The sequence below is a fragment of the Geomonas sp. RF6 genome, from assembly GCF_021044625.1.
GTDB lineage: Bacteria > Desulfobacterota > Desulfuromonadia > Geobacterales > Geobacteraceae > RF6.
Genome location: NZ_CP087999.1, coordinates 57,672 through 255,000, shown reverse-complemented (window position 1 = coordinate 255,000; position 197,329 = coordinate 57,672). Strand labels below are relative to the sequence as shown.

At 61.7% G+C, this 197,329-nt stretch carries 169 protein-coding genes, 2 tRNA genes and 1 pseudogene (2 of these 172 only partly in view); 109 read left to right on the top strand and 63 right to left on the bottom strand.

Annotated elements, in window-relative coordinates; translation table 11 throughout:
• The 3 genes from LPW11_RS01115 to LPW11_RS01105 form a co-directional block, all read left to right on the top strand.
• Positions 1–858, top strand: partial view of a PqiB family protein gene (locus LPW11_RS01115; protein ID WP_230996285.1) — the 3' portion only. The gene continues 789 nt to the left of window position 1, outside the view; the window shows 858 of its 1,647 coding nt (coding positions 790–1,647); the start codon falls outside the window, past its left edge; the stop codon is at positions 856–858.
• A complete protein-coding gene (locus tag LPW11_RS01110; RefSeq protein ID WP_230996284.1) occupies positions 858–1,460 on the top strand; it encodes a PqiC family protein in 603 nt (200 codons plus the stop codon). The genes LPW11_RS01115 and LPW11_RS01110 overlap by 1 nt, the downstream gene beginning before the upstream one ends.
• A 240-nt stretch (positions 1,461–1,700) precedes the next feature.
• The gene (locus LPW11_RS01105; RefSeq protein WP_230996283.1) at positions 1,701–3,095 is read left to right on the top strand and encodes a DUF3943 domain-containing protein; all 1,395 of its coding nucleotides are present in this window, start codon (positions 1,701–1,703) and stop codon (positions 3,093–3,095) included.
• Between the two features lie 353 nt (positions 3,096–3,448).
• Here the strand turns inward: LPW11_RS01105 and LPW11_RS01100 are convergent, their stop codons facing one another.
• The gene (locus tag LPW11_RS01100; RefSeq protein WP_230996282.1) at positions 3,449–3,937 is read right to left on the bottom strand and encodes a hypothetical protein; all 489 of its coding nucleotides are present in this window, start codon (positions 3,935–3,937) and stop codon (positions 3,449–3,451) included.
• A 177-nt stretch (positions 3,938–4,114) separates the two neighbouring features.
• Between LPW11_RS01100 and LPW11_RS01095 the strand changes: the two genes are divergently transcribed.
• A complete protein-coding gene (locus LPW11_RS01095) occupies positions 4,115–5,035 on the top strand; it encodes an NAD(P)H-binding protein (protein WP_230996281.1) in 921 nt (306 codons plus the stop codon).
• Here the strand turns inward: LPW11_RS01095 and LPW11_RS01090 are convergent.
• Together LPW11_RS01090 and LPW11_RS01085 are read right to left on the bottom strand one after the other, a co-directional pair.
• Positions 5,004–5,450: an Ohr family peroxiredoxin gene (locus tag LPW11_RS01090; RefSeq protein ID WP_230996280.1), complete on the bottom strand. Its 447-nt coding sequence runs from the start codon at positions 5,448–5,450 to the stop codon at positions 5,004–5,006. The genes LPW11_RS01095 and LPW11_RS01090 overlap by 32 nt on opposite strands.
• A gap of 36 nt (positions 5,451–5,486) precedes the next feature.
• On the bottom strand, positions 5,487–7,355 hold the full coding sequence (locus LPW11_RS01085) for a carbohydrate-binding module family 20 domain-containing protein (RefSeq protein WP_230996279.1): 1,869 nt from the start codon (positions 7,353–7,355) through the stop codon (positions 5,487–5,489).
• A gap of 103 nt (positions 7,356–7,458) precedes the next feature.
• Here LPW11_RS01085 and LPW11_RS01080 point away from each other — a divergent pair, with 103 nt between their 5' ends.
• Both LPW11_RS01080 and LPW11_RS01075 read left to right on the top strand, forming a co-directional pair.
• Positions 7,459–8,394 carry a CopD family protein gene (locus tag LPW11_RS01080; protein ID WP_230996278.1) on the top strand — a complete coding sequence of 312 codons (936 nt, stop codon included), beginning with the start codon at positions 7,459–7,461 and terminating at the stop codon, positions 8,392–8,394.
• A gap of 19 nt (positions 8,395–8,413) precedes the next feature.
• Positions 8,414–8,992, top strand: a complete 579-nt coding sequence (locus LPW11_RS01075) for a DUF488 domain-containing protein (RefSeq protein WP_230996277.1) — start codon at positions 8,414–8,416, stop codon at positions 8,990–8,992.
• A gap of 371 nt (positions 8,993–9,363) precedes the next feature.
• Here LPW11_RS01075 and LPW11_RS01070 read toward each other — a convergent pair whose 3' ends face one another.
• Entirely contained in the window at positions 9,364–10,677 is a 1,314-nt protein-coding gene (locus LPW11_RS01070) for a dicarboxylate/amino acid:cation symporter (RefSeq protein WP_230996276.1), read from the bottom strand.
• Between the two features lie 609 nt (positions 10,678–11,286).
• Here LPW11_RS01070 and tal point away from each other — a divergent pair.
• The 4 genes from tal to LPW11_RS01050 all read left to right on the top strand — a co-directional run bounded on the left by tal (position 11,287) and on the right by LPW11_RS01050 (position 14,112).
• Positions 11,287–12,417, top strand: coding sequence for a transaldolase (gene tal / locus LPW11_RS01065; RefSeq protein WP_230996275.1), 1,131 nt, complete (start codon positions 11,287–11,289; stop codon positions 12,415–12,417).
• A gap of 26 nt (positions 12,418–12,443) precedes the next feature.
• Entirely contained in the window at positions 12,444–13,142 is a 699-nt protein-coding gene (locus LPW11_RS01060) for a DUF72 domain-containing protein (RefSeq protein WP_230996274.1), read from the top strand.
• A gap of 100 nt (positions 13,143–13,242) precedes the next feature.
• Positions 13,243–13,776, top strand: coding sequence for a hypothetical protein (locus tag LPW11_RS01055; protein ID WP_230996273.1), 534 nt, complete (start codon positions 13,243–13,245; stop codon positions 13,774–13,776).
• A 99-nt stretch (positions 13,777–13,875) separates the two neighbouring features.
• Positions 13,876–14,112, top strand: a complete 237-nt coding sequence (locus LPW11_RS01050; protein ID WP_230996272.1) for a hypothetical protein — start codon at positions 13,876–13,878, stop codon at positions 14,110–14,112.
• Between the two features lie 78 nt (positions 14,113–14,190).
• Here LPW11_RS01050 and LPW11_RS01045 read toward each other — a convergent pair whose 3' ends face one another.
• Positions 14,191–14,397 (bottom strand): hypothetical protein, encoded by a 207-nt coding sequence (locus LPW11_RS01045; protein ID WP_230996271.1) that lies wholly within the window; start codon positions 14,395–14,397, stop codon positions 14,191–14,193.
• A gap of 197 nt (positions 14,398–14,594) precedes the next feature.
• Here LPW11_RS01045 and LPW11_RS01040 point away from each other — a divergent pair, with 197 nt between their 5' ends.
• The gene (locus LPW11_RS01040) at positions 14,595–15,356 is read left to right on the top strand and encodes a PP2C family protein-serine/threonine phosphatase (protein ID WP_230996270.1); all 762 of its coding nucleotides are present in this window, start codon (positions 14,595–14,597) and stop codon (positions 15,354–15,356) included.
• 27 nt (positions 15,357–15,383) lie between these two features.
• On the opposite strand, the gene LPW11_RS01035 is transcribed toward LPW11_RS01040, so the two are convergent.
• The 16 genes from LPW11_RS01035 to LPW11_RS00960 form a co-directional block, all read right to left on the bottom strand.
• Positions 15,384–15,830: a CBS domain-containing protein gene (locus tag LPW11_RS01035; RefSeq protein WP_230996269.1), complete on the bottom strand. Its 447-nt coding sequence runs from the start codon at positions 15,828–15,830 to the stop codon at positions 15,384–15,386.
• Positions 15,831–16,116: 286 nt separating this feature from the next.
• The gene (locus tag LPW11_RS01030) at positions 16,117–16,821 is read right to left on the bottom strand and encodes an ABC transporter ATP-binding protein (RefSeq protein ID WP_230996268.1); all 705 of its coding nucleotides are present in this window, start codon (positions 16,819–16,821) and stop codon (positions 16,117–16,119) included.
• Between the two features lie 35 nt (positions 16,822–16,856).
• Positions 16,857–17,219, bottom strand: a complete 363-nt coding sequence (locus tag LPW11_RS01025) for an endonuclease domain-containing protein (protein ID WP_230996267.1) — start codon at positions 17,217–17,219, stop codon at positions 16,857–16,859.
• A gap of 222 nt (positions 17,220–17,441) precedes the next feature.
• Positions 17,442–18,161, bottom strand: coding sequence for an ABC transporter ATP-binding protein (locus LPW11_RS01020; protein WP_230998351.1), 720 nt, complete (start codon positions 18,159–18,161; stop codon positions 17,442–17,444).
• The gene (locus LPW11_RS01015; protein ID WP_230996266.1) at positions 18,161–19,288 is read right to left on the bottom strand and encodes a branched-chain amino acid ABC transporter permease; all 1,128 of its coding nucleotides are present in this window, start codon (positions 19,286–19,288) and stop codon (positions 18,161–18,163) included. The genes LPW11_RS01020 and LPW11_RS01015 overlap by 1 nt, the downstream gene beginning before the upstream one ends.
• 11 nt (positions 19,289–19,299) lie before the next feature.
• Positions 19,300–20,166, bottom strand: a complete 867-nt coding sequence (locus LPW11_RS01010; protein WP_230996265.1) for a branched-chain amino acid ABC transporter permease — start codon at positions 20,164–20,166, stop codon at positions 19,300–19,302.
• Positions 20,167–20,239: 73 nt separating this feature from the next.
• Entirely contained in the window at positions 20,240–21,397 is a 1,158-nt protein-coding gene (locus tag LPW11_RS01005) for an ABC transporter substrate-binding protein (RefSeq protein ID WP_230996264.1), read from the bottom strand.
• 323 nt (positions 21,398–21,720) lie between these two features.
• A complete protein-coding gene (locus LPW11_RS01000; RefSeq protein ID WP_230996263.1) occupies positions 21,721–21,894 on the bottom strand; it encodes an anaerobic ribonucleoside-triphosphate reductase in 174 nt (57 codons plus the stop codon).
• Between the two features lie 107 nt (positions 21,895–22,001).
• Complete coding sequence (locus LPW11_RS00995; protein ID WP_230996262.1) at positions 22,002–22,901, bottom strand: transporter; 900 nt, start codon at positions 22,899–22,901, stop codon at positions 22,002–22,004.
• Between the two features lie 487 nt (positions 22,902–23,388).
• Positions 23,389–24,552: an iron-containing alcohol dehydrogenase gene (locus LPW11_RS00990; protein ID WP_230996261.1), complete on the bottom strand. Its 1,164-nt coding sequence runs from the start codon at positions 24,550–24,552 to the stop codon at positions 23,389–23,391.
• A gap of 174 nt (positions 24,553–24,726) precedes the next feature.
• Positions 24,727–25,890 carry an iron-containing alcohol dehydrogenase gene (locus LPW11_RS00985; RefSeq protein ID WP_230996260.1) on the bottom strand — a complete coding sequence of 388 codons (1,164 nt, stop codon included), beginning with the start codon at positions 25,888–25,890 and terminating at the stop codon, positions 24,727–24,729.
• Positions 25,891–26,127: 237 nt separating this feature from the next.
• The gene (locus tag LPW11_RS00980) at positions 26,128–27,543 is read right to left on the bottom strand and encodes a sigma-54-dependent transcriptional regulator (protein ID WP_230996259.1); all 1,416 of its coding nucleotides are present in this window, start codon (positions 27,541–27,543) and stop codon (positions 26,128–26,130) included.
• A gap of 156 nt (positions 27,544–27,699) precedes the next feature.
• Positions 27,700–30,396: a PAS domain S-box protein gene (locus LPW11_RS00975; RefSeq protein WP_230996258.1), complete on the bottom strand. Its 2,697-nt coding sequence runs from the start codon at positions 30,394–30,396 to the stop codon at positions 27,700–27,702.
• 422 nt (positions 30,397–30,818) lie between these two features.
• The gene (locus LPW11_RS00970; RefSeq protein WP_230996257.1) at positions 30,819–31,685 is read right to left on the bottom strand and encodes a chemotaxis protein CheX; all 867 of its coding nucleotides are present in this window, start codon (positions 31,683–31,685) and stop codon (positions 30,819–30,821) included.
• 40 nt (positions 31,686–31,725) lie between these two features.
• Positions 31,726–32,085, bottom strand: coding sequence for a response regulator (locus LPW11_RS00965; RefSeq protein ID WP_230996256.1), 360 nt, complete (start codon positions 32,083–32,085; stop codon positions 31,726–31,728).
• Positions 32,086–32,378: 293 nt separating this feature from the next.
• Positions 32,379–32,735: a hypothetical protein gene (locus LPW11_RS00960; RefSeq protein WP_230996255.1), complete on the bottom strand. Its 357-nt coding sequence runs from the start codon at positions 32,733–32,735 to the stop codon at positions 32,379–32,381.
• 372 nt (positions 32,736–33,107) lie between these two features.
• Between LPW11_RS00960 and LPW11_RS00955 the strand changes: the two genes are divergently transcribed.
• The 8 genes from LPW11_RS00955 (at position 33,108) to LPW11_RS00920 (ending at position 41,902) form a co-directional block, all read left to right on the top strand.
• Complete coding sequence (locus LPW11_RS00955) at positions 33,108–34,532, top strand: hypothetical protein (RefSeq protein ID WP_230996254.1); 1,425 nt, start codon at positions 33,108–33,110, stop codon at positions 34,530–34,532.
• Complete coding sequence (locus LPW11_RS00950; RefSeq protein ID WP_230996253.1) at positions 34,529–36,319, top strand: YaiO family outer membrane beta-barrel protein; 1,791 nt, start codon at positions 34,529–34,531, stop codon at positions 36,317–36,319. The genes LPW11_RS00955 and LPW11_RS00950 overlap by 4 nt, the downstream gene beginning before the upstream one ends.
• Positions 36,316–37,437: a HEAT repeat domain-containing protein gene (locus LPW11_RS00945; protein WP_230998350.1), complete on the top strand. Its 1,122-nt coding sequence runs from the start codon at positions 36,316–36,318 to the stop codon at positions 37,435–37,437. The genes LPW11_RS00950 and LPW11_RS00945 overlap by 4 nt, the downstream gene beginning before the upstream one ends.
• The gene (locus LPW11_RS00940) at positions 37,431–38,834 is read left to right on the top strand and encodes a glycosyltransferase family 2 protein (protein WP_230996252.1); all 1,404 of its coding nucleotides are present in this window, start codon (positions 37,431–37,433) and stop codon (positions 38,832–38,834) included. Before LPW11_RS00945 ends, LPW11_RS00940 begins: the two co-directional genes overlap by 7 nt.
• Positions 38,812–39,354 carry a hypothetical protein gene (locus tag LPW11_RS00935; RefSeq protein WP_230996251.1) on the top strand — a complete coding sequence of 181 codons (543 nt, stop codon included), beginning with the start codon at positions 38,812–38,814 and terminating at the stop codon, positions 39,352–39,354. Before LPW11_RS00940 ends, LPW11_RS00935 begins: the two co-directional genes overlap by 23 nt.
• A 2-nt stretch (positions 39,355–39,356) precedes the next feature.
• Positions 39,357–39,809, top strand: a complete 453-nt coding sequence (locus tag LPW11_RS00930) for a hypothetical protein (protein WP_230996250.1) — start codon at positions 39,357–39,359, stop codon at positions 39,807–39,809.
• A 208-nt stretch (positions 39,810–40,017) separates the two neighbouring features.
• Positions 40,018–41,454, top strand: a complete 1,437-nt coding sequence (locus LPW11_RS00925; RefSeq protein WP_230996249.1) for a DUF342 domain-containing protein — start codon at positions 40,018–40,020, stop codon at positions 41,452–41,454.
• A 28-nt stretch (positions 41,455–41,482) separates the two neighbouring features.
• Entirely contained in the window at positions 41,483–41,902 is a 420-nt protein-coding gene (locus LPW11_RS00920; protein WP_230996248.1) for a response regulator, read from the top strand.
• Positions 41,903–42,085: 183 nt separating this feature from the next.
• Here LPW11_RS00920 and LPW11_RS00915 read toward each other — a convergent pair whose 3' ends face one another.
• Both LPW11_RS00915 and LPW11_RS00910 read right to left on the bottom strand, forming a co-directional pair.
• Positions 42,086–42,895, bottom strand: coding sequence for a M48 family metallopeptidase (locus tag LPW11_RS00915; protein ID WP_230996247.1), 810 nt, complete (start codon positions 42,893–42,895; stop codon positions 42,086–42,088).
• 71 nt (positions 42,896–42,966) lie between these two features.
• Positions 42,967–44,967 carry an AsmA family protein gene (locus LPW11_RS00910; RefSeq protein ID WP_230996246.1) on the bottom strand — a complete coding sequence of 667 codons (2,001 nt, stop codon included), beginning with the start codon at positions 44,965–44,967 and terminating at the stop codon, positions 42,967–42,969.
• A gap of 358 nt (positions 44,968–45,325) precedes the next feature.
• Between LPW11_RS00910 and mgtE the strand changes: the two genes are divergently transcribed.
• Positions 45,326–46,690, top strand: coding sequence for a magnesium transporter (mgtE, locus tag LPW11_RS00905; protein ID WP_230996245.1), 1,365 nt, complete (start codon positions 45,326–45,328; stop codon positions 46,688–46,690).
• A 167-nt stretch (positions 46,691–46,857) separates the two neighbouring features.
• Here mgtE and LPW11_RS00900 read toward each other — a convergent pair whose 3' ends face one another.
• From LPW11_RS00900 to LPW11_RS00885, 4 genes are all read right to left on the bottom strand, one after another.
• Complete coding sequence (locus LPW11_RS00900) at positions 46,858–48,594, bottom strand: glycosyltransferase family 39 protein (RefSeq protein WP_230996244.1); 1,737 nt, start codon at positions 48,592–48,594, stop codon at positions 46,858–46,860.
• A 145-nt stretch (positions 48,595–48,739) separates the two neighbouring features.
• A complete protein-coding gene (rbr, locus tag LPW11_RS00895; RefSeq protein WP_230996243.1) occupies positions 48,740–49,315 on the bottom strand; it encodes a rubrerythrin in 576 nt (191 codons plus the stop codon).
• A gap of 660 nt (positions 49,316–49,975) precedes the next feature.
• Positions 49,976–51,748 carry an ATP-dependent zinc metalloprotease FtsH gene (gene ftsH / locus LPW11_RS00890; protein ID WP_230996242.1) on the bottom strand — a complete coding sequence of 591 codons (1,773 nt, stop codon included), beginning with the start codon at positions 51,746–51,748 and terminating at the stop codon, positions 49,976–49,978.
• A gap of 266 nt (positions 51,749–52,014) precedes the next feature.
• Positions 52,015–53,415, bottom strand: a complete 1,401-nt coding sequence (locus LPW11_RS00885; RefSeq protein ID WP_230996241.1) for a serine hydrolase domain-containing protein — start codon at positions 53,413–53,415, stop codon at positions 52,015–52,017.
• Between the two features lie 749 nt (positions 53,416–54,164).
• Here LPW11_RS00885 and LPW11_RS00880 point away from each other — a divergent pair.
• Both LPW11_RS00880 and LPW11_RS00875 read left to right on the top strand, forming a co-directional pair.
• Positions 54,165–54,791 (top strand): OmpW/AlkL family protein, encoded by a 627-nt coding sequence (locus tag LPW11_RS00880; protein ID WP_230996240.1) that lies wholly within the window; start codon positions 54,165–54,167, stop codon positions 54,789–54,791.
• Positions 54,792–55,071: 280 nt separating this feature from the next.
• A complete protein-coding gene (locus tag LPW11_RS00875; RefSeq protein WP_230996239.1) occupies positions 55,072–55,713 on the top strand; it encodes a UdgX family uracil-DNA binding protein in 642 nt (213 codons plus the stop codon).
• A 3-nt stretch (positions 55,714–55,716) separates the two neighbouring features.
• Here LPW11_RS00875 and dnaE read toward each other — a convergent pair whose 3' ends face one another.
• Positions 55,717–58,866 carry a DNA polymerase III subunit alpha gene (dnaE, locus tag LPW11_RS00870; protein ID WP_230996238.1) on the bottom strand — a complete coding sequence of 1,050 codons (3,150 nt, stop codon included), beginning with the start codon at positions 58,864–58,866 and terminating at the stop codon, positions 55,717–55,719.
• 148 nt (positions 58,867–59,014) lie between these two features.
• Between dnaE and LPW11_RS00865 the strand changes: the two genes are divergently transcribed.
• From LPW11_RS00865 to LPW11_RS00835, 7 genes are all read left to right on the top strand, one after another.
• Positions 59,015–59,545 carry a DUF4870 family protein gene (locus LPW11_RS00865; RefSeq protein ID WP_230996237.1) on the top strand — a complete coding sequence of 177 codons (531 nt, stop codon included), beginning with the start codon at positions 59,015–59,017 and terminating at the stop codon, positions 59,543–59,545.
• Positions 59,546–59,571: 26 nt separating this feature from the next.
• Positions 59,572–60,684 carry an AI-2E family transporter gene (locus LPW11_RS00860; RefSeq protein WP_230996236.1) on the top strand — a complete coding sequence of 371 codons (1,113 nt, stop codon included), beginning with the start codon at positions 59,572–59,574 and terminating at the stop codon, positions 60,682–60,684.
• 99 nt (positions 60,685–60,783) lie between these two features.
• Entirely contained in the window at positions 60,784–61,755 is a 972-nt protein-coding gene (locus tag LPW11_RS00855; protein WP_230996235.1) for a hypothetical protein, read from the top strand.
• 11 nt (positions 61,756–61,766) lie between these two features.
• On the top strand, positions 61,767–62,099 hold the full coding sequence (locus LPW11_RS00850) for a hypothetical protein (RefSeq protein ID WP_230996234.1): 333 nt from the start codon (positions 61,767–61,769) through the stop codon (positions 62,097–62,099).
• A 126-nt stretch (positions 62,100–62,225) separates the two neighbouring features.
• Positions 62,226–62,789 carry a rubrerythrin family protein gene (locus tag LPW11_RS00845; RefSeq protein ID WP_230996233.1) on the top strand — a complete coding sequence of 188 codons (564 nt, stop codon included), beginning with the start codon at positions 62,226–62,228 and terminating at the stop codon, positions 62,787–62,789.
• Positions 62,790–62,827: 38 nt separating this feature from the next.
• The gene (locus LPW11_RS00840) at positions 62,828–63,382 is read left to right on the top strand and encodes a rubrerythrin family protein (RefSeq protein WP_230996232.1); all 555 of its coding nucleotides are present in this window, start codon (positions 62,828–62,830) and stop codon (positions 63,380–63,382) included.
• Between the two features lie 88 nt (positions 63,383–63,470).
• Positions 63,471–63,953: a ferritin family protein gene (locus LPW11_RS00835; protein WP_230996231.1), complete on the top strand. Its 483-nt coding sequence runs from the start codon at positions 63,471–63,473 to the stop codon at positions 63,951–63,953.
• A gap of 265 nt (positions 63,954–64,218) precedes the next feature.
• Here LPW11_RS00835 and LPW11_RS00830 read toward each other — a convergent pair whose 3' ends face one another.
• The 5 genes from LPW11_RS00830 to LPW11_RS00810 all read right to left on the bottom strand — a co-directional run bounded on the left by LPW11_RS00830 (position 64,219) and on the right by LPW11_RS00810 (position 69,998).
• Positions 64,219–64,374: a hypothetical protein gene (locus tag LPW11_RS00830; RefSeq protein WP_230996230.1), complete on the bottom strand. Its 156-nt coding sequence runs from the start codon at positions 64,372–64,374 to the stop codon at positions 64,219–64,221.
• A gap of 26 nt (positions 64,375–64,400) precedes the next feature.
• Positions 64,401–65,711, bottom strand: coding sequence for a permease (locus LPW11_RS00825; protein WP_230996229.1), 1,311 nt, complete (start codon positions 65,709–65,711; stop codon positions 64,401–64,403).
• Positions 65,708–67,309 carry an N-acyl-D-amino-acid deacylase family protein gene (locus LPW11_RS00820; protein WP_230996228.1) on the bottom strand — a complete coding sequence of 534 codons (1,602 nt, stop codon included), beginning with the start codon at positions 67,307–67,309 and terminating at the stop codon, positions 65,708–65,710. Before LPW11_RS00820 ends, LPW11_RS00825 begins: the two co-directional genes overlap by 4 nt.
• 327 nt (positions 67,310–67,636) lie before the next feature.
• A complete protein-coding gene (locus LPW11_RS00815; RefSeq protein ID WP_230996227.1) occupies positions 67,637–69,481 on the bottom strand; it encodes a cache domain-containing protein in 1,845 nt (614 codons plus the stop codon).
• A 442-nt stretch (positions 69,482–69,923) separates the two neighbouring features.
• A tRNA-Gly gene (locus tag LPW11_RS00810) sits at positions 69,924–69,998 on the bottom strand.
• A gap of 419 nt (positions 69,999–70,417) precedes the next feature.
• On the opposite strand from LPW11_RS00810, the gene LPW11_RS00805 reads away from it, so the two are divergent.
• Positions 70,418–70,774, top strand: a complete 357-nt coding sequence (locus LPW11_RS00805) for a hypothetical protein (protein WP_230996226.1) — start codon at positions 70,418–70,420, stop codon at positions 70,772–70,774.
• A gap of 20 nt (positions 70,775–70,794) precedes the next feature.
• Positions 70,795–71,283 carry a glycine zipper family protein gene (locus tag LPW11_RS00800; protein ID WP_230996225.1) on the top strand — a complete coding sequence of 163 codons (489 nt, stop codon included), beginning with the start codon at positions 70,795–70,797 and terminating at the stop codon, positions 71,281–71,283.
• A gap of 145 nt (positions 71,284–71,428) precedes the next feature.
• Here the strand turns inward: LPW11_RS00800 and LPW11_RS00795 are convergent, their stop codons facing one another.
• The 6 genes from LPW11_RS00795 to LPW11_RS00770 form a co-directional block, all read right to left on the bottom strand.
• Entirely contained in the window at positions 71,429–72,130 is a 702-nt protein-coding gene (locus LPW11_RS00795; RefSeq protein ID WP_230996224.1) for a phosphatase PAP2 family protein, read from the bottom strand.
• Between the two features lie 139 nt (positions 72,131–72,269).
• Positions 72,270–73,412 (bottom strand): acyl-CoA dehydrogenase, encoded by a 1,143-nt coding sequence (locus LPW11_RS00790; RefSeq protein ID WP_230996223.1) that lies wholly within the window; start codon positions 73,410–73,412, stop codon positions 72,270–72,272.
• Positions 73,413–73,492: 80 nt separating this feature from the next.
• Positions 73,493–74,275, bottom strand: coding sequence for an enoyl-CoA hydratase-related protein (locus LPW11_RS00785; protein ID WP_230996222.1), 783 nt, complete (start codon positions 74,273–74,275; stop codon positions 73,493–73,495).
• A 75-nt stretch (positions 74,276–74,350) separates the two neighbouring features.
• The gene (locus LPW11_RS00780) at positions 74,351–75,196 is read right to left on the bottom strand and encodes a 3-hydroxybutyryl-CoA dehydrogenase (protein WP_230996221.1); all 846 of its coding nucleotides are present in this window, start codon (positions 75,194–75,196) and stop codon (positions 74,351–74,353) included.
• Positions 75,197–75,295: 99 nt separating this feature from the next.
• Positions 75,296–76,471: a thiolase family protein gene (locus LPW11_RS00775; RefSeq protein WP_230996220.1), complete on the bottom strand. Its 1,176-nt coding sequence runs from the start codon at positions 76,469–76,471 to the stop codon at positions 75,296–75,298.
• Positions 76,472–76,828: 357 nt separating this feature from the next.
• Positions 76,829–77,023 (bottom strand): hypothetical protein, encoded by a 195-nt coding sequence (locus LPW11_RS00770; protein WP_230996219.1) that lies wholly within the window; start codon positions 77,021–77,023, stop codon positions 76,829–76,831.
• 873 nt (positions 77,024–77,896) lie between these two features.
• Between LPW11_RS00770 and LPW11_RS00765 the strand changes: the two genes are divergently transcribed.
• The 27 genes from LPW11_RS00765 (at position 77,897) to LPW11_RS00630 (ending at position 109,909) form a co-directional block, all read left to right on the top strand.
• Complete coding sequence (locus LPW11_RS00765; protein WP_230996218.1) at positions 77,897–79,090, top strand: flagellar assembly protein T N-terminal domain-containing protein; 1,194 nt, start codon at positions 77,897–77,899, stop codon at positions 79,088–79,090.
• The gene (locus tag LPW11_RS00760; RefSeq protein WP_230996217.1) at positions 79,087–81,072 is read left to right on the top strand and encodes a CsgG/HfaB family protein; all 1,986 of its coding nucleotides are present in this window, start codon (positions 79,087–79,089) and stop codon (positions 81,070–81,072) included. Before LPW11_RS00765 ends, LPW11_RS00760 begins: the two co-directional genes overlap by 4 nt.
• A gap of 10 nt (positions 81,073–81,082) precedes the next feature.
• Positions 81,083–83,287, top strand: coding sequence for a fibronectin type III domain-containing protein (locus tag LPW11_RS00755; protein WP_230996216.1), 2,205 nt, complete (start codon positions 81,083–81,085; stop codon positions 83,285–83,287).
• Between the two features lie 55 nt (positions 83,288–83,342).
• Complete coding sequence (locus LPW11_RS00750; RefSeq protein WP_230996215.1) at positions 83,343–83,618, top strand: hypothetical protein; 276 nt, start codon at positions 83,343–83,345, stop codon at positions 83,616–83,618.
• Positions 83,615–84,313 carry a peroxiredoxin family protein gene (locus tag LPW11_RS00745; protein ID WP_230996214.1) on the top strand — a complete coding sequence of 233 codons (699 nt, stop codon included), beginning with the start codon at positions 83,615–83,617 and terminating at the stop codon, positions 84,311–84,313. The genes LPW11_RS00750 and LPW11_RS00745 overlap by 4 nt, the downstream gene beginning before the upstream one ends.
• Positions 84,276–84,692 carry a hypothetical protein gene (locus LPW11_RS00740; protein ID WP_230996213.1) on the top strand — a complete coding sequence of 139 codons (417 nt, stop codon included), beginning with the start codon at positions 84,276–84,278 and terminating at the stop codon, positions 84,690–84,692. Before LPW11_RS00745 ends, LPW11_RS00740 begins: the two co-directional genes overlap by 38 nt.
• The gene (locus LPW11_RS00735) at positions 84,689–85,468 is read left to right on the top strand and encodes a hypothetical protein (RefSeq protein WP_230996212.1); all 780 of its coding nucleotides are present in this window, start codon (positions 84,689–84,691) and stop codon (positions 85,466–85,468) included. Before LPW11_RS00740 ends, LPW11_RS00735 begins: the two co-directional genes overlap by 4 nt.
• 13 nt (positions 85,469–85,481) lie before the next feature.
• Entirely contained in the window at positions 85,482–86,687 is a 1,206-nt protein-coding gene (locus LPW11_RS00730; RefSeq protein WP_230996211.1) for a serine/threonine-protein kinase, read from the top strand.
• 82 nt (positions 86,688–86,769) lie between these two features.
• Positions 86,770–87,684, top strand: coding sequence for an FHA domain-containing protein (locus LPW11_RS00725; RefSeq protein WP_230996210.1), 915 nt, complete (start codon positions 86,770–86,772; stop codon positions 87,682–87,684).
• Between the two features lie 10 nt (positions 87,685–87,694).
• Positions 87,695–89,767, top strand: coding sequence for a hypothetical protein (locus LPW11_RS00720; protein ID WP_230996209.1), 2,073 nt, complete (start codon positions 87,695–87,697; stop codon positions 89,765–89,767).
• Between the two features lie 10 nt (positions 89,768–89,777).
• Positions 89,778–90,512 carry a hypothetical protein gene (locus LPW11_RS00715; RefSeq protein WP_230996208.1) on the top strand — a complete coding sequence of 245 codons (735 nt, stop codon included), beginning with the start codon at positions 89,778–89,780 and terminating at the stop codon, positions 90,510–90,512.
• Positions 90,509–91,168, top strand: coding sequence for a type VI secretion lipoprotein TssJ (locus LPW11_RS00710; protein ID WP_230996207.1), 660 nt, complete (start codon positions 90,509–90,511; stop codon positions 91,166–91,168). The genes LPW11_RS00715 and LPW11_RS00710 overlap by 4 nt, the downstream gene beginning before the upstream one ends.
• Positions 91,168–92,562, top strand: coding sequence for a type VI secretion system baseplate subunit TssK (gene tssK / locus LPW11_RS00705; protein WP_230996206.1), 1,395 nt, complete (start codon positions 91,168–91,170; stop codon positions 92,560–92,562). Before LPW11_RS00710 ends, tssK begins: the two co-directional genes overlap by 1 nt.
• A gap of 46 nt (positions 92,563–92,608) precedes the next feature.
• Positions 92,609–93,262 carry a DotU family type IV/VI secretion system protein gene (locus tag LPW11_RS00700; protein WP_230996205.1) on the top strand — a complete coding sequence of 218 codons (654 nt, stop codon included), beginning with the start codon at positions 92,609–92,611 and terminating at the stop codon, positions 93,260–93,262.
• 12 nt (positions 93,263–93,274) lie between these two features.
• A complete protein-coding gene (locus LPW11_RS00695; RefSeq protein WP_230996204.1) occupies positions 93,275–96,769 on the top strand; it encodes a type VI secretion protein IcmF/TssM N-terminal domain-containing protein in 3,495 nt (1,164 codons plus the stop codon).
• Positions 96,757–97,500 carry a hypothetical protein gene (locus LPW11_RS22345; protein ID WP_269145375.1) on the top strand — a complete coding sequence of 248 codons (744 nt, stop codon included), beginning with the start codon at positions 96,757–96,759 and terminating at the stop codon, positions 97,498–97,500. Before LPW11_RS00695 ends, LPW11_RS22345 begins: the two co-directional genes overlap by 13 nt.
• The gene (locus LPW11_RS00680; protein WP_230996202.1) at positions 97,497–98,297 is read left to right on the top strand and encodes a type VI secretion system accessory protein TagJ; all 801 of its coding nucleotides are present in this window, start codon (positions 97,497–97,499) and stop codon (positions 98,295–98,297) included. Before LPW11_RS22345 ends, LPW11_RS00680 begins: the two co-directional genes overlap by 4 nt.
• A gap of 1 nt (position 98,298) precedes the next feature.
• Positions 98,299–99,576, top strand: coding sequence for a type VI secretion system protein TssA (gene tssA, locus LPW11_RS00675; protein WP_230996201.1), 1,278 nt, complete (start codon positions 98,299–98,301; stop codon positions 99,574–99,576).
• A gap of 39 nt (positions 99,577–99,615) precedes the next feature.
• Positions 99,616–100,146, top strand: a complete 531-nt coding sequence (gene tssB, locus LPW11_RS00670) for a type VI secretion system contractile sheath small subunit (protein ID WP_230996200.1) — start codon at positions 99,616–99,618, stop codon at positions 100,144–100,146.
• 186 nt (positions 100,147–100,332) lie between these two features.
• A complete protein-coding gene (gene tssC / locus LPW11_RS00665; protein WP_230996199.1) occupies positions 100,333–101,820 on the top strand; it encodes a type VI secretion system contractile sheath large subunit in 1,488 nt (495 codons plus the stop codon).
• A gap of 96 nt (positions 101,821–101,916) precedes the next feature.
• Positions 101,917–102,399 (top strand): Hcp family type VI secretion system effector, encoded by a 483-nt coding sequence (locus tag LPW11_RS00660; protein WP_230996198.1) that lies wholly within the window; start codon positions 101,917–101,919, stop codon positions 102,397–102,399.
• 11 nt (positions 102,400–102,410) lie between these two features.
• Positions 102,411–102,866, top strand: coding sequence for a type VI secretion system baseplate subunit TssE (gene tssE, locus LPW11_RS00655; protein WP_230996197.1), 456 nt, complete (start codon positions 102,411–102,413; stop codon positions 102,864–102,866).
• A 55-nt stretch (positions 102,867–102,921) separates the two neighbouring features.
• Positions 102,922–104,715 carry a type VI secretion system baseplate subunit TssF gene (tssF, locus tag LPW11_RS00650; RefSeq protein WP_230996196.1) on the top strand — a complete coding sequence of 598 codons (1,794 nt, stop codon included), beginning with the start codon at positions 102,922–102,924 and terminating at the stop codon, positions 104,713–104,715.
• Positions 104,679–105,713: a type VI secretion system baseplate subunit TssG gene (tssG, locus tag LPW11_RS00645; protein WP_230996195.1), complete on the top strand. Its 1,035-nt coding sequence runs from the start codon at positions 104,679–104,681 to the stop codon at positions 105,711–105,713. Before tssF ends, tssG begins: the two co-directional genes overlap by 37 nt.
• Before the next feature lie 389 nt (positions 105,714–106,102).
• Positions 106,103–108,748 carry a type VI secretion system ATPase TssH gene (gene tssH, locus LPW11_RS00640; RefSeq protein WP_230996194.1) on the top strand — a complete coding sequence of 882 codons (2,646 nt, stop codon included), beginning with the start codon at positions 106,103–106,105 and terminating at the stop codon, positions 108,746–108,748.
• A 20-nt stretch (positions 108,749–108,768) separates the two neighbouring features.
• The gene (locus tag LPW11_RS00635; RefSeq protein ID WP_230996193.1) at positions 108,769–109,146 is read left to right on the top strand and encodes a hypothetical protein; all 378 of its coding nucleotides are present in this window, start codon (positions 108,769–108,771) and stop codon (positions 109,144–109,146) included.
• Between the two features lie 361 nt (positions 109,147–109,507).
• Positions 109,508–109,909 carry a CHAP domain-containing protein gene (locus tag LPW11_RS00630; RefSeq protein WP_230996192.1) on the top strand — a complete coding sequence of 134 codons (402 nt, stop codon included), beginning with the start codon at positions 109,508–109,510 and terminating at the stop codon, positions 109,907–109,909.
• A 112-nt stretch (positions 109,910–110,021) separates the two neighbouring features.
• Here LPW11_RS00630 and LPW11_RS00625 read toward each other — a convergent pair whose 3' ends face one another.
• Entirely contained in the window at positions 110,022–111,017 is a 996-nt protein-coding gene (locus LPW11_RS00625) for an IS30 family transposase (RefSeq protein ID WP_230994357.1), read from the bottom strand.
• Between the two features lie 308 nt (positions 111,018–111,325).
• Here LPW11_RS00625 and LPW11_RS00620 point away from each other — a divergent pair, with 308 nt between their 5' ends.
• From LPW11_RS00620 to LPW11_RS00575, 11 genes and pseudogenes are all read left to right on the top strand, one after another.
• Positions 111,326–113,404: a type VI secretion system Vgr family protein gene (locus tag LPW11_RS00620; protein ID WP_230996191.1), complete on the top strand. Its 2,079-nt coding sequence runs from the start codon at positions 111,326–111,328 to the stop codon at positions 113,402–113,404.
• 29 nt (positions 113,405–113,433) lie between these two features.
• Positions 113,434–113,964 (top strand): DUF4123 domain-containing protein, encoded by a 531-nt coding sequence (locus LPW11_RS00615; RefSeq protein ID WP_230996190.1) that lies wholly within the window; start codon positions 113,434–113,436, stop codon positions 113,962–113,964.
• Positions 113,965–114,088: 124 nt separating this feature from the next.
• Positions 114,089–114,448, top strand: coding sequence for a hypothetical protein (locus LPW11_RS00610; RefSeq protein ID WP_230996189.1), 360 nt, complete (start codon positions 114,089–114,091; stop codon positions 114,446–114,448).
• Between the two features lie 23 nt (positions 114,449–114,471).
• A complete protein-coding gene (locus LPW11_RS00605) occupies positions 114,472–115,902 on the top strand; it encodes a hypothetical protein (RefSeq protein WP_230996188.1) in 1,431 nt (476 codons plus the stop codon).
• Positions 115,903–115,973: 71 nt separating this feature from the next.
• Positions 115,974–116,657, top strand: coding sequence for an ankyrin repeat domain-containing protein (locus LPW11_RS00600; RefSeq protein ID WP_230996187.1), 684 nt, complete (start codon positions 115,974–115,976; stop codon positions 116,655–116,657).
• 127 nt (positions 116,658–116,784) lie between these two features.
• Positions 116,785–117,174, top strand: coding sequence for a DUF4280 domain-containing protein (locus LPW11_RS00595; RefSeq protein ID WP_230996186.1), 390 nt, complete (start codon positions 116,785–116,787; stop codon positions 117,172–117,174).
• 35 nt (positions 117,175–117,209) lie between these two features.
• Positions 117,210–118,040: an N-acetylmuramidase family protein gene (locus LPW11_RS00590; protein WP_230996185.1), complete on the top strand. Its 831-nt coding sequence runs from the start codon at positions 117,210–117,212 to the stop codon at positions 118,038–118,040.
• A 109-nt stretch (positions 118,041–118,149) separates the two neighbouring features.
• Complete coding sequence (locus tag LPW11_RS00585) at positions 118,150–118,635, top strand: hypothetical protein (RefSeq protein WP_230996184.1); 486 nt, start codon at positions 118,150–118,152, stop codon at positions 118,633–118,635.
• 140 nt (positions 118,636–118,775) lie between these two features.
• A pseudogene (locus tag LPW11_RS22455) lies at positions 118,776–119,024 on the top strand (FHA domain-containing protein); the annotation flags it as partial.
• Between the two features lie 109 nt (positions 119,025–119,133).
• Positions 119,134–120,345 carry a lytic transglycosylase domain-containing protein gene (locus tag LPW11_RS00580; protein ID WP_230996183.1) on the top strand — a complete coding sequence of 404 codons (1,212 nt, stop codon included), beginning with the start codon at positions 119,134–119,136 and terminating at the stop codon, positions 120,343–120,345.
• A 93-nt stretch (positions 120,346–120,438) separates the two neighbouring features.
• Complete coding sequence (locus LPW11_RS00575; RefSeq protein ID WP_230996182.1) at positions 120,439–121,176, top strand: Stp1/IreP family PP2C-type Ser/Thr phosphatase; 738 nt, start codon at positions 120,439–120,441, stop codon at positions 121,174–121,176.
• A 31-nt stretch (positions 121,177–121,207) separates the two neighbouring features.
• Here LPW11_RS00575 and LPW11_RS00570 read toward each other — a convergent pair whose 3' ends face one another.
• The 3 genes from LPW11_RS00570 to LPW11_RS00560 form a co-directional block, all read right to left on the bottom strand.
• The gene (locus tag LPW11_RS00570) at positions 121,208–122,296 is read right to left on the bottom strand and encodes a DUF354 domain-containing protein (RefSeq protein WP_230996181.1); all 1,089 of its coding nucleotides are present in this window, start codon (positions 122,294–122,296) and stop codon (positions 121,208–121,210) included.
• A 207-nt stretch (positions 122,297–122,503) separates the two neighbouring features.
• Positions 122,504–122,579 (bottom strand) — tRNA-Gly (locus LPW11_RS00565).
• A gap of 222 nt (positions 122,580–122,801) precedes the next feature.
• On the bottom strand, positions 122,802–123,050 hold the full coding sequence (locus LPW11_RS00560; RefSeq protein ID WP_230996180.1) for a DUF2795 domain-containing protein: 249 nt from the start codon (positions 123,048–123,050) through the stop codon (positions 122,802–122,804).
• 288 nt (positions 123,051–123,338) lie between these two features.
• Here LPW11_RS00560 and LPW11_RS00555 point away from each other — a divergent pair, with 288 nt between their 5' ends.
• The 5 genes from LPW11_RS00555 to LPW11_RS00535 all read left to right on the top strand — a co-directional run bounded on the left by LPW11_RS00555 (position 123,339) and on the right by LPW11_RS00535 (position 129,030).
• A complete protein-coding gene (locus LPW11_RS00555; RefSeq protein ID WP_230996179.1) occupies positions 123,339–125,159 on the top strand; it encodes a glycoside hydrolase family 15 protein in 1,821 nt (606 codons plus the stop codon).
• Positions 125,156–126,532 (top strand): glucose-6-phosphate dehydrogenase, encoded by a 1,377-nt coding sequence (locus LPW11_RS00550; RefSeq protein ID WP_230996178.1) that lies wholly within the window; start codon positions 125,156–125,158, stop codon positions 126,530–126,532. The genes LPW11_RS00555 and LPW11_RS00550 overlap by 4 nt, the downstream gene beginning before the upstream one ends.
• 115 nt (positions 126,533–126,647) lie before the next feature.
• Positions 126,648–127,004 carry a hypothetical protein gene (locus tag LPW11_RS00545; RefSeq protein WP_230996177.1) on the top strand — a complete coding sequence of 119 codons (357 nt, stop codon included), beginning with the start codon at positions 126,648–126,650 and terminating at the stop codon, positions 127,002–127,004.
• Between the two features lie 126 nt (positions 127,005–127,130).
• Complete coding sequence (gene pal, locus LPW11_RS00540; protein ID WP_230996176.1) at positions 127,131–127,736, top strand: peptidoglycan-associated lipoprotein Pal; 606 nt, start codon at positions 127,131–127,133, stop codon at positions 127,734–127,736.
• Between the two features lie 133 nt (positions 127,737–127,869).
• On the top strand, positions 127,870–129,030 hold the full coding sequence (locus LPW11_RS00535; protein WP_230996175.1) for a Na+/H+ antiporter NhaA: 1,161 nt from the start codon (positions 127,870–127,872) through the stop codon (positions 129,028–129,030).
• 263 nt (positions 129,031–129,293) lie between these two features.
• Here the strand turns inward: LPW11_RS00535 and LPW11_RS00530 are convergent, their stop codons facing one another.
• Positions 129,294–129,983: a hypothetical protein gene (locus LPW11_RS00530; protein ID WP_230996174.1), complete on the bottom strand. Its 690-nt coding sequence runs from the start codon at positions 129,981–129,983 to the stop codon at positions 129,294–129,296.
• A 144-nt stretch (positions 129,984–130,127) separates the two neighbouring features.
• Here LPW11_RS00530 and LPW11_RS00525 point away from each other — a divergent pair, with 144 nt between their 5' ends.
• The 11 genes from LPW11_RS00525 (at position 130,128) to LPW11_RS00475 (ending at position 144,779) form a co-directional block, all read left to right on the top strand.
• Positions 130,128–130,796, top strand: coding sequence for a peptidoglycan-binding protein (locus tag LPW11_RS00525; RefSeq protein WP_230996173.1), 669 nt, complete (start codon positions 130,128–130,130; stop codon positions 130,794–130,796).
• Positions 130,793–131,566, top strand: a complete 774-nt coding sequence (locus LPW11_RS00520) for a hypothetical protein (protein ID WP_230996172.1) — start codon at positions 130,793–130,795, stop codon at positions 131,564–131,566. The genes LPW11_RS00525 and LPW11_RS00520 overlap by 4 nt, the downstream gene beginning before the upstream one ends.
• 98 nt (positions 131,567–131,664) lie before the next feature.
• The gene (locus tag LPW11_RS00515; protein ID WP_230996171.1) at positions 131,665–134,325 is read left to right on the top strand and encodes a patatin-like phospholipase family protein; all 2,661 of its coding nucleotides are present in this window, start codon (positions 131,665–131,667) and stop codon (positions 134,323–134,325) included.
• A 1,034-nt stretch (positions 134,326–135,359) separates the two neighbouring features.
• Positions 135,360–136,163 carry a glucose 1-dehydrogenase gene (locus tag LPW11_RS00510; RefSeq protein WP_230996170.1) on the top strand — a complete coding sequence of 268 codons (804 nt, stop codon included), beginning with the start codon at positions 135,360–135,362 and terminating at the stop codon, positions 136,161–136,163.
• A 570-nt stretch (positions 136,164–136,733) separates the two neighbouring features.
• Positions 136,734–137,552 (top strand): transporter, encoded by an 819-nt coding sequence (locus LPW11_RS00505; RefSeq protein ID WP_230996169.1) that lies wholly within the window; start codon positions 136,734–136,736, stop codon positions 137,550–137,552.
• A gap of 61 nt (positions 137,553–137,613) precedes the next feature.
• Positions 137,614–137,997 (top strand): hypothetical protein, encoded by a 384-nt coding sequence (locus LPW11_RS00500; protein ID WP_230996168.1) that lies wholly within the window; start codon positions 137,614–137,616, stop codon positions 137,995–137,997.
• 1,133 nt (positions 137,998–139,130) lie between these two features.
• Positions 139,131–140,213, top strand: coding sequence for a 2,3-butanediol dehydrogenase (locus LPW11_RS00495; protein WP_230996167.1), 1,083 nt, complete (start codon positions 139,131–139,133; stop codon positions 140,211–140,213).
• 174 nt (positions 140,214–140,387) lie between these two features.
• Positions 140,388–141,530 (top strand): hypothetical protein, encoded by a 1,143-nt coding sequence (locus LPW11_RS00490; RefSeq protein WP_230996166.1) that lies wholly within the window; start codon positions 140,388–140,390, stop codon positions 141,528–141,530.
• Positions 141,531–141,552: 22 nt separating this feature from the next.
• Complete coding sequence (locus LPW11_RS00485) at positions 141,553–142,047, top strand: VOC family protein (protein ID WP_230996165.1); 495 nt, start codon at positions 141,553–141,555, stop codon at positions 142,045–142,047.
• A gap of 171 nt (positions 142,048–142,218) precedes the next feature.
• Entirely contained in the window at positions 142,219–142,533 is a 315-nt protein-coding gene (locus LPW11_RS00480; RefSeq protein ID WP_230996164.1) for a DUF6506 family protein, read from the top strand.
• Positions 142,534–143,027: 494 nt separating this feature from the next.
• Positions 143,028–144,779, top strand: a complete 1,752-nt coding sequence (locus LPW11_RS00475; RefSeq protein ID WP_230996163.1) for a sigma-54-dependent Fis family transcriptional regulator — start codon at positions 143,028–143,030, stop codon at positions 144,777–144,779.
• A gap of 306 nt (positions 144,780–145,085) precedes the next feature.
• On the opposite strand, the gene LPW11_RS00470 is transcribed toward LPW11_RS00475, so the two are convergent.
• Positions 145,086–145,283: a hypothetical protein gene (locus LPW11_RS00470; protein WP_230996162.1), complete on the bottom strand. Its 198-nt coding sequence runs from the start codon at positions 145,281–145,283 to the stop codon at positions 145,086–145,088.
• A gap of 367 nt (positions 145,284–145,650) precedes the next feature.
• Between LPW11_RS00470 and thiC the strand changes: the two genes are divergently transcribed.
• The 18 genes from thiC to LPW11_RS00380 all read left to right on the top strand — a co-directional run bounded on the left by thiC (position 145,651) and on the right by LPW11_RS00380 (position 167,745).
• Positions 145,651–147,429, top strand: coding sequence for a phosphomethylpyrimidine synthase ThiC (gene thiC, locus LPW11_RS00465; RefSeq protein ID WP_230996161.1), 1,779 nt, complete (start codon positions 145,651–145,653; stop codon positions 147,427–147,429).
• 22 nt (positions 147,430–147,451) lie between these two features.
• Positions 147,452–147,676 (top strand): sulfur carrier protein ThiS, encoded by a 225-nt coding sequence (gene thiS / locus LPW11_RS00460; RefSeq protein ID WP_230996160.1) that lies wholly within the window; start codon positions 147,452–147,454, stop codon positions 147,674–147,676.
• Entirely contained in the window at positions 147,666–148,445 is a 780-nt protein-coding gene (locus LPW11_RS00455) for a thiazole synthase (protein ID WP_269145373.1), read from the top strand. The genes thiS and LPW11_RS00455 overlap by 11 nt, the downstream gene beginning before the upstream one ends.
• A 35-nt stretch (positions 148,446–148,480) precedes the next feature.
• A complete protein-coding gene (locus LPW11_RS00450) occupies positions 148,481–149,440 on the top strand; it encodes a TIGR01212 family radical SAM protein (protein WP_230996159.1) in 960 nt (319 codons plus the stop codon).
• Between the two features lie 26 nt (positions 149,441–149,466).
• Positions 149,467–149,829 carry a Lin0512 family protein gene (locus LPW11_RS00445; RefSeq protein WP_230996158.1) on the top strand — a complete coding sequence of 121 codons (363 nt, stop codon included), beginning with the start codon at positions 149,467–149,469 and terminating at the stop codon, positions 149,827–149,829.
• Between the two features lie 26 nt (positions 149,830–149,855).
• Positions 149,856–150,620: an alpha/beta fold hydrolase gene (locus LPW11_RS00440; RefSeq protein ID WP_230996157.1), complete on the top strand. Its 765-nt coding sequence runs from the start codon at positions 149,856–149,858 to the stop codon at positions 150,618–150,620.
• An 800-nt stretch (positions 150,621–151,420) separates the two neighbouring features.
• Positions 151,421–152,458 (top strand): ATP-NAD kinase family protein, encoded by a 1,038-nt coding sequence (locus LPW11_RS00435; RefSeq protein ID WP_230996156.1) that lies wholly within the window; start codon positions 151,421–151,423, stop codon positions 152,456–152,458.
• A 119-nt stretch (positions 152,459–152,577) separates the two neighbouring features.
• Positions 152,578–153,552 carry a thiamine pyrophosphate-dependent dehydrogenase E1 component subunit alpha gene (locus tag LPW11_RS00430; protein WP_230996155.1) on the top strand — a complete coding sequence of 325 codons (975 nt, stop codon included), beginning with the start codon at positions 152,578–152,580 and terminating at the stop codon, positions 153,550–153,552.
• A gap of 19 nt (positions 153,553–153,571) precedes the next feature.
• Entirely contained in the window at positions 153,572–154,591 is a 1,020-nt protein-coding gene (locus LPW11_RS00425) for an alpha-ketoacid dehydrogenase subunit beta (RefSeq protein ID WP_230996154.1), read from the top strand.
• 313 nt (positions 154,592–154,904) lie between these two features.
• The gene (locus LPW11_RS00420) at positions 154,905–156,296 is read left to right on the top strand and encodes a dihydrolipoamide acetyltransferase family protein (protein ID WP_230996153.1); all 1,392 of its coding nucleotides are present in this window, start codon (positions 154,905–154,907) and stop codon (positions 156,294–156,296) included.
• A 320-nt stretch (positions 156,297–156,616) separates the two neighbouring features.
• Positions 156,617–157,534 (top strand): lipoyl synthase, encoded by a 918-nt coding sequence (gene lipA, locus LPW11_RS00415; RefSeq protein WP_269145372.1) that lies wholly within the window; start codon positions 156,617–156,619, stop codon positions 157,532–157,534.
• A gap of 184 nt (positions 157,535–157,718) precedes the next feature.
• Positions 157,719–159,131 (top strand): dihydrolipoyl dehydrogenase, encoded by a 1,413-nt coding sequence (lpdA, locus tag LPW11_RS00410; RefSeq protein ID WP_230996152.1) that lies wholly within the window; start codon positions 157,719–157,721, stop codon positions 159,129–159,131.
• A gap of 290 nt (positions 159,132–159,421) precedes the next feature.
• On the top strand, positions 159,422–160,084 hold the full coding sequence (gene lipB / locus LPW11_RS00405) for a lipoyl(octanoyl) transferase LipB (protein ID WP_230996151.1): 663 nt from the start codon (positions 159,422–159,424) through the stop codon (positions 160,082–160,084).
• 268 nt (positions 160,085–160,352) lie between these two features.
• On the top strand, positions 160,353–161,618 hold the full coding sequence (locus LPW11_RS00400) for an acetate kinase (protein ID WP_230996150.1): 1,266 nt from the start codon (positions 160,353–160,355) through the stop codon (positions 161,616–161,618).
• A 103-nt stretch (positions 161,619–161,721) separates the two neighbouring features.
• Positions 161,722–162,243 carry a hypothetical protein gene (locus LPW11_RS00395; protein WP_230996149.1) on the top strand — a complete coding sequence of 174 codons (522 nt, stop codon included), beginning with the start codon at positions 161,722–161,724 and terminating at the stop codon, positions 162,241–162,243.
• 413 nt (positions 162,244–162,656) lie between these two features.
• Positions 162,657–163,670: a low-specificity L-threonine aldolase gene (gene ltaE / locus LPW11_RS00390; protein ID WP_230996148.1), complete on the top strand. Its 1,014-nt coding sequence runs from the start codon at positions 162,657–162,659 to the stop codon at positions 163,668–163,670.
• A gap of 196 nt (positions 163,671–163,866) precedes the next feature.
• Positions 163,867–164,559 carry an aspartate/glutamate racemase family protein gene (locus LPW11_RS00385; RefSeq protein ID WP_230996147.1) on the top strand — a complete coding sequence of 231 codons (693 nt, stop codon included), beginning with the start codon at positions 163,867–163,869 and terminating at the stop codon, positions 164,557–164,559.
• Positions 164,560–164,922: 363 nt separating this feature from the next.
• On the top strand, positions 164,923–167,745 hold the full coding sequence (locus LPW11_RS00380; protein WP_230996146.1) for an MGH1-like glycoside hydrolase domain-containing protein: 2,823 nt from the start codon (positions 164,923–164,925) through the stop codon (positions 167,743–167,745).
• A 143-nt stretch (positions 167,746–167,888) separates the two neighbouring features.
• Here the strand turns inward: LPW11_RS00380 and LPW11_RS00375 are convergent, their stop codons facing one another.
• The 16 genes from LPW11_RS00375 to LPW11_RS00300 all read right to left on the bottom strand — a co-directional run bounded on the left by LPW11_RS00375 (position 167,889) and on the right by LPW11_RS00300 (position 186,807).
• Positions 167,889–168,281 (bottom strand): hypothetical protein, encoded by a 393-nt coding sequence (locus LPW11_RS00375; protein ID WP_230996145.1) that lies wholly within the window; start codon positions 168,279–168,281, stop codon positions 167,889–167,891.
• Positions 168,282–168,311: 30 nt separating this feature from the next.
• On the bottom strand, positions 168,312–168,818 hold the full coding sequence (locus LPW11_RS00370; RefSeq protein WP_230996144.1) for a glycine zipper family protein: 507 nt from the start codon (positions 168,816–168,818) through the stop codon (positions 168,312–168,314).
• A gap of 102 nt (positions 168,819–168,920) precedes the next feature.
• On the bottom strand, positions 168,921–170,135 hold the full coding sequence (locus tag LPW11_RS00365; protein WP_230996143.1) for a cation:proton antiporter: 1,215 nt from the start codon (positions 170,133–170,135) through the stop codon (positions 168,921–168,923).
• A gap of 38 nt (positions 170,136–170,173) precedes the next feature.
• Entirely contained in the window at positions 170,174–172,669 is a 2,496-nt protein-coding gene (locus LPW11_RS00360; protein WP_230996142.1) for a glycogen/starch/alpha-glucan phosphorylase, read from the bottom strand.
• Between the two features lie 4 nt (positions 172,670–172,673).
• On the bottom strand, positions 172,674–173,372 hold the full coding sequence (locus LPW11_RS00355) for a cytidylate kinase-like family protein (protein ID WP_230996141.1): 699 nt from the start codon (positions 173,370–173,372) through the stop codon (positions 172,674–172,676).
• Between the two features lie 76 nt (positions 173,373–173,448).
• Complete coding sequence (locus tag LPW11_RS00350; RefSeq protein WP_230996140.1) at positions 173,449–174,411, bottom strand: hypothetical protein; 963 nt, start codon at positions 174,409–174,411, stop codon at positions 173,449–173,451.
• A complete protein-coding gene (locus tag LPW11_RS00345) occupies positions 174,405–175,142 on the bottom strand; it encodes a potassium channel family protein (protein WP_230996139.1) in 738 nt (245 codons plus the stop codon). The genes LPW11_RS00350 and LPW11_RS00345 overlap by 7 nt, the downstream gene beginning before the upstream one ends.
• Positions 175,139–176,698 (bottom strand): efflux transporter outer membrane subunit, encoded by a 1,560-nt coding sequence (locus tag LPW11_RS00340; RefSeq protein ID WP_230996138.1) that lies wholly within the window; start codon positions 176,696–176,698, stop codon positions 175,139–175,141. The genes LPW11_RS00345 and LPW11_RS00340 overlap by 4 nt, the downstream gene beginning before the upstream one ends.
• 1 nt (position 176,699) lies before the next feature.
• Entirely contained in the window at positions 176,700–179,879 is a 3,180-nt protein-coding gene (locus LPW11_RS00335) for an efflux RND transporter permease subunit (RefSeq protein ID WP_230996137.1), read from the bottom strand.
• Positions 179,880–179,891: 12 nt separating this feature from the next.
• Complete coding sequence (locus tag LPW11_RS00330; RefSeq protein ID WP_230996136.1) at positions 179,892–181,112, bottom strand: efflux RND transporter periplasmic adaptor subunit; 1,221 nt, start codon at positions 181,110–181,112, stop codon at positions 179,892–179,894.
• A gap of 193 nt (positions 181,113–181,305) precedes the next feature.
• A complete protein-coding gene (gene ydiK, locus LPW11_RS00325; RefSeq protein WP_230996135.1) occupies positions 181,306–182,448 on the bottom strand; it encodes an AI-2E family transporter YdiK in 1,143 nt (380 codons plus the stop codon).
• The gene (locus LPW11_RS00320; protein ID WP_230996134.1) at positions 182,445–183,080 is read right to left on the bottom strand and encodes a PqiC family protein; all 636 of its coding nucleotides are present in this window, start codon (positions 183,078–183,080) and stop codon (positions 182,445–182,447) included. Before LPW11_RS00320 ends, ydiK begins: the two co-directional genes overlap by 4 nt.
• Positions 183,070–184,074, bottom strand: coding sequence for an MlaD family protein (locus tag LPW11_RS00315; RefSeq protein WP_230996133.1), 1,005 nt, complete (start codon positions 184,072–184,074; stop codon positions 183,070–183,072). The genes LPW11_RS00320 and LPW11_RS00315 overlap by 11 nt, the downstream gene beginning before the upstream one ends.
• Before the next feature lie 25 nt (positions 184,075–184,099).
• A complete protein-coding gene (locus LPW11_RS00310) occupies positions 184,100–184,888 on the bottom strand; it encodes an ABC transporter ATP-binding protein (protein ID WP_230996132.1) in 789 nt (262 codons plus the stop codon).
• Positions 184,885–186,015, bottom strand: coding sequence for an MlaE family ABC transporter permease (locus tag LPW11_RS00305; protein WP_230998348.1), 1,131 nt, complete (start codon positions 186,013–186,015; stop codon positions 184,885–184,887). Before LPW11_RS00305 ends, LPW11_RS00310 begins: the two co-directional genes overlap by 4 nt.
• A 90-nt stretch (positions 186,016–186,105) precedes the next feature.
• The gene (locus LPW11_RS00300) at positions 186,106–186,807 is read right to left on the bottom strand and encodes a DUF3313 domain-containing protein (protein ID WP_230996131.1); all 702 of its coding nucleotides are present in this window, start codon (positions 186,805–186,807) and stop codon (positions 186,106–186,108) included.
• Positions 186,808–187,028: 221 nt separating this feature from the next.
• Here LPW11_RS00300 and glgX point away from each other — a divergent pair, with 221 nt between their 5' ends.
• The 6 genes from glgX to LPW11_RS00270 all read left to right on the top strand — a co-directional run bounded on the left by glgX (position 187,029) and on the right by LPW11_RS00270 (position 196,037).
• A complete protein-coding gene (gene glgX / locus LPW11_RS00295; RefSeq protein WP_230996130.1) occupies positions 187,029–189,125 on the top strand; it encodes a glycogen debranching protein GlgX in 2,097 nt (698 codons plus the stop codon).
• A gap of 50 nt (positions 189,126–189,175) precedes the next feature.
• On the top strand, positions 189,176–190,462 hold the full coding sequence (locus tag LPW11_RS00290) for an ATP-dependent 6-phosphofructokinase (RefSeq protein WP_230996129.1): 1,287 nt from the start codon (positions 189,176–189,178) through the stop codon (positions 190,460–190,462).
• 63 nt (positions 190,463–190,525) lie between these two features.
• Positions 190,526–191,965 (top strand): pyruvate kinase, encoded by a 1,440-nt coding sequence (pyk, locus tag LPW11_RS00285; RefSeq protein ID WP_230996128.1) that lies wholly within the window; start codon positions 190,526–190,528, stop codon positions 191,963–191,965.
• A 37-nt stretch (positions 191,966–192,002) separates the two neighbouring features.
• A complete protein-coding gene (locus tag LPW11_RS00280; protein ID WP_230996127.1) occupies positions 192,003–193,880 on the top strand; it encodes an aldehyde ferredoxin oxidoreductase C-terminal domain-containing protein in 1,878 nt (625 codons plus the stop codon).
• A 257-nt stretch (positions 193,881–194,137) separates the two neighbouring features.
• Positions 194,138–194,959, top strand: coding sequence for a polyphosphate kinase 2 (ppk2, locus tag LPW11_RS00275; protein WP_230996126.1), 822 nt, complete (start codon positions 194,138–194,140; stop codon positions 194,957–194,959).
• A 253-nt stretch (positions 194,960–195,212) separates the two neighbouring features.
• Positions 195,213–196,037 (top strand): hypothetical protein, encoded by an 825-nt coding sequence (locus LPW11_RS00270; protein WP_230996125.1) that lies wholly within the window; start codon positions 195,213–195,215, stop codon positions 196,035–196,037.
• A gap of 3 nt (positions 196,038–196,040) precedes the next feature.
• Here the strand turns inward: LPW11_RS00270 and LPW11_RS00265 are convergent, their stop codons facing one another.
• Both LPW11_RS00265 and LPW11_RS00260 read right to left on the bottom strand, forming a co-directional pair.
• A complete protein-coding gene (locus tag LPW11_RS00265; protein ID WP_230998347.1) occupies positions 196,041–196,718 on the bottom strand; it encodes an SAM-dependent methyltransferase in 678 nt (225 codons plus the stop codon).
• Between the two features lie 183 nt (positions 196,719–196,901).
• Positions 196,902–197,329: the 3' portion of an adenosine-specific kinase gene (locus tag LPW11_RS00260; protein ID WP_230996124.1), read on the bottom strand. It continues 61 nt past the right edge of the window; 428 of the gene's 489 nt are visible here — the last part of the coding sequence; the start codon falls outside the window, past its right edge; it ends in the stop codon at positions 196,902–196,904.

Sequence of the window (197,329 nt, the reverse complement as noted above, 5' to 3'; positions counted from 1 at the left end):
GATGCGCCCGCTCAACCGGCACCCCCAAATTCCACTTTCACACTTGCCGTCAACCGTGCCGAAGCCCTGAAGAGACCGGAACGGGTCGTGGAGAAATACCTGCTGGTCTTTGGCGAGTCGGTGCGCGGGCTCGCACTGGGAGCTCCGGTGGACCTACTGGGGGTGACGGTCGGAGAGGTAACGAAGATCAACCTGGAGCTCGACCCGCAGCGCAAGCGCTTCTCCATGCCGGTTGAGGTGCAGTTTTATCCGGAGCGTCTGCGAGCTCACTACCGCCACAAAGCGCAAGGCCTCCCCGCCGATCACCGGGTCCTTCTCGACGAGCTCGTCGCCCACGGCTTCCGCGCCCAGCTGAGAAACGCCAACCTCCTCACCGGACAGATGTATGTGGCGCTCTCCTTCTTCCCGGACGCCCCCAAGGCGAAGATCGATTGGACGGAGTCGCCGCCGCAGTTCCCCACCGTCCCGGGGAGCCTGGAACGGTTGCAGGGTAAGATCATGCGGATCGTCGACAAGATCGAGAAGATCCCGTTCGAAGCGGTAGCCGGGGACGCCCGGAAGACGCTGAAGAGCCTCGATGCTACCTTGAAGAGCGCCGACCGCCTGGTGAAGCAGATCGACAGCTCGGTCGTGCCCGAGGCCCGCGGCGTCCTTTCCGATGCGCGCAGGACCCTCGGCGAAGCCCGCCAGACCCTCGCAGGAGCGAGCAACGTCATGTCCAGCGACGCCCCGGTCCAGCAGGACCTTAGAGAGACGCTGAGGGAGGTGGCACGCGCCGCCCAGTCGCTGCGGGCCCTCGCCGATTACCTCGAGCGCCACCCCGAGTCTCTGATTCGTGGCAAGAAGGAGAAGGAGTGATGATCCGATTGCCGATCCTGGCCCTGGCCTGCCTTGCCCTCCTCGTTGCCGGTTGCAGCAGGTCGCCGCAGGTGACCTTCTACACACTGCTGCCAGCCGCCTCCGGTGAGGCGGTGCCAGCGACAGAGGCCCCAGTCAGCGTCTCTGTAGGGCCGATAACGGTGCCGGAGGTCGTGGACCGCCCTCAACTGGTGGTGCGCGAATCGGAGAGCCGGGTAAAGATTGCCGAAACGCACCGTTGGGCTGAGCCGCTGAAGCGTGAAATCCCTCGGGTTCTGGCCCAGAACCTCGGATCGCTCCTCGGAACGGAGCAGGTCTCCTCGTACCCTCAAAATGCCGGTGCCGACGCCCAGTACCGGGTACAGGTCGATGTGCAGCGCTTTGAGGCGCTACCGGGGAAGTCGGTGACAGTGGAAGCGCTGTGGCAGATCAAACGAAGCGCCGACAACGCCCAGGGCCGCGGGCACTCCCTGGTGCGGGAGCCGGTGCAGGGGGACGGCTACGAACCGCTCGTTGCGGCTTACAGCCGGGCACTGTCGAGGGTAAGCGCGGAACTGGCCCAGGCGATCCGCGCGTGTGGACAGGTCCCTTCCCGAAAGTGAAAATTTAGTCGCGGGACGGGTGTAACTGTGGTACCGTCCTGCTGCATTAAAATCTATTGCCTCACCCATTCTTCCCGTGCTACCAGGGGGGCCCTAATGCCGCTATGCCGTGTGAACCGCGTAAGCCGCATCTTCCTGCTTACCGCATCTCTGCTCGTCTCCATTCCATTCATCGTTCCCCCTTCACTCCAAGCCGCAGAGTCACAGGGCGCACCAGCTTCCGGAGCAGATAGTGCTGTTGTGCCACCCTCTGAAGTGCCGGACGACACTCAACGGGAAAACTCCAGGAAGGTCCTCGACTGGGAAACCCGGGAGGGGAGAAGCTACCTTATTCCGGCCCTGGAGGTCCCGGGATTCGTCATCCTCCTGAACGGCTTCGACCGGCTCGCCTTTCACGGGAAGATGAAGGAGGGGAAGCGGGCCTACGAAACTTCGCCATCGACGATCTGGGACCACGTGCACAATCAGCACTGGGGATGGGACCACGACACCTTCGAGGTGAACCAGTTCGGTCACCCCTACGAGGGTGCCACATTCTTCGGGCTTGCCCGCTCCTCCGGCCTCAATTTCTGGGAATCGCTCGGCTACAGCCATGCGGGGAGCTACATCTGGGAAATGGCGGGTGAGACGACGCGACCTTCCATCAACGACATGATCACCACCGGCAATGCCGGGAGCCTTCTGGGGGAGGCGCTCTTCAGGATGGCCGGATTGGTCCTGGAAGACGGTGGTGACTACCCCGATGCATTCCATGAGATAGCTGCAGCGATAGTTTCTCCCCCCACAGGATTCAACCGTTCCGTCTTCGGTGAGCGCTTCAAGAGCGTCTATCCATCGCACAGGCCGGCCAAGTTCTGGCGGGTGCGTCTCGGGGCGAGCTATGGGACGGAGGGGTATGACCTCGGGTACGGTCAGCCCCCTCACAACTTCTACGGCATTGTCGACTTCGCCCTCTCCTACGGTCTCCCCGGCAAGAGCGGTTACAGCTACAGGCGCCCGCTCGACTACTTCGATTTCCGACTGACGGTCCGCTCCCGTGCGGAAAACTTCCTGGAGAACATACTGCTGCGCGGGCTCCTGATCGGCTCGGCGTACGATGCCGGCGATACCTACCGCGGCATATGGGGGCTCTACGGGAGCTACGACTATATTTCCCCCTTCCTCATGCAGATCTCCAGCACAGCGCTCTCCTTGGGCACCACGGCTGAAATGGACGTCGCTCCGGACGTGACGCTGCAGGGCTCCCTTCTTGGAGGGGTGGGGTTCGCGGCGGCGGGGTCGAGACTGGCGACGCAGGAGGAGCGCGAGCACCACTACGCGTTCTCCCCGCAGTGGCTCTTGTCGCTGAACGTACTTTTCGGGGAGCGGGCTTACATCGACCTCGCTGGACGCGGCTATTACCCGCAGGCAGTGGAAGGGGATATCGACGGGTCGGAGGTGCTCTACAACTGTGAAGCCGGGGTGACCGTACGTGTCTCCGGGCGGCACGGGGTGGGGGTGCGCTGGGTGGAATCGATCAGAAACACGCACTACCAGCAGGTGCCCAACAGGCATCAGCGCGAGGGGACGGTAACCCTCTTCTACACCTACCTCAGCAACAACAGCCGATTCGGTGCCGTCGGGGCGGGACGGTGAGGCGATATCGCGGGGGTTGCCAGCAAAGGGCAAATCACCACGGTCCGCCGTGCGCAAAGGCTCATCCGAGAATACCGGAAGCCGTTGTATGTCTAAACGAAGCGACGCGCCCCCTTTACGAAGGCTCATCCGAATTCCGGGGGAGCGTGGGTACATTGCCACGAAGCACTGCAGAAGGCCTAACGTTCCCCCCTTCGCAAAGGGGGGGACGCGAGGCCTCTTCCAGCGCGTGGTGGAAAATGCTCCTCGTTTCCAGGAATTCCCAGATGATCCTTCGTTATAGTTCCCGGAGCCTCGGCGGAAAGGGGCTCCTCATCGCACGGCACCCCCCTTAGTCGCACGCCGCGCCGCTGCTACCTCGCCGTCGCTACCGCGCCTGCTTGCTGGCGATGACGCTCCAGCTCTTCAGCCTGCCGCTCGGCCCGCTCCCGAAGGAAGGTGAAATCGACGAAGGCGAAACGCGGGTCGTTCTGGTGAAACCGCTCCAGCAAACGCCACATGGCGTGCCGCCCCAGCGTGCCGATGAGGATTCCTTCCAGCTCCACTACCGGCCTCAAAAGAGAGGCGTCGGCGAGCCCCGTCAGGGGGCTAAAGGCAAGCTTCTCGATAGTCCATGCCCCCATCTCCTTGATCATGTTCCCCCGCCTCCCCATCTCCTTCAGGCAGCGGCGCACCACCTCCTGGTCTTCTTCCAGCTCCTTCAGTAGCACCTGCAGAAAGGGAGCGAGCTCCTTCCCGCGATTCTCCGATATCATCATCTTGACCAACTCGACCCCTGCCACGGAGCCGGCGAGGTGATTGCTAAGGTAATGCGCGAGGTTGTCGTCTCTGTCGTCTTTCATCTCTTCCCCCGATGAGGTCTTCTGTTCCGCTGAAGCTCCATCTTAAATTTTGAGACCTTGCGCGCTTTGCGCAACTGCCGCAGTTGATCCTCCAGTGCCAGCGCGGCAATTGCCGCCTCTGAAACCTGTTAAAATTACGGGGTAAAGGACACTTCAGCTTCTCGACGGGGCGTTCATATGGGAAAAATACTGGTGACGGGTGCTACCGGATTCATCGGCAGGAGGCTTGCCGCGGCGCTTCTGAAAGAGGGGTATGCGGTGCGTTGCATGGTGCGTCGCCCGGACGCCGTCATTCCTGAGGGGGCGGAGCGCGCGAGCGGTGATGTCCTCGAGCTGCGCTCGCTCGCGGAGCCGCTGCGCGATATCGACACCGCCTATTACCTCGTGCACTCCATGGCGGGGGGACGCGCCGGCTTCGAGCGCCGCGACCGCGAGGCGGTTGAGAACTTCACCTCCATGGCGAACCGGGCGGGGGTGCGGCGGGTGATATATCTGGGGGGGCTCGGGGAGACCGGCTCCAGCCTCTCCGACCACCTGGCCAGCAGGCTGGAGGTGGCAAATGTCCTCAGGAGCGGCCGCTTCAAGACCACTTTTTTGAGGGCCGCCGTCATCATCGGCGCGGGGAGCGCCTCTTTCGAGATGATAAAGTCGCTGGTGGAGAGACTCCCCTTCATGATCACGCCGCGCTGGGTGGCGACCCGCTGCCAGCCGATCGCGGTGCGCGATGTGATCGGCTATCTGGTGGGGTGTCTGCGGGACGAAAGGACCGTGGGAGAGACCTTCGACATCGGCGGCCCGGATATCCTGACCTATCGCGACATGATGGAGCGCTTTGCCAGCATCACCGGAAAGAGCCTCCTCATTGCGCCGACACCGTTTCTCACCCCGCGGCTTTCCTCCTACTGGGTGGGGCTGGTGACGAGTGTCAGCCCCTCCATAGCGATCCCGCTGATAGAGGGGCTGAAAAACGAGGTCGTGTGCCGGGAAAACAGGATCAGGAGCCTTATTCCCTTTCCGCTCACCGGTTACGACGAGGCGGTGCGTGTCGCGCTGCAGGAGTCGGAGGCTACCTCCCGACCACCTCGAACTGCACATTGATGTTGTCCCGCGTAGCGTGGGAGTAAGGGCAGATCTTCTCGTGCGCTTCCTTTACCAGCTCTGCCAGTTCCGCCTGCCGAATCTCCTTGTCCTCCACATGCATCTTCACCGACAGCCCAAACCCGCCCCCTTCGCGCGGGCCGATCGAAACCTGGCAAGTGACCTTTACAGTTGAGGCATCCTTTTGCTGCTGCTTTGCCACGAAATCGATGGCGCCGCCAAAGCAGGCGGCATAACCGGCGGCAAAAAGGTGCTCTGGCGTCGTCGTGTCAGGGTTCCCGGCCCCTCCCATCTCCTTCGGCACGGAGAGGTTTGCCCGCACCGACCCGTCGCTTGCCTCGGTGCGCCCGTTGCGCCCTCCTGTGGCGGTTGCTGTTGCCGTGAAAAGAGCCTTGATGGTGTTTGTTCTGTCCATCCTCGTTCTCCTTTTTCGTTGGGACCTCCTACTATTTTACTGTATCCCCCACGTCGCTGACGCCGTGACTGCACCCTTCTTAGGCGTCTTCATGGTGCGATTCGCATTCGATTCCCACAGCACCTCACCGTTGCCGTTGATCTTCACGAACTTGAACTGGATCTTCCTGGACGGCGGTAGCTTCACCGTCACTTGCCATGCCGGGTAGTCGACCGGGGTCATTTGCACCCCGAGCTTCGGATCCCACTTTCCGAGGGCCACGTCCTCCCCCACGAGATAGACATTCTCCCCCCATACGGTGCTAGCTTCCTTTACCGTGAAAGTTGCAGTCACCATCGGCTTCGCGGCGGTCATTGCATTGACGTGGATGGCTGCCGCGTAATCGGCGGGAACGGAAATAGTCGCCTGTCTCTTCTCGTCCACGATAATGGTGCGCCCGGAGCAGGTAGCTCCTTTCCCGCTTTTTGCGAAATTCCCGGCGATGACGTCGCAGTACGTCCCGGGGGGTAGGTGGGTCTGGAAGGTCTTCTGCAGCGGCTGGTCCTCCCGGTTTATGACCAGGAACCCCTTGTCGCCGCGGCCGAAGGCGATCTGGTTGTTGCCGTTGTCCCACCAGTCCGTCACCGGCGACGATGCCGCGGCATTTCTGAAGGGCACCATGTTCCCTATCTCGCGCCAGCGGTGCTCGCACTTCCACTGGGTGAAGCACCCCGGCTGCGAGGCGCTGGCACCGTTGTAGACATTCTTCGTGCTGCCGTCCGCATTGCTCGGTGGGCCGTCGTCGAAGCCGGAGAAGTCGTAGCTCGACATGAGTTGCGGGTACCCGTACGGCCAGGCCAGCATGAAGATGTTTCCGAGGGTGTACACGAAGCTGTTGCCGTTGTCCTTGAAGGTCAGGTAGCTCGTCGCCTCCCCTCTCTGCATGTCGTGGTTGTCGGTGAAAACGACCGCCCTGTCTGGGCGCGCAAGCCCCCAGCTCTCGCCAAAGCTTTTTAGATTTGCGATCTTTTGGCCGTTCTGGTTCTTGAACTGTTCGCTCAGCTTGCGGCCGTACATGAAATCGTTCACGTCGCCGAAGGGGTAGTACCATTCCTTCTTCACCGCCTCGCCGCCCAGGTCGATCACCTCCTGCACGACGTAGAAGTTGTCCCCCACCCGCGCTCTCACCTTGGCGAGGATCGCCTCCACGTCGGCGGGGGCGATGTGCTTTACTGCATCGATCCTGAAGCCGCGCACCCCGAGGCCGTAGAGATCGATGAGATAGTCGGCGATGCGGGCGCGCACCTTTTCCCTCTCCGTGGCGAGGTCCGGGAGGCCGACCAGTTCGCAGTCCTGCACCGAGTGCTTGTTGTTGTAGTTGATCTGGCCGTCCGCGTTCATGCAGCTGTGCTCCCCCGGGACGTTCCAGTGGAAGTCCTCCGGGCCGTAGATCCCGGGATAGGTGTAGCGGTGGGCACCTTCGTCGGTAAAGGTGCTCCCTGCCGACCCGGTGCCGCTTCCGGCGGCCATGTGGTTTATGACAGCGTCGGCGTATATCTGCACGCCAGCCGCCGCGCAGCGCTCCGCCATCTTCTTGAAGTCGGCGCGGCTACCCATGCGGCTTTCGATCTGATAGCTCACCGGCTGATAGTTGATCCACCACGGCCGGCTCTTCCCTCCGAGAGCCGGATGCTCCTCAGGAGGGGAGATCTGCACCGCCTTGAATCCCTGGGGACCGAGGTACGTCTCGCACTCGCGCGCAATATCGCTCCATTTCCACTCAAATAGCTGCACGAAGACTGTGCGGGCGGGATCAGGCGTCGTGGCAAACGCCGGTGTTGCCTGATATAGGATTACAGAGAGGAGTATGAAAGTATGAACTGTGGTGGATATTGTCGTGAGTGTGTGCGGAAAGAGCCGGGACATGGTACCCTCCTTGTACTGCGGATGGAGCTGTCACAGACGTTGGAGAGGCTATCATCTATTGAATTGAAGTCAATTAATGTGTGGTGAGAGGAGGCGTCGATCTATGAGAGTGGTAATTCTGGTGTTCATTTTCTGTGTCAGTCTTTCTTGCGCAATCAGCTCTTATGCGACGGAGGAGTACGCGCAGAAGACAGGGAAAGATTGTGCAGCATGCCATGTGGACCCCGCAGGGGGAGGGGAGCTGACAGCGGCAGGGAAGGCATATGGCGATTCCCTCGCGAAAGAGGGGGGACCCGCCGCGGGGACGGCTGTACCGCAGAAGAAGGAGGGGGAGGTCGCGAAGAAGGTGGTGCATCTCGCGGCGGGATACCTGCATCTTCTTATAGCAATCCTCTGGTTTGGCACCATCCTCTATGTTCATCTCGTCCTCAAGCCGCAGTATGCAGCGGGGGGACTGCCAAAGGGGGAGGTGCGTGTCGGCGTCCTTTCCATGGTAGTCATCGGGTTGACCGGCGTTGTCCTCATGTACTTCAGGATCACCTCGCTCGACATCCTCCTGCATACCCGTTTCGGCATCCTGCTCATGGTGAAGGTTGCACTCTACCTCGTCATGGTCCTTGCGGCGATCTTCGTGGTCCTCTTCATCGGACCTCGGCTGAAGGCACAGAGGAAAAACGGTGCCGGCCCCGTGGGGTACGGGGACCTTTCAGCAGAGGAGCTCTCCCTATGCGACGGGAAGGAAGGGCGCCCGGCATACTTCGCCTTCAAGGGTAAAATCTACGACGCGTCGGGGAGCAAGCTGTGGAAGGCGGGTCTGCATATGGGACGCCACAGTGCAGGGGTGGATCTGACCGAGGCGCTTCAACTCGCGCCTCACGGCTCGGAGCAGGTGGTGGCGTTGCCGCTTGTCGGTGAACTTCTGGATGCGGGGACGCAGAAGGCGCCGTTGCATGTGCGCGTCTTCTACTTTCTCGCCTACTTCAACCTCACGATTGTCTTTGTGATCGTCTTCATAGTCGCCCTGTGGCGCTGGTGGTAGGGGAGGAGGGGGGGTGCCGATGTCGGAGGATAATCGGCCTCAAGGCAGGGGGGCGCTTGCGGTCTACACGGTGGGGCACGGCACCCTCACCGAGGAGGAATTCCTGAAAGTCCTCCGGGAGCACGGTATCGAGCGCGTCCTCGACGTACGGGAGGTGCCGCGGTCGAGGCACGCGCCGCACTTCGACATCGGCCGGCTGAGCCCTTTTCTGCGCATACGCCGCATCAAGTACCAGCACATGAAGGAACTCGGAGGACTGCGACGGCACTCTCGCCCCGATTCGCCGAACGGCGGCTGGCGCAATGCGGCGCTGCGCGGCTTCGCCGACTATATGCTCTCCTCCGCTTTTGCATCAGCGCTGGCGAATCTTGTTCACCTCGCGCAGGGGAAGAGGACGGCGATCATGTGCAGCGAGGCTACCCCCTGGCGCTGCCACCGTGTGCTCATCAGCGATGCCTTGGTTGTGCGGGGGATCGAGGTGCTGCATATCCTTCCAGACGGCAGTATTGTACCTCACTCTCTTTCGGAGATGGCGGTGGTCGACGGGACGCGGATAACGTATCCTCCCGGGGCGGGGGATCCCTGTAGGCCGGAATAAGCGCAGCGTTTCCGGCATTCGCTGGTGCGGGCTGAGGGTGTGGAGTGCCGGGAACGCCTGGCGGCTTATCCCGGCCTACATTACTTGCCTTGACGCCTGAGGCAAAGGCAAATCCGACGCTAGTGGCGCCGCGCTGGAGCACAGGCTTCCCAGCCTGTAGCCGCGGCGCCAGCCGCGCGGTCTGTGGCGGCTGCGCCGCCATCGTAGGCAAGATGCCTGCGCTCCAGCGCGGGGGCACCCGGGTTACTTGTAGCGACCTTACCCGAGTTCTCGCCAGCGGCTCGTCGAAATTTACTTACTGGTTTCCCTGAACGCAAAAAAGTCCCCCGGATCTCCGGGGGACTTTTTTGCTGCTGCTATGAAAGCTTTTCCTAGTCTTCTTCACCGGCGAGGACCGGCATGGAGAGACCGAGATCGAGACTGTGGTGCTGCGGGTTGGCGAGGACTGCGTTCAGCTGCTCCTGGCTCAGCTCATTCTCCCACTTGGAGATGACGACGGTCGCGACGCCGTTGCCGATCAGGTTGGTGAGCGCACGTGCCTCGGACATGAAGCGGTCGATACCGAGGATCAGTGCCAGACCTGCAACCGGAATCGTCGGGATGGCTGCAAAGGTTGCCGCCAAAGTGACGAACCCGCCGCCGGTTACTGCTGCTGCACCCTTGGAGGTGAGAAGAAGCACGCCGAGAATGGTCGCGGTCTGGGTCCAGCTGAGGTGCGTGTTGGTCGCCTGCGCGACGAAGACCGCCGCCATCGTCAGGTAGATGGAGGTGCCGTCCAGGTTGAAGGAGTAGCCGGTCGGAATTACGAGACCGACGACGGACTTCGTGCAGCCGAGCTTCTCCATCTTGAGCATCATCCTCGGGAGTGCGGACTCGGAGGAGGAGGTCCCCAGCACGATCAGGAGCTCTTCCTTGATGTAGGCTATGAACCTGAAGATGCTGAAGCCGCACAGCTTGCAGATCGTACCGAGCACGACGAAGATGAAGAGGAGGCAGGTGAGGTAGAAGCTCCCCATGAGCATCCCGAGGCTGGCGAGGGACTTGAAGCCGAATTTGCCGACGGTGAAGGCCATGGCGCCGAAGGCGCCGACCGGTGCAACTTTCATGATGATCCCGACGACCCCGAAGAGGGCGTGGGAGATCTGGTCAATGATCTTGTACAGCCCTCTCCCTTTCTGGCCGAGGGCGGAAAGGGCGAAACCGAACATCACGGCAAAGAGAAGGACCTGGAGGATGTCACCCTTGGCGAAGGCGTCCACGACGCTGCTCGGGATGATGTTCATCACGAAGTCCACCAGCGACTGGTTCTTGGCGGCGGTGGTGTAGGCGCTGAGGGCCTTCGTGTCGAGCTTGGTCACGTCGGCGTTCATCCCGACCCCCGGCTGGATCACATTTACGACCACGAGGCCGATGGCAAGTGCAAGGGTCGATACCACTTCGAAGTAGAAGAGCGCCTTCGCACCGACGCGCCCCACCTTCTTCATGTCCTCCATCCCGGCGATGCCGGTGACGACGGTGCAGAAGATGACGGGAGCAATGATCATCTTGATGAGCTTGATGAATCCGTCGCCCAGCGGCTTCATCGCCACTGCGGTTTCCGGTGCGTAGTATCCCAGCGCCACGCCTATGGCGATGGCGACGAGTACCCAAAAGTACAGATGTTGGGTGATCTTCTTCTTGTTCATGACGCGCTCCTATTGCATTGAAAGATATTAGACCAGTTGAACTGGAAAAAATGCGGCGGGGGATACGGCGGCGGAGATTCCCTGCGAAGGATTTGAGGCGGGGAGTACTAATCGCAGCTGAATATAAAACCGTTCTTCGACCCACAAAAGCCGGCACTTGTATACACCATTACAGCGCAAATTACAAAACAAAAATTCTATCGGAATATCTTTGAGTTGGGTTGCGATGGTATACAGTGCAATGGTGGTGGAGGACGCCGTTTTATCTGAGTCTGATACAGCTTGAAAGAGGACGGCGGGTGGAGCTGTGCACCCACATCCAGCGCACCGGTACCGGAAGCCGGAAGCGGTGGGAATGGTAATACCGCGCGCCGCACCCTCGCTCCGCCAAGTGGTCATACCGCACGCTTCGGCTGGAGCTCGCATCAGCCATATGCGCCCCTGCTGCCGCTCTCTTCATCGGATGCAAGACCCTTAACTCGTTTGCGATTGCCGCTCCGGACAAGGAGGAGTAACTTAGAAAGAACGGGTGTTTTCTATGCGGAGGACGTCTTTTCCACCTGCTCGGTTGACGCGAAGGGGGACGCCTCCGATCCAGAGAGGTGAACGATGAAGGATAATCCTCTTTCCAGGCTTCGCACTTTCGGTCAGAGCGTGTGGCTCGACTACCTGCACCGCGACCTGCTGGACTCCGGGGAGCTCGCAAGGCTCATCGAGGAGGACGGGCTCGGGGGTGTGACCTCCAATCCGGCCATTTTCGAGAAGGCGATCGGGGAAAGCAGCACCTATGACGCGGCAATCGTTGAACTCGCCCAGGAAGGGAGAGATGCGGGGGATATCTATGAGGCACTGGCGGTGCAGGACATCCGCCGCACCGCGGACCTCTTCCGGCCGCTCTACGACTCCCTGAAGGGGGCGGACGGCTTTGTAAGTCTCGAGGTCTCGCCGCATCTGGCGTACGACAGCGTCGGCACCGTGGCCGAGGCGCGACGCCTCTGGGAGAGTGTGGCCCGCCCCAACGTGCTCATCAAGGTTCCTGGCACGAGGCAGGGGCTCGATGCGATACGGCAGCTCGTGAGCGAGGGGATAAATATCAATGTGACCCTCCTCTTCGGACTTCCCCGCTACCGCGAGGTGACAGAGGCCTTTATCGCCGGGTTGGAGACGCGGCGCAGCCGTGGCCAGCACCTCGAAGTGAGCTCGGTGGCGAGTTTCTTTTTGAGCCGCATAGACGTGTTGGTGGACCAGGCTCTGGAACGGAAGATCGCCGAAGGAGGAGACCGCGCCGAGACGGCGGCGATGCTGCAGGGGCAGACGGCAATCGCCTGCGCGAAGATGGCGTACCAGATCTTCCGGGAGGCGTTTCACTCTGACCGCTTTCGCGAGCTCGCTTCCGCAGGGGCGCGCCCACAGCGGGTGCTCTGGGCAAGTACCGGCACGAAGAACCCGGCCTACAGCGACGTGAAGTACGTGGAGCCGCTGGTGGGAGCGGATACGGTGAATACGATGCCGATGGAGACGCTCGTGGCGTACCGCGATCACGGAAATCCCGCCCCCCTTCTTGAGGAGGGTATGGACGATGCCCGCGCGGTGCTTGATCGACTGCCGCAAGTGGGGATAAATCTCGACTCCGTGACAGCCCAGCTGGAAGAGGAGGGTGTGGTGAAGTTTGTGCAGCCTTTCGACAAGCTCATGCGCACTATTGACAAGAAAGGAGTGCCCGCATCGGCACAGGGTTGAGACGCGCCGGAGCACCGGGACTATCTATGGATCTTTACGTCGGGACCAGCGGCTACTCATACAGCGCCTGGAAAGGGATCTTCTATCCTTCGGACCTTCCTGCCCGGCGCATGCTCAATTACTACGGCGAGCACTTCCGCACGGTGGAGATCAACAACACCTTCCACCGCATGCCCAAGACCGCGCTCCTTGAGGGGTGGGCGGCGGAGGTCCCCGACCGTTTCACCTTTGCGCTGAAGGCCCCCCAGAGAATCACCCACTTCCAGCGCCTGCGGGACGTCGGCGAAACCCTTTCCTGGTTTCTCGATGTGGCGGCGGTTCTGGACCAGCGCCTCGGTCCGATTCTCTTTCAGCTCCCTCCAAACCTGAAGAAGGACCTGCCACTGCTATGCGACTTCCTGTGCAATTTGCCGAAGCGGTACAGGGTCGCCTTCGAGTTGCGTGACCTCTCGTGGTTCACCGACGATGTCGTTTCCGCTTTGCGCGGACACGGGGCAGCGGTATGCCATGCCGACACGGACGATGGGGCGCGGCTGCCCCTCGTTGCGACGGCAGACTTCGGTTACCTGCGCCTGCGCCGCAAGGAGTACAGCGACGCCGAACTGGAAGGGTGGCTGAAGCGGCTTCGCAACTACCAGTGGCAGAGCGCCTTCATCTACTTCAAGCACGAGGACGAAGCGACCGGGGTGCGGTTCGCGAAGCGCTTCCTCGAACTGGCGGCCTAGCATGTGCCCGCCACGCTTTCACGAGCGCTTCCCTGCGCTGCTGGACTGCTTTTCCCTCGAGACGCTGGAGAGCTATCCATCCACCGTCTATGGGTTGTGCATGGACCTCACCATCAACTACTTCAACCCCGGCTGGTTTATCTTCTCCAAAGAAAACAACGGAGAGCCTGCCATCTCCGAGCGTTTTCGCATCGGCACTCATATAGGAGATGCCATAACCGGAGTTGCGCGGGAGTTCTACCTCGAGTCATTCCAGCGGGTCCTGAAAAGTGGCGAGATATGGCACCATGACTATGAATGCTCAAGCCCTGAGACATTCAGACTGTTCCACCAGACAGCTTATCCATTGCATAGCCGCGAAGGTATTGTTATTGTGAACTCGCTGGTGACAGAGCATCCCCACGATCCGGGCGTAGATCTGGGCGAAAAAGAGATCGAGAGGATTTATCTTCAGAAAACCGGCTTTATAACCCAGTGCAGCAACTGCCGCCGGGTACAGCGGGCTTCATCAGAGAGTGAATGGGACTGGGTGCCGGCCCTGGTTTCAAAGATGCCCGATAACGTCAGCCACACCTTCTGCCAAATCTGTTACGATTACTACTTTAAGAGAAGGCGCCGCACAGACGAACGGTAGAGGAAAAGCTCCTCTTTCCGCCGGGGGCAAAAGCGTAGCTTCGCAAGATAACTGCAGCGTCATGCCGCAGTGCAGAATACTTTGAACTGGAGGGTTCCAATGGACGAGAAGCTTCAACGGGCAGTTTACGCAGCGGGGAACGACCCGGAGATAGCCGGGAAACTGGACCAGGTCCTTAGCGGGGAGAACGACCGCGCTTTTATCGTATGCTCCTTTGAAGAGTGCGAGAACAACACCCGTGGGCGCTGCACGATCTTCGCCATAAAGGATGTGCCGAAGATGAAACGGACGACGCCGTGCGAGCATTACGTGGCGCGCACGCCGGCCATTCCGTGATTTGAGAAGCTCCCTTTCAGGCCCCAGACTTCCGGGGGCCTGGGAGGTGCCTCCCTTCTTCACCCCTTCACATCGCCCTCACCGGACTTCGTTCTTCCTGACTTCGTTTTTCCTGGCGGGATCCCAGAAAGCGAGTTTGAAAAAGACGGCGGCTGCGACGATCATCGTCGGTCGGAAAGGCTCAGCGCCCATGACGGTCGCAACCAGAAAGGCGACGCCGCCAGCTACGGTTGCGGCGGCAATGTGCTGAAGGATGGTAACAAAGGCGGGGGTCACGTCTTTCATGGCACTCTCCTCTCATCACGAGTGGCACCACGGCACGTTTCTCACTTCCTACCTGCAAGCCTTGAAATTATAACCAAAGTGCGATCTGCGTCATCTATCCCTCAAACTCCTGCCCTTCGAACTTCAGCTATACTGTAGACGAGAGATGGAGGATAGATCTCCACAACAGTGGCGGGATGTCTCCGCGGGGGGGATGGATGCAGTACGCGGCGAGGACGGACAGGGGGACTGTGCGGGAGAAGAACGAGGACTATGTCCTGGCCGACCGCGAGCGCTCGATCTTTTTTCTGGCCGACGGCATGGGCGGGGTGCCCGGAGGGGAGATTGCCAGTAGCGTGGCGGTCGAGTCTGCCCACCGGGTCCTGGCCGAGAAGCTCTCGGCGACACCCGATTCGGAGGTGCCGAGGCTCCTCGCCGAGGCTTTCGCCGCCGCTCACTCCGCCGTCTTCAAGCGGGGACTGGAAGAGCCGCGCCTCGAGGGGCTGGGCACCACCCTCGATATTCTCCTCTTCCGCGACAGCGTTGCCTGGTGCTGCCATGTCGGCGACGGCAGGATATACCTCCTCGGTGAGAATGGGGAAGAGAGGCTCTCCATCGATGACAATTACGCGTCCGCCCTGATCCGCAAAGGGGCGACGGACGAAATGGTGCCGGGGTGGGCGCGCCATGTCCTCACCCAGGCTGTCGGTGTCGCCGAGGAGCTGTACCCCGAGATCCGGGAACGGGAAGTAGGGGAGGGTGATATCCTCCTCATGTGCAGCGACGGGCTTACCGGCACCGTGCCCGATTCCCTCATAGGCGCGATAGTGCGCGATTTTCGGGATGATCTTGAAACCGCCGCCGACAGGCTCGTTGCCGCCGCCCTGGAGCGCGGAGGAAGCGATAATATTTCCGTCCTCCTGGTCTCCACCCGCCCCGACATCACACTCGAGAAGCCCGCTCTTCCTCTCCTGCAGTAGATATCACGTTGACGATCAGATCCGCCGTCAGGGGGCGACGATGCTGCAGAAGTGGCCGGGGTCCTTGCAGATGGCGATGAGCGCCTCCAGCGCGTTGGTTATGGTCAGGATCCCCACCAGGTTGTCCTTCTCGTCGACCACCAGGACGCCGTTTAGCTTCAGGTCATGGAGCAGTTCCGCCGCCTCCGTGAGGGGGGTGCCGAGCGCCACCCGGCATGGCTTCGGATTCATCGCCTTCGATACCGGCGTCTTCGAGAGGATATAGTGCAGTTCGTAGGCGTCGAGGGAGGTCGCCGGGCTCGGGGAGAACGCCTTCACCATTTCCTCTGTCAATATCCCCGCAATCTTCCCCTTTTGCATGACCGGGAGGCGCCTGATGTTGTGCTCGGTCATGAGGTGCATCGCCTCCATGACGCTTGTGTCGGTGTCGATGGTGATCGGATTCCTGGTCATCCAGTTGTCAACGGTCGTCATTACTTCCCTCCACTGTATCCGCCTGCTGTGACAAAGCAGCCGGGTTGAATCAGGTCGCCTGTGTTCCTGTACGAAGCAGTAGCTTAGGCGTCCCCTCCCTTTCAAGGGGAGGGACAGGGTGGGGATGGGGTCAAGGTTGGTGGCCGCGTCGACCCATCCCCCTCCTGTCCTCCCCCTTGAAAGGGGAGGGACGCACTGCCAACCGCCTGCCCAATGAAGAATCTGGTAAATAGCCTCGTCTGCTTCTTTGAGGGCACACGGCCCGCCCGTTTCGTGCTGCGTCCCCCTACATCCCCAGAAAGGCCTTTTTGACGTGCGGATCGTCGAGAAGTTCCTCGCCTTTTCCGGTCAGCACCACCCGCCCTGTTTCGAGGACGTAACCGCGGTGGGCGATGCGCAGCGACTGGTGCACATTCTGCTCGACGAGAAGTACGGTCACCCCTTGCCGATTGATCTCCTTGATGATTTCGAAGATGTTCCCGACCAGCAGGGGGGAGAGGCCGAGTGACGGCTCGTCCAGCAGCAGGAGCTCCGGATTGGCCATGAGGCCGCGCCCGATGGCGAGCATCTGCTGCTCCCCTCCCGACATCGTGCCGCCGAGCTGCTTTTCCCGCTCTTTCAGGCGCGGGAAGAGGGAGAAGACGCGCTCCATGTTTTTCTCGCGGTCGCCGCGTGCTCCCTTGATGAAGGACCCCATGCGGAGGTTCTCGCGAACGGTCATCTCCGGGAAGATACGTCTCCCTTCCGGCACCTGGACTATTCCCGCCTCCACGACCTGGTGCGACTCGAGCTTCCCTATCTCTGCACCCTTGAATCTGACGGAGCCGGAATTGGGGCGGACGATGCCGGAGATGTTCTTGAGGGTGGTCGATTTGCCGGCGCCGTTGGAGCCGACGACGGTGACGATTTCCCCCTCCTTGACCTCAAGGTTCACGTCCCACAGCACCTTGAGATCGTCGTAGCTGAAGTTCAGGTTCTCGATTGTTAGCATTGGTGCCTCATTTGATCTCTCGCCTGCGGGAGTGGTTAGGTGGTGGGGGAGGCGGATCGAAGGCAGTAGAGCCTTATTACCTCAACAACACCCTCAATATTTTTCATAACGTCACAATCCCAGAAACGCAGCACCGTGAAGCCATTCGCCTGCAGGTATTCATCCCTGCGCTGGTCGTATAAGGCATTGTCTGCATGTTGTCCGCCATCAACCTCGATGACGAGCTTGTGAGCGAAGGCTACGAAGTCGACGATGTATTTCTCAATCACCTGTTGTCGGCGGAACTGCACGCCCTCGATCTGACTGTCGCGCAAATATTTCCACAGAAGGCGCTCCGCATCCGTGCTGTTGGTGCGGAGTCTGGTGGCAAGAGGCTGTAGATCGCTCGGTGGTTTCATACGATCACCTTTTCAGCTTCCTGAGCTGCCATCTGCTGAGCTGATGGCGCCGTCACCAACCCCCCGACCCCCTCCCGTCGAGGGAGGGGGAGAGTAGCTGCACTGCACCTCGAAAATTCTTCAACATCAGCAGGCACCGCCAGTCCTTACGTTCCCCCACCCCTTGCGGGCGGGGGACAGGGGGCGGGGGAAGCTGCCACGTGCTGAGATGCCGCTCGCCAGCTAGCAGTGACTCTGCCCCAGATACGCGTCGATGACCGCCTGGTTCTGCACCACTTCCTGGGGCGTTCCCTCGGTGAGCTTCTCCCCCGAGTTCAGCACCACCACCCGGTCGGAAATGCGCATGATCGCCTTCATGTCGTGCTCGATCACCATCTGGGTGATGCCGCGTGCCTTGATGTCGAGGATCAGCTTGATGATCTCCTCACTCTCGGACTGGTTCAGCCCCCCCATTACTTCGTCCAGCAGCAGCAGCTCCGGCGCGGTCGCCAGCACGCGCGCCATCTCCAGCTTCTTTCGCTCGCCGATCGGGAGCCCCCCTGCCAGCATCGCCGCCTTGGACCCCATCCCGACGACCTCGATCTGCTCTGCGGCTATCTCCCGCGCCACCCTCAACGACCGCGTGCGGCACAGCGCTCCCACCATCACGTTGTCGAGCACACTCATCTTCGCCAGGGGGCGCACCTTCTGCCAGGTGCGCGCCATGCCGAGCTTGCAGACCCGGTCGGGCTGCAGCCCGTTCATCCTCACCCCCTTGAAGAGGACTTCGCCGCGGGATGGCGGATAATAGCCGGTGATGCAGTTGAAAAGGGTGGTCTTTCCCGCGCCGTTCGGGCCGATGAGCCCCATGATGGAGCCTTCCGCCACCTCGAAGGAGACATCGGCGTTTGCCGCCAGCCCGCCGAAAAACTTGCTTACATGCTTTATCTCCAGTATCGCCATCACGCCGCCCCCCCGCTCGTCTCTTTCGCCTGGCACACGCTCGGGGCGCCGACTCTTCCGCCGTTCCCCCGCTTCGCCATCAGCTTCCTCAGGAAACCGAGCACCCCGTCCGGCATGAAGAGTATGACTATCACCACGAGAACGCCGTAGATCAGGGCGTGTGCGTGTGCCAGGTTTTCCTTCAGGAAGGTGCCGACCGCCGACGATTCGGTGACGATCCCCGTGCTGAAGATCGCCTCGGAGATGAGGTTGCTGCGCAGCGCCTCGGAGAGGGGGACGAGCACCAGGGAGCCAACCACAGGGCCGTACAGGGTGCCGATCCCTCCGATGATGCAGATAAGGACGATCTGCACGGAGATGTCCAGGCCGAGCACGGTGGGAGGGTCGATGAAGCCGATGTACACGGCGTACAGGCTCCCTGCCAGCGAGGTGAGGAGCGCGGAGATGGTGAGGGCGACGTTTTTGTACAGGGTCAGGTTGATGCCGAGTGAGTGCGCCGCGTCCTGGTCCTCCCGTATCGCCTGCAGGCAGTAGCCGAGCTTTGAGTGCTGCACGCCGTAGGTCACGACGACGGTAAGGATCACCAGCAAAAGCCCCATGTAGTAGAAGGGGACCTTGCTCAGAAAGTCGGTAACCACCTGCCCGCCGACCGTCAGGGGAGGGATGTCGGTGGCGAGAATCCCTTCCGCGCCGTTGGTGAAATCCTTCAGGTTCATGGCGCTCAGACGCAGGATCTCCGCCACAGCAATGGAGGCGAGAACGAAGTACGGCCCGCGCAGCCTGAAGCAGATGGAGCCGATGACAAGCGCCACCACGAGGGCGACCGCCATCCCGCCGAGGACGCCGTACCAGGGGGGGATATGCCACTGCTGCATGAGGACCATGGTGGTGTAGGCTCCCGCCCCGAAATAGGCGGCGTGGCCGACGGAGTACTGCCCGGCGTACCCCCCGACGATGTTCCAGCTCTGCCCCATGATCGTGCTCATGAAGAGAAGGATCATGAGGTGCAGGGCGTAGGGGTTGTCCACGAACCTGGGAAAGAGGAAAAGCCCGGCCAGGATGACGCAGGTGAGGGCCGGGGTAACAAACTTCATGTAGTCATTCTTGGCGATCGCATCAGTTGTCACGGCAGACTCCGCTAGGTGCGTGATTTGCCCATCAGGCCGGAGGGCTTGAAGAGAAGTATCAGCAGGAAGAGGATGAAGACCACCACGTCCTTCCAGCCGCTGGAGATGTACACCGCCCCCATCGACTCGGCGATTCCGATGACGACTCCGCCGAGGGTGGCGCCAAGGACGCTCCCCATCCCCCCGAGTACGGTGATGACGAAGGCCTTGAGGGTGAAGGCGCTGCCGATCTGCGGGAATATGTAGTAGGTGGGCGATATGAGCGCACCGGCGGTCCCGGCGAGCGCCGCCCCCACGCCGCAGGCGATGATCGACATCCGTTTCACGTTGATCCCCATGAGCTGCGCCGCCTCACGGTCCTGCGCCGTGGCGCGGATCGCCTGCCCCGTGTCTGTCTTCAGGAAGAACCAGTAGAGCGCCGCGGTGATCGCTGCGGTGATGGCAAAGGAGATCGCCAGCGGCTCGGAGATGGAGATCCCGAAGAGGTTCACGCTGCTGGAGGAGTAGGTGGTGGAGAGGATCTTGTAGTCGGAGGTGAAGATGAGCATCATGGTGTTGCTCATGATGAGCCCGAGCCCGATGGTGAGGAGTATCTGGTTTTGCGGCAGGGCGTTCAGGATCCTGTTGATGAAGAGCTTTTGCAGCAGCGCGCCGAAGAGGAACATGACCGGCACGATGATGACGATGGAGAGGAACGGGTCCACCCCCGCCAGGGTGAAAAGGTTGTAGGCGAGGTACATGCCGATCATCATGATGTCGCCGTGGGCGAAGTTGATGATGCGCATGACCCCGAAAATAATGGTGAGCCCGATGCCGATCAGGGCATAGACCCCGCCGATAAGGACTCCGCTCAGCAGTGACTGGAAAAAGACGATCATGGGGGGCTCCGGGTGCCTTCAATGTAACGTCAGGCCGGCCCGGGTGGGGCAGACCGGCCTGACGAAAGTGACGCTACTTCCACGCGGGGAAGGGGTATACCGTCTTCTTCGTGGCGAACTGCTTCGGGTAAACCGTCTCGTACTTCCCTTCCTGGATCTGCTGCACCAGCATCTGGTGGTTGTTCTGGTTGGTGAACCCCGCATAGTCGGCAAAGCGGACCTCACCCATGATGCCGTTCCACTTTCCAGCTTTCAGCGCGGCCCGGGTCTTTTCCCGGTCCCCTGCGCTCTGCGCCGCTGTCTGCGCCATGATCATCATCGATTCGTAGGCGCACGCCGCGTGGTAGGTCGGCTCCTTCCCGAACTTCGCCTTGTAGCGGGCGCCGAAGTCGCGCGCCCCGGGCCAGCTCACGTCGTCTGTCCACTGGGTGCAGGAGAGGACACAGTTGGAGATCTCCTTCTCCTTGGCGAACTGCACGGTGGTGAACCCGGCGCCGCCGCCGAGGAAAGCCTGCGGCTGCAGCCCGATCTCGCGCGCCTGGCGCATGAGGAGAATGGCGTCGGCCACGTAGGAGACCATGAAAACGAGGTCCGGCTTCTTCGCCTTGATCTTCGTGAGGGTGGAGCGGTAGTCGGGGGAGCCTTTGGAGTACGGCTCGTCCGCCACCACCTGCAGCCCCTTCTTCATCACGTACTCCTTCGCAGTTTTCGTGGTGGAGGTGCCGAAGTCGGTATTTTCGTAGATGAAGGCAATCGTCTTCGGTTTTCCGAGGCTCATGGTGGCATCGATGAGGACAGAGGCGTACACGTCAGCGGGAGCGTTCATGCGGTAGACCCACTTGTACCCCTGGCGGGTGATCTCCTCCTTCGCCGCAGCGGGAACCAGAAGCGGGACCTTGTACTTTTCCGAGAGCTTCGCGACCGCGTTGGCACAGGCGGAGGTGTACGGCCCCACGACCCCTGCCACGTTCTCCCTGGTGGCGAGCTTTTCCATGGCGCTCATTGCTATCTGCGGTTTCCCCGTATCGTCCTCCCACACGAGATCGACGTTGATCCCTTTCTTCTTCAGGTCCTCCTGGGCGAGCTTGATCCCGTTGGTGAGGTTCTCACCGATCGGGGCCTCCGGACCGGTCATGGAGTTGATGACCCCGATCTTCACGGCGGCGGCGAAAACAGTCATGGGCACAAGAAGCGCAATTACCAGAAAGACAGCAATAAACCCCTTTTTCATAATCCCTCCCTCTGTGTCGTTGTCGGAAAATCAAAAGCCACGTGGAACCGCTTTACGGGTGCAATAAACAGGCGTGTATGCAGTATACCGGGCAATGTAACATAGTTTGAAAAATGTGCTAGAGGTTTTATGCGAAAATTTACCGGAGGCTAATTTTTTTTGCAGTGGAGGGGAGGATGCAGGCATGGCTTGTCAGAGCTGTCATCTCGGGGTGGACGGAGGCCCGTGGAAGGGGCCTCGTCGAGGGCGGCTTGAGTTGGTACGCAGGGGGGGCAGATGAAAAAAGGTGCGGCGGCCCATCCTCCGGCGGCCGCCGCGAGCTTTTACTCCTTGTGCTTGCCGTTGCAGTCGTGCTTCGTTCCGGCAGGATACTCGAGTCCGCAGGACGGGCAGCGCTCCGTCTCCCCCTTCTGCAGATGCCGGCAGCCGGCGCAGACGGAGAAGAGCAGGCACAGTATCACTAGCAACTGGGCGGTAATGGCGGTGAGGCGCTTCATGGGCAATCTCCTTTCACGTTCAAGTGGTCCCCGGTTAATACTCTCCAGGATTTGCGGGTTGACGTTTGCGAGACACGGTCCTTTCCAGCGACCGGCAGCGCGGGCTTTTAGAAGAAGTACGCCCAGCGTGCGGTGAAGGTATTGGTTCCCGGACCGCTCTTCACGGAGAAGTCGTCCCTGTACTCGATCATCAGCTGGTTGTGATCCCCCACCCCCCAGAAGAATGATAGCCCGAGCCCGTGATTTTCCTGCTCGTCATTTTGTTTCACGCCATTCACCTTCGTTTCCCCGCCCCTGTTGTAGTAGTAGTCCAGCGACACGAACCACTGCTTCGTGATATCGTAGCTTGCGTGGGTTTCGAAGCCGAACAGCGGATCCTGCTCCAGTTTCCCGCGGTCCGCCCCGGTCCCGTAGTCGTCGTTGTCCGTGAAGAAGTCGCCGTTGAAGACGAGGTCCACATACGCGCGATCGCCGATCCCCTTCACGATGCCGATCTCGGGCCTGATGACCCAGCGGTTCGCGCCGAGGTTGAGCCCGCGGGTCCGGTCATATGAGCCGAGCGGCATGGTGACGTACGGGGTGAATCCTACCCATAATTTGTCTTCGGGAGCATTGACGAACCAGAAGGTGGTGAGGAGAACAGGATCGGCAAAGCCGGAGTCGGAGAGATTTGTCTGCCCCGTTGCAGAGCCGTCCAGTTCCGCGTCGCCAAAGACAACGAGCGACTGCGGGTCGATGGTGAAGGGGCCGTTGCCGTAGAGTGCCTTCGGGGCGATGGAGGTGTAGTAGACCGGCCTGAAGATGCCGATGTTCTCGGACAGGTTGAAGTCGCTGCTCACCCTGTTTCCGTCGCTGTACAGCTTGTGCGCTGTGATGTGCTTGAAGTAGGAGCAGAATAGAAAGGTTCCCGGGGGCGCCGGAATGTAGTCCCTTGCGTTTGCCGCAAAGGAGAGGTCGGGCAGTGCGAGACCTGTGCAGAGCATTAGGGCAACCAGTATCTTCTTCATCCGTTCACCTCCGTGAGTAAAAGTGTTGTGCATTGCATGACTCCCCCCGCGGGCAGGGGCCCTGAAATTGCGGGTAACTAGCAGTTGTGCCCCTTCGAAGGAGTCCGTCATCACGTCCCCCCCTTTGCGAAGGGGGGACAGGGGGGATTTAGGTCCTGGGTTGGCATCTTCAGAATGGTCTCGACAACGCGCGGCAGTGGTTCCGAAAATGCCTGTTGGTGTAGCTGAATCGATGGACCCTCGACCCTGTTCCTGCAGAAGGAAAGCACGGCCAGCATCACTGTCATCTGCTAGCGCAGTTTGCGGGATGGCTCCCACAAGTGGTTGTAGAAATCCGCCAACAAGGCAAATCCCCCCTGTCCCCCCTTCGCAAAGGGGGGGACGCGGGGTCTCGTGCGGCGCTTCGTTGCGACATAGTGCGGCTTCCGGAATTTTCCGATGAGCCTTCGCAAAGGGGGGACGCGAGTCCCCCCTGGCCACTGCGCCGCTACATCGCCTGCTTGTACAGCTCGACGATGTCGTCAGGCCTTATCTTGCGCGGGTTGAAGAGGCAGCAGATGTCCTTGAAGGCGCTCTCGGCGAGGACCGGTATATCGCTCTCCTTCACTCCGATAGCGGAAAGACCTGCAGGGATCCCCACCGACGCGGAGAGCTTCCTGATCGCCTCCACCCCTTTTTCTGCTGCTTCCATCGGCATGAGCCCGGTGATATCCACTCCCATCGCCTCTGCAATGTCGGCAAAACGCTGCGGGCAGGCGATAAGGTTGAAGCTGCAGCCGTGCGGCAGGAGGATCGCGTTGCACACGCCGTGCGGCTTGTTGAGGAGCGCGCCCGGCTGGTGCGCCATGGCGTGCACGATACCGATGCCGGCGTTGTTGAATGCCATCCCCGCGAGGTACTCGGCATAGGCCATCTTGTCGCGCGCCATCAGGTTGTCGCCGTTTGCCACCGCCGGGGAGAGCCACTCGGCCACGAGACGGATCGCTGCAAGGGCGCAGGCGTCGGTTACCGGATTGGCGAGTGCCGCAACGTACGCCTCGATGGCGTGCGTGAGGGCGTCCATGCCGGTGGCGGCGGTAAGTGCCGGAGGCATTCCCACCATGAGGACAGGATCGTTTATGGCGATGGCCGGGGTGATCCGCGCGGTGGCAAAGATCATCTTTACGTGGGTGTCGGTGTTGGTGATTACCGCAAAGCGGGTCATCTCGCTCGCGGTCCCGGCGGTCGTGTTGATCGCTATGAACGGCGGGAGCGCTTTCGGCACCGTGTCGATACCGGCATACTCGCGGATATCGCCGCCATTGGAGACGACGATCCCGATCCCCTTGGCGCAGTCATGGGAGCTGCCGCCGCCGAGGCTGACGAGCGCGTCGCACTTGCTCTCCTTGTAGATCTTCACCCCCTCGCGGACGTTTTTGTCGGTCGGGTTCGGTTCGGCGCCGCCGTAGATGACTGCGGCGATCCCGGAATCCTCCAGAAGCTTCTTCATCTGGTCCGCCACCCCGAGCTTCACCAGCCCCTGGTCGGTGACGATGAGCGCCTTTTGCGCGCCGAGATATTTGGCTGCCGAGCCGAGCTGCTTTACTGCGCCCACGCCCATTTTGGTAATTGAAGGGATAAAGAAATCGAAGACCTCGTCTGCTAGTGCCATTGTCATTTCCTCCGTAGTTTAGTAGTGCATCCCTGGAACCGATCAGCCCACAGCGTGTGCTGCCCCTCCTCTCCTTCAAGGGCGGGACCAGGAGGGGGATGGTTCCTGATCCGGCCATGCCATCCACCCCGACCGTGAAAGAGGTTGCTGATCGGCTCCCGGGATGATCAGGGGCTACAGCGCCCGCTTATAGAGCTCGATCATGTCCTGGACCCGGGTGACGCGCGGGTTGGTCGGAGTGCAGACTTCCTTCATGGCCCACTCGGCCATTTCCGGAATGTCCTTCTCTTTCATCCCGAGCTCGGAGAGGCCGGCGGGGATGCCGATGTCGGCGGAAAGGGTCTTGATCGCCTCGATAGCTGCAACGGCGGCCGCTCTCTCGGTCATGCCGGTGGTGTCGATACCCATCGCCTCGGCGACGTCGGCGTACTTTTCCACGCAGGCGATCATGTTGAATTCGCATACCAGCGGGAGGAAGATGGCGTTGCAGACGCCGTGCGGCAGGCCGATGAAGCTGCCGGGCTGATGGGCGAGAGAGTGCGCGATGCCAAGACCTGCGGAGCTGAATGCCTCGCCTGCCAGGTATTCGGCATATGCCATGCCGGTGCGTGCCTCGATGTCCTGGCCGTTGGCGACTGCCTTTTGCAGGTACTTCGCGATCAGCTTGATCGCCTGCAGGGCCAGCGCGTCGCTCTTCGGGTTGGCGAAGGCTGCCACATACGCTTCTATGGCGTGGGTCAGCGCGTCCATACCGGTCGCGGCGGTCAGTGCCGGAGGCATGCCGGTCATGAGCTCGGGGTCGTTGATGGAGACGTTCGGGGAGACGTTGATGCTCCATACCACCATCTTTACGTGGTTGGAGGTGTTGGTGATGACAGCGGCCGGCGTCATTTCACTGCCGGTGCCGGCGGTGGTGTTGAGGGCGACGAAGGGGGGCATCGGCTTCGTCACGGTGTCGATCCCCTTGTAGTCCTGGATGGTGCCGCCGTTGGTGGCGACGATCCCGACCCCTTTGCCGCAGTCATGCGAGCTGCCGCCGCCGAGAGATACGATGGAGTCGCAGCCGTTCTGCTGGTAGGCCTTGAGGCCGTCGGCGACATTCTGGTCGGTGGGGTTCGGCTCGGCGCCGTCATAGATCACCGCCTGCAGCCCTGCCTGCTCGATGTACTGCTTGATGGTGTCCGCCACGCCGATCTTCGCGAGCCCCTTGTCGGTGACGATGAGGGCCTTTTTGGCACCCAAGGTCTTCAAGTTGTCGCCGACGCCTTTCGCTGCGCCGCAGCCTATGAGGGTGATGGGGGGCATGAGGAACCTGGTTACCGTTAAGGGCATCGTCATTGTTCTTTTCCTCCTGAGAGTTTTTTAACTGCTCCTTTCCCTTGAGCAGGGAGCGTGCCGGAGGATTGGGTGTTGTAACATCTCGGTATGTAAAGGTAATTCTGCGCTGTCGGTAACGCGTGGGGTGTGAGAAAAGGCACAGGGGGGAGAGGGGGGAGGCGAGAAAAAGCCGATCGCCGCCTCAGGTGCGGGAGGCTGTGACGATCGGCTCAGGTGTGACAAAAGGCACAGGGGGGGCTAAAGGAGAAGCGCCGGCTCCTTTTTGAGCCGCTTGTTGAGAGCGGTGCGGGTTATGCCGAGAAGGGAGGCCGCGATCCCCTGGTTTCCCTGGGCCCGCCGCAGCGCTTCCCGCACCAGGATCTCCTCGGCCTCCTTGAGGGTCGGCAGGGGACCGGCTGGAGCGGCCGTCGCTCCCGCGGCGGGAAGCTCTGCCGCAGCGCCGGGGTTGAGCTCTTTGCCGGCCTTCATGCTCCGCTTGAAGCTCTCGAGAGAAAGGGTCCCGGACTTGTGCCGCGCCACCGCGTCGTGCACCATCGCTTCCAGCTCCCGGACATTCCCCGGGAAGGCGTAGTTGGCGAGGAGCGGGATCGCCTGGGAGGGGAGGAGCGGCACCTCCTTCCCGAGTGCGTTTGCGGCCTTCTTGAGGAAGTGGTCCAGAAGGTGGGGGATGTCCTCGATCCGCTCCCGCAGCGGGGGGATGGTCACATAGTGGGTGCAGAGCCGGTAGTAAAGATCCTTGCGGAATTTTCCCTGCTGCACCAGATCTCTCAGGCACCTGTTATTCGCCGCTACTATCCGTGCGTTGCTCTTTCTGGGGACATCGGAGCCGATCGCGTAATACTCCCGTTCCTGGAGGAGCCTCAGGAGCTTCACCTGGGAAACCTCGGGGAGGTCACCGATCTCATCGAGAAAGAGGGTCCCCCCGGCGGCCTGCGCAATCATCCCCTCGCGCGCCTTCTCCGCCCCGGTGAAGGCACCCTTGTGGTGGCCAAAGAGGGTGTCGGAAAAAAGGGTGTCATCGAGCCCGGCGACGTTCACCGGGACGAAGTTTCCCTTGAGCCCGCTCGCCTTGTGTACCGCCCTGGCTACCAGCTCCTTCCCGACCCCCGTTTCCCCGGTTACGAGCACCGCTTCGTTGGACCGTGCCACCACCTCTATGTACTGGAAGATGGAAGTCATCTTTTCGCTCACAGTGATGATGGAGGAAAAGGTTTCCGGGGCTTCCACTTTCTTCTGGAAGAACTGTTTCTTGAGGTCGCTCATCTGGTTTTTCAGCCTGCAGATCTCGATCGCCTTCTTTACGCTCGATATAAGGCGTGTGCGTTCCACTGGTTTTACCAGGTAGTCGAAGGCGCCCGCCTTCATGCAATCGACGGCTGTTTCGAGCTCGTCCGCCGCTGTGATGACCACAATCGGGATGTGGGGGTGCTCGCGGGAGATCTCGGCCAGAAGTTCCCGCCCGCCGAGGTACGGCATGAAGAGGTCGAGAACCACGACATCGACCTCTTCCCTTTCGATGAGCGGCATGACCTTCCTGCTGTCATCGAGGGTGAGGACTTCCATGATACCCGCGCTGCGCAAAAGGGTGCGCGAGCCGAGCAGGATGCTCTGTTCGTCGTCGACAAGGAGAACTTTTTCGTAGCAGGCGGACATAGCTGTTCCTCGGATATCAGTGTTTTGAGATCGGACCAGTCGGACCAGTCGGACCAGTCGGACCAGTCGGACCAGTCGGACCAGTCGGACCAGCCGGACCAGTCGGACCAGTCGGACCAGCCGGACCAGTCGGACCAGTCGGACCAGCCATGGTGGTCACAGCTTCGCGCCGTAAACCGGCAGCCTCACCGTGAAGGTCGTGCCGAGGCGGAGGTCGGACTCATACTCGATGGTACCCTGGTGCTTCTTGATGATGGAGTAACAGATGGAGAGCCCAAGCCCGGTCCCTCCCTGGTCGCTCCTGGTGGTGAAAAACGGCTCCATGATGCGCGACTGCAACTCACGCGGTATCCCCGTTCCCTGATCCCGAACCCGTATCCAGACCTGGTGCGCCTTCCTGTCGTAAAAGGTGCTGAGGTACACGCCCGAGTTCTTGTTCGGCAACGACTGCAGCGCATTGATGGTGAGATTGAGAATGACCTGCTCGATCTGCTGGAAGCTCCCCTCCACCTTCGGGACATTTTCATCGAGGGTGCAGAAGAAGTTGTCCGTGTACTTGCGGATCTGGTTGCCGAGGAGATTCACCGATGCCCGCACCGCCATGTTGACGTCGATCACCGTGCGGTACGGCTGCTTTTCCTGCCGGGCAAAATTCTTCAGCCCCTCGACGATGTTCTTGATGCGGACCGACCCCTCCTCGAGGCTCACCAGGAGCTTCGGGATCACCTCTCCTGCTTCCTTGTCCGGCAATCCCCCGATGGTGAATTCGCCATTTTCCCGCCCGTACTCCATCAAGATCTGCTCGATGTCCTTCCACGCCTCGTGGAGAAATTGGGAGGTGGAGAGAATGTAGTTGTTGGGGTTGTTTATCTCGTGGGCGATGCCGGAGGCGAGGGTGCCGAGGGCGGTCATCTTGTTCGTCTGCAGCAGCTTCTCCTCGATCCGCTTGCGTTCTTCCTTGAGCCGCAGCTTTTCGGTGATGTCTCTGAAGGTGCAGTAGATGTAGTTGTTCCCCTGCGACCTCATGATCTTGCCGCGCACCGATGTCACCAGCTCCTTTCCGTTGCGGCTGACGATGGCTACCCGGTCGATGCGGTACGTCCGGCTCCTCGTTTCTGTCACGCTCTCCGCAGGGAGAAAGGTCTCCGAGACCTTGTGAAACTCCTCTTCCGACATGAAAAAGGAGAGGGGGCTTTTCCGTATCTCCTTCTTGGTATGCCCGAACATACGCACTGCAGCGGCGTTTGCGTCGACTATGGCAAAGGTGGCGGGGGCGAGAATGAGGGCGGCATCCTCGTCTTCCTCGAAGATCTGCCTGAACCTCTCCTCGCTCTCCCTGAGCGCCTCCATCGCTTCCTTGCGCTCCGTTATGTCGCGCACGACGGCGAGGGCCCGCTGCTTTCCCCTCAGCACCGCCCCCCTCATGTTGACCTCGACCCAGAAGCGCCGTCCGGACCTGTCCTTCGCGATCCACTCAAAGAGATGGGAAACGTTGTCCCGGGCCTTCCTGATCTGCTTGAGTGCGTTTTCCTGGTTGTACGGCCCCTCGCCGGCGCTCAAGTCTTCGATGGTGAGAAGGAGGGTCTCCTCCCGGCTGTAGCCGTACATCTCGCACAGCTTGCGGTTCACATCGAGGATGTTGCCGGTCTCCACGTCGAGGACAAAGATGGCATCGTTTGCCGCGTCGAAGATGGCGCGGTAATTGGCCTCCGACTCCCGCAGCTCGCGCTGTGCCCGCTTGTTCTCGGTGATGTCGGAGAGGATCGCCATGTACCCGATCGTCCCCCCGTCCGGCCCGGGCATGACGGCGGTGGAGAGGCTCACGTCGATGAGGGTGCCGTCCTTTTTCTTGCGCTGCGTCTCGTGAGCGCGGCACACCTTCCCCTTGTTCAGCTGGCGCACGTTTTTCAGCACCTCGCCGTCCCGGTCCTCCGGAACGATGGGGTACGGCTTGTAAAGGACCTCTTCCCTTTTCCAGCCGAACATCTCCTCCGCGGCATCGTTCCAGAGCGTGAGGTTGATGTCGCTGTCGAGGGCGATGATGGCGAGGGGGGAGGCGTTGATTATCGCCTCCAGGATGTGGTTCGCCTGCCGCAGCGCATCAGCGGCCTTCTTCCGGCTGTTGATGTTGCGCAGGTACTCGGTGGCCATGATGACGGTGCCGTCATCATCGAGGACAGGAAAGGCGTAGATCTCCAGGTACCCGACGCGCGGGTTGTACTTTTCCGTCACCACCGGTCGCCCGGTGCTGAAGACTTTTTCCAGGTGGCACTCGTCGCACGGCTTTCCCTGCTCCGGGTAGTAGGCCTCATAGCAGTGGCAGTCGCTGGCGCGGACCTCCTCCGGGACGTAGTCGAACCCTCCGTTCCAGTTGCTGTAGATGATGCGCAGGTCACGGTCCACCACGGAGACGAGGTCCGGTATGGCGTCGAAAATGCGGTTGAAGGAGGTCTTCACCCCGAGCAGTTTCTTTTCCGTTTCCTTCAGCTGTGTGCTGTCGAGGACGACTCCGACGATCCCCGCGATCTCTCCATCGGGGCGGCAAAAGGTGGCTTTGTGGAAGATGACCTCGCGGTTTTCGGCGTCGGCGTTGAGGACGCGCCCTTCATACATCTGGACGCCGGGGGTGTTGTAAAGCTGGAGGTCCATCTCCCGGAACTTGTCAGCATAGGAGGGGGCGAAGAGCTCGTGGACCGTCTTTCCGGCCATCTCCTGTCGGGAGATCCCGAAGAACGACTCGTAGGAGGTATTGCAGCTCAGGTAGCGTCCGTGTTCGTCCTTGAAGAATATGGGGATCGGGATGGAATCGAGAATGGTGGCCATGAGTGGGCTTGCCGCTACCGTGCTATCCATGCTTGCTCCGCTTCAGGGTCGGATTTGCGTATGGCCGGGCGTGACGTGGCAGGTGTATACAGTACGCGCCGGATTGTACTGAGTTTATGAAGCGTTTGCAAGACTTACTGTGGGGGGAGGGTGCATGTAGAATGTAGGCCGGAATAAGCGGAGCGTTTCCGGCAACTGCTGGTAGTGGCTATCGGCTGCCGCCGACGCCGGGAACGCCTGCGGCTTATCCCGGCCTACGATCGCTGCGACCCGTCGCTGGCGGATCTGGCAGAGCAGGAGCCCACGCGTCCCCTCCCTTTCAAGGGGAGGGACAGGGTGGGGATGGGGTGGAAAGGGGACGTGCTACAGGCGGCTCAGCCTGGAACAAAAAAAGCCCCTCCCTTGACGGGTGGGGCTTTTGAAGGTTCGATTTCGACCGATCGTCGTATCAGCTACGACTGCTCGATCACACCAATGGATGCTCTCTCCGCAGTCGACAGATGCAGCGTGAAGAAGAGCCCGCGGCTGCCGCTCGGGACAGAGATCCCTGCAGAGGCGGGATGAACGAGGTGCGGGGGGAGGATCTCGATGGTCTTCCCCTTCTGCGCGGCCTTTGCCGCCACGTTTCCACAGACGATGTTCAGGAATTCCTTCACCGAATCGTTCAGCACATCCTCCGGTTCCTCATCGACCGATTCCTCTCCGAGAATGGCGCAGGCGATCCTTTGGCGGATTTCGGCGGAACCGGCAAAGATGCAGGTAGCCTCCGCGTCCCCCCGGATCTCCATCGTCGCGACCACAAACTCCTCCGGCATGTGCTCCTCCACGCGACAGGCTCCGAGACGGCATGCGGTGCCGACAATCCTCGTGAACATCTTTGCCGTCAGGTCCGCATACATCTCCCACAGGTCGGGATGGCGCACCCCCGTAGGGATCTCTATCCGCGGAGTGAGGTACGGCTCCTGGTCCGCCTTGTAGTCGTCGAGAAGGCGGGGCAGGTCCTGTTCCTGGACCGCGCCGATCTGCACCAGTGCCTCGCCGAGGTAAAGGTGAGAATTCTTTTGCACAGTGAGAACCTGGTTTACCTGCTCATTGGTAAGGATCCCCAGTTTGACTGCCATGTCCCCAAATTTAAGATCTTCGGTGCGCTGCGCCGCGTGAACCCGCTCCATATCTGCCTGACAGATTAGGTTGATGGAGAGGGCCGTGTCGCCGAAGCGTAGATTTACCGAGTCCTGAAGCTTTATGGCCTCCAGGATCGCCTCACGGGAGACAATATTTTTTTCCACCAGGAATTGCCCAAAGAATTTAACAGCCATTATCTAGACCTCTCAAAAATATGCCTGGAAGAAAGGGGGATTACAGGCTCTGCAGCGTGGTGATGACGGTTGCGCTTTCGAAAGGCTTGGAAAGGACTGCCTTGGCCCCGATCTTCATCGCTTCGGAGAACTTGTCGCCAACCCCGCCGAGGGAAGTGATCATGACGACCTTGACGGCGGCGTCGCGAGCGACGAGGGCGCGAAGTGCAGTGATCCCGTCCATGCCGGGCATGTTCATGTCCATGCAGATGATGTCGGGGCGCAGCTCCTGGTGGAGTTTTATGGCCTCCAGCCCATTGTTGCCGCGGCCAACGACCTCGAAGTGGCCGCTTCCGGAGATGATCTTTTCCAGCTGGCGAATGACTACCACACTGTCATCGACGATTATTACCTTTTGCATGGTGTATCTTCCTCCACAGCGCAGCTGTTGCGAGCGAGCGCTCTGCGTTATCCAATCGGTGGGGAATCTAATCGGCGGGTGAGGAAAACTCTTTAGTACAGAAGGAGGGAAAAATGAGAGTGTGTGTAGTTGTTAATGCGCTATCCGAAAGTGACAGCGTAGAGGGAAGGGTGAGAGGAAGGATTCGCCAGCAGTGCGGTGACTAACAAACCTTATAATTCAAGACCTGACCCCGGGGTCAGGTCTTGAGTTATAAGGTTCTTATGGCGATTTTCGGGTCTGAGGCCCGCCACTCAGCGCGGCATGTCGAGTTGGACGAGCTCCCACTTGTAGCCGTTCTTCTTGAGCTCACAGACAAAGTTGCTGCGCTTTTTGCTCCCGTTCTCCGCAGGGGTCTCGACGAAGGCTGAGATCTCGTACACCCCGCTCCCCAGCGTCTTTACCTGGAAATCCTTTAGCGGCGCGAACTCCGCCGTCGCGGGAAGCTTCGCCTTTTCCCTCACGAACTCCTTCGCCATCCGCTTCGCGTCATCGCTTTCCTGCCGCTTTTTGGACTCGGCCTGCTGCTGCGCGGTCTGAGGGGGAGAAAACATCTTTATCGCGCAGGTGCTGCACAGTATCAGGACAAGAAATCCCATTACGATAGGCATAAAACGAGCTCCTGTAGCTACTTGTTCTCTTTCGGGTGAAACCGGTCCCGGCAAGAAGGGGGATGCCTGCAGATTAGTAGACATCAACTCCAATGTCAAAACCTTTTCTCGCTGTACACTCCGGCGACGATGAAAGGAACAAATCCTCTGCTGCGTGGATCCCATGAAGTAAAATATTTCACAGAGATAATAGAATTGGTTAATCTTGTAGCTTATAGTATGAAGAAGGCGCTGGATCCACAAATTTTCACACTTTCCTGGAAATATCTGTGGTATTGTTACTATCACTTTCAGTACCCATACCGGCACTTGGTACTGAAAGAGAATCCTCATGTTTCACTGTTCTTGTTTTGTGCTGTCAGGAAGGTTCCCGTGCCGAATTTTATTCCGACTCTTGCACTGCAATTACTCTTGCTCCTCCCGTCTCTTTCGATGGCCGGCCTCACCGCGTCTCTCGATCCCGCACAGGTTGACCGCTCCGCGCGCGTCGATATCGCTACCGTCTCCGGCAAATTCTCCTACGCCGAATATCTCTCCGCTTCTGCCATAAACGCCGATAAACCGGCCTTTCCCGTGCACACCGTTTCCCCGGCTGCCATACCCTTCGGCAGGTACCTCCTGAAAAAGGGGACGATGTACCGGAGAGGTGACGGTCCCTGCGGCTACATTTTGCCCCTGACCTCCACCGGGAGCATCAATCTCCTCGCCTACAGCACCGTGACCATCTCAGGGCGCTTCAGGGGGAGCTGGAGACTCGCGTTTGCGGATCTTCCCCTCACCGCGAAGGAAGACAACGTGCCGGTCGCACTCCTCACGCAGGGGGCGTCGCAGTCTTTCCCCCTGAAGAGCCTCGTGCAAAAGGCCGATCTCAGCCGCGCGCGGCAACTGGTGCTCCTTCTTGATTCCACCAGCGGGTCTGCAGGTGTGCAGGGGGTGCGCTTCACTCATGAAGAGGGAGCACCGCCTGCGCCGGCGCAGGCGATCTGGATCTGGCAGAGGGGAAAGGTGGTGGGGCATGAGGAAGAGGTGCTTCAGCGACTGGCGACCCGCGGGATCGGCAAGGTTTACCTGCAGGTGGGGGATGACCTGGAGGTCTTCGCTCCCTTCCTGGAAAAGGCCGCTCGCGCGGGAGTCGATGTCTTCGCCCTCGATGGCAGTCCCGACTATCTGACGGCTCCTCAGGTGCTCTTGTCACGGATCGAGCGGGTGGAAAGGTACAATGAGAGTCACCCGTCTGCTCATTTCGCCGGCTTCCAGACTGACATAGAGCCGTATCTCAACAGTGACTTCAACGCCCGCAGGGATTTTTATGCCACGGCGTACGCGAACCTGGTGGCCGAGATAAAGGAGCGGTCCAGACTGACTCTCTCTGTGGTAGTCCCTTTCTGGTTCGATACACTCTACGCTGGCGACAGGTCGCTTATTCAGCAGATCGCGCAAAATGCCGATGAGATAGTGGTGATGAGCTATCGCACCGGCAGGGAGCCTCTCCTGCAGATTTCGGCGAGCACGCTGTCGCTGGGAGAACATCTCGGCAAGCCTGTCTGGCTCGGGGTGGAACTGGGGGCGATCCCGGACGAGGAGCATGTCGTTCTCGACAGATGCACGGCCGGTGCCCCCGCTGCGCAAAAGATCGGCTCATCGTGGTGGTGCGAAGGGAGGCGCTACAGCGTACCGGGGGAGAGGATCTCCTTCCGGTCGCGGGTCGAGACACTCCCCACCTTCCTGCGGACCGCTATCCCTTTCAACTCTTTCAAAGGATGGGTAGTGCACAGCTATGAGGAGCTTCCTCTATGAAAAAGCTCGCATTGACTCTCGCCTTTCTGGCCCCCCTGCTTTTGCCGGGGCACGACGCAACCGCAGCCGCACCCGCGCAGGACGAATACAGCGACGGCATCAGGCGCGTGCAAAAGGCCGCTGCGGACGGTGAATTCCAGCGCGCGGAGTTGGTCCTCTCGCGGCTGATGGCGAGATACGGGGAGAACGCGGAGCTCCTCACCATACGCGGCAGGCTCCTCTTCTGGCAGAAGCGTTACGCCGATTCCCTGCAGGCCCTGCAGCGCGCCCGGCAGCTGAAGGGGGATCGCGAAATCGACGCGGAGATCGCCAGGGTCGAAAGGGCGCAGCGGCTTGCCGAGGCGGACCAACTGGTGGCGCACGGGGAGTTGATGCGGGCCGGCGCGCACCTCGCTCCCCTCTACGAGAGCGGGCGCGACCGCTACGAGCCGGGGATGCGTCTTGCTGCTGTGCGAAACAGGCAGGGGCGCCACCGCGAGGCCGCGCAGGTATACCAGACCCTCATGCGCGACTACCCGAAGGACACCGAGCTTCCTCTTCTCTACGCGGGTGCGCTGGCAAACTCCGGTGACAAGGAGGGGGCGCTGCAGGTGATCGATGCGCTGGCAAAGGATGGGAAGGATCCCCGCCCCTTTGCCCTGCGCGGCCGCATCTTCTCTCGCCAGGGTCGCTACTTCGAAGCTCGCGAGGAGTTCGAGAAGGCGAAGGCGCTCGGGGGAACGCCGGAGCTCCCGGAGGAGCGAAAGGCGCTGGAGGAGGCTATCAAGTTCCAGCACGTGAAGTCGCTGGTGGCCGCGGGTGGGTACGATCTCGCGGAACCGCTCCTCAAGTCCATGTCCGCTCCCGGGCCGTATGCCCGCGAGGCGCGCCTCCTCTCCGGCAGGGTGATGCTGGCGCAGGGGCGCTACCCGGAAGCGCTGTCGCAAACTGCAGCGCTGAACGAGGAGTACCCCGCCGACCCGGAGGTCGCCGCACTCTACGCCGAGGCGCTCATCAACAACGGTCGCCGCGCCGACGCCGATCGCGTGCTCTCAAGCGTCAGCGGGAGCGCCGAGGAGCGGCTTAGAAACGAGCGGGAGGATCTCTTCTACCGCGCGAAGGGGGACTGGCTGAGGCTCGCGGGGGATGTCTATCACTACTCCAACGGCTCCGACAACGAGAGCGGCGTCGCGCTGAGCGTTTCGCACCGCTTCCCCGACTCGGTTGCCGTCGCTTCCGTCTCCGGGATCACCCGCTTTGGCCGTACCGATCCCCAACTCGCCCTCGACATCTATTTCCCCCGCTTCGCGAAAAAGCTCTCCGGTGCCGTCTACCTGACCGCCGCCCCCGGCTCCTCCTTCCTGCCGCGCTACTCAGCCGGAGGGGAAGTGAGCTGGGCCTTCCCTTCCGTCGAGGTCTCTGCCGGATACAACCATCTCGGATTCCACGGCAACGCGGCGGATGTCCTCAGTGCCGCGGCGACCTGGTACGTTCCGAGCTCCCCGGTCAGCATCACGGAGAAGGTCTATTTCACCCCGAAGGAGGAAACCTCCCTCTGGCTCACCACCGTCAGGTGGGACCCCGACCACCGCTTCGGCGCCTTCCTCTCCGCCGGCGTCGGCAACTCCAGCGAGCGGAGGGTCTCCAGCGAGGATGTTCAGCGCTACGACACGTGGCTGGTGCGGGCCGGGGGGGAGTACCGCTTTTCACCGCGCTACAGCATCGGCGGGGAGGGGAGCTTCGAATCGCGGCGCAACCTGTACGACAGGGCGGGGGGCGTCCTTTACCTGAGGTACTGGTGGTCATGATTTCCTTTCTCTCTTCCGCATATCTCTATTCCCACCTCGTCCGCGAGGGTGTCCTCTGGGGGATCAGGGTCTTTTGCGCCATCTGCGTCGTGCAGCTCGTGGTTCTTGTTCTGCACAAGCTCGCCGTGGAGCGCCGGGAGAGGCGGGAAGCGCTCTTAAAGAGCCGGTATCTCGCCAGGATGTATCGCTCCTTGGTGGAGCGGCGTGTCATGCAGTCAAAGCCGGCGACCCGGGAGGAATACGACGCGCTCTCAGATGTCTGCATCTACCTCATGTCGTCCGCTTCCGCCGCCGAGCTCCGTCTCATCGCCGACACCGCGCGGGAGTGCGGCATCGCCGACTTTTACGGCCACGAGCTCGCCCGCTCCCATTTCTGGATCACCAAGTACCAGCTCGTTGAAAAGCTCGGCTTCCTGAAGCTGTTGGAGCTCGCCCCGGTATTTCGCAGGGTGCTGGATGAGGACGAGGACCAGCCTCAGGTCGTGGCGAAGGCCGCCTGGGCCCTCAGCCTCATCTGCCGGGAGGAGGACCTGCCGCACCTCTTCGCCCGCATGTCCGCGCCGAACTTCATGTCTGCCAAATTCAACGAGCACCTCTTCGGCAACATCATCGCCGCCTTCCGCGGGCGCGGCGAGAGCAGGCGGCTCCTCTCCCTCCTTTCAGAGCTCCTGGAGGGGGAGAGCATCCCACTTCTCGTGAAACGCGACTTCATAGAGGCGTGCGGCGCCGCCGGCTTTGGCGAGGCGGAAGCGCTCATCACCTGGAGCGCACAGCATCTAGAGGAAAGTCCGGAGATGCGCATCGCCTGCCTGCGCTCCATGCAGAAGCTCGGCGGCGGAAAGGTGGACAGCTTCATCCTCGCCGGCATGCGCGACTCCGACTGGCGCGTGCGCGCCGTGGCGGCGAAGTCGGTGCAGAGATGTTCCAATGACGTGGTGCCGGCGCTTGAAGAGGCGCTTTCGGACCAGAGCTACCACGTGAGGGTCAACGCGGCGCTCTCCCTTGCCCACAAGGGGGAGGAGGGGCGTGCCGCGCTCTCCCGGCAGACCGGAAGCCGGGATCGTTTTGTGCGGGAGGTTTCCCGCTACGTGCTGAGGGATACGGAAGTTTCATGCTAGAGTTTCTCGCGTTTTGCCAACTCCTCGTTTTTGTGTACTTTCTGCTGGTCAACTGCTACTACAGCATCTCCAGCCTCATTGCGCTCCTCGACATCCGGGGGCAGCTCGCCATCGCCTCGCGCCAGCACATCCGAAACCTCGTCACCGGCGTCTACTACCGCCCCATCTCCATCCTCGTCCCCGCCTACAACGAGGAGGCGACGATCGCCACCAGCCTCCGCTTCAGCCTCTCCCTGCGCTACCCCGAGTTCGAGCTCGTGGTGGTGAACGACGGTTCCACCGACAACACCATGGAGGTGCTGCGCCGTGAGTTCCGGCTCGTGCAGATCGAGAAGCCGATCAAGATCGTCCTGCAGCACAACCGGATCCGCGGCGTGTACGTCTCCCTCGACCACCCGCATCTTGTGGTGGTGGACAAGGAAAACGGCGGTAAGGCCGACGCCCTGAACGCCGGGATCAACGCCTCGCAGTATCCGCTCGTCTGCTCCGTCGATGCCGATTCCCTTCTCGAGGAGGACGCGTTGATGCGCGCCGCGAAGCTCTTTGTGGAGGACCGCGAGGTCGTCGCCTCCGGAGGGATCGTGCGGGTGCTGAACGGCTGCACCGTGGTGAACGGAAAGGTGACCGAGGTGCGCGCGCCGTCGCGCTTCATCGAGCGGCTGCAGTCGGTGGAGTATCTCAGGGGGTTCCTCGTCGGGAGGACCTCCTGGAACTGCACCAACAGCATGCTGATCATCTCCGGCGCCTTCGGGATCTTCCGAAAGGACATCGTCCTTGCCATCGGCGGGTATCGCAGGACGGTCGGCGAAGATATGGACATCGTGATCCGCATGCACCGCCACTGCCTGGAGAGGAAAATACCGTGCAAGGTCGTCTTCGTCCCCGACCCGGTGTGCTGGACCCAGGTGCCGAGCGACTGGCGCTCCCTCTTGCAGCAGCGCAACCGCTGGCACCGCGGCCTGATCGACAGCCTCTGGCACAGCAGGCGGATGACTTTGAACCCGCGCTACGGGGCGGTGGGGCTCTTGGCCTTCCCATACTTCATCCTCGCCGAGGCACTGGGGCCGCTCATCGAGTTCTTAGGCTATGTGAGCTTCGTCATCTTCTACTTCATGGGTATGCTGAGCCGCGACTTTGCCCTTATTTTCCTGACGCTTGCGGTGGTGTGGGGGATGTCGCTGAACCTCGCGGCGGTGTTGCTGGACAACCTGATCTACCGCCGGTACAAGGGGGTGGCGGACCTCCTGAAGATATCCGCCTGCGCATTTCTGGAGGGGCTGGGATACCGGCAGCTCCTGGTGGTGGAGCGGCTCTTCGCCACCTTCACCCTTTTCAGGAGGGATTGGGACAAGCCGGTACGGAGGGAGATAAAGCATGAGCAGCTGGAAACGTTGTAAAGATTTCGCCTATTTTGCTCCGAGGGCGGTTCTCGCGGGCCTTTTCATGGCGCTCCTGCTAGTCATGGCGCTCGGCAACTTCGACTTTTTCGAGCCGTACCTCTACCCGCTGCATCTGGCCCAGGGGAACGTGGTCTGCTACGGGAGCGGCGTTACCATCGGGCACTATCCGCAGATGCACGAGCTCGAGCGGCTGAAGAGGGAGCGGGGCGTCGATCTCGATATCAGCCTTTTGAATGACGACCTGCCACAGGAAAAGGCGCTGAACAACCAGCTCTCGCAGGGAGCTAAGCGGCTGGGCATCGAGGTCCGGAGCTTCCCCTTGAGCTATCTCGGACTGGAGAGCCAGGAGAACAAGAAAAGGATCGCCGAGTTGGCGGAGTTCGTGCGCAGCCAGGGGGCGCGCAAGATGTACATTCACTGCTACCTCGGGAGGCACCGCGTAGCGGTGGTGCGCGACGAGTTGGTGCGCCGGGGGCTCATCCCGGCGACCGGCACGCCGCAAAGGGAAGGGTTGTAATCATGGAGCTGTCGACGGTGGAAGAGATATTCGATCTGATGATGCAGAGGGAAGAGAAGGGGGCGACACTGTACCGTCTCGCCGCCGAGACAGTGTCGGACCGGGAGGCGAGGGGGCTTTTGGAGAAGCTGGCGCAGCGGTGCGATGCCTACCGGGAGAGGCTGAGCCAGAGCAAGGCGCGTGGAGCGTTCGAGAGCAGAAGAAGCACCTTGCCTGACCGGAATTTCGCAGGGACGATCGAGGCCGTGCCGGTAGGGCCGGAGGCGCGCCTGGTGGAGGTGATGATGTTTGCCATCAGCAAGGAGCGGGCGGACTACCTTTTGTGCGAAGAGGGCGCCCGCCGCGCCCCGAATGCCGCTGCCAAGAAGCTGTGGCTCTCGCTAGCCGAAGAAGAGCGCACCCAGCGCCTCGAGCTCGAGGCGTATTACGAAAAAGAGGTGATCAGCAAGATCTAAGGGCGCTGGTGTGGCCAGTCCACCGTGTCACACCAGTCCGACCAGTCCGACCAGTCCGACCAGTCCGACCAGTCCCACGCCCTTTCATAACACTCTCTTCCGCAATTTCCCCGCCTCACACCGCCCTTTCTCCTCTCAAGTCATTTGTGCCGACTGCCGATAATCATCATGAAACACCATCTCCTGGCAGAAGGCCGAGGCGACTTTTATGGCTGACATCGTACCTCCCACTGTTCAACAGGCTAAACGCCTGGAGTTGAAGCGCCTCGGTTACGCCTTCGAGCTTCTTCTCGCCCCTGATGCAACATCCTGCATCGTCACCTACACCCCCACCGGAAACGGTCCCCCCCTTGCTGAGGCGGAACTGCGGCAGTACCTGGAGCAGGCGCGCGTAAAGGCCGGAGTCTTTCCGGACTCGGTCGAGGAACTCCTCAACCACGCAGCGCAAGGGAAGGCGCTGGCAGGGCTCCTTCTGGCGGAGGGGACACCTATGGTCCCGGGGGAGGATGCCCGGCTGGAGCTCAACTGGACCCCGCCCCCCCCTGCGGAGAGCGATGATGACGATGCCGTCTCGGTCGACCTGCACCGGGTGCAGGAGTTTTTCAATGTGAAGGAGGGGGATCTGGTGGCGACTCTGCTTCCTTCCACTCCCGGCACCCCCGGCCTCTCCATCCACGGCGCAGAGATCCCGGCAAGGGCGGGGAGCTCGTTGCAGGTAAAGCCGGGGAAGAACGTGGCTCTCACCCCCGACGGTACCCAGATCTTCGCCACCGCCGCGGGACGCGTCTTCTGCCAGGGTGAGGACATCTCGGTGGAGGACATCTACCAGGTAAAGGGGGATGTGGGGTTCAAGGTCGGCAACGTGGACTTCAACGGCTTTCTGGAAGTGACCGGCGATATCCTGGACGGCTTCCAGGTGCGAGCCAGCAAGGGGATCAAGGTCGGCGGCAATGTCGGCGCCTGCACACTGACCTCCGACGGCGACATCACCTTCTGCGGCATGAATGGTCAGGGGAAAGGGGTTATCAGCTGCGGCGGGACGTTGAAGGCGAACTTCATCTACGAGACGAAGCTCGAGGTGGCGGGCGACCTGGTCGTGGAGTCGGAGATGCGCCTGTGCGGCATCAAGTGCCTCGGATCGGTGCACGTTAACCGGGGAGGAGTTGTCGGAGGGGAATGCGTTGCCCTTGCCGGCGTCGAAGCGGGAGCGCTTGGAAGCGTCTCCTCTCTCCATACCCGTGTCGTCGTCGGCGTGAGCTACCGCGACCTGGAGGAACTCACCCAGCGCTTCGACGAGCTGAAGGAGCTCACCGCCCGGGAGAAGCTCGCGCACGGGTCGAAAGGGGAGACGAACAAACTGCACCAGCAGCGTGTGGCCATCACCTCTCTCATCCAGGAGATACGCTCCCGCGTCTATACACGGGCAAACGCGAAGGTGAACGTCCGCAAGATGATGTACGGCGGCGTGACCGTCAGCCTCGGCACGATGACGGAGGAGTTCCGCGAGGAGCGCCCCGGACCGTTCTCCATGATCGAAAATACCGTCGAGGGGGGGGTGCGCTTCCTTGGCATGACCGACCTCGCCTTCGCCGCAAGCTCCCTGGAACGGGAGTTCGTGCGCCAGGCGCAACTTTTGCGGCATTGACCTGATCTGGCTTTTTTTGAGGTATGGCATGAGAATACTGATTGTCGACGATATAGCGGTAAACCGGATGGTGCTCGACACCATGTTGAGCGTCTATGGTGAGACGGTGCTGGTGGAAAACGGCGCCGAGGGGGTGTGGGCCGTGGAGGAGGCGCTTGCCGCGGAGGACCCCTTCGACCTCATCTGCCTGGACATCAACATGCCTGAGATGGACGGGCTGGAGGCGCTGCACGCCATCAGGGCGGCGGAGCAGCGCCACGATGTGAAGCGGGCCGTCATCGTCATGGTGACCGCGAGCAGCCGCCCGGAGGATATGCTGAGGTCGCTGGAGCAGGAAGGGTGCGACGCCTTTGTGGTGAAGCCGGTGCTCTGGCAGACGCTAAGAAGCGTCATCGGCAGGCACGGTCTTCTGGAGGAAGCAGACGACGCAGTCGCCGCCGTTGGCTAATGCCTAGCGGGAGCTTACGCGTCCCCTCCCTTTCAAGGGGAGGGACAGGGTGGGGATGGGGTAGAAGTTCGTGAGTGCGTCGAACCCCATCCCCCTCCTGTCCTCCCCCTTGAAAGGGGAGGGACGTGCTGCCCGGACCGTCAAAAAAAGGCCCGCCTCTGTGGCCGGCGGGCCTCACTTACCCTACATCCCCTTTACCTTCGCCTTCACCTTCTGGAATTCAGCCTCCGACACGGCTGGGAACTGCTTCGGCGGGAGCTTCGCTATCTCCTCGTTGACGTTCTGGATCCGCTCCCCCGTCTGGGGGTGGGAGGAGAGGAACTGGGCGATCTTTCCGGGATTGGCGCTATGCTGCGCCTGGAGCTTCTGGAAAAAGGTCGACATCCCCTTCGGATCGTACCCCGCCTTGTACATCGTCTGCACTCCCAGGTAGTCCGCCTGGTTTTCCATGTCGCGGCTATAGTACAAAAGCCCCGCCTTACCGAAGAGGTCCGCCGCGAGCTTCGCGAGCTGGTTCTGGTTCTGCCCGAGCAGGAGACCCGCGACGAGCTCGTAGCCGTATTGCTTCGTCATCTGCTGCGTAGAATGCCGCGCCACCACGTGATTTATCTCGTGCGCCATGACTGCCGCCAGCTCGTTCTCGTTATCGGCCGCCTTGATGAGCCCGGTGTTCACATAGGTGTGCCCGCCGGGAATGGCGAAGGCGTTGACGCTCTCGTCCTTTACGACCTTGAAGGTGTAGGGAAACTGCACCTTGTCCACGCCGGTCAGAAGTTTCTTACCGACCCGGTCGATGTACGCCTGCACTTCCGGATCGTTCACCACCTGGTGCTGCTTCTCGATTTCCACCGCGAATTTGTCCCCCAGTTGCTTCTCTTCGTCTACCGACACCAGGTTGAACCCGCCGACTTTGCTCGGCGAGGTCGTGGCGCAGCCAAAGACGACAGAAACGGTGAGTACGGTGGAGAAAAATAGTTGTTTCGTTATGCTCATGGCTCGTTCCTTCCTTCTGATGTCTGATGCTTGAGTCCAGTATCCGGGAAGATCCCGAAACCGCCGGGGCGTCATTTTCCGAAGATGCCGCGCAGCCCCTTCTGCAGGATCTCCTGCTCGGGACGCGGCTCTTCTCCGGGCTTTTGCTTCATAAGCTTGTCCTTCAGGGTCTGCTCCAGCTTTTCTTTTGCCTTCTCTTTTGCCTTTCCTGCCAGCTCGGCCCCGATTCCGGAGGTGTCGAGCCTGACTTTCGGGGCGGTGGTCGTTCCGGTAACCTTGAGGGGGAGGGTACCCCAACCCTTTTCGTCTGCGACGTATTTACCTGTCCCTCCTCTGGCGATCTTCGAGGTAAGGTTCGGTGCGATCTTCGTCGGGAGGGCGAGATTCAGGCTCTTGTCTATCAGCCCGACCGTGCCCTTCGGTGCCGTCTGCAGATCCTTGGAGGCGATGGAGCTGTCCAGCAGGAGCTTCCCATCCTGGAAGCGGAAGTTGCCGCCAAAGGTGGTGAAGTGGATCTCCCGCAGCTCAGGCGCGTTCAGATAGCGGGATAGCTCCTGCAAGAGGTGCGTCCCGGTCATCCGGCCGCCCGTTATGCTGAAATTTCCCCCGCCTCCGAGATTTCTCTCCAGCGTTCCCGTCTTTGTCCCCGCTCCGGTGATGTCGGCATCAAGGGAGAGGGCGCCGAAGACCTTCCCGGTCTGCTGCGGTGCGAAGGCCTTCACCACCTGCTCGATCTGCACGCCGCGCAAGGCGAGGCGCGTGGCATAACCGTACCCTTTTTTACCGAGATCGACACGGCCGGTGTCGCTGAATGAGCCCCCGGCGGTCTTCCCGCGCAGCTCCTCTATGTGGAAGACGTTGGAGACCAGGCGGTACTTCAGAAAGAGCCCGCTGACCGGGAGCCCCTTGTAGGAGGTGTTGCCGATCTGCACGGTGCCGCTCGCCTGCACCGGGAGGTTCATGGGGCCCGGCTCCGGTTTTTCCGCGGCACCGGCGGGGGGACCTCCTGCTGGTCCTTTCTTGAGGAAGGGATCGAGGCTGAAGGTATCGGCCTTTACGGTGCTTCCGATCACCAGCGGCTTGGCGAGGAGATGGGCGATGTTCAAGGCGATGTTCAGCTTGTTTTGCCCGAGGGTGACGTTCAGGTCCTGCGAGGAGACCGTGTCGCCGGCAAGCTTCAGGTGCCCGGCAATGGTCGGGCGCTGTCCCGACGCGGTGACCTGCACGTTGCTGAGGGCGATCTCCCCCTTTTTCAGGAGCTGCTGAACAGGGGCCGATACCGGTCCCGCGACGTCGAGATCGACTTTCACAGTACCGGAAGGGTCAAAGGGGCGCGCCTTTGGAGCCAAGGTCGCCGGAAGAGCGGCTACGAGCTTTCTCAGGTCCCCCTGTGGGATCTTCACCGTCCCCTCCAGAGAGGGTTTGTTGGAGGCGTTGGCGATCTTCGCCTTGATCTCCAATGGAGTCGCGAAGACCTTTCCCTTTATCTCCACCGGGAAGGGGTCCTGCAGCGAGATGTCCTTTGCTGAGAGGTCGAGGTCGCTGACGGTGTACACTGCGGGGGGGCCGGAGGGGACCTTGCGGTCCTCAAAGCGGACCTCGCTGTCTTTCACCTCCACCTTTGAGACTACGAGGTTGATCTCCTCTTTGGCCGGCGGCTTCGCCTGTTCGGGCGCCTCCTTCTTGGCGGTGATGTCGGAGTAGTTGAAGGTGCCGTCAGGCATGCGGACCACGTTGAGCTTCAAGGTATCGAGGGCGATCTCGTCCACTATGACCTGCTTGTGAAGGAGGGGCCAGAACTGGTAGGCGAGCTTCGCCTCGTGCGCCTGCAGAAAGACGCCCTTGCCGTCCTTCTCCATGACGGCGACGTCGCGCAGGAGGATGCCGGAGAAGAGGCTTACCTTGATCTCTCCCAGCTTGAGCTGGCGGTGCAGTTTCTTTTCCGCCAGCGGGACGACGGTCGCCTTCACCCGCTCCGGCGTGATGAGAATTTTCGCCGCTGCCGCGAGGAGCACGAGGAGCGCCACGACCACTCCGGCAACTATTCCCGTTATCTTCAGACCCTTCCTCATACCGCCTCCTTCCCTCCGGAGATAGAGCCGACTGCCATCACCAATTTTATCATCTATTTAAGGTCCTCTGCGCTGCACTTCAAAAGGGGGGGGAGCGGTGTCATTGGTGCCTTTATGAGGTATGCTCCTATTGCTTTGAGCCAATAATGGGACAAGATCCTCCCCAACAGAATGGATTTAGACGCCGGCGTGCAGCAGACAGATCTCTTAAAGAGGAGAGAATTTCGAAGGAGCACCCTTTGTGAGGGGAGGAGAGGCGTCAAAAACTTTTGTAGTGGATAAAACTGGTGGGGCTTTTGCGATCTGTGTGATAGTATCTCGTGGGTTATACCCCTGAAGACCTGCTCCAGGAGTTCTTGTGCATTCAGAATTGGAAAATCTCATTCATGCGCGCGATTTCGCTTCTCTGCGCAACCTGTTGAGTGACTATCCACCACCCGACTTGGCGCGTCTGCTGGAAGACCTGATCATTGAGGACAAGGTGATCGTCTTTCGCGTCCTGCCACGCAGGCTGGCGTCCGCGGTATTCGAGTACCTGGACATCGAATCGCAGGAAGAGCTCATCAAGGCTATGGCCAAGGAAGACGTAGCGGCCATCCTCAATGACATGTCACCGGACGACCGTACCACACTCCTCGAGGAACTTCCGGCCACGGTGACAAAGCAGATGCTTGCGCTCCTCTCGCCGAAGGAGCGCGCGGTGGCGGTCAACCTGCTCGGCTACCCGGAAGACAGTATCGGCCGCCGCATGACCCCCGATTATGTTCGCGTGCGGAAGGATTGGGCGGTGGAGCAGGTGCTGGACCACATCCGCCGGCACGGGCATGACTCTGAGACGCTCAGCAACGTCTATGTCGTGGACGACAAGGGGGTCCTCATCGACGACATCGGGATACGCCAGTTCCTCCTGGCGTCCCCGACACGCCTCGTCTCCGATCTGATGGACAACCGCTTCGTGGCCCTGAAGGCGACGGACGACCAGGAGACGGCGATCCCTATATTTAAACGTGAGGACCGGGTAGCCCTTCCGGTTACCGACAGTACCGGCGTCCTCATCGGTATCGTCACCATCGACGACGTGCTCGATGTCGTCGAGGCCGCGGCAACCGAAGACATCCAGAAACTCGGTGGTATGGAGGCCCTCGACGAGCCGTACATGCAGATAGCCATGTCGCGCATGGTGAAAAAGCGCGCAGGGTGGCTCGTTATCCTCTTTATCAGTGAGATGCTCACCGCCACCGCCATGGGCTTTTTCGAGGCGGAGATACAGCGGGCAGTGGTGCTCGCCCTCTTCGTCCCCCTGATCATCTCCAGCGGCGGCAACTCCGGTTCGCAGGCGTCCACGCTGGTCATCCGCGCCCTGGCGCTGGAGGAGATCCACCTGCGCGACTGGTGGCGGGTCATGCGACGCGAGGTCATCTCCGGGCTCCTTCTCGGCTCCATCCTCGGGATCCTCGGTTTCTCCCGCATCATGATCTGGTCTGCCTTCTCCGACCTCTACGGCCCGCACGCGTTCCTGGTGGCGGTGACCGTCGGTGTGGCCCTCATCGGAATCGTACTGTGGGGGACCTTTGCGGGGTCGATGCTCCCCTTCGTGCTGCGGCGGCTCGGTTTCGACCCTGCGGCATCGTCCGCGCCGTTCGTGGCGACGCTGGTGGACGTGACGGGGCTCGTCATCTACTTCAGCGTAGCGGTGGTGGTTTTGAGGGGAACGTTGCTCTAGGGATGAGCTGAGACAGGAAGTACGAAAAAGGAAAGGGGAGCCGGTCGCGGCTCCCCTTTCGTTATTTGCGATAGAGGCATTTTCTGGTTACACCGGCAGTTGGGAGATCAACAAGTTATTTCGTCCGGCAGAACGTTCCTCCCCTTGAAAGGGAGGGGACGGCCCGCCTATCTCGACGCCGAAGCCATGCTCCCGTTGGCCGCTCCCGCCGTGCTCATCTTCACGACCGGGCCTTTCTCCGGCTGTTCCCGATTGGTGATGAGTGCTCGCTTTGCCCTCATCCCGAGGATGACCGGGGGCGGGGTGAGTGCCGCCATGTTCTGCAGATCCTCCGGCGAGATCAGGGCATACACGGGGCGAGGCCCTGCCCACAGGGAGCGGAACTGCTCAGATTCGATGAACCAGAAGGAGTTGTCCCCCTGCTTCGCGCCGAACTCCAGTTCTCCCTTCGACCCCACGACGATGACCCTGCGACCGGTGTACAGGGGGAGTTCCTGCTCGTAGCCGAAAGAGGCGACCAGTGCGTCGCTGCCGGCGCGCTCCTTCACCATGAGGGCCAGGTCCTTGGTCACCTTCCGGTCCGCGATTCCCTGGTACACAACCGGAGGTGCACAGATGCTGCAGAGAAAGCCGACAGCGGCAAGTCCGGCGAAGAGTGCCGGAGTCGTCGCACGGTAGCTGTTTCTGAGGGCGACGATCCCCTGTACCAGGAAGATCGTCCCGATGAGGATACCGCCCGCCGCCGCTATCTTCGGTGTCTTTGCCAGGTACGGGTAGGCGATCACTCCCGCTCCGATGATGATATGAACGGCGGCGAGGGCGACTGCCGGTTTGCGGAGAGCCTCGGCAGGCTTATCGATGAAGTCCGCGATAAGGCACCCAATCAGGATCGAGAACGCCGGATACACCGGGAGGATGTAGGGAATCAGTTTGGAATCGGAAAGTGAGAAGAACCCGAGTATCAGCAACGCCCACAACGAGAGGAAAAGGACGCCATCATCCTTCTCCTGGCGCCACTTTTTCCACGCGCGCACGAGGGCGTTCGGGAGGAAAAAGGCCCATGGGAGCATGCAGCCAAAGAGCACCGGGAGGAAGAACCAGGGGGGCTGATACCTGCCGTGCACCTTGGTGAGGTAGCGCTCGAAGTGCTCATGGATGAAGAAGAAGTACGGAAACTCCGGATTCCTCAGGGAGACGAGCACGAACCACGGGGCGCAGACGGCGAAGAAAAGGGGAATGCCGGTGAGAAGGCGCATCTCCTTCAGGATGCTCCAGCGCCAGTTCAGCATGATGTAGGCGCAGATGATGAACCCCGGCAGGACGAGACCGATGAGCCCCTTTGCCAGTACCGCCAGCGCAGCGAAGACGTAGAAGAGGTGATAGTAGACCCCCTTGTGCTTCTCGTCGGGCCGGCTCGCCAGGAGAAATGAGCCGAGTGCCGCGCAGAGGCAGAAGGTGAGGGGGGTGTCGGTGATGTTGACCCTGCTCTGGATCACCACGCCCAGCGAGGTTCCGAGGATGACGGCGGAAAGGAATCCCGCCCGGCGCCCGAAGAGCTTGCGCCCGATATGGTAGGTGAGAAGGACGCCGAGGACCCCGAAGAGCGCGCCGGAGAATCGTGCCGCGAAGGGGGTTTCTCCGAAGAGGAGCGTGGAGAAGGCGTTCAACCAGTAATGGAGCGGCGGCTTCTCGAAGTACTTCACGTAGTTGAGCGTCGGCGTAACGAAATCGCCGCGCTCGATCATCTCCCGGGGGATCTCGAGATAGCGCGCCTCATCGGTACCGGTGAGGGGCAGCCTGCCAAGGAATTGAAAGAAGGCGATTCCGAAGATGACTGCAAGGGTTGTGAGATCGGTGATGACGCCGGTGGTCTTTTCCTGTAGGTACGCAATGGCTCTTTTCATGGACATAGACTGTATAGACGTTGCACTTCAAAGTCAATGATAACGAGGGCAGTTAGCTCCACATTAGGAGGGGCTCCGATCGTGCTTTTGGCGCGGGAGGAAGGAGTGGGAAGACGTCCTCCCGCGCCTGGGTGTTGCTCCGGGTCTACCAGTTCTCGGCGAGAATTTCGAAATGAGCTTTGGGGTGGGCACAGGCCGGGCAGAGGTCGACTGCTGCTTTGCCGGTGTGGAGGTAGCCGCAGTTGCGGCAGCGCCACGTTACTTCCTCTTCCCGGGAAAAGACGCGGGACGCCTCGATATTGCCCCACAGGTCGCGGTAGCGCTTTTCGTGCTGCTTTTCAGCGACGCTGACGGCATTCCATACTGCTGCGATGGCGGGGAACCCTTCTTCCCTCGCCACTGCAGCAAAGGCGGGATACAGTATCGTGTGCTCCTCGAGCTCGCCAGCCGCCGCGGCAAGAAGGTTTTCCCTGGTAGTTCCCACCATGCCGGCCGGGAAGGTCGCGGTTATGTGAGTGTCCCCACCTTCGAGGAAGTTAAAGAAGCGCTTGGCGTGTTCCTTCTCCTGGTTTGCGGTTTCCTCGAAGATGTCCGCGATCTGGACATATCCTTCCTTGCGAGCGGTCGATGCGAAATAGGTGTAGCGGTTTCTCGCCTGGCTCTCTCCCGCGAACGATTTCAACAGATTCTCTTCCGTTTTCGTTCCTTTCACTGTCGGCATTGCCTTGCTCCTTTCTCGATGAGTGCTTTCGTGGCCTTGATGCTTACGTGGAACTGGTATTCAAGAGTGCGATCGGATGAATGAGAGTATTTTTCGAGTCTGTAACAGTAGCAAGCAATCGATGGTTGTCAAACGGTGCTGCGGCTTGATCCTCCGCAGTCTCTTGCGCCAACGAGCAATAAAGACAGATTCGTTCGTGGAAACAAAAAGGAGTGTGCCCTCCAGGGAGTGGGCGAGGGCCTTACGTTCCCCCCTTTGCGAAGGGGGGACAGGGGGGATTTGCTTCTGGTTGCCACATCCAAAGGATCCACTACTGCGCAGTATCAACGACATAGGGGACTCCGGTTTCTGCCGGTTGAACTGGAAGGCACGAAGTTGCTTGCCCCGTAGAAGACACACCAGGACTTGCGCCGCATCCGTCACGTGGTTGGGCGGTCTGCGACATCGTCCTTTCAACTGGTGGTTTTACAAGGCTAAATCCCCCCTGTCCCCCCTTCGCAAAGGGGGGGACGCGAGGTCTTCTCCAGCGCTTCGTGGATACTCCGCCTTTGCCTCTGAGGACACACCACGCCCTGGTTCCCCACCGTTTCCGGACGAAAAAAAAAGGCCCGGAGCTTCCCGGGCCTTTTCCATACTCATGAGGGTGAAACTGCAGCCTCTTTACGCTGCCTCGACGGTGATATGCTCCTCTATCGCCTCATCGATCTCATCACCTTCCAGAGTCTCTTTGGCGACGAGTTCCATGGTGAGGTTCTCCAGCGCTGCCCTGTTCTTCTTAAGCAGATGCATGACCTCGTTGTAGCAGCCTGTGACGATGGAACGGATCTCCCGGTCGATCTCCAGAGCGGTGGTCTCGCTGAAGTTCCTCCCGTGGTTCACCTCGTGCCCTTTCGTGGCGGTGCCCTCATGGTTGCCGAAGGCGACGGGGCCGAAGGCCTCGGACATGCCGTACTCGCACACCATGTTGCGTGCCAGGTCGGTGGCGCGGGCAAGGTCGTTCCCTGCGCCGGTGGTGGTCGTCTTGTAGATCAGCTCCTCTGCTGCACGCCCGCCCATCAGCACCTTGATGTGCCCGATCAGCATGTCCCGGGTGTAGCAGTGCTTGTCTTCTTCGGGAATCTGCAGCGTGACGCCGAGAGCGCGACCCCTCGGGATGATGGAGACCTTGTGCACCGGGTCGCACGCGGGGACGAGCTTCGCCACCAGCACGTGCCCGGCCTCGTGGTAGGCGGTGCTCAGCTTGCTCTTCTCGGAGAGTACCATCGACTTCTTCTCGGCACCCATCATGACCTTGTCCTTGGCAGCCTCAAAGTCCGACATCTCCACACTGTCCTTGTTGGCGCGGGCGGCGAGGATGGCGGCTTCGTTGACGACGTTCGCCAGATCCGCTCCGGACATACCGGAGGTGCCGCGGGCGAGCACCCGCAGGTCGACCTCGCTGCTGAGGGGCACGTCCTTCACATGGACCTTCAGGATCTCTTCGCGCCCCTTGATGTCGGGGGATCCTACCACAACCTGGCGGTCGAAACGGCCGGAGCGCAGCAGCGCCGGGTCGAGCACTTCGGGGCGGTTGGTGGCGGCGATGACCACGATCCCGGAGTTGACGGTAAAACCGTCCATCTCCACCAGAAGCTGGTTGAGGGTCTGGTCACGCTCGTCGGAGGCTCCACCACCTCCCGCGTCACGCTTGCGCCCGACCGCATCGATCTCGTCGATGAACACTATGCACGGAGCGGATTTTCTCCCCTGTGCGAAAAGGTCCCTTACCCTCGAAGCGCCAACCCCGACGAACATTTCCACGAATTCCGAGCCTGACATGGAAAAGAAGGGAACGCCTGCCTCGCCTGCAACTGCGCGCGCCAGAAGGGTCTTCCCGGTGCCCGGGGGGCCGACGAGGAGTATGCCGGTCGGCATCTTCCCGCCGAGTCGGTTAAATTTCTCCGGATCCTTCAAAAACTCGACCGTCTCGCTCAGGTCCGCCTTCGCCTCTTCCGCTCCGGCGACGTCGGAGAAGGCGGTGTTCGTCTTTGCCGACTCCACGAGGGTGGCCTTGCTGCGGCCGAAGACGGAAAACTTCTTCAGAGCCCAGGCGGCGCACCCGATCACCAGCAGGAGGAAGCCGATCTCGAACCACCTCTGCTGTGCCGGCGGCTTCGCCGAGTAGTCGATGTGCTTGGAGATGAGGAGCTTCGAGATGTCTGCGTCCAGCGGACGGTACACGCGGTAGGTAGCCCCGCCTTTACCTTCAGCGGTAATGGCATCACCTTCTGCCTTTACGGAAAGGATCGCACCGACATTCACCAGGTCGACGAAGGCGGTATAGCTGATGCGGCTGCGCTCCTCGGCGCGCTGCTCCTTGTAGAGGTAGCCCGAGGCTATCAGCCCGATGATGGCGACAGCGAAACAGAGTTGTATCAGTCGAGTTCTAGTCATTCATTCTCTCTTTTAGTTGGTCTTCATAGCATTGCAGGTGTGCCGGACCGCCATGGGCGGCATCTGCCGCGTCACGATCCGGAATGATGTCGTAAGTGCCAGTATTGCGGTTACTGTGACTTAAGGCGCTGCTTGAAAACTGCTGGAACGTCTTCCGTGATCGCCAAAATTGAGATCGCGGTACCGTGTGGGGGGGCGGAGGTTGGGCAGCCGAAGCTGCCGTGGCCGGGACGCGACGCGCTCTCGGCGTCGCACAGGGAAACGCGCTAGGCGCGGGTGCGGGTACGGGAATGTTTCTTCCTGGAAGCCATCTTTACACCGGCGGATTTTCCGCCCCGGGATCCGCGGTGTATGCTGGCCTTTGCAAGCCTTTTGTCTCTCTTGGAGTTGCTGTGGGCGACCTGGCGGCACTTTTTGGCGCTGTGCGCGGGACCCTTCACCATCATGGAGGCAAGCCGCAGGATCGGCCTGCTCCCCGGTTGCAGGAGGTCGGCGGCGACTGCCGCCGCGTCGACCGGCGCCTGCTCATGGTAGTTTCGCGCGTTGGCGACCGCCATGGTCGAGACGTCGCGACGCAACTGGTTGAAGGCCCGCACGTTGCGGTATTCCAACCGGTTGGTCAAAAAGATCACAAATAGGTCCTGCTGCGGGTCGATCCACATCGACGAGCCGCTGTAGCCGGTATGCCCGAAGGACATCCGGGAGAAGTAGTTCCCCCTCGGCGCCGAGAACGGGGAATCGATGTCCCAGCCGAGCCCGCGCAGGACGCTGCCGTTGCTGCAGGCGTAAGGGGTGGTCATCTGGGCCACCACCTGCTCGGAAAGAATGCGCTGCTGGTTGATGGCGCCGCCGCCGAGGATCATCCGCGCGTAGAGGGAGAGGTCGTAGGCAGAGCTGAAAAGCCCGGCATGCCCGGCGACGCCGCCCAGACGGCGCGCGTTCGTGTCCTGCACCACGCCCGGCGTGAAGCCGAGGGTCGGTGCAATGTTCCCTGCGAGGCCGGCCGGCGGCAGGAAAAGGGTGTCGCGCGCGGCCATCGGTCCGTAGATCTCCTTCGCGCAGAAGGCATCGAGCGTCTCTCCCGAAACGCGACGCACCATCTCGCCAAGGAGGATGAAGTTTATGTCGGCATAGTGGAAGTGAGCGGTGCCGTTCGGGCGCTGGACCGTGATCTTCGCCAGGGCGTCGCGTATTCCCTGCCCGCTGTGCAGGTGGATGTCGGAGAGCCCGGAGGTGTGGGTCAGCAGGTTAAGTATGGTGATGTTGCCGACGCTGGTGCCGCCCAGTTCGGGGAACCAGCGGGAAAGCGGGTCCGAGAGGGCGACGCGCCCTTCATCCAGAAGCTTCATCACTGCCGGCGCTGTCGCCACGACCTTCGTGAGGGATGCGAGGTCGAAGATGGTGTGCTCGCTCAAAGCGGGGGCGCTGCCGTTGAAGTTCATGCCGCCGCGCGCCGCCGTCGCGATTATTCCCTCACGGTTTCCGACCACCACCACTCCGCCGGAAATGAGGTTCCGGGAGATGGCGTTGTCCAGCACCATTTCCAGCGTCGTCGAGTTATGTGCAGCGGGCGTCTCTTCGGCGGCGAAAACGATCGACGCGCAAAGGAGCCAGCTGGCTGCGACGATGGTGAGGATTAGACGCACAATGTTTCTTTGTGTAGTCATCGGACCCTTGTAAGAAAGGAGCGGCGGCAATTTGCGAAGCGTATTTTCTAATTGTGGCGTGGTCTACTTTGAAAAGTGCGGGAGATCAATCGTAGCGGGAGGTGCAGGAATAATTGGTGCGACTTTTCAATCGTGTGGAGCAGCCAATATTTGATCTTGCTTAGAAGGACAGGTTCCTTTTGTTTTCCGAGTAGTTTTGTACCTGTTTTTAGGATCCGTTGCAATAACTAATTCTCCTGCCAATGCTGGTCAAAGAGTGGCCTCGGCGATTTATCAATGCGAACTGTGACAAAGATCACAGGGAGAGAACATTTAATCCAGTTAATGGCTTCCTGTGCGGATGGAAGCTCGGCTGCCGCTTCGTTCAAGGGGGGCAGCTGACGTACCCATGGCGGGTCGGCTCGGGGCAGGAACAGGGGATCACGATCTGCCGGAGGGGGGTGGCCGTTCATGCGTCTACTGTACTTCATGCAGCAGCTCTGTATACACAAGATCCTCGTTGTACGGAATGCACTAATACTGTGGAATACGCAGGGGAAATAATGTTTACACTTTTATATATGTGACGAATAAACTGGCCGATGAAGTAGTATACATAATATTGTGTTTACAGTAACACCTGCAGCTTTTTATGATATTACTTGACACACATGACCATCTTTTGCTATCTGACACGTGCTTGTTCTATACCTGTTTCTCGCTATGAGAACATATCGTTCTCATATATCATGTAACGGAGGGAGTAGATCATGTTGAAAAAGATGGTAGCTGTATTGGGTGCCGCACTATGTCTTACCATGGGCCTGACGGCTCTCGCCAGTGCGCAGGACTACAAGAAGTTCCAGTTCGGGCTGAAGGGCGTCTACGTGTTGCCGGATGACAACCTGAACAACACCCTCGGGGGCGCCAGAATCGATGCCGACGTCACCCCCGGTATCGACCTCGCATACTTCTTCACAAAGAATGTCTCGGCGGAACTCTTCGCTGCTGCAACGCACCACGACATCAGGCTCGGCGGTGAGACCATCGGCTCCACATGGCTCCTTCCTCCGACCCTGACTGTGAAGTTCCACCCCCTTGCCGGGCAGAAAATCAGCCCGTACATCGGCGGCGGCATGAACTTCACCATGCCGTTCAACTCCAGGGTCGACAGCAGCATCTCCTCCAAGCTGAACATCCACAACAGCGTCAACTGGGTCGCCCAGGGCGGCGTCGACTTCAACGTCGCTGAAAACATCTTCTTCAACATCGACTACAAGTACGTCAACATCGATACCCAGTTCGCCCTCGGCGACGGCCCCGCCCATCTCGGCGGGATGTACGACCTCGAGATCAACCCGCACCTCTTCGCCGCCGGCGTAGGTGTGCGCTTCTAATACCTCAGTCGATATACACTCCGAAAAGCCCGCAGCTGCCACGCTGCGGGCTTTTTATTTTTTTTGGTGATATGTATGCCGGAATAAGCGAAGCGTTTCCGGCATGTGCCGCCGCGTTGCAACCACCCCTCCAGGTTCCGCCGGCGCCATGCCGGGAACGTCTGCGACTTATCCCGGCCTACATTGACTACATCGGCGCCTCCGGCATCACCTTGAATGAGCTCCCTTCCCCGTTACAATTCCTTCCGTACTGCACTCACCTTTTCTGCCGGAGGTCGCCATGCCACGCTTGCACCCGGAAGAAACCGCCGCTCCTCTCGTTCCGCGCGGCGGGACGTATGACGATGTGCGGACTGCCGCTGCCGGGTGTCGGGCCTGTCCCCTCTGGACGACGGGAACGCAGACGGTATTCGGGGAAGGGGAGGTCACCTCTCGCCTCATCCTCGTGGGCGAGCAGCCGGGTGACTCGGAGGACCGCAAGGGACACCCCTTTGTTGGGCCGGCGGGGCGGGTGCTGGATCAGGCGCTGGAGCGCGCGGGGATCGACCGCGGCGACGCGTACGTCACCAATGTGGTGAAGCACTTCAAGTGGGTCGCGGTAGGAAAACGCCGCCTGCATCAGAAGCCGAACGCGCGGGAGATCGGCGCCTGCCTCCCCTGGCTCGATGCGGAGATCGAATTGATCCGCCCCCGCGTCCTCGTCGCCATGGGCGCCACCGCCGCCCAGGCCCTCCTCGGAAAGGAGGTGCTGGTTACCCGCGACCACGGCCGCTTCCTCCCCAGTAACCTTGCCCCCTTCGCCATGGCTACCACGCACCCCTCGGCGATCCTGCGCACGGAGACGGACGAGGCGCGGCAGGCGGCGCTCGATGCCTTCGTGGAAGACCTGCGCCTGGTGGCCGCGGTGCTGAAGGAAAAGTGATCCCTAGTCGAGCGCTCCGAACGGCCCGGGGCGCTTGTGAAAGGGGGTGAGGTAGCTCACCTCCAGGTGTACCGCCTCCTGCTGCCGCCTGATTCGTCCCTCCACAAGGAAAGGGCCCGCCGTCTTTATCCGGTCCCCCAGCTCCTGGAAAACCACCGGCAAGAGAGCCGCTTCCAGAAGTCCCGTCTCGTCCTCCACCGTCAGAAACTGCATCGCCCCCTGCCTCGTCTGCACCCTGCGCATCGCCGCCACCACCACCGCAAGCCGCACCGTCTTTCCCGCCGACGCATGGCTCGCCTCCTCTACCGTCACGCACGACATCCGCTGCGCCTCCTCCCGCAGGAGCGCCATCGGGTGCGCCGCGAGGTGCATCTGCAGGTAGCTCAGCTCGTTTCTCACCCGTACCAGCGCCTGGTAGAGCCGTATCCGCTCCCCCTCCGCGCTTTCCGTATCGGGGAGCGCAACCCTCAGCCGGTCGAGGTCGGGGAGGGGGGAGCCCTCCTGCAGCTGTTCCAGCGCCGCCTCGTGTGCGAAGGGGTAGTGCTGGGAGTGCAATGGGGAGAGCTCGTCGCAGGCGCCGGAAAGGACCAGCGCGGCGACCTCCCTCAGCGAGAGCGGTACCCGCTCCAGGAGGTTTCGGAGGCTCGCGTACGGGCCGCGCCGCCTGCGGTCTTCCAGTATCTCCATGGCGCGGCGCACGGAGAGCCCCTTCACCTTGTCGAGTCCGACCCGCACGCTCCCCTTCTGCCCGGCTGCGGTCACGGAAAAGGAGTGGTACTGCGACTCGTTCACATGGGGCGCCTGCACGACAATCCCGATACGGGAGAGCTCCGCGACCTCCACTCGCAGCGGGTAGAGCCCCTGATGGTGGTTGATGAGGGCGCAGGCGAACTCGAGGGGACAGTGCACCTTCGCATAGGCGGAGTAGTAGGCAAGGAGCGCATAGCTTGCGGCGTGCGCCTTGTTGAAGGAGTAGGCGGCAAGCCGTGTGGCGGTCGCCCACGCCCGCCGCGCCTGAGCCCCCTTTCTCCCCGCGACGGCGGACGCCCTGTCCAGGAAGGCCGACTGCAGCAGGGCCAGAGTCGCCGGGTCCCCGCCGCTTTTCACTATGGCGCGGCGCAACTCGTCAGCCTCGTCGAGGGTTATCCCCCCGGTTCGCGAAAGGAGGAGCATGACATCCTCCTCGTACAGAAAGAGGCCGTACGTCTCCCGCAGCCGGTCCTCCATGAGGCGGAAGGGGAAGTTCACCCCCTCCTCGTCGCGGGCGCGCCGCACAAAGGCGCCCTTCACCTCGCCGGAGGCGGCGCCGGGGCGGATCAGTGCCAGCGCTGCGGTGACGTCGTTCTGGGAGCGGATCGGCAGGCGCTTCAGGAGGGAGCGCATCGCAGGGCTCTCGAGCTGAAAGCAGCCGACGGTGCGGGCGTCGTCAATCAGTGCCAGGGTCTCCGGGTCCTCCGGAGGGATGTCGGACAGGGTGCGCGGGGCGAGTGCCTCCTCGAGCTCGGAGAGGCAGCGGTTTCCCAGGAGGTCGATCTTGGCAAGGCCGAGGCGGGAGACGGCGACGAGGTCGTACTGCGTGATGATGACCCCTTTCGGCGCCCGCTCCAGGGGAAGGAGGTCCTCCAGCGGGTAGCGGTCCACCACGATCCCCCCCGGGTGAGCGGCGATGTGGTGGGGGCGCCCCACGAGGCGGCGTATCAGTGGGAATATCTCTCCCATGCGGGGAAAGGGGGCACCCCCTCCGCCGTCAATCTCCTCGGGGATTTCCTCCTGTGCCGCTTCTGCCATGCCGAGAAAATCGAGCTCCTCGGAGGCGAGATCCTCCGGGGGGAGAAGCGCGCTTGCCCGCTCTATCTCGGTAGGTGAGGCCCCCCACGCCTTCAGCCCCTCCCGCAGGGCGGAGCGGTAGCGGAAGGTGTGGTGAGCCGCCACCATCGCCACCTTGTCTTGTCCGTAGCGCCGGTAGACCCAGTCGATGACCTCGTCGCGGCGGTGCCACGGAAGATCGATGTCGACGTCTGGCCACGCCGACTTCCCCTTGTGCAGGAAGCGCTCGAAGAGGAGCCCGTGCCGCAGCGGGTCGACCGGTGAGCCGCCGAGGAGGTGAAGGGTGAGGGAACTGACTGCGGAGCCCCGCACCGCCACCGGGATGCCGAGCCGGCGGCAGTGGGAGAGGATGTCGGCGACCACCGCCATGAAACCGGAAAACCCGAGCGCCTCGAAGACCTGGAGCTCGTGTTCCAGTCGGACGAGGTAGTCGCGTCTGCGGTGACGCTCCACCATGAGATCTTCCAGCGCATCCAGGCAGATCCGTTTGAGCGTCGCGGCTGCGCTTCCGGTGCCTATGAAGGGGCTTATCGGGGAGGTCCCCTGCACCCCCTGCAGGTCGAAAGAGGCGAGATTTGCAATTTCTGCCGATTCGTGCAGCGCCTGCGGCTGGTCGGCAAAGAGAAGGGCCACCTCCGCGGGGGAGCGAAGCCACCTCTCCCGCCCCTCGACGTCGGCACCGAGCGCCGTGTCCCGCATCGGGCGCCCCTGCCGTATGGCCAGCTGCAGCACGTGGAGCGGGTGGTCCCCCTGCCTCAGGAAAGTGCAGTCCAGATCCGCCACCAGCCGCACCCCGAGGCGCTCCGCCGCCTCGATCCGCCTGCGGTCACGCTGCTGCTCGTCCGGGCGCACCAGCAGTACTCCCAGCTGCTCGGGAAGAAAGCTCCCGCTGTAGAAAAGCTCCTCCACGACGGCGGGGTCGTCGCTCAGCGCCATGAGACCGTCGGAGCACTTCATCGCCACCGGGAGGGGGTCGCGGTGCGGCGCCTCCATCGGTCGCTGCAGCGTCGCGCTTCGCCTGCGGCTCACGATGCGGCAGAGGCTGCGGTACCCGCTCTCGTCGAGCGCCAGAAGGACGACGCGCCCCTGCTTGCGCCCCACGTTGTGCCTCCCGTCAAATCCGGGGCGGAGCTCCAACCCGGTGAGCGGGCGGATCCCCGCCTCGCGGCACCCCTGGTGAAAGCGCACCTGGGCGTAGAGGTTCTCCAGATCGGTGAGGGCGAGCGCCCGGTAGCCGAGCGCCACGGCCCGCTCGATCAGTTCCTCCACCGAGGCGGTACCAAAGCCGAGACTGTAGTCGCTTTTAACGTGCAGCGGGATGAACATGGCTTCCTCTTCCTAAAAGAGTATCATGCCGTCGCGAGCCCCCGCCACGCTAGACTTTACCCCCTTTTTCTGTATCCTTTTCGCGGATTACACACGCCGGTCCTGCCGGAAAACAGGCTTCCGCCGCCAGCGGGGGGAGGAGGAGAGTATGGAAGGGATGGTGCTCGGTTTCGATGCGGAGGTAGGGGTCATACGGTGCGCCGACGGGACGCGTTACCGTTTCAGCCGCTCCGACTGGAAGAGCCCCGGCGAGCCGCGCGGGGGTGCCCGGGTCGATTTCGTTGCCGAAGGGGACGCAGCGCGGGAGATTTACGTCCTCCCCCTCATCCCCGGCAACATAACGGACGCGCTGGAAAAGATGGAGAAGTCGGAAAAGACGATGCCGACGATCGTGTACGCCTGCTATCTCGGCGGCTTCCTGTGGGGGGTAACCATGCTCATCGGCGTGGTCATCGCCTACCTCTACCGCGACAGCGCCACCGGTACGTACCGCAGCCACTACGACTACCAGATCTCCATTTTCTGGAAGTCGCTCCTCGGCTTCCTGGTCTCCTTCCTCCTGATGCTCTTCTTTGGCCTCGGCGTCCTGGTCATGGTGGCAACATACGTCTGGGTTATAGTTAAAATTGTGAAGGGATGGCGCTGCCTCGCGGACGGGCAACCGGTTGCTCCGGCCTGAGTCGGCAAGCAAGGAGTACCTGGCCGATGGATCGAACCCTCTTTTTTACGCTGCTCGCGTACACGTTCGCGCTGCTTCTCCTGTACCTGCTCTTTCTCATCCTCGCTCCCTTCCTCAGCACCCTCGTGTGGGCGTCGGCGATAGGAATCATCACCTTTCCGCTCTTCGAAAAGGTGCTGGAGCGGTGCAGGGGACGCAGAAACGCCGCTTCCGGCCTCATGACCCTTCTCGTCTGCCTCGTCCTTGTCCTGCCGCTGGTGGGGCTGATCTTCACCCTGTCGCAGGAGGTGGCGCAGGCCTACCAGTACCTCGAGCGCGCCACCGCCGGTGCCGGCGGCATGCCGACCTTTGATACAATACTTCGCCAGCCGTGGCTTTCCGCGCTGGTGGCGAAGGTGAAGCCGCTGGTGGGAAGCCTGAACCTCGACCTGGACAAGGTGCTCCTCCCCACCGCGAAGCAGGGCGCGTCCCACCTCCTGAACTACCTCACCGGGATAGCCAAAAACTTCATCGGTTTCCTGATGAAGCTCTTCATGATGCTGATCATCCTTTTCTTCGTGTACCGGGACGGCCCCGGCTACGTGCGCGCCTTCTGGGAAGTCATAGTGCTCAGGGAGGGATTGAAGCAGAACATATTCCAGACGCTGGAGCGTGTCCTCGGAGCGATCATGTACGGCGTCGTGCTGACCTGCCTCGTGCAGGGGGCGCTCGGCGGGCTCGGCTTCTGGGTCGCGGGGCTTCCTTCTCCGCTCCTCTTCGGGACGCTGATGGCGATCTGCGCCATCATACCGGTCGTCGGCACGGCACTCATCTGGGTCCCCGGCGCGCTCTTTTTGCTCGTCCAGGGGGAGATCCTCAAGGGGGTGCTCCTGATCGCCTGGTGCGTGATAGCGGTCAGCAGCATCGACAACGTGATCCGCCCTCTCTTCATCAGCGGCAAGGCGAAGCTTCCCATACTCCTCGTCGCCCTCGGCGGTCTCGGCGGTCTCGTGACGATGGGAATCACCGGTATAGTGGCGGGACCTGTGATCCTTGCGCTCTTCCAGGTTTTCTTCGAATCGCTGCGCCGGGATAATGGGGTCGTGCCGGTGGGGACAGCGCCGGACGGGACGCGGCCCCCGCGGGCGCCGGTGCCGTAACGGCGCTAAAGGCTTTCTCGTCCGCAGATTACGCAGATTGGCGCAGATTAAAACCCCGATTCTTCTTATCCTTGCAATGAAGTCCACAGGAGGCATCTCATGTTCCCCCGGAATGTTTGCACGGTTCCACTCGCCCTTTTTCTCTTTCTAAGCATCACCGGGTGTACGGTCCTCACCAGGAGCCAGTTCACCGAGGTGGGGAAATTCGCCGCAGCCGCGAAGGGGTACGGAGACCTTCCCGGAGCGGTAATCTCGCGGCACGCGGAGATCCGCCGGGATCGCCAGGTGCTGCGCGTCGTCACCTTCAGAAACGGCACGACCGCCCTCGCCGGGATCGAGGGAGCCCTCAAGACGGAGGCGAAGCTGAAAGAAAAAGGGCGCCAGGCGGATCAGGCGCTGGAGGTGCTCAGCGACTATGCCGAGCTCCTCTCGCTTCTGACTGCGGAGCGCTACAGCACGGAGCTGCAAACGAGTGCAGAGGCCCTCGGGCAGAAGATCGATTCGGGGATCAGGCAGTACAACAAGACCTGGAACCGCTCCGTCGGCGCTGCGGGCTCCACAGTTGCAGCGCTCGTTCGGGGGGGAGGAGGTTTCTACCTGCGGGCACGCCAGGCCCGTTCCCTGAGGAAGGTGGTCGTGGCGGCGGACCCCATGGTCGCCTCCCTTACCGGGACGGTGCAGGAGATCATGGCCTTTTACCTTGACGAGACCCAGCTGGCGCAGCTCCGGGGGTGCCCCGCCGCGGGGGGGAAGCTCGTCCCGGGGGGTGTCCTTGCGCAGGAGAAAAGGGATGTGGCGCTCTTTTACCGGGGTGTGGCGGGGCAGTACCAGGGGAGGCAGCCGCCGGAGCTACCGCTGAAGGTCGCGGAGGTGATGGACGCCTCGGACACCGCAGGCGAGCTCGCGGCGAGGGCATTGCAGGCCGCCTGCACCTTCCGGCAGGCACACGCGGAGCTTGTCGGGTCCGTGACTGCCAAAAAGGACCTCGCAGGCGCCCTCGAGGAGGTGAATTCACTGGCCGCGGAAGTGACGAGCGCCCAGGCGCTGAAGAAGAAGCTCGATAGGAAATAAAGGAGGGGGCCGTGGCCAATACTGAGATCATCAAGGTCCTGCAGGTTGTGCGCGAGGCGAAGGAGGCGGTAAACGGCGCTCTCAGCTCCTCTCCAGGGGACGAACAGCTGGAGAAGTTGAGCACGACGCTGGAAGAGGTGGAAAGCGCCCTCATCTTTTCAGAGATAGAGGAAAAGGTGGCCCAGCTGCAGCAATACCGGAAGGCTCTGGAAGAGATCAACTGCGGGATGAAGACGGAGATCGAGAAGCTGAAGGCGGTTTCGGAGAAGGTAAACCGTGCCGCCAAGGCGCTCGGTATCCTCGCCGACATCGTCGGCCGCGCTGCCACCCTCGGGGTAGTGTAGGACGGGTTGCACCCACCGTGTGGAGCGGTAAGAGGCCGGATTCTCGCCGTTTTCTCCCGTTGACGGGGGGTGCGGGGCTGGTAGGCTTTAATATTGAAAGCAGTTTTCAGAACAGGGGGTGGCGTTATGGGACCGGCCGAAAGCAAGACAGAGCTCAATATTCAGAAGGCCTTCAAGGCAGAGATGCGCGCGAGGGCAAGCTATCAGGCGTACGCCCAAAAGGCGGAATCCGAGGGGAACCCGGAGCTGGCGAAACTCTTCCGTGCCGTTGCCGCTTCGGAGGAGATTCACTCGCAGGCGCTCTTGCGGTGCCTGAAGGAGACCTCCAGAACGACTGTAGACCTGTGGGCGGCAGGGCTGTACGATCCGGAGTCGCTGAAGGAAACTACCGCCACGAACCTGCAGCGCGCCATCGAGGCGGAGACGGAGGAATTCACCAACCAGTATCCCCAGATGATCCAGGATGCCGACACCGAGGGGTGGACAACGGCGAGGGAAACCTTTCACCACGTGAACATGGTGGAGAGGGTCCACGCGGCGATGTTCCGGGAAGCCCTTGACCAGCTCGGGAGGAACCAGCCGGCGGAGTATCATCTATGTGAAGTGTGCGGAAACACAATCGAGCGAAAGCCGATCGGGCCCTGCGAGGTATGTGATGCTCCCGAGGCGACGTTCCAGGCGTTGCGCTGACAGGGAGCCTGTGCCTCCGGGGACGTGCGGAGGTTTCAATGTTCATAAGGACCGAGAGGAACATTCTGAAGGCGTACAAGGGGGAGGCACGTTCCAAAGGAGCGTATCTGCTCTTTGCCAGGCAAGCGGAGTCGGAGGGGCACTACCAGGTGGCGCGGCTTTTTCGTGCCGCCGCATTTTCCGAGGGGGTACATGCCCAGTGGCTGCTTCGGTCGCTGCGGGAGACGTCGCAGATGACCAATGCCGCATGGGAAGGGCAACGGTGCGTGCTTGCAGTGAGGAATGGCGACACGGTCGAAAATCTGAAAAACGCGATAGGTGGGGAGACAATCGAGTTCGTATCAATGTTCCCGGAGATGATCCGGGATGCGGCGCAGGAAGGGTGGGAATTCGCCCACGAGTGCTTCACCTGCTTGAACCTGGTGGAACTGGTGCACGTGGGGCTATTCTCCAGCGCCCTGGAGCGGATCGGGAGAAACCCTCCGGCCCCCTACTATGTGTGTGAATCGTGCGGCAATGTGCTTGAGGGGAAGCCGGGAGACTTGTGCACAATATGTGAGGCACCACCAGTCCTTTTTCAGCTGGTGGATTGAAGATGTGGTTCTTCCTTTCCAGGGGGCAATTCTGGTACACTGGATGAAGTGAAGAGAAATCTTCACTTGTGAAGCGAGGGAGGACAAGATGAACATCTTCGAGTGCGCCATCACAAAGGAAGAAAAAGCAAAAGCATATTACGAGCACCTTGAGAAGGAGAGTATCCTTCCCGAGCAGAAGCAATTATTCTCCCTTCTGGCTGCCGCCGAGCAGCAGCACATCGATGCACTGAGAGGGATGAAGGAGACGATGGCAGCGAACGGTTCAGAGCTCGAGATGCTGAATGAGCCGCACGAGCCGACGAGGCTGCCTGACGGTGAAAATATGGTAAAGGAAATGAAACGGAACCCTGACCTTTTCCTGCACGCCGTACAAGAAGAAGAGCGTGATATCAGCTACTATGAAGATCTTGCAGCAAAGGTTGAAGACGCCGGCGTGCGCGTCAACCTCCTTCTGATAGCCGAGGAGGAGCGGAAGCACCTGGAAGTAGTGGAGAATGTCTACAGCTATGCCGAAGCGCCCAGAAACTACCTCGTGGCGCCGGAGTTCGGCAATATGGAAGAGCTGTAAAGTAGATATAAGACAGCAAACAGCAGACAAAGAAAAAGCCCTCCCATTCGGAAGGGCTTTTTCAGTATCAGCGGCTTTCTGAGGGAGTTGGTGGTGGCATAGAGACAGCCGCCAGCGACGATGCGGCTTGCGCCGCAGGACAGGCTGGGAAGCCTATCCTCCAGCGCGGCGCCACGATTCGTCTCTCGGATCCCCGGCGACGTCAGTTGCCCCCGCGCTGGAGCGCAGGCATCCTGCCTGCGGTGGCGGCGGAGCCGCCATAGAATCAGCGGCTGTCGACGATGCGGCTTGCGCCGCAGGACAGGCTGGGAAGCCTATCCTCCAGCGCGGCGCCATGAGTCGTCCCTTCGATCCCGGCGACGTCAGTTGCCCCCGCGCTGGAGCGTAGGCATCCTGCCTGCGGTGGCGGCGCAGCCGCCATAGAAGGCTCCCGCCGCCCCCTTTACCTCACGCCGTGGCGATGCTAAAGAGCACCAGGAAGGTGAGCTGGCACAGCGCCACCATCCAGCCGTTTCGCAGCATCGATTTCATGTCGGAAGACTCCGCAAATCCAAGGGAGCTCACCATATTGGCCCCGGGGAAGACGAAGTTGTTCACCCTCGTCGCCACCACCAGCGCCAGCGACCACGCCAGGAGCGACACGCCGTAACGGGAAAGGAGCGGGTTGAACATCTCGTTCAGGAGCTTCATGGTGGCGACAGTCGCCCCGCTGATCCCGAAAGCGCCCAGGAAGCCGCCGCTGATGACGATGAACGGCTTTCCTCCAAACTCCATCATCGGCTTGATGAGCTGCGCGAGCGCGTTGAATCCCCCCGCCTGCTGCACGAAGACGATGAACGGATCGAGCAGGAGAAAGAGGAGGAAAAGCCCCACGTTTCCCGCCATCCCCTTTACCACGAGCTCCAGGATCTCCCCCAGCTTCAGGCCGCCGGCAAAGCCGGTCGCCAGCGCGAGCCCGAGCATGATCACCACCACAAACGATGTCGGAGCTTTCACCGCTATCCCGTACAGGACGGCGGCAAGGAAGACGGCACAAAAGACGATAGTGGCGCGGTGGCTTTCCCTGGTCGGTTCGAACCTCTCCGTGTTCTCCGGCTCCTCGTAGGCGGCCGAATCCTTCGTCCTCGCCTGGATCCTCTGGATCATGAACCAGGTGACGACCAGGGTGATGAGGGCGACGGGACCGGAGACAAAGAGGAGCATGGAGCCGTAGCTTATCTTCGTGAGCCCCAGCAGCGTGATTACGGGAGGGGTGAACGGTCCGAGTATCAGCGCCTCTTCGCCGACTGCCTGGAAGATGACGGCGACGGTGCTGCGGGAAAGACCTACTGCGGCGGCGATCGGAAGGACGATCGGCGCGATGATGGCATTTCCCCCCGCCATCGTGCCGAGGAGTCCCACCATGACGAGACACGCGGCCATGATGCCGAACATCGCCTTTTTCTCGCTGTCGACGCCGACACTGTAGATGATGCGGTGCACGATGGTGTGCGACACCTTCGTGGCGCAGAGCACCTCCCCGAGACCTCGCCCGAGCATGATGATGAGACCGACGAGGGCGAGAAAGGACCCCATGGCGTTGGCAAAGGCCGCAGCAAAGGAGGTGAGCGACTGGTGGCTGAGGATGCCGCCAAGGATCACGCAGATGGCTGTGGCGGGGAGGATCTCCATGTCCCGGAAGACAAGGACGATGTACACCAGGAGTGGAGCGAGCCCCACAAGCCCCTTCAGGAGCTCGGGGTCGAACGGAGTTGTCATTTCTTTACCTGCCCTCTGCGCAGCACGCGTCCCGGCAGGTTGCCGGTCCCCTTGCCGTTCTCGATGACCGGCTCGCCATCGACGAAAAGATGCACCACACCCTGCGCATAGCGGTGCGGCTGACTGTAATCGGCGCGATCCGCGATGGTGGCCGGATCGAAAAGCACGAGGTCTGCCGCAAAGCCGGGCCGGATCACCCCGCGGTCGCTGAGACCGATTCTCTGCGCGGGGAGCCCTGTCATCTTGTGGACCGCGCTTTCCAGCGACAGAAGCTGCCTCTCCCGCACATAATGCCCGAGGACGCGCGGGAAGGTCCCGTAGGAGCGGGGGTGCGTCGCTTCGCCCGCGGCGCCTCCCGCCTCGAGCGCATTGCCGTCGGAGCCGACCGCCACCCCCCGCTCTTTCAGGATCTCTTCCACGTCCTCCTCAGCCATGGAAAAGAAGATAGCTCCCACCGCACCTTCTTCCTCCACAATGAGGCGTGCTGCGGCTTCCTCCGGGGTGCACCCCCAGTGACGACCTACCTGTTCGAGCGTCCGGCCGGAGAGGGGGCGGTTTGCGCGGGTGGCGCAGTTTGAGACGACGATCCCGGAGGCACCTTCGCGCTGCGCGATCTCGCGCGCCATCTCCGCCATGATCCTCTCGCTGAGCTCCTGGTCCTGGAGCCGCTCCAACAGGGAAGCGACGCCCCCTTCGTGCGCCCATTGCGGCACAATGGCGGAGAGGGTGGTGGCGGATGCGTGGTAGGGGTATTGGTCCGCTGCGATGTCCACCCCGGTCCCCCGCGCCTTCGCGAGTCGCTCCAGCACCTTCCTCGCGCCGCCGCGATTGCTCTGCCCCATCGCCTTTAGATGGGAAATCTGGACCCGCACCTCCGCCTCGCGCCCGATACGCACCGCCTCGTCCAGCGCGTCGTACAAACTTTCCCCCTCGCCGCGGATATGGCTGGTGTAGATCGCACTGCTGCGGGCGAGGATCCGGGCAAGGGCAATGATTTCCTCTGTCGTTGCGTAGCTCCCGGGAGGATAGATGAGGCCGGTGGACATCCCCCACGCCCCCTGGGAGAGCGCCTCCTCCAGAAGGTGCCGCATCCGTTCCAGCTCCGCCTCCGTCGGCGGGCGATTCTCGAGGCCAAGCCCCGCGATACGCAGGGAAGCGTGCCCCACCAGCGGCGCCTGGTGCAGGGCTATTCCCGCACGCTCCACCGCGTCGGCATAGGAGGAGAAATCGCTCCAGGCGAAGTCGCCGCCGGGGAGGGTGAAGTCGTGCATGCGCAGGAAGTCGGAGAATTCCTTCCGGTGGCTTTGCCGCACGGGAAAAACGCCGAGGCCGCAATTGCCGGTCACTTCCAGCGTTACCCCCTGAAAGGCCTTACTTTCCATGTGGGGGTAGTTGAAGAGGGTGGAGTCTGTATGGCTGTGGATGTCGATAAAGCCGGGGGCAAGGACGAGGCCTTCGGCATCGATAATCGTGGCGCCTGCTGCGCCCCCCGTCCCGACTGTGGTTATCCTGCCGTCTCGCACCGCTACGTCACTTCGAAAGGCGGGACTTCCGGAACCATCCACGACTGTAGCGCACTTGAAGAGATATGAGGCCATAGATCGAGTTATTCCTGTTCGCTTTTTGCCAGCTGTGACCGAAACGCCCTATTTAATATCACCACTTCGATGGTTTCCTCAAGAAGGTAATAAGGGAATTGCACAGCCTGCGTCGCTTGTGGGGAAATGGCGAGGCATTTTCTGCCGCCTGCGGGGTTAGCTCTTCGCGATGCAGAGCGGTGGCGGGCTGAGGCTTCACTGCACTGGAAAGAGGAAGAAGGGGGCCGTACGCGCTGATGATCGACAGGTGCCCCCCTTGCGAACTGCATCGATCGCCCACCACAGCGTCACGGCGCTCCCCTCCTGCGCCTTTTGTGGTACTCCGCGTCAGGCCCCGATCGGGAGGGTAAGGGTAAAGGTGGCACCACTTCCAGGCCCATCGCTGTGGACGGTCAGAGAGCCGCCCATACCTTTGGCAGCGAGTGCACAGGAATGCAGGCCGAAGCCGTTACCGTTCCTGCGCGTGGTGAAGCCGTGATTGAAGATTCGTGTGAGGTTCTCCGCCGGGATGCCTATGCCGTCGTCTGCGATGGAAATGCGCAAGCTTTCCTCGTCCACTACCCCGGCGGAAATGGTAATTCGTCCGCCACTCCCCTCGCGAGCACAGACCGCCTGCTTGGCGTTCCGGATCAGATTGACCAGAATCTGGAGCACCCGCGCCCTGTCCAGTGAAAATTCCTGCATCTCGTCAATATCTTCCACTATGGTCACACCGCTTCCGGCCGCGGAGTCGGCGTCCATACGCAACGCGTCGCTGACCAGGTCACGGACCTGCAAGTGCTCGACGATGCTCGTCGTGCCGGCAAAGCGCTGCTGAGTCACAACAATCTGCTTTATGTGCTCCACGCTGCGGATCAGCGCATCGATCTCCTTCTCGATATCCTGATGTTCCATCTCCATAACCTCCACTACCTTCGCCAGATACTCCGGAAGGAGTTTCCCCCTGTCGTCGGTGGAGAGGTAAGCAGCAAGGTCGTCTCTGTGCTCCTGCATCATCCCCACGGCCTTCCGGAGTGCAGGAGCCTTCGAGCTACGAATGCACTGGTTGATGATGCCGGCAGATACGTTCACGCTATTCAGCACGTTGCCAACGTTGTGCAGGACTATTGTTGCCGTCTCGGCCATTCCCGCCAGGCGTGACGCATACATGAGATCGCTCTGTGCCTCGCGCAGGGCACGTTCCTGCTTCCGGCGCTCGGTAATGTCGAGGATCACTCCCACGAGTCCCGCAGGAAGGCCCGCGGCGTCGCGGTAGACAGCCTTGAGGAAGATGACGTCGAGGTGGGTCCCGGCGGCGCTTTTGACCGAGCATTCGTATGTTTGCACCCCCCCGCCTGCAAAGAGCTCAAGGTCCATCCGGTGGTATTGGTCCGCAAGATGGACGGGCCAGAGGTCGTGCACTGTCCTCCCCACAAGATCCTCGCGCTTCACCTGGACAAACTCTTCATACGCGACATTACATTCGCAGTAGCGCCCAGCGCGGTCCTTTACGAAGATGGGACTGGGAATGGTGTCGAGCAATACCTGCAGGAAGCGAAACTGCTTGTGGATGGCGTCCGCGGAGCGTCTGCGGATATGAAGCACAAAAAGGCCGAACGACAGGAAGATAGCGGCCTCGGCGGTGTTGATCGCCACTACTTTCAGACCCAATGCTCTGCGGTCGCTTTCCACCCCAACGAAGAGTGCGCCGATAGTCTTCCCGCTAGCGTCCTTTATCGGGTCATAGGCGGTGACATAAGGCTTGCCGAGGACTCGGGCATCCCCCCGGTACGGGAGTCCCTTCCTGATGACCATGTCATAGACGGGACTTGTGAGCTTTGTTCCGATAGCCCGGCGGCCATGGCGGTCTTCCACATTTGTTGCCACCCTGGTATCGCCCATAAACACCGTGGCTCTGTTGCCAGTGATGGCGAGTACCTCGTCCGGCACATCCGAGTTCCCGTTTATCACATAACTGCCCACCAGAAGGCGGCCGCGGTCCTCGTGGAAGTAGCTCCCCTTTCCCTTGCTGTGCAGGAGATGCCAGAAAAGCCTCAGCGAAGTTTCAACGTGAACTTGTGCCTGTCGCTTCCCCTCCGCGCGTACCTGCTCAAATATGACAGCGTTCGCAATAGTCATGACCATCGCCACTGCGACAACCGAGAGAAGGATGAAAGGAAATTTTTGCTTCATGTGACGTCTCAACGACCCCCTGCCACTCCGCTAAAGCCTTATAACAGCAACGAGTAGAGACTCTCACCGGAGGCTCTCAGCCGCAAAAAGCAGTGGCTCCCCAATGTATCGGCCGGGGTTGGAAAGGCATGAGAGAAAAAAGTGGCGCTACAAGGGGCTGTAACGAATCCGCAACGGTAGAGACGAGTCATTGGCGCAAATGAAGGGCCTCTTTCTCTGTACCCACAATTCCTGCCGATCGAGGCCGGAGGCGGCGAACTGTGGAGGGCGTGGGAGGAGGAGAAGGCAATAACCGTAGCTGGCATTCAAGGACCTGCACAGAGGACTTGCACCTCCTAGTCACCTGCGAGCTACCCACTCTGAGAGGATGGTGCACCACGCGCCCTGCCTGGCGCACAAACAAAAAAAGCCAGACCCGAAGGCCTGGCTGTGTTTGTTTGTTTGGAGCGGGAAACGGGATTCGAACCCGCGACTTCAACCTTGGCAAGGTTGCACTCTACCACTGAGTTATTCCCGCTCAGTGAGGTGACTCTTATAGCAAATGGCGCTGTCGCAGTCAAGAGAAAGAGTTCGCACATCCTTCAACTATTGCATTTGTTTTCTCTAACCCCTAATCCGCCTCTTATTTGCACATCAACCTCAGGCTCTGCTTCAGAAGTTCTCTCACGGCAAATTTCCACCATTGCATTTTTCCCTTTCCTGCACGCGCCTGTTGCAGTCTGCCAGGTTGATCCTTCATCCTTTTTGTGATACTTCTACGCCGAAGCGTGCTGTTATCAGATTAAGCGCCGCACAGATGCCTTCATCTACTCTTACCTTCTTTTCCGCATTATTTGCACATTGCTTTCACATTGTTGTAGTACTGTATAATTGCGCTGAAGAGACGTCCCGACATTACATGAACATTTTCTACTTCAGCAAGAGGGGGCGAGTTGCATGAAAGGAACTAGTCGCATTGCTTTGGTTGTCTTTGCCGTCATCCTTGCAGGCGCGGTACCGGCGTCCGCCCGCGGTTACGGCCATGGGCACGGCCACGGCCACGGGGGCGCCAGCGTCTACATCGGGCCGGTGTGGGGCCCGCTGTGGTGGGGCCCGACATACTACTACCCGCCGCCGCGGACCGTGGTGATCGAACGTTCACCGGAGGTGTATGTCCAGCAGGCTCCGGCACCGGAAGCCTCGCAGTACTGGTACTATTGCCAGGATGCCAAGGCTTACTATCCGTATGTGAAACAGTGCCCGGGGGGCTGGCAAACGGTGACGCCTGCCCCGCCACCGGAGGAGGGTGAGTAGCAATGAATGCACGGATGCGAATGATATCAGCACTGATGCTTTTTGCCGTGGGCGGCTGCGCCACGCTGCCGAGCGGCCCAAGCGTGCTGGTGCTCCCGTCGGAGGGGAAGCCGTTTGAACAGTTCCAGGGCGAGGATGCCATGTGCCGCGATTGGGCGGGGGGGCAGGTCGGCATTTCGCCGCAGCAGGCTTCGAAGGAGAGCACCATCAACGGCGCGGCTATCGGCACGGTGCTCGGCGCAGGAATCGGTGCGGCCCTCGGAGCTGCAGGGGGCGATCCGGGCGCGGGCGCCGCTTTCGGGGCAGGAACCGGGCTCCTTTTCGGAACGGCTGCAGGCGCAGATTCGGCGCAGACGTACGGGTGGCAGGCGCAGCGCAGGTATGATAACGCCTACCTGCAGTGCATGTATTCCTACGGCAACCAGATCCCCTCGGTTGCTGCGAAGCGCCGTACGGTGCGTGCCGTTCCTCCCCCTCCGCCCCCTCCTTCATACGAGGACCGCTACTGAGATAACCTCCGGCCGTAATGAAAAAAGGTCGTGCCCGCGTGAGGCATGACCTTTTTTTCGTCCGGGGACAGAGGTTGGAGGGGGACAGAGGTTGGAGGGGGACAGGCACCTTTTGACAAAGGAGCCAGTCCCCACACGGGCGCATTCAGGTGAGATGCTTTACGCACGACACGAGGCCGCGCGCGAGGTGGCGAATCGGGTCGAAGAGCAGGACGACCTGGTAGCTCACGAAAAAGAAGCAGACGTAGAAAAATCCGGGGCAGTCCTCCTCCACTCTCAACGCGCGATGCGTCATTATCCACCTCACCCGGTCGAAGCGAATGAGCATCCCCAGCAGGATGCCGAGGGCGGCGCCTGCGACAATGTCCGTCGGCTGGTGCAGCCCGAGATAGATCCTTGGCAGGCAGATGAAGATGAAGGAATGGACGTAGGCGCAGATGCCGAGCCACCTGGAGAGGAGTAAGATGCCGGTGGCCAAGACGAAGAAGAGCGCGGCATGGTCGCTGGGGAAGGCGCTCCAGCCGCTCAAAACGGTGGGATCGGCGCTATAGGGGAGGACGAAATGAATCGCCGGGTTGTGCACCGGACGAGGTCTGAAAGGCAGGACCATGGAAAGAGTGCGGGCAACGAATATGGCTATGAAGCAGGCAATGAGCGTCGCGAGTACATATTCCTTGTCGCGATACTCACCTCTGTTGCGAAACCAGAGCCACCAAAGGATAGGAATGACAAAGCCTCCTTTCACAAGTGGATTGGAGGCAAAGGTGCAAACCATCTCATCGAAGGCTTTTGACTGGTTGGCAAAGCTGTTAAAGAACAGCATTATCTCTAGATCGAACCGGTTCATGACGCCCTCCTCGGTTCCAGTGGGCTATCAGGGTAAGCACAATAACCTTACCACAACATGAACCGTTCTGTAGGTCGCCTGCTGCCGCTACTGCGAGGAATCATGCGTCAAACAAAGACTTTTGAGTATGGGGCTTTCGCTATGCCTGGAGGAGGTGCTTTGCTATGATTACCCGCTGCACTTCGCTCGTCCCTTCATAGATCTCGGTGATTTTCGCATCGCGGTACATCCGCTCTACTTCGTACTCCTCGACATACCCATACCCGCCATGGATCTGGATCGCCTCTTTGGTCACATAGGTGGCGGTCTCGGAGGCGAGGAGCTTTGCCACGGCCGACTCGAAGGCGTAGCTGCCCCCGGCGTCCTTGACGCAGGCGGCCTTGTAGGTGGCCAGCCTGCTCGACTCGATGCGCAGGTACATGTCGGCCAGCTTGAACTGGATCCCCTGCAGGTCGCTGATGGGGGCGCCGAACTGCCGACGCTCTTTGGAGTATGAGAGGGCGAGGGCGAAGGCGCCCTCGGCAATCCCGAGAGCCTGCGCCGCTATCCCTATCCGGCCGCCGTTCAAGGTCTCCATCGCCACCCGGAATCCCTGCCCCTCGCTCCCCAGCAGGTTCTCCGCCGGGACCCGCACCCCGTCGAGCGCAAACGCGGTGGTGAAACTGCCGCGGATGCCGAGCTTTTTCTCGTTTCGCAGGATCTCCACACCCGGGGAGGCGAGATCGACGATGAAGGCGGAGATCCCCTTGTGCTTGAGCGAGCGGTCAGACGTGGCGAAGACGATTCCGGTGCCGCGATACCCGCCGTTGGTGATGAAGATCTTGCTGCCGCTGATGACGAAGTAGTCGCCGTCCCTGCGATATGTGGTGGAGATGCTCGCCGCGTCACTGCCGGACCCCGGTTCGGAGAGGAGAAAGCAGCCGATGACTTCTCCGGAGGCGAGCGGGGTGAGCCAGCGCCGCTTCTGCTCTTCCGTCCCGAAGCGGTAGATCGGGTCGCAGGCCAGGGAGGTATGGGCGGAAATGACGACCCCGCTCGAGGCGCACGCCTTCGACACTTCCTCTACGACTATGGCGTAGGAGAGGGTATCAAGCCCCGCACCGCCGTACTCCTGCGGCAGGTAGCTCCCCAAAAGCCCGAGCTCCGCCATCTTGCGCACCAGCGCGTCGGGGACGGCATGCTCCTCGTCTATTTGCCTCGCCAGCGGCTTTACTTCCTTCACGACAAAGTCCCGGACGCTATCGCGCAGCACCTTGTGGTCTTGGCTCAGTTCAAAGTCCATGAGGCCCTCTTTCTATAGGTTCATCGGAAAAGGGGAAGAGCTCTGCTTGCCGCCCCCCCTCTTTCCTCTGCGCAGGAAGACTACCTCCCGGTAAAGCTCGGCTTTCTCTTCTCCACAAACGCCTCCAGCCCTTCCTTCCGGTCATCCGTCGCGAAGAGGACGCCAAAGAGGGTGGCCTCGTAATTGAGCGCATCCTCTTTCGCCATGTTGAGCCCGCGGGCGATGGCGTCCTTTGCGTACTGCACCCCCAGCGCCCCCTGCCGGGCTATCTCTTTCGCCGTTTCCAGAGCCTTCGGCATCAGGTCGGCCGCGTGGAAAACTTCGTTCACCACACCCCAGGCGAGCGCCTTCTCCGCGCTTATCATCCTCCCGCTGAAGATCATCTCATGCGCACGGTTCGGACCGATGAGGCGCGCGAGGTTCTGAGTGCCGCCAAAGCCGGGCATGATGCCGAGACCGACTTCGGGGAAGCCGAACTTCGCGTTTTCCGATGCATAGATGAAATCGCAGGCGAGGGCCAGCTCGAGTCCGCCGCCGAGGGCAAAGCCGTTCACCGCTGCGATGACCGGCTTTTTCAGGCGCTCCATGGCGATGACCACATCCTGCCCCTTCGTGGCAAACTGGTGCGCCTGGAACGAGTTCAGGTTGGACATCTCCTTTATGTCGGCTCCCGCCACGAACGCTTTTTCCCCGGCGCCGGTAATGACCACCACCTTCACCGAGGCGTCCTCGTTGATCTCCCGAAGGGCGAAGGCGAGTTCAGCGAGGGTGGCGCTGTTCAAGGCGTTGAGGCTCGCCGGGCGGTTGACGGTGAGTATCAGGACTCCTTCCTGGCGGTCCATCAGCAGGTTTCGTAGCTCCATATTTTCCCTCCTTTATCTGAAAAGGCGCAGCGTTGACCTCTTCGCCGCAGTCTCTCGGCTCGACCGGCCGCGAAATCAATAGATGTAGAAGCCACGCCCCGACTTTTTCCCCAGTTGCCCCGCCTGCACCATCTTCACCAGGAGTGGGCATGGCCGGTACTTCGGATCCTTGAAGCCGTCGTAGAGGACAGTGGCGATGGCGAGGACGGTGTCGAGCCCGATGAAGTCCGCCAAGGCGAGGGGCCCCATCGGCTGGTTCGTGCCGAGCTTCATCCCCTTGTCTATGTCCTCGGCGGTGGCGATCCCCTCGTGGAGCGCAAAAATGGCCTCGTTTAGCATCGGAATGAGGACCCGGTTCACGATGAATCCGGGGTAGTCCTGCGATACCGCCATCTCTTTCCCGATGCTTGCCACCAGTGACGCGGTGGTGGTGAAGGTCTCGTCGCTGGTGGCGACGCCGCGGATCACCTCCACGAGTTGCATGATCGGCACCGGGTTCATGAAGTGCATCCCGATGACCTTCTCGGGGCGCCTCGTGGCGGAGGCGATCTTGGTGATGGGAATGGAAGAGGTATTGGAGGCGAGAATGGCGTCGGGTCTGGCGGTCTCGTCGAGGGTTTTGAATATTTCCAGCTTCACCGCTTCGTTTTCGGTGACTGCCTCTATAAAGAAATCGCATCCCGAGAGGCCGGAAATGTCAAGGGTGGCGCTGATCCGCTGCAGCGTGTCGCCGATAGCGCTCTCCTCGATGGTCCCCTTTTTGGCCTGGCGCTCCAGGTTTTGCCCGATGGAGGAGCGGGCCCGGTCGAGCTGGGACTGCGAGAGGTCGAAAAGGGTGACGCCGTACCCTTTCTGCGCGAAGACGTGGGCGATGCCGCTCCCCATCTGCCCTGCGCCGAGGACTCCGACAGAGTTGATCATGGCTTTTCCCTCCAAAGATAGACCCATTCCCCCAGTCTCCCTTCAAAGGCGGGAGCATGGGAGGCAGTCGCGTAATAAAAATGGTTGGAACAGGACGAGCTACACGCGTTCTATGATCGCCGCGACCGCTTCACCTCCGCCATTGCAGAGGGTGGCGAGGCCGTAGCGGGCTTTTCTGCGCCGCAGTTCACGCACAAGGGTGGTCACGAGCCTGGCGCCGCTGGCACCGATCGGATGCCCGAGGGCGCAGGCGCCGCCATTTACGTTCACCTTCTCCAGGGGGAGATCGTGTTTCCTCATGGCGAGGAGCGTGACGGAAGCAAACGCCTCGTTGATCTCGAAAAGGTCGATCTCGCCGACCTTGAGGCCTGCCGCGGCGCAGACGCGCTCTATGGCTGAGACCGGCGCCTCGGGGAAGAGGTCGGGGTGGAGGCTCGCGGTGCTGTAGGCGACGAGCCGCGCCTTGGGGCTCAGGTCGTAGCGCCGCAGCGCTTCTGAGCCGGCAACGAGGCAGGCCGCAGCGCCGTCGCTGATGCTGGAGGCGTTTCCTGCGGTGATGGTGCCATCCTTCGCGAAGGCGGGCCGCAGCTGGGTGAGCCTGGAAAGGTCTACCTTGAACGGCTCCTCGTCGCGGCTTACGGTTTCCGTCCCCTTCTTGCCGCTCTTCACCACGGGAACGATCTCGCCGTCGAAGAGGCCGCTTTGCGATGCCTCCTGTGCGAGTTGGTAGGAGCGCAATGCAAATTGATCCTGCGCCTCGCGGCTGATGCCGTGCCGGGACGCACTCTCCTCGCCGATCTCCCCCATGTGGCGGCCGCTGTACGGGTCCTGCAGGCCGTCGTAGACCATCAGGTCGAGGAGTTCCCCATGCCCCATCCGGTACCCCGAGCGTGCCTTCTTGAGGAAAAATGGCGCCTGCGACATGCTCTCCATGCCGCCGGCGACGACAACCTCCGAGGCACCGAGGCGGATGCTGTCGGCGGCGAGCATGATGGACTTGATGCCGCTGCTGCAGACCTTGTTGATGGTGAGGGCGTGGGCGGTATCGGGGATCCCGGCGGCGCGCATCGCCTGACGGGCGGGAGCCTGCCCGCATCCGCCGGAAAGCACCTGTCCGAGTATGACCTCGTTCACCGCCTCCGGAGGGAGGGTGCAGTTGCGCAAAAGCCCCTGAATGACGGCAGCCGCCAGTTGCGGTGCGGAAAGCTCGGCGAGGGATCCTCCGAGGGAACCGCAGGGAGTTCTCAGTGCCTCAGCTATAAAGACATCCTGCATGTGCCACCTCCCAGATATCTGATCAGATATCTGACTTTAGGATACACGGCACATTACAGCGGTGTCAAATGAGCGGCACTGATTAGTCTGTTCACAGCTTAAACTGAGAGAGAAGAGGATCTATCTTTTCCTCAGAGAAAGGATCAGCAGGAGGGGGCTATGACTGAGATGCTTCAAGCAGGCGGGCGATGCTATGAGGATCTTTCATACCGCCGTGAGTAAAAAAACATTGCCGAGAAGAGATGAAAGAATCTGTGCTTCGACTCTCTCTCTTCTCGGTCCGTTATTCCAGTACGGTGGGCAATTTTGAAGCGGATATTTCACTCGGTGAAGCATCCAGAAGGGGAAATGGAGATGTCACATGAGAACGGTACTGCCCTGGAGTGGGGAGGTGCTCCCTCTTTTGTCGCCATCGATGCCGTTTTCCATCTTCGAGAGGAGTGCGGTGAGTTGCCTGAAAAGCTCGTTCTTGCCCCGGATGCTTTCGGCCTCGTCTATCTTGGCGAAAAGTCGCTTGTACTCCGCATAAGTCTTCTCAAAGTTGTCTAGCATCAGGGTGCCTCCTTCTGTGTCAGGTTAAAAACTCATAATTGTATACCCGCTAAGACCGACCTTTTCAAGGAAAATTATCCAGCTCTAACAGAGGCACAGAGAGAGGTGTGGCACGAATAAAATCATACACTTACAAATACGCCTCCTCGACTTGGGGCAGGAAGTTGTGGATTTATCGAGCCTTTGTGTGACGCTCGTCACACTCCTTTTCAAAGCTGGCAAAAAAAAAATTTCTGAAAGTGTGATGTATTGTGGAGCCTGACACCGATCGCATATTCAGCTGGAAAAGCGTAACGCACGGTGAGACGTCGTGAACTGCAGATCTACAAGCTTGCCCCCGCTTAGCATCGCCCATGCGGCAGTGTCGGTTTTTTTTCCACTATCGGAACGGCCAGATGAACTGGTGAAAAAAGAGATCAGGATGCCGTTCGTGCAACCACTGCGGAGCTTGCATCTGCGTCCTACCTGGAGCCCCTCGAAGACCCCAGAGCTGAAGGAGCAACTTCCTGAAACTGCAGACACATTTATTGATGCCGAACCTCTCGTTTCGTGCAGCTGCGGAAAGTCGCGTTGGTCCGCTGCCTGGATGCGCGGCTGGTGGAAAAACATGTCCCCGCCGCCGCATCCCGCGCTGTCGGATTTCCTGAAAAGATTAGAAAATTTTGTTGGAATGCTTTACACTTTTTGCCCTCATCACTGGTGCTCCCGAACGTCGACATCAGTCATTTCCTGCTGTTACAGCACAGGCATGTAACGTGCACAATCCGCTACGTTTTGGGGACGGCGTGCTGGCGTTGAAGATCAGCCGCATCTCCCGGCTGTACCACTCCCGTTCCTGTGCCCCGTCTTGAAACCACCGCACCTGGAGTCCCTATGGCTCACGGATACACCGGCGTTTTCCTCTGCATAGTCATGGTGATCTTCGCCCTTGCTGCAGATCCGGCGCGGCCATCTTCCGCGCTTGCGGCACGTGAGGAGACGGTGGAAGCCCGCGGCACTGCTCTGATTGCCGGCAGGAAGGACCAGGCGCGGGACCAGGCGCTTTCCGCCGCCCTGCGCCAGGCGGTGAGGCAGGCGGTCGGCGTCATGGTGGAGTCGGAGTCGCTGGTGCGTAACGAGATACTCGTCTCCGATCAGGTACTCTCCCGAAGCAACGGCTTCATCAAGAAATACTCCATCCTCCACGAGGGTGTGGAGGATGATACGTACGCAGTCGACATACGCGCCGTTGTCTCCGAGGTGAAGCTGCGAAAGGCGCTTGGCGGCATCGGCGTGTCGCTGCGACAGATGGGGAAGCCGAGAATCATGCTCCAGCTCACTGACGGTGCCGGCGAGGCTCACGGGCTGCTCCCTGCCGGCGGAGCAAAGGGTGTGGTCGAGGCACGTATCTGCGATCTCCTCCTTGCAAAAGGGTTCGAGTTGTCCGAAGGCGCTAACGGACTCGCCACAGGTCCCCACGGCCGCCCTTCTGCCAGGACAGCCGATGCAATTGCCAAGGCTTCGAAGAGCGGCGCTGCCGAGATCCTCTTCACGGGGAGTGTCAGCTCCAGGTCGGCTTCAGCCCCCATATCGGGCACCTCCCTGCACCCCTGCCAGGCGTCCGTTTCGGTGAAGGCGGTGAATGCCGACAGCGGCGAGGTGCTGGCGTCCCATAGCGCACATGCCGCGGTGCCCCACATAAACCCGGCTGCCGGTGAGGCCGAGGCGCTCGGCAAGGCTGCCGAGGAGGTGGCCGAGTCCCTTTCCCGACAGATCCTCGCGAACTGGAAACGAAAGGTCGAAGGGACCAGAACGGTGCGCCTGGTGGTATCGGGGCTCGGGGGGTACGACGACCTGAAGTCGTTGAAGACGACCCTGAAGGAGAAGGTGGAGGATCTGGAGGATATCTGGGAGCGAGGCTTCGAAGGGCACACCGCGAACATCGACCTCGAGGTCACCTCTTCCTCCAGCTCTCTCGCGGAGCAGCTTTCGGCGCTGTCGGTGCGGGGGCAGCCGATCGAGGTGGTTTCCTTCACCCCCAATGTCCTCCAGTTGACCCTCAGATCAAAAAATGGTGCTGCGAAATGAAAACATTTTTTTACGGTGCCCTCGTAATCCTCCTGCTTTCGCTGGCAGGGTGTGCCTCCCCGGGGCAGGAGAGCTTTCTGCGCGGGATGGCGCTGGAAAAGAGCAACCGCCTCGACGATGCAGCCACCCTGTATGAAACGGCGGTCGCCGAAAATCCGGGGAACAGGGAGTACGGCGAGGCGCTGGCGCGGGTGAGGAGCGGGCTGGTCTCCCGCTATCTGGAGGCAGCCGGCAAGTCCCTCGAGGCAAAGCCCTTCACCTTCGAGCAGGGGCGCAGCGCACGGGGGATGGTGGACAAGGCTCTGAAGCTCGACGCCACAGACCCGAAGGCCGCGGCACTCTCCGCAGAGGTGGCGGCGAGGATCGAGCTCCTCACCAAGGAGGCTGATAGCCTCTTCGCCGCTTCGTCCCGGGCTGCCGCGAGTAACGACTGGCCGGTCGCGCTGGCAAAGCTTCAGGAGATCAAGGGATTCTACCCGAACCACGCCGATCTCCCGGAGAAGCTCCTCTCCACCGAGACGGCGGCGGTCTCATGGTACCTGCAGGAGGCCCAGAGGGCGAAGGGGCGTGACGATCTCGACACGGCCGCCGAGTCTCTGCGCCGGGCGGCGGTCGTGCAGCCGGAAAACCGGCAGATAGGCGTCATGCTTGCCGACCTCTCCAGGCTCAACTCCCCGGCAGGGTATCTGACGAGGGCGGAGGATGCCGTGAAAAAGGGGGAGCACGGCTCGGCGGTGGCGCTAGCCCGAAGAGGCGTTCTCCTCGCGAAGGACCCGGAAGCGGCAGTGGCGCTCCAGAAGGTCATCGATGGTGCGACCGCTGTCTCTTTCGAGACTGCCGCCGCGGCACTGAAGGAGAAGAAACTCTACGATTCCTATACGCACCTCGCGGATGCCAAGTCTTTTAACCCCGCCGCGCTTGAGGTGCAGAAATCGTCCGAGGTGACCGAGGCGCTGGCTGCAGCAATGGTGGAGAAGGCCACTGCGTACGAGAGTGCGGGGAACCTCGGCAATGCGCTCGTCTGGTTCGAGAAGGGGCAGACGCTGAAGCCCGAGAGTCCCGAGATTGGCGCGCATATCGCCGCATTGCGCGACAAGATCAAGCAGCGCGTGGTGAAAAAGATAGCTGTCATGGATTTCCTCCCGCCTCGCAACAATTCCGACGCCGGCCGGATCGTCACCGACGCCCTTCTTTCCATCATGACCAGGAGCGTCTCCGGCGACATCAAGATCCTGGCGCGCGACGTTCTCGGCGCCCTGCTGAAGGAGATCGAGCTCGGCCAGGCCGGTCTCTACGACATCGAGGGTGCGAAGAAGGCCGGGAAGCTCAAGGGGACGGACGTCTTCATCTTCGGCAACGTCCTCATTTACGACATAGAGAAGGAGCAGGAGGAAGGGGTGAAGCGGGTAAACGCGGTGGTGGGGAAAAAAGCGATCCCGAATCCGGCCTTCGAGATCTGGGCCAAGAGCAACGCCTACCCGAACGAGCAGAAGCTGAGGGAGGCGCCACCGCAGCTCGTGGACGACGAGATCCGGCAGATAATCTCCTACAAGGTCGCCACCCACAAAAAGACCGCCAACGTCAGTATCTCCTTCCGCGTCATCGACGTGGAAAACGGCGAGGTGGTGATCACCAAGACGCTGAAACGGAACAAGGAAGCGGTGGACACCTACCAGGAGGGGGTGGAGTTCGCAAACATCCCTTACAAGGCGCTGCAGCTCCCCTCCGACACGGAGCTCCTGGGGCGCGTCGTGGACAACATCATCGAGGACCTCTCCCACGAAGTGCTGAGCCGATTTCACAATCTCCAGCTCACCTACTACAACCAGGCGGAGAAGTTGAGGAATGCAAAAGCTTATGAGAAGGCGGTGGAATACTACGTCGACGCCATCCTGGTGGAGGAGGTGAAGAACATCTCCACTCAGGTCACGGCAGACTCGCGGCGAGAAATCGAGCAGGTGCTCAGGACGGCAGCGCTGTAAAGGGGATCCCATGCTACGGCTTCTCTTCGTCATCTGCTTCCTTCTCATCGGCCCGTGCGGGAACGCCTGGTCCCTCGACGCGATCCGCCCGAAGCTAGCCTGCTTCCCCTTGGCGCCGGCGAGCATCGACGCCATGGCCTACAACGAGAAGATTTCCTCCCTGCTGGTCAATGCGCTTGACCGTACCGGTGCCGTGGAAGTCGTTGAGCGCAAGAAGATCGAGGGGGTGATCGAGCAGCACGGGCTGAGGCTCGACACCCTCGACCTGACGAGGGTCCGTGAGGTGGGGGAAACAGCCGGGTTTGACTTCATCCTTGCCGGGACCGTGGGAAGGAAAGAGGGGAGGCTCTCCCTGGAGCTTACCCTGATGGGGACCCACACCCAGACGCTGAAGCAAAAGATGGTCTATGAAATGGCGGACGGGGAGATCCTTTCGAAGCTGGAGGAGATCGCAGCTGCCACGGTCCCGAAGATGAGGGACGCGCAGAAGCTCACGGCCACCGTCCTTCCCGCCGCCCCGTCGGCGGAACTCGTACCCCCGGGCGACCTGCAGGCCACCGGGTCCTCCCGCAGCATCAGGGTGCGCTGGAATCATCCCGCCGCGTCCGCCGTCTCCGGTTACAAGGTCTTCCGTTCCACCTCCGAGAACGGCACCTATTCACTCCTTTCCCGCTCCTCGCGCCTCTCGTACAACGACGAGGGGCTCGAGCTGAACGACCGCTTCTACTACAAGGTGAGCGCCCTTGGGAGGGAAGGGGGGGAAAGCCCTCTCTCGTCAGCTGTGCAAGGGGCAACGCTCGTCGTGCCTGCCGCTCCCATATTCATGCAGATTTCTCCCGGCATCCTGAGCGCTGACCTTTCCTGGTACCCGCGGCCCGCCAGCGGAAAGGACCCCATGGTGGCGCCGGTGGCGTATCGAGTCTATCGCGCCGAGGGGGAGACGGCGGATTTCCAGCGGGTGGCGGAGCTGCAGAGTGGCACGACCGCCTACAAGGACCCTTCGCTGCGGGAAGGGACGCGGTACCGCTACTACCTCACTGCGGTGAATGGTTCCGGCGGGGAGAGTGACGAGTCCACCGTCCTCGAGGTTACCACCGTCGGGGGGATGGGAGAGCTTACCGCCTCCTCGAACCTCATCAGGAAGGTCTCCCTGTCGTGGAAGGAGCACCCGCACGCCGGCATCGAAGGGTACGCGGTGTACCGCTCTGCCCAGAAAGAGGGGCCCTTCGACAGGGTCGGGCGCACCGCCACGAGAGGGGGGACCAGCTACCTCGACACGCTCGACTGTGACAACTGCGTCAGGTGGTACCGCATCGCTGCCGTCGGCAAGGACGGCAGCGAGACGCCCCAGGGTCCTGCAGTCTCGGCGACCACCCGGCCGCCTCCCCCTGCACCGCTTGCACCGGTGGCGCGGTCGGGGGAACCGCGGCGCGTAACCGTGGCCTGGCAACCGGCCGCGAGCGCGGAGGACGAAAGCGGAGGGTACTCGGTGTACCGCAGCGAGCGCGGCGAAGGGGACTTCACCCGGATCGCGAGGGTTCCCGAGCGCGTCTACCTCTACGAGGACGCTTCCCCACCCCTGAAGGACAACACCCCCTACTGGTATCGCGTCGCAGCGCTCAACGGGGCGGGGGTGGAGGGGGCTCCCTCGCCGCCGGTACAGGGGGTTACCAAGCAAAAGCCTGCCACTCCGCGCGGCGTAAGCGCGAGGACAGGGGAGGTGCGGAAGGTCTCCATCTATTGGCAGCCGAACCCGGAGCCGGATCTGAAGGAATACCTCGTCTGGCGCAAGGAGAAGGGTGAGAGCTATACGCTCCTTGGCTCCACCAGGATCCCCGGCTTCGTGGACGCGGAGCTCGGTGACGGGGTGCAGCATACCTACTCGGTGAGCGCGGTGGACAGCGACGGGGTAGAGAGCTTCGCTTCCCCCGCGATCGAGGCGAAAACGGCACCAGCGCCGTCGCGGGCCTCGGGAGCGCGAGTCGTCCGGCGCGGCGAGATGGCAGGGATCGTGTGGGAGAAAAATCCCGAGAGCAATATCAGAGCCTACAACGTGTACCGGAAAGTCTTCCTCGGCCGGCAGAAAGTGACGGAGACGACAGCGACGGAGTACCTCTTCAGCGGGAAGGAGAAGGTGGAGCTCTTTGTCACAGCTGTGAACGCAGACGGACTGGAAGGAGAGCCTTCGGAGCCGGTGGTGCTGGAGTATCAGTGATGCCGGACGCCGCGTCGGTCCAGGGCATCCGCGAACGTCCGGGGAGGAGGGAGGTATGGCAAAGGCGATAATCGCGCTGATCATGCTCTTCGCCTCTGCGGCTTACGGCGCGGAGCGAAGGGACGGGGACAGTGACCTCGGGCGCTTCCAGCTCTTTCAGGGAACCTACTCGACCTTCGACCTCAGGAGGTCCGAGACCTATTCCAGCACCTCGGTCTTTCTGCTCGATACCCGGACCGGGCAGGTGAAGCGCTACGTGAACAAGATAGACAGCGACGGCCGCTACATCGAGGAGTGGGTCCTCACCGACCGGGTTGTGGAGAGGAAATGAGGAAGGTTCTTCAGCTTCTGGCAGCGCTCGTTTTGCTGCAACCTCTTCTTCCGGCCGGGGGGGAGGGGCTGTTGCAGACTTCAGCCCCTGCGCCACCTTTCACCCTGACCGACCTGAAGGGGCGGACGGTGCAAGTGGGTGGTCCTCAGGAGAGGGAGATCCTCCTCTACTTCTTCGACATCGGTTCCCCCTCAAGCCGGGCGGGACTAAAAGCCGTGGACCTCATCGCCCGCCGGCACCGCCGCGATGTTGCCGTGTATGCCATCTCCGCTTCTGCGCCGGAGGTGATCGCCACTTTCCTCGCCAAAGAGGGAATAACCCTCTCAGTCCTGCGGGACACGAAGGGGGTGTGCGACCTGTACCAGGGCAGGCGCGTCCTCCCGGTCGGCTGCCTCATCGGCCGCGATTCCAAGGTCATCGAGTACTACCGCGGCGGCGGAGAGGGGTTGGAGGCCGCGATGCGGAAGGCGATCGACCGCACGGTGCGGGGGAAGGACGCGGTTTCCGTGCGCCCTCTGAAGGCGGCCACGAAGGTGGCACCTCCCGCGAGGGGGGAGCGGGTGATGAGTCGCAGCCGCAGCGAACAGAAGAGCGTCGTCCCCCCCCACTCACGACCGGAAAAAGCCGCGGAGAGCACGGCGGCAGAGGAGCCACAAAATGAAGTGGGGAAACTTCTCAAGCCCGGTGACTGGTAGGTCGGCCCTCCTGGTCGCTTTCGTAACGCTCGCTTCCCTGCTGCTTCCCCTGCACGGTCGGTGCGGAAACCTGGAGATGGTGGAGAAGAACGTGGAGGAGCTGGAATCGCTGAACAAGGAGGCGGTCGGCATGGTGGAGGGAGGGCCGCGCGACGGCACCATCGACCTGAAGGCGTACGTAACGGTGGAAGGGGAGAAAAGAAAGATCAGGATCGACGAGGTGAAGATCTCCGACCTCGGTACGGCCCCGCCCGGCGGAAAGGGAAAGACTGCGCCACCGCGCGCGCTCGCGGTTTCTGTCCCTCCCGTGGAATCGACGATCGAGTACCTGGAAAAGAATACGCTACCGACCACATCGGGCCCCGGAGTCAGCAAATGAAAAAGAGAGCCGTCCTCTGCATAACCATCCTCGCAGTCATCTTTCTGGCGTCGCCGTCCTTTGCGGGAAACAAGCGGCAGATGACTATAAATGCGGCGAAGGTCCTTGCCGAGCGGTCCCTGCTGGAAACCGTGTACGGCCTAAAGGTGCGAGCCAGCGAGTCGGTGGAAAACCTCATCGCCTCCAGCTTCGTGGGCACTACGGAGACGAAGACGGTCGGACTGCTGAAGGGGGTGATGTATGACGACGTGGTGTACGACGCGCAAAAGGACGTCGCGAAGGTAACGGCGTCCGTAAAGCTTAAGAAGATCACCAACATCAACGGAGAAACGATAGACCTCAAGGGGAAAACCTACTCCCGCGTTGCCTTCGCCACCTCGACACCCTCCGAGGCTGGGCCGCTCAAGGCGCTGCGTGCGGCGCAGATCGACGCCTACAAGCAGCTGGCGAAGCAACTCGTTGGGTTCACTTTGGAAACGCAGACGAAGGTCGAGAACTACATGCTCACCTCCGACTCGATCAAGTCGAAGATCCTCGCCACCCTCATCCTCGCCGACGTAACCGGATTCGGGTGGCACCCGAACGGCGATGCGTATGTGACGATGTCGCTCAACCTGAAGGATTTCAAGGAGGTGGTGGGGCAGGGGGTCACAGGCGGTGCCACGACCGTCACGGTGGAGGGGATAGGTGCCCAGGTGGACGACTTTTCCCAGGCGAAGAAGAGCCAGCCAGCGGCGCCCGGAGGGATGGGCGAGCGGCTCCCCAAGGCTCCGTAGCCGCGCTACCGAAATGGCGAACATAGGGAGATACCGGATACTCGAGGAGATCGGCAGGGGGGGGATGGGGGTGGTGTACAAGGCCCACGACCCCAACCTCGGCATCGATCTGGCTCTGAAGGTGCTTCGAAAGGACCGCAGCGGCAACGAGTCCTTCGTGCGCAGGTTCATGGCGGAGGCACGCGCACTGGGCCGGCTGGACCACCCGGAGATCGTGCGAGTTTACAACGTCGACCGCGACGGCGAAGACGTGTACATCGCCACGGAATTCATCGCCGGCACACCGCTCTCTGTTCGAATGAAGGAGGCGGCTTTCTCCCCGCCGGCCATCGCGGAGTTTGGTAGCCGTATCGCTCGGGCCCTCGACTACGCGCACCAGAAGGGGATCGTGCACCGTGACGTCAAGCCGAGCAACATCCTGTGCACGGCGGACGGCGGCTTCAAGATCACCGATTTCGGCATCGCCCATATCGACGACCCTTCCGGCGCGGACGAGACGGTGGCGGGTGAGATCCTGGGTACCCCGGCCTACATGTCGCCGGAGCAGGTGCTCGGCAGGCCGGTGGACGGCCGCTCCGACCTCTTTTCACTCGGGATCATCCTGTACGAGATGGCGACCGGCGCACGTCCTTTCCTGGGGGAGGGGATGACGGCAATCTTTCATGCCATCGTCAGCACGAGCCCGCTGCCGGTATGTTCGGTCAACCCCGCGGTGCCGGGACAGCTCTCCGATGCGGTGATGAAGTGTCTCGAGAAGTCCCCCGACGCACGCCACTGCGACGGTGCCGCGCTCGCCGCCGCCGTGGAAGAGGCGGCTCCCTCCCCCCCCGTTCCTGACCCGAAGAGTCCTGCGAGAATGGTGATTCACCGGGGCGTGACCGCGGCGGCTGCGGCGCTGGCAGTGCTCTGTGCTGCCCTCTTCTTCCTGCTGCGGTCCCCGCCGTCCTCCCGGAAGGGCCCGGGGCCGGAGCGGCCTCAATCGCAGCAGGCTGCTTTGCCGCAGGGGCGGCTGACCGTGGAGACCACGCCTCCTGGAGCGGCAATCCTTCTCGACGGGGTCCCGAGGGGGGGCACACCGGCCGCCCTGGCCGTTCCTCCCGGAAAGCACGAGATGGTGCTGAGACTTCCCGGCCACTATCGGTGGGAAGCGCAGGTCGAGCTGGAAAAGGGGGCGGAGACGCCGGTCTCGGTGGCGCTCACCCCTGCGGATACGGAGTAGGGCCGCTCAACCCGGAGCGGCAATAAGACAGGGAGCGAGGCATCGCCACCGTGCGGGCCTCTCCCGACGATCGGTGGCGACCATGATGACTCCTCCTCACATTGCGGTTCAACTCATCCACATCCAGGGCGGACTGAAGGGTGAGATCCAGGAGTTTCACGACCCCCTCATTACGGTCGGCCGGCTTTCGACTTGCTCGGTGCACTTCCCGGGGGACGAGCCGGGCGTCTCACGGCAGCATGCCCGCATCGAGCGGGAGGGAAACCAGTTCAGGCTCACCGATCTTTCCACCTACGGGACGTTCGTGAACGGGAAGCCGGTGCGGGAAGCTATCCTCAAAAACGGCGATGTCCTGGAGTTCGGGCCCGGGGGGCCGAAGGCGAGCTTTACCATGGAGATTGGCGCGGAACCACCCGTTCGCCTCCCACGGCAGGCCGAGCCGCCGGCGCCGGCGCCTCCCCCGCCGCTACCTCCGGTGGAGCCGGTGCGTCAGCAGGCAGGGACCCCTGCGCCCACACACGCGCCGCAGGAGGCACAGGGGGAGGGTGCAGCGTACATCCCGGTGCAACGAACAAAGGCACCGGTGGTGATCCAGCTTGGGCCGACCATCCGCACCTACTGCGAGCTTCCCATTATGGTGGGGGCAGGGAATGCCGCTGATTTCATCCTGCGCCAGCCGGGGATCTGCGACCAGCATGCCCAGGTCTTCCACCATGAGGGGAGCTACTGGATCAAGGATCTTACCGGGCAGGGGGTGGTGCGTGTGAACCAGGGTCGCGCCGACGGGGGAGTTCCCCTGCGTACAGGCGACGAGCTCCTCCTTTCTCCGCAGGGACCGGTCCTGCGCTTTGTGGGGGACGGGAGGTTCGCGGAGGTCGACGACTTCATTAAGGCCCCCCCGGCTGCGCCGGTTGTCGAGGAGCAGGTGACGGACGCGGCGCTGAAGCGGGAGGAGAGAGGCCGCTTCTCCAGGTTATTCAAGGGGTGGAAGGGGTAGAGGGGGCTCCATGACTACGACAACAAAATCAACCGATCTCCCCTCCCTGCTGCCGTACCTCCATCCCCCCTCGGGGGCACAGGGGGTAAAGCTCGTCATCTGCGAAAGCGCCGGCGATGAGGCGTTCCCCTTCGCCGTTGTCGAGGAGTCATCCCCCTTCACACGCCTGCTGGAAGGCGCCTTCGTCACCGATGCCGCCAGTGAGTTGAAGAGGGTCTTTCTCCAGGTCCAGAAGGACCGCTACACGCTGCGCGGCGACGCCCTACGCCCGGTTACCAACCGCGATGTAGACGCGGCCTGGCAGGTGGCGGGTGCAGCGGAGGAGGAGACCGGGGTAAAGCTTGGCTCCCTTATTGACGGTGCCGGCCGGCCCGCTCCGCAGGCCTCCCTTTTATACTGCCGGCAGAGGAAGCTGTTTTTTCACCCCGTCTGCACCACCTGCGGCCTTCCCCTCACGCTGTGCACGGACGAGGCCGTGCTCGCCTCCGCCCGCCTCGCCCCCTATGGCACCACGGCGAAAAGATACCTCTACTGCGAGCCGTGCTGCGCCCACGGCGTTCCTGAGTTCTACCTTTACGAGCGGGACCACGACGACCCGGTGTCGGTGAAGGACCGCTGGGATCTCATCGAGCGCTTCGCCCTTGTGGAGGAGATCATGGACCCGGAGGGGGATTTTCCCTGCGTGCGCTGCCCCGAGCGGGACTCCTGCTACGGCGCGCCGCGGCAGGCCCGCTCCCGCATCACCCCCGTTTCCTTTTACCCTTTCTACCTGCGCATCCACGAGGCACCGATGATGCGCGGCCGGGACTTCCTGGCGCTGGCGGCCGGTGCCCCGGTGCAGGAAGTCGCCTCCGAGGCGGTGCCCGATCCCCGCGTTCTCCAGCGCGCGCTGTGGGGGGAGCGGCGCCGCACCCTCCTGCCGCAAAATGACCCGCGTCTCTTCCTGGAGGTGCTTTTTCTCAAGCTCTCTTTCCTCACTGAGGTGCTGAGGCGCACTTTCCTACCGGACGGGCGGCTGGCGGCGACGGTGGACGGTGACCGGGCCTGGGTGCGGCTTGTCACAGGTGGGGTCCTCCCGCTGTGCTGGAACTTCTCGGTGCAGTTGATCGAGGACGTCTCCCCTCGCGCCACCCTTTCTTCAGGTCTCCCCTCGTCCGACCATGTTGCCCGCCTCGGGCTCTTCTGGTTCCAGAGCCTGCTCTGCAACAAGACGGTGCGCCGCCACGAGGTACTGCACGCTGTGGCAGACCGGCTCGCGCTCCTGCGCGGGGAACTCTCCCCGGAGGAGGGGGGTGCCCTGGAGCGCCTCGCTGTGCCGGAAAACCTCTTCTGGTATCCGGCGGAGTCGACCGTGCCCCGGGAGTGGCTTCCACCTTGGGAGAAGGCGTGTGCTGTCGGTCACCATTTCCTGCGAGGGGCCGCCCTCGGGGGCAGAGTCCAGCCGGAGGCGATGCCCGAACAGCTGGACCGGCTTCTGGACGAGATCAAGATGGAGCTCTTTGCCGCTGCGCAGCCGCGGGATGAGGTCCGGGGGGAGTATTCCTCTGTGCTCTCCTCGGTCGTTGCCCGGCAGATTGAAAAGGTCCGCGCAGAGATGGCGGCAGCGAACGGACCAGCTCCCGCAGCCCCCACTGCCGCAGAACCCGATGAGGACGAGGCTGAAACGGTGATACTAAGCCCGGAGCGGCTTCACCCCTCTCCCGCGGCATACGACACTGACGCTGCGGTTACCGAGACGGTTCTCCTTACCCCTGGGGACGCCTGGCCGTACTGCCCTGCCGCCTCCGAGTCGCTGGACGAGGTGCTGTCCCCTCACCTCTCCGGGACCTCACCGGTGCCGGAGGCGGACGAAGCGCTCTGCGAGACGGTGCTCCTGACCCCGCATCTGAGTACCTGCTTCCAACCCCAGAGCGCTCAAGACCCGGACGATGCGATCCTGGAGACGGTGCTTCTTCGCCCCGGTATGGCACAGCCGGTACTCCCCGTCGAGCCCGAGGCTGCGTTTCGTGTCGATGAGGACGCGGCCTTGGGTGAGACGGTCGTGCTGAATGTTCCGAGACGCCCGAGCGGCTTCAACAGGTAGGGAGGGGGAGATGTCGCTGCCGGCGCGGAAGATGGCCCAGAGGATGCGTGGAGTTGCCGCCCTCGGCGGGGCCGACCCAGAGAGGGAAGTGGAGCGCTGGCTCGAGGGGGAGCTCTTACCCCTTGCGCCGAAGCAGCGTCTGGAGCGCCTCGAGGAACTCGCAGCCGAACTGGGGCTGACTCCGGCGCCGGCGCTCCCCTCCGCACACCCTGCCGCGATGCAGGAGATCGGGCACCTGGTCTCCCGCTTTCTCGGCGGGGCCGACGCGGCGGAGGGGCTGCCACCGGAGATTCTGGCGGAGAAGTTCGCCGCCTCCCTGGACGCCCTCTTCGACTCGCTGAACCAGATAGTTTCAGTGATCAACGTAACGCTCCTGGGGCAGTCCCCTGAGCTGGAGACGATACGCAAGGTAATCGGCTCCAATCTGAAAGACGGGGGGGACCTGCCGATCCGGGAGTACCTGGAGCGTATCCGGAGCGCCTTCCTCGCAGCGCACGAATCCTTCCAGTCAGCCGCTGCAACGGTTCTTTCCGAGCTCCTGGGCGAGCTCGACCCCGAGCGGGAGGCGAACGGGACCCCACTGAAATTTCGCCCGTTGCGCAAGGCAGAGCTTTTCGAGCAGGCGGCGGAGCGGCACCGGCGCTGCCGGCGCTGGTTCGACTCCGGAGAGTGGAGGGAGCGGCTTCTCAGGGAATTCGAGAAAGAGTGCCGGCGCGACCTGCAGGGGAGGGAGGGAAGGCAATGAAGAAGCTCCCCCTGATCCTTTGCTGCCTCCCTCTCCTGCAGTGCGCGGCCTGCTCCACCGTCCCCTTCTGGAAGAAGCCGGAGGTGAGGCCGCTGGAGTTCGGCGCGGGGCAGGAACGGGTGCAGGTTTCGTCTCAGCCCCTCTTCCCGCCTGTGCAGCAGGTAGCGCGGCCGGCCGCTGAAGCCCCACCGTCCCGCCCGGCAACGGTCACCGACATCGCCAAGGTGGAGAGCGGCAGGGTGACCTACAAGAAGGACGACATCACCTTCCGCATCAAGGGGGACCCGCAGCTGAACCGCTACGGCAACAACGCCCACGCCCTGTACCTGTGCGTCTACCAGCTGAAGGACCCCAATACCTTCAACCAGCTGGCAGAGGAGAAGGGAGGGGTGGCGAAACTCCTGCAATGCTCGCGCTTTGACTCGTCGGTGGCGAACGCGAAGAGGTTGGTGGTGCAGCCGGGGCAGGAGATCCAGGAGACCCGCGACCGCGCGGAAGGGGCGCGCTTCATCGGCGTCACCGGCGGCTACTACGGCACCGGGACGGAGAAGATGTCGCATCTCGCCCCGCTGGCGGTCGCAAAGGGCGACTTTTCCGGCAACACGATCAGCATAGAGCTCGGACCATACGAAATCGACAACGTGACGGTGGAATAATGGAAATCCAGCACCCCTTGTTCTGGCACCAGGGACTCTTCCTGCAGCCGCAGCACTTCCAGCTCTCGGACCGGTACGTGGAGTCACTCTTCATCCCGTACCGGAAGTACCATTCCCCGCACTTCTGGGGAGTGTACGAGATCACAGTGCAGAAGGCTGCGCTGGGGACCAGCTCCTTCCAGCTCTCCCGCGGCACCTTCCTCTTTCCCGACGGCGCGCACGTCTCCTACCCCGGCAATGCGGTGCTGGAGTCGCGCACCTTCGAGGAGAGCTGGGTCGCGGGGGGGAAGCCGTTCACCGTGTACCTTGGTATTGCCAAATGGAACGATGCGGGCTCAAACGTGACGGCGCTGGAGGAAACCGGGAACCTGTCGCGGATCTCCACCCGCTTCGTTTCCACAGCCGGAGAGGAGGAGACGGTCGATCTGCACGCAGGAGGGCCGGAGGGGGAGGTGAAGAGGCTCAAGTACCTCCTGAAGGTATTCTGGGAGAGCGAGACCGACATGGCGGGAGAGTACCAGCTCATACCGGTGGCCCAGCTGGAGCGGACCCCGGACGGTGTCGAGCTCTCCGCGGCGTTCATCCCCCCAGCGCTCACCCTCGGGAGCTCACAGCTCCTCTATGCCCTGGTGAAGGAGATCCGGGACCAGATCGCCTCGCGCAGCCGTCAGCTCGAGGGGTACAAGCGGCAGCGCGGTGTGCAGACCGCCGAGTTCGGGTCCCGCGATGTGGTGTACCTCCTGGCGCTGCGCTCCCTGAACCGCTTCGTCCCCCTTTTATACCACTACACGGAGGCGCGGCAGGTGCACCCGTGGTTTGTGTACGGGGCGCTCAGGCAGCTCATAGGGGAGCTCTCCTCCTTCTCCGAGACGGTAACGGCCCTCGGGGAATCTGCCGCGGACAACACGCCGCTCCTTCCCGACTACGACCACACCCGGCTCGGGGAGTCTTTCGCCGCGGCGCATCTCTTGATCCTGAAGCTCCTGGACGAGATTACGGCCGGTCCGGAATACGTGATCCCGCTTTTGTACGACGGCACCTACTTCGCCGCCGAGCTCAAGCCTGCCCACTTCGAGCACCGCAACCGCTACTACCTCGTCTTCAGGACAGAGGGTGATCCGAAAGCGGTGGTGCCGACGCTGGAGGCGCTGGCAAAGCTGAGCTCCCGGGAGCGCCTGCCGCTCCTCATCGCCCGGGCCCTCCCGGGGATCGGGCTGCAGCACCTCCCCACCCCGCCGCAGGAGCTGCCGCGTCGCGCCTTCTCCCTCTACTTCCAGGTGGACGGCCACTCCGAGCAGTGGGCCCTGGTGGAGAAGGGGCACAACCTTGCCCTCTACTGGGACAACGCGCCGGAGGACCTGGAAGTCGAGCTCATGATCGTGGGGAGGTCGTAGAAGAAGGAAAGCGTGTCATTACCGGCAGCACCGAACGGAGTCTGTCATGCGTCTGGTCGACAGTTTCATACCGCTCATCGGCTACGTGGTCCTCTTCCGCAACGGCGTCGAGAAGAACCAGCCCCCGTACCAGCAGGTGCGGGGCGACATCCAGCGGCTCCTCTCCCAGAGCGAGAGGTGGCTCAAGGAGGATTTCTGCTCCGACCTTGATTACGACCTGGCGCGCTTCATCGTCTGCGCCTGGGTCGACGAGGTGCTTCTGGCTTCGGCCTGGAAGGAGCGCAACCTTTGGCAGCGCGAGCAGCTGCAGCGCCAGTACTACAACACGACGGACGCTGGTGTGGAGGCATTTGAAAAGCTGAACCTGCTCGGCCTCGACCAGCGCGAGGTGCGCGAGGTCTACTATGTCTGCCTCTCCCTCGGCTTTCGCGGGCGCTTCATCAACCCGGGCGACGACTTTCTTCTGGACCAGCTGCGCTCCTCCAATCTGAAGATACTCGCCGGCACCTCTCCGTCTGTGCTGGAGCACGGGACCCTCTTCCCGGAGGCCTTCCCCGAGAAGGGGCCGGAAATGCCTCAGGCGTGCCGCAGGTTCACCTGGGTCACCGCCGCGGCACTCGGGGCGCCGCTACTCCTTTTCGTGCTCTTGCTGCTCATCTACCGCTTCACCCTCTCCAGCGTCGCTGGCAGGCTCTTCTGATCGAGGTCTTCCGTGAAAGACACCTTGCTGAAGATTGCGAAATACCTTCTCTTTCTAACCCTGGCGGCCCTCGTGGTGCTCCTTCTGTTCGGGGTCACGTTCTTCATGAGCTGGCCGTGGTGGGTGGGTCTCTTCCTTGTCCTTGCCGCCGTGGGGCTCCTGGCCGGGCTCTTTTTCCTGAAGCGGCTCCTGACCCGCCGCCGGGAGCAGCAGTTTGTCCAGCAGGTCATCGAGCAGGACAACGAGCGGATGGCGTCGCTCGCCGCCGCGGAACAGGCTCAGGGGAAGGAGCTGCAGCAGCGCTGGAAGGAGGCGGTGGACACGGTGCGCCGCTCGCACCTCAAGAAGCAGGGGAACCCCCTCTACGTCCTCCCCTGGTACCTCATGATGGGGGAGAGCGGCTCCGGGAAAACTACGGCGCTCAACTCGGCGAAGCTGATATCCCCCTTTGGCGAAGTCCATCGCACCTCCGGCATCTCCGGCACCCGCAACTGCGACTGGTGGTTCTTCGACCAGTCGATCATCATCGACACCGCCGGGCGTTACGCGCTGCCGGTGGACTCCGGACGCGACGGCGATGAGTGGCAGAAGTTCCTTTCGCTGCTGGTGAAGTATCGCAGGCGGGAGCCGATCCACGGCCTGATCATGACGGTTGCGGCGGACAAGCTCCTCACCGCTTCCCCGGAGACGCTGGAGCAGGACGGGCAGCAGCTGCGGCGCCGCCTGGACGAGCTGATGCGGGTTCTGGGGATAAGGTTCCCGGTGTACCTCCTGGTCACAAAGTGCGACCTGATCCAGGGGATGACGCAATTCACCGGGAGGCTTCCGGAAAAGGCTCTGGCCCAGCCGATGGGTGCAGTGAACCGGGAGCTCACGCGAGACGTCGCCGCTTTCCTGCAAGGGGTGCTCTCCGGTGTGGCGGATCGCCTCAAAGGGCTGCGCATCCTCATGCTGCACCAGCACGACAGGGGGCCGCTGCCGGCCGGAGCGCTCCTTTTCCCGGACGAGTTCCAGGGGGTGAAACCGGGGCTTGAGGCCTTCGTGCGCGGCGCCTTCCAGGAGAACCGCTACCAGGAGACGCCGGTACTGCGCGGGGTTTACTTCTCCAGCGGGAAGCAGGAGGGGACACCGTTCTCCCACTTCCTCGGGAACCTCGGGCTCATCCCCGAGAAGGATGTCCTCCCGGGGACCAGCAATGGGCTCTTCCTGCACGACTTCTTCGACAAGGTGCTCCCGGCGGACCGTGCACTCCTTGCTCCCACGAGCCACGCCATACAGTGGCAGGCGCTGACGAGGAACCTCGGTCTGACTTCCTGGATCGTCGTGTGGATCGCCCTGTGCGGCCTGATGAGCTACTCCTTCGTGCGCAACATGTCCACCATCCGGATCGCCTCCGGCGTCATCGCGAGGACCCCTGAGCTGAAAGGGGAGCTGGTCGCCGATATGGGGATCATGGAGCAGTACCGGCGCATGATCATCAGCGTGGAGGAGAAGAACCGCGACTGGTGGGTGCCCCGGTTCTGGCTTGTGGAGAGCCTGAAGGTGGAAGGGGAGCTGAAGGCGAAGTATTGCCGGCAGTTCCGGGAGCGCTTCCTCGCCTCCTTCGACAGGACGATGGGGGACTCCATCGCCCTCTTCACCCCCGGTACCCCGGACGAGGTCGCGGGGCAGTACATGGTGCACCTTACCAGGCGCATCAACCTGCTGAAGCTGCGCCTGCAAAACGCCGCTTTCGAGAAGCTGGCGTCCCGGCCGCTTCCCTCCTACGTTTTCGCCTCCCTCCCGCAAGGGGAAGGGAGCGACATCGGCCGCCGCTTCGGGAGCCAGTATCTCAACTACCTCCTGTGGCGCGGGGACAGCGCGGAGATCAGCGGCGAGATCACCGTCCTGCAGTCCCTCCTGAAGCACATCGTGGCGGTGAAGGGGGCGTCCCTGCGCTGGCTCCCGGAGTGGGTGAACCGGCAGGGAATTGCGCCCCCCCTCACGCTGCAGTCCTTCTGGGGCGGGTCGCGCCCGGCCGGAGACGATGTGGTGCTCCCACCGGCCTTCACGAAGAAAGGGCGTGATGCCGCGCTCGGGTTCGTTGAGGAGCTGAAGGGGGCCTACCCTGAGCCGGGGATCTTCGAGCGGGAAGAGGGCTCCTTCCAGAGCTGGTATCGCGACAGCTGCTACGCCTCATGGGTGCGTTTCGCCTCCGCCTTCCCGAAGGGGGAGGAGCGGCTGAACGGTGCCCGGGAATGGAAGGCGGTGGCCGAGGTCATGGCGACGGAGCAGGGCCCGTACTTCGCCTTCCTGAACCGCGCGGCGGCCGAGCTGGAAGCGTTTGGCCCTCCCGACTCGATGCCCCCCCTTTTGCAGCAGATCTTTCAGTACCGGCTGCTGAAAGCCGCTTCGGCCGCCGCTTCCGGAGGGGCGAAGGGTGTGGAGGCGGGAAAGAACCTCACCGCGAAGGTCGGCGATCTGATCGGCAAGCCGGTGGTCGGGAGCGCGACCGCGCAGTCAGGGCTGGCGGCTGCAAAAGCCGTCCAGGAGTACCAGGGGGCGCTCTCGGCGATCGCGCCAGCGGCACGTTCCCGCACCCAGGCTTTCCAGATGGCTTCCCAGGTCTTCTCCGAGGACGCCACCGTGAGCAAGTCACCCTTTTACCTCGCCTACGACGCGTCCCAGCGGCTGAAGGGGGAGATCGGGGGGGGGCATCCTGACGAGGGATTCACGAGGCTCCAGTCGGGACCGCTGCACTTTCTGTGGCACTACGTACAGAAGGAGGCAGCGTGCGCGGTGCAGACCCAGTGGGAGGAGCAGGTCCTGAAGGAGGCGCAGGGGGCGACGGACCCGCAGATGCTCCAGTATCTCGTGGCGCAGGAGGGTCCGGTGTGGAAGTTCGTGGGTTCGCTGGGGGCGTTCCAGGGGTGGTCCCCGGCGCGCGGCTACTACTCTAAGACCGCGCTCGGCGGCACACTCGGTTTCGAGCCCTCCTTCTTCTCCTTCCTCTCGAAAGGGGCGAAGGCGAAGGTGGCACTGGCTCAGGCGCCTGCCGCGAAGCCGGCGACCGCTCCGGTGACCATAAAGGGGTTTCCCACCGATGCGAACCCGGAGGCCCGGGTCAAGCCGCAGGGGACCCATCTGGAGCTGCAGTGCGCTTCCGGGGCGCAGAGCATGGAGAACCTGAACTACCCGGTTTCCAAAACCTTTATCTGGAGCGGCGACTCGTGCGGGGACGTCACCTTCCAGATCGACATCGGCGACGTTGTGCTCACCAGGCAGTACCACGGCCCCGGAGCGTTCCCGGCCTTTCTGAAGGAGTTCCAGGGGGGGCGGCACACCTTCTACTCGCACGATTTTCCTCGTGAGCGGGTGGCGCTGGAGCGGATGGGTGTGCGCTACATACGCGCCAACTACCAGTTCAGCGGCATCGTGGAGATCCTGAAACAAAGCGGCGCGGGCGGTGGGAGTGCAGCGCCGGTCCCGGCGCAGATACCTAGGACGATTGCCAGGTGCTGGGACTAGGACAGGGTGAGCGCCCCTGGAAGTGGATGGCGGCGGGGAAGCATCGCTGCGCCAGGGACTTCTTGCGCATCGGTGGGGACTTTCCGCTGGCGCAAGGCTTCAGCCGGTGGGTGGAGAAGGGCTACCGGGACGGCCCGGGCGACACTGTGGAAACCGGCATCTCCTGGCGCTTCTGGGCCAGGGGCGGGGGGAGCGGCCGGCTCTCCTACGGGCTCATCACTGACAGCGCGGACAGCCTCGGCCGCCCGCATCCGCTCCTCGTGATGGCTGAGGGTGCTCTTCCCGGCTGGGAGGAGCGGTGGGAGACCCTGCCGCTCCTTCTCGATCCGCGCTGGGCGGGGGTGCAGGCGGCGCTGGAGGCGGGCTCGCTGGTGGAACTGGAGGCGCTTCTCGTGGGCGCACAGTGGTGTCCCTCAGAGGTGGCGGATCCTTCCCTGCACGAAGAGGAGGGGGGGCCGCACTCCGCAGGGGGCGCAGCGCTGGTGGAGGCGGCATGTGCCACGAATGACGCCGTCATCTCCATGGCCTGCGATCCTTATGAGGTGCCACTGGGACGGGCGCTTCGCCAAAGCCACGCGGTACTGAAGGAGAAAAGGGGTGCGCCTCCGGCGGTGGTCCTGGCAGGGGGGGTGCCGGACCGCCCGGAAATAGTCTTCTTTTACAGGCCTCTCGCCGCCGCCGATTTTGGAATGCTCTGGTGGGGGAAAGGCGGGGGAAAGGATCGGAAATGAATGCGGTGGAACTGATCAGGGAAGGGCGGCTTGCCGAGGCACGCACCCGGCTTGCGGAGGATCTGAGGGGAGCTCCGGCGGACCCGGAGTTGCGGGCGCTCCTTTTCAAGGTGCTCGCTTTCGCAGGGGAGTGGGACAAGGCGCTGAAGCACCTGGACATGCTGGAGCTGCAGTGTCGGGGAACGCTCCCGCAGGTGGAGCCGTACCGCAGTCTCGTGGCGGCGGAACGGGCGCGCGCCGAGGTGCAGGCCGGCCGGAGGGTTCCGGATTTTCTCAGCGATCCGCCGGTATATCTCCAGGACTTCCTCGCCGCGCGCCAGGCGCTGGCAGCCGGGGATCCGGCGCCTCTGGCAGCGCTCCTGCCGGTGCTCGAGGAGAGCCTCGGCTCTCTTTCCGGCACCTTCAACGGCGAGCCGTTTGGAGGGGTGCTCGACCCGGACGCCACGCTGATCCCCTTCCTGGAAGTCTTCATACACGACCAGTACCTCTGGTTCCCTTTCTCGGCGATTCGCGAGCTGACGCTGGAGCCCCCCGCCACGCTCCTCGACCTCCTCTGGACTCCGGCGCGGCTGGTGACGTGGGATGGCCTCACCACCGAGTGCATCCTCCCGGTCCTCTACCCCGGCTCCGCCGGCCACGCCGACGACGCTGTCCGGCTCGGGAGGCGCACCGAGTGGCAGGAACTGTGCGGCAGTTTCTGCCGGGGCTTCGGGCAGCACCTGTTTCTCTTCGGCGACGAGGAGAAGGGAATACTGGAGATCCGCGAGGTGGTGTTCGCCCCGCCGAAGGAGTCGTGACATGAGCGTCGTCATCGACATCGAGAGCCTGTTGCAGCCGATTCCCGGAGAGAACCCCTGCGGTCTCTTCTTCTCGGCCTCGCCGGTAGCGGAAAGCCTGAAGCGTGCCCGGATCTCCAGCGATCCTGCGCTGGGGGGAGAAGGGGGTGAGGCCGTCTGGCGCGCGGTGGTAAAGGAGTGTGTCGAGACCCTTTCCAGCGAAACAAAGGACCTGAGGGTGGCTGCCTCTCTCGTGGAGGCGCTCTGCGTCACCGGCGGCTTCCCCGGGCTCGCCTCCGGCTTCACGATGCTCACGCGCCTCCTGGAGGAGTACTGGGACACGCTGCACCCCCAGATAGAGGACGGCGACCTGGACGGGCGGGCGCTCCCCTTCGAGAACCTGGACCAGCGCGTCTCCGTGGCGGCGAAGCAGATTCCCCTCACCGATCCCCGAACGAGCGCCGGCTACGGATATCTCCAATACGAGGAGTCGCGCCGCACCGGCTACGACAACAGCGCCGACTCCGAGAAGAGGCGGCGCCGGGAGGCCGAGTTGGAGGACGGCAAGATCCCGGCGGAGGAGTTTGATCTCGCCGTGCAGAAGTCACCGGCTTCCTTCTACCGGGAGGCTGCCCGCGAGATTACCAATGCCATTGAGGAGTTCGGGGCGCTCAATGCCGCGATCGACCGTACCTTCGGGGACGATGCCCCGGGACTCGGGAAGCTCGGCGAGGCGCTGGAGGGGTGCCTGCACCTCGTGCTGCGCATCTGCCGCGAACAGAAGGGACTGGGAGACGTGCTGGCGAGCGCAGAAGCCCCGAAGCCGCACGCTGCGACCTCCGAGGCGCCCCCTGCCTCCACAGCTCCTGTCGCCAGCCAGGGAGCTGCCCTCCCCCAGCCCACCCTTCCCTCTGAAACAGGCAGCGGAGAGGACCAGGTCTGGGGAGAGGCGCTGAAGCTCTTGCAGGGGGGAAGCCTGAAAAACGGGCTCGACCTCCTGCTGGCGGCGGCAAACAGCCAGCCGTCAGAGCGGGGGCGCTGCCGCTACCGCTTTCTGGTGGCGAAGCTCTGTCTGAAGGCCGGTCACCCGGAGCTCGCCCGTCCCATTGTGGAGCAGCTTGCAGCCCTCATGGAGGAGCTGAACCTGGAACGGTGGGAATCCCCCTTCTGGGTCTCGGAGATCCTGGAGGCGCTCCACCAGTGCCTTACCTTTGGAGAGGACGCCGAGGAGGAGGGGGCACGGGCGCGGGAAATCTTCAAGAAGATCTGCACCCTGGACGTCACCAGGGCCTTGAAATAGGGAATCCGTCAATACGCAGTCCATAAAGGAGGCCGGAAAATGGCAGGAAAACCGAGTCTGCAGCACAAGCTGGACAGGGTGAGGGCACCGCGGGTGCAGATCACCTACGATGTGGAGATCGGCGGGGCGATGGAGATGAAGGAGATCCCCTTCGTGGTGGGGGTCCTCTCCGACCTCTCCGGGAAGCCGGACGAGCCCCTTCCGAAGGTGAAGGACCGCAAGTTCGTGGAGATCGACCGCGACAACTTCAACAGCGTACTTGCCGGGATGAAGCCGCGCGTTGCCTTCAAGGTAGACAACAAGCTTACCGGGGATGACACGAAGATGGCGGTGGAGCTGCGCTTCAGGTCGATGGAGGACTTTCACCCGGAACAGATCGTCCAGCAGGTCGAACCGCTCAGAAAGCTCGTGGAGACGAGGCGTCGCCTCTCCGACCTCCTGAACAAGCTCGACGGCAACGACCGCCTCGACGAGCTCCTGCAGGAGGCCATTTCCAGCACCGACGCGCTCCAGAAGCTGGGGAGCGAGGCGGGGGTCTCCGTCGATGCACCGGCCGACAGTACCGAATAACGGCTCAATCTGGTTCTTCCGGGAATCTGCGGAAGCCGTTGTTTGTCTTAATAGAACGCCGCAGAAGGCCTCGCGTCCCCCCCTTCGCAAAGGGGGGAACGAAATAGCCTGCCCTCCTCGCTGGAGGGGCGACAGATGCCGGTTCCCCGGAATTCCCGGAAGAACCTCAAATTTGCGGAGGATACTATGCCAGAAGTGGAAAACGCACCACTAAGCGAGGTTCAGGAGGAGAGCGCGCTGCAGGTCTCCCTGCTGGACCAGATCATCCAGGAAGGGCGCCTGGCCCGCGACGACAACCAGAAGGGGTGGGCCCGCGACATACTCGGCGAATTCGTGAAGCAGGTCATGGAAGGGGCGGTGACCGTCTCGAAGGACACCGAGCTCATGATCAACGCCCGCATCGCGCAGATCGATGCCCTCATCTCCCAGCAGCTGAACGAGATCATGCACCACGACGAATTCCAGCGCCTGGAAGCCTCATGGCGGGGGCTCAGGTACCTGGTGGACCAGAGCGAGACCGGGGAGATGCTGAAGATCCGCGTCATGAATATCGCGAAAAAGGACCTCCTGAAGGACATGGAGAAGGCGAGCGAGTTTGACCAGTCCACCCTCTTCAAGAAGATCTACGAGGACGAGTTCGGCACCTTCGGGGGCTCCTCCTACGGCGCGCTCATCGGCGACTACGAGTTCGGGGCCGGGCCCCAGGACGTGGCGCTCCTGGAGAAGGTCTCGGAGGTTGCTGCAGCGGCGCACGCCCCCTTTGTCTCCGCCGCGTCCCCCTCCATGTTCAACTGGGACTCCTTCTCGGAGCTCTCCGGCCCGCGCGACCTCTCGAAGATCTTTCAGAGCGTCGATTACGCGAAGTGGAAGTCGTTCCGCGACTCCGAGGACTCCCGCTACGTGGCGCTCGCCCTGCCGCACATCCTCATGCGCCTCCCCTACGGCCGGGCCAACGTACCGGTGGAGTCCTTCGACTTCGAGGAGAACGTCGACGGCACCGATCACGGCAAGTACCTGTGGGGGAATGCCGCCTGGGCTCTCGGCTCGAAGCTCACCGACGCCTTCTCCAAGTATCGCTGGTGCGCCGCCATCCGCGGGGTCGAGGGAGGGGGGCTCGTGCAGGGTCTGCCGGTGCACACCTTCAAGACGGACGAAGGGGACGTGGCGCTGAAGTGCCCGACGGAGATCGCCATCACGGACCGGCGCGAAAAGGAGCTCGCGGATCTTGGCTTCATTCCGCTGGTGCACTGCAAAAACACCGACTACGCCGCCTTCTTCAGCACCCAGACCGTGAACAAGGCGCAGGTCTACGCCACCGACGACGCCTCCTCCAACGCCAAGCTCTCCTCGCAGCTGCAGTACATCATGGCAGTGTCGCGCTTTGCCCACTACCTGAAGGCGATGATGCGCGCGAAGGTGGGCTCCTTCCTGACCCGCAAGGGGGCGGAGGACTACCTCAATCGCTGGATCTCCAAGTTCGTGCTGCTGGACCAGAACGCCGGCCAGGAGATGAAGGCGCAGTATCCGCTCAGCGAGGCGCGCGTCGACGTGACGGAGATTCCGGGGCAGCCCGGATCGTACCGCGCCATCGCTTTCCTGAAGCCGCATTACCAGCTCGACGAGCTGGCCGTGTCGTTGAGACTCGTCGCCAACCTCCCTGCGCAGGGGAGCTGAATCCGGGTGTGAAGTCGATAAGACCGCTGCAGCAAGTCGTCATAGACGCGTTGTACACAAATCGGGGCGCGCGGCGCCCCCAAAGGAGGAAACGCCATGGCAGTAGATATGTTTCTGAAGGTCGACGGCATAAAAGGGGAGTCGTTCGTAGAGGGGCACAAGGACGAGATCGACATCCTTGCCTGGAGCTGGGGAGCGACCCAGTCGGGCAACACCCACACCGGCGGGGGGGGCGGCGCCGGCAAGGTGAACGTGCAGGATATCAGCATCACCAAGTACATCGACCTCGCCAGTCCGCCGCTTTTGAAGGCGTGCTGCAACGGGCAGCACATCAAGGAGATGAATCTCGTGGTGCGCAAGGCGGGGGAGAAGCCGCTGGAGTACCTGAAGCTGAAGCTCAGCGACTGCCTCGTCTCCTCGATCTCCACCGGCGGCTCCGGCGGCCAGGATCGCCTGACGGAGAACATCTCCATCAACTTCGCCAAGTTTGAAGTCGTGTACACCGCGCAGGACGCCAAGGGCGCCGAAGGTGGCAAGATGCCCTTTGCCTTCGACGTAAAGGCGAACAAGGTCTGCTAGGGAGGTAGTGGGTGCAGCCATCATTACTGGACAGGCTCATAGACTTCGAACCGGGAAATCCGCGCGAGCCTGTCCAGTACCGGCAGATGGGGTACAGCGAGATGAGAAAGGTGGTGGCGAGGGACCTGGAGTACCTCCTCAACACAAAATGTTTCCACACGGAGCTTCCGGAGGGGTGCCGGGAGCTCAGCAACTCCCTCCTGGTGTACGGGCTCCCTGATTTCACCTCGAAGAACCCCGCGAGCCCCGCGGTCCGGGCGGAACTGCGCCAGGAGATGGAGAAGGCGATCGCCCTTTTCGAGCCGAGGCTGCGCCACGTGACGGTGCAACTGGATGAGACGGGAGAGAGCAGCCGCGAGCTGCGCTTCAAGATCAGCGCCCTCCTGGTGATCGACGAGGACGCGGAGCCGGTGAGCTTTGACACCCTGTTCGACATCAACAGAGGCGAATATCTGGTGCCGAAGTAGGGCTTTTGCTGGGGACACGGGGGCAACACGGCCCCCGGAGAGGGCGAAGGAACAGATGGGCGACGAACTGCTGCACTACTACGAGCGGGAACTTGCTTTCATGCGGGCCATGGGGGCGGAGTTTGCCGCCAGGTACCCGATGGTGGCTGCCCGCCTGCAGCTCGAGGGGGACAGGTGCGGCGATCCGCATACGGAGCGGCTCATCGAGGCGTTTTCGTTTTTGAGCGGCCGCATACACAAAAAGATCGACGACCACTTCCCGGAGATCACCGAGTCGCTCTTTCAGGTCCTCTACCCGCATTACGTTGCGCCGGTCCCCTCCATGTCGGTGGTGTGTTTCGATCCGGTGCGGCAGGCGATTCCCGCCACCGGATACACGATAGAGAAGGGGACGGTGCTCTACTCGAAGCCGGTAAACGGCTTCCCCTGCCAGTTTTCCACCGGCTATCCGGTGATGCTTTGGCCGGTGGAGGTATTGAGCGCGACGGTCGGTGACCCGGGGAAGCTCGTGGCGAAGGCCCAGCAGGCGATCGTCATCGGGTTGGGGACCACCAACGGCGCAGGCTTCAGCGAACTCGACTGCCGCCGCCTCAGATTTTTCCTGAACGGCTCGCCGCAGCACGTCTACCACCTCTACGAGGCGCTCCTGAACAATGTCTGCCACATCGAGCTCTCCTGGAGGACGCCACAGGGGAGGCAGGAGACGGTGGCCCTGACGCCGGGGGAGATCCGGCCGGTGGGGTTCAACGCGGAGGAGGCGCTGGTCCCCTTGGACGGGCGCAGCTACTCGGCATACCACCTCCTTTTCGAATACTTCTCCTTTCCGGAAAAGTTCCTCTTCCTGGACCTCTCCGGGCTGGAGAAGCTCTCCGGCCGAAGCGTCGGCGACCGCATGGAGATCTCCTTCATCCTCGAGCGGGCGAGGCCAAATCTCGTGGTGACGAAGGAGACGTTCACCCTCGGCGCCACTCCCGTCATCAACGTCTTCAAAAGGACCGCGGAGCCGATCCAGATCGACCACCAGCGGACCGAGTACCAGGTCATCCCCGACCTGCGCCGGGCGGCGGCAACGGAGGTCTTCATGGTGGAGCGGGTGGTCTCCAGCGTGGTCGGGTCGGACCGGGAGACCGTGTACCGCCCGCTGTACTCCCTGGACCACCACGCGGAGGAGGGGCGCGCCGCCTCCCGGGCGTACTGGCACCTGAAGCGCCAGCCCTCCGGCCGCGACGGCGACGACGGCACTGACGTCTATCTCTCTTTCGTCGATCTCGATTTCGACCCCACGAGCCCCGGCGCGGAGGTGGTGCACGTCCAGGTGAGCTGCACCAACCGCGACCTCCCGGCGCGCATACCGATAGGAGGCACGGACGACTTCGAAACCGAGCTCGCCGCGCCGGTGCGGGGGGTACGGTGCCTGGTGAAGCCGACACCGCCGCGAAGGCCGGCGCTCGGGGGGGAGTTGCAGTGGCGGCTTATTTCCCATCTGTCGCTCAACTACCTCTCCCTTTTGAACGGGAACGGCGAGGCGCTGAAGGAAATCCTCCGGCTGTACGATTTCGACAACTCCCCCGCGACGCGCCAGCAGATCAGCGGGATCGTCGGGATACGCTCCGAGTATGTGACGAAGAGGATCTCCTCCTCGTTTTGCCGCGGCGTGAGCGTGACGGTGACCTTTGACGAGGAGAAGTACGTCGGCACCGGGCTTTTCCTCTTTGCAAGCGTCATCGAGCGTTTCCTCGGGGAATACGTCAGCATCAACTCTTTTGTGCGGATGACGGCGGAAACGCTGCAAAGAAAGGAAAAACTGAAGGAATGGCCTCCCAGGAACGGGCACCGCATGCTTCTGTAAGGGACCGCCTTTTCGGCGAGTTCTACCGCTTCTCCTTCTACAGTGCGGTGCGGCTTCTGGAGAGTCTCGCCCCGGAGAAGGGCGGGGTGGGGGAGTGTGGCGATCTCGCCCGGGAGCCGGTGCGACTGGGGGTGAAGCCGGGTTTTTCCTTTCCCCCGAGCGACATTTGCGCCCTCACGACAGAGAAGGGGGTGACCCGGCTGGAGGTGGCCTTTTTGGGGCTGGTCGGTCCGTCGGGGGTGCTGCCGCACTGGTACAACGAGCTCGCCACGGAGCGCAGCACGCAGAAGGACAAGGAGAAGGCGCCGCTGCCGGCGTTTTTCGATCTCTTTCACCACCGGCTCCTGTCCCTCTTCTTTCTGGCGTGGAAGAAGTACCGGTGCGAAATCTCCTACCGGCCGGACGCCACCGACCGTTTCTCCTTTTACCTGCGCAGCCTGATGGGGCTAGGGACAAGCGGGGTGTCGGGAAAGCTCGGCCTCCCTGATGAGTCCCCGATGTATTACAGCGGGATCCTGTCCCGCCGGGTGCCGACCGCGGCGGCGGTCTCTGCGGCGGTGCGCTACTACTTCGGGGTGCCGGTAGAGCTCGACCAGTTCGTGGGGCGTCTCATCACGCTCGGGCCGGAGGACCGCACCGCCGTCGGCAGGGCGAACAGTCGGCTCGGCGTCGACACCGTGTGCGGATCGCAGGTGTGGGAGTCGCACACGAAATTCAGGCTGAAGCTCGGGCCGATGCCCTTCCGCAGCTACGCGCGCTTCCTGCCGGGGGGCGACCGGCTGGGGCCGCTCTTTTCCCTGGTTAAGTATCAGGTGGGGATCGAATACGAGTTCGAGGTGCGCATCATCCTGAAGCGGGAAGACGTTCCTCCCTGCCGCCTGGGAGACACGGGAGCGCAGGCGCCGCGGCTCGGCTGGTCGACCTGGCTGAAAGCCCCGGCAGTGCCGCTGGGGGCGGACCCCCACGCGACCTTTCAGGAGATGGACGCGCAGCGGTAGTAATGTAGGCCGGGATAAGCGCTAGGCGTTCCCGGCGGTCCACAGGTTCTGCGGGGGGGGCTGCGGGGTCAGGCTTTGCATTTGGGGATTTAGGGGCGGGGTCAGGCTTTGGATTTGGGGATTTAACAAGCCAAATACCAATATGCAAAGCCTGACCCCAGACCTTTGCCTTGGCCGCTAACGGTGGGCGTGAGGTATTCGACGAATGCTTTAAATTGTCAGCACTGAGACGGAGGACGTCGAAGGCAAGCCAACCTGAAGTCGTGTTTGCGGGGTCAGGCTTCGCATGTGAGGATTTAACAAACCAAATACCAATATGCAAAGCCTGACCCCACACCTTGGGTTTATTCGACGAACGTGATTGCCGTGCATTTAAATGGAGGGTACCGATGGCAAAAGCCAACCTGAAGTCGCTGATCGACAAGCTGAACGAGCCGTCTCGCGTGGCGCTGGAGCAGGCGGCGGGGCTTTGCTTGTCCCAGACGCACTACGAGATCGACATCGAGCACTTCCTCCTGAAGCTCCTGGACATCCCCAACACCGACCTGCACAAGATCCTGCGGCACTTCGAGATCAACGAGAGCCGCTTCAGAACTGACCTGACCCGCACCATAGACGGTTTCAAGACCGGTAACGCACGCACGCCGGCCCTGTCGCCGCGCATCCCTCGCATGATTCGGGAGGGGTGGCTGATCGCCTCCATCGAGCACGCCTCTGCCGCGGTCCGCTCGGGGCACATCCTGGTCGGGCTCCTCTCAGACGAGGAACTGGCCCGGGTGATGGCCGTCTCCTCCGACACCTTCAAGAAGATCTCCCTGGAGACGCTGTCGGCCAGCCTCCGGGACCTCACCGCCGGCTCGGTAGAGGACCGGGCGCAGGGCGGTCGCCAGGGCGAGCCTGAGGCGCAGGGCGCGGACCCGGCACCTGCCGCTGCGGGGACACGCGCGCTGGATCAGTACACCATCAACCTCACGGAGAAGGCGAAAAAGGGCGAGATCGACCCGGTGCTGGGGCGCGATTTCGAGGTGCGGCAGATGGCCGACATCCTGATCAGGCGCCGCCAGAACAACCCCATCCTCACGGGCGAGGCGGGGGTCGGAAAGACCGCGGTGGTGGAAGGTTTCGCCCTGAAGATTGTGGAGGGGGACGTGCCGCCGCCGCTGCGCAATGTGGAGATCAGGACCCTCGATCTCGGGTTGCTGCAGGCGGGGGCGGGGATCAAGGGGGAGTTCGAGAACCGCATGAAGAGCGTCATCAACGAGATCAAGTCCTCGCCGATCCCCATCATCCTCTTCATCGACGAGGCGCACACCCTTATCGGTGCCGGGGGCGCGGCGGGGACGAGCGATGCCGCAAACCTCCTGAAGCCGGCGCTGGCGCGGGGCGAGATGCGCACCATCGCCGCCACCACCTGGGCGGAATACAAGAAGTACTTCGAGAAGGACCCCGCGCTCACCCGGCGCTTCCAGGTGGTGAAGGTTGAGGAGCCGGACGAGGAGAAGGCGGTCATGATGATGCGGGCGGTGGCCCCTTTCCTGGAGAAGCACCACAAGGTCCTCATCACCGATGACGCGCTCGTCGACTCCGTTCGTCTGTCGCACCGGTACATCCCGGCACGCCAGCTCCCTGACAAGTCCGTGAGCGTGCTCGATACAGCCTGCGCCCGCGTCGCCATCGGCATGAGCACGGTACCCCCGGCACTTGATGACCTGAACCGGCGCCTTGCGCAGATCGAGCGCGAGACCCGGATACTGGCGCGGGAGACGACCATCGGGCGTGTGCATGACGAGCGTCTGGCGGCTCTGGAGCGGGAGAAGGAGGACGCGGTCGCGAGGCTGGAGGCGCTGCAGGCCCGGTGGCAAAAGGAGAAGGAGATTGCGGAAAAGATCATCGCGCTGCAGCAGGAGATTCACGAAGCTGCGGCCGCAGATGCCGCGGACCCGGCGGTTTCCACAAAACGCGACGAGCTGAAGGCGCTGGAGTCGGAGCTAAAAGCGCTGCAGGGTAAGGACCCTCTGGTGCAGACCGAAGTGAATGGCCAGATCATCTCGGAGGTGATCTCCGGGTGGACCGGGATCCCCACCGGCCGGATGCTGCTGGACGAGATCCAGACAGTGCTCAACATGGAGAAGCTCCTCGCCGAGCGCATTATCGGCCAGGACCACGCCCTTGCCGCCATAGCGCAGATGGTGCAGACCGCCCACGCAGGTATCGATGACCCTTCGAAGCCGACAGCCGTCCTCATGTTCGCCGGCCCGTCGGGGGTGGGGAAGACGGAGACCGCGCTCGCACTCTCCGAGCTTCTCTACGGCGGCGAGGAAAACCTTATCACCATCAACATGTCGGAATACCAGGAAGCGCACACCGTCTCCTCGCTGAAGGGGTCCCCCCCCGGGTATGTCGGCTACGGAGAGGGCGGGGTGCTCACCGAGGCGGTGCGCAAACGCCCCTACAGCGTGGTGCTTCTCGACGAGGTGGAAAAGGCGCACCCGGACGTCATGGAGCTCTTCTTCCAGGTCTTCGACAAGGGAACGCTGGAAGATGGCGAGGGGAGAAAGATTGACTTCAAGAACACGCTGATCATCCTCACCACCAATCTCGGCACCGACCTCATCATGAAGGCGTGCGCCGACGAAGAGACGCGGCCCACCTGGCAGGGGCTCGCCGAGATGCTGCGCCCCGAGCTCACCAAGCACTTCAAGCCCGCGTTTCTGGGGCGCATGAAAGTGGTGCCGTACTACCCGATCTCAGACGTGATCATGAAACAGATCGTGAAGCTCAAGGTGAACAAGATCGCGAAGCGCCTCAAGGAGAACAGAAACGTGACCTTGGGTTACGACGAATCCCTGATCGACAGCATCGCGGCCCGCTGCACCGAAGTGGACAGCGGCGCGAGAAATGTGGACCACATCCTCACCAACACGCTCCTGCCGGAGATGTCGAAGGAGATTCTGTCACGGATGGCGATCGGGGAGCAGTTCAAGGAGGTGAATGTGGCGCTGGAGGGGGAAGGCTTCGGATTTAACTTGATCTAAATCGACTGAAGGAGGTCCCAGTGGAATTTTATGAAGAGTCCAGTTGCCGATATGATGTGTCATTTGAAGAAGCCGTCCGAATAGCTCTGAGCCATGTCGACACTCCTGCTACAAGAGCTGCGGTAAGTAGTGCAGACGTTTTGAAGTTTATGGCAGTTCAACTTCAGGAGATACTTGCTTTAGCGAAAGGAGGATTGCCTACAGGTCAACAACTTGCATTCTCCCTTTCTAACAAAGCTTTAGCGATGTCAGGACTCGTGAGTAAAGACATTGGTTCAGCTTCTCTTAAAGTAGGAAACTTTTTCGTTGGCGAGATGCTGCAAACCCTGCAGCTGATGAAAGTTTGGGCTCTCACTCCTACAACAGCAATCGCTACCATAACAGCTAACTGGTATTAAAAAGTTTGCACTGGCTGTGAATTTGGCTGCTGATGACCAAAAGAGTAAGTGCATGGGGGCTTGGGCCGATCTTGCAGCGTCAGGTGTATCCACCGGTATTGCCGCACATACCATGGTCGCCGCTGGAACAGCCGCCACCGGCGTCGGTATACCATTGGCTGTGACACTATTAGTCCTATCTGTGGCTCAACTCGCTGTCACTATGTATGTCGCTCATGAAGAATGCAGCATCTAACGTGTCACCTGCGCGGTAGAAGGAGGAGAGGTGCGTGCAGAGGTAAGGCTTTTGCGGCCTCTCGTCCCGAAACGCATGGGTGCTTGAGAACAAATGGGGGGAATCTCTTTTTCCGAGGAGGAGGAAATGTCTAAGAAAAAAGAAACGCATAAAGGCGTCACTGTCCATTCCGAGCTTTTGAACGCGGGGGGACCTCATGCAGGAAATTGTGTTGGATACCTACGAAATATCAAGCGGGTTCATCTCCCATCCTCAAACCTCACATCCTGGGCTGAGAAGCTGAGATTGGCGGAGACGAAAAAGGCGAAGAAAGGGAGAGTAGCAGTCATAGAGGTCACATCTGGCCCCTTCAAGGAGAATGGACACGTTGCCTTGGTTACCCATGTAGATGATGATGGCAATACCCAAAGCATAACGCTAGAAGAAGCTAACTACCCTAAGATTGGGTACTGGAGAAGAAAGGCCGAGGGCCACAATATTGATCAGATCGAGAAAGCACTCAATATTCGCGGGTATATTAAAACTTGATTTGAAGACGTCGCTGCAGAGCTTATTGCCCCTGAGATGATAGGAATTGCCAAAAGTTCATAAAACGAAAAAACGCAGCGTACGTGGCCGACTGTGGGGGGGCGGGGTGAATTCAAGTTGTAAATGCACCACCGAATGATGCACGCAGAACTTCCGCAGGAGTCCGGTAGCCGAGGCACTTTCGTGGTCGATCGTTGACCTGTTTCACGACCTGCTGAATTTCTTCCTCTGATAGGGTCCTGAAGTCGAACCCCTTCGGAAAGTAGTGCCGCAAGATGCCGTTTGTGTTCTCATTGGTGCCACGCTGCCAAGACGCATAAGGATCCGCGAAATACACGGTAAGCCCTGTCTTAGTTTCCAGATCTTTGAATTCCGCAAACTCACTACCGTTATCAACGGTTACTGTCTGGCAGAGGATCTCGGGCAGAGGGCTGAAGCACCTCGCGCTATGATCCGTCATGGTTGCGGCCCTTCTGTCTGCGAGTCTTGCGGCAAGTAAAAAGCGGCTCTTGCGCTCAACGTACGTGGCAAGGTTTCCTGCGCCTTTCGCACCGTGCAGCGTGTCGCCTTCCCAGTCCCCAAATCGTTCTCTGGTACCAACTACTGCCGGCCTCTCCTTAATTGAGACTCGACCCGGAATGAACCGCCGTCCTGCGCAGTAGCGCGTTTGCCTACGGCGATTCCGCCTCCGACGGCGAAGATGCTTGTGAAGCTCGCCACCTTCTCTGGCGTCTAGGTAAATCCAGCGGTAGATGGTTTCATGACTGATGCGCATCGCCCGGTCCATTGGGAAATCCATTTTGAGCCTGGCGGCAATGGCTTCAGGTGGCCAATCCAGCATCAATTTCTCTTCAACGTAAGCGACCAGATCGGCGTTGTCCTGCCGCCGGAAAGACCTGGGCTGGTGACGACGTTTAAGCGCAGTGCCATGCGTGAAGGTGTACCAGTAAACTCCATCGGGGTATGTCGGGCCGTTGCGCGCAATCTCGCGCATGATGCTTGTGTGATGGCGTCCAAGCCTACGGCCGATTTCGCGAAGGCTAAATTTCGCCACCTTCAAATGGCTGATGACATATCGCTCATTTTCTGTAAGATGCGTGTGGGACATGGCGGGCTCCTCCTGGGGTATGTGTTGGTCGCGCTTCACACACTACCAGATTTGCCTGTCATGTCCTGCTTTTACATCAACTGGTGCAATTAAGAATAGAATCCACCCGGGGTCAGTGGGGGGGCGGGGTCAGGCCTTGCATTTGGGGATTTCCGCGGCAGATGTAAGGCAAGTTCTTTCGCAAGGGTACTGACGAAAACCGAATACCAAAATGCAAAGCCTGACCCCAGGGCCTGCGTCTAACTACCGTAGCCCGCAGTCAACTAGAAAGGTGCACGATGGCTGATTTCACACAGGAAAGACGACATATGCGTCTGGCAACGTCCTTGGGAAAGGACGTGCTGCTGGTGGAGTCGCTCCACGGCACTGAGGGGATCTCCCGGCTCTTCTCCTACGATCTCGCGCTCGTCTCCGAAAACCAGTCCATCTCTTTCGACGACATCATCGGTACCGCGGTGACCGTTGTCATCAACCTGCGCTGGGGGGGGAAGCGGTACATAAACGGCGTGGTTTCCCGCTTTGCCCAGAGCTCCGGCGGCGGAACCACCCTCGGCGACACCCGGGTCTCCTCCTACCGTGCCACCGTCGTGCCGTGGCTCTGGCTTCTGTCGCGCAGCGCCGAGTCAAAGATCTACCAGAACATGTCGGTGCCGGACATCGCGGAGAAGATCTTCAAGGAGTTCGGCTTCTCCGACTTTGAGTTGAGGCTGCAGGGAAGCTACCAGAAGCGGGAGTTTTGCGTGCAGTACCGGGAGACCCACTTCAACTTCGTCTCCCGCCTTCTGGAGGACGAAGGGATCCACTACTTCTTTGAGCACGCGGACGGAAAGCACAAGCTGGTGCTGGCGGATGCCCCCCAGGCGAATCTCCCCTGTCCCGGGCAGAAGGGGGCGAGCTATCAGGTGCAGCAGGCGGGAAAGGACGAGGATTTCATCACCTCCCTGGAGAAGACCCAGGAGATCCGCTCGGGGAAATACAGCCTGAACGACTTCAATTTCCGGGTCCCCAATACCGCCCTGTCGGTGGAGCTACCGAGCAAGTACAAGCTCGGCCCGGGCGAGCGGGAGATCTACGACTACCCCGGCGAGTACGGTAAAAAAGTCGAGGGGGACCGGCTGGCGCGCTTTCGCATGGAAGAGGAGGAGGCGCAGATCACCTCCATCACCGGGACGAGCAGCTGCCGTGCCTTCGGCACCGGCTACCGCTTCACCTTGAACAGCTTCCACCGCAGGGAGATGTCGGGAAAGGACTTCGTGCTGACCGCTATCGAGCACCACGCGAGCCAGTCGGTGCAGTCGGGTGCGGAATTCCACTACCGCAACAGCTTCACCTGCATCCCCGCAGAGGTCCCGTTCCGTCCCCCGCGGCTTACCCCCAGGCCAACGGTGCACGGCTCGCAGACTGCGGTGGTGGTCGGCCCCGCCGGGGAAGAGATCTACACGGACGAAGACGGCCGCGTGAAGGTGCAGTTTCACTGGGACCGCGAAGGGAAAAAGGACGAGAAGAGCTCCTGCTGGATCCGGGTGAGCCAGCTGTGGGCCGGCACCAACTGGGGGGCGATCTTCATCCCGCGCATCGGCCAGGAGGTGGTCGTCGACTTCCTCGAAGGGGACCCCGACCGCCCCATCATCACCGGGCGGGTGTACAACGGGATCAACAAGCCCCCGTATCCGCTCCCGGCGGAAAAGACGAAGAGCACCATAAAGACGAACTCCTCCACCGGCGGGGGGGGCTTCAACGAGATCCGGTTCGAGGACAAGAAGGGGAGCGAGCAGCTCTTCATCCAGGCGGAGAAGCAACTGGACGTCCGGGTAAAGAAGGATTCACTCGAGTGGGTAGGAAACGACCGTCACCTTATCGTCGCAAAGGACCAGCTGGAGCAGGTGGACGGCGACAAGCACCTCACGGTGAAGGGGGACCAGAACGAAAAGGTGGAGGGGACGGTATCGCTGAAGGTTGGGCAGGACCTGCAGCAGAAGGTGGGGGCGAAGCAGGCGCTCGAAGCGGGGCAGGAGATCCACCTGAAGGCGGGGATGAAGGTCGTGCTGGAGGCCGGGGTGCAGCTGACACTGAAGGTCGGCGGCAACTATGTGAACATCGGCCCGGATGGCGTCTCCATCAAGGGGGCGATGGTGAACGTCATGGGGGATGCCCTGGTGAACGTGAAGGGGGCCATGGTCAATATCAACAGCGGCGGCTCCGCAGCCTCTGCCGGTTCCGGTTCCGGCGTCTCACCCGACGTTGCGAAGCCCCCGAAGGAAGCGGACAGGGCGGAGGCGGGAAAGAGCGACAAGCCCTCGCCGCCCCCCAAACCAAAGACACTGGGCCCGCAGGCGGCGGCCCTCAAATCGGCAGCAGAAAGCGGTGCGCCCTTCTGCGACACCTGACCATAGGCTGCCGGCCCGGGAGGCTGGAGATGATAGAGCAACGAGCAGTAAATATCCTGAAGACGCATCTCTTTTCTGGGGAGCCAAGGACGGTGTTCGCCATCCTTGACGGCGCCTCAGTGCCGGACCTCCCGGGGCACCTGGCCGCCTTCGAGCCGGAGTACGTCTGCCTCTACCGCGGAGAGCTGGAGCCGGATCTTGCCGAGATGGCACCTTACCTCGCGGTGCTGGAGCGGCACTCACCCTTTACGGAATGGGTCCTGACCAACGGATGGGGGAAGCACTGGGGGGTTTTCGGGACAGCCGAGGCCGATTTGGGGACGCTCAGGAAGCACTTTCGGCAGTTCCTTATTGTCCACGACGAGAGCGGAAAGTCGCTCTACTTCAGATACTATGATCCACGCGTGTGCCGGATTTATCTTCCTACCTGCAATTCAGATGAGCTGAAGACTGTTTATGGGCCGGTGACTTCCTATCTCACGGAAGATGATGATGCGGAAACGGCAGAAAAACTCTTTTTGACCGGATCCACGTTACGCGAGGAAAAGATCAGCCTTTGATGACTGTTCCCGGGAGCGTCGCAAAGATGATTGATCCCGCGTTGTCCGCCGTTGCTACACGAGAGAGGCTCCTGCGCCCCTCGCCATCAACTCCGCCCTGCGTGGGACGGCAGGAGGCAATGAGATGCTGGTAATAAGACACGAGCAGGTTGCTTCTTTGGGAGATGGGATCTATGCCGAGCGCATGCGCCTTTTTCTCAATGAGCACTTTCCCGAATCGAGGGAAATTCCGAAGGATGAGCTGGAACGGGAAATACTGGAGCTGACCGAACGGGCAGCATCGCATCAGCTCATCCTCGAGACCCATGTCGCTCCGTTCATCGTCGCAGCTTGGATTATGGGGCTCGACTTCGATGACCGGTTCCATTCTGTAAAGGATGTGCTGAACGATCTGGAGCTTGGCAGTGACGCAAAGGCAGAGTGGCTGTGGCGTTTCCTCGATGAGGTAACCGGGATATTGGAAGACGGTGCTGTCGGTGCATAAGAAGAATCTTCCGGGAGAGACTGATGTCATGGTTCGGTAGCACATTGACGAGCGTGTACCAGGATGCAAGCGATTCTGCCAGATCCGCCTTCAACAGCGTGGCAAAGACAACGAAAGCGGCAGCAGCTGGGCTTGAAAAGGCGGCTGTTTCCGCCGGGCGGTCTGCCGCGGAAAAGCTGCAGCACGGCGTTGTGTCCGCAAAGGAGAAAGCCCGCGAGGCTGCTCGCTATGTAAAGCTGAAGGCCCGGGATGGCGCACAATTTGTGCACAAGGAGGCCCGACGTGCAAAGGAGTATATCGGGCAAAAGGCAGACGCAGCCAAACGCTCTGTCCGGCAAAAAGTTGCTGCGGCCAAAAAGGCAGTACAGAAAAGGCTTAAGCCGCAGCCGGCAGGAGCGAGGATCCAGCACTGCCCGAAGGGCAAAAAGGCTGACCGGGTCGCAGAGCGCAAATCTAAGATCGCCAGGAGCAACGAAAAACTGCAACACATGCCTCCCGGGAAGAGCCGGGATGTGCTTGCCCATGCGGCGCAGCGGTTGGAACGCAACAATGTGGCTGTGGAGCGGGCGCGTCTCGCAGAGGATGTCTACCATGTGCGGCGGGGAGACCCGCCAGAAGGATGGGACAGGGTGAGTGACCAGGATTTGAGGAAGCTCGGGGGCACCTCCGATATGTTCCCCCAGCTAAGACCCGACTTCAACCCCGAGGAGTACAAGGACGGGTATTATCCGGAGTTGTACAAGGCAAAAAAAGATGTGTTCGGAGAGGAACGGTATGTACTCGCTTTTAGAGGCACACAAGGAAAGGACGACATTTTGGCCGACGGGGTGCAGGCTATTGGTGGGGAGACGGGGCATTACACAACGGCGATAAAAACAGCGCAGAAACTGAAAAAGAAACTCGGCGACCGCCTCGATATAACCGGTCACTCTATGGGTGGAGGCATGGCGACTGCTGCCGGTATCATTACTGGCTCCCCCACTTACGCCATCGACCCCGCAGGCGTGCACCCTGAAACCATCGAACGATTTGGAAAGGAATACACGCGAAATCTCGCCGACAGCAACGTTCAAAACTTCGTCACCGATGGCGAAGTGTTGGATACCATGCAGCAGCCCGGAGTGCAGCGTGCGGTTCTGCTGGGAATGGGAGCCGTTGCACCGCCGGCGGCAGCCGCCCTCGCACTGGCAGGTCATAGAGCCATGGCGCAAAACGGTACCCTCACCTATGCCGCAGCCGGACCGGTTTACAAGCTCCCCGTGCTGGAAAACGCGGAAGACATAGTCGCCGGAAGAAGCGAGCAAGGGATGTCGCCGGGGCTAGGTGGGAGGTTGAGGAACAGGCTTAGCTTACTGAAGAAGGCTGACCTGCATAAGACTGCTTATGTCATTGCCGGTATGGAGCAGCAAAAAGCAGATGACATCAACGTCATTGACAAGAGCCTGCGGCGATGAAACGAAAAATTTGTAGATTTACTTTCTGGTGCTCTCTATTTACTTTCGTTTCCTGCAATTGGAGTAACTCAATGGGTGGATTGGATTACAGCAAGTATTTTTCAAGTCCGAAAGAGACGGCTCTCGTCAGGGCGATTATGGACGGAGATGAAAACTCCGTGAGGGGACTGGTAGCCGAAGGAGTGAACGTCAATGCAGTCGGGGAATACGAAAATACGCCTTTAAGAGTGGCGATCAAGTCGAGGCAGAAGAAAATAGTGCAGCTATTGCTGCAGTTGGGGGGGGATCCCAATTTCAAGACGCCAAAGGGCGCTGCTGCGGCTGACGTGGCGGTCATCGAGAAGGATCCCGACTACCTCAGGCTCTTTCTGAATTTCGGACTCGACCCAAATCTGAGGAGCGGCGACGTCCCTCTCATCTTTTATGCCATTTCAGAAAACAATTGGCCCCACTACGAGATGCTATTGGCAAAGGGCGCCGATATTAATTCAAAAAACGCCGACGGTTCGACAATCCTAATGGATCTGGTCATGCAGTTGGAGTATGACCGGGCCAAGGAACTCCTCCTGAGTGGCGCGGATTTTCGCGCGGTCAATCAAACCGGACTCAGTGTGCCGGAAAATCTGGTGGAGTGCCAGCGCCGGTTCTGCTCCGACCCTAACCTTCCCGACTGCCGCAAACGGGCGGAATTACTGAAGCTCATGCAGAACCGCGGGCTGGCAGTACCGACGGACCTGCAGGGCATGGGAACTTAAGAAATACAGACAGGGAATCTGCAGAGTATGGAGCGCGAGCGGAGTGTCGCAGTCGTCGACTTCGGCGGCTTTATCCTTCTTAAGAGATGAGCGAGCTCAAGCGGGCAGTTCTTTTGGAGTGATGGGTATGCCCCAGCAAGTAGTAAACGGCGCGCAGCTTATGTGCAGCATGGGAATGGCGCCGAGCGCCCTTGTGGTGCTCCCGGTGAACCGGGTCATGTGCGGCAACCAGCCCGCCGGCAACATCATGGACCACAAGCCGATGGTGAACATCCTCCCCTTTGGCCTGTGCACCTCCCCTGCGAACCCCGCCGTTGCCGCAGCGACTGCGGCCGCAATGGGGGTGCTGACCCCCATGCCGTGCATCCCGAACACTCCGGCTCCCTGGGTGCCGGGGGCCCCCACCGTCATTGCCGCCAACATGCCCGCCCTCGACAACACCTGCAAGTGCATGTGCGCCTGGGCCGGGGTGATCCAGGTGGTCATGCCGGGGCAGGTGACCACGAATATCCCTTAGTGCTGAGGAGTTGAAGACTCTTTCTGGGGGAAGTGATGGCAAACTCGCGCTCAAGGTTTTCGCTAGGATTTGACCCCAATGCCTCCGCTTCGCGAACTCCCGGTGTCTTGGGTTTAAACGACGCCGCATCTCCTAATGCCTGTTGCCGGGGTGACAGTCCTGGGCCGCTTGGTATCAATGACCACGCTTCGCCTGAAGCGTCGAGAACCCCTGGCTCTGAGTCTCTTCCTGAGAAGGCGAAGCGCATCTCCATCCTTACCCCCAGCATGGGAGCTGACGTAAAGCTCACCGCCGAAGATTACCAGCGTGCAGCAGCCGCTCTTGGAGGTGACGTATCTGTGGCCATAATCAAAGCTTTCGCAGAGGTCGAATCTGGAGGCAAAAGCGGGTTTGGGGACAACCGCCTACCTGTTATCGCTTTTGAGGGGCACATTTTCAGAAGATACACGCACAAGAAGTACGATTACTCTCACCCTCTGCTGTCGTACAGGTACATCAGAAAAGCGGGGCCGGAATGGCAACAAAACAACAGAAGCCATGCCGCTGCATGGAAAACCTTGGACGACGCAATGAAACTGGACTTAGCCGCTGCCTTGCAAGCGTCTTCCTGGGGGATGTTTCAGGTTATGGGGTTTAACTTCGCTGCATGTGGCTACAAGACGGTAGAAAGCTTTGTTGAGGCAATGAAATTGGGTGAGAGTGGACAACTGGATGCATTCGTTGGGTACTGCAAAAGGAAGACCGGACTGATTCAGGCAATGAGAGAGAAAAGCTTCCAGACTATGGCCCGACTATATAACGGTGAAGACTATGGCAACTACGACGTGCTCATTGCAAAAAAATACAACAAGTACATCGGCACCTAAAAATTTGCGTCTACTCCGTGTAGCGACTTCTGTGATAGCCGTGACTTTCACCTCTATTACTGTCTCCGTAGCTGGCGGAGGATTCATCCCCGGGATTTACGAGGGCCTCATGCTGGCCGCAGATGAGCATGGGAACCTCACGGGCTATTATCGCGAGGAGCAGGGGGAGGAGGTCAGCAAGCGATGTTCTTTCTACCTGTCTGGGAAAGCAAAAGATGATACGGCTACAGTGGTGACTTGGAGCTATGACCGGACACTCCCTGGCCAGTTGATTGCGGTGAAAGATGGAGTTGAATTAAAGGTTCCGCTGGGCCGTGAGCATACCGGCTGCGGTCTTGTCCTCGTTCCGGAGATAGCCCGCGGCGTGGTCCTGGATCGCATCGTTAAGAAGAAGTGGGTGGAGCTAGGAGTCGTTAAAGCTGCGTCCTCCTTAAGTAACTCTTCCACGTCATCCGGAGTGTCGGCTTTTCTACCTAAAGGTGCAGTGGTCGGAGTTGTATGTAAAGGAAAAAGGAGATCACTCGTTCAGTCAGAGCGTGCCATAGGATGGATGGACTCCCGCCGTCTTGGCCAGGTTGAGCAGCCTGCCAGATAGGTGTTGAGTACAGTATGCTGCGGACGGGGTAGCCGTTTAGGTACGTGAAGGAGAGATAGGAGCAGGAGCGTAGCCGAAATAGCCTTGAAGCAGGATACTTGTGGCTGGCCTCTCACCGATAGCAGAAACGGGGCACTGCGATGTCTGATTCAATAGCAGTACGCGTTATCAAAGGGCCTCAGACGCAGGCGGCATCTTTTTCCGCCTCCTTCACCATCGGCCGCAGCAAAAGAGCCGACTATGGGGTGAAGGACCCGGCGGTGAGCCGGTTGCACGCGAGGGTTGACTTCGACGGTGCGCAGTGGTGGGTGGAGGATCTGCAAAGCGGCAACGGCACCTACCTCAATGGCACCCGCATTGAGCGCACCCGGCTTACTGACTCCGCCATCATTAACCTCGGCGACAACGGGCCGCAGATCTCGCTGGCTATCCTGCGCCACGACGAGGCTGCCAGCTCACCCCGCTGCCGCGCCGGAGCCGTCTCCCGACGATCCGATCATGGAGACCGTGCACCTCGGCCCGCTCCCCAGGCGCCCCGAGCGCGACTTCTCCTCCGAAACCCAGATCATCAGGCACTACCTCGACAAGCCCGAGGAGAGCGCGGGCGAGCAGACCATTATGTTTCGCCGCGCCTTCGACCGCGCCCACAAGTCCAGGACCCGCAAGTACCGCTACCTTATTGCCTTCACCGCCGTGCTCCTGTTGGTCGCCGGCAGCGTCATCCTGTACCAGAAAAACAAGCTGGAGAAGATGCGGAGCACTGCGCAGAACATCTTCTACACCATGAAAAATCAGGAGCTGCAAATCGCGCAGCTCGAGGATCTGGTGCTCCTCCAGGCGAACCCGCAGCAGGTCGCGGAACTGCAGGCAAAGAGGGCAAAGTTCAAAGGGCTCGAGCAGGACTACGACGCCTTCGTGAGAGAGCTCGGCATTTACCGGAAGCTGTCCGACGAGGACAAGGTGATCATGCGCATGGCGCGCGTCTTTGGCGAGTGCGAGGTGGCGATGCCGCCGGGGTTCGCCGACGAGGTGAAGCGCTACATCGGGATCTGGAAGTCGTCGGACCGCCTGAAAGTTGCGCTCGCGAAGGCGCAGGAGAAGGGGTACACCCCCATCATCACCAGGATTCTCAGCGACAACAACCTGCCGCCCCAATACTTCTTCCTGGCGCTGCAGGAGAGCAATTTTGACGAGAAGGCCGTCGGGCCCCCCACCCGGTACGGCTGTGCGAAGGGGATGTGGCAATTCATTTCCCAGACCGCCGACCGTTACGGGCTGCGCATCGGGCCCCTTTTCGACCAGGGGGTGTACGACCCGCAGGACGAGCGCCACGATTTCATCAAAGCCACCGTGGCCGCCATAAAATACATAAAGGAGCTGAACAGCACGAACGCGCAGGCGTCCGGACTTCTGGTGCTCGCATCCTACAACTGGGGGGAGGGGCACGTGCGGGAGATCATCAGCAGGATGCCGGAAAACCCGCGGGAGCGCAACTTCTGGCGGCTCCTCTCCATGAAAGAGATCCCGAAGGAGACGTACGACTACGTCTTCCTCATATTCTCCGCCGCCGTAATCTGCGAAAACCCCAAGCTTTTCGGATTTGACTGCGCCTGCCCGGCCTCCACAACGATTCCGGTTCCGGCGAGCGCCTCTGCTTCCGCTCACCTGCCCACTCCTGAAAGCGCGCAGCCGCCGCACACGAGGCCCTAGATCATGTTCTTGCCTGCATGGAGTGGTGGCGCTGCCGCCAGAGTATCAGCCGAGAAAAGCTCTGTCGAAAGCCCGGGCAAAGGTATTTACTGCATGAAAATCTCTGCAACAGGAAAGACGGACAAGGGAGCGCGGCGCGGCAACAACGAGGACGCCTTCATAATCATGCCCGGGGGGAAATGCGCCGCGGTCGCCGACGGGATGGGCGGGGCGGCGGCAGGGGAGGTTGCGAGCAGGATATTCGTGGACGCTGTCCGGGAAATCTTCTCTCCGGCGTATCCAAAAAACCGAGAGGATGTGAGTGCCCTGGTTCGAGAGGCTTTCAAGACCGGTAACGAGCGGATCTTGTCGAGCGCGCGGCAGAATCCCGCCTACAACAGCATGGGGTGCACCGCCGATCTGATCGCCTTCGGCGACGACCGCTACATTCTCGGACACGTCGGTGACAGCCGGACGTACCTTTTTCGGGAAGGGGAACTCAGGCAACTGACGAAGGATCACTCCCTGGTGCAGCGGCAGGTGGAAGCAGGGCTCATCACACCCCGCCAGGCGCGCTCCCATTCGATGAAAAACGTGATCCTGCGCGCGCTGGGGATCGACCTCTCCCTTTCGCTGGACATCATCCGCGGTCCGGTGCTCCCCGCGGACATCTTCCTCCTCTGTTCGGACGGATTGAGCGACATGGTCGAGGATCAGGAGATCTCGGCCATTCTCGCCTCGAGCGGCACCATCGAGGAAAAGGCGGCATTGCTGGTAGCTTCGGCACTACAGGCAGGTGGCAGGGATAACATTACCGTCGTCCTTTGCCAATCTCACTCCAGAGGGCTGTAGCACCTGCTTCGAGCGGATCGACAGCGGCATCTCACGATATCTGCCCCGCACCGCAGACGCCGGAGATATTGCCCGAGGTAACGGAAATTACAGCCTGCTCGATGCAGTCCGCCACGTCCAAAAGAGTGTCGCTATGACGAGGCAGGACCTGTGGTCGCTTTCGCTTTACCACCTGCATTTGGGTGTCCACGTCACTGGTGGACGTGAGCAGCGTCATCCGCCCTGCCTCTGCGAGGTAACGATCGACAGCTCCTATCCTGCCTCTGAATATGCTGTAGACCGGCACACCGAGCGCAGCCGCTTCACGGTTCATCGTCCCCCCTCCGCTTACCACTACGTCCGATTCCCAGATCAGGTCGAGCCCGGATACGGACTTTGCCGGGATTACTACCTTCCCCTTTTCGATCAGCCGCCTGCATTGTTGGAGGAGTCGAGTCCTCTGCGACTCGTTTCGCGGCACGACCACCATGACGGCGTTATCCTCCAGCGCCACGCGGTCCAGCACCCTTCTGAACAGTACCTCAGAGGCGTCGTTATGGTAATGTGCGTCGGTAGCCGGCGGGCGTACTGTGACTACTATTTTCCCTTCTTCGATTCCGAGCCCGGCCATTACTCCGCCAGAAGGTTCAAAACTCGCCGTATAAACGTACTCTTTCAGTCCACGGTATTTCAGGTGTCTATTGCATCTGTAGGAATCTGAGTCTGGCACAATTTCTGGTGTGATCAGGTAGTCGACGCTGGCGAAGGAAATGCTTACGTACTCATAATCGATGATGGTAGCCACGGGAATACCCACGACTTTTGCCGCCATCATCTGCGCCCTTGAACCGTGGGATAGTGCTAGAACAGGTGATATCTGACGGAGGTGAGGTAGCATCATTAATGCCCTGTGGCCCACGCCGATAATCTTCAACAGCTTATTCTTTCCATAGTAGCCGCCGTTGACGAGGAAGGGGGAAAGCCCGTGGGCACTCGCCAGATCGGCAACCTGATAGCGGGAGCTCGCGGTTAACCAGATTCTGAAGCCACGAGAGCGAAGTTCCTTCAGTAGGGGGGCAAAGAAGGGGACGTGGGGTGAGTTATCAAGGTCTATCCAGATGGTAAAGCGGGACTCTTGCATGATGGCCCTCCAGGTAAGGTCGCCATTTAGGGAGCCGTAGGATGAAGTGAATGGCACCGATATGTGCACAGAGTGAGACTTGATCGGCGGCAGGACAATAGTCGTTGCACGTGGGCTTTCTGGGTGCGAGGTCAGTAACGCGTTGCCAGGCGCGTGGCACAAAGAAAGGGGAATGGGCGCCAAGCGCACATCCCCCTTTCGAGTTCTTGGAGCGGGGTAGTGGGAGTCGAACCCACTGCCTCAGCCCTGGTGGGGCTGCACTCTTCCACTGAGCTATCCCCGCTGAAAAGGGCCCAAGGACGACGAGGTACCCCTGGGCATACGTCAGGCTGGTAAAAATGTTACCATCTGTCAGAACTTTGACAATGCCTGTGCGACTCCTTCCGCCCATAAAAATTTCCTGTCTCCGCGCTCGCCGAAGGCAGAACCCAAGGCTTTGGCGGGCGCAGCGCCGCTGTCTGGCGGATTGCAGGAGGCGCCGGAGCGCTTCCCGGAATCGGAGCTATCAGTGGTGTTTGCCGTAGTCCTTCATGACATCGGCCATGCTGCCGTACTCCTTCTCTTCCATCTGCTCAATCTCTTGCATCGCCTCTTTTGTGGCGTGATTTTGCTTTGCCTGCTTGATCAGATCCTGCTTCTGGGCGGGAAAGTCGGTCCCGCGCAAGGCGTGGGTCACGTTGCTGACTGAGTGGCCGCCGACTCCCCCTATGTTGGGATTTTTTTCCGACTCTTTCGATTTGCCTATGGGTGCCATAGCATCCTCCCTTTGATGTCTCCTGTGCCGCGGCAGATGCCCGCGGTCGTTCTGTGGCTAAAACCTGAAACTTAGAAGCACCACATCTTCAAGTGTACCGAATGGCCTCTTGCGCAGGCAAGCCTCTCCCTCCTCTCCCCTCGGTGGCCAGGGTGAGTGGTGATGATGTGAAGCAACTACGGATCCGGTCCACTTCCGGCTAACAAAGCCCGCTACAATTAAGGAGAGGGACGAGCTACAAGGTCCTACCCTCACATGCCGGCGGTGGCCAGTGCCGCGGGGAAAACTATGGATGAAAGTTGGAAGGCTATAAAGCGCCATGACGGCTACCTGCCCATCGAGGACCACGGCCTCGTCGGTGATGGCGACACAGCGGCGCTCGTCGGGGCCGACGGTGCTATCTCATGGCTTTGCGTCCCGCGCTTTGACTCTGACCCGCTATTTGCCGCCATCCTCGACGCGACCCACGGTGGCAGCTTCATTCTCACACTGGAGGACGCGGTGGAGTCGCGGCAGTACTACCTGGAGGAGAGCGGGGTGCTGATCACCGAGCTGCGGGGCGCTTCCGGAACCATCCGGATTACCGATGCTCTCACGCTCCGGTCCGGGGCGGACCTTTCCGAGGATGTCGCGGCAGGGAGGTGCGAACTGATTAGGAGAGTGGAGGTGCTCCAGGGGAATCCGCAGATCCGGGTGTCGGTAGCGCCACGCGGAGGAGGTGCCGTCGAGGGGGGGGGCGGGGCGTGCCGCATCAGGTGGGCCCTGCAGCCGCACCTCAATCTTCACCTGTTCTCCCCGGAGATGCACGGCCTGTCATCGTCCTATAGCGCACGGGAGGGGGAGCGGTTTCATCTCATCCTTCGCTGGGGAGAGGGAAGCTCGAGGCACGGCTCCGGAGCGCCCGAGACGCTCATCGAGGAGACGCTCCGGGCCTGGCGCCGGTGGATTGCGGGTTTTAACTATCAGGGGCCGCAGGAGATGCTGGTGCGCCGCTCCGCGATCACTATCAAGCTCCTCGATTATCTTCCTACCGGAGCTCTGGTGGCGGCCGCGACCTCCTCCCTCCCCGAGAGGGTGGGGGGCGCGCGAAACTGGGATTACCGCTATGCCTGGGTCCGGGACACGGCGCTCTGCGTCTATGCCCTCAGACGGATTGGGATGACGAAGACGGCGGCGGGGTTTTTGACCTGGGTGCTGGATGCCATCGAAAAGGACGGACGCCCCCGCGTCCTGTACAACCTGCACGGGGAGCAGCCTCCGCTGGAAAGGATCGACCCTTCGCTGGAGGGGTACCGCCGCTCGGCGCCGGTGCGCTGGGGGAACGCAGCCGCCGACCAGCGGCAGCACGACGTCTACGGCGAGATCATCGACTGCGCCTACCAGTGGGCCCGCGGAGGGGGGAGGATCGACTCCCACCTGTGGTCCCGCCTGCACGCCCTCGTGGAAGGCGCCCGGGAGGCGTGGCGCATCCCCGACCAGGGGATCTGGGAGGTACGCACCTCCGGCCGCCCTTTCACCTATTCGGCGGCACTGTGCCATGTGGCTCTCGAGCGGGGCGCGCGCATGGCCACAGAGCTTGGTTTCCCGGGTGATGCCGCAGGGTGGCTCTCGGAGGCGGAAACGATCCGCAGCACGATTCTGGAGGATGCCTGGGACCCGGAGAAGCAGGCCCTCACCGAGCACCTCGGCGGCGGGGCGCTCGACGCCAGCCTGCTGGTCCTGCCTATGAGGCGGGTCCTCCGGGCGGACCATCCGCGCATGGTCGCGACCACCGCGGCCGTGGCGCGTCACCTCGATGCAGGGAATGGCCTTCTCTATCGCTACCTCCCTCGAGTCTCTCCGGACGGCCTGCCGGGAGAGGAGGGCGCCTTCCTTCTGTGCTCCTTCTGGCTCGCGGACAACCTCGCACAGCAGGGGCGTCTGGATGAGGCACACGCGCTGTACGATTCGCTGTGCGGCAGGGCGAACAGGCTGGGGCTGCTGCCGGAGGAGATCGATCCGGCCAGTGGTGCGTTCCTTGGAAACTTCCCCCAAGCCTTCAGCCACGTGGGACTCATCTCCAGCGGCGTCCTTTTGTCCCGCCGCGATCGAGAGGGACGGAAAAGATGAAAAAGCTCCTGATCATTTTCGGAGCCACCGGCGATCTCACCTCGCGTTTCCTCATGCCTGCGCTGTGCGAGCTTCATGCTGGCGGGAGACTTCCCGAAGGCTTCTCCGTCCTCGGCATCGCTCGCGAGGAGTGGGATAGCACCTCATTTCGCAGCCACATCGTGCAGAGAAGTCGCCCCTTCGTGCCGCAGCATCTTCTCTCGGGAGACTTTCTGGAGAGGCTCCACTACGCCACTGCGGACGTCTCCAACGAGGAGGCGGTCCTGGCAGCTCTGGGGACTGTGCGGGAGCCGGCGGTCTTTTATCTCGCCCTTCCACCTGCCCTCTTCACGCCGCTGGTGCGGGCACTGGCGCGCCTCGCCCCCCCAGCCGGGAGTGCCTTTGTCTTTGAGAAGCCGTTCGGAGATACTCTCTCCGCCGCCCGCTCCCTCAACCTCCTGCTGCGGCAGCACTTCGCCGAGGAGAGCGTTTACCGCATGGACAGCTTCCTGGGGGAGCAGACGGTGCACAACCTGCTCGGGCTGCGCTTCATGAACCGCATATTTTCCCCTCTCTGGAGCCGGGAGCACATCGAGCGGGTGGAGATTTGCTGGGACGAGACCCTCACCCTCGAAGGTCGTGCCGTGTACTACGATCGGGCGGGGGCGCTGAAGGACATGATCCAGAACCACCTGCTGCAGCTGATGTGCATCGTCGCGATGGAGGCGCCGGAAAGCCTTGCGGAGGGGGATTTCCGCGGGCGCAAGGTGGAGGTGCTGCAGCAGGTACGGCGCCTGTCAGCGGTGGAGGTGCGGCAGGGGACGGTTCGGGGGCGTTACGGCGCGGGACAGATCGGTGCCCGCCAGGTGCCGGCGTACCGGGATGAGAATGGCGTGGACCCGGCACGTGATACGGAGACCTTTGCGAGCGTTGAGCTTTTCATCGACAGCGAAAGGTGGCGAGGTGTTCCCTTCCTCCTGCGCACAGGAAAGGCTCTGGGTAAGGACCGCATGGAGATCGTCATCCGCTTCAGGGGGGAGCCCCAGCGCCTCTTCTCCATAGGGGGGGAAGCGCTGGCGCACAACGTCCTGCGGCTGGGACTAAACCCGGACCGTATCTCGCTGGGGGTGAACATCGCGGGCCGGTGCGACGCGTGTCCCCCCCGCTATGTGGAGCTCGACACAGACCTGGTGGAGCAGGAGCTTTCTCCGTATTCCCGCCTGCTTTTTGACGTCTTTCGCGGAAGGCAGACGAACTTCGTCCGCTGGGACGAGGCTGAGGCATGCTGGGAGATCGTCGAGCCGATTCTGAGGGGGTGGCTTGAGGGGGCCGTTCCACTTCAGGAGTACCCGGCAGGGTCGGACGGGCCGGCGCAAACGCCGGAAAGGAGCTGATTCCGGGCACAGAGAATCCGGGTTCGGAAGCTCTTTCCGATTGCCCTTGACTTTGAACAGGGCGCTAAATTATATTCCCGCTTCAATTTCACCAACCTCCATTATGAGTCTCACGATGTACGTCTGCCTCCAGCACATGCGGTATAACGCCAGCCATCTCGCGCTGGTGATGGTCGTGGTGATCCTCACTATGACCATCGGGACGATCTATACCAAGGGTTTCGTGGAGGATTTTCGTGAGAACGTGTCGGTACAGAAATCATTCACCTCCGATGACAGCACGGAGGATGAGGCCGGCACCTCTGACTACAAGCCTCCCAAGCAGTCTTTCGTAGACTACAACTGTTTTTTCGGGTGTGGGATCGAACTGCCCGCATACCTGCCGCTCATTTCCGTCCTCGTATTCCCTGAAGTGCACCAAGCTGTTCCGGAAGTCTATCCAGAGGTCCTTGCCCCACCTCATCCTTCCTAGCCATCTCCGACACTCGTTCCAATTCCTGCAGACTCCGCAGCAGAAGAAGGGATAGATGCGTCCATTCGGGCGATCCCTCGCGTCTCTCTGCCTGCATTGCATGTACACACGAAGGAGCAAATGAACATGATGAACCTTAAAACCGCGCGCAGCCTTGCCTGCGTCGTTGCCATTACTCTTGCCGCCATCACCGGCTGCGCCCACAAGCCCGCCCCGGTAACCGATAGTCCTGCACACTCTTCGGTGACCACGACGACACAATCCTCTTCTGCAGCGAACGGCGCTGCCGGCAGAAAAGAAGTACAGGAGGAAACTGTCTCCGCCGCTATCGCCTCTCCCGGAGCAGCAGAAGGAGAGGTCGACGAGACCCGCAAGGCAGGTGCAGGTGCCAGTCAGGGGCTGGTTCTGGAGGCCCTCTACTTCAACTACGACTCCGCAAGCCTCAGCAGGGAGGCGCGCGAAGTGGCGTACCGCAATTTCCAGCTGCTGAGCTCCGGCAGTAAAATGAAGATCCGCCTCGAGGGGCACTGCGACGAGCGTGGCTCCGACGAATACAACCTCGCCCTTGGCGAAAAACGTGCTGTCGCGGCAAAGAAATACCTCGAGACCCTCGGCCTGAGTGCAGACCGCGTCTCCACCGTCAGCTACGGGAAAGAGCGCCCTGCCGTGGAAGGAAGCAGTGAAGATGCATGGGCGAAAAACAGAAGGGTGGAATTCGTGGTAGACAGATAAGGAGACCACTACAGTAGAGCGGGTCATGATCAGGAAGCAGGAGCCGATCCCGGGAGCGGGACGGCTCCTGTTTTTTCTGCCGGACCTCATACCGGCATCCGCAGAAACCGCCACAATTAATAGCGGAGGACACATGAAACGAAAGACCGCCGACAGGGTGAACATGCTGCGCGAGTTCTCCATCCCGCTCCTCACAGGGATCGTCGCGGCACTCCTGTGGTCAAACCTCTCCCCGGAGAGCTACCATCACTTCAATCACGCCCCTTTGCTCGGGCCGTTCAACTTTCACTTTCTGACAAACGACATCTTCATGGTGCTTTTTTTCGGGATTGCAGCGGCGGAAATCGCGCAAAGCTGTTTTCCCGGCGGCGACCTGAATCCCATCCAGAAGGCGATCAACCCCCTCTTTGCAACCCTCGGAGGTGTTTTGGGGCCGGTGGTCGCCTATTTCGCCCTCAATGCAGTCATCGGCTCCCCCGCGCTCCTCAGAGGGTGGGGGATTCCAACCGCGACCGACATCGCCCTGGCCTGGCTGGTGGCAAAGATCGTTTTTGGCGAGCGCCATCCAGCCATCTCCTACCTCCTGCTCCTCGCCATTGTGGACGATGCGATAGGACTCGCGATCATCGCAGCCTTTTACCCGGACCCGGCGCAGCCTGTGCAACTGCAATGGCTCACCCTCACGGGTTGCGGGATGCTGGTCGCGTACCTTTTGCGGCGCCTGCGCGTCCGTAACTACTGGCCATACCTGCTGGTGAGCGGCTCACTGAGCTGGTTCGGGCTTTTCCATTCGCACCTGCATCCTGCACTCTCCCTGGTCTTCATCGTGCCGTTTATGCCTCACCCGCGACGAGAGAAGATGCACATATTTGAAGGGGATATGAAGGATCACTCGACGATGGCGCTTTTTGAGCACGAGTGGAAGGTGATCGTGGAATTCGGCCTTTTCATGTTCGGCGTCACCAACGCCGGCGTCGAGTTCACACACATAGGGCCGGCAACGTGGCTGGTACTGGGGGCGTTGGCGATCGGGAAGACGTTGGGTATCTACGGCATGGGGATCGCCGGCGCGTCTCTCGGTTATCCGTTGCCGGAAGGTGTCGGAAAGAAGGAACTGCTGCTTCTCGGTATGATAGCGGGAGTAGGGCTGACCGTTGCACTTTTTGTAGCAGGGGAGGCTTTCACCGATCCAATGACACAGGGCGCAGCGAAGATGGGCGCTTTGTTGAGTGGCGCATGTGCAGTGATTGCCATAGCAGGCGGGCGGTTGCTGAAAGTTCCGCGCATGCGGTGAGTTAAATCTGCCAACTGCCGGGGCCACCCGTGTGATGCCGGTGGCCCCGCTCGTAGTTTCATGGAAACTTCCCTTCGGGAATTTCGCCCTACCTTATATTTCAAGACCTGACCCCGTCTCCGTCCCACCGTCGGGCATCTCGGGAGTGTTCCTCCAAAGGAGTAGGCGAGGCAGTGCGTCCCCCCCTTTGCGAAGGGGGGACAGGGGGGATTTCCCTTCGTCTGGCCATGCGACGACCAGTTGAAGGGCATCCCGCAGAGGCGTTACCGCTTCGTGAAGGCTGCCTTTATGTTTCCGAAGGCGGATTTGGAAATGTGGTCGACGGTGAAGCCGTGCGGCTCCACGAGGCGTTGCAGGTCCTTTTCGCAGTAGAGGCAGACCGGCGCGTGTATGCCGTGTTTGTCGGCGATGGCTGCGTCGAGGAGAGCGAAACGCGATTCGACCGGCACCCCTTTTCCTGCATAGTGCGTCCCGAGCTCCGAGTCGATTCCTGAGCCAGAAAGGAAGAGGCGCGCCCCCGGCTTCATTCTCCCTGAGATGAGACTGATAAGGGTCGTGGCTTCCGGGAAGGTGAGATAGTGGATAAACCTCTGAGAGTAGACGAGCTGCAGGTTTTCCGGCAAGTCAACCGCTGTCAGTTGCCGCACATCCTTGCACAGGAATCGGAGCTGCTGCAGTCCGAGCAGCTTTTTCACTTGCTCCATTCTCTCACTTTGATCCATCAGGTCGATGACCGTGGTGTCCATACCTGTCAGTGCAAAGCGGATACCCTGTATTCCAAATCCCCCGCCAATATCAACTGCCGCCGCATCTGAATCATAGATCGTCAGAGCATAGGCGAGAGCCTCCTGGTCCAGACTGTCAAAGCGCTGATGGGCTATCTCGACACCGTGGCTTCCGGTGGTGTGCTGAAAAAAATCACCATATACGTTGAGAGCTTCAGGTTTTTCCACAACATCTCTCCTTTTTTTTGCGCACGTTAGCATGAATAAAAACGATCGGCAAGCCGCCACACCGCACGGCACCTGTTGCAGGACGGCTGATTCTATATATAAAGGTAGGGTCGGCTTCCAAAATGGTGTCCAGAAGGAGGAACTATGAGTGCGATAGTGGCTTCGGTCGGGCAGGGGGGGAAGAACCAGAACGACGATGTGGTGCTCGTGCAGAAACTGCTGAGGGGGAAAGGGTTGTATGCCGGGGAGGTTGACGGCATCTGCGGCACCAAGACGATCGCCGCGATCCTCCTGTTCCAGAAGGGTTTCCTCTCCGAGCCGGACGGCCTCATCGAGCCGGAGAAGACGACGTGGAAACGCCTCTGCAGCGCGGGGGGGTGGGACGGAGACTCCTCACAGTGGCCACAGGAGAAGAAGATCGAGAGCCTCCACCCCAATTTGCGACCAAAGGTGCAAAACCTCCTCGACGCCCTGAACGCTCAGGGGTTCCAGCCGAAGGTGTTCTACGGCTGGAGATCGGTGGCGATCCAGCTGGAGCTCTACAAGAAGGGGAACTCCAGACTCAAGTTCAGCTTCCACAATGCGCAAAAGCCGGACGGGACCCCCAATTCGTACGCTGCAGACATCGTCGACAGCCGCTTTGGCTGGTCCGATCAGGCGGAGCAGGTCGGGTTCTGGAAGGCGCTGGGGAAGGAGGCGAAGAGGCAGGGACTCATCTGGGGAGGGGACTGGGAGAAGTTCCGCGACGTCGCGCATGTGCAACTGGTGCCAAACGGTCAGCTCGCTGCGGTAAAACACGAGAGCGGCCTGTGAAGGGAGTGCTGCTGGTCCTGCTCCTCCTCGGGTACGCCGTTTCCGCCCACGCGGAGCGCGTATGGCTGGTGGTGCAAGGGAGCGACTCCACCCCGGTCGGAATCGCCCGCAAAGCCAGGGCCCTTGGCGGAAAGGGAGTTGTGGTGCAGACCTCGGACTGCGGCGACCCGAGAGGGATCTACGCCATTGCGGCCTCGGTGGAGACGACCCCGCAGGCGGCCCAGACGGCTCTCCGGAAGACCCGCGAGATCGTGCCGGACGCCTATCTGAAGATCTGCGAGGTAAAGCGCGCATCTCTTCTCGCCTTTCGTGTTCCGGCCGTCGATCCCTCGATAGCGGATGTGCCCCCCGGCGCTGTGAACTGGGAGGACAGGGACAGGGTATCGACGGCAAAGGCGCTGCCGGGCGGAAGGGCCCTTATCATCAGGCGCAGCTACGAGGACGCGGCCGATGATCCGCTGGAGGGGAGGAGGGAGCGGGTGCTGCTGGGAGAGTCGCAGAAGCTCACACCTCTTGAGAATAACTGCATCGACGCCGCCAACGCCACCACCCTCGGAAGCTACATCGCCTTCCAGTGCGCGAGGGAAGAGGCGGGGAGGCACCTGTTGCACGACGTCGTGGTCTTCAGTGGAGCCGGGGTAAAGGTGAAGGAGATCAGGCACTGCCGCAATCCCCGTCTGCTCAATGGTGGGCGGCTCTCCTGCGAGAGGGAGTCCGTCTCATCGAGCGGAGATTTGCAACTGTCCAGGAAAGAGTATGCATTTCGCTAGGCGCGCTCGGCGCCGCGAGTCCGGGAGCAGCCATATAATGCTGCTCCCGGTTTTTTGTTGGACGGCCCTGTGCGGGCATCACGTGAATGGGGGTGCGCATGAGCCAGGAGAAAGATAATCTGTATAGCCATGCGGTAAAAGAGGCCCACTCTTTTTTGGGCGGCGGCGATACTCCTCCCGAGAAGGCACTGGCCCTGGCTCTGAAGCTGAAGAAGGAGTGCGCCTTCGGGTACGGCCGCAGGGTTTTGCGGCGTGCACTCTCTCCCGCTCCGGGGATCACCGAAGGGGTCGTCCAACCGATACCGGCGGCGATCTCGGTGAAGTTCCACCAGACACTCGCCTTGTGCACCTACAAGGATCAGGATCTCCCCACCGACACCCGCAACGATGATGCACTGGAGATACTGGAGCAGGGCGATCCCCTCGAGACCACGACGAACCGGGAAACGCTCGGGCTGGCGGGAGCGATATACAAGCGCAAGTGGGAATACGACAACCACAAGCAGCACCTGGAGCGCTCCCTTGCCTACTACTTTCGCGGGTACCAAATCTCTCTCGAAAGGGGGTGGGGGCGAACGCCGAAGGAGGCCGGTAGACGGCTGGCGGAAAATGACGGGGACTACGGATATACCGCCATCAATGCGGCATTCATAGAAGATCTTCTGGCATCGCAGGAGATTGCCGAGGCCGAGGCGGTGAACGGACCGAAGTCGGCTGCCGCCGGGCGAATAGAGTTGGCTCAGCAGATCCGAAAGGCAATCATCGCGGGGCTGGAGCCCCTGCCGGCGGTGGAGCCTGGGTTGCTTTCGGATTGGTGGTTTCTGGTTACGGTGGGAGAGGCGTACTTCGGGCTGGGGGAGTATGACAAGGCGCTGCAATGGCTGAAAAAGGCGAAGGCCCTGCCGGGGACGCCGTCTTGGGAGGTTGAATCGACAACGCGGCAGCTCGCCGCACTCCTGACGGTGCAGAGGAAGAAACCGGACGCGTACGAGAAGGCGCGGGAGGTGATAGTAGAGTTTGCAGGCGCGGAGGCGGCTGCCGCGTCGGCCTTTACCGGGAAGGTCGGGCTTGCCCTCTCCGGCGGGGGATTCCGGGCCTCCCTTTTCCATATAGGGGTCCTGGCGAGGCTCGCCGAGCTCGATGTCCTCAGACGGGTCGAGGTAATGTCGTGCGTGTCCGGTGGCTCCATCATCGGAGCGAGCTACTATCTCGAGTTGCAGCACCTTTTGGAAAGGAAGGAAGACAGCGCCATCACCCGGGAAGACTATATCGAGATCGTGAAGCGCCTGGAGAAGGAGTTTCTCGCGGGAGTCCAGACAAACATCCGCACCCGCGTCGCAGCAAATCTCTGGATCAACTTCAGAATGCTCGCCAGCCCTCACTACTCGCGCACGCTGCGGGTGGGGGAACTGTACGAGAAAAAGATTTATTCCCGCGTGCCGGACGGCAAGGGTGACAAGGAGAGGTATCTGGGAGACATGATGGTGGCGCCGAAGGGGGAACGGCGAGGCTTCTCCCCAAAGGAGCAGAACTGGCGCAGGGTGAACAAGGTGCCGATACTGATCCTCAACGCCACCACGCTCAACACCGGCCACAACTGGCAATTCACAGCCACCTGGATGGGGAAGCCGCCGGCGGGGATCGACAGCGAGATCGACTCAAACTACCGCCTGCGCAGGATGTATTACAGGGATGCGCCTCCAGAGATGAAGAAGATCCGTCTGGGGGAGGCGGTGGCCGCTTCGTCGTGCGTTCCCGGACTCTTTGAGCCTATCTCCCTGCCGCATCTTTACCCTGAAAAAGTGGTCCGGCTGGTCGATGGCGGAGTGCACGACAACCAGGGGGCGGCGGGGTTGCTGGAACAGGGGTGCTCGGTGCTTTTGGTCAGCGACGCGAGCGGGCAGATGGGGGCGGACGACCATCCCGGCACCGGTTTTCTCGCCGTTCCGCTGCGTGCGAACAGCATCCTGCAGTCCAGGGTGAGGAGCGCGCAGTATGATGACCTCGATGCGCGGAAGCGTTCATCCCTTTTAAAGGGACTCCTCTTTATCCACCTGAAAAAGGAGCTCGATGTCGTTCCGGTGGAATGGATCGGCTGCGAAGACCACCTGGAAACGGAGAAACCAGCGGCAGTTACCTCCTACGGCGTGAACAAGAAGTGCCAGCAGGCCCTTGCCAACATCCGCACCGACCTCGATTCCTTTTCCGACACGGAAGCCTACTGTCTCATGCTGAGCGGGTACCGGATGACGGAGCGGTATCTGCAGGGGTGCACCACCGATCTCTGCTCCGGTACCGACATGAGGGGCGAGTGGGACTTCCTGGCAGTCGACGGGGCGCTGTCGGGGACGACACCTGACAAGCTGGTCCTGCGGCAACTTCAGGTCGGGGCGAAGATGGCGTTGAAGGTGTGGAGCCTCGTGCCGAACCTGAAACTGGCCGCGCTCGTACTCCTCCTGTTGGCGATTGTGGCCGTTTCGTTCCTCTCCTCGCAATTCTGGACCTTCGTCATCTTGAAGGTGACCGTTTCTGCTCTGGTCATTTCCGGGGTGACCCTGGTTCTGAACCGTCTTTTCGGGGCGTGGTTCATGAGACTTGTGAGGTACCGCAAATCGCTGCAGGAAATCGGCGTGGCGGTCGCGATGCTGAGCGTCGGGTGGCTACTCGCCTCTTTGCATCTCCTCATTTTCGACAAGTGGTTCCTGCGGCAAGGCAAGGTCCCACCCCTTCCGTCGCGGGGTACGCTCTGGAGAAACTGAAGGACAAAAGTGTCACCTATGTCCCCGAACGCTTGATGCCGAAAAAGAGGACACGGTATCCCCTTGCCTGTCCACTTTTTCGTCTGCATTGGCACTGGAGTTGCTGAAGGATTTCTCACACGCATATTGTCGGCCGAAGCTTCTGCTTTGGTGACGATACAGCTCGGCTTTTCCCCATGTACTCGGGCCACTGTCTTCTTCTCCCGCCTTCAGTGGCCCAATTTTTTTCTTCTTTAAGCGGTAGCGTTTCCGGCATTCACTGGCGCTCGGCTGCGTCTGTGGCGGACCGCCGGGAACGCCTCGCGGCTTATCCCGGCCTACATGGACTGCAAAAAAACATCCCGAACCCTGTCCCCTCGAACGGGACGCCAATGAGGCGTCTTGTGAGCGCTGGCACTTGTAGGCCGGAATAAGCGGTAGCGTTTCCGGCATTCACTGGCGCTCGGCTGCGTCTGTGGTGGACCGCCGGGAACGCCTGACGGCTTATCCCGGCCTACATTGACTGCAAAAACCCCATCCGCATCCAAGTCCCCTTGAACGGGACGCCAAGGAGGCGTCGTGTGAGGCGCGCTCGCACTTGTAGGCCGGAATAAGCGGTAGCGTTTCCGGCATTCACTGGCGCTCGCTGCGTCTGTGGTGGACCGCCGGGAACGCCTGACGGCTTATCCCGGCCTACATTGACTGCAACAACCATCCGTACCCTGTCCCCTTGAAAGGGAGGGGACGCATGGGCTACTGCTCTACTGGAGGAATCTCTTACAGCAGTCACGGCAGCCTCTTCCATTCCCTCCCAGCCGCGTGTAGCGCAGCCGGGGCGGCTGACACAGTTGTAGCGATACGAATGGAGTGAGTGCCGCACTTATAGCGTTCTCTTCCTTCTCCTGATGGACTCCACCCTCTTCTTCTCTCCCATCAATTTCAGCATCTTGCGTGGCAGCCTGGATTCATCGTTAGCTGGCACTAAAGTTGCTGAAACCGGCTTGAGCACACTATTGACCATCGCTGATGATGGCAAAACTAAAGGAGGAGGGGCCATGAGCAAGAAACTCCAGGACAAGGTGGCGATCGTTACAGGATCCGGGCGCGGCATCGGCAGAGGCATTGCCCTCAGATTGGCGCAGGACGGAGCGACCGTGGTGGTGGCCGACATCAATGCGGATAACGTGAAGAAGGTCGCTGAAGAGATCAAAGCTCTCGGCGCCAGGACGCTGGCGATGGTAACGGATGTCACCAAGGAAGCGGACGTCCAGAAACTGGTGGATACCACCGTGGCGGAGTTCGGCAAGCTGGATATCATGGTTGCCAACGCAGGGATCGCCAACATCAAGATGAGTATCGAGATGACGGCGGACGAGTGGGACAAGATCTTTGCGGTGAACTGCAGGGGCGTCTTCATCTGCGACACGGTCGCCGCCCGGCAGATGATCAAACAGGGGCACAAGGGGACCATGGGCTCCGGCGGCAGGATCATCAACTGCGCCAGCATCGCGGCTCACTCCGGTTTCAGCATCCTTGCCGCCTACAGCGCCTCCAAGTTTGCCGTGAGGGGCTTCACCCAGGCGCTCGCCAAGGAACTCGGCCCGCACAAGATCACCGTCAACGCCTACTGCCCCGGGATCGTGGGGACCGACATGTGGGGGCTCATCGACGAGAAGATGGGGCCGTACCTCGGCATGGGGAAAGGCGAAGTCCTCAAGGAGTACACGAAGCTCATCACTGCCGGGACCGTCGGTGTTCCGGAAGAGGTGGCCTGCTTCGTCTCCTACCTGGCCTCCAGCGACGCGGACTACATGACCGGACAGTCGGTAATGATCGACGGCGGGATCGTAATGAACTAGCGCGAAAAGGGGCTCCCGCGGCATAAACCGCAGGCTCTGCCTTTCCTAAAACTCAGTTGTTGGTGAATGAATGCCGGCATTCGTGCCGGCATTCTTCGTTTTAGCGGGGGGATTCTCAATAGCCTGAGGCATTATGATCAACGGGCGGACGCAACATCTGTCTCGCGACATCCGACACATTTGTTTCAAGCTTTGCAACAGATAAAACATCCCGTTCCCTTGCTGGAAGTCTCCGCTACACGTTATAGACCCTAGAACGGTATGTTATCACCATATCCCTTCCTTTTTTTTCTCAATCCTGAAACATTCCTTTCTCTTCTTAAGTTGGTATACCGATTGCTCTTAGTGGTGAGTATACGACTCTAATGGTGCAGTATCCGGAAAAGTAACACCGATTTATCAGATTTCTCCTGTGCGAATAAAACCACTCTCGAGCCGTTGCTTGGAAAGGAGGGAGAAGACCAGCTTTAAAAGGAAAGATCGGAAATAGAAACCATCACATGCCAGCAAAAGGAGGGTACCATGAGGTTTACGATTCGAAATTTACTTTGTGCTCTGATTGTCACAGCCATGGCAGGAATTTGCACGACCGGCACCTTCAGCAAGGCTGAGGCGTCGGTCATTCCGTACAGTGTCATCGGCGTCCACGAGTTTGACCTGCCGGTGAAGTACGACCCCTTCAACGTCATCCTTTCCTACAACATCTATAATGATGACAGAAACGCATGGGGCGGCCCCTCCGGCGGCCAGGACTCGCTCCTGACCATCAACAAGTTCGCCCACTTCTTCAAGGTCGATGCGCTGCCGAACGTCGGTTTCCTGTGGGAACTGGTGCTGGGGGGAGCCTCGGTGAGATTGAAAAACGACGACAGCGTGAGCGGCATGATCGACCCGCAGGTCGGCATCGTCTCCTGGATCAGACCGCTCCCCAACTGGACGACCGCGCTGGAGTACTGGCTCTACGTGCCGTTTGGCGACAATGAAATCTCCAACCACGCCATCGACAACAGCGTGGCATTTCTCACCAACTACACCCTCGGGGGCCTCACCTTCGACGGCGATTTCGGGATCAAGCTTCGTGGCGACAGCCACTACAATGGGGTGAAGCAGGAGAGGGGGGACCTTCTTTTCGGCAATCTCTCCCTCGCCTACAAATTCATCCCCAATGTCGAGCCGTTTGTGAAGTTGGACTGGGTCTCCGCCGGAAAAGGAAAGGATCTCGGCAGCGGTGCCACCGTCGCCAGCTCGGATGAAACCGCCATTGGTATCGGAAATCATTTCAGCCTGACGCAGAAACTGGCGGCCGACGTCTGGTACCTGAGAGGTGTCGATGGCAGAAACAACACAAAGACCGATGCGGTGTACCTGAAGTTCGCCTACATCTTCTAGGCGGCGGCACCGTACGTTGCAGCGTATGACTATTCCCGAGATATTGACAAAGGAGCCACCAATGAAAAAGATATTGTGGATGACCGTTTTGCTCTCTATCGCCGCCATGAGCGCCGTTTTCACCGGATGTTCTGTGTACGAGAAGCCGATCAAGAGCGAAGTGGAAGTGAAGAAGAGCAAGGTTCTCAACATCGGCGACCAGGTGCTGCTTTTCCATAGCGGCACCGAAGACGTGAAAAAGAGCATCTGTGTGGGAGAGACGATCCCCGTGTACACCGAGGCCTTCACCTCGGGTGTCACAAAGCGTCACGAGGTCGGGAAAATAAAGGTCCTGGAGTTCGCAGGGGACCACTACTTCAAAGGGCAGGTTGTCGAGGGGCAGATAAAGGAAGGTGCTGTCGCCATAAAGGATAATGCCGCCTGTCTGGTCTACAGCCCGGAGTAAGGGCGTTATTGCAGCAAGGTAAGTGTGACAACGGCAGCTCGGGGCAACTCGGCTGCCGTTGTCATTTGTGAATAAAAGAGCCGCCGAAGCAGTGGAACGACTGTCGCACTACAGACGTAGCCGCAAAGACAGTGATCTTCCGTACGCTCCGGAGGTCCAGGCGACCGCGGCGAGGAGCAAATCCCCTGCCCCTTTGGGCAAAGGTTCATCCGGAACTCGGAGAACGGCACTGTTTCCACGAAGCGCTGCAGGACACCAAGGCGTTCCCACCTTCGCAAAAACGTTCTTTGGGAATTCCGGGGGAGCGTGGGTACATTGCCACGAAGCATTGCAGAAGGCTCAACGTACCCCCCTTTGCGAAGGTTCATCCGGGAATTCCGGAGAAGCGTGGGTCCATTGCCACGAAGCACTGCAGAAGGCCTAATGTTCCCCCCTTTGCGAAGGGGGGGCAGGGGGGATTTGATTTTCAAGTCTCCTCCAGAACCGCAGCCCCTTTAACAGTACCTCTCGGACATCGAACTGCAGTGCTGCGGATCAACGACATACGCCCCACCAGTTTTTACCAAAATCGCTTGAGATCACAGCAGTTGCGCACTTGCAGGAGGGTCCTGGCCAAGTCAAATCCCCCCTGTCCCCCCTTCGCAAAGGGGGGGACGTAATAGCCTCGTCTACTTTGATAGCACACACTTTCCTTGCTTCTTAAGGATCCTCGATGAGCCTACGCAAAAACGGAGCACTTCATTCGCCGCCCCACCTGTCGCGATAGAGCATCTCGCTGCCGGGCTGCTCGATCACTGTGTCATCTTCCCCCTTTGATGCGACATGTGTCGCGATACACATGGTCTAATGCCTGAGATGTGAGACATTAAGCCAGCTTACTCTGGTGAAGTGTTGCGTATACGTCTTTCCTTGTAACTCTCCGTTTTTACGTGTTGCAGTCTTATCATTTTCCCGCTCTGTCACAGTTGGTACAACAGTTGCTCATTACATGACAAAAGATGTTTTAGAAAAACGGAGTCTTACCCGCATCAATTGCTGAGAGTGCAGAGATTGAATCTTGTGAAGGTGAGAAAGAGAAAATAGCAGTGCAATGAACCATTCATGCTGTCATTCCACCAAAAAAGGAGAACGAAATGAAAGCTGCCAAGTGGTACGGAAAGAAGGACATCAGGGTTGAAACGGTTCCCGAGCCCCCCGCCCCGAAAGCCGGCGAAGTAAAGGTAAAGGTCGCCTGGTGCGGCATCTGCGGCTCCGACCTGCACGAGTACGTGGCAGGCCCGATATTCATCCCCACCCAGCCCCACCCGCTGACTGGCTCGACCGCTCCCCTCATCCTGGGGCACGAGTTCACCGGAACCGTCGTCGAAGTCGGCCCCGGTGTCACGAGCGTGAAGGTCGGCGACCTCGTCGCCCCGGATGCCTGCCAGCACTGCGGGGAGTGCGGACCGTGCCGCAGCGGCAACTACAACGTCTGTGAAAAGCTGGCCTTTACCGGCCTGATGGCCGACGGCGCATTTGCCGAGTACGTGAATGTTCCCGCCAAGCTCTGCTACGTCCTTCCGAAAGGGTTCAACCCCGAGGCTGGCGCCCTCATCGAGCCTTTGGCGACCGGCTTCAAGGCTGTGCGCAAGGCCGGCACCATCCTCGGCGAAACCGCAGTCGTTCTCGGCGCCGGGACGATCGGCCTCGGCACCCTCATGGCGGCAAAAGCTGCCGGCGCAGGGAAGGTCATCGTGGTGGAGATGTCCGCCGCGAGAAAGAAGCTCGCCCATGAATGCGGCGCCGACGTCGTCCTCGACCCGAAGGAATGCAACGTGGTGGAAGAAATCAAGAAGATGACCGGCGGCTCCGGCGCCGACGTCTCCTTCGAGTGCATCGGGAACAAGGCGACCGCCCCGCTCGCGGTGGAGGTGATCCGCAACTGTGGCCGCGCCGTCATCGTGGGGATCTTCGAGGAGCCGAGCTCCTTCAACTTCTTCAGCCTGAGCGCCACCGACAAGGTTGTGCTCGGCACCCTCGCATACACCATCGAAGACTTCGCGGGGGTGGCGAAGCTTCTGGCCAGCGGCGCCCTGAAGGCCGAGCCGCTCATCACCGGCAGGATCAACATGGACGACATCGTCGCCAAGGGCTTCGACGAACTGGTGAACAACAAGGACGCCAATATCAAGATCATCGTTTCCCCGACCGCCCAGGCTTCCGCAGCTCGGGTGTAGCTTTCTCCACTGATTCTCCCCCTTCCCGTGCCGGGAGGGGGGAGGTGCGATAGGTACACTTCCATCATGTCTTGCACGGCTCCTGCGCAACAGGGGAGGGGGCACTGCCGATGCGGCAAGGTCCCCCGGGGAGACCAGTGGCGCCGACGATGTCGAGACAGAACAGGAGCGCTTATGTCAAATTCAGCTGAGGCAACAAACGTAGTCAGCGCCGCCAAGCCTTTCGGTCTCCAGCTCGGTGCGGTCGGCTACGCCATCGCCAACCTGGCCGTGATCCAGTTTGGCAGCTTCGTGGTGTGGCGCATTTTCGTCGATCCCCAGGTCGGGATGTTCAAGTTCTACCCGCAGCCGTTCGGGGCATACCTCTTCTGGGCCATCCTGGCGATCGTCTTCATCGGGTTCAACTGCGGCATGTACGGGTTCAGCAGCCTGAGCCAGCCGATCGGGGGGATTGTCGCGACTGTTGCGACGCTGGTGATAGGCTTCGCCGTCCCCATGCTGCTCATCTTTGGGTACGGTGCTCTCGATCCCGCCTTTTCCGCGAAAGGGTATGCCGGCCACGGCGCCGCCGGCCTCATCGTACTGATCGGCTTCTACGGCTTCGGGGTGGTCGCCAACAGCATGGACGGCTGGCCCTGGACCGATGCCGGACTGAAGCAGCCGATGTCGGGAATCGCCCAGCTCTTCACCGGATTCTTCCTGACCTTCATCGGCTACATCGTCCTCATCTACCCCAACATGGCAAGCTGGACCGCCCCGGACCGCGTGATGATGTCGCTGCCCACAGCCATCGGCTGGTTCTATTCCGTCATCACCGTCTGGCTCACCACGGTGCTGATCCTCGACCTGTGGCCGTACAGCATGTTTCGCACCCGCGCAGGGAGGGCGATGGCCGCCTTCTTCGGCAACATCATTCTCGGCACCGGCCTCTATTTCATCCTGCTCGCGCTCCTGAAAAACGTGCTCATCCCGGCGGACGCGGTGGCAAAGATAGGTCCTGCCATCAACCTGTGGCCCGCGCAGCTCGGCGTGTGGATCGTCAACGTCCTCCTTTTCTGGGCGCTTTGCTGCGGCAACACACCGACTACGCTCGGACCCGCGGCGAACCGGGCGGCGCGCTTCGTCATCACATGGGGGGTGGGGATCGCAGCCTTCGTGGTGTACATGAAGTGGTTCGCGGTATCGGTCCTTCACGAGGCGGAGATCGTCCCCGGCTTCGGCGGCGACCCCCTCACCTGGGTCGACCTCCTGAACCTGGTCCTCTTGATCTTTGTCGTGTACTTCGGCTCGTACGGGCTGGTTAAGAAAAGTAGCTGACCCCACACTCCAGGAGGAAGTCATGGCTGACAAACCGATGTTCAGCAAAGTCTTGCAGATAGGCGTGGTGGTAAAGGACTGTGATGCTTCCGTGAAGAAGTACGCCGACGAGTACGGCATCGGGCCGTGGTCGATCTACGAGTTCAATCCGGACACCGTGAGCGACATGATCGTCGAGGGGAAAAAGCAGGATTACGCCATGCGCCTGGCGCTCTGCGACATAGGGGGCGTGCAGTGGGAGCTGATCGAGCCGAAGGACGAGCGCAGCATTTACGCCTCCTTCCTGAAGGAGAAGGGAGAAGGGGTCCATCACGTCGCATTCGGCACCGACGACTACCAGAAGGCGGTGCAATTTTTCAGCGACAAAGGGCGCCCCATCCTGCAGGGTGGGACGTGGGAAGGGCTCACCTACACCTACCTCGACTCCTGCAAGGATCTCGGGACAATCGCCGAGATCTACAACCTCGTTCCTGACTTCCAGTGGCCGAAGCCGCAGGCGGTCTACCCGGAGAAGTAAAGTTCCACCGAGGTAATAACGTCCCCTCCCCCTTGGCGGGGGAGGGGCAGGGTGGGGGGGAAGGTGCCACCGTTCCAGCAGCTGGCAGCTTCACCCACCCCCTGACCCCCTCCCCTCAAGGGAGGGGGAACGTTGGGCAGAGACAGCAAAATCTATTTCAGGAGGCTCGAGATGGGACTGAAAGCAGCGTTTCTATTTGTGGCACCGGAGGCGGACCCGACGAAGCACTCAACCGTGATCAAGACACCGGTGGTCGAACTCTCCGTGGTCGGGGTAGCCGACTACGAGACAGCTGCCGAGGCAGCGCGGAAGCTGGTAGAGCAAGGGGTGGTGGCGATAGAGCTTTGCGGAGGCTTTGGCACCGAGGGAACCGCGGCGGTAAAGCGGGCCGTCGGGAACAAGGCGGCGGTCGGCGCTGTGCGCTTCGACTGCCACCCGGGGCTGGAGTTCAAAAGCGGCGACGACGTCTTCGCACAGGCGGGGTGATGTCAGCGGCTCCCTTCTGTTGAGCGGGGTTGCCTGGAGCCCCATCGGCATCGTCAGTCACAGCTGAGGGAATATTTCCTCACAGCAGATACGTGCAGTGGCAGAAGCGAGGGAAGGTGAACGATGTTTTGCTTCCAACGGAATGCCGGGGCTTCTGTAATATTATGTGCTTATATTAATTAGGTATACACCATAGCTTCTTTTATGTATAATTCTCCCGGCTCTATACCAAAAACGTGTGGCGGGGAGGATTTGCGATGTGGGACAAAGGCATGAGCAAACACGCTGACAGGGTATTCAGCTCCGTACACTCCGGCAGTACCGCACTCTCCACTAGCGCCACCGACTGTGAGATAGCAGGCTCTTGGGAGCGTTGCGTCAACAGATACAATATTGATCCCTCCGCCAGAAACAAACCCCGTATCCTCTCAGGAAGAGCACTGCGCGAATACCAGGAACCGCTGGAAGAATTCCTTCTGATAGCGAAGACCGGCATGAAGAGCCTTTTTGAAAAGGTCGCTCCTGCCGGTTACGTCATTCTGCTCGGGGACCAAAACGGGGTGACGATCGACTTTCTCGGCGACCCGAAGGATGAAAAGGAAAATCGCGAGGCGGGGCTCTACCTCGGGTCGGTGTGGTCCGAGTCGATAGAGGGGACGTGCGGGATGGGTACCTGCATCGAGGAGCGGCGCGCCATCACCATTCACCGCGACGAGCATTTCCGGTCCCGGCACATCGGCCTCAGCTGCTCCACGACCCCCCTTTTTATGCCGGACGGCGCGCTTCTCGGTACCCTCGACGTCTCGCTGCTTCGCCCTCCCGATGACAAGAATTCCCAGCGCCTCGCCCTGCAACTGGTCAACTACTACGCGCGGATGATCGAGAACGCGTACTTCCTGCGCATGTACAAGGACAACTGGATCATCCGCTTCAACCACATGCAGGCGTTCGTGGAGGTCATCACCGAAAACATCGTCGCGGTCGACGGCGAGGGCTTCGTGGTCGCAGCCAACGACCGCGCGCTGCGGGAACTGACAGGGCCGCACGGGGCTTCTCCGATCAATCGGCATGTCGGCGAGGTGTTCGATCTGAAGTTCGACCAGTTGATGAACCACGCCCTGCACAAGACCACCACCATCCTCCCTGTCCGGGCTCTCAGCGCCGGGCTTCAGTATTACGCCACCTTCCGGGCGCCGGAAATGAGCACCTCGGCGCGAGGAGAAAAGACCCTCGTTATCGGCAAGTCCGCCCCGAAGAAGGGAAACACCTCCCTTACCCTCGACTACCTGGCCGGCACCGATCCGCAGATGATGCGCAACGCCGGCCTCGCCAAGCGGGTGGTGAACAAGGACATATCGCTCCTTCTCATCGGGGAGACCGGGACGGGGAAAGAGGTCTTTGCCCGCGCCGTGCATGAGGCGAGTGACAGGGCTGGTCGCCCCTTCGTGGCGCTGAACTGCGCCTCCATCCCCGAGTCCCTCATCGAGAGCGAGCTCTTCGGGTACAAGCAGGGAGCGTTCACCGGCGCCAACAGCAAGGGGATGCGCGGGAAGATCCTGCAGTCGGACGGCGGGACCCTATTCCTCGACGAGATCGGCGACATGCCGCTCAATCTGCAGACGAGGCTGCTGCGCGTCCTTGCGGAGAAGGAGATCCTCGCCCTCGGCAGCGAGACGCCACAACGGGTGGATCTGCACGTTATCTGTGCCACACTCAGGAACCTGGAGGAGATGGTGCGTGCCGGACAGTTCCGCGAGGATCTTTACTACCGGCTGAACGGCTTCACCATCACCCTCCCGCCGCTCCGGGAGCGGCAGGACAGGGCGCTGGTGATCGAGAATGTTCTTGCTGCAGAAGCCGGAAGCGACAGTATGAGGATCGATCCGGAAGCGTTCGGGTGCCTGCTCGACTACACGTGGCCGGGTAACATACGGCAGCTGCGCAACGTCATGCGCTACAGCATCGCCGTGAGCGAAGGGGGAACCATCGGAGTGGCGGACCTGCCGCCGGAAGTGGTGCGTACCGCTGCTCCTCCGGTGGCGAAGCCGGTGATCATCAGCCCCCCTGAGCTCGTAGTGCTAACGGAGAGCGATACGAAGCATCCCGAGTACCAAGCCGTTCACAGCGCCTTGAGGCGGCACAAGTGGAACATCACCGACGCCTCGAAAGAGCTGCAGATGAGCCGATCGACGCTGTACCGGAAGATGCGCAAGCACTCGATCATCCCGCCGAACGAGTTTTTGTAGGGGGAGCGGGCCTCGCAAGAAGCAGGAGGCCGGCCCCAAGGACAGGAGAGGCCATATGTTCCCCCCTTTGGGTACATTGCCACGAAGCACTGCAGGAGACCTAACGTTCCCCCCTTTGCGAAGGGGGCAGGGGGGATTTGCCTTGGCCTCGTTACCTATGACCACTAGAAGACGGCCACAAAGCAAACTGCAAACTGCGCGAGCAGACTAAGGATGCTGAGCAACTGCTGTGGTCTCATCTTCGCGCTGGGCAACGTCTTGACCTCCACTTCAACGGCCAAATCAGTTGGCCCCATCTGCTGATTTCTATGCTGCCGCAGCACAGCGAGATTTAGATCGCAGCACCTTCAGCTTTACAATGACGCTCTGGAAGAGATATCTCGGTGTCAATGAAGAGCAAAATCCCCCCTGTCCCCCCTTCGCAAAGGGGGGGACGCGAGGGCTCGTGCAGAGCTTCGTGGAGAAATCGTATTCGCTCGCGTAGTTGAAGACAGCTTCACCCACCTGTTCTCCTCCTCCTGCTACGGCAACTCTCATAATGATCTTTTTCACGCCTGACATGCTGCGACTGTCACAGCTGAATCCGCGCTATGTCACTGCTGAAGGCGCCCGCCTGACCGACAGCCTGTTACACTGCAACAGGTGACTCAGCTAGTATGAAACAGATGTCGCACATTGATTGTGTTCATCCTGAAACTGCAATGTGCAGGCAAAACAGGAGTGTTCTGTGTAGCTGCAATGACTTTATTTTACAGCTAATTCGACGATAGCTCCCTATGCCAATGTCTCAGTTGGTGCCCTTCTTGCTATATTGACATCACGTTCAGTAACTTGAAGGGTTAAGACATCCCAGTCCAGAGGAGTAACCGGCATGAAGAGAGAATCAGGCTGTCCGCATGGCAACGCCCGCGTAAAAGACGGATTTTCCGTCGAGCCCTTTCCCCAGTCCCAGAAGACCTATATCGCCGGGTCCCGCCCCGATCTGCTGGTCCCCATGCGGGAGGTGCGGATTTCTCCCTGTGGCGCGGCGCAAAGTTCCTCCATATACCTGTACGACACCTCCGGCCCCTATACCGATCAGGGGGTGAAGCTCGACATACGCTCCGGGCTCCCGGCGCTGCGGGACAGCTGGATATCGGAGCGTGGCGACACCGCGAGGCTGACGTCAGCCCAGCCGCGGCCCGCGAGGACTCCAGCGGACTTCCCCGAGGTGCGCACGCCGCGCCGCGCGCGCAGCGGCATGAACGTGACGCAGATGCACTACGCCCGCAAGGGTATCATCACCCCGGAGATGGAGTTCGTGGCGATCCGGGAAAACCTGCGGCGCCAGGAGGCGGACGAGCAGCTGGCCCGCCAGCACCCGGTACGCACCTCCGGCGCTGCCGTGCCCCTCGCCATCACACCGGAGTACGTGCGCGCAGAGGTGGCACGCGGACGCGCCATCATCCCCCTCAACGTCAATCACCCCGAAGCGGAGCCGATGATCATCGGTCGCAACTTCCTGGTGAAGATCAACGCCAACATCGGCAATTCCGCGCTCGCTTCCTCCAGTATGGACGAGGTGGAGAAGATGATCTGGTCCATTCGCTGGGGGGCGGATACGGTCATGGACCTCTCCACCGGCTCGCGCATCCACGAGACGCGGGAATGGATCCTGCGCAACAGCCCGGTGCCGGTAGGGACCGTCCCGATCTACCAGGCGCTGGAGAAGGTCGAGGGGAGGGCGGAGGAGCTTACCTGGGAGATCTTCCGCGACACCCTCATTGAGCAGGCGCAGCAGGGGGTCGATTACTTCACCATCCACGCCGGCGTGCGCCTCGCCCACGTCCCCTTCAGTCACCGCCGGCTCACCGGGATCGTGTCGCGCGGCGGCTCGATCATGGCGAAGTGGTGCCTTGCGCACCGGCAGGAGAGCTTTCTGTACACGCGCTTCGAGGAGATCTGCGAGATCATGAAGGCCTACGATGTGAGCTTCTCTCTCGGAGACGGTATGCGGCCCGGGTCGCTGCACGACGCAAACGACGAGGCGCAGTTCGCCGAGCTGAAGACGCTCGGTGAGCTCACGCAGGTCGCGTGGAAGCACGACGTGCAGACGATGATAGAAGGGCCGGGGCATGTGCCGATGCACCTCATCAAGGAAAACATGGACCTGCAGCTCGCCCTCTGCCACGAGGCCCCCTTTTACACCCTCGGCCCGCTGGTGACAGACGTCGCGCCCGGTTACGACCACATCACCTCCGCCATCGGCGGCGCTATGATCGGGTGGCTCGGAACCTCCATGCTCTGCTACGTGACGCAGAAGGAGCACCTCGGGCTGCCGAATAGGGACGACGTGAAGGACGGCATCGTCACTTTCAAGATCGCCGCCCACGCCGCCGACCTGGCAAAGGGGCACCCGGGGGCGCAGATACGGGACAACGCCATGTCGAGGGCGCGCTACAACTTCCGCTGGGAGGACCAGTTTGCGCTCGCCCTCGATCCCGAGCGTCCGCAGCGGTTCCACGACGAGACCCTGCCGGACCGGAAGGACAAGGAGTCGCACCACTGCTCCATGTGCGGACCGAACTTCTGCGCCATGAAGATCTCCCGGAGCCTGCGCGAGGAGGCGGAGTACCAGGAGGAACCGGAAAAGGTGCAGGCGGCGTGCTGATAGAAGCGGGAGCGGAGGATGTATGAAATTGACTGTGAACGGTGAAGAAATAGAGATTACCGCCATGTCCGTGGAGGAATACCTGCGGACGCTGGCCTTCGACGAGAAGGCTCTCGCTGTGGAGCTAAACAGGGACATTGTGCCGAAGAAAGCGTACGCCAGCACGATCCTCAAGGAGGGGGACCAGATGGAGATTGTCTGGTTCGTGGGCGGAGGGCAAAGGGGAGGAGGGAGCGATGATATCTGAAGACAAACTCGTCATTGGTGGCAGGGAGTTCTCCTCCCGCCTGATGGTCGGCACCGGCAAGTACGACAGTTATGCCCAGATGGCAACGTCGATCGAGAAGTCGGGGGCCGAGGTGGTGACCGTGGCGGTGCGGCGCGTGAACGTCTCCGATCGCTCAAAGGAGTCGCTTCTCGACCACCTCGATCTGAAGAAATACACCCTGCTTCCGAACACCGCAGGGTGCTACACGGCTGACGATGCCGTGCGCACCTGCCGTCTCGCGCGCGAGGCGGGCCTCTCCGATTTCGTGAAGCTGGAGGTCCTGGGGGACGAAAAGACGCTCTTCCCGAACAACGACGAGCTGCTCAAAGCGGCGGCGGTCCTCGTGAAGGAAGGATTCACCGTCCTTCCCTACACCTCCGACGACCCCATCGTGTGCAAGCGGCTGGAGGAGATCGGATGTGCCGCCGTCATGCCCCTCGGCGCCCCGATCGGCAGCGGTCTTGGCATAAGGAACCCGTACAACATCAGGATCATCCTCGAGACGGTGAAGGTGCCGGTGATTGTCGATGCTGGCGTCGGGACCGCCTCCGATGCGGCGATTGCCATGGAGCTCGGCTGCGACGGCGTCTTGATGAATACCGCAATCGCCGGGGCGAAGGATCCGGTCGCCATGGCTGAGGCCATGAAACTCGCGGTGCAGGGGGGGCGGCTGGCGTACCGCGCAGGGCGCATTCCGAAGAAGCTCTATGCCGCAGCCTCCAGTCCTGTCGACGGAGTGATAGAATAACTTCCGCGTGAAATCATTCAGCTTCCGGAGCAACAATGACGCACGAACTGGTTCACCACGATCTGCGCATCAATTCCTACGGTTCCTACCTGCGCCGCCGCTTCGGGTGCCGTGTCAGCAAGGTCAATGTGGATGCGGGCTTTACCTGTCCAAACCGCGACGGCAGCAAGGGGAGCGGTGGATGCATCTATTGCGACAATGCTTCCTTTTCTCCCGCAGCAACGCAGTCAGTGGTTTCCCTGGAGCGCCAGATCGAGGAGGGGATCTCCTACCACCGGCGGCGACTCGGCAGCGAAAAGTTCATCGTCTACTTCCAGAAATTCACCAACACCTACGCCTCCATCGACAAGCTCCGCGACGTCTACTACCGCGCGCTGGCACGACCGGACGTTCTCGGTATCTCGGTGGGGACGAGGCCGGATGCTCTCTCGGACGACGCACTTCTCCTGCTGAAGGAGATTGCCCGCACCCATTATGTCTGCGTCGAAATCGGCCTGCAGTCGATAGAGGAGGCGACGCTCAAGTGGATGAACCGCGGCCACTCCTTCTCCGATTACCTGAAGACGGTGGAGAGGCTCGCGGCGGCGGATCTCGATGTCTGCACCCACCTCATCTACGGCTCCCCCGGCGACACCCCGGCAACATTGCGAAAGACTGCGGAACTGCTCGGGACGCTCCCGGTGAACTCGGTGAAGGTGCACCAACTGCACGTTGTGCGGGGGACGAGGCTCGAGCAGCTCTATCGTGCCGGGCAGGTGCCGCTCCTCACCGTCGCTGAGTACATCGGCGGGATCTGCGACTTCCTGGAACTTATACCCGAGCATCTATCCATTCAGAGGCTGTACGGATCGGCCCCCCTCGACCTCCTCGTCGCGCCGGCATGGGGGCTCAAGAACAACAGCATGTGGTACGCGATCGTGAACGAGCTGAAGAGGCGCGGCACCTGGCAGGGGTGCAGATTCGACAGTGCGACCCTGCGGGTAAGCAATCTGTGAGAGGCTTCTGTAGGAAGGAGTGAGCCATGGCAAAGAAACGTTTCATAGTGGAGCTGGGGTACGGCGCCGATCTCCATGGCGGCGACGTGACAAAAGCGGCGCAGCGGGCGGTGAGAGATGCCGTGTCGCGCAACTGCCTGTGCGGGCTCATCGACATCATCGGGATCGACGACCCCCACAAGATGCACGTGGCGGTAAAGATCGGCTGTCCGAAGCCGGACCAGGTCGATGCGGCGAAGGTCCTGGAGGTGCTGCCGTTCGGTTCGCGGGAGATAGAAATCGTTGCCGGCGGTCTCTCCGTGCGCGGCCTTGAGCTCCCTCAACTCGGGGCAGGAGACCAGATCTGCGTCGCGGTGGCCGCACTTACCGTCTCTGTCGACGTGGAGTAAACGCGAAGAGGAAAGAAGCGGTAGAGATGCGGCTACATTTCGAGACATACGGCGAGGGGGAGCCTCTGGTCATCCTGCACGGGCTCTTTGGCTCTCTGGAAAACTGGCGCGGCGTCGCCAGAGCACTCGCCCGCGATTTTCAGGTTTTTTCCTTGGACCTGCGCAACCACGGCAGGTCGCCGCACAGCGACGATCACGACTGCGCTCTCATGGCGAGCGATGTGAGGAGGTTCATTGCGGAGCGCTCCCTGCGGAGAGTCTTCCTGCTCGGGCATTCCATGGGGGGAAAGGTGGCGATGCATCTGGCCGTCACCTCCCCCGAGACGGTTGGCAAGCTCGTGGTCGTGGACATTTCTCCGAAGCAGTACGCGCCCCGGCACCGGGAGATCCTTCACGCTCTCACCGCGCTGCGACCGGAGCTCTACCGGGAGCGGAAGGAAATCGATCACGCCCTTTCCACCTGCATCCCGGATTGTGCGACGCGGCTTTTTCTCCTGAAGAATCTCGTGCTCCGGGAGGCGGGGGGCTTCTCCTGGCGCATCAACCTCGGCGCCATAGCGCGCGGTTACCGTAAGATCATTCACGCCGTACCTCCGGAGGGTGTCCTTACCTCTCCCGCTTTGTTTCTAAAAGGGGCGAGCTCCGACTACATTGACGAAGCCGATCTCCCCATCATTTCCCGTCCTTTCCCCGCCGCCCGCCTGGTGACCGTTCCCGATTCCGGGCATTGGGTCCATGCCGATAATCCCGAGTTTTTCCTTAACACAGTTATTTCCTTTCTGCAGTCGTAGGACGGGATAAGCCTGCGGCGTTCCTGGCGTCGGCGCCAGCCGATCGATGCTGCCAAGAGTTGCCGGAAACGCTTTGCTTATTCCGGCCTACAGTGCACCCTTCATGGGGGAAAGGGACGTTGTAGTTGTAGGCCGGGATAAGCCGCAGGCGTTCCCGGCGTCGGCGTCAGCCGATCGATGCTGCCGAGAGCTGCCGGAAACGCTTTGCTTATTTTGGCCTACAGTGCACCCTTCATGGGTGAAAGGGACGTTGTAGTTGTAGGCCGGGATAAGCCGCAGGCGTTCCCGGCGTCGGCGTCAGCCGATCGATGCTGCCAGGATCTGCCGGAAACGCTTCGCTTATTCCGGCCTACAGTACACCGCAGGGCTGAATGGGCCGTGTAGGCCGGGATAAGCCTGCGGCGTTCCCGGCGTCGGCGCCAGCCGATCGATGCTGCCAGGAGCTGCCGGAAACACTCCCCTTAGCGCAGCCAGCGGTACGTTCTCCAGCACCACATCGGCACCCGCAACAGGTGTCTCATTTCCCCTTGTTACACTTGTCGCATCCTTCTGGCACAGTCGCCCTCCAGAGGCTTCAGAAGTAGTTACAGCGCCCTCCCTATATCACTTCCAGCCCCACTACCACATTCCTTCTTCAGAAACTTGCGATGATAAATAACTTTAAAACTAGACCTTTACATCTCTCCCTTCCGATTAGTTCAGTCACCCTTTCCCGCCATCCAAGAAAGTCAAGCAACTACTGGCATATCTCCTGCTCTATAGGGATAAACGCACCGCTCAGGACTTCCGACGGAGAGAGTATGCGCCGGACCAGGATAAATCACCCGCTCGTAGGCATCGTGGCAAACCCCCAGTCGGGGCGTGACGTTCGGCGGCTCGTTTCACAGGCATCGGTCTTTCCCTCTGTGGAGAAGAGCAACATGGTGCAGCGCATCCTCTCCGCCCTCGGGAGCGTCGGGATCCGTGAGGTGGTGATGATGCCGGACACCGGCGGGATCACCAGCCGGATCCGCCACACTCTCGAAACAGGAAAGCTCCACCAGGAGCACGGCTGGCCGACGGTGCGCTTCCTGGAGATGCCGATCGAGTACGCCGCCATCGACACCATCCGCGCCGTCGAGCGCATGGTCGCTCTCGGGGTGGCAGTCATCATCGTCATGGGAGGGGACGGCACCCACCGTGTCGTCTCCAAGGTGTGCGGCGATACCCCGATCGTCGCCGTCTCCACCGGCACCAACAACACCTTCCCCGAGATCAGGGAGGCGACGGTCGCCGGGCTGGCGGCCGGGCTGGTGGCGATGGACAAGGTCTCCGCCGCGGAGGTCGCTTGCCAGAACAAGGTCCTCCACGTGGACCTGAACGGCAACGGCCACGAGATCGCCCTCGTCGACCTCTGTGTCTGTACCGACTGCTGGGTCGGCACCCGCGCCCTCTGGGAACCGGACCACCTGCGGGAGCTCTTTGTCACCTTCGCCTCGCCGAGCGCGATCGGGCTTTCAGCGATCGCGGGGTACCTGCACCCGGTGAAGCGCTGGGCCCCGTACGGGCTGCGCATGAACCTAGTGCCGCCGGGGGAGGGGATGTTCACCGTGTCGGTGCCGATCGCGCCGGGGCTCATGAAGGATGTGGGGGTGTCGCACCTGGCGGAGCTGCGCCCCAAGGAGATATGCGCTTTCAGGACGTGCAGCGGCACGATTGCCTTCGATGGCGAGCGGGATCTGGAATTCAACGGACGTGACCGGCCAAGGGTCTGGTTGGATCTCGAAGGACCCATAACGATAGACATTGACCGGGTGATGGCAAAGGCGGCGGAAGATCACCTCTTCTGCGCACGCTAGGAACTACCGGGTCCCACACATATTGAAAGACGAGGGGGTGCCAATGAAAACATGAGGGCAAGTGAGGCCGGAACTTCTGTATTCACCTTACGGCAGGCAAAAAAAGTGAAGGAGGAACTATGCTTACGAAACTCAAGAAGGAAGAACTGCTCAAGGCGTATCGCACAATGAAAGAGATACGCGAATTCGAAGAGCGTCTCCACGTGGAGTTCGCGACCGGGAAAATCCCCGGCTTCGTGCACCTCTACTCCGGCGAGGAGGCGGTCGCCACCGCGGTCTGCATGCACCTGAACGACGAGGACCGCATCTCCAGTACCCACCGCGGCCACGGTCACTGCATCGCCAAGGGTGTGGAGATCCCTGGCATGATGGCGGAGATCTACGGCAAGAAGACCGGCACCTGCGGCGGCAAGGGTGGCTCCATGCACATCGCCGACCTCGAGAAGGGGATGATGGGCGCCAACGGCATCGTCGGTGCCGGTCCTCCGCTGATCTGCGGCGCAGGGCTTGCGGCCAAGTTCAAGAACAACAAGGCCGTCGGCATCGCCTTCTTCGGCGACGGCGCCTCCAACCAGGGGACCGTTCTGGAGAGCCTCAACCTCTCCAGCATCTGGAAGCTCCCGGTCGTCTTCATAAACGAAAACAACGGCTATGCCGAATCGACCGGCGTCGCCTACAACGTCCCCACCCCGAATATCTCGGACCGCGCAGCCGGCTTCGGGATGCCCGGCGTGACCGTGGACGGCAACGACTTCTTTGCAGTGTACGAGGCAGCCGGCGAGGCGATCCGCCGCGCCCGCGAGGGGCACGGCCCCACCCTCCTCGAGTGCAAGACCCAGCGCTTCTACGGCCACTTCGAGGGTGACGCCATGACCTATCGCCAGCCGGGGGAGGTGCAGAAACAGCGCGAGGAGAAGGACTGCCTGAAGATCTTCGCCCAGAAGGTCACCTCGGCAGGTCTCGTCACCGCCGCGGAGCTGGAGGCGATCGACAAGGAAGTTCTCGCCCTCATCGACCAGTCCGTCGCCAAGGCGATCGCTGCGCCGCACCCCACCGCCGCGGACCTTCTCACCGACGTCTACACCTCGTACTGAGCACAGAAAGGAGCCAACAATGTCTAGAAAAATCAGCTACAAAGACGCGATAAACGAAGCGCTGGCTCAGGAAATGGAGCGGGACGAGAAAGTCATCGTGCTCGGCCTGGACAACGCCGGCGGGCGCGGCACCCAGGGGGTCATGGACGCCTGGGGCGGGGTTTTGGGGGTAACCAAGGGGCTGTACGCGAAGTTCGGCGACCGCGTCATGGACACCCCGATCTCCGAGTCCTCCTACATCGGCGCGGCGATCGGCGCAGCCTCCTGCGGCATGAGGCCGGTTGTGGAGCTCATGTTCTCCGACTTCCTCGGGGTCTGCTTCGACCAGGTCATGAACCAGGCAGCAAAATTCCGCTACATGTTCGGCGGCAAGGCACAGACCCCTGTGGTTATCCGCATGATGTACGGCGCCGGCTTCCGGGCCGCGGCACAGCACTCCCAGTGCCTGTACAACATCTTCGCCCACATCCCGGGGCTGAAGGTCGTCGTCCCCTCCACCCCGGCGGAGGCGAAGGGGCTCCTCATCGAGTCGATCCGCGACAACAACCCGGTCATCTTCATGGAGCACAAGGCCCTCTACGCCATGAAGGGTGAGGTCGCTCCGGAGCCGTACACCATTCCGTTCGGCAAGGCTAACATCGTGCGCGAAGGGAAGGATCTCACCATAGTCGCAATCGGACGCATGGTGCACATGGCGCTGCAGGCGGCCGACGCGCTCGCCAAGGACGGCATCACCGCAGAGGTCATCGACCCGCGCACCATCTCGCCTCTCGACGAGGCAACGATCCTGAACAGTGTCGAGAAGACCGGGAAGCTCGTGGTGGTGGACGAGGGGCATCAGAGAGCCGGGATGGCGGCGGACATCGCGGCGGTTGTCGCCCAGGGCGCCTTCGAGGCGCTGGCTGCTCCGATCAAGCTGGTGACCGCGCCGCACTCTCCGGTTCCCTTCTCCGGGGCGCTGGAGGACCTGTACATCCCCAATGCGGAGAAAGTTCTCAACGCAGCGCTCTCCGTGGTGAAGGCCCAGGAAGCTGCATAACCAAGAAGCCAGGCATTTTTGCGGCTGAGCCGCCGGGATTTTCGGCGGCTGTCAATCTCCTTGCGGGCGGGGGGGACCAACGGGTCTCCCCCCCGCCGCCTCCCCCGCCCGCAAGGGGACTCTCTCTGGCGAGAGATCTGGAATCCCGTCCTGACCCCGCTCCTCCGCCTGAAGGGGAGGGAGAATACCTGATGCCGCCTGTCGTCCCCTCCCTTTCAAGGGGAGGGTCAGGGTGGGGATGGGGTTCACCGCCAGCGGCCGATTCTACAATGCCCTATGACCGGAGCAATCCGAACGAGAAAAGAGGTGTGAAATGAGCGCAAATCTGGCTGAACTGACGATGCCGAAGTGGGGTCTCACCATGGAAGAAGGGACCCTCGTGCAATGGCTTATTGAGGAAGGTACGGAGATCGAGCTCGGCATGGCGATAGCCGAGGTGGAGACGGACAAGATAGTGAACGTCCTCGAGGCGACCCAGACCGGAATCCTGGTGCGGAAGGTTGCCGGGGAAAATGAGACCCTCCCGGTGGGGGCGCTTCTGGGAGTTATCGCAAAGGCGAGCGTCTCCGATGGGGACGTGGACAGCTTCGTGGCGAGCTTTGGCGGGGGGGACGCCTCCGCGGCCGACTCCGCGCAGGAAGCGTCTGCCCCCCCCGCAGCAGGTGCCGCCGCGCCTGCAGGTATCCAGACCCTCACCATGCCGAAATGGGGGCTTACCATGGAGGAAGGGACCCTCGTGCAGTGGCTGGTCGAGGAAGGGGCGCCGATCGTGCCGGGGATGGCGGTCGCCGAGGTGGAGACGGACAAGATCGTGAACGTGATGGAGTCCCCCTGCGCCGGCGTGCTGCGCAAGAAGATTGCCACCGACGGCGATGTGCTCCCGGTCGGGGCGGACCTCGCGGTGGTAGCGGAGGTAGAAGTCACCGACGCGCAGATCGAGGCCTTCCTCGCAGGCGGGGCCCAGGCTCCGGCCGAGCAGAGTGCTTCCGGCTCCCAGGAGGCACCGGCGGCAGCCGCCGTGGCAACGCCAGCTGAGACGCTGCAGCCGCTCCAGGGGATGCGCGCCGCCATCGCGAAGACGGTGACGAACTCGTGGACCACCATTCCGCACTACATGGTCACCGTGGCGATCGACATGGGGGCTGCCGAGTCGGCTTGCCGAGCCTTGAAAGAAAAGGGGACGAAGGTCTCCATCAACGACATCCTCATCAAGGGGTGCGCCGTCGCGCTGCAGAAGTTCCCCCTGCTGAACGCCTCCTACGCAGAGAAGAACATCGCGCTGCACGCGGACGTCAACATGGCGGTCGCGGTCGGGCTGGACGACGGGGTCATCATGCCGGTGATCAGGAAGTGCCAGGAACTCCCGGCAACGGAGATCGGGGTGAAAAGCCGCGAGCTGGTGGGGCTCGCCAAGGAAGGTAAGCTCGGCAAGGAAGAGCTCTCCGGCGGCACCTTCGCCATCTCCAACATGGGGATGCTGGGGGTGGAGGACTTCATCGCCATCGTCCCCCCGGGGCTCTCGGCGATCCTCGCGGTCGGGAAGGTGAAGGATGAGGTCGTTGCCAAGAATGGTGAGGTCGGCATCGCCCGCACCATGAGGGTTACCATCTCCGCCGACCACAGGGTGCACGACGGCGCCTATGCCGCGAAGTACCTGGCGGAACTGAAGTCGATCATGGAGGCGCCGGACGCGCTCCTGTCGTAGGCGCCGACGGTCGGGAAAGACGCTGTGCTCCGCCGGCAAAAATCACGGAGCGACCAACGAGGCTGCAGCAGGGCACAGCGTCCCTTCCCCCCTTGCGAAAGTGGCATCCGGTAAAACCAGGGACCGCCGGTCGGACGTCCCCTCCCCCCTTGCGGGGGAGGGACAGGGTGGGGGGGAAGGTGCCACCATTTCAGCCATACAGCAGCTTCACCCACCCCCTGTCCCCCTCCCGTCAAGGGAGGGGGGATCTTCCTGATGCTGACTCCCGGATTACCGGAAGAGCCTTGCGAAGAGGCATAAACTGAAGCGGAGCTATGAAGATGATTGAGGAAATAGGTCAAAAAAGCCGGCAGAAACAGGGTGCGAGCCACGCGCCCGCGCTCCCGAAGCCGAAGTGGCTGAAGGTGAAATCCCCCTGCGGCAGCGAGGTGGAGCGGATCACCGGGATACTGCGCAAGAGCAGCCTGAACACGGTGTGCGAGGAGGCGAACTGTCCGAACATGGGTGAGTGCTTCCGGCTCGGCACCGCGACCTTCATGATCATGGGGGCTGTCTGCACCCGCAGGTGCCCGTTTTGCGACGTCGCCCACGGCCGGCCCGCCCCGCTCGACGCTGATGAACCGCAAAAGCTCGCCGGCGCGGTGCAGGTCATGGGGCTGAAGTACGCGGTGGTGACCTCGGTGACCCGCGACGACCTCCCCGACGGCGGCGCCGGCCACTTCGCCAGCTGCATAAAGGAAGTGCGACAGACGACCCCTTCGGTGCAGGTGGAGATCCTGGTGCCCGACTTTCGCGGAAAACTCGATCTCGCCTTCGAGAGCCTCGCCCCGAACCTCCCGGACGTCTTCAATCACAACCTGGAGACGGTGCCGCGGCTCTACCCCACGGTGCGCCCAGGCGCGGAGTACCGCTGGTCGCTGAACCTCCTGCGCGCCTTCGCAGAGCGCTTCCCGGATATTCCGACGAAGTCGGGGCTCATGGTGGGGCTCGGGGAGTCGCTGGACGAGGTGGCAGAGGTCATGAGGGATCTCCGCGAGCACGGCTGCCGCATGCTGACCATCGGGCAGTACCTGCGCCCGAGCCTGCACCACCTCCCCGTGGTGAAGTACGTCACCCCGGGGGAGTTCTCCTGGCTGGAGCATCTGGGGGGGGAGCTCGGATTTTCCCACGTGGAGGCCGGCCCGCTGGTGCGCTCGTCGTACCATGCCGAGGGGCAGGCGAAAGAGCTCCTGGTGTAGAAAAGGGTGCGTCGGAAGTCCCGGAGGCACGGAGAACATAGAGGAATCAGGAAGTGGCCGATTCATTGATAACTCCCCTCCTGTTGGGATCTATTGCGGTTCCTCTGTGTTCTCAGTGTCTCAGGGGATAAATGAGAAAGTGCCGCCCAGGGCGGCGAAAAAACTACGAAGAGAGGAGCACGGTATGAGTGAGCAAAGTTACGATCTGGTAATTCTCGGCGCCGGGCCGGGTGGATATGTGGCAGCAATTCGCGCAGCGCAACTGGGGCAGAAGGTCCTAGTGGTGGAAAAAAGAAAGACGATGGGAGGCGTCTGCCTCAATGAGGGGTGCATCCCCAGCAAGGCGCTTCTCGACTCCAGCGAGCACTTCCTCATGGCCCGCGACAAGTTCGCAAGTCACGGCGTGGAGGTCACACCGCCGGTACTGAACCTCGCGAAGATGCTCGCCCGCAAGAACGACGTGGTGAAGAAGCTGACCGACGGGATCGCCTACCTTTTCAAGAAGAACAAGGTCGAGGTGCTGAACGGCTGCGGGAAGATCCTGAAGCCTGCGGGGGACGGGGTGCAGAGGGTCGAGGTGAAGGTAGAGGCGGGGACGCAGACCGTGACGGCGAAGAGGGTGCTGCTCGCTACCGGCAGCATGCCGGTGGAAGTGCCTTCACTCCCCTTTGACGGAACGACGCTCATCAGCTCCAAGGAAGCACTGGAACTGAGCGCGGTACCACAGCACCTCGTGGTGGTCGGCGCCGGCTACATCGGGCTGGAGCTCGGCTCGGTGTGGCGCCGCCTCGGAGCGAAGGTGACTGTCGTGGAGATGCTCCCGAAGATGCTGCCCTTTACGGACGGTGAGGTTACCGAAGCCTTGATGCGGGTCCTGAAGAAACAGGGGCTCGACTTCCGCATGGGGACGAAGGTCACCGGGTGCACCGTGCAGAACGGGAAAGCGGTTCTTTCTCTCGAGGCGGGAGAAAAGAAAGAGGAGCTGGTAGCGGACAAGGTTCTCGTGGCGGTGGGGAGAAAGCCTGTGCTGACGGGGCTAGGCCTTGAGGAAGCGGGTGTGAAGACGGCCAACGGCAGGATCGAGGTGGATGAAAACTACCAGACCTCCGCTCCCGGAATCTATGCCATCGGCGACCTCATCCCCGGACCGCTACTCGCGCACAAGGCATCGGAGGAAGGGTTCGCTTTTGCCGAAAAGCTTGCCGGGCTGCAGGCGAAGGTGCACTACTCGACGATCCCCGGCATCGCCTACACCTGGCCGGAAGCTGCCTCGGTGGGGAGGACCGAGCAATCGCTGCAGGAAGAGGGGATTCCGTACGCCTGCGGCAAGTTCAGCTTTATCGCCAACGGTCGCGCCCGCTGCATGGACGAGACGGACGGCTTCGTGAAGATCCTCGCCCACAAGGAGACGGACAAGGTTCTCGGCATCCACATCGTCGGGCCGCGCGCCTCTGACATGATAGCCCAGGGGGTCTCCTTTATGGCGCTCGGCGGAAGCTCGAAGGAGCTGGCGACCATGTTCCATGCGCATCCGACTCTGGCCGAAGCGGTGAAGGAAGCCGCCCTCGATGTGCACAAGTCGGTAATCCACGCGTAACGAAAGCGGGCCGGCATAAGCGCCGCGGTTCCGGCAGACTCGACACGATACGGCCGGAAACGCCTGCGGTTTATGCCGGCCTGCACCACATCGTCCTCGTCGCTTCATTCCGGGAGAGGTTGGTAAGAACGTCCCCTCCCCCCTTGCGGGGGAGGGGCAGGGTGGGGGGGAAGGTGCCACCGTTTCAGCATCTGGCAGCTTCACCCACCCCCTGTCCCCCTCCCGTCAAAGGAGGGGGGACCTTCAGCCGGAATCGGTGAAGCGGGGACGGACCTTCGAAAGGCACGACCATGGAAATCCGTGACTTGGGGATCATCAGCTACGGCGACGCTTTAACCCTGCAGGAGCAGCTGGCGGCGGAAGTCCACGCCGAGCGGAGGGGGGAAACGTTCCTCCTTCTCGAGCACCACCCGGTGTACACCATCGGGCGCGGCGGCGATGCCGGAAACATTCTTGATCCCTCCGTGGCAGCGGTCCGCATCAATCGCGGCGGCGATGTCACCTATCACGGACCGGGGCAACTGGTGGGATACCCCATCATCAGGCTGGGGCGCCGCGGCAAGGACCTCCGGCACTACCTCCGGTTTCTCGAAGAGGTCCTTATCCGCACCGTCACAAATCTCGGCGGGGAAGCGTTCCGGGTTCCCGGAAAGACGGGAGTGTGGTCGGCAGGGGGGAAGGTCGCCTCCATCGGGGTAGGGGTGCGGCATTGGGTATCGATGCACGGCTTTGCCATCAACGTGAACAACGACCTCAGCGCGTTTCGGAGTATCAACCCCTGCGGCATCCCCGCGTGTCCGGTTGCATCCGTGGCGGAGGTGTGCGGGCGCCCCGTGACCGTTGCCGAAGTTAAGTCCCACGTCATCGCGCAGTTTCGCAACCTGCTGGGAGGGTGGTTGCCCGAACAGCAGGAGATTGAACAGGAAGTCCCTCTTTTAGCAGTCTCCCGCTAGTCCGCCCGCCTTGGGTTTTCTCGCGAATTTGCCGAGCTCGACCCGTCACCCTTTGGTAGAACAGGATCCCAGGCGCCCCCTCCCTTTCAAGGGGAGGGATAGGGCGGTAATCCGGGTCTATCGTTTTCCATGTAGGCCGGCATAAGCGCAGCGTTGCCGGCAGGTAGCTGCGCCGCTGCCGTGGGAGATGCCGGGAACGCCTGCGGCTTATCCCGGCCTACATGGACTGCATTGCCAATCAAACACCCAGATGAAGGAGGCTCCCCCCATGCAGATTCTTTCCTTGAATTGCGGAAGCTCGTCGCTGAAGTACCAACTCTACGACTGGGAAAAAAGAGAAGTCGTCGCCAAAGGGGCCGTCGAGCGGGTCGTCGTCGGCGGCTCCTACATCGTGCACGAGGTGCCGGGACGGGAAAAGCACCGAGAGGAGTCGGAGTGCCCGGATCATCGTGCAGCTGTCGACCTCGTCCTGCGTACCCTCACCGCACACGGCCACGGCCCCCTGCGGAGGATCTCCGACATCTCCGCGGTCGGGCACCGGGTCGTCCATGGCGGAGAGCGCTTCACCAGGTCTGTCCTCATCGACGACGAGGTGCTCAAAGAGGTTGAAGCCGTACAGCACCTCGCCCCGCTGCACAACCCGCCCAATATCGTCGGCATCCGCGCGGCGATGGAGGTGCTCCCCGGCGTCCCGCAGGTGGCTATATTCGACACCGCGTTCCATCAGACGATGCCGCAGCACGCCTACCTTTATCCGCTCCCCTACGGGTGGTACGAGAGGCACGGGGTGCGCCGCTACGGGTTTCACGGCACCTCCCATCTCTACGTCTCCAAGCGCGCCGCCGCCCTCCTCGGAAAAGAAGCGTCCCAGTGCAACGTCATCACCTTGCACATCGGCAACGGCGTGTCGCACTGCGCCATCAAAAACGGCGTCTCCATCGATACCAGCATGGGGCTCACCCCCCTCGAAGGGGCGCTGATGGGGACCCGCTGCGGCGACATCGATCCTTCCATCCCCCTTTTCATCATGCAGAGAGAAGGTGTGAGCGCCGAGGCGATGGATGCACTTCTCAACAAGGAAAGCGGCATTCTCGGCATCACCGGGCGCTTCGTGGACCGGCGCGACGTCGTTAGCCACGCAGAGGAGGGGGACGAGCGCTGCCGGCTTGCGCTCGAGATGGAGGCGTACCGGCTGCGCAAGTACATAGGCTCGTACCTGGCGGTAATCGGCAGCCTCGACGCCGTCGTCTTTACCGCCGGGGTCGGGGAGATGGGGGCCCAAATCCGGGCGCTTGCACTACGCGGGCTGGAGCATATCGGGATCGTGCTGGATGAGGCGCGCAACAACTCCGCCATGAGCCGGAGCCGGGAGACCTTGATAAGCGCCGACTGGTCTCCGGTGAGGGTCTACGTGATACCCACCGACGAGGAACTGGTCTTTACGGAGGATGTGGCAGCCATCCTCGCCGGCACCTACACCGACCACATGAACTTCCCCTACAGCTTCTCAAGTCCCGACTTCGTGAGAACTTGATTTTCCTTTGCAGCACAGCCGTTTGCATCCACTTCGACCCGGGGATAGGCTTTAGCTGGAGGCCTAACTCAGCATGAACAAAGTGGATCAAAGGGAGCGTGCCATGAAGAGGAAAATGATCCTGAACGTAATACTACTCACCGGATGCCTCTGCGCCGGAAATGCTGCAGCGCAGCCGCCGCACCAGGCCCATGGCCTTGAGCCGGGCGGGATGAGCGGCGGAGGCATGCACAGGATGATGGAGGATACACACCACAAGCTCGGGATGGCTTACAGGCAGAGCATGGAGATCTTTGCCCAGACCCTGAAGTCGGAGGTGCGCAGGACGGGGAAGGTAGATAAGGAGTTTGCGGAGACTGCTGTTGAGGAGATGAGGCGCAGCTTCGGGCTCATGAAGAAGCACCATGACGAGCACAAAAGGGGGATACCTGCAGATGTGCGGCAGCAGATGGACGAGCATATCAAGACAATGGAGGGGCGCCTTTCATCCCTTCGGCAGCATCTGGACCTGCTCGAAAAGGAAGTGAAGGCGCAGACGCCGGATCCGAAGAAGGTGATCGCGGAGGCGGACGAAGTAGTTAAAGGGTGCGAGATGATGAAGATGAATATGGAAAAGGGGAAGTAACCGCGTCACCGGTCGGCGGTTCGAGCCGCGGCAACAAGGTTGTGCGGCCATAAAGCCCTTGGCTTTGCCTGAAACTTTTATTAAAGTGGCTGCGAGGTCAGGGGCTTTTTTTTGCGTAGCTGGGAACTCGCACTACGCCTGCTCGTTCCCAAGGTCATCTTGGGAACGCACTTGGGGGCAAAGCTCCAGCTTTGCATCCGCGCCAGCGGGAAAGCAAGAAGCGGCATTGGCGAGGCGGAGCCTCGCGGGCAGCTGCGTCCCCAAGCAGGAGCCTGGGAACGAGAGGTCGAGGCCAATTTTCCACGTAGCGCTGGAGGAGGCCTCGCGTCCCCCCCAAGGGGGACAGGGGGGATTTGCCTTGGCTACGACATACCCGACCCAGTTATAAATCAAGTGACACTTCAGAGGAGAGTATGAAGACTGTTGATCTTAGAAGCGATACGGTGACCCGTCCGTCTGCCGCAATGCGTGCTGCTATGCTGGAGGCGGAGGTGGGGGACGACGTCTACGGTGAAGACCCGACGGTGAACCGTCTGGAGCGGCTCGCCGCGGAGATGCTCGGGATGGAGGATGCTCTCTTTGTCCCCAGCGGTACGATGAGTAACCTCCTCGCCCTCCTGTCGCACTGCGCGCGGGGAGACGAATACATCTGCGGACAGCACGCACACCTCTATCGCTGGGAGGGTGGGGGCGCCGCGATCTTTGGAGGGGTTCAGCCGCAGCCGATCGAGTTCGAGGAGGACGGCACCCTCGATCTCGCGAAGGTCTCCTCCATGGTGAAGCCGCGCGACTACCACCACGCAGTTACAAAGCTTCTTTGCCTCGAGAACACCCAAGGGGGACGCGTCCTGCCGCTTGAGTACCTCGACGCGGCAAAAGAGTGCTCGCTGAGCCACGGCCTCGCGCTCCATCTCGACGGCGCCCGTGTCTTTAACGCGGCGGTCGAGCTCGATGTGCCGGTCTCCGTCATCGCCTCCAGGTTCGATTCCGTCTCGGTCTGCCTTTCCAAGGGGCTCGGGGCGCCGGTCGGTTCCGTGCTCTGTGCCGGGTCAGAGCTCATCTCCAAGGCGCGCAGGTGGCGCAAAGTGGCGGGTGGCGGCATGCGCCAGGCAGGTATCCTCGCCGCCGCAGGGATCCACGCTCTGCAGAACAATGTGGACAGGCTCGCCGAGGACCACGAAAACGCGCAGCGCCTTGCCGAGGGGCTGGCCGGCATAGAGGAACTCGCCGTCTCTCAGGCTCAGACCAACATGCTCTTCGTGACACCCCCTGCAGGAAGCGCTGACCGGCTGCGCGAGGCGATGGCGGCGGAAGGGATCCTTCTCGGGCGCGGTGACAGCATCCGCCTCGTCACCCACCTCGACGTCACCGCCGCGGATGTAGACAGAACGATCGACTCTTTCCGCAGTTTCTTTGCCAGCCACTAAAACAGGGTCTATGGAAATCGCGCCGGAGGTTGAACGGGTCCCCTCCCCCCTTGCGGGGGAGGGACAGGGTGGGGGGGAAGGTGCCACCATTCCAGCAGATGGCAGCTTCACCCACCCCCTGTCCCCCTCCCGTCCAGGGAGGGGGAACGTATGCAGAGCTTTTCCGGATTCCAATGCCACAGAAAGAGGTCCAGAAATGAAAACCATCGGGCTGATAGGGGGGATGAGCTGGGAGTCGACGGTTTCGTACTACCAGGTCATCAATGAGAAGATCAAGGAGTCGCTCGGCGGGTTTCATTCCGCGAAGCTGGTCCTGTACAGCGTGGATTTTCACGAGATAGAGCAGCTGCAAAGCTCGGGGGAGTGGGTTGCGGCAGGGGAGGTCCTTGCCGATGCGGCACGTGCGCTGAAGGCCGCAGGGGCCGACTTCCTGGTGCTGTGCACCAACACGATGCACAAGGTCTATGGAGCGATCGAGGCGGCTGTCGATATTCCTCTTTTCCATATAGCCGATGCAGCGGCGCAGGCGATCAAAGAAAAAGGCATCTCCACGGTCGGCCTCCTCGGTACCCGCTTCACCATGGAGGAGGCGTTCTATCGGGAGCGCCTTCGGGTGGATCACGGATTCGAGGTCCTCGTCCCGGATCAGGAGGACCGCGACCTCGTGCACCGGGTCATCTTCGAGGAGCTCTGCCTCGGGAAGATAGACGCGGCGTCCCGCGACGCGTTCCGCACGATTGTCGCGGGCCTCGTGGAGCGCGGGGCGGAAGGGGTGATCCTCGGCTGCACGGAGATCGCACTCCTGCTTCCCCCTGCGGATTCGTCTACTCCTCTCTTCGATACTGCAGCGATCCATGCGCGAAAGGCTGCAGACCTGGCGCTTCTCTAGTCACCAGCAGCGCCTGCAGCTTCGCACATCCTCTTCTGTCGCGGGGCGGGCTTTCAAGCCGCTCCGCAAACGCCTCCCACGTCCCACACGTTTCCGAACATTCCTTCCACCGTTCCTCCGTCACGTGCACCGCTCGCATCTCCCGCCGGCGCTCACAAAAGCAGGCTTTGTCCCACTCTGCTGCTGGCATAGACGCGACCTGAGCGATATTCTTTTTCTCGGTGCAGACATTGGCGGCAATTAATGATGCGGCTGGTGGTTCTTGCCGCGGTGCTGCTCTTTTTTGCTGTAGATGCTTTTTCGTTACACCTGTTGAGGTAAACGGCGGTGGGATTAAAAGCTCAAAAGAGGAGGGCTCACAGCATGAAAAAATCTGAGAATTCCACTACACCTGCTGAAACTCTTCGCCTGCAGGAAGCACGTGAGCAGCAGGTTCCCTGGCGGAAGTGGGGGCCGTACCTGTCGGAGCGCCAGTGGGGGACGGTGCGGGAGGACTACAGTGATAATGGCGACGCCTGGGACTACTTCAGCCACGACCAGGCCCGCTCCCGTGCCTATCACTGGGGGGAGGACGGGCTGGCCGGCGTCAGCGACGACCACCAGGTCCTCTGCTTCAGTCTCGCACTCTGGAACGGAGAGGACCCGATCCTGAAGGAGCGCCTCTTTGGAGTCACCAACAGCGAGGGGAATCACGGCGAGGACGTCAAGGAATACTACTACTACCTCGACAGCACCCCGACCCACTCATACATGAAGTACCTCTACAAGTATCCGCAGGCCCCCTACCCGTACGACAATCTTTTGGAGAACAACAGGGTGCGCGGCCGCAACGAGCTCGAGTACGAGCTTATCGATACCGGCGTCTTCAGCGAGGACCGGTACTTCGACGTCTTCGTGGAGTACGCGAAGAACTCTCCGACGGACCTGCTGGTGCGTGTGACGGTGGCAAATCGGGGCCCTGAAGCGGCGAAGATCCACCTGCTTCCCACCCTGTGGTTCCGCAACACCTGGTCGTGGAGCGGCGGAGGAAGGAAACCGGTCCTGAAAGCGGTGGATGGTGCCCGCTGCCCCACCGTAGCCGCCTCGCACACGGATGATCTCTTTCGGCAATCCCTCGAGGAGTACTTCCTGTACTGCGACGGTGACCCTTCACTCCTTTTCACCGACAACGAGACGAACAACCAGCGCATCTTCGGCACGCCGAACAGTTCGCCCTATGCGAAGGATGGCATCAACGACTATGTCGTCGGGGGGCGCAAGGGTGCGGTGAACCCGGAGAAAACCGGCACGAAGGTGGCCGCCCACTATCAGGTCACGGTCGGCGCGGGAGAGAGTATCTCGATTTCCCTGCGCCTGAGCGCCGTCCCGCCGGCGGAGATGAGCGATCCCTTCGGCACCGCATTTTCCGGGATTATGGCGGCCCGCCTGGCGGAGGCGGACGACTTCTACCGCGCCATCACTCCCTCCACCGTCAGCGAGGATGAAGCGCGAGTGATCCGCCAGGCGCTGGCGGGGATGCTCTGGAGCAAGCAGTACTTCTACTTCGACCTGAACCAGTGGCTGGACGAGCACAACATCGACCCGATCTCCTCCGATCACAGGGGGGTGCGCAACAGCGAATGGTTCCACATGATAAATGACGACATCATCTCCATGCCCGACAAGTGGGAGTATCCCTGGTATGCCGCCTGGGATCTCGCCTTCCACACCGTGGCCCTGCAGATGGCAGATCCCGATTTCGCCAAGGAGCAGCTGCAGCTGATGACCAGCGCCATGTACCTCCATCCGAGCGGACAGATTCCGGCCTACGAATGGAATTTCAGTGACGTCAATCCTCCGGTGCACGCCTGGGCCTGCCTCTTCATGCACAACATGGGAAAAATTCAGGGACGCCCGCTGGAGGTCGATTTCCTCAAGAGCATCTTCAACAAGCTCTCCATGAACTTCACCTGGTGGGTGAACCGCAAGGACCGCTTCGGCAAGAACGTCTTCGAAGGCGGGTTCCTGGGGCTCGACAACATCGGCATCTTCGATCGCAGCGCACCGCTGCCGACAGGCGGGCATCTTGAACAGGCGGACGGAACTGCGTGGATGGCGCTCTTTTGCCAGAACATGGCGGAGCTCGCCTGCGAGCTCGCCGTGCACGACCCGGTATACGAGGAGATGACAACGAAGTTCATGGAGCACTTCCTGTGGATCGCCGCGGCCATCAACCGTTTGGGGGACGGCAATGCCGGCCTGTGGGATGAGGAGGACGGATTCTACTACGACCTTCTGAGGAAGCCGGACGGCACCGCCGTCCCGCTGAAGGTGCGCTCCATGGTGGGACTTCTCCCCCTTTGCGCCACAACCGTGATCGAAAAGAGGCAGCGTGAGCGATCTCCCCGGGCGACTGCGGCAATCCACGCACGGGTTGCCCGCATGCCTGAGCTGCGCGACACCATCCATGTGACCGGACCGGGGCAGTACGGCGTGGCCGAAAGGGGGATAGCGGCGCTGGTGGACGGGAAGAAGCTGCGCCGGATCCTGAGCCGCATGCTCGACGAGAACGAGTTCCTCAGTCCCTACGGGATCAGGGCTCTTTCCCGCTACCATCTCGATCATCCGTACGAGATGGAGGTTCGACGGGAGCGCTACCAGGTCCGCTACCTCCCCGCCGAATCCGACACCGGGATGTTCGGCGGCAACTCCAACTGGCGCGGCCCCATCTGGATGCCGGTGAACGCCCTCATTATCAGGGCCCTCATACAGTACTACCTGTACTACGGCAACAGCTTTACCATAGAGTGCCCGACCGGGTCGGGGAACATGATGAACCTGTTCGAGATTGCCCGGGAGATCGCCTCGCGCCTTGCACGCATCTTCCTGCGTGACGAAAGCGGGCGCCGCCCAGTCTTTGGCGGAGTGGAGAAGATGCAGAACGATCCTCACTGGCGCGACAACCTCCTCTTTTACGAGTACTTCCACGGCGACAACGGGGCCGGGGTCGGTGCCAGCCATCAGACGGGGTGGACCGGACTGGTCGCACAGCTTATAAACCTGTTCGGTCGACTGAACGCCGAGGACTTTCTGCAACAGGGGCGGGATGGGCAGGGAGTCGGGGCGGCTGCCCCGATAGTACCAGTAGCCGGGGACGAGCCTGGATCTGTCGCGGGCGTTGCGGTACTGCAAAAGAGCAGCACCTGACAGGCGTCTTCTGCTCTGCGGGGGGAAGATACCTTCCCCCGGCGGGCGCTGCCGGGCAGGGAGCAAAAAAGAAGGGCGGCACATCAAGTTGCCGCCCTTCCCATTTCGGATCATGCACGACGCGTATCTGCCACCGGCGTCTGCTACTGCTGGATGCACGTCCCGAACACGATGAAACCCTCGCCGTCTCCCGCAGCGCTCAGTGTCACGTCTCCGGAATCCTCCGCCAGTGCCAGCGTCCATCCGCGCAGCTCCGTCCCGTGCATCACGGTCATCTCACTTACCCGCTCGACGGAGGCGATCTTTGTCTTGCGCGGCACCTGCTTGTCGAGAGAGGTCATGGTCTTCGCCGCGGAGTCTATGCGCACGAAGCGCGGGAGGTTCATCTCCTGCGGGGAGAGATCCACGCACCCCTCGTCGGGGTCGCACTGTATCCCCCTGGTCAGTGCGCAGGTCCACCCGGTATCCGCCCCCCCCGCCTGCGCGGTCGCGAGTAAAACTGTGGCTGCGATCAGCCATGTCGATAGCTTTGTCACGTCTTCCTCCTTTCGCTGCCGCGGGTTTCCCTACTTGACGGTGTACCCTTTCCCTTCGAGGCACGCGCTCCAGGCCCTGTCGTATTCGCCTCTGCCTTTGTCATAGGAGGCCGACTGCTGTTGCTGGTACGCCTCCTGTTCCGATTCGCTGCGCCGCTTGCGGACGCCCCCGACAATACCGCCCGACGCCGCGCCGATGGCGGCCCCCTTGCCTGCATCGCCCGCTATCGCACCGACCGCGGCGCCAAGTGCGGCACCGCCGGCGGCCCCCCGTACCGCTCCCCCTTTCTTCGTCGGGGCGGCCGCAGTGGCGGTCGGCGCCTTCATCGGATCAAAGCCCGATTCCCCCTTGGCCCACTGGTAGCAGGAGTACTTGTCTTTTTCCATCTGGTCCTTGCTCTGCCCCTGCTTCGGGTAGACGTACGGCTCCGCTGCCTCGGCCACCGATCCGGCCAGGACGGCCGCCGCGACGGCAGGGACCACCAGCAGCCGTAACGCCGGCAGCAACATGTGCCTATTGCTCCTCTTTTTGTTCATGCGTCTCTCCTTTCTTGGCATTGCGGGCACCGGGCTCGCACCCCCCATTCCTGCAGGGGGCCGGGGCTCCATGCCCGGTATCAGTTGACCCCCTCCCGGGGGCTACTCCTTCTCGGCGACGGCGGCGCTTTTCGCCTCCTTTCCGGCATACAGCTCGATCCCCGGAGTCGCGCTCGCACCGTGCAGGAAGATGCTCAGAAGAACCGTCACTATGACCGCCAGCCTGATCGTTTCCTCCCCCGGCAGGTGTGCCTCCTGTTCCAGGAAGACGAGGCCAAGGACGATGGAGGCGAGCCCCCGTGGCCCGAACCATCCGATGAAGAGGACTGTGGCGGCGCTCAGCCCTGTACCTGCCAGCGAGAGGGCCACCGGCAGCATCCGCACCGCGGTCAGGCTTGCCACCGCGTACACGAGGTGGCTCATGTTGAAGTGGCTGAAGGAAAAGACCCCGACGAGGCCGAGAAAAAAGAAGACAAAGTAGCCAAAGAGCTGCCCCCACCCCTCGGTGAACTCTATGCTGAGGGGACCGGCATCCCTGAATCCCACCTGAACCGTCAGGCCGGCGCAAAAGGCGGCTATGAAGACACTTCCCCCGACCGGTATGCAGGCGATCATGGCGAGAATAGGGACCATGGCAAAACCCAGCTGCTGCACCGGTTCGGCCATCCACCCCCTGCGGCAGGCAAGCCCGAGCAGGACACCGCCGATGAGCCCTGCACCACCCCCTGCGACCCCCCCCATCACCAGCTGCTCGAACAGATAGCGCAAAAGGGCCGCGCCGCCACCCTCGGTCACCGCCTTCGCCTCCGCGATGAAGAACATGAGGAAGGGTACCGAAAGACCGTCGTTCAGCCCCGCCTCCACATTGAGCGCCTGCCGTATCGGCTTTGGCACCCGCGGGCTCTGCACGATCACCTCCCCGAGCCCGGCATCGGTGGGAGCGAGAATGGCTCCAAGTATCCCTGCTTCCCACAGCGAAAGGGTTGGGAAGATGACGCGGGCGGCGAGGGCGCCGAGGAGGATCGTCAGGAGCATGCCGACGGTGAGAAGGCGGAGTTGGACCCGTTCGGGGCTGCGGATGCTCTTGAGGTTAATGCGGCTGGCGTCGGTGAAGAGGAGCATCACAAGGCCGAGCTCGGCGAGCTTCAGCATGCTCTGCCGCTCAACGTCGATCTCGCGCACCCCCGGCAGTGCGAGGACGAGTGCCACCCCGCCCGCGGTAAAGAGCATCGGCGGGGTGATGACAGTTTTGCGCAAGCGCTCGGAGATGAGGCTGTAGAAGAAGACGATTATGAAAAAGGCGGAGGCGATGATCATCCGCTGGGCTCCTCACGATCCTCCCGTCACGGGAGGCCCTACTGCGGCACGGGGGAGGCGTGCCAGATCTGCGAGCAGTACTCCGCTATTGCCCGGTCGGAGGAGAATTTTCCCATGCGGGCCACGTTCAGTATGGACATCTCCCTCCATCTCCCGCGGTCTGCAAACGCGGCATCTACCCTGTCCTGGCAGTCGATGTAGTCCTGGTAGTCCGCCAGCAGGAGATAGTCGTCGCTCCCCATCAGGTGGTCCACCAAGGGGCGGAAGAGGCTCCTGTCGCCGCCGGAGAAGACTCCGGAGGCGATGCTGTCAATCGCTTCCCTGAGGGGGGCGTTCCCCTCGTACAGCGGGTATGGCCGGTATCCTCCCGACTTCAGGGAGAGCACCTGGGGCGCGTCGAGGCCAAAGAGGAAGAAGTTCTCCGCGCCCACCTCCTCCCTTATCTCGATATTCGCGCCGTCGAGGGTCCCGATGGTGAGGGCGCCGTTCAGGGAGAATTTCATGTTCCCGGTTCCGGACGCCTCCTTCCCCGCCGTGGAGATCTGCTCGGAGAGGTCGGCGGCGGGGTAGACGAGTTGGCCGTGGGTGACGTTGAAATCAGGGAAGAAGACCACCTTGAGCCGACCGGCGACGTCGCTGTCGCTGTTCACCATCGCGCCGACGGAGTTGATGAGCTTCACGATGAGCTTCGCCATGTAGTAGCCGGGCGCGGCCTTGCCGCCGAAGATGAAGGTGCGCGGGGTGATGTGCACGCCGGGATCGCGCTTGATCCTGTTGTAGAGCGTGACGATGTGGAGCACCTTCAGGTGCTGGCGCTTGTACTCGTGGATCCTCTTCACGAGGACGTCGAAGAGGCTCCCCGGATCCACCTCTATACCGGTGCGATCCCGGATGAGAGCGGCAAGGCGGGCCTTGTTCGCGGTCTTTACCTGTTGCCAGCGCTGCTGGAAGAGGGGGTCCTTCGAGTACTTTTCCAGCCCCCGCAGGGCGTCGGGGTGGCTTACCCACCCCTCGCCGATCTTCTCGGTGATGAGCTCTGCAAGCCCCGGGTTGGCAAGGACCATCCAGCGGCGGGGGGTGACGCCGTTGGTAACGTTGCAGAATCGTTCCGGGAAGAGCTCGTGGAAATCCTTGAGCACCGTCTCCTTCAGGAGTTCGCTGTGCAGCGCCGCCACGCCGTTTATGGTGTGGCTCCCCACGCACGCCAGATGCGCCATGCGCACGTAGCGCCCGCCACTCTCGTCGATGATGGAGACGCGGGCGATCCGCCCGTCGTCCCACTGCCGGGTGCTGCGCACCTCGTCGAGGAAGCGCTGGTTGATCTCGTAGATGATCTCCAGGTGCCGGGGGAGGAGAGCGGCGAAGGTCTCCAGGGGCCATTTTTCCAGCGCCTCGGGGAGGAGCGTGTGGTTTGTGTAGGCCACCGCCTTCCGGGTTATCTCCCACGCCGCCTCCCATTCACAGCCGTGCTCGTCCACCAGAAGTCGCATGAGCTCTGCAACCGCGATGGAGGGGTGGGTGTCGTTCATCTGGATGGCGAAGCTTTCGGCAAAGGTGTCGAGGCTCCTCCCCCGCAGCAGGTGTATCCTGATCATGTCCTGCAAGGAGCAGGAGACGAAGAAATACTGCTGCACGAGGCGCAGCTTCTTTCCCGCCTCCACGCCGTCGTTCGGGTAGAGGACCTTCGTCACCGTCTCCGAACGGACCTTCTCGTCGACCGCGCGGTAGTAGTCCCCCACGTTGAAGGCACCGAGGTCGAAGGCCTCCAGCGCCTCCGATTTCCAGAGGCGCAAGAGGTCGGTCATCCCGGAGCGATAGCCGGCAACGGGGGTGTCGTAGGCGATACCCCTGAATCCCTGGTGCGGCACCCAGCGCACCGTGACGCGCCCCTTCCCGTCGGTGACCCGCTCGGTGTGTCCCCCCATGTGCACCGTGTAGGAGATCTCCGGGCGGCAGATCTCCCACGGGTTCCCCATCCGCAGCCAGAGATCGCTCTTCTCCACCTGCCACCCGTCCCTGATCTCCTGGTCGAATATGCCGAACTCGTAGCGGATGCCGTAGCCGATGGCGGCAATCCTCAGGGTGGCAAGGGAGTCGAGATAGCAGGCGGCGAGCCTCCCGAGCCCGCCATTGCCAAGCCCCGGTTCCTCTTCCTCGAGGAGAAGCAGGTCCAGATCCTGGCCAAGCTGCGCCACCGCCTCGCGCACCGGCTCCATGATCCCCAGGTTCACCAGGTTGTTGCCGAGGTGCGGTCCCATCAGGAATTCCGCGGAGAGATAGGAGACGATCTTCTGGGTCCGATCCCCCAGCTGATCCATTGTCTTTATCCACTCGTCGAGCATGCGGTCCCGCACCGCATATGCCACAGCCATGTACCAGTCGTGGCTGCTGGCAAGCGCGACGGTGCGCCCCTGGGTGAAGTAGAGGTGATCGCGGATCCCTTCCTTCAGCTCCGCGGCGCTTGTCCCCCTGCGGGAATCCCTCTCCGATTCGAAGTACTCTGCCCGTTCGCTGGCGATCTGTTTTTCTGCCATACATTCACCCCTCGTTCTTGAAGACGTATCCCGCGATGATCCTGGCGATCTCCTTATGGGGGATCGAGCCGTTGTTGAAGATCATGTGGTAGTACAGCGGCTGGTGCTCGTCGGCATCCAGGAGGTTGCGGATCATGCGGTCCCGCTCCTTCTGCTGTTCGGCGACGATCGTCTCCGCGTCCTGTTTCGGCACCTCCATGCGGCGGGCGATGGAGCGGACCTTGAAGTCGTGGTCGGCTATCAGCCGGAAGTGGAAGCAGTTGTGCATGGAGCGGGTGATGATGGCAGCCCCGAGCCCCACGAAGACGACGTTTCCGAGCCGTGCGAGGGTGACCACCTGCTCGCACAGGAGGCGGTAGTACTCGGAGTCAGTTTTCCAGTGGGCGGAGAAGGTGGCGAAGAGGTCGTCGAGCCAGCGGCTCTTGTGCCCGAGGGAGAGCATCTGGTCCTCGGAGATGTTGTGCTCCTTTGCCACCGCGTCGAGAAGCGATATGTCCGCAAGGAGCCAGCGCTCGTCACTCTTCCTCTCCGCGATCGACACCAGCTCTTCCGCGACCGGGTACGCCTCGCATCCGAACTCGCGTGACAGGGTGATGACCGGCTTCGGGGCTGCACCAGGTACGAGTGACCTCGCCCGGGCGCTCAGATCGTGGTAGGCCCTCAGTCTCTGCTCCAATGACGGCGTAAACACTGTGTCTGGCATGATTTCCTCCTTTGCGCCGGCGAGGCTCCTTCTTCCCGTGCGCGGGCGCCGTGCGGGGCGCCCCGCAATGACGGGGCTAGCTGTGGATCGTGCAGAACTCCTCCCCCTTGAGGGAAACCAGGAGCACCACGAGCGTGCGCCCCTCGGTGTTGCGCAGCTCCGCGAGGGTGAGTTCCGGCACGGCGCCGGGGCCGCGCTTTATCCCCATGCGGTCGATGAAGAGGGTCTCGCTGGTGGCCCACAGATGCTCCTCTGCCTGCCCGAGTACTCTGGTGACCGTGCCGAGGTAGCTTTCGAGCACCCTATCGTCCCCCCCGAGTTCCCCAAGCTGCGCCTCGATCTCCCGCAGACGCTCCTCCACATCCGCCACCGCGAGCTGCTCCTCTACCGACCCCCGGGCAAAGCCGAACTCCCCCTCCTGCAGCAGGTTCAGCTTCGCCTGGAGGAGCGTGCGTCTCTTCTCAAGGCCGGTCAGCTCCCCCTTGAGGTGCGTCAGCCTCCTCAGGGCGAGGCTCAGGAGATGGTCGTAGGCGCGCCGCATGAGTAAGCGGCGCGTCATCCCCTCGTCACCTGAGGGGTCGAGGAGACGGTGGTTCTCGAAGGTGACCGCGACCTGGGGGACGTCGCGCAGCACGATCGAGCCGGAAAGCTCGGCCCCGAAGGAAGTCGTTTCACGCTTCTCCATGGCAAGTAGCGCGTATGTCGTGGCGGCCCCCCCTGCGCGCCTGAACTCCTTCAGGCTGCGGTCATTGGCAAAGACCCCTCTCAACTCCTCGGACGAGATGAAAAACGGCTTCAGAGCGGGGTCGTCATAGCTTGCCGCGGTGACGGGGAGAGGGGGGGAGAGGGCGGTCACCAGGCCCCGCACATGCTCAAGGGCATGGTGCACTGCGGGGGCAAGCTTTCTCCGGTACCCGGACACCCCTCGCAGCCACGGATCGGTCCCGTCGACCGCGCGCTCGATCGCCTGCTTCACGATTGCCTCGCTGATCCCCGTTTCCTCGTCGCTTCCAAAGAGTGCCTGCAGCAGTTTCAGCATCCCTCACCTCCCTTCCCGTCCCCATCCCAGGGGACCCGGCTCCCCCCTCTCTCCTCGTGCGAAGCCTCCAGCGAGACAAGCCGTGCGAGAAGAGTGGCGGGGTAGAGCTGACCCACGAGAGCCTCGGCGACGGCAAACATGCGGGAAATGTCGTGGCTCGGGGTAATGTCGCCGTATCCCACGGTAGTGAGGGTGACGAAGCTGAAGTAGACGAAGCGCTCCTGGCGTTCCGCTCCCGCCGGGACGTTCATGGTGAAGGCTCCCGGAATCGTCTGGTCCAGGAGGGTGTACAGGATCGACCAGGTGATGCCAAAGAGGAGATAGGCCGCTATCGCCCCGCGTATGAGGTGCGCGGTCACCTGCCTTTCCTCCATAAAGACCTGCATGAGGACCACGCACGTCAGCACTGCCATAAAGATGAGAGAGGCCCAGCTGCTCCAGCGCTCCAGCGCGGGGGAGGGGATGAGATGGGTCAGCCAGCGCAGCATGATGGCGACGAGGGCAGCTCCCCCAGCCAGAAACCTCAACTCGACGCAGCGAGAGATTTTCGCCACCCCGGCCACCATAACCAGTGTGAAGACGAGGCTGTTAATCGGCCGTGAGGGGAGCCGGTCCAGAAAGGGCCCGAGCAGCAGGGATAAGAAAAGGAAGAGCAGGAAGATGGAGAGCCCTTCCTCTCCGAGGAATCGTCCCCAAAAGGAGCTGCAGATTCCCTTCACGGCTCCTTTCATGGAAGGGGTCCCTTTCCCTGCTCGCCGGCCGGTGTGACCGCTGGCGCCGGAGTCGAGGGTGGCGGTGCGGCGGCGGGTGGTGCCGGCGCCGCGGCGGGGGCGGCAGGAGGCGCCTGCACCGGGACGGTCGCACCCGTTTCCGAAGGGGGGGGCACGGTTGCCCTGTCGGCGGCAGTGACCCACCCTCCGCCCATCGCCTTGTACAGGTTGACGTAGGCTGTGTAGAGGGCGGCCTTCACCTGGACCAGTGTGAGCTCCGCGGGAAAGAGCTGCTGCTGGGCGCTCAGCACGGTAAGGTACGGCACGTACCCCCCCTCGTACTGGAGCTTCGCCAGCCGTTCGTATTCGCGCCCGGCTATTACCAGCCTCTGCTGCGCCTCGATCTGCCCCGCCAGCTTCTGGCGCGCCACGAGGGCGTTTTCCACGTCGGCGAAGGCGCTCTGGATCGCGGCCTGGTATCCTACGATCGCAGCCTCCCGTGCCGCCTCGGTCTGCCGGACCTGCCCGGAGATCGCGCCGGCCGTGAAGAGGGGGCCGGTGATCGATCCGGCATAGCTCCAGATGCGTGCGGGGCCCTCGAAGAGCCCGGAGAGGCGCGAGCTCTCGTAGCCGTAGCTGCCGGTGAGGGCAATGGTGGGGAAGTACAGCGCCTTGGCGGCCCCTATGAGGGCGTTTGCCGCGATGAGGTTCTGCTCAGCCTGGCGCAGATCGGGACGGCGCTCCAGCAGCTGGGAGGGGAGCCCTGCCGGAACGGCGGGGCATCCGAGCTCGGAGAGCATCTTCCCCCGCGGGATCCCCCCCGGGTTGCGCCCCAGGAGGATGGAGATGGCGTGCTCGGTCTGGGCGATCTGGTTCTCCAGCTGGGGGATGGTCGCCGCCGCTGTTTCGTACTGGGTGCGGGCCTGCTCCACCTCCATCTGGGAGATCTGGCCGTAGTGGAACTGCAGCTCGAAGAGCCGCACCCCCTCCGCGTAAGAGGCGAGGTTGCGGTTGGCGACGAGAAGCTGCTCGTCCAGGCCGCGCAGCTGCAGATAGCCGCCCGCCACAGAGGCGACGAGGGAGAGGACGACGCCGCGCCGGGCCTCCTCCGAGGCAAAGAGCTGCGCCCGGGCCGATTCGGAGAGTCTCCTGATCCGCCCCCAGAGGTCGAGCTCCCAGCTTGCCCCGGCGAGGACCTGCACCGAGTTGTACGGGTTGGTCAGCCCGGAGGGGAGGGGGACCCCACTCGATTCGCTCCCCCGCTGCCGCGCAGCCAGGGCGTCGTACCCGACCTGAGGAAAGAGCGGAGAGCGGGTCTGGGTGAGGATCGCTGCGGCCTGTTCCACATTGGCTGCGGCGATCTTCAGGTTCTTGTTGTGCGCCAGCGCCTCGGCGATCAGCCCGTCAAGGACCGGGTCGCCGAACGCCTTCCACCATTCCGTGTCCGCTGTATCGCGCGCATCCTTCTCCTCGAAGTGGAACGATTGCGGCGCATCGACCGGCGGGCGCCGGTAGTCCGGCCCCACCATGCAGCCGCACAGGGAGGCGGCGATTATCCATACCCAGAGTCGACGCATGTCACTCACCTCCTTCAGCTGCGGGATGCGGACCCTCCGGGTGCGGCTCGGATACCTTCTTCTCCTTCTTGCGCTCGGCGAGCGTGTCAAAGAGGTAGAAAAAGAGCGGAACGTACAGCATCGCGAGGGTCGCTTCGCCGATCATCCCCCCCATGATCCCGGTGCCGATGGAGTGGCGCGCGTTCGCCCCGGCGCCGGTGGCGAGCGCGAGGGGTAGCACGCCGAAGATGAAGGCAAGCGAGGTCATGATGATGGGGCGGAAGCGCTCCTCCCCGGAGCGGACCGTCGCATCCATGATGGAAAGTCCCTGCTCGCGCAGCTCGACCGCGAAGGTCACCCTCAGCACCGCGTTCTTGGCACCGAGACCGATGAGGACGAGGAGCCCGATCTGGAAGTACACGTCGTTGCTCAACCCGCGCGCCCAGTTGAAGAGGAGGGCGCCGAGGATACCGAAGGGAACCGCGGTCATGACCGATCCCGGCATCGTCCACGACTCGAACTGGGCTGCCAGGAGGAGAAAGACGATGATGAGGCCGAAGGCGAAGGCGGCAGCGGAGGTACCCCCCGACTTCTTCTCCTCGTAGGCCATGCCGGACCAGTCGAAGCCGTAGCCGGCCGGGAGCACCTCCTGTGCCACCTCCTCCATCACCTTGATCGCCTCGCCGGAGCTGAATCCCGGCGCCGCGTTCCCGGTTACCTGAGCCGCGGGAAAGCCGTTGAAGTGCGGGATGAGATCGGGGTTTGTGACGTAGGAGGTGGTAACGAGCGCCGAGAGCGGCACCATCTTCCCGTTGGTGGAACGGGTGTACACCCGGGTGATGTCGGCGGGGGTGCGCCGGTATGAGGCGTCGGACTGCAGGATCACGTTCCACACCCGGCTGTACTCGTTGTACTGGCTGACCTGTATGGAACCGAACTGCGCCTGCAGCGCGGAGTAGACGTCGGAGATCGGCACCCCGAGAAGGACCGCCTTGGCGCGGTCGACCTCCGCGCGCAGCTGCTGGGAAGAGGCGCGGAAGGTGCTGTTCAAGCCTGTGAGCTGGGGTCGCTGGCGCGCCTTTGCCAGGAACTGCTGAGTGAGCTCGTTCAGCCGCGCGGGGTCTCCGCTCCCCTTGTCCTGGATCCAGAACTCGAAGCCGCCGGTGGTGCCGATCCCGGGGATGGCGGGTGGCGGGATAGGAATGGTGGTCCCCTCCGGTATGCCGCGCGCACCGGCGGCGATGGACTTCAGGACCGCTTGGGCGTTCTCCTTCCTTGCCCGGTCGCTGGAGGCGTACCTGTCCTTGAAGTCCTTCAGCGTCACGAAGAAGGTGGCGGTGTTCGGCTTGTACTGGCTGTCGATGAGGCTGTAGCCGTTGATGATGGTGCGGTTCAGCACCGCGGGGTTCTGCGCGAAGAGGGCGTCGACCTTTTCCGTCATCTTCACCGTGCGGTTCAGGCTCGCCGCGTCAGGGAGGAGCACCTGGGTGAAGAGGTACCCCTGGTCCTCGTTCGGAACGAAGCTTGTCGGTATGGTGCGGAAGAGGTGCACCAGGGCAAATATCATCACCGCCAGGAGGATGAAGGCGACCGACATCCTCTTTATCATCAGAACGACGGCGTCGCCGAACTTGAGGGTGAACTTGTCGAAGGCCCGGTTGAACCAGGCGAAAGGCCCCTTCTGCGGGGGGGGCTTGTGCTTCAGCATGAAGCCGCACATGGCCGGGGTCAGGGTGAGGGCGACGAACCCGGAGAGGGCGACGGAGACGACGATGGTGATGGCGAACTGCTTGTACAGCTGCCCTGTGGTCCCCGGGAGGAAGGCCGCCGGAATGAAGACGGAGGCCATGACGAGCACGACCGCGACGAGGGAGGTGCCGATCTGCTCCATGGCGAGGATCGTCGCCTCCTTCGGCGCCAGGTGCTTCTTCATCATGTTGCTCTCCACGTTCTCCACGACGACGATGGCGTCGTCCACCACCATCCCGATGGCGAGGACTATCCCGAAGAGGGTGAGGAGGTTGATGGAGAAGCCGAGCGCCAGCATCCCGGCGAAGGTCCCGATGAGGGAGACGAAGATCGCCACCGTGCAGATGATGGTGGAGCGGAAGCTCTGCAGGAAGAGGTAGACCACGAGGACGACCAGCACGATAGCCTCGAAGAGGGTGTGGATGACCTCCTCGATGGAGAGGCGCACAAACTCCGTCGTGTCCAGCGCTATGGTGTACTCGATCCCGGCGGGGAGGGTCTTCTTCAGGTCCTCCATGACCTTGCGCACACCCTTGGAGACCTCGAGACCGTTGGCTCCCGCCTGCTGGTACACGATGATCGGGGTGGCGGGGGCGCCGTTCAGGCGGTTGTCGTCGATGTACAGGCGCCTGCCGGTCTCGGCCCGGGCCACGTCCTTCACCCGCACGATGGCGCTCCCGTCAGGGTTGGCGCGCAGGATGATGTTCTCGTACTCGGAGGGCTGCACGAAGGGAGACTGGGTCACCACCGGGAAGGTCATCTCCACCTTCCCGTCGTTCGGCTGCGACCCGAGCTGCCCCGCGCCGAAGAGGGCGTTCTGGTTGGAGACCGCGGTCTGGACGTCGGAGGTGGTGATGCCGAGGGAGGCCATGCGGTCGGGGTTCATCCAGATGCGCATCGCCTGGTCCGGCACCCCGAATATCTGCGCCTGCCCGGCTCCGTTTACCCTCTTTATGGCGTCGAGCACATAGACGTTCGTGTAGTTTCTCACGTACTCCGGCGTGTAGCGCCCGTCCTTGTTGTAGAGGGTGATGATCATGAGGGGGCTGGAGGACTTCTTCTGCACGGAGACGCCGTACTGCTTCACCGCCTCCGGCAGCTGCGGCATCGCCAGGTTCACCCTGTTTTGCACGTCGACCTGGGCGAGGCTCGGGTCGGTATCCAGGGTGAAGAAGACGGTGATCGTCATCTGCCCCGTGTTGGAGCTCGTGGAGGTCATGTAGATCATGTTGTCGGCGCCGTTTATCTGCGCCTCGATGGGGGCCGCCACCGAGTCCCCGACCGTCTTTGAATCGGCGCCGGGGTAGGTGGTGGTGACCTGGATCTGCACGGGGGTGATGTTGGGGTACTGGGCCACCGGGAGCATCTTCATGGCCACCAGCCCGGCGATGACGATGATGAGGGAGACGACGGTGGCGAAGATCGGCCGCTCGATAAAGAACCTGGAGAACATGGGCCCCTCCTCTCAATTCGTCTTCGTTGCCGGGACGGTGCCTGCCGATGCGGCCTTCGGGGCACCTGCCGCCGGCTCTGCCCCTGCCTGTCGCACGGTCACCGGGATCCCCGGCCGCAGGGCCATGCCGCCGTCCACCACGACGATCTCGCCGGCGCGCAACCCCTGGGAGATGAACCACTCGTCACCGTTTAAGTCCCCTACCTGCACCGGGCGCGACTCCGCCTTCTTGTCCGGGGTCACCACCCATACGAAGTGCCCCTTCGCTCCCTGCTGCACCGCGCGCTGCGGGACGCTGATGGCGTTTACCCGGGTCGCCCCCTTCACCCGGGCCCGGACGTACTGGTTCGGGCGCAGCAGCCCCTTCGGATTGTCCACGGAGGCACGCAGCAGGAAGGTACCGGTCTGGGCGTTGTACGAGGGGGCGGCGAAGGTGATACGCCCCGCATGGGGATAGATCGAACCGTCGACGAGAACCACCTCGATCTCGTAGCTGTCGTTCGGCGGAGGCCTCATGGCGCCGCTGGCGATCTGGTCACGGTACTTCTTCAGCTCGTTTTCCGAGAGGCTGAAGTTCACCCACATCGGAGAGAGGGCCGCCACAGTGGTGAGCTGGCTGTTCATGGCGTTCACGTAGCCGCCGTCCTGCTGCATGGCCGCTCCGGTGATTCCCGTCACGGGAGAGACGATGGTGCAGTAGGAGAGATTCAGCTTCTCCGTCTCCAGCTGCGCCTTCGCCATCTCCACCGCGGCCGCGGACGATTCGAAGGTGCCGGTGGCATCGTCGAGGTCCTTCTGGGAGAGGGCCTTTTTCTCCGCCAGAGGCTTCGTGCGCTCCAGATTGAGCCGGGCGGTCTCCATCGCAGCCTTCTGGCGCGCCAGCGCCGCCTTCGCCGCGTTCAACTGGGCCACGAACGGCTTCTTGTCCATGAGGAAAAGGACGTCCCCTTCCTTCACGATCGCCCCCTCGGTGTACACCCGCCTGTCCAGGAAGCCGCTCACCCGCGCCTGGATGTTCACCTGGCGCGAGCTCTGCGTCTGCCCCACGTATTCAAAGACGACCGGGGTGTCCCTGGCGACGACGGTGGTGGCGACGACGCTCGGAGGGGGGGGCGCGGCGGCCTTCTCCTTCTGGTGGCATCCGCACAGCGCCAGCGCCGCAACACCAAGGGCCGTGGCTGCAACGACGGAAGGCGGCCACTGCGCAAACTGGAGACCTCGGATACTCTTCATACGACCCCCTTGAGCTTCCCGGAGAAGCTTCCTCTCCTTTTTACCCTCGCATTCGATCGTCTACAGCTCTCCTCTTTCGCGATCGTTTGCGTCGGCGTCATCACGCTTTCGAGCTTTACTTCGTCATCGATGGAGAACCCGCTCCGTCCGGGGACGCGGCGAGCCACTCGATCGGCCTCGCCCCCGGCTCCCTCTACAGGGGGTGTCGCCCCCGTTCCACCACAGGCGCGGCTTCCACCGCGGGCTCGTCAGCCTCCTGCACCGCTTCTTCCATTCCTCCGTCCGTCCCTTCCAGGACCCACGCCTTCAGGAGGGTGAAGGTCACCGCCAGCATGACCGGACCGATGAAGAGCCCGATGACGCCGAAGGTGATCAGCCCGCCGATGACGCCGGCGAAGATCAGGACGAGGGGGAGATCGGCTCCCTTCTTGATGAGGAAGGGGCGGATGAAGTTGTCCACGATGCCCACCAGGAAGGCCCACACGAGGAGGATCGTCCCCCAGAGAGGCTCGTCTTTCCAGTAAAGCCACCCCGCCGACGGGAAGAGGACGAGGCCGGGGCCGATCTGGGCGACGCAGAGGACGAACATGACGGCGGTGAGTATCCCCACCGCGGGGACCCCCGCCACCGTCAGCCCGATCGCTCCGAGAATCGCCTGAATGATCGCGGTGACCACCACCCCGAGGGCGATACCGCGGACCGCTTTCGCGGCGAGAACTGCCGCTGCTTCACCGTCTTTCCCCCCCACCTTCCGGGCAAAGAGACAGACCCCCTTCGCGGCCTGCTCCCCCCCCGCGTAGAGCACTGCACTGATGATCGTGGTCAGAAGGAACTGCACGACCATCATGAGAAGGCCGCCGAGCTGTGTGATGAGCCAGCCTACCACCCTCTTCACATAGGGGGCGAAGCGCTCCGACAGTTCCGCCTGGTTCGCCGCCGCAAAGGTGTGCCAGCGCGCCGCCACTTTTCCCCCGACGATCGGGAGCCTCTCTACCCATTCCGGCGGGGGGGGAAGGGGGCGGGCGGCGAGCGACTTGCTGAGGGCGACGACGTCGTCGGCGCGTCCGACGATCGCGACGATAGCCAGCGCGAAGGGGATGATGAAGACGAGGAGGAGCCCGAGGGTCATGACGGTGACGGCGAGCCAGCGCTTCCCGCCGAGGCGACCCTGTACCCGCAGCATCAGCGACCACGTCGTCACAACTATCATCGTCGCCCACACGAGGGCGGTGAGGAAGGGGCGCAGTATGGAGAAGCAGGCGCTGATGAGGACGACGATGAAGAGGACCGCGAGCGTGATGCGTACCACGTCCTGGTTTTCTGTCGTTGCTGTCATCTGGGGGCTCCAGTCTTATCGGCCGCTCTCTCCGCCGGGGCTATATCCCGCGCAATGGCGATACTTACCTGCTCCAGCACCTTGCTCACCGCGGCGACGACCGTCTGGTACTGGCGATCCTTTACCGGGGCGGTAAAGGTGCCCCCCTGCACGGAGACGCTCTTCCCCTCACCTGGGCAGCGGACCAGCCACTGGGCTCTCATGAAGACCGATTCGCCGGGGGTGCAGTCGAGGCGGAGAATGCGCAGCGCGACGGTGTAGTCCGCCTTCTCCCCCTGCACACTACGATTGCTGTAGACCCTCTCCGTCCCGAGGAGCCGGGAAAGGTCCTCCGCCACGACCGCCGTGATGTCGTCGGCCAGCGAGCCGGCCCATCTGTCGAATTCCGCGAGCACCAGCTCGTTGTGACCGCTCCTCGTCACGATCTGGGGGCGGTCGAGGTAATCGGGGATGTCGACCGGCCTGACGAAGACCGACACCGGGGCGGCCGGCGTGGCAGTCCGTTCGACCTGCCGCTCCCCGACCGGATGGAGGGTGTAGAAGCGGGTGTGGGGGGAGCTTGCGCAGCCGGCGAGGCAGAGGGTAAGGGCACCGGCAATGCTTCCGGCCAGCAGCGGGAATCTACCTGCCATCACGACCTCCTTCGCTCCCCTTGCCGCGGATCAGGGCCTCCGGGTGGCGTTCCAGGTAATCGGAGAGCTGCCGGAACGACCGGGTCATCGCCGAGAGGTCGCGCATCGTCCTGTCCATCTGGGCCATCATCTCCGAGTCGTCCGAGTAAGAGCGCAGCGTGTGTTCCGACTGTTTCAGGGCAGTCTGCGCCGCCTCCAGGGTCTTCTGGGTGGAGGCGGCCAGCTCCTTTATCCCTCCGCGCACGACGACCGCCGTCTCCTGCGTTTCCTTCAGGGTCGCCTGCGCCTCTTCGGAGGTCTTCGCGAGACTCTCGGTGAGGGGACCTACCCTGCCGTTCAGGTTGCGCACCAGCCCCTGGATGTCCTGCAGGGCCACGTCGATGTTCTTCGTGGTCTTCTCCACGTTGACGGAGGAGATGACCCGGTCCACCCCGGCGATGGCACGGTTCAGGTTCTCCACGATCTCCCTCAGGGGAAGGTCCTGCACCGTCTTTTGCAGCTCCTCGAGCGGGGTAGGGACACTCGGGATCTCCGGGTACGTCTTGATGAGACCGACGAACCTGGCGGGCTTGGAGGGGAAGAAGTCGAGGGCGACCATGAGCTGCCCCGTCACAAAGCTCATGGACTGGAGCTGCGTCCTGAGGCCGTAGGTCGTCACGGCCCTCTTGATGCTGCTGGGGTCCCCGCGCTGGAACTCGGCGCGCGTACCCTTGAACTTGGCGGGGTCGATGACGAAGACGACCGGAATCTTCAGGGCCTTAGTCGACTCGTCCATGATGATGCTGATATCGGAGACGGAGCCGACCTTCACGCCGCGGAAGGTGACGGGGGAGCCGACGTTCAGCCCCTTTACCGACCCCTCGAAATAGGTGAGATAGGTGTTTTGCTTCGTGAAGAACTTGCCGGCTCCGAAGACCAGTACCGCAGCGACAAGGAGGACGACGGCCCCGAGGACGAATGCGCCGATCGATACCTTGCTGACCTTAGTGCCCATTGGAACCCCCTTTTCCGCTGTCCCCCTACCGCGCCGGAGCCCCTTCCCCCCGTGTCAGGAAACTCACCACCTTCGGGTCCGGCGACTCCTTCAGGAGCAGCTTCGGATCTCCCGCGGCGGTCATCGTCTTCACCTCCGGATCGAGAAAGACGGAGTTGGTGCCGATGGCGAAGATGCTGGCAAGCTCGTGGGTTACCACCACGACCGTGGTCCCCAGGCTTTCGCTGAGCTCTATGATCAGGTCGTCCAGGAGGCGCGCGCTTATGGGGTCGAGCCCGGCGGAGGGCTCGTCGAAGAAGAGGAGGTCGGGGTCGAGCGCCATGGCGCGGGCAAGCCCCGCCCTCTTCTTCATGCCGCCGCTTATCTCCGATGGGTAGAAGTCCTCGAAGCCGCCGAGCCCGACGAGGGCAAGCTTCAGGGACACCACTTCCCGTATCTGGGCCGGTGGCAGCGTCGTGTACTGCTCCAGCGGCATCGCCACGTTCTCGCCAAGGGTCATGGAGCTCCAGAGCGCCCCGCTCTGGAAGAGGATTCCGAAGCGGCGCTTCAGGGAATCCTGCACCTCCGGCTCCGCGGTCCAGTAGCTCAGGCCGTCGTATAGGATCTCCCCCTTCGCCGGCCGCTTGAGCCCCACGAGGTGCTTCAGGAGGGTGCTCTTGCCGCAGCCGCTCCCCCCCATGATGATGAAGATGTCCCCCCGGTTGATGGTGAAGGTGAGATTGCGCATGAGGACGAAGCTTCCGTACGACATCTCGAGGCCGTTCACCACGATGGCCGCATCCTTCGCTGATTTTTCCTGAGCCGCTCCGTTCATAGCCCCAGCACCTGGCAGGAAAGGGTTATCACCGCCGTTGCGATGACGATGCAGACGATGCTGGTGACGACTGCCGAGGTGGCGGCGTAGCCGACGGCGGAGGCGCTCCGCTCGCACTGGATCCCCCGCAGGCACCCGGATACCGCCACCAGTATCCCGAAGACGAAGCTGTGGAAGAGGCCGACGAGGAAGTGGGTCAGGTTGAGGGCGCGCTGCGACTCGTTAATGTACTCCATGACGCCGAGGTCGAGCATCCCCACCCCCACGATCATCCCCCCGATCACCCCCATGAGGTCGGAATAGACGCAAAGAAGGGGCATCATCAGCATGAGAGCCAGAAGGCGCGGCAGCACGAGGAATTCCACCGAGGAGAACCCGAGCGTTTCCAGTGCGTCTATCTCCTCGTTCACCTGCATGGTGCCAAGCTGCGCGGCGAAGGCTGCTCCGGTCCGTCCGGACATGATGACTCCGGTCATGACCGCTCCCATGACCCGGACCACGCCGATCCCCACCACGTCCGCCACATAGATCTGCGCGCCGAAGAGCTTCAGCTGGATGGCGGCGACAAACGCGAGGATCATCCCCACCAGCAGGCTTATCAGGGTAACGATGGGGAGCGCCTGGGCGCCCGTCTCCTGCACGGTGACGAGGAGGTCGAGGCGCCGGAAATCCCCCTTCCCCCGCAGCATCTTCAAGAAGGCGAGGGTGACCTCGCCGAGGAAGGCGAGGAGGAGCTTTCCCCCCTTTACCTGGTTCAGGGCAAGATCCGCCACGCGCTCCAGGAAGGGGGGGCGGGCACTGCCGTGGGTGACGCCGGAGCGCTGGTTGTCGGGGGCGGCGAGGGCAAGGAGCTTCCGGACACCGGAGGGGAGTCCTGACTGGTCAACGGCGATGCTGTTCTTGCGGCAGGCTTCAAAGATTCTGGCGAGGAAGACGAGGAGGCCGCTCCCCCATCTCTGGAGGCCGGCGGTAGCGAAGGTGACGTGTTTTGTGGGGGCGCCGGGAGCCAGTTCGGAGAGTACGGCATCTGCCGACGGGTGCATGGCGGTGAGCTGCCAGTCGCCGGCTATGGTAAGAAGGAGGGTGCCGTCGTCTGCCTTTTCAATGGTGAGCTCGGTCGGATGCATCACGCCGCCCCCCTGAATCTTCCCCGCTTTCGCGCTGCTGCCGGCTCTTGAAAAAGAGGAAGGGGGAGTCGGCAGCAGCAAAGCTCGATGCTAATCGACCGGCGTACAGTTGCCGGTGCCGCGCATGTCGCACATGACAAAGCGCAGGCGTTTTGCCCAGTACTTCAGCGCTTCGTCCGCGTTGTACCAGCTGCTCCACAGCTTGGTGAGGGTCTTTCCGCCGACCCTGCGGTCAAGCGCCGCGCCGAGCAGCTCGCCGGTGGTGGCGTCGGTAATCTTCATCTCCGAGGTAATCTCGCCGACCCCTGACTGCTTCCCGGTGGCTGCGTACTTCACCGCCGAGAGGCCCATGCCGATCGGCATGACGGTGGAGAGGGTGTTGCGCACCGGCTTCGAGCTGTCTGCGTCGCTTATCGCCATCTGGACCCGCATCGTCCCGGGCTCAGGCTGGGTAACGATCTGGAAATCCTGCCCGAGCTCCTCCCTCAGGTAGACGTAGGCGTTGTTGGCGAGTGTCTGGTAGTTCTGCATCTCCTTCGCGTCCAGTTCCCCATCCTTTGTGACGATGACCGGATCGATCATTATCTTCGTGTACTTCTTCGGGTCCGCCTTCGGGTTTACGTAGCGGAACAGAGCCTGATCCTTCTCCCCCTTTTGCAGCATGCTCGGGTTGACGAGGGTGGCGCGCTCCACGTCGACCTTGCGAGCCTGGTAGCTCCCTCCGCAGCCGGCCAGTTGAAGAGCAGATGCCGCGACCAGTAACAGCATTCCCACTGAAAATGCTCTCTTCATGACGTTCTCCTTTGATGTGTTTTTTTTTGCTTTGCGGTGTCGTTGCCAGTGCGTGTGAGGAGCGGGAAGTAGGCAGATACAAAGGCTTCAGCTACAGTGTGCAATTGCATTACGATTAAAAAAATATAATATTTTTAGTAAGGTGCAAGTGGAAAATGATTCAGATCACACGAATGGGTATTTCTTGAATTTGTCCTGCAAAGGGGCACGGGGGCGGAGCCATGAGAGGGAATCGAGAGGGGGGGGATGCAGTGGAGGGTGCCAGGGGGGGGAGGGGCAGCAGCTGGCCTCTGGGGGCGACCGTCCTTCCCGGCGGGGTCAATTTCAGCCTCTTCTCGAGGGACTGCACCGGCGTCGAGCTCCTCATCTTCGACAGGGCGGACGACGGCACCCCCTCCCGCACCGTGACCCTCATCCCCAGGGGGAATCGTAGCTACCACTACTGGCATACCTTCGTTCCCGGAGCGGAGCCCGGGCAGTTTTACGGCTACCGAGTCACCGGGCCGAACGAGCCGCGGCTCGGGCTGCGCTTTGACCGGGACAAGCTCCTAATCGACCCGTATGGACGCGCGGTCGCCTTTCCTGCCGGTTATAGCCGCGGCGCGGCCTCCGGGGCGGGGGACAATGCGGCCGTCGCCATGAAGAGCGTCGTCGCGGATCCGCGCGCCTACGACTGGGAAGGGGACGCCCCCCTGAAGCGCCCCTTTTCGCGGACGGTGATCTACGAGCTGCATGTCGGTGGATTCACCCGCCACCCCTCCTCGGCCCTTCCCGAGGAGAGGCGCGGCACCTATGCCGGAGTCGTGGAGAAGATCCCGTACCTGCAGGAGCTGGGGATTACCGCCGTGGAGCTGCTGCCCGTCTTCCAGTTCGATCCGTGGGACGCCCCCTCCGGCCGGGTGAATTACTGGGGGTACAGCCCCGTCTCCTTTTTCGCCCCCCACGCCCAGTACAGCTCCCGTCCCGGGGCGCTCGGCCCCCTGGACGAATTTCGCGACATGGTGAAGGCGCTGCACAGGGCGGGGATAGAGGTAATCCTCGACGTCGTCTTCAACCACACGGCGGAAGGGGACCACCGGGGACCGACCTTCTGCTACCGCGGGGTGGCGAACAACTTCTACTACATCCTGGAGCCGGAGTGCGAGCGGTACTGCAACTACACCGGCTGCGGCAACACTCTGAACGCCAACAACCCGATCGTCCGGCGCCTTATCCTCGACAGCCTGCACCACTGGGTGAGCGAGATGCATGTGGACGGCTTCCGCTTCGACCTTGCCTCCATCCTCGCCCGCGACGAGAAGGGGCGCCCGCTGGAGAACCCGCCGATACTGTGGGACATCGAGACCGACCCGGCGCTTGCGGGGATAAAGCTCATTGCCGAGGCGTGGGACGCGGCGGGGCTGTACCAGGTCGGCTCCTTCATCGGCGACAGCTGGAAAGAGTGGAACGGCCGGTTCCGGGACGATGTGCGGGGCTTCTGGAAGGGGGATCGCGGCACCGTCTCCCGCTTCGTCTCCCGCCTCCTGGGGAGCCCGGACATTTACGGGCACGAAAGGCGCGAGGCGGAACAGAGCGTGAACTTCGTGACCTGCCATGACGGCTTCACCCTGAACGACCTCGTCTCCTACAACGAGAAGCACAACGAGGGGAACGGCGAAGAGAACAGGGACGGCTGCGATGACAACCGGAGCTGGAACTGCGGCGTGGAGGGCCCCTGCGACGACCCGGAGGTGGAGGCGCTGCGCAACAGGCAGGTGAAGAACTTCCTGGCCATCACCCTCCTCGCCCTCGGGACCCCGATGCTGTGCATGGGGGACGAGGTCCGCCGCACCCAAAAGGGGAACAACAACGCATACTGCCAGGACAACGAGACGGGGTGGTTTGACTGGAGAGGGGTGCAGGAGCACCCGGACGTGCACCGCTTCGTGCGTCTCCTCATCGCCGCGCGCCTGCAGAGGGAGATCGCCGTCCAGGACCCCGACCTCCCCCTGGACGAGCTCTTAAGGAACGCGAGGCTCGAATGGCACGGGGTAGAGCTCGGCCGACCCGACTTCGGCGACGACTCGCACAGTATCGCCCTGACTGCCTGGAGCATGACGGGGAAAAATGTCTTTCACATCATGGTCAATGCCTGGTGGAACTCCCTGCGCTTCGAGCTTCCCCCCGTGCCCCGTACCGATAGAAGGTGGCGGCGTTTCGTGGATACCTCACTTCCGTCTCCCGACGACATCGCTTCGATGGAAGATGCACGGGAGGTCATGGGCACGAGCTACGAGCTCCCCCCGAGGTCCCTGGCAATAGTGGTGTGCACCGCATAGGAGGGGGCGTGGCGTGAAGCGGCCTGGCCGGCACGACCCGAGGAGGATCAATGACTGGTGAATCTTTCGACTTTACCATTGAGAGGCTCGGCGAGTGCCGCTTCCCTTCCCCTATGCCGGTGGGGCGCTTTACCGGCGACAGCGAACGGATACTGTACCACTGCAGGGCGGAGGATATTGAGGGGTATCGCGACAGGGGCCTTCCCCCCCCTACCCTGGAGCTGGCGGGGCCGCGGGAAAAAATCTTCTTCGATCCCTCCTCCATTGCCTGCGGCATCGTCACCTGCGGAGGTCTGTGCCCGGGGATCAACGACGTGATACGTGCGGTCGTTTTGAGCCTGAACCACCACTACGGAGTCAGGAAGATCTACGGTTTTCGTTACGGCTACGAGGGGGTGGTGAAGCGCAACGGCATCGCTCCCCTTCAGCTCACCCCGGAATCGGTGGCAGATATAGGGGACCTGGGAGGGACGATTCTCGGATCCTCACGGGGACCGCAGGACCCGGTCGAGATGGTGGAAATGCTGGCGGAACTGGAGATAGGGATACTCTTTGCCATCGGCGGAGACGGCACGCTGAAGGGAGCGGGGGCGATCTCCAGGGAAGCGCGGCGCCAGGGGAAAGCGATAAGCGTCATAGGGATACCGAAAACGATCGACAACGATATCTCCTGCGTCCAGAACAGCTTCGGCTTCGAGACGGCGGTCGCCGAGGCGCAGCGGGCGATCTACGCGGCCCACACAGAGGCGCTCGGCGCCCGAAACGGGATCGGGCTCGTGAAGCTTATGGGGCGGGATTCCGGATTCATCGCGGCGTATGCGACACTGGTGGAGAGCGCGGCGAACTTCTGCCTGGTGCCGGAGGTCCCTTTTACCCTGCCGGGGTTTCTGAGTGCCCTCGAGCAGCGCCTGAAACGGCGCGGACACGCGGTGGTCGTCGTGGCTGAAGGGGCGGGGCAGGAACTGGTGCAGCAGGGGGGGCGCGACGCTTCCGGAAACGTGAAGCTCGGCGACATCGGGATATTTCTCCGGGACGCCATAAAGAAGCACTTTGCCGAGAGCGGCAGCGAGATAAATCTGAAGTATATCGACCCGAGCTACATCATTCGCAGCCAGCCCGCCAATGCGCACGACTCGGCTCTCTGCCTGCTGCTGGGGCACAGCGCGGTGCACGCGGGGATGGCGGGGCGCACCGGGATGGTGGTGGGGGTGTGGAACCACCAGATAACCCATGTCCCGATTGCCCTGGCGACGGAAAAGAGGAAGAAGATCGACCAGGACGGGTGGCTCTGGTGCAGCGTGCTTGCGTGCACCGGGCAGCCCGCCGAGATGTTCTGAAAGAGGGGGGGGCAGGAAGGGGGCGTCAGGCGCACCCTTCGGAACAAGAGCAGGAGGTACAGTGTGAAACTCCCCGACCACAAGACGAAAATAGTTTGCACGATCGGACCCGCCTCGACATCGCGCGGCACGATGGAGCAGATGCTCCTTGCCGGCATGAACGTGGCGCGGCTCAACTTTTCCCACGGCGACCTGTCGGCGCACAAGGGGGTCATCGAGAACCTGCGGGCCGCCTCGCGCGACACAGGAAGGCGCCTCGCCATCATGGGGGATCTTTCCGGCCCGAAGATGCGCATCGGCTCCTTCCAGGAGGAGCCTATCGAGCTGCACCCCGGCGACCCCTTCGTCCTCACCACCGCCGAGATCGTCGGCGACCAGGGGAGGGTCTCCGTCTCCTTCAAACGTCTTCCCCAGGCAGTGAAGCCGGGGGATGCCCTCTATCTGAACGACGGCACCATCCAGGTTGAGGTGGACTCGGTGCAGGGTGAGGAGGTCTCCTGCACGGTCGTCGTCGGCGGCGAGCTCCGCTCCCGAAAGGGGCTGAACCTCCCGGGAATAGACCTGGGGATCAGCGCCTTTACGGAACGCGACCACGAGTGCCTGCGCTTCGCAGCCGAGCAGGGGATAGACGCGGTGAGCCAGTCCTTTGTGGAGAGCGGCGACGACATCCGTGCGGTGCGCAAGGCGGCGGAGGCGCTGAACTATCATCCCTTCATCATCGCAAAGATAGAGCGCAGCAACGCGCTGGAGAATATGGAGGACATCCTCGACGCCTCGGACGGGATCATGATCGCCCGCGGGGACCTCGGGGTGGAGGTGCCGATAGAGCAGATCGCGGTCATCCAGAAGGATCTCATGCGGCTGGCGAACCGGCGCGCGAAGCCGGTGATAACGGCGACGCAGATGCTCGAGTCGATGACGGAGAACAGGCGCCCGACCCGTGCCGAGGCAACCGACGTGGCAAACGCCATCCTCGACGGCACCGACTGCGTCATGCTCTCCGCCGAGTCCGCCATGGGGCGCTACCCCGTCGACGCGGTGGCGATGCTCGCCTCCATTGCGGCCGCCGTGGAGCCGCGCAGGAACCCGGTGAAAGTCCGGGAGCTCTTCAAGGGGGTGGAGCTGAAGGGGGCGCTGAAGCCCGCGCACCTGATAGCGGTGGCGGTGGAGGCAAGCTACCGTTACGCCTCGTCGGCCGCCGTCTTCGTCCCCACCCGCAGCGGCGCGACGGCGAGGAGCCTCTCCCTTTTCAGGATGCCGGTGTGGATCACCGCGGTCAGCTCCAGCGAGCTTACCTGCCGAAACCTCTCTTTTTCCTACGGCGTCTATCCGGTGTACGAGAGCGAGCACCCGGAGGACTGGGAGCGCTACGTCACGAAGTGGATGGAAAGCCACGAGATGAAGGAGGAATTGGCCATCGTCACGGAAGGCCCTTCCCGCAGGCACCCCGAAGCCCACAACAGGATGGAGATCATCGATCTCAGGGGGAACCGGGAGGGGTGACGGCGCAGGCGCGAGTCGCCGACCATAGAGGTGCGAGATGAACATGTTTCAGCGGGTGCTCCTGGTTGATGCCGGGAGCGGTTTCTACAAGACGCGGAAGTACACCTTCGACCGGTACTTCGGCCCGGTGGACCTGGGGGTACACCTGGTGGAGGAGTACCGCAGCCTGAATTTCGGTGTCGGTGTTTTTGCGGGCTCCATCTTTCCCGGCTCGAACCGACTGGTCCTTACCGGGTTCTCCCCCTGCTGGCAGGGGTACTACATAAGCTCCATGGGAGGTGCCGGCCTCGTCTTCAACAACCTGGGGCTCAACATGCTGAGTCTCGTGGGGAAGGCGCCGGTCCTCTCGGTGCTGTGCCTGAATCGAAACCACGGCGAGGAGATCGAGGTCGACGTCGTCCCGGTCGATGCGGAGGAGATCTGGAAGACGGGGCGCACCGGGGTGTACTCCCTCACCGACCGTGTGTACCAGATGTTCGGCAGCCGCTACGAGACCGACCCCCGGATTCTCGTGGCGGGTCCTGCGGCACTGCACACCGACATGGGGGGGATAATGTCCGTCCCCATCACGAACGGTAAGATCAGCTTCGTGGATACCTGGGCGGGGCGCGGGGGGCTGGGGAGCGCCATGGTGCAAAACCACGGCATTGTGGCGATCATCTACGGAGGGACCACCATCGAAGAGGACTTCCGGGACCGCAAGGTCGCGGACGAATGGTTCCAGAACAAGTACAACATGCGCCTCATGCAGAAGGACCTGGAGGCGACCACGAAGTACCGCTACGACGAGAAGCTGCACACGGGCGGCACCTTCGGGGCGAACTACGCGACGGTGGGAGGAAAGATCATCGGGTTCAACTACCGCACCATGTACTGGACGGAAGAACAGCGCCAGGCGCTGCACAAGAAGTTTGTGGTCGACCACTACCTGAAGCAGTTCAACGAGGAGACGATAACCCCCAAACAGCAGGCGACCTGCGGCGAGCCGTGCGCGGCGGTGTGCAAGAAGATGAGCGGCGGCTTCAAGAAGGATTACGAGCCGTACCAGACGATGGGGCCTTTGTGCGGCATCTTCGACCAGCGCGCCGCCGAGAAGCTGAACCACCACTGCGACGCCATGGGATTCGACGCGATATCCGGCGGCGGAGTGCTGGCCTGGCTCATGGACCTCCTCGACCTCGGGCAGGTCACCCCGGAGGAGCTCGGCGTGACCAGGGTGCCGCGCTGGGAGTTTTCCGGATTTGACCTCGTCGGAGACTCCATGCACAACGCGGAGCTCGGCTGCGAGCTTATCGACGCCATACTCGAGCGCCGCGGCATTCTCGATTTTCGTGAGGGGGTGCGCAAGTGGAGCCGGATCCACTCCCGGAGGAAAGGGGTGGCGCTGCACGACCGCCTGGTATACATCGCCTTCAGCCGTCGCGGCTGGATGGTCCCGAACCAGTACTGGGTCTCCGGCGTCCTTGCGCCGATGGCCATCATGGGGAAGTACTACATGATCTACAGCTACGACTTCGTCCCGCCGCGCACCTTGGGGAGGATGTGCGCCGAGCGCATGAAGAAGGAGCTGATCATGGACAATCTCGGCACCTGCCGTTTTCACCGCGGCTGGGCCGAGGAGATGCTCCCTGAGGCGGTCGAGGGGCTGTACCAGGCGCGGGAGCCGTTCCTGCACGCGCTGGAGGTCCTCGCCAGCCGGCTGAACAGTCGCAACTGCCCCGTCTTCTGGGAGTCGGCGTACAACATCGACTTCCTGCACTCCTTTTTGAAGAGGAAGAGGGATGTGGACGGCGTCACCGACCCGCGGCTGGGAGAATGGCTGGAGAAGTTCGAGAAGGACAAGGTGGAGGCGGCGCGGGAGTTCTGGTACGAAACGCTGAAGGGGATCGACGAGAACCTGCGGGAGTTTTTCTGAGAGGGGGAAGGTGCCGGCAATGCGGCGGATGTCGAAACAGAGGGGTCGGGTGACTGGCCCGGCCCCTTCTGCAAGGGGGATTGACGATTGACTCGTCCCCTCCCCCCTTGCGGGGGACGGCCAGGGTGGGGGGGAAGGTGCCACCATTCCAGCCGATGGCAGGCTTCACCCACCCCCTGTCCCCCTCCTGTCGAGGGAGGGGAACCATCAAGAAAACGCGCGGTCGAGCGGCTGGAGCCGGTACAGAGGAGGATGTCATGGCCAAGGGAAAGAAAAAGAAGAAGGGGGGCACTGAGGCGGCAGGGGGGAAGCTGAAGACGAAGGATTACGACAAGGAGCTCGCGAAGCTGCATGTTGAGCTGGTGAAGCTCCAGGAGTGGGTGAAGTACAAGGGGCTCAAGGTGTGCGTCGTCTTCGAAGGGCGCGACGGAGCTGGAAAAGGGGGGACGATCAAGGCGATCACCGAGCGGGTCAGTCCCCGGACCTTCCGGGTGGTGGCTCTCCCCGCCCCGACGGAACGTGAGAAGTCGCAGATGTACTCCCAGCGCTACATTCAGCACTTCCCCTCGGCAGGGGAGATCGTCATCTTCGACCGGAGCTGGTACAACCGCGCCGGTGTGGAGCGGGTGATGGGGTTTTGCACCGAGGAGCAGTCCAAAAAGTTCCTGCAGATGGTGCCGATGGTGGAAAAGGCGATGGTCGATTCCGGCATCATCCTTCTGAAATACTGGCTGGAGGTAAGCCCCGACGAGCAGACCCGCAGACTCGAGGCACGCATCGACGACGGGCGCAAGATCTGGAAACTTTCCCCCATGGATCTCAAGTCGTACAGCCGCTGGGACGACTACACCCGGGCGCGCGACGAGATGTTTGCCGCGACGGACACGTCGTGGGGGCCGTGGTACGTGGTGAAATCCGATGACAAGAAGCGTGCGCGGCTCAATCTCATCACCCACCTGCTGAGCCAGATCCACTACAAGGACGTGCCGCACGACAAGGTAAAGCTGCCGGCCCGGGAGAAGAACCCGAAGTACCACTCCCCGGATTACCCCTTCAAGTTCATACCGGAGCCGTTCTAGGGGAAGAGGTGCCGGATCGAGGAGCCGGCCGCGCCGCTGCGACAGGGAGCGTCCTCAGGGGGAGCAGTGCCCCGGGGGCGGCTCCGCCATGAGAAGCCGGTTTTTCGGCGTGATGTCCGAGGGGATCTTCTGGGTGTAGACGCGATAACCGGCGGAGCGCAGGCGCCCGGCTCGCACCACATCGAGCGCCAGCGAAGGCGGGTCCGAGGGGAATGCGCTCCTCCCCGTGGCTCATGATGAAGGAGTACGACCGATGGAAGGTTCCCCGCTGCGCGCCGTCATCTTCGCCATTCTGCTAGGCACCGCGATTGCCGTGGCCGGAGCCCGTGGAGAGGAGACGCCGGACCCCTCGCCGCAGGCGGATCTGGTGAATCAGGCGAATGCGCCGATATCTTCCATTCTGCAGCTGCGGCTCCTGGAGAGTTACCACCCCGAATACCTCGACCTCCACGGCGACGGCAACGCGGTCCTTTTCTCCGTAACGATGCCATTGCCGAAGCGGCGCCTGATCCCTCTCCCCCAGCTCTCGCTACTCTCCATTCCCGCAGCGATCACACTCCCCGGCGGCGTCACCGGTTCCGGCGACCTGCGTTTCCTTGACCTCGCGGTATTCTATCCGGCTCCGAACGTCATCTGGGGGGTCGGGCCGGTCTTCGTCTTCCCGACGGCAAGCCGGCGCGAGACGGGACAGGAAAAGTGGCAAGTAGGACCCGCTGCGGGAGTGGCGTTCACGCCTGAGAGGTGGCTGGTGGGGGTGCTTCTGCAAAACCCCATCTCTTTTGCCGGTGAGGATACGCGCAAGGATGTCAGCGTAATGGTTTTCCAGCCCTTCGCGTCCTACCAGCTCGGGAAGGGATGGTTTTTGAGATCGCAGCCCCAGATGTTATTCAACTGGAAGAACGGCAAGAAGCTTCTCCCCGTCGACCTCGGGGTCGGGCGGGTATTCAGGATCGGGAGGCAAGATGTGAGCTGTTTTGTCGAGCCTTTCTGGAATGTAGAGCACGACGGGCCGGCGCCGAAGTACGGTGTCGCCGTAGGTGTGGCACTCATCTACCCGAACTTCTGGAAGGGGCGGTGATCTCTAGCCGCGGGGGGCGGAATGGAGAACAGGCTCGGCCATGAGGAGCCGGTTTTTCGGGGTGATGTCTCCGGGAATGGTTTGGGTGTAGACCCGGTATCCGGCAGCGCGGAGGCGGCCGGCGCGCATGACGTCCAGCGCCAGCGCGCCGTCCATCCACCCGTCGAGGCCGCCCAGTTCGGCGCCGCGGTAGTCATGGCAGCACGGCAGCACCGCGACCCTTGCCCCCGCAGCGATTGCGCGGTCGAGGACGAGATCGGTGAGGGCGCCGCAGGCATGGGCCGAGACGACAAGATCACCGGCCTGCAAGGTCACCTCCGCAAGGTCCTCCTCGACAAACTCCACGCGCCCTTGCAGGCGCGGCCACTCTGCCAGCATCGCTCCTTGCAGCGCGCCGCCGCTTGCGGGGATGCGGCGGTCGACGGCGAGGGCGTTGGGGGAGCTGTCGTCGAGGAGCAGGAGGATCATGGCGAGAAGGCCGTGGCCGCAGGCGAGGTCGACGACCCGCCCCCCCCGGAATCGGCGCCTGACGCGGCGCGCGACCTCCCACGCCTCGTACAGTTCCTTGCGCGGGAGGCATCCCGCGCGGCAGACGGCGCGTCCGATGGCATCGAAGAGGGTTTCTCCGGAAAAGTGCTGGAGGAGCTTCTCGTTGAGGCGGTTGCGTGATGATTTGTCTATGGTCACTCTGGTAGGAACCTGTTGCCCCTTCTGTGAATCTGCCACTTGCCTGGCATGACTTTATACCTTCTGTCTTGCCGAGGCACAATCTTTTCCTTCCTGTCGCGACCTGTTTTAACAGCGCCGGTTTCCTTCTGCCTGAACCCCCTCACCAGAAGCGAGGGGGCCTTTCGTTCGTCTACCTCACCGCTTGTACCCGATCCGTCGAAGGAGATCCCGGCGGTCCTGCCTGTCTTTTTCCGACTCGACCCCTTTTGGCGGAAAACCGTCGATGACCCCGAGGATGCCGCGTCCCTGCGTCGTGGAGCCAATCATCACCTGGAGGGGGTTTGCTGTTGCGCAATAGATCCGGCACACCTCGGGACACCCCTTGATCTGGTTCAACACGTTTATGGGATACGCGTCGCGAAGCAGGACGCAGAAGACGTGGCCGGCGCCGATCTCGTTGAGAATACCTTCGCATTCTTTGGCCAATTCTGCGTCGTTCCCTTCGCTGCGGATCAGGCACGGGCCGGACGCCTCCGTGAAGGCGATCCCGAAGCGGGCCTGAGGGACGGAGGTGGCGATGATCTCGTAGAGGTCTTCGGCCGTTTTGATGAAGTGGGTCTGGC

Coding starts and splice junctions, on each gene's coding strand:
- LPW11_RS01110 (WP_230996284.1), top strand. CDS start 858: ATGATCCGATTGCCGATCCTGGCCCTGGCCTGCCTTGCCCTCCTCGTT.
- LPW11_RS01100 (WP_230996282.1), bottom strand. CDS start 3,937: ATGAAAGACGACAGAGACGACAACCTCGCGCATTACCTTAGCAATCAC.
- LPW11_RS01095 (WP_230996281.1), top strand. CDS start 4,115: ATGGGAAAAATACTGGTGACGGGTGCTACCGGATTCATCGGCAGGAGG.
- LPW11_RS01090 (WP_230996280.1), bottom strand. CDS start 5,450: ATGGACAGAACAAACACCATCAAGGCTCTTTTCACGGCAACAGCAACC.
- LPW11_RS01085 (WP_230996279.1), bottom strand. CDS start 7,355: ATGTCCCGGCTCTTTCCGCACACACTCACGACAATATCCACCACAGTT.
- LPW11_RS01080 (WP_230996278.1), top strand. CDS start 7,459: ATGAGAGTGGTAATTCTGGTGTTCATTTTCTGTGTCAGTCTTTCTTGC.
- LPW11_RS01075 (WP_230996277.1), top strand. CDS start 8,414: ATGTCGGAGGATAATCGGCCTCAAGGCAGGGGGGCGCTTGCGGTCTAC.
- LPW11_RS01070 (WP_230996276.1), bottom strand. CDS start 10,677: ATGAACAAGAAGAAGATCACCCAACATCTGTACTTTTGGGTACTCGTC.
- tal (WP_230996275.1), top strand. CDS start 11,287: ATGAAGGATAATCCTCTTTCCAGGCTTCGCACTTTCGGTCAGAGCGTG.
- LPW11_RS01060 (WP_230996274.1), top strand. CDS start 12,444: ATGGATCTTTACGTCGGGACCAGCGGCTACTCATACAGCGCCTGGAAA.
- LPW11_RS01055 (WP_230996273.1), top strand. CDS start 13,243: ATGGACCTCACCATCAACTACTTCAACCCCGGCTGGTTTATCTTCTCC.
- LPW11_RS01050 (WP_230996272.1), top strand. CDS start 13,876: ATGGACGAGAAGCTTCAACGGGCAGTTTACGCAGCGGGGAACGACCCG.
- LPW11_RS01045 (WP_230996271.1), bottom strand. CDS start 14,397: ATGAAAGACGTGACCCCCGCCTTTGTTACCATCCTTCAGCACATTGCC.
- LPW11_RS01040 (WP_230996270.1), top strand. CDS start 14,595: ATGCAGTACGCGGCGAGGACGGACAGGGGGACTGTGCGGGAGAAGAAC.
- LPW11_RS01035 (WP_230996269.1), bottom strand. CDS start 15,830: ATGACGACCGTTGACAACTGGATGACCAGGAATCCGATCACCATCGAC.
- LPW11_RS01030 (WP_230996268.1), bottom strand. CDS start 16,821: ATGCTAACAATCGAGAACCTGAACTTCAGCTACGACGATCTCAAGGTG.
- LPW11_RS01025 (WP_230996267.1), bottom strand. CDS start 17,219: ATGAAACCACCGAGCGATCTACAGCCTCTTGCCACCAGACTCCGCACC.
- LPW11_RS01020 (WP_230998351.1), bottom strand. CDS start 18,161: ATGGCGATACTGGAGATAAAGCATGTAAGCAAGTTTTTCGGCGGGCTG.
- LPW11_RS01010 (WP_230996265.1), bottom strand. CDS start 20,166: ATGATCGTCTTTTTCCAGTCACTGCTGAGCGGAGTCCTTATCGGCGGG.
- LPW11_RS01005 (WP_230996264.1), bottom strand. CDS start 21,397: ATGAAAAAGGGGTTTATTGCTGTCTTTCTGGTAATTGCGCTTCTTGTG.
- LPW11_RS01000 (WP_230996263.1), bottom strand. CDS start 21,894: ATGAAGCGCCTCACCGCCATTACCGCCCAGTTGCTAGTGATACTGTGC.
- LPW11_RS00995 (WP_230996262.1), bottom strand. CDS start 22,901: ATGAAGAAGATACTGGTTGCCCTAATGCTCTGCACAGGTCTCGCACTG.
- LPW11_RS00990 (WP_230996261.1), bottom strand. CDS start 24,552: ATGGCACTAGCAGACGAGGTCTTCGATTTCTTTATCCCTTCAATTACC.
- LPW11_RS00985 (WP_230996260.1), bottom strand. CDS start 25,890: ATGACGATGCCCTTAACGGTAACCAGGTTCCTCATGCCCCCCATCACC.
- LPW11_RS00980 (WP_230996259.1), bottom strand. CDS start 27,543: ATGTCCGCCTGCTACGAAAAAGTTCTCCTTGTCGACGACGAACAGAGC.
- LPW11_RS00975 (WP_230996258.1), bottom strand. CDS start 30,396: ATGGATAGCACGGTAGCGGCAAGCCCACTCATGGCCACCATTCTCGAT.
- LPW11_RS00970 (WP_230996257.1), bottom strand. CDS start 31,685: ATGGCTGTTAAATTCTTTGGGCAATTCCTGGTGGAAAAAAATATTGTC.
- LPW11_RS00965 (WP_230996256.1), bottom strand. CDS start 32,085: ATGCAAAAGGTAATAATCGTCGATGACAGTGTGGTAGTCATTCGCCAG.
- LPW11_RS00960 (WP_230996255.1), bottom strand. CDS start 32,735: ATGCCTATCGTAATGGGATTTCTTGTCCTGATACTGTGCAGCACCTGC.
- LPW11_RS00950 (WP_230996253.1), top strand. CDS start 34,529: ATGAAAAAGCTCGCATTGACTCTCGCCTTTCTGGCCCCCCTGCTTTTG.
- LPW11_RS00945 (WP_230998350.1), top strand. CDS start 36,316: ATGATTTCCTTTCTCTCTTCCGCATATCTCTATTCCCACCTCGTCCGC.
- LPW11_RS00940 (WP_230996252.1), top strand. CDS start 37,431: ATGCTAGAGTTTCTCGCGTTTTGCCAACTCCTCGTTTTTGTGTACTTT.
- LPW11_RS00935 (WP_230996251.1), top strand. CDS start 38,812: ATGAGCAGCTGGAAACGTTGTAAAGATTTCGCCTATTTTGCTCCGAGG.
- LPW11_RS00930 (WP_230996250.1), top strand. CDS start 39,357: ATGGAGCTGTCGACGGTGGAAGAGATATTCGATCTGATGATGCAGAGG.
- LPW11_RS00925 (WP_230996249.1), top strand. CDS start 40,018: ATGGCTGACATCGTACCTCCCACTGTTCAACAGGCTAAACGCCTGGAG.
- LPW11_RS00920 (WP_230996248.1), top strand. CDS start 41,483: ATGAGAATACTGATTGTCGACGATATAGCGGTAAACCGGATGGTGCTC.
- LPW11_RS00915 (WP_230996247.1), bottom strand. CDS start 42,895: ATGAGCATAACGAAACAACTATTTTTCTCCACCGTACTCACCGTTTCT.
- LPW11_RS00910 (WP_230996246.1), bottom strand. CDS start 44,967: ATGAGGAAGGGTCTGAAGATAACGGGAATAGTTGCCGGAGTGGTCGTG.
- LPW11_RS00900 (WP_230996244.1), bottom strand. CDS start 48,594: ATGAAAAGAGCCATTGCGTACCTACAGGAAAAGACCACCGGCGTCATC.
- rbr (WP_230996243.1), bottom strand. CDS start 49,315: ATGCCGACAGTGAAAGGAACGAAAACGGAAGAGAATCTGTTGAAATCG.
- ftsH (WP_230996242.1), bottom strand. CDS start 51,748: ATGACTAGAACTCGACTGATACAACTCTGTTTCGCTGTCGCCATCATC.
- LPW11_RS00885 (WP_230996241.1), bottom strand. CDS start 53,415: ATGACTACACAAAGAAACATTGTGCGTCTAATCCTCACCATCGTCGCA.
- LPW11_RS00880 (WP_230996240.1), top strand. CDS start 54,165: ATGTTGAAAAAGATGGTAGCTGTATTGGGTGCCGCACTATGTCTTACC.
- LPW11_RS00875 (WP_230996239.1), top strand. CDS start 55,072: ATGCCACGCTTGCACCCGGAAGAAACCGCCGCTCCTCTCGTTCCGCGC.
- dnaE (WP_230996238.1), bottom strand. CDS start 58,866: ATGTTCATCCCGCTGCACGTTAAAAGCGACTACAGTCTCGGCTTTGGT.
- LPW11_RS00865 (WP_230996237.1), top strand. CDS start 59,015: ATGGAAGGGATGGTGCTCGGTTTCGATGCGGAGGTAGGGGTCATACGG.
- LPW11_RS00860 (WP_230996236.1), top strand. CDS start 59,572: ATGGATCGAACCCTCTTTTTTACGCTGCTCGCGTACACGTTCGCGCTG.
- LPW11_RS00855 (WP_230996235.1), top strand. CDS start 60,784: ATGTTCCCCCGGAATGTTTGCACGGTTCCACTCGCCCTTTTTCTCTTT.
- LPW11_RS00845 (WP_230996233.1), top strand. CDS start 62,226: ATGGGACCGGCCGAAAGCAAGACAGAGCTCAATATTCAGAAGGCCTTC.
- LPW11_RS00840 (WP_230996232.1), top strand. CDS start 62,828: ATGTTCATAAGGACCGAGAGGAACATTCTGAAGGCGTACAAGGGGGAG.
- LPW11_RS00835 (WP_230996231.1), top strand. CDS start 63,471: ATGAACATCTTCGAGTGCGCCATCACAAAGGAAGAAAAAGCAAAAGCA.
- LPW11_RS00830 (WP_230996230.1), bottom strand. CDS start 64,374: ATGGCGGCTGCGCCGCCACCGCAGGCAGGATGCCTACGCTCCAGCGCG.
- LPW11_RS00825 (WP_230996229.1), bottom strand. CDS start 65,711: ATGACAACTCCGTTCGACCCCGAGCTCCTGAAGGGGCTTGTGGGGCTC.
- LPW11_RS00820 (WP_230996228.1), bottom strand. CDS start 67,309: ATGGCCTCATATCTCTTCAAGTGCGCTACAGTCGTGGATGGTTCCGGA.
- LPW11_RS00815 (WP_230996227.1), bottom strand. CDS start 69,481: ATGAAGCAAAAATTTCCTTTCATCCTTCTCTCGGTTGTCGCAGTGGCG.
- LPW11_RS00805 (WP_230996226.1), top strand. CDS start 70,418: ATGAAAGGAACTAGTCGCATTGCTTTGGTTGTCTTTGCCGTCATCCTT.
- LPW11_RS00800 (WP_230996225.1), top strand. CDS start 70,795: ATGATATCAGCACTGATGCTTTTTGCCGTGGGCGGCTGCGCCACGCTG.
- LPW11_RS00795 (WP_230996224.1), bottom strand. CDS start 72,130: ATGAACCGGTTCGATCTAGAGATAATGCTGTTCTTTAACAGCTTTGCC.
- LPW11_RS00790 (WP_230996223.1), bottom strand. CDS start 73,412: ATGGACTTTGAACTGAGCCAAGACCACAAGGTGCTGCGCGATAGCGTC.
- LPW11_RS00785 (WP_230996222.1), bottom strand. CDS start 74,275: ATGGAGCTACGAAACCTGCTGATGGACCGCCAGGAAGGAGTCCTGATA.
- LPW11_RS00780 (WP_230996221.1), bottom strand. CDS start 75,196: ATGATCAACTCTGTCGGAGTCCTCGGCGCAGGGCAGATGGGGAGCGGC.
- LPW11_RS00775 (WP_230996220.1), bottom strand. CDS start 76,471: ATGCAGGATGTCTTTATAGCTGAGGCACTGAGAACTCCCTGCGGTTCC.
- LPW11_RS00770 (WP_230996219.1), bottom strand. CDS start 77,023: ATGCTAGACAACTTTGAGAAGACTTATGCGGAGTACAAGCGACTTTTC.
- LPW11_RS00765 (WP_230996218.1), top strand. CDS start 77,897: ATGGCTCACGGATACACCGGCGTTTTCCTCTGCATAGTCATGGTGATC.
- LPW11_RS00760 (WP_230996217.1), top strand. CDS start 79,087: ATGAAAACATTTTTTTACGGTGCCCTCGTAATCCTCCTGCTTTCGCTG.
- LPW11_RS00755 (WP_230996216.1), top strand. CDS start 81,083: ATGCTACGGCTTCTCTTCGTCATCTGCTTCCTTCTCATCGGCCCGTGC.
- LPW11_RS00750 (WP_230996215.1), top strand. CDS start 83,343: ATGGCAAAGGCGATAATCGCGCTGATCATGCTCTTCGCCTCTGCGGCT.
- LPW11_RS00745 (WP_230996214.1), top strand. CDS start 83,615: ATGAGGAAGGTTCTTCAGCTTCTGGCAGCGCTCGTTTTGCTGCAACCT.
- LPW11_RS00740 (WP_230996213.1), top strand. CDS start 84,276: ATGAAGTGGGGAAACTTCTCAAGCCCGGTGACTGGTAGGTCGGCCCTC.
- LPW11_RS00735 (WP_230996212.1), top strand. CDS start 84,689: ATGAAAAAGAGAGCCGTCCTCTGCATAACCATCCTCGCAGTCATCTTT.
- LPW11_RS00730 (WP_230996211.1), top strand. CDS start 85,482: ATGGCGAACATAGGGAGATACCGGATACTCGAGGAGATCGGCAGGGGG.
- LPW11_RS00725 (WP_230996210.1), top strand. CDS start 86,770: ATGATGACTCCTCCTCACATTGCGGTTCAACTCATCCACATCCAGGGC.
- LPW11_RS00720 (WP_230996209.1), top strand. CDS start 87,695: ATGACTACGACAACAAAATCAACCGATCTCCCCTCCCTGCTGCCGTAC.
- LPW11_RS00715 (WP_230996208.1), top strand. CDS start 89,778: ATGTCGCTGCCGGCGCGGAAGATGGCCCAGAGGATGCGTGGAGTTGCC.
- LPW11_RS00710 (WP_230996207.1), top strand. CDS start 90,509: ATGAAGAAGCTCCCCCTGATCCTTTGCTGCCTCCCTCTCCTGCAGTGC.
- tssK (WP_230996206.1), top strand. CDS start 91,168: ATGGAAATCCAGCACCCCTTGTTCTGGCACCAGGGACTCTTCCTGCAG.
- LPW11_RS00700 (WP_230996205.1), top strand. CDS start 92,609: ATGCGTCTGGTCGACAGTTTCATACCGCTCATCGGCTACGTGGTCCTC.
- LPW11_RS00680 (WP_230996202.1), top strand. CDS start 97,497: ATGAATGCGGTGGAACTGATCAGGGAAGGGCGGCTTGCCGAGGCACGC.
- tssA (WP_230996201.1), top strand. CDS start 98,299: ATGAGCGTCGTCATCGACATCGAGAGCCTGTTGCAGCCGATTCCCGGA.
- tssB (WP_230996200.1), top strand. CDS start 99,616: ATGGCAGGAAAACCGAGTCTGCAGCACAAGCTGGACAGGGTGAGGGCA.
- tssC (WP_230996199.1), top strand. CDS start 100,333: ATGCCAGAAGTGGAAAACGCACCACTAAGCGAGGTTCAGGAGGAGAGC.
- LPW11_RS00660 (WP_230996198.1), top strand. CDS start 101,917: ATGGCAGTAGATATGTTTCTGAAGGTCGACGGCATAAAAGGGGAGTCG.
- tssF (WP_230996196.1), top strand. CDS start 102,922: ATGGGCGACGAACTGCTGCACTACTACGAGCGGGAACTTGCTTTCATG.
- tssG (WP_230996195.1), top strand. CDS start 104,679: ATGGCCTCCCAGGAACGGGCACCGCATGCTTCTGTAAGGGACCGCCTT.
- tssH (WP_230996194.1), top strand. CDS start 106,103: ATGGCAAAAGCCAACCTGAAGTCGCTGATCGACAAGCTGAACGAGCCG.
- LPW11_RS00630 (WP_230996192.1), top strand. CDS start 109,508: ATGTCTAAGAAAAAAGAAACGCATAAAGGCGTCACTGTCCATTCCGAG.
- LPW11_RS00625 (WP_230994357.1), bottom strand. CDS start 111,017: ATGTCCCACACGCATCTTACAGAAAATGAGCGATATGTCATCAGCCAT.
- LPW11_RS00620 (WP_230996191.1), top strand. CDS start 111,326: ATGCGTCTGGCAACGTCCTTGGGAAAGGACGTGCTGCTGGTGGAGTCG.
- LPW11_RS00615 (WP_230996190.1), top strand. CDS start 113,434: ATGATAGAGCAACGAGCAGTAAATATCCTGAAGACGCATCTCTTTTCT.
- LPW11_RS00610 (WP_230996189.1), top strand. CDS start 114,089: ATGCTGGTAATAAGACACGAGCAGGTTGCTTCTTTGGGAGATGGGATC.
- LPW11_RS00605 (WP_230996188.1), top strand. CDS start 114,472: ATGTCATGGTTCGGTAGCACATTGACGAGCGTGTACCAGGATGCAAGC.
- LPW11_RS00600 (WP_230996187.1), top strand. CDS start 115,974: ATGGGTGGATTGGATTACAGCAAGTATTTTTCAAGTCCGAAAGAGACG.
- LPW11_RS00595 (WP_230996186.1), top strand. CDS start 116,785: ATGCCCCAGCAAGTAGTAAACGGCGCGCAGCTTATGTGCAGCATGGGA.
- LPW11_RS00590 (WP_230996185.1), top strand. CDS start 117,210: ATGGCAAACTCGCGCTCAAGGTTTTCGCTAGGATTTGACCCCAATGCC.
- LPW11_RS00585 (WP_230996184.1), top strand. CDS start 118,150: ATGCTGGCCGCAGATGAGCATGGGAACCTCACGGGCTATTATCGCGAG.
- LPW11_RS00580 (WP_230996183.1), top strand. CDS start 119,134: ATGGAGACCGTGCACCTCGGCCCGCTCCCCAGGCGCCCCGAGCGCGAC.
- LPW11_RS00575 (WP_230996182.1), top strand. CDS start 120,439: ATGAAAATCTCTGCAACAGGAAAGACGGACAAGGGAGCGCGGCGCGGC.
- LPW11_RS00570 (WP_230996181.1), bottom strand. CDS start 122,296: ATGCAAGAGTCCCGCTTTACCATCTGGATAGACCTTGATAACTCACCC.
- LPW11_RS00560 (WP_230996180.1), bottom strand. CDS start 123,050: ATGGCACCCATAGGCAAATCGAAAGAGTCGGAAAAAAATCCCAACATA.
- LPW11_RS00555 (WP_230996179.1), top strand. CDS start 123,339: ATGGATGAAAGTTGGAAGGCTATAAAGCGCCATGACGGCTACCTGCCC.
- LPW11_RS00550 (WP_230996178.1), top strand. CDS start 125,156: ATGAAAAAGCTCCTGATCATTTTCGGAGCCACCGGCGATCTCACCTCG.
- LPW11_RS00545 (WP_230996177.1), top strand. CDS start 126,648: ATGTACGTCTGCCTCCAGCACATGCGGTATAACGCCAGCCATCTCGCG.
- pal (WP_230996176.1), top strand. CDS start 127,131: ATGATGAACCTTAAAACCGCGCGCAGCCTTGCCTGCGTCGTTGCCATT.
- LPW11_RS00535 (WP_230996175.1), top strand. CDS start 127,870: ATGAAACGAAAGACCGCCGACAGGGTGAACATGCTGCGCGAGTTCTCC.
- LPW11_RS00525 (WP_230996173.1), top strand. CDS start 130,128: ATGAGTGCGATAGTGGCTTCGGTCGGGCAGGGGGGGAAGAACCAGAAC.
- LPW11_RS00515 (WP_230996171.1), top strand. CDS start 131,665: ATGAGCCAGGAGAAAGATAATCTGTATAGCCATGCGGTAAAAGAGGCC.
- LPW11_RS00510 (WP_230996170.1), top strand. CDS start 135,360: ATGAGCAAGAAACTCCAGGACAAGGTGGCGATCGTTACAGGATCCGGG.
- LPW11_RS00505 (WP_230996169.1), top strand. CDS start 136,734: ATGGCAGGAATTTGCACGACCGGCACCTTCAGCAAGGCTGAGGCGTCG.
- LPW11_RS00500 (WP_230996168.1), top strand. CDS start 137,614: ATGAAAAAGATATTGTGGATGACCGTTTTGCTCTCTATCGCCGCCATG.
- LPW11_RS00495 (WP_230996167.1), top strand. CDS start 139,131: ATGAAAGCTGCCAAGTGGTACGGAAAGAAGGACATCAGGGTTGAAACG.
- LPW11_RS00490 (WP_230996166.1), top strand. CDS start 140,388: ATGTCAAATTCAGCTGAGGCAACAAACGTAGTCAGCGCCGCCAAGCCT.
- LPW11_RS00485 (WP_230996165.1), top strand. CDS start 141,553: ATGGCTGACAAACCGATGTTCAGCAAAGTCTTGCAGATAGGCGTGGTG.
- LPW11_RS00480 (WP_230996164.1), top strand. CDS start 142,219: ATGGGACTGAAAGCAGCGTTTCTATTTGTGGCACCGGAGGCGGACCCG.
- LPW11_RS00475 (WP_230996163.1), top strand. CDS start 143,028: ATGAAGAGCCTTTTTGAAAAGGTCGCTCCTGCCGGTTACGTCATTCTG.
- thiC (WP_230996161.1), top strand. CDS start 145,651: ATGAAGAGAGAATCAGGCTGTCCGCATGGCAACGCCCGCGTAAAAGAC.
- thiS (WP_230996160.1), top strand. CDS start 147,452: ATGAAATTGACTGTGAACGGTGAAGAAATAGAGATTACCGCCATGTCC.
- LPW11_RS00455 (WP_269145373.1), top strand. CDS start 147,666: ATGATATCTGAAGACAAACTCGTCATTGGTGGCAGGGAGTTCTCCTCC.
- LPW11_RS00450 (WP_230996159.1), top strand. CDS start 148,481: ATGACGCACGAACTGGTTCACCACGATCTGCGCATCAATTCCTACGGT.
- LPW11_RS00445 (WP_230996158.1), top strand. CDS start 149,467: ATGGCAAAGAAACGTTTCATAGTGGAGCTGGGGTACGGCGCCGATCTC.
- LPW11_RS00440 (WP_230996157.1), top strand. CDS start 149,856: ATGCGGCTACATTTCGAGACATACGGCGAGGGGGAGCCTCTGGTCATC.
- LPW11_RS00435 (WP_230996156.1), top strand. CDS start 151,421: ATGCGCCGGACCAGGATAAATCACCCGCTCGTAGGCATCGTGGCAAAC.
- LPW11_RS00430 (WP_230996155.1), top strand. CDS start 152,578: ATGCTTACGAAACTCAAGAAGGAAGAACTGCTCAAGGCGTATCGCACA.
- LPW11_RS00425 (WP_230996154.1), top strand. CDS start 153,572: ATGTCTAGAAAAATCAGCTACAAAGACGCGATAAACGAAGCGCTGGCT.
- LPW11_RS00420 (WP_230996153.1), top strand. CDS start 154,905: ATGAGCGCAAATCTGGCTGAACTGACGATGCCGAAGTGGGGTCTCACC.
- lipA (WP_269145372.1), top strand. CDS start 156,617: ATGATTGAGGAAATAGGTCAAAAAAGCCGGCAGAAACAGGGTGCGAGC.
- lpdA (WP_230996152.1), top strand. CDS start 157,719: ATGAGTGAGCAAAGTTACGATCTGGTAATTCTCGGCGCCGGGCCGGGT.
- lipB (WP_230996151.1), top strand. CDS start 159,422: ATGGAAATCCGTGACTTGGGGATCATCAGCTACGGCGACGCTTTAACC.
- LPW11_RS00400 (WP_230996150.1), top strand. CDS start 160,353: ATGCAGATTCTTTCCTTGAATTGCGGAAGCTCGTCGCTGAAGTACCAA.
- LPW11_RS00395 (WP_230996149.1), top strand. CDS start 161,722: ATGAAGAGGAAAATGATCCTGAACGTAATACTACTCACCGGATGCCTC.
- ltaE (WP_230996148.1), top strand. CDS start 162,657: ATGAAGACTGTTGATCTTAGAAGCGATACGGTGACCCGTCCGTCTGCC.
- LPW11_RS00385 (WP_230996147.1), top strand. CDS start 163,867: ATGAAAACCATCGGGCTGATAGGGGGGATGAGCTGGGAGTCGACGGTT.
- LPW11_RS00380 (WP_230996146.1), top strand. CDS start 164,923: ATGAAAAAATCTGAGAATTCCACTACACCTGCTGAAACTCTTCGCCTG.
- LPW11_RS00370 (WP_230996144.1), bottom strand. CDS start 168,818: ATGAACAAAAAGAGGAGCAATAGGCACATGTTGCTGCCGGCGTTACGG.
- LPW11_RS00365 (WP_230996143.1), bottom strand. CDS start 170,135: ATGATCATCGCCTCCGCCTTTTTCATAATCGTCTTCTTCTACAGCCTC.
- LPW11_RS00360 (WP_230996142.1), bottom strand. CDS start 172,669: ATGGCAGAAAAACAGATCGCCAGCGAACGGGCAGAGTACTTCGAATCG.
- LPW11_RS00355 (WP_230996141.1), bottom strand. CDS start 173,372: ATGCCAGACACAGTGTTTACGCCGTCATTGGAGCAGAGACTGAGGGCC.
- LPW11_RS00350 (WP_230996140.1), bottom strand. CDS start 174,411: ATGCTGAAACTGCTGCAGGCACTCTTTGGAAGCGACGAGGAAACGGGG.
- LPW11_RS00345 (WP_230996139.1), bottom strand. CDS start 175,142: ATGAAAGGAGCCGTGAAGGGAATCTGCAGCTCCTTTTGGGGACGATTC.
- LPW11_RS00340 (WP_230996138.1), bottom strand. CDS start 176,698: ATGCGTCGACTCTGGGTATGGATAATCGCCGCCTCCCTGTGCGGCTGC.
- LPW11_RS00335 (WP_230996137.1), bottom strand. CDS start 179,879: ATGTTCTCCAGGTTCTTTATCGAGCGGCCGATCTTCGCCACCGTCGTC.
- LPW11_RS00330 (WP_230996136.1), bottom strand. CDS start 181,112: ATGAAGAGTATCCGAGGTCTCCAGTTTGCGCAGTGGCCGCCTTCCGTC.
- ydiK (WP_230996135.1), bottom strand. CDS start 182,448: ATGACAGCAACGACAGAAAACCAGGACGTGGTACGCATCACGCTCGCG.
- LPW11_RS00320 (WP_230996134.1), bottom strand. CDS start 183,080: ATGGCAGGTAGATTCCCGCTGCTGGCCGGAAGCATTGCCGGTGCCCTT.
- LPW11_RS00315 (WP_230996133.1), bottom strand. CDS start 184,074: ATGGGCACTAAGGTCAGCAAGGTATCGATCGGCGCATTCGTCCTCGGG.
- LPW11_RS00310 (WP_230996132.1), bottom strand. CDS start 184,888: ATGAACGGAGCGGCTCAGGAAAAATCAGCGAAGGATGCGGCCATCGTG.
- LPW11_RS00305 (WP_230998348.1), bottom strand. CDS start 186,015: ATGCATCCGACCGAGCTCACCATTGAAAAGGCAGACGACGGCACCCTC.
- LPW11_RS00300 (WP_230996131.1), bottom strand. CDS start 186,807: ATGAAGAGAGCATTTTCAGTGGGAATGCTGTTACTGGTCGCGGCATCT.
- glgX (WP_230996130.1), top strand. CDS start 187,029: ATGAGAGGGAATCGAGAGGGGGGGGATGCAGTGGAGGGTGCCAGGGGG.
- LPW11_RS00290 (WP_230996129.1), top strand. CDS start 189,176: ATGACTGGTGAATCTTTCGACTTTACCATTGAGAGGCTCGGCGAGTGC.
- LPW11_RS00280 (WP_230996127.1), top strand. CDS start 192,003: ATGAACATGTTTCAGCGGGTGCTCCTGGTTGATGCCGGGAGCGGTTTC.
- ppk2 (WP_230996126.1), top strand. CDS start 194,138: ATGGCCAAGGGAAAGAAAAAGAAGAAGGGGGGCACTGAGGCGGCAGGG.
- LPW11_RS00270 (WP_230996125.1), top strand. CDS start 195,213: ATGGAAGGTTCCCCGCTGCGCGCCGTCATCTTCGCCATTCTGCTAGGC.